This window comes from Kribbella sp. NPDC058693 (genome assembly GCF_042715335.1).
Lineage (GTDB): Bacteria > Actinomycetota > Actinomycetes > Propionibacteriales > Kribbellaceae > Kribbella > Kribbella jiaozuonensis.
The window spans coordinates 555,975-779,360 of the sequence record NZ_JBHXSQ010000003.1; the positions used below are offsets into that span (position 1 = coordinate 555,975).

218 protein-coding genes (2 of these 218 running past the window's edge) are annotated in these 223,386 nt (G+C 68.4%); 123 read left to right on the forward strand and 95 right to left on the reverse strand.

Features of this window, described 5'->3' with window-relative positions; genetic code table 11:
* On the forward strand, positions 1 to 863 hold the 3' portion of the coding sequence (locus ACFWUU_RS20610; RefSeq protein ID WP_380177307.1) for a hypothetical protein. It extends 466 nt beyond the left edge of the window; 863 of the gene's 1,329 nt are visible here — the last part of the coding sequence; the start codon falls outside the window, past its left edge; the stop codon is at positions 861 to 863.
* Here the strand turns inward: ACFWUU_RS20610 and ACFWUU_RS20615 are convergent.
* The 3 genes from ACFWUU_RS20615 to ACFWUU_RS20625 are packed head-to-tail and all read right to left on the reverse strand — an operon-like array spanning position 814 to position 4,240.
* A complete protein-coding gene (locus ACFWUU_RS20615; protein ID WP_380177308.1) occupies positions 814 to 1,518 on the reverse strand; it encodes an SGNH/GDSL hydrolase family protein in 705 nt (234 codons plus the stop codon). The genes ACFWUU_RS20610 and ACFWUU_RS20615 overlap by 50 nt on opposite strands.
* Positions 1,515 to 2,732 (reverse strand): MFS transporter, encoded by a 1,218-nt coding sequence (locus tag ACFWUU_RS20620; protein WP_380177309.1) that lies wholly within the window; start codon positions 2,730 to 2,732, stop codon positions 1,515 to 1,517. The genes ACFWUU_RS20615 and ACFWUU_RS20620 overlap by 4 nt, the downstream gene beginning before the upstream one ends.
* Positions 2,729 to 4,240 (reverse strand): class I adenylate-forming enzyme family protein, encoded by a 1,512-nt coding sequence (locus ACFWUU_RS20625; protein WP_380177310.1) that lies wholly within the window; start codon positions 4,238 to 4,240, stop codon positions 2,729 to 2,731. The genes ACFWUU_RS20620 and ACFWUU_RS20625 overlap by 4 nt, the downstream gene beginning before the upstream one ends.
* Positions 4,241 to 4,463: 223 nt before the next feature.
* Between ACFWUU_RS20625 and ACFWUU_RS20630 the strand changes: the two genes are divergently transcribed.
* The 6 genes from ACFWUU_RS20630 to ACFWUU_RS20655 are packed head-to-tail and all read left to right on the forward strand — an operon-like array spanning position 4,464 to position 11,399.
* Positions 4,464 to 5,744, forward strand: a complete 1,281-nt coding sequence (locus ACFWUU_RS20630; protein WP_380177311.1) for an SGNH/GDSL hydrolase family protein — start codon at positions 4,464 to 4,466, stop codon at positions 5,742 to 5,744.
* 1 nt (position 5,745) lies between these two features.
* A complete protein-coding gene (locus ACFWUU_RS20635; RefSeq protein ID WP_380177312.1) occupies positions 5,746 to 6,945 on the forward strand; it encodes a cytochrome P450 in 1,200 nt (399 codons plus the stop codon).
* A 4-nt stretch (positions 6,946 to 6,949) separates the two neighbouring features.
* Complete coding sequence (locus tag ACFWUU_RS20640) at positions 6,950 to 7,861, forward strand: alpha/beta hydrolase (RefSeq protein WP_380177313.1); 912 nt, start codon at positions 6,950 to 6,952, stop codon at positions 7,859 to 7,861.
* Positions 7,854 to 8,930: an alpha-hydroxy acid oxidase gene (locus ACFWUU_RS20645; RefSeq protein WP_380177314.1), complete on the forward strand. Its 1,077-nt coding sequence runs from the start codon at positions 7,854 to 7,856 to the stop codon at positions 8,928 to 8,930. The genes ACFWUU_RS20640 and ACFWUU_RS20645 overlap by 8 nt, the downstream gene beginning before the upstream one ends.
* Positions 8,912 to 10,189 (forward strand): PLP-dependent aminotransferase family protein, encoded by a 1,278-nt coding sequence (locus tag ACFWUU_RS20650; RefSeq protein ID WP_380177315.1) that lies wholly within the window; start codon positions 8,912 to 8,914, stop codon positions 10,187 to 10,189. The genes ACFWUU_RS20645 and ACFWUU_RS20650 overlap by 19 nt, the downstream gene beginning before the upstream one ends.
* A gap of 31 nt (positions 10,190 to 10,220) precedes the next feature.
* Complete coding sequence (locus ACFWUU_RS20655) at positions 10,221 to 11,399, forward strand: MFS transporter (RefSeq protein ID WP_380177316.1); 1,179 nt, start codon at positions 10,221 to 10,223, stop codon at positions 11,397 to 11,399.
* Here ACFWUU_RS20655 and coaA read toward each other — a convergent pair.
* Complete coding sequence (gene coaA, locus ACFWUU_RS20660) at positions 11,380 to 12,333, reverse strand: type I pantothenate kinase (protein ID WP_137258708.1); 954 nt, start codon at positions 12,331 to 12,333, stop codon at positions 11,380 to 11,382. The genes ACFWUU_RS20655 and coaA overlap by 20 nt on opposite strands.
* Before the next feature lie 121 nt (positions 12,334 to 12,454).
* Here coaA and ACFWUU_RS20665 point away from each other — a divergent pair, with 121 nt between their 5' ends.
* From ACFWUU_RS20665 to ACFWUU_RS20680, 4 genes are read left to right on the forward strand one after another with little or no spacing between them, the layout of a single operon-like run.
* On the forward strand, positions 12,455 to 14,290 hold the full coding sequence (locus ACFWUU_RS20665; protein WP_380177317.1) for an alpha-glucuronidase: 1,836 nt from the start codon (positions 12,455 to 12,457) through the stop codon (positions 14,288 to 14,290).
* A 32-nt stretch (positions 14,291 to 14,322) separates the two neighbouring features.
* The gene (locus tag ACFWUU_RS20670) at positions 14,323 to 15,327 is read left to right on the forward strand and encodes a LacI family DNA-binding transcriptional regulator (RefSeq protein WP_380177318.1); all 1,005 of its coding nucleotides are present in this window, start codon (positions 14,323 to 14,325) and stop codon (positions 15,325 to 15,327) included.
* A gap of 10 nt (positions 15,328 to 15,337) precedes the next feature.
* On the forward strand, positions 15,338 to 15,688 hold the full coding sequence (locus ACFWUU_RS20675) for a holo-ACP synthase (protein ID WP_130441349.1): 351 nt from the start codon (positions 15,338 to 15,340) through the stop codon (positions 15,686 to 15,688).
* Between the two features lie 2 nt (positions 15,689 to 15,690).
* A complete protein-coding gene (locus ACFWUU_RS20680) occupies positions 15,691 to 17,154 on the forward strand; it encodes an NAD(P)H-hydrate dehydratase (protein WP_380177319.1) in 1,464 nt (487 codons plus the stop codon).
* Here ACFWUU_RS20680 and ACFWUU_RS20685 read toward each other — a convergent pair.
* Together ACFWUU_RS20685 and ACFWUU_RS20690 are read right to left on the reverse strand one after the other, a co-directional pair.
* Positions 17,136 to 19,223: a hypothetical protein gene (locus tag ACFWUU_RS20685; protein WP_380177320.1), complete on the reverse strand. Its 2,088-nt coding sequence runs from the start codon at positions 19,221 to 19,223 to the stop codon at positions 17,136 to 17,138. The two genes, ACFWUU_RS20680 and ACFWUU_RS20685, sit on opposite strands and share 19 nt — an antisense overlap.
* Positions 19,220 to 19,741, reverse strand: coding sequence for a VOC family protein (locus ACFWUU_RS20690; protein ID WP_380177321.1), 522 nt, complete (start codon positions 19,739 to 19,741; stop codon positions 19,220 to 19,222). Before ACFWUU_RS20690 ends, ACFWUU_RS20685 begins: the two co-directional genes overlap by 4 nt.
* A gap of 168 nt (positions 19,742 to 19,909) precedes the next feature.
* On the opposite strand from ACFWUU_RS20690, the gene ACFWUU_RS20695 reads away from it, so the two are divergent.
* The 4 genes from ACFWUU_RS20695 to ACFWUU_RS20710 all read left to right on the forward strand — a co-directional run bounded on the left by ACFWUU_RS20695 (position 19,910) and on the right by ACFWUU_RS20710 (position 27,788).
* The gene (locus tag ACFWUU_RS20695; protein WP_380177322.1) at positions 19,910 to 20,785 is read left to right on the forward strand and encodes a helix-turn-helix transcriptional regulator; all 876 of its coding nucleotides are present in this window, start codon (positions 19,910 to 19,912) and stop codon (positions 20,783 to 20,785) included.
* Between the two features lie 95 nt (positions 20,786 to 20,880).
* Positions 20,881 to 22,635, forward strand: a complete 1,755-nt coding sequence (locus tag ACFWUU_RS20700) for an ABC transporter transmembrane domain-containing protein (RefSeq protein ID WP_380177323.1) — start codon at positions 20,881 to 20,883, stop codon at positions 22,633 to 22,635.
* On the forward strand, positions 22,632 to 24,386 hold the full coding sequence (locus tag ACFWUU_RS20705; protein WP_380177324.1) for an ABC transporter ATP-binding protein: 1,755 nt from the start codon (positions 22,632 to 22,634) through the stop codon (positions 24,384 to 24,386). Before ACFWUU_RS20700 ends, ACFWUU_RS20705 begins: the two co-directional genes overlap by 4 nt.
* Positions 24,387 to 24,860: 474 nt before the next feature.
* Positions 24,861 to 27,788: a sugar-binding protein gene (locus ACFWUU_RS20710; protein ID WP_380177325.1), complete on the forward strand. Its 2,928-nt coding sequence runs from the start codon at positions 24,861 to 24,863 to the stop codon at positions 27,786 to 27,788.
* Here the strand turns inward: ACFWUU_RS20710 and ACFWUU_RS20715 are convergent.
* Together ACFWUU_RS20715 and ACFWUU_RS20720 are read right to left on the reverse strand one after the other, a co-directional pair.
* Positions 27,737 to 28,222, reverse strand: coding sequence for a hypothetical protein (locus tag ACFWUU_RS20715; protein ID WP_380177326.1), 486 nt, complete (start codon positions 28,220 to 28,222; stop codon positions 27,737 to 27,739). The two genes, ACFWUU_RS20710 and ACFWUU_RS20715, sit on opposite strands and share 52 nt — an antisense overlap.
* A 5-nt stretch (positions 28,223 to 28,227) precedes the next feature.
* Positions 28,228 to 28,986, reverse strand: coding sequence for an META domain-containing protein (locus ACFWUU_RS20720; RefSeq protein ID WP_380177327.1), 759 nt, complete (start codon positions 28,984 to 28,986; stop codon positions 28,228 to 28,230).
* Between the two features lie 234 nt (positions 28,987 to 29,220).
* Between ACFWUU_RS20720 and ACFWUU_RS20725 the strand changes: the two genes are divergently transcribed.
* The 10 genes from ACFWUU_RS20725 to ACFWUU_RS20770 all read left to right on the forward strand — a co-directional run bounded on the left by ACFWUU_RS20725 (position 29,221) and on the right by ACFWUU_RS20770 (position 37,661).
* Positions 29,221 to 30,444 carry a hypothetical protein gene (locus ACFWUU_RS20725; RefSeq protein ID WP_380177328.1) on the forward strand — a complete coding sequence of 408 codons (1,224 nt, stop codon included), beginning with the start codon at positions 29,221 to 29,223 and terminating at the stop codon, positions 30,442 to 30,444.
* A gap of 66 nt (positions 30,445 to 30,510) precedes the next feature.
* Positions 30,511 to 31,152 carry an HAD family hydrolase gene (locus ACFWUU_RS20730; protein ID WP_380177329.1) on the forward strand — a complete coding sequence of 214 codons (642 nt, stop codon included), beginning with the start codon at positions 30,511 to 30,513 and terminating at the stop codon, positions 31,150 to 31,152.
* 15 nt (positions 31,153 to 31,167) lie between these two features.
* Complete coding sequence (gene alr / locus ACFWUU_RS20735; protein ID WP_380177330.1) at positions 31,168 to 32,313, forward strand: alanine racemase; 1,146 nt, start codon at positions 31,168 to 31,170, stop codon at positions 32,311 to 32,313.
* A gap of 7 nt (positions 32,314 to 32,320) precedes the next feature.
* Entirely contained in the window at positions 32,321 to 33,439 is a 1,119-nt protein-coding gene (locus ACFWUU_RS20740; protein ID WP_380177331.1) for an alpha/beta fold hydrolase, read from the forward strand.
* Positions 33,436 to 34,362, forward strand: a complete 927-nt coding sequence (gene tsaE, locus ACFWUU_RS20745) for a tRNA (adenosine(37)-N6)-threonylcarbamoyltransferase complex ATPase subunit type 1 TsaE (RefSeq protein WP_380177332.1) — start codon at positions 33,436 to 33,438, stop codon at positions 34,360 to 34,362. Before ACFWUU_RS20740 ends, tsaE begins: the two co-directional genes overlap by 4 nt.
* Position 34,363: 1 nt before the next feature.
* Positions 34,364 to 35,023 (forward strand): tRNA (adenosine(37)-N6)-threonylcarbamoyltransferase complex dimerization subunit type 1 TsaB, encoded by a 660-nt coding sequence (gene tsaB / locus ACFWUU_RS20750; RefSeq protein ID WP_380177333.1) that lies wholly within the window; start codon positions 34,364 to 34,366, stop codon positions 35,021 to 35,023.
* Positions 35,020 to 35,469, forward strand: a complete 450-nt coding sequence (locus tag ACFWUU_RS20755; RefSeq protein ID WP_380177334.1) for a GNAT family N-acetyltransferase — start codon at positions 35,020 to 35,022, stop codon at positions 35,467 to 35,469. Before tsaB ends, ACFWUU_RS20755 begins: the two co-directional genes overlap by 4 nt.
* Entirely contained in the window at positions 35,462 to 36,511 is a 1,050-nt protein-coding gene (gene tsaD, locus ACFWUU_RS20760) for a tRNA (adenosine(37)-N6)-threonylcarbamoyltransferase complex transferase subunit TsaD (protein WP_137258724.1), read from the forward strand. The genes ACFWUU_RS20755 and tsaD overlap by 8 nt, the downstream gene beginning before the upstream one ends.
* Entirely contained in the window at positions 36,508 to 36,954 is a 447-nt protein-coding gene (locus ACFWUU_RS20765; protein ID WP_380177335.1) for a GNAT family N-acetyltransferase, read from the forward strand. The genes tsaD and ACFWUU_RS20765 overlap by 4 nt, the downstream gene beginning before the upstream one ends.
* Positions 36,951 to 37,661 (forward strand): alpha/beta hydrolase, encoded by a 711-nt coding sequence (locus ACFWUU_RS20770; RefSeq protein ID WP_380177336.1) that lies wholly within the window; start codon positions 36,951 to 36,953, stop codon positions 37,659 to 37,661. The genes ACFWUU_RS20765 and ACFWUU_RS20770 overlap by 4 nt, the downstream gene beginning before the upstream one ends.
* Positions 37,662 to 37,831: 170 nt before the next feature.
* On the opposite strand, the gene ACFWUU_RS20775 is transcribed toward ACFWUU_RS20770, so the two are convergent.
* From ACFWUU_RS20775 to ACFWUU_RS20785, 3 genes are read right to left on the reverse strand one after another with little or no spacing between them, the layout of a single operon-like run.
* The gene (locus ACFWUU_RS20775; protein ID WP_380177337.1) at positions 37,832 to 38,626 is read right to left on the reverse strand and encodes a helix-turn-helix domain-containing protein; all 795 of its coding nucleotides are present in this window, start codon (positions 38,624 to 38,626) and stop codon (positions 37,832 to 37,834) included.
* A complete protein-coding gene (locus ACFWUU_RS20780) occupies positions 38,619 to 39,779 on the reverse strand; it encodes a methyltransferase domain-containing protein (RefSeq protein ID WP_380177338.1) in 1,161 nt (386 codons plus the stop codon). The genes ACFWUU_RS20775 and ACFWUU_RS20780 overlap by 8 nt, the downstream gene beginning before the upstream one ends.
* A 10-nt stretch (positions 39,780 to 39,789) precedes the next feature.
* Positions 39,790 to 40,371, reverse strand: coding sequence for a peptidoglycan-binding protein (locus ACFWUU_RS20785; protein ID WP_380177339.1), 582 nt, complete (start codon positions 40,369 to 40,371; stop codon positions 39,790 to 39,792).
* A gap of 213 nt (positions 40,372 to 40,584) precedes the next feature.
* On the opposite strand from ACFWUU_RS20785, the gene groES reads away from it, so the two are divergent.
* The 10 genes from groES (at position 40,585) to ACFWUU_RS20835 (ending at position 49,729) form a co-directional block, all read left to right on the forward strand.
* Complete coding sequence (gene groES, locus ACFWUU_RS20790) at positions 40,585 to 40,881, forward strand: co-chaperone GroES (protein WP_130384566.1); 297 nt, start codon at positions 40,585 to 40,587, stop codon at positions 40,879 to 40,881.
* Positions 40,882 to 41,011: 130 nt separating this feature from the next.
* Complete coding sequence (groL, locus tag ACFWUU_RS20795; protein ID WP_137258730.1) at positions 41,012 to 42,631, forward strand: chaperonin GroEL; 1,620 nt, start codon at positions 41,012 to 41,014, stop codon at positions 42,629 to 42,631.
* 63 nt (positions 42,632 to 42,694) lie between these two features.
* Positions 42,695 to 43,150 carry a GNAT family N-acetyltransferase gene (locus ACFWUU_RS20800; RefSeq protein ID WP_380177340.1) on the forward strand — a complete coding sequence of 152 codons (456 nt, stop codon included), beginning with the start codon at positions 42,695 to 42,697 and terminating at the stop codon, positions 43,148 to 43,150.
* Positions 43,151 to 43,195: 45 nt separating this feature from the next.
* Positions 43,196 to 43,681, forward strand: a complete 486-nt coding sequence (locus ACFWUU_RS20805; protein WP_380177341.1) for a TetR/AcrR family transcriptional regulator — start codon at positions 43,196 to 43,198, stop codon at positions 43,679 to 43,681.
* 99 nt (positions 43,682 to 43,780) lie between these two features.
* The gene (gene shbA, locus ACFWUU_RS20810; RefSeq protein WP_134107313.1) at positions 43,781 to 44,404 is read left to right on the forward strand and encodes an RNA polymerase sigma factor ShbA; all 624 of its coding nucleotides are present in this window, start codon (positions 43,781 to 43,783) and stop codon (positions 44,402 to 44,404) included.
* A complete protein-coding gene (locus tag ACFWUU_RS20815; RefSeq protein ID WP_380177342.1) occupies positions 44,397 to 45,785 on the forward strand; it encodes a hypothetical protein in 1,389 nt (462 codons plus the stop codon). The genes shbA and ACFWUU_RS20815 overlap by 8 nt, the downstream gene beginning before the upstream one ends.
* A gap of 129 nt (positions 45,786 to 45,914) precedes the next feature.
* Positions 45,915 to 47,426 carry an IMP dehydrogenase gene (guaB, locus tag ACFWUU_RS20820; RefSeq protein ID WP_137258733.1) on the forward strand — a complete coding sequence of 504 codons (1,512 nt, stop codon included), beginning with the start codon at positions 45,915 to 45,917 and terminating at the stop codon, positions 47,424 to 47,426.
* 27 nt (positions 47,427 to 47,453) lie between these two features.
* Positions 47,454 to 48,560, forward strand: coding sequence for a GuaB3 family IMP dehydrogenase-related protein (locus ACFWUU_RS20825; RefSeq protein WP_380177343.1), 1,107 nt, complete (start codon positions 47,454 to 47,456; stop codon positions 48,558 to 48,560).
* A complete protein-coding gene (locus ACFWUU_RS20830) occupies positions 48,557 to 49,276 on the forward strand; it encodes an alpha/beta fold hydrolase (RefSeq protein ID WP_380177344.1) in 720 nt (239 codons plus the stop codon). Before ACFWUU_RS20825 ends, ACFWUU_RS20830 begins: the two co-directional genes overlap by 4 nt.
* A 51-nt stretch (positions 49,277 to 49,327) precedes the next feature.
* Positions 49,328 to 49,729, forward strand: a complete 402-nt coding sequence (locus ACFWUU_RS20835; protein WP_380177345.1) for a hypothetical protein — start codon at positions 49,328 to 49,330, stop codon at positions 49,727 to 49,729.
* Here the strand turns inward: ACFWUU_RS20835 and ACFWUU_RS20840 are convergent.
* Together ACFWUU_RS20840 and ACFWUU_RS20845 are read right to left on the reverse strand one after the other, a co-directional pair.
* On the reverse strand, positions 49,726 to 50,292 hold the full coding sequence (locus tag ACFWUU_RS20840) for a TIGR03086 family metal-binding protein (RefSeq protein ID WP_380177346.1): 567 nt from the start codon (positions 50,290 to 50,292) through the stop codon (positions 49,726 to 49,728). The genes ACFWUU_RS20835 and ACFWUU_RS20840 overlap by 4 nt on opposite strands.
* Before the next feature lie 48 nt (positions 50,293 to 50,340).
* Positions 50,341 to 51,789 carry a hypothetical protein gene (locus ACFWUU_RS20845; RefSeq protein ID WP_380177347.1) on the reverse strand — a complete coding sequence of 483 codons (1,449 nt, stop codon included), beginning with the start codon at positions 51,787 to 51,789 and terminating at the stop codon, positions 50,341 to 50,343.
* Between the two features lie 92 nt (positions 51,790 to 51,881).
* Here ACFWUU_RS20845 and ACFWUU_RS20850 point away from each other — a divergent pair, with 92 nt between their 5' ends.
* From ACFWUU_RS20850 to ACFWUU_RS20870, 5 genes are all read left to right on the forward strand, one after another.
* The gene (locus tag ACFWUU_RS20850; RefSeq protein ID WP_380177348.1) at positions 51,882 to 53,474 is read left to right on the forward strand and encodes a succinic semialdehyde dehydrogenase; all 1,593 of its coding nucleotides are present in this window, start codon (positions 51,882 to 51,884) and stop codon (positions 53,472 to 53,474) included.
* Positions 53,471 to 55,171, forward strand: coding sequence for a GMC oxidoreductase (locus ACFWUU_RS20855; RefSeq protein WP_380177349.1), 1,701 nt, complete (start codon positions 53,471 to 53,473; stop codon positions 55,169 to 55,171). The genes ACFWUU_RS20850 and ACFWUU_RS20855 overlap by 4 nt, the downstream gene beginning before the upstream one ends.
* 523 nt (positions 55,172 to 55,694) lie before the next feature.
* Entirely contained in the window at positions 55,695 to 56,690 is a 996-nt protein-coding gene (bioB, locus tag ACFWUU_RS20860) for a biotin synthase BioB (RefSeq protein WP_380177350.1), read from the forward strand.
* The gene (locus ACFWUU_RS20865) at positions 56,687 to 56,875 is read left to right on the forward strand and encodes a hypothetical protein (RefSeq protein WP_380177351.1); all 189 of its coding nucleotides are present in this window, start codon (positions 56,687 to 56,689) and stop codon (positions 56,873 to 56,875) included. The genes bioB and ACFWUU_RS20865 overlap by 4 nt, the downstream gene beginning before the upstream one ends.
* 20 nt (positions 56,876 to 56,895) lie before the next feature.
* Entirely contained in the window at positions 56,896 to 58,047 is a 1,152-nt protein-coding gene (locus ACFWUU_RS20870) for a tRNA (adenosine(37)-N6)-dimethylallyltransferase (RefSeq protein ID WP_380177352.1), read from the forward strand.
* Positions 58,048 to 58,132: 85 nt separating this feature from the next.
* Here ACFWUU_RS20870 and ACFWUU_RS20875 read toward each other — a convergent pair whose 3' ends face one another.
* Positions 58,133 to 58,378, reverse strand: coding sequence for a hypothetical protein (locus ACFWUU_RS20875; RefSeq protein ID WP_137258744.1), 246 nt, complete (start codon positions 58,376 to 58,378; stop codon positions 58,133 to 58,135).
* Between the two features lie 219 nt (positions 58,379 to 58,597).
* Between ACFWUU_RS20875 and ACFWUU_RS20880 the strand changes: the two genes are divergently transcribed.
* From ACFWUU_RS20880 to ACFWUU_RS20925, 10 genes are all read left to right on the forward strand, one after another.
* The gene (locus ACFWUU_RS20880) at positions 58,598 to 59,014 is read left to right on the forward strand and encodes a hypothetical protein (RefSeq protein WP_380177353.1); all 417 of its coding nucleotides are present in this window, start codon (positions 58,598 to 58,600) and stop codon (positions 59,012 to 59,014) included.
* A 2-nt stretch (positions 59,015 to 59,016) separates the two neighbouring features.
* A complete protein-coding gene (locus ACFWUU_RS20885) occupies positions 59,017 to 59,958 on the forward strand; it encodes a zeta toxin family protein (protein WP_380177354.1) in 942 nt (313 codons plus the stop codon).
* Positions 59,959 to 60,048: 90 nt separating this feature from the next.
* The gene (gene bioA / locus ACFWUU_RS20890; protein ID WP_380177355.1) at positions 60,049 to 61,362 is read left to right on the forward strand and encodes an adenosylmethionine--8-amino-7-oxononanoate transaminase; all 1,314 of its coding nucleotides are present in this window, start codon (positions 60,049 to 60,051) and stop codon (positions 61,360 to 61,362) included.
* Complete coding sequence (locus ACFWUU_RS20895) at positions 61,362 to 62,483, forward strand: 8-amino-7-oxononanoate synthase (RefSeq protein ID WP_380177356.1); 1,122 nt, start codon at positions 61,362 to 61,364, stop codon at positions 62,481 to 62,483. The genes bioA and ACFWUU_RS20895 overlap by 1 nt, the downstream gene beginning before the upstream one ends.
* Positions 62,480 to 63,136, forward strand: a complete 657-nt coding sequence (bioD, locus tag ACFWUU_RS20900; protein WP_380177357.1) for a dethiobiotin synthase — start codon at positions 62,480 to 62,482, stop codon at positions 63,134 to 63,136. The genes ACFWUU_RS20895 and bioD overlap by 4 nt, the downstream gene beginning before the upstream one ends.
* On the forward strand, positions 63,133 to 64,203 hold the full coding sequence (locus ACFWUU_RS20905; RefSeq protein WP_380177358.1) for a hypothetical protein: 1,071 nt from the start codon (positions 63,133 to 63,135) through the stop codon (positions 64,201 to 64,203). The genes bioD and ACFWUU_RS20905 overlap by 4 nt, the downstream gene beginning before the upstream one ends.
* 19 nt (positions 64,204 to 64,222) lie before the next feature.
* Positions 64,223 to 64,420, forward strand: a complete 198-nt coding sequence (locus tag ACFWUU_RS20910) for a hypothetical protein (RefSeq protein WP_137258750.1) — start codon at positions 64,223 to 64,225, stop codon at positions 64,418 to 64,420.
* Between the two features lie 9 nt (positions 64,421 to 64,429).
* Entirely contained in the window at positions 64,430 to 65,980 is a 1,551-nt protein-coding gene (gene guaA, locus ACFWUU_RS20915) for a glutamine-hydrolyzing GMP synthase (protein WP_380177359.1), read from the forward strand.
* An 87-nt stretch (positions 65,981 to 66,067) separates the two neighbouring features.
* Positions 66,068 to 67,054 (forward strand): ArsR/SmtB family transcription factor, encoded by a 987-nt coding sequence (locus ACFWUU_RS20920; RefSeq protein WP_380177360.1) that lies wholly within the window; start codon positions 66,068 to 66,070, stop codon positions 67,052 to 67,054.
* A gap of 57 nt (positions 67,055 to 67,111) precedes the next feature.
* Positions 67,112 to 68,074, forward strand: a complete 963-nt coding sequence (locus tag ACFWUU_RS20925; protein WP_380177361.1) for an endonuclease/exonuclease/phosphatase family protein — start codon at positions 67,112 to 67,114, stop codon at positions 68,072 to 68,074.
* Here ACFWUU_RS20925 and ACFWUU_RS20930 read toward each other — a convergent pair.
* A complete protein-coding gene (locus tag ACFWUU_RS20930) occupies positions 68,069 to 68,860 on the reverse strand; it encodes a TetR/AcrR family transcriptional regulator (protein WP_380177362.1) in 792 nt (263 codons plus the stop codon). The genes ACFWUU_RS20925 and ACFWUU_RS20930 overlap by 6 nt on opposite strands.
* A gap of 70 nt (positions 68,861 to 68,930) precedes the next feature.
* Here ACFWUU_RS20930 and ACFWUU_RS20935 point away from each other — a divergent pair, with 70 nt between their 5' ends.
* Positions 68,931 to 69,764 carry an SDR family oxidoreductase gene (locus ACFWUU_RS20935; RefSeq protein WP_380177363.1) on the forward strand — a complete coding sequence of 278 codons (834 nt, stop codon included), beginning with the start codon at positions 68,931 to 68,933 and terminating at the stop codon, positions 69,762 to 69,764.
* A gap of 38 nt (positions 69,765 to 69,802) precedes the next feature.
* Entirely contained in the window at positions 69,803 to 70,912 is a 1,110-nt protein-coding gene (locus tag ACFWUU_RS20940; RefSeq protein ID WP_380177364.1) for an Rv2578c family radical SAM protein, read from the forward strand.
* Positions 70,913 to 70,925: 13 nt separating this feature from the next.
* Here ACFWUU_RS20940 and ACFWUU_RS20945 read toward each other — a convergent pair whose 3' ends face one another.
* Complete coding sequence (locus ACFWUU_RS20945) at positions 70,926 to 71,492, reverse strand: hypothetical protein (protein WP_380177365.1); 567 nt, start codon at positions 71,490 to 71,492, stop codon at positions 70,926 to 70,928.
* Between the two features lie 64 nt (positions 71,493 to 71,556).
* Here ACFWUU_RS20945 and ACFWUU_RS20950 point away from each other — a divergent pair, with 64 nt between their 5' ends.
* Complete coding sequence (locus ACFWUU_RS20950) at positions 71,557 to 72,423, forward strand: GNAT family N-acetyltransferase (protein ID WP_380177366.1); 867 nt, start codon at positions 71,557 to 71,559, stop codon at positions 72,421 to 72,423.
* Positions 72,424 to 73,268: 845 nt separating this feature from the next.
* On the opposite strand, the gene map is transcribed toward ACFWUU_RS20950, so the two are convergent.
* Positions 73,269 to 74,036 (reverse strand): type I methionyl aminopeptidase, encoded by a 768-nt coding sequence (map, locus tag ACFWUU_RS20955; RefSeq protein ID WP_380177367.1) that lies wholly within the window; start codon positions 74,034 to 74,036, stop codon positions 73,269 to 73,271.
* Positions 74,037 to 74,100: 64 nt separating this feature from the next.
* Between map and ACFWUU_RS20960 the strand changes: the two genes are divergently transcribed.
* From ACFWUU_RS20960 to ACFWUU_RS20970, 3 genes are all read left to right on the forward strand, one after another.
* Positions 74,101 to 74,385: a helix-turn-helix domain-containing protein gene (locus tag ACFWUU_RS20960; protein ID WP_380177368.1), complete on the forward strand. Its 285-nt coding sequence runs from the start codon at positions 74,101 to 74,103 to the stop codon at positions 74,383 to 74,385.
* 70 nt (positions 74,386 to 74,455) lie between these two features.
* Positions 74,456 to 75,613 (forward strand): CapA family protein, encoded by a 1,158-nt coding sequence (locus ACFWUU_RS20965; RefSeq protein WP_380177369.1) that lies wholly within the window; start codon positions 74,456 to 74,458, stop codon positions 75,611 to 75,613.
* Positions 75,614 to 75,746: 133 nt separating this feature from the next.
* Positions 75,747 to 76,217 (forward strand): rRNA adenine N(6)-methyltransferase family protein, encoded by a 471-nt coding sequence (locus ACFWUU_RS20970; RefSeq protein WP_380177370.1) that lies wholly within the window; start codon positions 75,747 to 75,749, stop codon positions 76,215 to 76,217.
* An 86-nt stretch (positions 76,218 to 76,303) separates the two neighbouring features.
* Here the strand turns inward: ACFWUU_RS20970 and ACFWUU_RS20975 are convergent, their stop codons facing one another.
* Both ACFWUU_RS20975 and ACFWUU_RS20980 read right to left on the reverse strand, forming a co-directional pair.
* The gene (locus ACFWUU_RS20975; RefSeq protein ID WP_380177371.1) at positions 76,304 to 78,040 is read right to left on the reverse strand and encodes an ABC transporter ATP-binding protein; all 1,737 of its coding nucleotides are present in this window, start codon (positions 78,038 to 78,040) and stop codon (positions 76,304 to 76,306) included.
* On the reverse strand, positions 78,037 to 79,758 hold the full coding sequence (locus tag ACFWUU_RS20980) for an ABC transporter ATP-binding protein (protein WP_380177372.1): 1,722 nt from the start codon (positions 79,756 to 79,758) through the stop codon (positions 78,037 to 78,039). The genes ACFWUU_RS20975 and ACFWUU_RS20980 overlap by 4 nt, the downstream gene beginning before the upstream one ends.
* 158 nt (positions 79,759 to 79,916) lie before the next feature.
* Between ACFWUU_RS20980 and ACFWUU_RS20985 the strand changes: the two genes are divergently transcribed.
* Positions 79,917 to 80,882 carry a glycerophosphodiester phosphodiesterase gene (locus ACFWUU_RS20985; RefSeq protein WP_380177373.1) on the forward strand — a complete coding sequence of 322 codons (966 nt, stop codon included), beginning with the start codon at positions 79,917 to 79,919 and terminating at the stop codon, positions 80,880 to 80,882.
* Positions 80,883 to 80,963: 81 nt separating this feature from the next.
* On the opposite strand, the gene ACFWUU_RS20990 is transcribed toward ACFWUU_RS20985, so the two are convergent.
* Positions 80,964 to 81,305: a PspC domain-containing protein gene (locus tag ACFWUU_RS20990; protein WP_137258765.1), complete on the reverse strand. Its 342-nt coding sequence runs from the start codon at positions 81,303 to 81,305 to the stop codon at positions 80,964 to 80,966.
* Between the two features lie 117 nt (positions 81,306 to 81,422).
* On the opposite strand from ACFWUU_RS20990, the gene ACFWUU_RS20995 reads away from it, so the two are divergent.
* Genes ACFWUU_RS20995 through ACFWUU_RS21010 form a run of 4 tightly spaced genes read left to right on the forward strand, consistent with a single transcriptional unit; the run spans position 81,423 to position 83,909 of the window.
* The gene (locus tag ACFWUU_RS20995) at positions 81,423 to 82,163 is read left to right on the forward strand and encodes a PASTA domain-containing protein (RefSeq protein ID WP_380177374.1); all 741 of its coding nucleotides are present in this window, start codon (positions 81,423 to 81,425) and stop codon (positions 82,161 to 82,163) included.
* A 48-nt stretch (positions 82,164 to 82,211) separates the two neighbouring features.
* A complete protein-coding gene (locus ACFWUU_RS21000; RefSeq protein WP_380177375.1) occupies positions 82,212 to 82,703 on the forward strand; it encodes a SigE family RNA polymerase sigma factor in 492 nt (163 codons plus the stop codon).
* The gene (locus tag ACFWUU_RS21005) at positions 82,700 to 83,542 is read left to right on the forward strand and encodes a PASTA domain-containing protein (protein ID WP_380177376.1); all 843 of its coding nucleotides are present in this window, start codon (positions 82,700 to 82,702) and stop codon (positions 83,540 to 83,542) included. Before ACFWUU_RS21000 ends, ACFWUU_RS21005 begins: the two co-directional genes overlap by 4 nt.
* A gap of 34 nt (positions 83,543 to 83,576) precedes the next feature.
* Positions 83,577 to 83,909 (forward strand): MmcQ/YjbR family DNA-binding protein, encoded by a 333-nt coding sequence (locus ACFWUU_RS21010; RefSeq protein WP_380177377.1) that lies wholly within the window; start codon positions 83,577 to 83,579, stop codon positions 83,907 to 83,909.
* On the opposite strand, the gene ACFWUU_RS21015 is transcribed toward ACFWUU_RS21010, so the two are convergent.
* Positions 83,872 to 84,453 carry a GNAT family N-acetyltransferase gene (locus tag ACFWUU_RS21015; RefSeq protein WP_380177378.1) on the reverse strand — a complete coding sequence of 194 codons (582 nt, stop codon included), beginning with the start codon at positions 84,451 to 84,453 and terminating at the stop codon, positions 83,872 to 83,874. The genes ACFWUU_RS21010 and ACFWUU_RS21015 overlap by 38 nt on opposite strands.
* A 93-nt stretch (positions 84,454 to 84,546) precedes the next feature.
* Here ACFWUU_RS21015 and ACFWUU_RS21020 point away from each other — a divergent pair, with 93 nt between their 5' ends.
* Together ACFWUU_RS21020 and groL (ACFWUU_RS21025) are read left to right on the forward strand one after the other, a co-directional pair.
* Complete coding sequence (locus ACFWUU_RS21020; protein ID WP_380177379.1) at positions 84,547 to 84,873, forward strand: cupin domain-containing protein; 327 nt, start codon at positions 84,547 to 84,549, stop codon at positions 84,871 to 84,873.
* Between the two features lie 225 nt (positions 84,874 to 85,098).
* Positions 85,099 to 86,724, forward strand: coding sequence for a chaperonin GroEL (gene groL, locus ACFWUU_RS21025; RefSeq protein WP_137258772.1), 1,626 nt, complete (start codon positions 85,099 to 85,101; stop codon positions 86,722 to 86,724).
* Positions 86,725 to 87,096: 372 nt separating this feature from the next.
* On the opposite strand, the gene ACFWUU_RS21030 is transcribed toward groL (ACFWUU_RS21025), so the two are convergent.
* Positions 87,097 to 88,065 carry a glycoside hydrolase family 6 protein gene (locus tag ACFWUU_RS21030; RefSeq protein WP_380177380.1) on the reverse strand — a complete coding sequence of 323 codons (969 nt, stop codon included), beginning with the start codon at positions 88,063 to 88,065 and terminating at the stop codon, positions 87,097 to 87,099.
* Between the two features lie 65 nt (positions 88,066 to 88,130).
* Positions 88,131 to 88,544 carry a ribonuclease domain-containing protein gene (locus ACFWUU_RS21035; protein ID WP_380177381.1) on the reverse strand — a complete coding sequence of 138 codons (414 nt, stop codon included), beginning with the start codon at positions 88,542 to 88,544 and terminating at the stop codon, positions 88,131 to 88,133.
* A 213-nt stretch (positions 88,545 to 88,757) separates the two neighbouring features.
* Between ACFWUU_RS21035 and ACFWUU_RS21040 the strand changes: the two genes are divergently transcribed.
* Together ACFWUU_RS21040 and ACFWUU_RS21045 are read left to right on the forward strand one after the other, a co-directional pair.
* Entirely contained in the window at positions 88,758 to 89,696 is a 939-nt protein-coding gene (locus ACFWUU_RS21040; protein ID WP_380177382.1) for a GNAT family N-acetyltransferase, read from the forward strand.
* Between the two features lie 86 nt (positions 89,697 to 89,782).
* Positions 89,783 to 90,244 (forward strand): hypothetical protein, encoded by a 462-nt coding sequence (locus tag ACFWUU_RS21045; protein ID WP_137258776.1) that lies wholly within the window; start codon positions 89,783 to 89,785, stop codon positions 90,242 to 90,244.
* Here the strand turns inward: ACFWUU_RS21045 and ACFWUU_RS21050 are convergent.
* From ACFWUU_RS21050 to ACFWUU_RS21105, 12 genes are all read right to left on the reverse strand, one after another.
* Positions 90,241 to 91,017, reverse strand: a complete 777-nt coding sequence (locus ACFWUU_RS21050) for an FHA domain-containing protein (RefSeq protein WP_380177383.1) — start codon at positions 91,015 to 91,017, stop codon at positions 90,241 to 90,243. The two genes, ACFWUU_RS21045 and ACFWUU_RS21050, sit on opposite strands and share 4 nt — an antisense overlap.
* The gene (locus tag ACFWUU_RS21055; RefSeq protein WP_137258778.1) at positions 91,014 to 92,291 is read right to left on the reverse strand and encodes a VWA domain-containing protein; all 1,278 of its coding nucleotides are present in this window, start codon (positions 92,289 to 92,291) and stop codon (positions 91,014 to 91,016) included. The genes ACFWUU_RS21050 and ACFWUU_RS21055 overlap by 4 nt, the downstream gene beginning before the upstream one ends.
* Positions 92,292 to 92,306: 15 nt before the next feature.
* Positions 92,307 to 93,371, reverse strand: coding sequence for a protein phosphatase 2C domain-containing protein (locus ACFWUU_RS21060; RefSeq protein WP_380177384.1), 1,065 nt, complete (start codon positions 93,369 to 93,371; stop codon positions 92,307 to 92,309).
* On the reverse strand, positions 93,356 to 95,722 hold the full coding sequence (locus tag ACFWUU_RS21065) for a tetratricopeptide repeat protein (RefSeq protein ID WP_380177385.1): 2,367 nt from the start codon (positions 95,720 to 95,722) through the stop codon (positions 93,356 to 93,358). Before ACFWUU_RS21065 ends, ACFWUU_RS21060 begins: the two co-directional genes overlap by 16 nt.
* On the reverse strand, positions 95,719 to 96,834 hold the full coding sequence (locus ACFWUU_RS21070; RefSeq protein WP_380177387.1) for a hypothetical protein: 1,116 nt from the start codon (positions 96,832 to 96,834) through the stop codon (positions 95,719 to 95,721). Before ACFWUU_RS21070 ends, ACFWUU_RS21065 begins: the two co-directional genes overlap by 4 nt.
* 4 nt (positions 96,835 to 96,838) lie before the next feature.
* The gene (locus ACFWUU_RS21075; protein ID WP_380177389.1) at positions 96,839 to 97,828 is read right to left on the reverse strand and encodes a transporter substrate-binding domain-containing protein; all 990 of its coding nucleotides are present in this window, start codon (positions 97,826 to 97,828) and stop codon (positions 96,839 to 96,841) included.
* Positions 97,825 to 99,150, reverse strand: a complete 1,326-nt coding sequence (locus ACFWUU_RS21080) for a hypothetical protein (RefSeq protein ID WP_380177391.1) — start codon at positions 99,148 to 99,150, stop codon at positions 97,825 to 97,827. Before ACFWUU_RS21080 ends, ACFWUU_RS21075 begins: the two co-directional genes overlap by 4 nt.
* Positions 99,147 to 100,496 (reverse strand): AAA family ATPase, encoded by a 1,350-nt coding sequence (locus ACFWUU_RS21085; protein WP_380177393.1) that lies wholly within the window; start codon positions 100,494 to 100,496, stop codon positions 99,147 to 99,149. Before ACFWUU_RS21085 ends, ACFWUU_RS21080 begins: the two co-directional genes overlap by 4 nt.
* Complete coding sequence (locus ACFWUU_RS21090) at positions 100,493 to 101,074, reverse strand: hypothetical protein (RefSeq protein ID WP_137258785.1); 582 nt, start codon at positions 101,072 to 101,074, stop codon at positions 100,493 to 100,495. The genes ACFWUU_RS21085 and ACFWUU_RS21090 overlap by 4 nt, the downstream gene beginning before the upstream one ends.
* Positions 101,075 to 101,105: 31 nt before the next feature.
* Positions 101,106 to 102,365, reverse strand: coding sequence for a toxic anion resistance protein (locus ACFWUU_RS21095; protein WP_380177395.1), 1,260 nt, complete (start codon positions 102,363 to 102,365; stop codon positions 101,106 to 101,108).
* A 121-nt stretch (positions 102,366 to 102,486) separates the two neighbouring features.
* Complete coding sequence (locus tag ACFWUU_RS21100) at positions 102,487 to 102,942, reverse strand: dihydrofolate reductase (RefSeq protein ID WP_380177397.1); 456 nt, start codon at positions 102,940 to 102,942, stop codon at positions 102,487 to 102,489.
* Positions 102,939 to 103,730 carry a thymidylate synthase gene (locus ACFWUU_RS21105; RefSeq protein ID WP_137258788.1) on the reverse strand — a complete coding sequence of 264 codons (792 nt, stop codon included), beginning with the start codon at positions 103,728 to 103,730 and terminating at the stop codon, positions 102,939 to 102,941. The genes ACFWUU_RS21100 and ACFWUU_RS21105 overlap by 4 nt, the downstream gene beginning before the upstream one ends.
* A 33-nt stretch (positions 103,731 to 103,763) precedes the next feature.
* On the opposite strand from ACFWUU_RS21105, the gene ACFWUU_RS21110 reads away from it, so the two are divergent.
* Complete coding sequence (locus tag ACFWUU_RS21110; RefSeq protein ID WP_380177399.1) at positions 103,764 to 104,441, forward strand: peptidyl-tRNA hydrolase; 678 nt, start codon at positions 103,764 to 103,766, stop codon at positions 104,439 to 104,441.
* On the opposite strand, the gene ACFWUU_RS21115 is transcribed toward ACFWUU_RS21110, so the two are convergent.
* Genes ACFWUU_RS21115 through ACFWUU_RS21130 form a run of 4 tightly spaced genes read right to left on the reverse strand, consistent with a single transcriptional unit; the run spans position 104,431 to position 106,420 of the window.
* Positions 104,431 to 105,018 (reverse strand): dihydrofolate reductase family protein, encoded by a 588-nt coding sequence (locus tag ACFWUU_RS21115; RefSeq protein ID WP_380177401.1) that lies wholly within the window; start codon positions 105,016 to 105,018, stop codon positions 104,431 to 104,433. The genes ACFWUU_RS21110 and ACFWUU_RS21115 overlap by 11 nt on opposite strands.
* 2 nt (positions 105,019 to 105,020) lie before the next feature.
* Positions 105,021 to 105,620: a dihydrofolate reductase family protein gene (locus tag ACFWUU_RS21120; protein ID WP_380177403.1), complete on the reverse strand. Its 600-nt coding sequence runs from the start codon at positions 105,618 to 105,620 to the stop codon at positions 105,021 to 105,023.
* Between the two features lie 3 nt (positions 105,621 to 105,623).
* Positions 105,624 to 106,094 (reverse strand): SRPBCC domain-containing protein, encoded by a 471-nt coding sequence (locus ACFWUU_RS21125; RefSeq protein ID WP_137258792.1) that lies wholly within the window; start codon positions 106,092 to 106,094, stop codon positions 105,624 to 105,626.
* On the reverse strand, positions 106,091 to 106,420 hold the full coding sequence (locus ACFWUU_RS21130) for an ArsR/SmtB family transcription factor (protein ID WP_380177405.1): 330 nt from the start codon (positions 106,418 to 106,420) through the stop codon (positions 106,091 to 106,093). Before ACFWUU_RS21130 ends, ACFWUU_RS21125 begins: the two co-directional genes overlap by 4 nt.
* Before the next feature lie 123 nt (positions 106,421 to 106,543).
* Here ACFWUU_RS21130 and ACFWUU_RS21135 point away from each other — a divergent pair, with 123 nt between their 5' ends.
* The 3 genes from ACFWUU_RS21135 to ACFWUU_RS21145 are packed head-to-tail and all read left to right on the forward strand — an operon-like array spanning position 106,544 to position 107,888.
* Positions 106,544 to 106,768, forward strand: coding sequence for a hypothetical protein (locus ACFWUU_RS21135; protein WP_130441176.1), 225 nt, complete (start codon positions 106,544 to 106,546; stop codon positions 106,766 to 106,768).
* The gene (locus ACFWUU_RS21140) at positions 106,768 to 107,250 is read left to right on the forward strand and encodes a Clp protease N-terminal domain-containing protein (protein WP_380177407.1); all 483 of its coding nucleotides are present in this window, start codon (positions 106,768 to 106,770) and stop codon (positions 107,248 to 107,250) included. The genes ACFWUU_RS21135 and ACFWUU_RS21140 overlap by 1 nt, the downstream gene beginning before the upstream one ends.
* Entirely contained in the window at positions 107,250 to 107,888 is a 639-nt protein-coding gene (locus ACFWUU_RS21145; RefSeq protein WP_380177409.1) for a DUF998 domain-containing protein, read from the forward strand. Before ACFWUU_RS21140 ends, ACFWUU_RS21145 begins: the two co-directional genes overlap by 1 nt.
* On the opposite strand, the gene ACFWUU_RS21150 is transcribed toward ACFWUU_RS21145, so the two are convergent.
* Genes ACFWUU_RS21150 through ACFWUU_RS21160 form a run of 3 tightly spaced genes read right to left on the reverse strand, consistent with a single transcriptional unit; the run spans position 107,885 to position 110,213 of the window.
* Positions 107,885 to 109,396 carry a multicopper oxidase family protein gene (locus ACFWUU_RS21150; RefSeq protein ID WP_380177411.1) on the reverse strand — a complete coding sequence of 504 codons (1,512 nt, stop codon included), beginning with the start codon at positions 109,394 to 109,396 and terminating at the stop codon, positions 107,885 to 107,887. The two genes, ACFWUU_RS21145 and ACFWUU_RS21150, sit on opposite strands and share 4 nt — an antisense overlap.
* Positions 109,393 to 109,824: a hypothetical protein gene (locus ACFWUU_RS21155; protein ID WP_380177413.1), complete on the reverse strand. Its 432-nt coding sequence runs from the start codon at positions 109,822 to 109,824 to the stop codon at positions 109,393 to 109,395. Before ACFWUU_RS21155 ends, ACFWUU_RS21150 begins: the two co-directional genes overlap by 4 nt.
* On the reverse strand, positions 109,821 to 110,213 hold the full coding sequence (locus tag ACFWUU_RS21160; protein WP_380177415.1) for a hypothetical protein: 393 nt from the start codon (positions 110,211 to 110,213) through the stop codon (positions 109,821 to 109,823). The genes ACFWUU_RS21155 and ACFWUU_RS21160 overlap by 4 nt, the downstream gene beginning before the upstream one ends.
* Positions 110,214 to 110,802: 589 nt before the next feature.
* Here ACFWUU_RS21160 and ACFWUU_RS21165 point away from each other — a divergent pair.
* The gene (locus ACFWUU_RS21165; RefSeq protein ID WP_130441164.1) at positions 110,803 to 111,147 is read left to right on the forward strand and encodes a hypothetical protein; all 345 of its coding nucleotides are present in this window, start codon (positions 110,803 to 110,805) and stop codon (positions 111,145 to 111,147) included.
* A gap of 315 nt (positions 111,148 to 111,462) precedes the next feature.
* Here the strand turns inward: ACFWUU_RS21165 and ACFWUU_RS21170 are convergent, their stop codons facing one another.
* Together ACFWUU_RS21170 and ACFWUU_RS21175 are read right to left on the reverse strand one after the other, a co-directional pair.
* The gene (locus tag ACFWUU_RS21170) at positions 111,463 to 111,675 is read right to left on the reverse strand and encodes a hypothetical protein (protein WP_137258798.1); all 213 of its coding nucleotides are present in this window, start codon (positions 111,673 to 111,675) and stop codon (positions 111,463 to 111,465) included.
* Positions 111,676 to 111,748: 73 nt separating this feature from the next.
* Positions 111,749 to 112,786: a LacI family DNA-binding transcriptional regulator gene (locus ACFWUU_RS21175; protein ID WP_137258799.1), complete on the reverse strand. Its 1,038-nt coding sequence runs from the start codon at positions 112,784 to 112,786 to the stop codon at positions 111,749 to 111,751.
* A gap of 100 nt (positions 112,787 to 112,886) precedes the next feature.
* Here ACFWUU_RS21175 and ACFWUU_RS21180 point away from each other — a divergent pair, with 100 nt between their 5' ends.
* Together ACFWUU_RS21180 and ACFWUU_RS21185 are read left to right on the forward strand one after the other, a co-directional pair.
* Positions 112,887 to 113,591: a copper homeostasis protein CutC gene (locus ACFWUU_RS21180; protein ID WP_380177417.1), complete on the forward strand. Its 705-nt coding sequence runs from the start codon at positions 112,887 to 112,889 to the stop codon at positions 113,589 to 113,591.
* Entirely contained in the window at positions 113,588 to 113,854 is a 267-nt protein-coding gene (locus ACFWUU_RS21185; protein ID WP_380177419.1) for a DUF4031 domain-containing protein, read from the forward strand. The genes ACFWUU_RS21180 and ACFWUU_RS21185 overlap by 4 nt, the downstream gene beginning before the upstream one ends.
* Before the next feature lie 19 nt (positions 113,855 to 113,873).
* Here ACFWUU_RS21185 and tuf read toward each other — a convergent pair whose 3' ends face one another.
* Both tuf and ACFWUU_RS21195 read right to left on the reverse strand, forming a co-directional pair.
* On the reverse strand, positions 113,874 to 115,061 hold the full coding sequence (gene tuf / locus ACFWUU_RS21190) for an elongation factor Tu (RefSeq protein ID WP_134107448.1): 1,188 nt from the start codon (positions 115,059 to 115,061) through the stop codon (positions 113,874 to 113,876).
* Between the two features lie 280 nt (positions 115,062 to 115,341).
* Positions 115,342 to 117,723: a hypothetical protein gene (locus tag ACFWUU_RS21195; protein WP_380177421.1), complete on the reverse strand. Its 2,382-nt coding sequence runs from the start codon at positions 117,721 to 117,723 to the stop codon at positions 115,342 to 115,344.
* A 143-nt stretch (positions 117,724 to 117,866) separates the two neighbouring features.
* Between ACFWUU_RS21195 and ACFWUU_RS21200 the strand changes: the two genes are divergently transcribed.
* Entirely contained in the window at positions 117,867 to 118,784 is a 918-nt protein-coding gene (locus ACFWUU_RS21200) for a Gfo/Idh/MocA family protein (RefSeq protein ID WP_380177423.1), read from the forward strand.
* On the opposite strand, the gene ACFWUU_RS21205 is transcribed toward ACFWUU_RS21200, so the two are convergent.
* Together ACFWUU_RS21205 and ACFWUU_RS21210 are read right to left on the reverse strand one after the other, a co-directional pair.
* Positions 118,768 to 121,014, reverse strand: a complete 2,247-nt coding sequence (locus tag ACFWUU_RS21205; protein ID WP_380177425.1) for a PQQ-binding-like beta-propeller repeat protein — start codon at positions 121,012 to 121,014, stop codon at positions 118,768 to 118,770. The two genes, ACFWUU_RS21200 and ACFWUU_RS21205, sit on opposite strands and share 17 nt — an antisense overlap.
* Positions 121,015 to 121,111: 97 nt before the next feature.
* Positions 121,112 to 121,423 carry a helix-turn-helix transcriptional regulator gene (locus ACFWUU_RS21210; protein WP_130441146.1) on the reverse strand — a complete coding sequence of 104 codons (312 nt, stop codon included), beginning with the start codon at positions 121,421 to 121,423 and terminating at the stop codon, positions 121,112 to 121,114.
* Positions 121,424 to 121,512: 89 nt separating this feature from the next.
* On the opposite strand from ACFWUU_RS21210, the gene ACFWUU_RS21215 reads away from it, so the two are divergent.
* From ACFWUU_RS21215 to ACFWUU_RS21225, 3 genes are read left to right on the forward strand one after another with little or no spacing between them, the layout of a single operon-like run.
* Positions 121,513 to 122,703 (forward strand): MFS transporter, encoded by a 1,191-nt coding sequence (locus ACFWUU_RS21215; RefSeq protein WP_380177427.1) that lies wholly within the window; start codon positions 121,513 to 121,515, stop codon positions 122,701 to 122,703.
* A gap of 31 nt (positions 122,704 to 122,734) precedes the next feature.
* Positions 122,735 to 123,733, forward strand: coding sequence for a hypothetical protein (locus ACFWUU_RS21220; RefSeq protein WP_380177429.1), 999 nt, complete (start codon positions 122,735 to 122,737; stop codon positions 123,731 to 123,733).
* Between the two features lie 2 nt (positions 123,734 to 123,735).
* Positions 123,736 to 125,121, forward strand: coding sequence for a hypothetical protein (locus ACFWUU_RS21225; protein WP_380177430.1), 1,386 nt, complete (start codon positions 123,736 to 123,738; stop codon positions 125,119 to 125,121).
* Here the strand turns inward: ACFWUU_RS21225 and ACFWUU_RS21230 are convergent.
* The 5 genes from ACFWUU_RS21230 to ACFWUU_RS21250 form a co-directional block, all read right to left on the reverse strand.
* A complete protein-coding gene (locus ACFWUU_RS21230) occupies positions 125,107 to 127,116 on the reverse strand; it encodes a HelD family protein (protein ID WP_380177432.1) in 2,010 nt (669 codons plus the stop codon). The two genes, ACFWUU_RS21225 and ACFWUU_RS21230, sit on opposite strands and share 15 nt — an antisense overlap.
* A 38-nt stretch (positions 127,117 to 127,154) precedes the next feature.
* Entirely contained in the window at positions 127,155 to 127,943 is a 789-nt protein-coding gene (locus ACFWUU_RS21235; protein ID WP_380177434.1) for a phosphatase PAP2 family protein, read from the reverse strand.
* Between the two features lie 100 nt (positions 127,944 to 128,043).
* Positions 128,044 to 128,931, reverse strand: a complete 888-nt coding sequence (locus ACFWUU_RS21240) for a carbohydrate ABC transporter permease (protein WP_137258809.1) — start codon at positions 128,929 to 128,931, stop codon at positions 128,044 to 128,046.
* Positions 128,928 to 129,872, reverse strand: coding sequence for an ABC transporter permease subunit (locus tag ACFWUU_RS21245; RefSeq protein WP_137258810.1), 945 nt, complete (start codon positions 129,870 to 129,872; stop codon positions 128,928 to 128,930). The genes ACFWUU_RS21240 and ACFWUU_RS21245 overlap by 4 nt, the downstream gene beginning before the upstream one ends.
* On the reverse strand, positions 129,872 to 131,494 hold the full coding sequence (locus ACFWUU_RS21250; protein ID WP_380177436.1) for an ABC transporter substrate-binding protein: 1,623 nt from the start codon (positions 131,492 to 131,494) through the stop codon (positions 129,872 to 129,874). The genes ACFWUU_RS21245 and ACFWUU_RS21250 overlap by 1 nt, the downstream gene beginning before the upstream one ends.
* A gap of 47 nt (positions 131,495 to 131,541) precedes the next feature.
* On the opposite strand from ACFWUU_RS21250, the gene ACFWUU_RS21255 reads away from it, so the two are divergent.
* From ACFWUU_RS21255 to ACFWUU_RS21265, 3 genes are read left to right on the forward strand one after another with little or no spacing between them, the layout of a single operon-like run.
* Positions 131,542 to 132,606, forward strand: a complete 1,065-nt coding sequence (locus ACFWUU_RS21255; RefSeq protein WP_380177438.1) for an exo-alpha-sialidase — start codon at positions 131,542 to 131,544, stop codon at positions 132,604 to 132,606.
* A 14-nt stretch (positions 132,607 to 132,620) separates the two neighbouring features.
* On the forward strand, positions 132,621 to 133,556 hold the full coding sequence (locus tag ACFWUU_RS21260; RefSeq protein ID WP_380177440.1) for a dihydrodipicolinate synthase family protein: 936 nt from the start codon (positions 132,621 to 132,623) through the stop codon (positions 133,554 to 133,556).
* Between the two features lie 26 nt (positions 133,557 to 133,582).
* Positions 133,583 to 134,293 carry a FadR/GntR family transcriptional regulator gene (locus ACFWUU_RS21265; protein ID WP_380177442.1) on the forward strand — a complete coding sequence of 237 codons (711 nt, stop codon included), beginning with the start codon at positions 133,583 to 133,585 and terminating at the stop codon, positions 134,291 to 134,293.
* Here the strand turns inward: ACFWUU_RS21265 and ACFWUU_RS21270 are convergent.
* From ACFWUU_RS21270 to ACFWUU_RS21290, 5 genes are read right to left on the reverse strand one after another with little or no spacing between them, the layout of a single operon-like run.
* Positions 134,282 to 135,922 (reverse strand): DNA repair helicase XPB, encoded by a 1,641-nt coding sequence (locus ACFWUU_RS21270; RefSeq protein WP_380177444.1) that lies wholly within the window; start codon positions 135,920 to 135,922, stop codon positions 134,282 to 134,284. The genes ACFWUU_RS21265 and ACFWUU_RS21270 overlap by 12 nt on opposite strands.
* Before the next feature lie 51 nt (positions 135,923 to 135,973).
* Positions 135,974 to 136,471, reverse strand: a complete 498-nt coding sequence (locus ACFWUU_RS21275) for an AAA family ATPase (RefSeq protein ID WP_380177447.1) — start codon at positions 136,469 to 136,471, stop codon at positions 135,974 to 135,976.
* Positions 136,468 to 138,750 carry a helicase-associated domain-containing protein gene (locus tag ACFWUU_RS21280; RefSeq protein ID WP_380177449.1) on the reverse strand — a complete coding sequence of 761 codons (2,283 nt, stop codon included), beginning with the start codon at positions 138,748 to 138,750 and terminating at the stop codon, positions 136,468 to 136,470. Before ACFWUU_RS21280 ends, ACFWUU_RS21275 begins: the two co-directional genes overlap by 4 nt.
* Positions 138,751 to 138,752: 2 nt before the next feature.
* Positions 138,753 to 139,286 (reverse strand): kinase, encoded by a 534-nt coding sequence (locus ACFWUU_RS21285; protein ID WP_380177451.1) that lies wholly within the window; start codon positions 139,284 to 139,286, stop codon positions 138,753 to 138,755.
* The gene (locus ACFWUU_RS21290) at positions 139,283 to 140,065 is read right to left on the reverse strand and encodes a GNAT family N-acetyltransferase (RefSeq protein WP_380177453.1); all 783 of its coding nucleotides are present in this window, start codon (positions 140,063 to 140,065) and stop codon (positions 139,283 to 139,285) included. Before ACFWUU_RS21290 ends, ACFWUU_RS21285 begins: the two co-directional genes overlap by 4 nt.
* 104 nt (positions 140,066 to 140,169) lie before the next feature.
* On the opposite strand from ACFWUU_RS21290, the gene ACFWUU_RS21295 reads away from it, so the two are divergent.
* A complete protein-coding gene (locus ACFWUU_RS21295; protein WP_380177455.1) occupies positions 140,170 to 140,937 on the forward strand; it encodes an alpha/beta fold hydrolase in 768 nt (255 codons plus the stop codon).
* Here ACFWUU_RS21295 and ACFWUU_RS21300 read toward each other — a convergent pair.
* Together ACFWUU_RS21300 and ACFWUU_RS21305 are read right to left on the reverse strand one after the other, a co-directional pair.
* Positions 140,924 to 141,301 (reverse strand): DUF427 domain-containing protein, encoded by a 378-nt coding sequence (locus ACFWUU_RS21300; protein ID WP_137258819.1) that lies wholly within the window; start codon positions 141,299 to 141,301, stop codon positions 140,924 to 140,926. The genes ACFWUU_RS21295 and ACFWUU_RS21300 overlap by 14 nt on opposite strands.
* A 29-nt stretch (positions 141,302 to 141,330) precedes the next feature.
* Positions 141,331 to 142,386: a saccharopine dehydrogenase NADP-binding domain-containing protein gene (locus ACFWUU_RS21305; protein WP_380177457.1), complete on the reverse strand. Its 1,056-nt coding sequence runs from the start codon at positions 142,384 to 142,386 to the stop codon at positions 141,331 to 141,333.
* Positions 142,387 to 142,471: 85 nt separating this feature from the next.
* On the opposite strand from ACFWUU_RS21305, the gene ACFWUU_RS21310 reads away from it, so the two are divergent.
* The gene (locus ACFWUU_RS21310; RefSeq protein WP_380177460.1) at positions 142,472 to 143,044 is read left to right on the forward strand and encodes a TetR/AcrR family transcriptional regulator; all 573 of its coding nucleotides are present in this window, start codon (positions 142,472 to 142,474) and stop codon (positions 143,042 to 143,044) included.
* Here ACFWUU_RS21310 and ACFWUU_RS21315 read toward each other — a convergent pair.
* The 4 genes from ACFWUU_RS21315 to ACFWUU_RS21330 are packed head-to-tail and all read right to left on the reverse strand — an operon-like array spanning position 143,009 to position 147,197.
* Positions 143,009 to 143,785, reverse strand: a complete 777-nt coding sequence (locus ACFWUU_RS21315) for a metallophosphoesterase (protein ID WP_380177463.1) — start codon at positions 143,783 to 143,785, stop codon at positions 143,009 to 143,011. The two genes, ACFWUU_RS21310 and ACFWUU_RS21315, sit on opposite strands and share 36 nt — an antisense overlap.
* Positions 143,786 to 143,804: 19 nt before the next feature.
* Positions 143,805 to 145,040: an Nramp family divalent metal transporter gene (locus ACFWUU_RS21320; protein ID WP_137258823.1), complete on the reverse strand. Its 1,236-nt coding sequence runs from the start codon at positions 145,038 to 145,040 to the stop codon at positions 143,805 to 143,807.
* A 60-nt stretch (positions 145,041 to 145,100) separates the two neighbouring features.
* Positions 145,101 to 145,718, reverse strand: a complete 618-nt coding sequence (locus ACFWUU_RS21325; RefSeq protein WP_380177465.1) for an SIMPL domain-containing protein — start codon at positions 145,716 to 145,718, stop codon at positions 145,101 to 145,103.
* Positions 145,719 to 145,739: 21 nt separating this feature from the next.
* A complete protein-coding gene (locus tag ACFWUU_RS21330) occupies positions 145,740 to 147,197 on the reverse strand; it encodes a restriction endonuclease (RefSeq protein ID WP_380177467.1) in 1,458 nt (485 codons plus the stop codon).
* A gap of 225 nt (positions 147,198 to 147,422) precedes the next feature.
* Here ACFWUU_RS21330 and ACFWUU_RS21335 point away from each other — a divergent pair, with 225 nt between their 5' ends.
* A complete protein-coding gene (locus ACFWUU_RS21335; RefSeq protein ID WP_380177469.1) occupies positions 147,423 to 149,045 on the forward strand; it encodes an AMP-binding protein in 1,623 nt (540 codons plus the stop codon).
* Here the strand turns inward: ACFWUU_RS21335 and ACFWUU_RS21340 are convergent.
* Positions 148,981 to 150,135 carry an MFS transporter gene (locus ACFWUU_RS21340; RefSeq protein ID WP_380177471.1) on the reverse strand — a complete coding sequence of 385 codons (1,155 nt, stop codon included), beginning with the start codon at positions 150,133 to 150,135 and terminating at the stop codon, positions 148,981 to 148,983. The two genes, ACFWUU_RS21335 and ACFWUU_RS21340, sit on opposite strands and share 65 nt — an antisense overlap.
* A 50-nt stretch (positions 150,136 to 150,185) precedes the next feature.
* On the opposite strand from ACFWUU_RS21340, the gene ACFWUU_RS21345 reads away from it, so the two are divergent.
* From ACFWUU_RS21345 to ACFWUU_RS21385, 9 genes are all read left to right on the forward strand, one after another.
* Complete coding sequence (locus ACFWUU_RS21345; RefSeq protein ID WP_380177473.1) at positions 150,186 to 150,611, forward strand: winged helix-turn-helix transcriptional regulator; 426 nt, start codon at positions 150,186 to 150,188, stop codon at positions 150,609 to 150,611.
* A gap of 129 nt (positions 150,612 to 150,740) precedes the next feature.
* A complete protein-coding gene (locus tag ACFWUU_RS21350; RefSeq protein ID WP_380177475.1) occupies positions 150,741 to 151,997 on the forward strand; it encodes an MSMEG_0569 family flavin-dependent oxidoreductase in 1,257 nt (418 codons plus the stop codon).
* 1 nt (position 151,998) lies between these two features.
* Positions 151,999 to 152,817, forward strand: coding sequence for an amidohydrolase family protein (locus ACFWUU_RS21355; RefSeq protein WP_380177477.1), 819 nt, complete (start codon positions 151,999 to 152,001; stop codon positions 152,815 to 152,817).
* A 15-nt stretch (positions 152,818 to 152,832) separates the two neighbouring features.
* A complete protein-coding gene (locus tag ACFWUU_RS21360; RefSeq protein ID WP_130441080.1) occupies positions 152,833 to 153,354 on the forward strand; it encodes an MSMEG_0572/Sll0783 family nitrogen starvation response protein in 522 nt (173 codons plus the stop codon).
* Between the two features lie 11 nt (positions 153,355 to 153,365).
* Entirely contained in the window at positions 153,366 to 154,436 is a 1,071-nt protein-coding gene (locus ACFWUU_RS21365; protein ID WP_380177479.1) for an MSMEG_0568 family radical SAM protein, read from the forward strand.
* Positions 154,433 to 155,848, forward strand: a complete 1,416-nt coding sequence (locus tag ACFWUU_RS21370) for an MSMEG_0567/sll0787 family protein (protein ID WP_380177481.1) — start codon at positions 154,433 to 154,435, stop codon at positions 155,846 to 155,848. Before ACFWUU_RS21365 ends, ACFWUU_RS21370 begins: the two co-directional genes overlap by 4 nt.
* On the forward strand, positions 155,845 to 156,672 hold the full coding sequence (locus tag ACFWUU_RS21375) for a carbon-nitrogen hydrolase family protein (RefSeq protein WP_380177483.1): 828 nt from the start codon (positions 155,845 to 155,847) through the stop codon (positions 156,670 to 156,672). The genes ACFWUU_RS21370 and ACFWUU_RS21375 overlap by 4 nt, the downstream gene beginning before the upstream one ends.
* The gene (locus ACFWUU_RS21380) at positions 156,663 to 157,481 is read left to right on the forward strand and encodes a carbon-nitrogen hydrolase family protein (RefSeq protein WP_380177485.1); all 819 of its coding nucleotides are present in this window, start codon (positions 156,663 to 156,665) and stop codon (positions 157,479 to 157,481) included. Before ACFWUU_RS21375 ends, ACFWUU_RS21380 begins: the two co-directional genes overlap by 10 nt.
* On the forward strand, positions 157,481 to 158,698 hold the full coding sequence (locus ACFWUU_RS21385; protein WP_380177487.1) for an MSMEG_0565 family glycosyltransferase: 1,218 nt from the start codon (positions 157,481 to 157,483) through the stop codon (positions 158,696 to 158,698). Before ACFWUU_RS21380 ends, ACFWUU_RS21385 begins: the two co-directional genes overlap by 1 nt.
* On the opposite strand, the gene ACFWUU_RS21390 is transcribed toward ACFWUU_RS21385, so the two are convergent.
* Entirely contained in the window at positions 158,647 to 159,123 is a 477-nt protein-coding gene (locus ACFWUU_RS21390) for a GtrA family protein (RefSeq protein ID WP_380177489.1), read from the reverse strand. The genes ACFWUU_RS21385 and ACFWUU_RS21390 overlap by 52 nt on opposite strands.
* Before the next feature lie 43 nt (positions 159,124 to 159,166).
* Entirely contained in the window at positions 159,167 to 160,225 is a 1,059-nt protein-coding gene (locus ACFWUU_RS21395; RefSeq protein WP_380177491.1) for a LysR family transcriptional regulator, read from the reverse strand.
* Here ACFWUU_RS21395 and ACFWUU_RS21400 point away from each other — a divergent pair.
* Positions 160,218 to 161,297, forward strand: coding sequence for an MFS transporter (locus ACFWUU_RS21400; protein WP_380177493.1), 1,080 nt, complete (start codon positions 160,218 to 160,220; stop codon positions 161,295 to 161,297). The two genes, ACFWUU_RS21395 and ACFWUU_RS21400, sit on opposite strands and share 8 nt — an antisense overlap.
* Here the strand turns inward: ACFWUU_RS21400 and ACFWUU_RS21405 are convergent.
* The 3 genes from ACFWUU_RS21405 to ACFWUU_RS21415 are packed head-to-tail and all read right to left on the reverse strand — an operon-like array spanning position 161,271 to position 163,793.
* Positions 161,271 to 162,218, reverse strand: a complete 948-nt coding sequence (locus tag ACFWUU_RS21405; RefSeq protein ID WP_380177495.1) for a R2-like ligand-binding oxidase — start codon at positions 162,216 to 162,218, stop codon at positions 161,271 to 161,273. The two genes, ACFWUU_RS21400 and ACFWUU_RS21405, sit on opposite strands and share 27 nt — an antisense overlap.
* Positions 162,215 to 162,808, reverse strand: coding sequence for a TetR family transcriptional regulator (locus tag ACFWUU_RS21410; protein WP_380177497.1), 594 nt, complete (start codon positions 162,806 to 162,808; stop codon positions 162,215 to 162,217). Before ACFWUU_RS21410 ends, ACFWUU_RS21405 begins: the two co-directional genes overlap by 4 nt.
* Positions 162,809 to 162,863: 55 nt before the next feature.
* Positions 162,864 to 163,793, reverse strand: a complete 930-nt coding sequence (locus tag ACFWUU_RS21415; protein WP_380177499.1) for a TauD/TfdA dioxygenase family protein — start codon at positions 163,791 to 163,793, stop codon at positions 162,864 to 162,866.
* Positions 163,794 to 163,905: 112 nt separating this feature from the next.
* Between ACFWUU_RS21415 and larE the strand changes: the two genes are divergently transcribed.
* Both larE and ACFWUU_RS21425 read left to right on the forward strand, forming a co-directional pair.
* On the forward strand, positions 163,906 to 165,381 hold the full coding sequence (larE, locus tag ACFWUU_RS21420) for an ATP-dependent sacrificial sulfur transferase LarE (protein ID WP_380177501.1): 1,476 nt from the start codon (positions 163,906 to 163,908) through the stop codon (positions 165,379 to 165,381).
* 126 nt (positions 165,382 to 165,507) lie between these two features.
* Positions 165,508 to 165,891, forward strand: coding sequence for a cold-shock protein (locus tag ACFWUU_RS21425; protein WP_130441062.1), 384 nt, complete (start codon positions 165,508 to 165,510; stop codon positions 165,889 to 165,891).
* 3 nt (positions 165,892 to 165,894) lie between these two features.
* Here the strand turns inward: ACFWUU_RS21425 and ACFWUU_RS21430 are convergent, their stop codons facing one another.
* Positions 165,895 to 166,620 carry a TetR/AcrR family transcriptional regulator gene (locus ACFWUU_RS21430; RefSeq protein ID WP_380177503.1) on the reverse strand — a complete coding sequence of 242 codons (726 nt, stop codon included), beginning with the start codon at positions 166,618 to 166,620 and terminating at the stop codon, positions 165,895 to 165,897.
* A gap of 149 nt (positions 166,621 to 166,769) precedes the next feature.
* Here ACFWUU_RS21430 and ACFWUU_RS21435 point away from each other — a divergent pair, with 149 nt between their 5' ends.
* Positions 166,770 to 168,326, forward strand: coding sequence for an MFS transporter (locus tag ACFWUU_RS21435; RefSeq protein WP_380177505.1), 1,557 nt, complete (start codon positions 166,770 to 166,772; stop codon positions 168,324 to 168,326).
* 296 nt (positions 168,327 to 168,622) lie between these two features.
* Here the strand turns inward: ACFWUU_RS21435 and ACFWUU_RS21440 are convergent, their stop codons facing one another.
* On the reverse strand, positions 168,623 to 170,404 hold the full coding sequence (locus tag ACFWUU_RS21440; RefSeq protein WP_380177507.1) for an MFS transporter: 1,782 nt from the start codon (positions 170,402 to 170,404) through the stop codon (positions 168,623 to 168,625).
* A gap of 698 nt (positions 170,405 to 171,102) precedes the next feature.
* On the opposite strand from ACFWUU_RS21440, the gene ACFWUU_RS21445 reads away from it, so the two are divergent.
* A complete protein-coding gene (locus ACFWUU_RS21445; protein WP_380177509.1) occupies positions 171,103 to 171,924 on the forward strand; it encodes a DUF3027 domain-containing protein in 822 nt (273 codons plus the stop codon).
* Positions 171,925 to 172,195: 271 nt separating this feature from the next.
* On the opposite strand, the gene ACFWUU_RS21450 is transcribed toward ACFWUU_RS21445, so the two are convergent.
* Positions 172,196 to 173,098, reverse strand: coding sequence for a LysR family transcriptional regulator (locus tag ACFWUU_RS21450; RefSeq protein ID WP_137258842.1), 903 nt, complete (start codon positions 173,096 to 173,098; stop codon positions 172,196 to 172,198).
* Between the two features lie 110 nt (positions 173,099 to 173,208).
* On the opposite strand from ACFWUU_RS21450, the gene ACFWUU_RS21455 reads away from it, so the two are divergent.
* Positions 173,209 to 174,231 carry a DUF4331 family protein gene (locus ACFWUU_RS21455; RefSeq protein ID WP_380177511.1) on the forward strand — a complete coding sequence of 341 codons (1,023 nt, stop codon included), beginning with the start codon at positions 173,209 to 173,211 and terminating at the stop codon, positions 174,229 to 174,231.
* A gap of 30 nt (positions 174,232 to 174,261) precedes the next feature.
* On the opposite strand, the gene ACFWUU_RS21460 is transcribed toward ACFWUU_RS21455, so the two are convergent.
* Positions 174,262 to 174,801 carry a class IV adenylate cyclase gene (locus ACFWUU_RS21460; RefSeq protein ID WP_380177513.1) on the reverse strand — a complete coding sequence of 180 codons (540 nt, stop codon included), beginning with the start codon at positions 174,799 to 174,801 and terminating at the stop codon, positions 174,262 to 174,264.
* A 22-nt stretch (positions 174,802 to 174,823) separates the two neighbouring features.
* Positions 174,824 to 175,135, reverse strand: a complete 312-nt coding sequence (locus ACFWUU_RS21465) for a DUF2530 domain-containing protein (protein WP_380177515.1) — start codon at positions 175,133 to 175,135, stop codon at positions 174,824 to 174,826.
* 73 nt (positions 175,136 to 175,208) lie between these two features.
* Between ACFWUU_RS21465 and ACFWUU_RS21470 the strand changes: the two genes are divergently transcribed.
* On the forward strand, positions 175,209 to 176,681 hold the full coding sequence (locus ACFWUU_RS21470; RefSeq protein WP_137258846.1) for an NCS2 family permease: 1,473 nt from the start codon (positions 175,209 to 175,211) through the stop codon (positions 176,679 to 176,681).
* On the opposite strand, the gene ACFWUU_RS21475 is transcribed toward ACFWUU_RS21470, so the two are convergent.
* Complete coding sequence (locus tag ACFWUU_RS21475; RefSeq protein ID WP_380177517.1) at positions 176,642 to 177,739, reverse strand: hypothetical protein; 1,098 nt, start codon at positions 177,737 to 177,739, stop codon at positions 176,642 to 176,644. The two genes, ACFWUU_RS21470 and ACFWUU_RS21475, sit on opposite strands and share 40 nt — an antisense overlap.
* 83 nt (positions 177,740 to 177,822) lie before the next feature.
* On the opposite strand from ACFWUU_RS21475, the gene ACFWUU_RS21480 reads away from it, so the two are divergent.
* The gene (locus ACFWUU_RS21480) at positions 177,823 to 178,272 is read left to right on the forward strand and encodes a MarR family winged helix-turn-helix transcriptional regulator (protein ID WP_380177519.1); all 450 of its coding nucleotides are present in this window, start codon (positions 177,823 to 177,825) and stop codon (positions 178,270 to 178,272) included.
* On the forward strand, positions 178,269 to 179,630 hold the full coding sequence (locus ACFWUU_RS21485; RefSeq protein ID WP_137258849.1) for an MFS transporter: 1,362 nt from the start codon (positions 178,269 to 178,271) through the stop codon (positions 179,628 to 179,630). Before ACFWUU_RS21480 ends, ACFWUU_RS21485 begins: the two co-directional genes overlap by 4 nt.
* Here ACFWUU_RS21485 and ACFWUU_RS21490 read toward each other — a convergent pair.
* Positions 179,627 to 180,340, reverse strand: a complete 714-nt coding sequence (locus ACFWUU_RS21490; RefSeq protein ID WP_380177521.1) for a DUF4429 domain-containing protein — start codon at positions 180,338 to 180,340, stop codon at positions 179,627 to 179,629. The two genes, ACFWUU_RS21485 and ACFWUU_RS21490, sit on opposite strands and share 4 nt — an antisense overlap.
* 78 nt (positions 180,341 to 180,418) lie before the next feature.
* On the opposite strand from ACFWUU_RS21490, the gene ACFWUU_RS21495 reads away from it, so the two are divergent.
* Positions 180,419 to 181,822 carry a mycothione reductase gene (locus tag ACFWUU_RS21495; protein WP_380177523.1) on the forward strand — a complete coding sequence of 468 codons (1,404 nt, stop codon included), beginning with the start codon at positions 180,419 to 180,421 and terminating at the stop codon, positions 181,820 to 181,822.
* Here the strand turns inward: ACFWUU_RS21495 and ACFWUU_RS21500 are convergent.
* Positions 181,805 to 183,253 (reverse strand): LLM class flavin-dependent oxidoreductase, encoded by a 1,449-nt coding sequence (locus tag ACFWUU_RS21500; protein ID WP_380177525.1) that lies wholly within the window; start codon positions 183,251 to 183,253, stop codon positions 181,805 to 181,807. The two genes, ACFWUU_RS21495 and ACFWUU_RS21500, sit on opposite strands and share 18 nt — an antisense overlap.
* 34 nt (positions 183,254 to 183,287) lie before the next feature.
* On the opposite strand from ACFWUU_RS21500, the gene thpR reads away from it, so the two are divergent.
* From thpR to efeB, 4 genes are read left to right on the forward strand one after another with little or no spacing between them, the layout of a single operon-like run.
* Positions 183,288 to 183,851, forward strand: a complete 564-nt coding sequence (gene thpR, locus ACFWUU_RS21505; protein ID WP_380177527.1) for an RNA 2',3'-cyclic phosphodiesterase — start codon at positions 183,288 to 183,290, stop codon at positions 183,849 to 183,851.
* A 46-nt stretch (positions 183,852 to 183,897) separates the two neighbouring features.
* Entirely contained in the window at positions 183,898 to 184,749 is an 852-nt protein-coding gene (efeU, locus tag ACFWUU_RS21510) for an iron uptake transporter permease EfeU (RefSeq protein WP_137258854.1), read from the forward strand.
* A gap of 31 nt (positions 184,750 to 184,780) precedes the next feature.
* Positions 184,781 to 185,920, forward strand: a complete 1,140-nt coding sequence (gene efeO / locus ACFWUU_RS21515; RefSeq protein ID WP_380177529.1) for an iron uptake system protein EfeO — start codon at positions 184,781 to 184,783, stop codon at positions 185,918 to 185,920.
* Positions 185,917 to 187,194, forward strand: a complete 1,278-nt coding sequence (gene efeB / locus ACFWUU_RS21520; protein WP_380177531.1) for an iron uptake transporter deferrochelatase/peroxidase subunit — start codon at positions 185,917 to 185,919, stop codon at positions 187,192 to 187,194. The genes efeO and efeB overlap by 4 nt, the downstream gene beginning before the upstream one ends.
* Here the strand turns inward: efeB and ACFWUU_RS21525 are convergent, their stop codons facing one another.
* From ACFWUU_RS21525 to ACFWUU_RS21540, 4 genes are all read right to left on the reverse strand, one after another.
* Positions 187,195 to 188,034, reverse strand: coding sequence for a carbohydrate ABC transporter permease (locus ACFWUU_RS21525; protein WP_130441026.1), 840 nt, complete (start codon positions 188,032 to 188,034; stop codon positions 187,195 to 187,197). It abuts the gene before it with no gap.
* On the reverse strand, positions 188,027 to 189,007 hold the full coding sequence (locus tag ACFWUU_RS21530; RefSeq protein ID WP_350858893.1) for a sugar ABC transporter permease: 981 nt from the start codon (positions 189,005 to 189,007) through the stop codon (positions 188,027 to 188,029). Before ACFWUU_RS21530 ends, ACFWUU_RS21525 begins: the two co-directional genes overlap by 8 nt.
* 88 nt (positions 189,008 to 189,095) lie before the next feature.
* A complete protein-coding gene (locus ACFWUU_RS21535; RefSeq protein ID WP_202878016.1) occupies positions 189,096 to 190,415 on the reverse strand; it encodes an ABC transporter substrate-binding protein in 1,320 nt (439 codons plus the stop codon).
* A gap of 211 nt (positions 190,416 to 190,626) precedes the next feature.
* The gene (locus ACFWUU_RS21540; protein ID WP_380177534.1) at positions 190,627 to 191,712 is read right to left on the reverse strand and encodes a LacI family DNA-binding transcriptional regulator; all 1,086 of its coding nucleotides are present in this window, start codon (positions 191,710 to 191,712) and stop codon (positions 190,627 to 190,629) included.
* Positions 191,713 to 191,795: 83 nt separating this feature from the next.
* Here ACFWUU_RS21540 and ACFWUU_RS21545 point away from each other — a divergent pair, with 83 nt between their 5' ends.
* Complete coding sequence (locus tag ACFWUU_RS21545; RefSeq protein ID WP_380177536.1) at positions 191,796 to 193,424, forward strand: acyltransferase; 1,629 nt, start codon at positions 191,796 to 191,798, stop codon at positions 193,422 to 193,424.
* Between the two features lie 67 nt (positions 193,425 to 193,491).
* Positions 193,492 to 194,826, forward strand: coding sequence for an FAD-binding oxidoreductase (locus tag ACFWUU_RS21550; protein WP_380177538.1), 1,335 nt, complete (start codon positions 193,492 to 193,494; stop codon positions 194,824 to 194,826).
* A gap of 109 nt (positions 194,827 to 194,935) precedes the next feature.
* Here the strand turns inward: ACFWUU_RS21550 and ACFWUU_RS21555 are convergent, their stop codons facing one another.
* Genes ACFWUU_RS21555 through ACFWUU_RS21570 form a run of 4 tightly spaced genes read right to left on the reverse strand, consistent with a single transcriptional unit; the run spans position 194,936 to position 200,607 of the window.
* On the reverse strand, positions 194,936 to 197,440 hold the full coding sequence (locus ACFWUU_RS21555) for a hypothetical protein (protein ID WP_380177540.1): 2,505 nt from the start codon (positions 197,438 to 197,440) through the stop codon (positions 194,936 to 194,938).
* A gap of 12 nt (positions 197,441 to 197,452) precedes the next feature.
* Complete coding sequence (locus ACFWUU_RS21560; RefSeq protein WP_380177542.1) at positions 197,453 to 198,763, reverse strand: ABC transporter substrate-binding protein; 1,311 nt, start codon at positions 198,761 to 198,763, stop codon at positions 197,453 to 197,455.
* 18 nt (positions 198,764 to 198,781) lie between these two features.
* Positions 198,782 to 199,645, reverse strand: a complete 864-nt coding sequence (locus ACFWUU_RS21565) for a carbohydrate ABC transporter permease (RefSeq protein WP_380177544.1) — start codon at positions 199,643 to 199,645, stop codon at positions 198,782 to 198,784.
* The gene (locus ACFWUU_RS21570) at positions 199,645 to 200,607 is read right to left on the reverse strand and encodes a carbohydrate ABC transporter permease (protein WP_380177546.1); all 963 of its coding nucleotides are present in this window, start codon (positions 200,605 to 200,607) and stop codon (positions 199,645 to 199,647) included. Before ACFWUU_RS21570 ends, ACFWUU_RS21565 begins: the two co-directional genes overlap by 1 nt.
* Positions 200,608 to 200,868: 261 nt before the next feature.
* On the opposite strand from ACFWUU_RS21570, the gene ACFWUU_RS21575 reads away from it, so the two are divergent.
* Positions 200,869 to 201,972 (forward strand): hypothetical protein, encoded by a 1,104-nt coding sequence (locus ACFWUU_RS21575; RefSeq protein WP_380177548.1) that lies wholly within the window; start codon positions 200,869 to 200,871, stop codon positions 201,970 to 201,972.
* On the opposite strand, the gene ACFWUU_RS21580 is transcribed toward ACFWUU_RS21575, so the two are convergent.
* Entirely contained in the window at positions 201,902 to 203,185 is a 1,284-nt protein-coding gene (locus ACFWUU_RS21580) for an MFS transporter (protein WP_380177549.1), read from the reverse strand. The genes ACFWUU_RS21575 and ACFWUU_RS21580 overlap by 71 nt on opposite strands.
* 20 nt (positions 203,186 to 203,205) lie before the next feature.
* Positions 203,206 to 203,820, reverse strand: coding sequence for a helix-turn-helix domain-containing protein (locus ACFWUU_RS21585; protein WP_380177551.1), 615 nt, complete (start codon positions 203,818 to 203,820; stop codon positions 203,206 to 203,208).
* Positions 203,821 to 203,983: 163 nt separating this feature from the next.
* Here ACFWUU_RS21585 and ACFWUU_RS21590 point away from each other — a divergent pair, with 163 nt between their 5' ends.
* Positions 203,984 to 204,346 carry a hypothetical protein gene (locus ACFWUU_RS21590; RefSeq protein ID WP_380177553.1) on the forward strand — a complete coding sequence of 121 codons (363 nt, stop codon included), beginning with the start codon at positions 203,984 to 203,986 and terminating at the stop codon, positions 204,344 to 204,346.
* Positions 204,347 to 204,683: 337 nt separating this feature from the next.
* On the opposite strand, the gene ACFWUU_RS21595 is transcribed toward ACFWUU_RS21590, so the two are convergent.
* A complete protein-coding gene (locus ACFWUU_RS21595; RefSeq protein WP_380177555.1) occupies positions 204,684 to 205,064 on the reverse strand; it encodes a PIN domain-containing protein in 381 nt (126 codons plus the stop codon).
* Complete coding sequence (locus ACFWUU_RS21600) at positions 205,061 to 205,312, reverse strand: type II toxin-antitoxin system Phd/YefM family antitoxin (protein WP_137258871.1); 252 nt, start codon at positions 205,310 to 205,312, stop codon at positions 205,061 to 205,063. Before ACFWUU_RS21600 ends, ACFWUU_RS21595 begins: the two co-directional genes overlap by 4 nt.
* 158 nt (positions 205,313 to 205,470) lie before the next feature.
* Here ACFWUU_RS21600 and ACFWUU_RS21605 point away from each other — a divergent pair, with 158 nt between their 5' ends.
* From ACFWUU_RS21605 to ACFWUU_RS21615, 3 genes are read left to right on the forward strand one after another with little or no spacing between them, the layout of a single operon-like run.
* On the forward strand, positions 205,471 to 206,835 hold the full coding sequence (locus ACFWUU_RS21605) for a class I SAM-dependent methyltransferase (protein ID WP_380177557.1): 1,365 nt from the start codon (positions 205,471 to 205,473) through the stop codon (positions 206,833 to 206,835).
* Positions 206,832 to 207,926, forward strand: coding sequence for a hypothetical protein (locus ACFWUU_RS21610; RefSeq protein WP_380177559.1), 1,095 nt, complete (start codon positions 206,832 to 206,834; stop codon positions 207,924 to 207,926). Before ACFWUU_RS21605 ends, ACFWUU_RS21610 begins: the two co-directional genes overlap by 4 nt.
* A gap of 54 nt (positions 207,927 to 207,980) precedes the next feature.
* Positions 207,981 to 208,964: a GNAT family N-acetyltransferase gene (locus tag ACFWUU_RS21615; protein ID WP_380177561.1), complete on the forward strand. Its 984-nt coding sequence runs from the start codon at positions 207,981 to 207,983 to the stop codon at positions 208,962 to 208,964.
* A gap of 55 nt (positions 208,965 to 209,019) precedes the next feature.
* Here ACFWUU_RS21615 and serC read toward each other — a convergent pair whose 3' ends face one another.
* Both serC and ACFWUU_RS21625 read right to left on the reverse strand, forming a co-directional pair.
* Positions 209,020 to 210,144 (reverse strand): phosphoserine transaminase, encoded by a 1,125-nt coding sequence (gene serC / locus ACFWUU_RS21620; RefSeq protein WP_380177563.1) that lies wholly within the window; start codon positions 210,142 to 210,144, stop codon positions 209,020 to 209,022.
* A gap of 108 nt (positions 210,145 to 210,252) precedes the next feature.
* A complete protein-coding gene (locus ACFWUU_RS21625; RefSeq protein ID WP_380177564.1) occupies positions 210,253 to 211,104 on the reverse strand; it encodes a phytanoyl-CoA dioxygenase family protein in 852 nt (283 codons plus the stop codon).
* Between the two features lie 104 nt (positions 211,105 to 211,208).
* On the opposite strand from ACFWUU_RS21625, the gene ACFWUU_RS21630 reads away from it, so the two are divergent.
* Positions 211,209 to 211,958 (forward strand): helix-turn-helix domain-containing protein, encoded by a 750-nt coding sequence (locus ACFWUU_RS21630; RefSeq protein ID WP_380177566.1) that lies wholly within the window; start codon positions 211,209 to 211,211, stop codon positions 211,956 to 211,958.
* Here ACFWUU_RS21630 and ACFWUU_RS21635 read toward each other — a convergent pair.
* The gene (locus tag ACFWUU_RS21635) at positions 211,955 to 213,067 is read right to left on the reverse strand and encodes a citrate synthase 2 (RefSeq protein WP_371404909.1); all 1,113 of its coding nucleotides are present in this window, start codon (positions 213,065 to 213,067) and stop codon (positions 211,955 to 211,957) included. The genes ACFWUU_RS21630 and ACFWUU_RS21635 overlap by 4 nt on opposite strands.
* Before the next feature lie 162 nt (positions 213,068 to 213,229).
* Between ACFWUU_RS21635 and ACFWUU_RS21640 the strand changes: the two genes are divergently transcribed.
* The 3 genes from ACFWUU_RS21640 to pdxH are packed head-to-tail and all read left to right on the forward strand — an operon-like array spanning position 213,230 to position 215,366.
* Positions 213,230 to 213,751, forward strand: a complete 522-nt coding sequence (locus ACFWUU_RS21640; RefSeq protein WP_380177568.1) for a hypothetical protein — start codon at positions 213,230 to 213,232, stop codon at positions 213,749 to 213,751.
* Between the two features lie 31 nt (positions 213,752 to 213,782).
* Positions 213,783 to 214,715 carry a hypothetical protein gene (locus ACFWUU_RS21645; protein ID WP_380177570.1) on the forward strand — a complete coding sequence of 311 codons (933 nt, stop codon included), beginning with the start codon at positions 213,783 to 213,785 and terminating at the stop codon, positions 214,713 to 214,715.
* Between the two features lie 9 nt (positions 214,716 to 214,724).
* Positions 214,725 to 215,366: a pyridoxamine 5'-phosphate oxidase gene (gene pdxH, locus ACFWUU_RS21650; RefSeq protein ID WP_380177572.1), complete on the forward strand. Its 642-nt coding sequence runs from the start codon at positions 214,725 to 214,727 to the stop codon at positions 215,364 to 215,366.
* On the opposite strand, the gene ACFWUU_RS21655 is transcribed toward pdxH, so the two are convergent.
* Positions 215,315 to 217,489: an MMPL family transporter gene (locus ACFWUU_RS21655; protein ID WP_380177574.1), complete on the reverse strand. Its 2,175-nt coding sequence runs from the start codon at positions 217,487 to 217,489 to the stop codon at positions 215,315 to 215,317. The two genes, pdxH and ACFWUU_RS21655, sit on opposite strands and share 52 nt — an antisense overlap.
* Positions 217,490 to 217,598: 109 nt before the next feature.
* Between ACFWUU_RS21655 and ACFWUU_RS21660 the strand changes: the two genes are divergently transcribed.
* From ACFWUU_RS21660 to ACFWUU_RS21675, 4 genes are all read left to right on the forward strand, one after another.
* Complete coding sequence (locus tag ACFWUU_RS21660; RefSeq protein WP_233715156.1) at positions 217,599 to 218,315, forward strand: TetR/AcrR family transcriptional regulator; 717 nt, start codon at positions 217,599 to 217,601, stop codon at positions 218,313 to 218,315.
* A gap of 271 nt (positions 218,316 to 218,586) precedes the next feature.
* Positions 218,587 to 218,880 (forward strand): hypothetical protein, encoded by a 294-nt coding sequence (locus tag ACFWUU_RS21665; protein ID WP_233715157.1) that lies wholly within the window; start codon positions 218,587 to 218,589, stop codon positions 218,878 to 218,880.
* Positions 218,880 to 219,860 (forward strand): SPFH domain-containing protein, encoded by a 981-nt coding sequence (locus ACFWUU_RS21670; protein ID WP_380177576.1) that lies wholly within the window; start codon positions 218,880 to 218,882, stop codon positions 219,858 to 219,860. The genes ACFWUU_RS21665 and ACFWUU_RS21670 overlap by 1 nt, the downstream gene beginning before the upstream one ends.
* Positions 219,861 to 219,864: 4 nt before the next feature.
* Positions 219,865 to 220,470, forward strand: coding sequence for a CGNR zinc finger domain-containing protein (locus tag ACFWUU_RS21675; protein ID WP_380177578.1), 606 nt, complete (start codon positions 219,865 to 219,867; stop codon positions 220,468 to 220,470).
* Here the strand turns inward: ACFWUU_RS21675 and ACFWUU_RS21680 are convergent.
* On the reverse strand, positions 220,467 to 221,189 hold the full coding sequence (locus ACFWUU_RS21680) for a hypothetical protein (protein WP_380177580.1): 723 nt from the start codon (positions 221,187 to 221,189) through the stop codon (positions 220,467 to 220,469). The two genes, ACFWUU_RS21675 and ACFWUU_RS21680, sit on opposite strands and share 4 nt — an antisense overlap.
* A gap of 279 nt (positions 221,190 to 221,468) precedes the next feature.
* Here ACFWUU_RS21680 and ACFWUU_RS21685 point away from each other — a divergent pair, with 279 nt between their 5' ends.
* From ACFWUU_RS21685 to nagA, 3 genes are all read left to right on the forward strand, one after another.
* Positions 221,469 to 222,065 carry a TetR family transcriptional regulator gene (locus tag ACFWUU_RS21685; protein ID WP_233715158.1) on the forward strand — a complete coding sequence of 199 codons (597 nt, stop codon included), beginning with the start codon at positions 221,469 to 221,471 and terminating at the stop codon, positions 222,063 to 222,065.
* Between the two features lie 149 nt (positions 222,066 to 222,214).
* Complete coding sequence (locus tag ACFWUU_RS21690) at positions 222,215 to 223,171, forward strand: ROK family protein (protein ID WP_380177582.1); 957 nt, start codon at positions 222,215 to 222,217, stop codon at positions 223,169 to 223,171.
* A protein-coding gene (gene nagA, locus ACFWUU_RS21695; protein WP_380177583.1) for an N-acetylglucosamine-6-phosphate deacetylase crosses the window boundary here: on the forward strand, positions 223,168 to 223,386 show its 5' portion. The gene runs 912 nt beyond the window's last position; only the first 219 of its 1,131 coding nucleotides appear in the window; it begins with the start codon at positions 223,168 to 223,170; its stop codon lies off the right edge, out of view. Before ACFWUU_RS21690 ends, nagA begins: the two co-directional genes overlap by 4 nt.

The following is a 223,386-nucleotide window of genomic DNA, read 5'->3' on the forward strand; positions in this document are numbered from 1 at the left end:
GGCTGCAGGCGCCGGCGTCGGCCGTCGACGCGCGGTACGAGGCCGTGCGGTCGGCGTTGCAACTGACCGGTGAGGACCGGTTGGCGATGGTCTTCACCACGGGCGGGACCTATCCAGGTTCGCAGGACGGGCTCGCGATGATCAAGCTGCTCGAATCGTTCAGCGAGCGCGGCCGGGAGCTAGGCCTCGACATGCGGGTTTACCCGGTCGAGTGGCTCACGTTGGACGACGACGGCCGGCTCTGCGTCGACGACGGTCCGATCGACGCCGTACTGCGGATGTTCGTCCCGCAAGGCATGAAGCCGAGCGACGGCTTGGATGCGTTGGGGACTGCGGTCGCGAGCCGGTCGGTGCGGATGTTCACCGCGACCGCGAGCTGGTTGCTGGCGAGCAAGACGATCCTGGCCTGGCTGTGGAGCGACCTCTACGAGTTGGACCCGGCGGACGCGGAGGTCGTCCGCCAGCACGTGCCGCGGACAGAGATTCTGTCGGCGGTCCTGCGTGAGCGAGTCCTCGCCGAGCAGCGCGAGTGGGTGCTCAAGCCGAACGGATCGTACGGCGGCGTCGGCGTGGTCGTCGGGCCCGAGGTCGACGCGGCAACCTGGGCGAACGCGGTCGAGGAAGCGCTGAGCGAGGGCGGGTACATCGTCCAGCAGCACATCGAGGTCGATCGACTCACCATGCAGTTCGTGCACCTCGAGTCCGAGGAGATCCACGAGGCAGACGTGCCGTTCTGCGTTGCGCCGTACCTGTTCGCAGGCATTCCGGCCGGCGCCTATCTCCGCTTCACGGTTCCGGGCGCCGGCCCGGTGGTCAACGTTGGCCAGGGCGCGCTGACGAGCGGTCTGCTGCTGATGCCTTGAGTCGGCGCCCGATCGCTCGGAGCGTCTCGGCGGTCGCGACGGCATCGCTCCGCGCGTTGCCGTGGCGACCGTCGCTGCTGTAGAGACTCGGGTCGGTCGACAACGGGTGGTCGGTGAGCTGGACGTGGATCGTGCCGAGCTGATCGGCCATCGCGGCTGTCCGGTCGGAGAGAGTACGCATTCGTTGCCTGAGGCCCGGACGTAGCCAGTCGGCGACGGCCGGGCTGTACGAGATGTCGAACATGCCGAGCGTCATCACCTCCGCGCCGGCGCCCTGCAGCGTGGTGATCATCAGGGTCAGTTCGCGATCGACCCGGTCGGCGTCGTACGTCGCCGGGAACGCATCGTTGCCGCCGCCAACGACCAGTGCGAGGTCGGCGCCGAAGGCAAGGGCAGGCTCGAGCTGAGTGGCGAGGATCTCGCGGGTACGCAGTCCGCTGACGCCGAGGTTGAGGTAGGCGAGATCGGGGCGTACGGCGCGGAGCTCGGCGGCGATGCGATCCGCCCACTGGAGTTCGCTGTAGCCGTCGACCGGCTCGCACAGTCCCTGCACGACGCTGTCGCCCAGGACGACGAACCTCCGCCACGGATGGTCTGCGAGGAGCTCGAGGCTCTCGCCGGGGCGGAGGCAGTAGGGGTCAGTGGCTTCGTTCATGTTGCCTCCACTGTGCTTGGTGCGTCGAGAACCTTCCCAGGGCCACGACGGACCAAGGGGAACACACTGACGACCAGGCAGGCAATGCCGGACCAGATCAAGGCCGGGGTCAATCCGAGTGCGCTGACCAACTCACCCGCGAGCAGCGCACCCAGCGGAAGACCGGCGAAGGACGTCGCTGCCACCAAACCGATGACGCGGGCCTGCAGCTGCTTCGGGACGTGTTCATAGAGGGCGGCGCCGAAGACGGGGTTGATCGCGGCGATCCCGATGCCCGAGAGGAAGGTGACCACCATGACGAGGGCCAGGTTGTCGCTCAGGCCGAGTACGAGCAGCCGGGGACTGCCGCCGACGAAGGCTCCGATCGCGAAGGTCAGGTAGCGCGGCACCTTGGTGGCGAGTACGGCGAACGTGATGCTGCCGAGCAGTGCGCCGGCGGAGAATGCGCCGAGCGTGAGACCGAGACCGGCCGGCGAGCCGAGTTCGTCGCGGACCCAGACCGGGATGAAGACCGCCGTACTTGCGCTGGCGAAGATGTTGATCGTGAACGTGGTGATCAGCATCGTCGCGAGCAGTTCGTCCCGGCGTACGAACGAGAACCCTTCGGCCAGCGAGCGGAAGTACTTGTCGCGGCGGGTGTCCGCGACGACTTCGGGCGGGCGGACGAAAGCGGCGACCAGGACACCGCAGATCACGAAGGTCACCGCGTCGATCCACAGCACGCTTGCGGCGTCGGTCCAGAAGATCAGCAGACCGCCGAGCGGTGCGCCGAGCAGGGTCGCGCCGCGGGCGAGGGCTTCGTGCAGAGACGTGATCCGGATCAGTTCGACGTTGGCTGCCTCGGCCATTGGACGTACCAACAGATCCTTCGCGCGGTCGGCGGCACCGCGGAGTGCACCGGCGACGGCGACGAGGACCAGCAGGGCGGCAAAGCCGAGGCCGGTGGTGGCCGCGATCGCCGCCACCGCGACGGCGCTCGAGAGGTTCGCGAGGATCGACGTACGGCGAGGTCCGAGGGTGTCGATGATCGGGCCGGCCATGATGCTCGCGATGATGTAGGGCACGAGCTCGACCGCGGCGACGAGACCCATCCGGGCCGCGCTTCCGGTGGTGACGAGCACCAGCCACGGGATCGCGACCATGGTGATCCGGCTGCCGATCGCGGACAGTACGTCCGCGACGAACAGGATGACGAGACCGCGTCTGGGTGTCATGGCTGCGGGTGCAGTTCGGCGTAGAGCTTGCGGAGGGCAACCTTGTCGACCTTCGCGATCTTCGTCAGCGGCAGCTCGTCGACGAAGTCGATCGTCTCCGGTGACCACATCTCGTTCAGCGTGTCGGTCACCAGCGCCTGCAACTCCTCAGCCGAGACATGCGAACGTGTGACCACAAACGCATGCACTGCCTCGCCTACGACCGCGTCGGGGACGCCGATCACCGCCGCCGTGCTGACCGACGGGTGCGTGCTCAGCGCATCTTCGATCGGGCGGGAGAAGATCGCCCAGTTGCGGCGGGTGGTGACGATCATGTCGTGTACGCGATCGACCAGGAACAGATAGCCGCCCTCGTCGAGGTACCCGACGTCTCGCGTGCGGAGCCAACCGTCGACGAGGGTCTCCGCGGTGAGCTCCGGCTGGTTCAGATAACCGGCGAAGACCAGATTGCTCTGCACCCACACCTCGCCGGTCTGCCCCGGCGGCAGCATCTTCCCGTCGTCGTCGCGGATCTCGATCCGGACATCGCCGTACGGCGTCCCCGCCGACGCGAGGCGCATGTCCTCGGTCAGCCCGGGTTGCGCCGTCACCACGACGCATTCGCTGAGCCCGTAAACAATCCGCAGTACCGGACCGAAGCGCGCGATCCCCTGCCGCAACCGCGCCGGCGTCGCCGGGCCAGCGCCGACGTTGAACATGAACAGGCTGCTGCAGTCGACCTCTGCGCCATCCGGATAATCAAGCAATTCATAGAGCATCGGCGGTGTCACGTACGTCGACGTGATCCGCTCGGCCGGCACGATCCGGTAGAACTCCTCCGGCGACCAGGTGTCGGTGAGGAACAGCACGCCACCAGTGAACAGGTTGAAGAACGTGGTGATCTGCCCGCTCGCCAGCCACAGCGGTGACCCCGAGTAGTGCCGGAGCATCGGGAACCCCTGTGCGACAAAGGCCGCGGCCAGCTCGAGGATCTGTTCGTAGAACGCCTGCGTGTGGTGCACGAGCTTCGGATCGCCGGTCGTCCCGCTGGTCTGCAACACCGAATCCGGCGCGGGCGTCGCGCCGATCTCGTACGGCGTCGACGCGTTGAGCTCGGCGATCCGGTACGCCGGCATCGGCGCGAGCGAGTCCGCCAACTCCTGGCCGAGCTCGCTCGCATCGTCGTACACGAACAGGTCGGCGTCGGCCAGCGCCGCGAAGCGATCGATCTCGCGGCGGGAGGTGATCGGCGCGCTCCACAACACCCGGCAACCGTGCAAGTGCAGGGCTAGTTGGAGCGCCGGGGCGTCGAAGCAGTTCGCCGCCATCACCAGGACCTTGCCGCCCGGACGGACGCCGGCATCGCGAAAGGCGGCGGCAAAACGCAGTACGTCGGCGATCAATTCACCGTACGTCGCGGTGCGGTCACCGCGTGCCAACGCGGGGCGTTCAGAGAATTCCTGGAACAGCTGCAGGACCCGGCCCACGTAATTGGTACTGTTTCCGGGCAGGACGAATTCAGGCGGCATTTTCGTCTGGTTCCCCTCAGGCTCCGGCCACCCCCAGCCGTCCCTTCTGACTCTACTCGATCGGCGACCTGCGCGGTGTGAAGGAATACCCCTGCGATTCGGGGTCGGAACCGGTCCGCTAACCCCTGCGCGAAGACCGGAAGAAATGCATTCTGATTCATTGACCGGATTCCTTCTGGCGTATTACGTTCCGTCCGCATCCATTCCGCCTGGAGGTCAGTTCATGTCCATTTCCAGCAGTTGGCGCGCGGTTGCGGTCACCGCGGCCCTCACTCTCGCCGGATCGAGCCTGGCCGGCTCGAGTCTGAGCGGCCACAACGACGCCGAGTGGGTCGGTACGTGGGCGACCGCGGTCACCCACGGCGATGCCACCGGCTCGACCAACCTCGGGCTGACCGACCAGAGCGTCCGGTTGAACATCCGTCCGACCGTCGGCGGCAACCGGATCCGGGTCCGGCTGTCGAACATCTACGGTGAGAAGACCGTGACGGTCGCGGCCGCGACCGTTGCCAAGCCCAACAAGGCGACGCCGGAGCTGTCCGACATCGACCCGGCAACCCTGCGCACGTTGACGTTCAACGGATCGGGTAGCGCGTCGATGGTCAAGGGCAGCGAGCTGCTGAGCGACCCGGTCAACCTGCGGATCGGCACCCTCGACGACCTTGTCGTCAGCCTGTACTTCCAGGACAACACCGGCCCGACGACGTTCCACGGTTCGTCGATCCAGGACAACTTCGTCGGCACCGGCAACCGGGTCAGCGACCCGACCGGTGTGAACTACCCGACGACCCGTCGCTGCTGCTGGTTCTTCCTGTCCGGCGTCGACGTCCAGACCGACGACTCGGCCGGCTCGATCGTCGTACTCGGCGACTCGATCAGCGACGGCACCAACAGCACGCCGAACGCCAACAACCGTTGGCCGGACCAGCTCGCCGAGCGACTGGCCGCATCGGCCGGGCACAAGCCGTTCCCGAGTGTGCTGAACGCGGGTCTGGCCGGCAGCCGGCTCAACCACGAGGGAACCGAACCGTCCGACAACGGCGCGTTCCCCGGCTTCGGCGAGGTCGGCGTGAACTCGCTGGCCCGGTTGAACGAGGACGTGTTCGCGCAGACCGGCGTACGTACCGTCATCACCGAGCTCGGCATCAACGACATCTGGATGTCCGACGACTCGTCCGCCGAGATCATCGGCGCGTTGCGGCAGGTGAACGCGCAGGCCAAGGAGCGCGGCATCCGCAGCCTGGTCACGACGATCACGCCGTTCGAAGGGCTCTCCGGCACGGACAGCTGGACGCCGGCCAAGGAGGCGACCCGGCAGGCGGTGAACAGCTACCTGCGATCGAGCCACGAGTTCGACGGCGTACTCGACTTCGACAAGGTCGTGCGCGACCCGGCAGCGCCGTCGAAGCTGCGTTCGGACATCGACTCGGGTGACCACATCCACCCGAACGACGCCGGCTACCAGCTGATGGCGGCCTCGGTCCCGCTGAACCTGGTGCGTTGACATGGCTGCTCGGAGTGCGAACGAGATTCTCGCCGCCCTCGGCTCCGAGCAGGGCCGTCGCGATCCGATGCCGCTCTTCGCGGAGCTGCATCGGATCGGTCCGGTCTGCCGCCTCGAGCCGGGCACCTCGCCGTACGCCGTCGTCGTGAACGGGTACGACGCGGCGCAGGAAGCCTTGAAGGACACGCGATTCCACCGGCTGCTGACGGCCGACCCCGACCCTCGCGACTCGGTACTGCGCCGGCTCGGCGGGTCGATGATGTTCAAGAACGAGCCGGAGCATCTGCGGATGCGCAAGGTGTTCCAGGCCGTACTGACGCCGCGTCGGCTGACCGGATTCGAACCGGTCGTGGAGGCGTTGGCCACCGAGCTGCTCGACGACCTGGGGAAGGCCGGGCGGGACGGTCAGGTAGTCGACTTCGTCGACTTCGCGTACCGCTTGCCGATCACGGTCATCGGTACGTTCCTCGGCATCCCGCGGTCGGATCTGGGCTGGTTCCGGGACCGCACCAAGGCCATCGACGACTACCTCGACCTTGGTGGTAAGGCGCCGGAGCGATTGGCGGCGGCGAACCAGGCCGCGGACGAGCTGAACGACTATTACGCACGGATGCTCGCCGACCGTCGGGTCCAGCCGCGTGACGATCTGGTCAGTTCGCTGGTGGACTCGGAGCTTGCCGAGCAGGAGTTGATCGACAACCTGCTGGTGCTGGTCAACGCCAGCTTCGTGACGACGATGAACCTGCTCACGAACGGACTCGAGCTGCTGCTCGCCCAGCCGGCGCTGGTCGATGCCCTGCGCAACGAACCGGCCAGGGCAGCCGACTGCGTGGAAGAGATCCTGCGGCACCAGAGCTCGGTCCAGCTGATCAGCCGGAAGGCATCGGTCGATCTGGAACTGGGCGGCGAGACGATCGCCGAGGGCAGCCTGGTGCTGATCCTGCCGGGCGCCGCGAACCGGGATCCGGCCAAGCATCCGGACGCCGACACGTTCGACCCGGACCGGGTGGATCTGCAGCACCTGTCCTTCGGTGCGGGTCCGTTCTACTGCGTCGGCGCGGGGCTTGCCCGGATGGAAGGGCGGGCGGCGTTCGGTCAGTTGTTCCAGCGATTCCCGCAGGTCGAGCTGGCGGGGGAGCCGGTTCGCAGTCACAGCCTGCTGCTGCGTGGACATGCGTCCATGCCGATCCGATTGGGGTGAACCGATGCCGTTGGACCCGCAGGTCGAGGCGATGCGCGCCGAACGCGAGGCGAACGACGTACCGCAGCTGTACACCCAGACGCTGGCCGAGGCTCGGGAGGCGGACCTGGCCTCGATCCGGGCCGCGGGTGGTGAGGTCGAGCCGGTTCATCACGTCGAGGACATCACGACCGACGCCGGCCTGCCGCTACGGGTCTATCGCCCCGACCTGACGGGTCCGCTGCCGACGCTGGTGTACTTCTTCGGCGGCGGGTGGACGCTCGGCAGCATCGACACCGCCGACGGCATCAGCCGCAAGCTGGCGAACGCCGTACCGTGCCAGGTCATCACCGTCGGGTATCGGCTGGCGCCCGAACACCCGTTCCCCACCGCGGTTCACGACTGCTACGAAGCGGTCAAATGGATCGCCGCGCACGACTCGTCGCGCCTCGTCGTCGGGGGCGACAGTGCCGGTGCCAACCTTGCCGCGGCCGTCACCTTGCTTGCCCGCGACAACAACGGTCCTGCGATAGCGGGACAGTTGCTCGTGTACCCGAACACGCTCTACGGGTCCGACACGATCTCGATGCGCAACGGCACCGACCCGTACCTCTTCAACAACACGTCGGTGAACTGGTACTGGAAGCACTACCTCAAGGACCCCGCAGACGGCGCCAATCCACTCGCCTCACCTTTGCTCGCGGAGTCGCACGCGAACCTGCCGCCGGCGTTGGTGATCACCGCCGAGTACGACCCGCTCCGCGACGAGGGTGAGTACTACGCCGAGAAGCTCCACGCTGCCGGCGTACCAACCACGCTCAGCAGGTACGACGGTATGGTGCACGGCTTCTTCGCAATGTCCGGGATCCTCGACGGCGGCAAGAAGGCGATGAGTGAGGCGTCGACCTGGTTGGGCAGGATCTTCACGGATGGCTGAGTCACTCGCCGACTACGAACCACTCGCCCGTGACGTTCTGCCCGCGGCTGTGTACGACTTCGTTGCCGGCGGCAGCGGTTCTGAGCAGACGGTGGGCCTCAACCGCGCCGCCTTCTCCGCGATCACGCTTACCCCTCGCATCCTTACCGGCTTGGCAAAGCCGAACCCGTCCTGGACGGTGCTCGGCAGGCGGTGGGAGCTTCCGATCGCGGTTGCCCCGATGGCATACCAGAAGCTCCTGCACCCTGAGGGCGAGCTGCACCTGGCGGCAGCTGCCTCGCGCGCGGGCATTCCGTACACCATCAGCACGCTGAGCAGCGTCCCGCTCGAGAAGATCGCTGGTGTCGCGCCGTCCTGGTTCCAGCTCTATTGGCTGCGGGACCGCCGGGTCGTGACCAGCTTGGTCGAGCGGGCGGTGGACGCCGGTTGCGGCGCGTTGATGGTGACGGTCGATGTGCCGGTGATGGGGCGCCGATTGCGGGACATTCGCAACGAGTTCGCTCTGCCACCGGATGTTGCCCCGGAGAACCTTGTCGACAAAGTGACAGAAGCGCACGACGCGGTGCCGGGGCTGTCGGCGGTGGCCGCGCACACCGCGTCCGTCTTCGAGCCCGCCGTGTCGTGGCGGGACCTGGAATGGTTGCGGTCGCGGTGCCCGATTCCCCTTGTGATCAAGGGGATTCTGGATCCGCGAGATGCTCGTCGAGCGGTTGAGATGGGTGCCGACGGCGTTGTGGTGTCGAATCATGGAGGGCGCCAGTTGGATGGCGCAATCGCGTCGGTCGATGCCTTGGGCCCGGTTGTCGATGCTGTTGGCAAGGATTGCGGGGTGTTGCTGGACAGCGGCGTACGGAGCGGTCTCGACGTACTGAAGGCGCTCGCGTCGGGTGCTTCCGGCGTACTCGTCGGGCGACCGTTGCTGTGGGCACTTGCTGTGGACGCCGTGGATGAGGCGCTGGCGTTGCTCGGGCGGGAGGTGCGGGACGCGATGCTGCTGGCGGGGTGCGCGGACCTGGCCGCCGTACGGGAACTGAGCGTGGGGAGAGCGACATGGCCGATCTCGAGCTGAGTGACCTGCACGGCTCGCTCACCGACCGGGCGCTGAACTCGATGAACTTCCTCAACGAGGTCTCGCATCACTACCCGGAGGCGATCTCGCTCGCCGCCGGACGGCCGACCGAGGAGTTCTTCGCGCTCGAGGATCTGCACCGATACCTCGACCTGTTCGCGCAGTACCTGCGGGACCAGGGGTACGACGAGGCCGCGGTCCGGCGGACGATCTTCCAGTACGGGCGGACGAAGGGGATCATCCAGGACCTGGTCGCCCGCAATCTCGCGATCGACGAGGACATCCAGGTCGACCCGGAGGCAATTGTCGTCACGGTCGGCTGCCAGGAGGCGATGGTCCTCACGTTGCGCGCGCTCCGTGCCGGCCCTGAGGACGTGCTGCTCGCGATCTCCCCGACGTACGTCGGCATCACCGGCGCGGCCCGGCTCGTCGACCTGCCCGTGGTGCCGGTGGGGGAGGGGGACGATCTGGCTACTGTGCTGAAGTCGGTCCGTGCGGAGGGGCGGCGGCCGCGCGCGTGCTATGTGATGCCGGACTTCGCCAATCCGTCCGGGCTGAGCATGGACTTGTCGGCCCGCCGCCGGCTGCTCGAGCTGGCCGCTGGGGAGAACCTCCTGCTCCTAGAGGACAACCCGTACGGGCTGTTCCCGGCGGAGGGTCATGAGCGCATCCCTACGTTGAAGTCGCTCGACATGTCCCGACGAGTCATCTACCTCGGCTCGTTTGCGAAGACCGGTCTGCCGGGGGCGCGGGTTGGGTATGTCGTCGCGGATCAGACGGTTGGTGCGGGTGTGCTCGCCGACGAACTTTCCAAGCTGAAGAGCATGTTGACGGTGAACACCTCGCCGGTTGCGCAGGCGGTCGTCGGGGGCAAGTTGCTGGCCAACGACTGCAGCCTCGTCGCGGCCAACCGACGTGAGCGCGCGGTCTACGCGGCCAACCTCCAGGCGATCACCGACGGCCTGGCCACCCGTTTCCCGAACGGCGAAATCACCTGGACCGTCCCCGCCGGCGGCTTCTTCGTCGTCGTCACCGTCCCGTTCCCGGTCGACGACACCCTCCTGGAGAAGTCGGCCCACGAGTACGGCGTCCTGTGGACCCCGATGAGCCACTTCTACGACGGCGATGCACCGATCAACGCGCTCCGCCTGTCCTGCAGTGCCGTGACTCTGGACCAGATCGACGCCGCGCTGAACCGACTTGCCGCCTTCATCACCGACCAACTGGTCCTCTCAGAGGGCGCAGAACTGGATCTGTAGTGGAGACCGGTTTGTCCCTAGCGTAAGTGCCATGACCACCACCTGCGACCTCCCCACCCACCCGCTCCCCGCGCCTGTGGCTCGGCTGCTGACCGGTCAGTTCGTGCGGTTGTTGGTGATGGTGTTCGGGTCCGGCTTGAGCATGTATCTGCTGACCTCGGTCGTCCCGCTCTACCTGGCGGCCAACGGCTCCGGAGGCGTGGGTGCCGGGCTGTCGACCGCTGCGATGATGTTCTCCGCGGTGGCTGTCGAGCTGCTCGTGCCGCGGATGCTGGCTCGGTGGGGATATCGGGTCGTCCTCGGGCTCGGACTCGTTCTCCTCGGGGCGCCTTCGCTGGTGCTGCTCACCTCCGCAGCGCTGCCGGTCGTGCTCGCCGTCTGCATCGTCCGTGGTGCCGGCCTCGCGATTCTCGTCGTCGGTGCGGTCGCGCTGGTCGCCGACCTCACCCCGTCGGCCCGGCGCGGCGAGGCGCTCGGTGTGTACGGCGTGGCCGTCGGCGTACCTGCGGTGATCGGCCTCCCGCTCGGTGTCTACCTGATCAACGTCATCGGCTTCGGCGCGCTGTTCGTCCTCGCCGCAATCGCCTCACTAGCCGGCCTCCTCGCCCTGGTCGGTCTCCCCGCCAAGGTGAACGCCGAAGAAGAGCAACACGTAAAGGTCCTCGGCGGAGTACGACGGAGCGGCCTCCTCACCCCGACCCTGATCTTCGCCGCGGTGACCGTTGCCGCAGGCATCAGCGTCACCTTCCTGCCGCTAGCCGTTGCCGGCGACAAACAGTCACACATCGCCACAGCCCTTCTCCTACAGGCGATCGCCGCACCCATCGCCCGCTGGCTGGCCGGTCGCTACGCCGACCGAGTCGGTCCCGCGAAGCTGCTGGCACCCGCGCTGATCCTCGCGGCAGCCGGCGCCGGATCGCTCGTCTTCCTCCCGAGCGCCGTCGCGATCCTGATCGGCTCGACCTGCTTCGGCATCGGCTTCGGCGCCGCGCAGAACCTCACCCTGACCCTGATGTACAACCGCGTCGACCGCTCCCGCTACGGCCAGGTCAGCGCCCTCTGGAACCTCGCGTACGACGGCGGTTGGGGGGCCGGCGCGCTGATCTTCGGCGCAGTCGTGGGCGGCGTCGGCTTCTCGGTCGCGTTCGCGTTGACCGCCGCAGTCGTCGCGGTCGCCGTCGTACCAGCGCTTAGAGCTTCCGCAGCCTGACCCAGCGCACCGCGTGGTCGGGACCCTTGCGGAGGACCAGGGTCGCGCGGGAGCGGGTAGGGAGGATGTTCTCGCGTAGGTTCGGGCCGTTGATGCCGTCCCAGAGCGACTCGGCCTTCTTGATCGCTTCCTGGCGGCTCAGCTCGCCGTACCGGACGAAGTACGACTCAGGGTTGCGGAACGCCGTCTCCCACAGTTTGAGGAAGCGCGCCACGTACCAGGAGCGGACGTCGTCGGCGGCGGCATCGACGTACACCGAGAAGTCGAAGAAGTCGCTGACCGCGAGACCGCTCTTCCCGTCCGCGTGCCGCGGCGCCGGCTGCAGGACGTTCAGCCCTTCGAGCAGCAGGATGTCGGGTTGCTCGACGGTGGTCCGTACGCCAGGCATGCGGTCGTAGTGGAGGTGCGAGTAGACCGGCGCCTCGACCGCGTCCATCCCCGACTTCACCTCGACCACGAAGCGCAACAGCGCCTTGCGGTCGTACGACTCCGGGAATCCCTTGCGCTGCATCAGATTCCGGCGCTCGAGCTCGGCGTTCGGCCAGAGGAAGCCGTCGGTGGTGACCAGCGCGACGCGCGGGTGCTCGGGCCAGCGGGCCAGCAGTTCGCGCAGCAGACGCGCGGTCGTGGACTTGCCGACGGCAACCGATCCGCCGATGCCGATCACGAACGGGGTGCGGGTCGCGGCCGGTTTGCCGAGGAAGCTCTCGGTGTCGGCGTGCAGCGCGCGGGCGTGCCGGACGTACAGCGAGAGGATCCGCGACAGCGGCAGGTACACCTCGCGGACCTCGTCCATGTCGATCTCGTCGCCGAGACCGCGCAGCCGTTCGACCTCGTCCGCCGTCAGCGGGGAGACCGTGGTCTCGGCCAATTGCGCCCAGGTGGCCCGGTCGAGCTCGGTGTAGGGAGTCACCTCCCGCGACGGCTGCAGCATGTGGCCCATTCTTCCCACCGTCACGGAATGCACCCACATCGGGCCGACGTGGGCTTTGTCTCAACCGCGCCACGAGTTCGAAACTTTCGGTGACCGCCTGGTGTGGAATGATCACCGACCGATGACCGACGACTCCGCCTGGCTCGGTACGCAGCGGCTCCCCGAGGTGACTGTCCATGCCTCCGGGGCGCTGGCTCAGACGATCCGTGCCGAGCTCCGGCAGACGCGCCGCGTTCCCACCGACGTACAAGTTGCCGTCTGCATCATGACCCGCGTCCGCGAGACCCCTTTGTGGCGTGAGGTCGAGGCCGCCCTACCCGAGCACGGCCTGGGTGTCGAAGGGTTCGTGGTGGTACGACGCGGCAACGATCTCGTCGTCGCGGCCGAGGGCGGACACGGACTGCTCTACGGCTACTTCTACCTGCTCCGGTACTTCGAGTGGATGACCGGCGACTTCACCGTCGTCGAGCAGCCGGCCGTACCGATCCGGATGCTGGACCACTGGGACCAGCTGTCCGGCGCGGTCGAACGCGGGTACTCAGGTCGATCGATATTCTTCCGCGACGGCAGCGTCGTGCCCGACCTCACCAGGGTCCGTGCTTATGCGCGTTTGCTGGCGTCGATCGGGATCAACGCGGTCGCGGTCGCGAACGCCGACCTGCCCGAGGTGGCTCGCCTGGCGGGCATGTTCCGCGAGTACGGGATCGCGGTCAGCCTCTCGGTCGAGTTCACCGACGACCCGTTCGACGAGCGGGTGGCTCGCTGGTGGTCGGCCACGATCAGCCGGGTGTACGACGCCGTACCGGACTTCGGCGGGCTCGTGGTGCGGGCGGGCCGCGATCCGGAGGGCGCGAACCTGCTCGCGCGGGCGGTTGCGCCGTACGGCGGGACGGTGTTCTGGCGGTACGCCGGTGAGCAGAAGCACGATTGGCGTGACCGCAGCATGGATCGCGCGCGGGCTGCGTACGACCAGCTGATTCCGCTCGACGGGCGGTTCGAGGAGAACGTCGTACTGCAGGTCAAGCACGGACCGACGGACTTCCAGGTCCGCGAGCCGGTGTCGCCGCTGCTCGGCGAGCTGCAGGAGACCGTGTTCGCGCTCGAGCTGCAGGTGACGCAGGAGTACTCCGGCCAGCAGCAGGACCTCTGCTACCTCGCGCCATGGTGGCGGGAGATCCTGCAGTTCGACACCTCTGGCGGCGGCGGTACGACGGTTGCCGACCGCATCGGCGCGATCGTTGCCGTCTCCAACGTTGGCGACGACCCCAACTGGACCGGCCACAAACTTGCCCAGAGCAACCTCTACGCGTTCGGCCGACTGGCGTGGGAACCGCACGCGGATCCGGTCAGCCTGCTGCACGAGTGGGCCGCGGCAACGTTCGCGATGGACGACCGGACGAGGAGCGAGCTGGTCACGATCATGTCCGGCTCGTGGCGGACCTACGAGCGCTACACCGCGCCGCTGGGCGTCGGGTTTATGGTCACACCGGAAACGCATTACGGGCCGAGCGTCAACGGATACGAGTACTCCAGCCGCGGGACCTATCACTTCGCCGACCGCTACGGCGTCGGCGTGGACCGGACCGTGAAGACCGGGTCAGGATTCACCGGGCAGTACCCGGAGCCGCTCGCCGGCACGTACGAAGACGTCACCACCTGTCCCGACGAGCTGCTGCTGTTCTTCCATCACGTTGCCTATGACCACGTGTTGCACAACGGCAGCACGGTGCTGCAGCACATCTACGACACCCACTTCCAGGGGTACGCCGAGGTGGAGGCGATGGTCGCGCGCTGGCGGGTGGTCGCCGAGCGGTTCGAACCCGTCGTACGGGAGAACATCACGGCCCGGTTCGAGTCGCAGCTGGCGAACGCGCGGGAGTGGCGCGACCAGGTCAACACGTTCTTCTACCGGCTCAGCGGCGTACCGGATACCCACGGCCGCACGATCCACCGCTAAGCTGGCTCGAAAGTTTCGAGCCAGGGGGTGTGGTGAGCGAGCGACCGACCATTGCGAAAATTGCGGAAGAGGCCGGCGTGTCGGTGCCGACCGTCTCCAAGGTGCTCAACGGCCGCGCGGATGTGGCCGAGGCGACCCGGGCCCGGATCGAGAGCCTGATCCAGGAGTACGGCTACCGGCGCCGGAGCCCGGGGACGGCGGCCAGCCCGATGATCGACCTGGTGTTCAACCAGCTCGGCGGCGAGTGGGCGATGGAGCTGATCCGCGGTGTCGAGGAGGTCGCTCGCGCCGAGGGCGTCGAGCTCGTGCTGTCGGAGTGCGGTGGCGCGTTGCGGCCGCGCCAGCAGTGGATCGAATCGGTGCTGAACAGGCGACCGCTCGGCGTGATCATGGTGTTCTCGGACCTCGACGCGGACCAGCGCGCGCAGCTGGAGGCGCGAGGGATCCCGTTCGTGGTTGTCGATCCGGTCGGGGACGTGGGTGACGACGTACCGTCGATCGGCTCGGCGAACTGGAACGGCGGCCGGATGGCCACGGCCCATCTCCGCACGCTCGGCCACACCCGGATCGCGATGATCGGCGGACCGATCGAGACGCTCTGCTCGCGGCAGCGCGTGGACGGCTATACGGACGCTCTGCGGTCGACGGGTGTGGAGGTCGACCCGTCGCTGATCCGGTACGGCAACTTCGAGGTCGGCGGCGCGTACCGCGAGGCGCTGGCCCTGCTGCGGCTGCCCGATCGACCGACCGCGATCTTCGCCGGCAGCGACATGCAAGCGCTTGGCGTCTATCAGGCCGCGCGTGAACTCGGGCTGGACGTCCCACGCGATCTGTCCGTCGTCGGGTACGACGATCTCCCGGTAGCCCAGTTCGTCACGCCCGCTCTGACGACCGTCCATCAACCGCTCCACCAGATGGCCGAGCTCGCAGCCCGCGTGGTGCTCGACCTGTCCCGCGGCCGGACACCTACCGCGCTCCGCCTGGACCTGGCGGTGGACATGAGAGTCCGGGACTCCACCGCTGCACCGCAGGGTTAGGCTGGCCCGCATGATCGTCGGCGTGGGTATCGATGTGGTCGACGTGGATCGGTTCATGCGGACGTTGGAGCGGACCCCGAATTTGCGGGAGCGGGTGTTCACACCGCTCGAGGCGGTGAAGCCGCCGGCCTCGCTGGCGGCTCGGTTCGCGGCCAAGGAGGCGTTGGCCAAGGCGCTCGGCGCTCCCGCGGGCATGCACTGGCACGACGCCGAAGTACAGACCGACGAGACCGGCCGGCCGTGGCTGGAGATCAGCGGGACCGTGGCGGCGCAGGCGTCGCGGCTCGGCGTACAGAACCTGCACCTGTCGCTCAGCCACGACGCGGGCATCGCCTCGGCCGTGGTGATCCTGGAGGGCTGACCATGCGCAGCGCGCACACCGTCGAGCAGGTCCGCGCCGCCGAGGCCGACCTGATGGCCCGCCTCCCTTCAGGCACGTTGATGCAGCGGGCCGCCACCGGGCTAGCAGTTGCCATCAGCAACTTCCTCAGCGGCACGTACGGCGCCCGCGTCGTCCTCCTGATCGGCTCCGGCGACAACGGCGGCGACGCCCTGTACGCCGGCGCCCGCCTGGCCCGCCGCGGCGCGCAGGTCACCGCCGTACTGCTGTCCGACAAGGCGCACCAGGCCGGCGCCGAAGCCCTTCAAGCAGCAGGCGGCCGCCTCGCCGCCGCCACCTCGGGCCTTGCCGCGGACGCCGCCCCGGGTGCTGCCGCGGACGCCGGCCCGGGCGGGATTGCCGATCTGATCCGGGGCGCCGACGTTGTGGTCGATGGGATTGTCGGGATCGGCGGTCGTCCCGGGCTTCGTCCCGACGCTCTCGCGGCGGTTCGGCTGGCCGAGCAGTTCGACGTACCGATTGTTGCCGTCGACACCCCGTCCGGCGTCGACGTCGATACCGGCGAGACCCCCGAGCCGCACGTCAACGCCGCCCTCACCGTCACCTTCGGCACCCACAAGATCTGCCACTTCATCGACCCCGCCGCCACCGCCTGCGGCCCGGTCCACCTCGTCGAGATCGGCCTCGACCTCCCACCCGCCGAGGTCGAGTCCCTCCAAGCAGCCGACATCCGCCACCTGTACCCGGTCCCGCACGGCGAGTCCGACAAGTACTCCCGCGGCGTACTCGGCCTGATGGTCGGCTCAACGCAGTACCCAGGCGCCGCCGTCATCGCCGCCGCCGGCGCCCTCGGCGGCCCGGTCGGCATGGTCCGGTACGTCGGCCCCGACGCCGTCGCAGAAGCCGTCCGCACCGCCCATCCCGAGATCGTCGCCGGCAACGGCCGCGTACAGGCCTGGACGATCGGCTCCGGCCTGGGCGACGAGCTCGACATCCCCCGCATCCGCGAACTCCTCGACGCCGAGGAGCCCGTAGTCCTCGACGCCGACGGCCTGAAGGCACTCGACGACTCCGGTGACCACGTCGACGTACTGGCCACTCCCCACGCAGGCGAGCTCGCCCGCCTCCTGGACGTGGACCGCGCCACCGTCGAAGCCGAACGCCTCAAACACGCCCGCCTGGCCGCCGAACGCTACGACGTCACCGTCCTCCTCAAAGGCGCCACCACCGTCATCGCCGCCCCCGACGGCCAAGTCCGCGTCAACTCCAACGCCACCCCCTGGCTAGCGACCGCCGGAGCCGGCGACGTACTAGCCGGCCTCTGCGGCTCCCTACTAGCCAGCGGCCTATCCCCACTGGACGCCGCCAGCCTCGGCGCCTACCTACACGCCGCAGCCGCCAACCTTGCCTCCTCCTCCGGCCCCATCACCGCGATGTCCGTTGCCGCCGCCCTCCCCGAAGCCACGCGCTACCTGCTGCGCAGCTGACCTCGGGAACGGCGTTGTTCCAGGGTTGATCGGAGGACAGTCCGTACGAGCGCGTCCAACGGCTGTTCGCCTGCCCGGCTGTCGCGGACAGCGGTCAGCATCCCGTCGTACGTCGGCGTACCGGCTTCCTGCATCACCCGGTCGAGCGACTCGAGCGCACCGGCAAGTTCTGCCGAGGGTTCCGGAATCCCAAACCCGGACCGCCAGGCTGCGCCCGGCCGGAGATCAGCCATCAGCGCCGGGATCCGCTCGGGAGCATGCGCAAGGGTTTCCGCGACCGCCTCCGCCCACCCGGTCAGAATCGTGACGTCGTCGATGTCGAGCACCCGTGGCAGCGGAGCCACGGACTCGGTTGGGTTCGACCCGACCTCGGCTGCGCGGATCTGGTGGACGGCGGCCCCGGTGTAATGCGTGCCGGTGTCGACAGGCCGGCGGCCATCGACCGTACGCCGGGTCGCCCGCGACCCGCTGGCCGTCAGCAGCACCGCCTGCGCGCCCGGCTCGAGCGGGATCTCGCGGTACTCCTGGTCCGCCTCCTTCATCAACGCCACGATCGGAGAGGCCTCACGCCCCGGCGGCCGGCTCCGCTGCGCCATGCCGTACGACGTGAGCGTCAGAACACTCGACCCCGGATCGTCGGCGAAGACGCTCGCGTACCGCGCTGCCCATCGAGACGCCAACTGCGGTCCGTCGAGCAATACGGCGAGCACCACGGTCGGGCCTACGGACCGGATGACGTCGGCGATCTCGTCGGTCTCGGCCAGGTCCTGGCACACCAGCGAGACGATCGTGATCTCCTCGCCGACCGACACGAACTGCAGCGAGCGCGGCGGTACGTCCATCGTCTCCAACCACTGCACCTGCGGGTGCAGGGCGCCGGCGAGGTGGTACTGGGCGATCTGGTTCGCGTCGAGCGCCCACCGATGGTGCTTGTCCTGGCGGATGTGGAACCACTGCCGGTGAGGGCCGTCGGACGGTCCCGCGGCCTTGCGCAGCCTCGGCTCGACGCCGATATGCACCCCGTTGCGCGGGAGCTGTCCCGGACCTGGTGAGCGTTGCCGAACCCCGGCGGTGAGGTAGCTGACCCCGTGCCGGCTCAGGACGGTCTCGAGCCCCTCGATCTCGGTCTCGTCGATGGCGGCCTCCGGCAGTACGACGACATCGACGTCGTCGACCTCGTCCAACGCAGCGGTGAGGACACGATCCACCAGGTCCAGGTCGAGTCGCTCGGTGGGCGCGAACTCGAAGAATCCGAACGGGTCGCGCTCCTGCCACTGCACCGATCCCTCCACGGCGCGGAAGTCGGACGCGCGGATCCGCAACGGCCACGGCAGCAACAACAAGTTGACGTACTCCGCCCGCGGATCGGTCCCGAGATGGCGGACCGGCATCTTGTGCCAGCTCGCCTCGAGTCCGGCGCCCTGGACGCAGGCGTACCGGGAGAACGCGGTCCGGCCGCTCGGCGGCGTACGAACCTTGGGCAACACCCGTACGCGCCGCGGCGCTACCCGCGCCAGGGATCCCGTCCGGGCCAGCCACTCTCGCGCTCGGGCGCGATACCTGGCGCCCGGTCCCTCAGCGCGCTCGGTGGCGCGCCCGAGCCCGGCGCACGCCTCGTCGGCCATGGCATGCAACGACAGCAACGCCTGACAGACCCGCCAATCGCGGCCTGCCGCCAGATCGGCCAACGGCACGTCGGCGTGCTTCAGCACGATGGCCCATTCCTCGGCCAGCCCGGCCGGCACAGGGTCGCGAGGATCCTCGACCCATGCGCTCCACTCCCGGCCCGCGGTCACCACGGAATCGGACCAGTCATCGGCGCCGGCCGGCGGCCACTGCGCCCCCGCCGGCGGCGACAGCGCGAAGCGGAAGGCCTCCGTGCGATCGAGCAGCACATTCGTGAGCGCGAATACGTCGGGCGGCCAGTCGAGCAGCTGGTCGGTGCACCCGACACCGCTGATCGCTTCCCACGCCGACGCCAGCGTCAGCTCCTCGCCGCTGTGCCCGGCACCGAGCTGCGTTACGGGTACGTCGTCGCGTTCGTCGTCCAACCCGGAGTACCGCTTCATGATGTCTCCGTGGAATCGAGCCAGCCTGCCAACGGGCGGGCGAAGATCGCCCCGTGATCGTCCGGGCCGATGCGCTCGGAAAGCTCGAACATGTTGCCCCACGGGTCACGGAAGAACGCGAGACGGGCGCTGATGTCGGCCATTTCGAACGGCGGATTGACGACGTCGACGCCGCGCTCGCGCAGTACTGCGAGGGTGTCGTCGACCGAATCGACGGACAGGCAGACGTGGTTGAGCCCCGGCGAGGTCAGGCTGGAATCGACATCGGGGTAGATGGTCTGGGCGCGGGCGCCGGGTCCGGCCAGGATCTCGAGGTGGAAGTCGTTCTGTTCGGGCGGCATCACGTAGGCGAGCGTCAGGTCGCCGTACGGCCAGATCTGCAGGATCCGCCAGTCCATCGTGTCGACCCAGAACGAACGGGCCGCCTCGAAGTCGGGGTAGCGGATCGCGGCGTGATGGCCGCGCATCGAGGAGAACGGCGAGGAGGTGATGATCGCCGGGGCTGCGGGTAGTGGCATCCGAGAGGTCCTTGTGCAGTGCCGGTCGCACGGTGCGACCGGTCGATATCTCGATTGGAGCCGCCTCGGACCGCCGGCAGAAGGGGATACCTGGTACGCCGCCACCTGGTACTGAGCGAGCCACCTTCGCCCGCGCCGCCGGGGTCGATCCACGCCATAATGATGGACATGCACGGCAGTCGCGAGCTGCGCGACTTTCTCACCTCCAGGCGGGCGTCACTGACGCCGGAGGATGTCGGCCTGCCGTCCTCGCAGACGCACCGCCGGGTCAAGGGACTGCGACGCGAAGAGGTCGCGATCCTGGCCGGGGTCAGCGTCGACTACTACGTGAAACTCGAGCAGGGCCGGGTCGGCAACATCTCGGAACAGGTGCTCGCCTCGATCGAGGACGCGCTGCGGCTGGATGAGCTGGAGCGCCAGCACCTCCGGTCCCTGCTCAGCTCCGACAGCGTCCACCCCCGCCGCCGTCCCCCTCTCGTCAAGGCACGGCCCGCCGCGCTCGCGATGATCAACGCGCTCGATCCGGTGCCGGCGGTGATCCTCGGCCCGCACCTCGAAGTACTGGGTATCAACCACGCCGCCAAGGCGCTCCTCGACGATTTCGACGCGATGCCGATCCGGGAGCGCAACCTCGCGCGCTGGATGTTCCTCGACCCTCGACCGAAGCAGATCTATCTGGACTGGGCGAAGATCGCCGCCGAGACCGTCGCGATCCTGCGGGCCGCAGCGGTCGCCGGTGTTTGCAACGAACGGCTCACCGAGTTGGTCGGTGAGCTGAGTGTGGCCTCGCCGGAGTTCGTCAGGTTCTGGGCCGACTACAGGCTGTTCGAGCACACGCACGGCATCAAGCGGTTCTTCCACGAGGCCGTCGGCGAGATGCAGCTCAACTACCAGGCGCTTCCGCTGCCGGGCGACAACGGCCAGACCGTGATCGTCTACACCGCCGACAAGGGCTCACCGTCGGAGGAGAAGCTCGCGCTGCTGTCCAGTTGGAGCGCCACCCCGATGGAACCTGACTCCGCCAAGCGGGTCGACCACCAGTAGGTCAGCAGGTGTTCGGCGGCTTCTCCTCACTGCCTACTTTGTGAATGCGGTCACAAAGGTGAAAGTGGTGGGGGATTGCTGAAAGGATCTGGGGCATGGCCAGCGACGGTGGACCGCGGGGGAGGTCGGCTGTTCGGCGGTGGCTGGATCGGATGGCGGAGACGTGGAGTCCGCCGGGGGCCGGGGATCTCGCGAGTCCGATGCGGTTGCTGTACTGGCTTGCTCGGTCGCAGCCGCGGCGGATCGCGTGGGGTGCGGTGCTGGGGACCGTGTGGACAGTCGGTTTGACTGTGCCGCCGTGGGTGCTGTCCCGGGCTGTTGACGACGGACTCGTGGCCGATGACACCTCGGCTCTGGTCGGCTGGGCTCTGCTCCTGCTGGCCGTCAGTGTGATGAACGCGCTGCTGGGGATCGCTCGGCATCGGACCATGACCAAGGTCAGGATGGACGCGTCGTTCCGCGCGGTCCGTGCCACGGTCTGGCACACCTCCCGCTTAGGCGCCTCGTTGTCAGGGCGGGTGAGCGCCGGCGAGGTGGTGACGGTCGGAATGGCCGACGTGTACACGGTTGCCATGGCGCTGACCGTCACCGGCCCCGGCGTCGGCGCGGTCATCGCGTACGCCGTCGTCGCGGTCGTGCTGTTCACGATCAACCCCTTGCTCGCCGCCGTGGTTCTGGCCGGCGTACCGCTGCTCGCCATCGCCGTCGGACCGTTCCTGCAGCGCATCGAACGCACCGGCGGCGAATACCGCGTGCACCAAGGACGATTGACGATCCGGCTGGTCGACGTACTCGCCGGACTCCGCGTCCTCAACGGCCTCGGCGGCAAGCAGTTCGTCGCCGAGCGCTATCAAGACCAGTCACAGCGATTGGTACGACGTGGTTACCGCGTCGCCGGGCCGACCAGTTGGGTTGTCGCGTTGTCGACCGGCCTGCCCGCCCTGTTCCTCGCCGCGGTCGTCTGGCTGTCGGCGCGGATGGCTGCGACAGGCGATATCACGATCGGCGATGTCGTCGCCGTCTACGGGTACGTCGCGGTGCTCGTCGTACCCGTGTCGTTCTTCATCGAGGGCGGCGGGGATATTGCCCGCGCTCGGGTGGCGGGGCAACGAATCATCAACCTGCTCAACCTGCCAGTTGCTCGCCGCAACGATGGCGATCCTGCGGCGATCGGTACGGTCCCGTTGGTCGACACCGTCTCGGGGGTGATCATCAAGCCCGGCGCTCTGACGGCATTGGTCACCGCGCGTCCGGCTGAGGCGATCGGGGTGATCGAGCGGCTCGGGCAGGTGCACACCGATTCCCAAGCAGGTATGGAGATCGACGAGCCCGCCCGCGAGGAGCTCAGACGCCGTTTAGTTGTCGCTGACAACGATGCGGAAGTGTTTGCCGGAACCGTTCGTGATGTTGTTGCCGGACGCATCGAGCCTGACGACAAGAGGATTCGTACTGCACTTCGCGTCGCCGTTGCCGAGGACATCGTCGAGGCGCTCCCCGGTGGTCTGGACGCGACGATCGCCGCCGGTGGGACCGATCTGTCCGGTGGCCAACGGCAACGAATCCGGCTCGCCCGGGCGATCTATGCGACACCCGACGTACTGCTCGCCGTCGAACCGACGTCCGCGGTCGACGCGAACACCGAAGCGGCGATGATCGACCGGATCCGCGAAGTACGGCGCGACACGACAACGGTCATCACGACGACCTCGCCGCTCGTACTGGACCGAGCCGACGACGTGATCGTCCTGGTCGACGGCAAGGTGTCGTCAGTCGGTACGCACGTGCAACTGCTGCGCAGCGATCCCTACTATCGCGACCTCGTATCGCGGGCCCAGGGTGATGACCAATGAGCACGCAACTGCCGGTCGCGGGTCCCGCCGAAGTACGCGCTGCGTTGATCCGCGACTTGGGCGCGGACCGTCGTTCGGTGATCGGCGTCGTCCTGGTCAACGGGCTTGCGGCCGCGTCGGGCCTGGTCGGTCCATGGTTGCTCGGTCGCATCATCGACACGATCCGGGCGGGCTCGGGCGACGTGCTCAGCGCGGTGGATCGGCTCGCGTTCGGCGCGCTGCTGTTCACCGTCGTACAGACAGTGCTGGCGTGGTGGGCGCTCAAGATCGGCTATCGGTTCGGCGAGCGTACGGCGGCGCGGGTACGCGAACGCTTCTTGCAGCGGACCCTCGCACTACCCCCACGAGTCGCCGATCATCTTCCGGCCGGCGATCTGATCTCCCGCGGAAGCACGGATGCATCGCTCGTCGCGCTGACGCTGCGATCTGCTGTGCCTGAGGTCCTCGTCGCCAGCGTCCATGCTCTGTTCCTCATCGTCGCGGTGCTCGTCCTGGATCTGCGGCTCGGGCTTTGCGGGCTCGTGTGCTTGCTGGGCGTCGGCGCGGCGATTCGCTGGTACGTACGACGTGCGCGACCGGTCTACCTGGCCGTCGCCTCGACTGGTGCAGAGATTGCCGATGTTGTCGCGAGTACGGCGAAGGGCGCCCGTACGGTCGAGCTGCTCGGACTGGAACGCCGCCGTACGGAGGCCGCGGAAGCGTCCATCACCCAAGCCCGGTCCGCGCGTCTGGCCGCGCTGTGGCTGCGGACCGTTCTGTTTCCCTGGTCGGAGATCGCGCTGGCGCTGCCGGTGGTCGGGGTACTGCTGATCGGGGGCGCGCTCTACGCGCATGATCTGGTGAGCCTCGGCGTCGTGGTGACGGCAACGGTGTACCTGCGCCAACTCGTCGGTCCGCTCGACACGTTGATGCTCTGGATCGAACAGCTGCAAGGCGCCGGAGCGTCGTACGCCCGCGTCGAAGGCCTCGCGGACATCCCCGAAGCTGAGCTGACCCCGCGGGTTGAGAGCGTCGCCGGCGACCGCATCAGGGTGGACAACGCGCACTACAGCTACACGGGCGCCCGCGACGTGCTGCACGGGATCGATCTGGTCGTGCAACCCGGCGAACGCCTGGCCATCGTCGGCACCTCCGGGGCCGGGAAGTCGACCCTCGCACGTCTGCTCGCCGGTCTCGACCGGCCGCACATCGGGTCGGTGACGATCGGCGGTACGCCGGTTGCCGACCTGCCGCCGGACCAACTGCGCGAGCACGTCGTGCTGATCACGCAGGACCACCACGTCTTCCACGACACCGTCCGCGACAACCTCCTCATCGCAAAACCAACCGCGACCGACGACGAGCTGCACGCCGCACTGACCGCCGTCGGCGCCACCTGGTGGAACGACCTACCCCACGGCCTCGACACCGAGCTCGGCGAAGAAACCACCCTCGACGACGCCAGCGCCCAACAACTCTCCCTGGCAAGAGTCGTCCTGGCCGACCCCCACACCCTCATCCTCGACGAGGCGACCGCCCTCCTGGACCCCAAGACAGCCCGCCAAACCGAACGCTCCCTGGCCGCTGTACTACGGGGTCGCACGGTCATCGCAATAGCCCATCGCCTACAAACCGCCCACGACGCCGACCGAATCGCAGTCATGGAAGCCGGCCACCTAGTAGAACTAGGCACCCACCAAGCCCTGGTAACCACCAACGGCCCCTACGGCCAACTCTGGCAAACCTGGCACGCAGAACCCAACAGTCCGTAAACAGCCACACCCCAAGCCACTCCACGAGCAAGTTGCGTCACTAGGCGGTTGACAGGCGACAGCCCGCACCCGCGGGCGGCCCGCAGATTCCGGCGGTCGACGCGCGGCAGCGCGCGCGGGTACGGGCGGTACGTGTCGGGTCGAGCTGCTATCAGGCCACGGGCAGCAGGCGGCACCCGCCGCGGTCACCGCGCGGTAGCGCGCACGGGTGCGGGCGGTAGCCCGCCACTCCGGCGGTAGCCGGATGAACCCGGCGATAGCCGGAAGGGATGCACCGGCGATGAGCCGGGGGGTGGGTGGGAGCGGGCGTAGTGGGTGCGTCTGAGGAGCGGAGCGACGAGGGGAGCGCCTGCGGAGCACGCGGGGGCTGACCGCAGTACCGCATGGGCAGGCGCGCGATTCCTGTTGCGCGGGGCACCTCACCGGACGTAGGACTGTTCTTGCTGGTGCCTCCGCCGCCTTTGGAGTGTGCACGTGAAGCGTTTTGTGGGGTTTGTCGTGCTTGTCCTGCTGGCCGTTCTGCCTGTGCCGGCTGTTGCGCAACCGCATCAGTACGTCGCGGATGCGCGGACGAAGATCGATGTGATGGGGGAGTGGGCCCATCCCGACGACGACACGAGCATCATCGGGCCGTGTGGGGTGTGGCATCAGTTGTACGGCGTGAAGTGTGGCGTCATCCAGGTCACCCGCGGTGAGGGCGGCGGGAACGCGGCCGGTAACGAGCTCGGGCCTGATCTCGGCCTGCGCCGGGAGAACGAGGACCGCGTCGCGCATTACCGCTCCGGCACCGTCGACATCTTCAACCTCGACCGGATCGACTTCTTCTACAACCAGAGCGCACCGCTGACGCAGTACTTCTGGGACGAGCAGGAGACCCTCCGACGCGTCACCCGCGTGATCCGCGAGACGCAGCCCGAGATCTACATCGGCTTCACGCCGACGCTCGCCGCCGGCCACGGCAACCACCAGCAAGCCGGCAGATTGATCTGGGAAGGCGTGCTCGCCGCCGCCGACCCGAACATGTTCCCGGAGCAACTCACGGGCCCGCACGCGCTCAGCACCTGGCAGGTGAAGAAGGTCTTCTCCGGCGGCACCACCACAGGCACCGGCGGTACGACGACCGCCGCGAACTGCACCACCGGATTCGCCCCGACCGGCCTCGACACCGTCGCCGGCGTGTGGACCGGCTACAACTCGCCGTACACCTGGCCGGCCGGCAACTCACAGGCGCAGACCGCCGGTACGCCGAAGATCTGGCAGCAGGTGGCCGATGAGGGACGCGCGGCGTACCCGACCCAGAGCCGCGTGATGTACAAGGGCGTCTCCGTCCCGGCGTGCCCGCGCTTCGGTATGACCGAGTCGTTCGTACCGTTCCAGCCGAACACCAACGCCGCGGCCGGTCGGGACGACGCGATCCTGTTCGGCGCGAAGAAACCGGACCCGGGCGGACTCCCGCTCGGCACCCTCGAGTACATCACCTTCAGCCGCTTCTACAACGTCGCCGGTGAGCCCTTCCAGGCGACCGTCCACCTGAAGGCACCCCATGGAAAGCTTGCCAAGGGCAACGTCGCGCTGACGGTCCCGGCCGGCTGGTCGGTCAGCGCACCGCAGCAGGTCAAGGACAAGCCGTCCGCGGATCTGACCTTCACCGTGACCCCGGCCGCCAACGCGACCGTCGACCAGAACGCGAAGATCTCCGCGCTCTACACGACCAAGCACGCGACCGGCTACACCGACAACGTCGTACGCATCGTCGCCGCTGCCGAGGGACGTTTCCAGCGCTGGGGTAACTGGGCGGAGTACGACCAGTGGCTGCAGAACACCGCCCCGCAGGCCAACCGCCTCGGGCGCTCGCAGGCGATCCAGTCGATGGGCATCGGCCAGACGATCGACATCCCCGTCGTCGTCCACAACTGGTCCGCCACCCAGCAGACCGGCGCCGTCTCGCTCGACCTGCCACCGGACTTCACCATCGACGCGACGTCCAAGCCGTACGACGTGCAGCCCGGCGCCGACCAGACGGTCACCTTCAAGCTCACCAATACCGACACGACCCTGCCCGCCCAGCAGAACGTCAGCATCCCGATCCACACCGCGACCGGCACCGAGACACTGACTCTCACGCTCGTCCCGACCACCGTCATCCCGCAGGCAACGCCGGTGGTCGACGGCAAGGCCGAGCCGGGCGAGTACCCGGGCCAGCCCCTCGACCTCGGCCGCATCTGGCAGGGCGCGGCGACCTGCACTGGCGTTGACGACTGCGGCGTTTCCTCAACAGGAGAAGGCAGTACGGCGAAGGTCAGCTGGTCCGACGACGCGCTGTACTTCTTCATCCACGTCCGCGACGACTACCAGTCGTACGCCGTAACGCCGGCGGAATGCGTCGGCCACTGGCAGGCCGACTCCGTCGAGATCCTGCTCGACCCGCGCGGCAACGCGTCCGAGGCGCTGAAGGACACAGCGAACACGTTCAAGCTCGGCATCTTCCCGTTCACCCAGAGCGGCGCGCCGTGCTGGGAACGCGACGCGGACAACCACCAGGGCTACTCGAGCGGCGCCCTCGACACGGGCAACGCACCGGGCGTCCAGGTCGCGTCGACGGCGCAGTGGGTCGGCAGCAACGAGACGACCGTGCCGCACGCGTACGCCGGTGGCGGGTACGACCTCGAGGTGAAGATCCCGCTCGCCGACCTCCCGGCCGCCGTCGACCCGTCACGGCTCGGCCTGAACATCACGCCGTACGACAACGACGACACCTCAGCTCCTGGTACGACGACGTTGCGGCATATCGACATGAGTACGCGGCTGGCATGGTCGGCGCTCGGGTCCGTCCAGTCCGACCCGTACCGCTGGGGCCTCGCGACGCTCCCCGGCTACACCCCACCGGCTGATCGCCCGACCACCCCGACACCACCCAACGTCTCGAACCCGAACCTCAACGGTGCCCTCTCGCCGCAGACGATCGCCCAGTCGGCGCGCAACCGCGTACCGATCTCGGGCCGAGTCCCGACCGACGACCTCAAGATCCTGTCCAGCAAGGTCCGCCCGACCGGGGTCGATCTGGTGACCTCGTCCAAGGGGACGGGCACGGCCAGGGCGTTCTTGACGAGCGGTGACATCAACGCGATCCCGGTCTGGACGACGTCCTGCACCACCGACCCGCCACCGGACTACGGCTTCACCCCGTGTGCCATCACGGACGGCGCCACCCCACCGTGGTCCCCGAACATGAGCGGCCACCTGGTCAACCAGAAGACGCAGGCGATCACCCGTGGCGTCCAGCACTGGACGATCCCGCTGACCGCGGCCCAACGGACCCAACTGAAGGACCACGGCCACCTGCTGGTCTCCTACGAGACAACGCGAAACGAGGTCCAGGCCTTCGATATCCGGATCGCATAGTCCGCCGCCGCTCGGACCTGCTCGCTCGGGTGCTCCAGCGCCCGCGACAGCAGGTCCGACGTGGCGGGTTGCGGCGGCAGGCCACCGGTTGCCATGAGCAACGAAACCAGCGCGTAGGGGTCGTCCGTCAAGGAGTCCTCGAGCTGGGTACGCAGCTGTTGCTCGGTCCAGGTGCGGGTGTGGCGCTTGATGCTGTCGATGATCGCCGACGTCCGCTCGAACGAGCGGGTGCGGAGGAAGAGAGCCTTGGCGCCGACTTCGGCGCACTCGACCTCGATGATTCGTTCGGACCCGGCCGCATAGACGATGCCGAGGTCGTCGCGGCCGGCACAAGTGAAGGTGCTCCCGGTCGCGAGAGTTATGGCGAGTAGTAAGTCGTTGTCCAACCGGTCGTCCGGTGCGATCACCAGACCTGTCCAGTGTTCCTCACTCACTTGCCTCAGCGTACCGCCGTGAAGTCCAGGCCGCCGTTGGCGGAACGCAGTTGCAGTGTCGCGCCCGAGATGTGGTAGGTCATCTCGCCCTTCAATCCCTTCAGTACTTGGGATTCCAGCGTCGCGGGGTTGCCGGCACAGGCCCGGCGCGTGGTGGCGAGCTCGCCGAAGGTGAGCTTTCCGGTGGACCGCGCGACGACGCCCTGGAAGTCGTTGCAACCGGTCGAGCCGGTAACGCGTTCGCCGTTCAGCGTCAGCCAGACGTTCTCGGAGCCGGCGAAATGACCGACGCTGTCACCCGAGATCACGCTGCTCAGGATCCAGCGGGTGCCGTCGAGTGGGAGGTCGGGCTCCAGGATCTCCCGGTTCTCGAGCGAGATCGTCGTACTGCCCGCGGTGACATCGAGCTTGTTGCCGTCGAGCTTCCACGTCGGCTTCGCGCTGATGATCCCGGCCAGCCACGAGTCCTGGCCCTGCTGCGGGCCGGGGCACCCCATCGCGGTCGAGGCCAGCTCACCGTCGAGCGCGAGTTTGCCGTCCTTCGTCGACACCTTCGACTGCATCGAGTTGCAGCCGGCGTCGGCGACCAGCCGGCCGTCGTCGGTGAACTGCAGCCGGACGCGGGTCTTCGGCGCGAGCTGCTTCGGCTTCCCGTCCTCGGTGACCGAAGTCGACAGGAACGTCTTGCCCACAGGTGACGCACCGGGGTCGGTGTTCTGCCCGCAACCAGCCAGCAGAAGCACGGCTCCGGCGAGAGCGATCATCCGTTTGTTCACACCCCAAGGACGTCACCCGGCACGTTCGCGTTGCGTTAAATCGGGACCCAGGGTTGGCAGGCATGATCACGGTTCGATAACGTCACCGCCGTACGCGAGAGCGAATAGCACGACAAGGCCGGACGTACCGGCCCCTCTGGGGATCCAATCGAACAGTTGAGGGCCACACTGAAGTTCTGGGGCAACAGTGCGACCCGTCGAGCACACTAAGGAACTCTCCGCATGCCCCCCATCCGAACTGCCCGGAGCCGCGTGATCCTGCCTGCGGTCCTCCTCGCCGTGGCCGGCCTGGTCGCAGTACCGATCGCCGTCCACGCGTCCAAGGACTCGCCGGTATCGACCGCGAACGCCGCGGACAGCACGGTAACTGCCCTCCCGAGCGTCGGACGCGTCGAAACCTGCGTCATCGACGCGTACTCCGGCTGCACCGTCCTGCACGGATTCACCCAGAAGCCCGTCGCGATCACCGCGACCGCTTCCGGTCCCGCGATGGTGTCGATCGACCCGAGCCGCACCACCGACAAGAGCTACCGGCTGCGCGCCGTCCGGTACGACGGCAACAAGTACCGCGCCGGCACCAAGCTGACGTACACGGTCCACTACGACTTCGCCGAGGTACCGGCCCAGCCGACCACGCCGACGCCGACCAGCACCACGACGGCGACCCCGACGAAGCCGCCGACGACCACCACCCCCACGGCGACTCCGACGCACACCACGTCGACGCCGACCAAGCCCCCGACCACGTCGACCCCTCCGACGTCCCCGCCGACCACGACGACGCCCACGTCGACCGGCAGCCCGAGCGCGACCTGCACCAAGCCGTCGTTCGTCACCACCTCGACGAACAACCAGGGTGACGGCCGGACGTTCGGTGCGTACTACGTCCACAACAACATGTGGAACAACGACAACGGCACGTACACGTTGAGCGCCTGCAACTACAACAACTGGTTCCTCGACGTGACCCAGCCGCTGCCCGGTGACAAGGGTGTTCAGGCGTACCCGAACGTCCACAAGGACTACAACGACGTACCGCTGTCGAAGATCCAGTCGGCCAAGTTCGCGGCCACCACGCCGGCCAACTGCCCGGCCTGCATCTACAACGTCGCGTTCGACGTCTGGATCGGCGACGACCTGAACAACGAGTTGATGATCTGGACCGACAACTCCAAGCAGGTCCCGGCCGGTGACAAGGTCGGCACCGTGACGTTCGGCGGCTTCAAGTACGACGTCTGGCACGAGAACGGCTACACCGCGTACGTGTCCCAGGTGACGCAGAAGTCCGGCACGATGCCGCTGGCCAGCTTCTTCAACGACATGCAGACCCGTGGCTGGGCCCCGAAGGCCACGACCTGGCAGGTCGACTACGGAGTCGAGGTCGTCTCCACCGGCAACACCAAGCAGCGCTTCAACTTCACCGACTTCTCCATCCAGGAGAACTGACCCCCAGAAGCTCTCGCGCACCCCGGCGGCCACTGCACCATGCAGTGGCCGCTTAGGGTTTCTGTCGTGATCGGACTCGTGATTTTCGACAATGACGGTGTGCTGGTGGACTCGGAGCGGCTGGCCAACACGATCCTGGCCGAGTTGCTGACCGAGGCGGGGCTGCCGTACACCTTCGAGGAGACCGTGCGGGACTTCATGGGCGGCTCGATGGCCTCGATGCGGCAGAAGACCGAGGCGCAGCTGGGGCATCCGCTGCCGGCGGATCTCGAGGACCGGTACCACCAGCGGCTCTTCGCGGGATTCGCCCAGCTCCAGGCGATCGAGGGCGTTGAGGCTGTCCTCGATCACCTGGACGCCCGCGGCATCACCTACTGCCTGGCCTCCTCCGGCACCCACCAGCGGATCCGTACGGCGTTGACCGCGGTCGGGTTCCTGGACCGGTTCGAGGGGCGGATCTTCAGCGCCGAGGACGTTGCGCACGGCAAGCCGGCGCCCGACCTCTTCCTGCATGCAGCCGCTTCGATGGGGGTGAAGCCGGCCGACTGCCTGGTGATCGAGGACAGCCCGCTCGGCGTCGCCGCGGCGGTCGCGGCCGGCATGAAGGTGTTCGGGTACGCCGGCATGACGGACCCGGCGAAACTTTCCGATGCGGATACGGTTTTCCACAACATGACGGCCCTGGCCGACCTGATCGACGGCGCCTGAGACACTGGGATGACCATGTCTACTCATCAGTCACACCCGGTCCGCGCGGAGGCGGTCGTCGATCTGGCGGCGATCCGCCACAACGTGACCACGCTGCGTGCCCGTGCCGCGGGCGCGCAGGTGATGACCGTGGTCAAGGCCGACGGCTACGGGCACGGGATGTTGCAGGTCGCCCGCGCTGCCCGCGAGGCCGGTGCCGGCTGGATCGGCGCCGCAGTACTCGAGGAGGCACTCGCGCTGCGCGAGTCGGGTGACACCGGACCGATCTTCTGCTGGCTGACCACGCCGGGCGAGCCGCTGACCGACGCGATCGACGCCGGCATCGACCTGTCCGCGGGTGCGCCGTGGGAGATCGACGAGCTGGCGGCCGGCGTGACAGATCGGCCGGCCCGCGTGCATCTCAAGATCGACACCGGTATGTCGCGCGGTGGCGCCGTACCGGAGGAGTGGCCGGCGTTGATCCGGGCCGCGGTGCGCGAACAGGCGGCCGGGCGGATCGAGATCAAGGGGATCTGGTCACATCTGGCGTCGTCCGACGAGCCGAAGAGCCCGGTGAACGAGTCCCAGCTGGCGACCTTCACCGAAGCGGTCGAGGTGGCGGAGTCGTTCGGCATCGACGCCGAGTTCAAACACCTGGCGAACTCAGGTGCGACGCTCGCGCTGCCCGAGACGCATTTCAACCTGGTCCGCCCGGGCGTCGCGACGTACGGGCTGTCGCCGTTCGGGCATGCGCTGCCGTCGTCCGAGCTCGGGCTCAAGCCGGCGATGACGCTGAAGGCACGGCTCGCGATGGTGAAGCGGGTGCCGGCCGGTGCCGGTGTTTCGTACGGGCTGACCTGGACGGCGCCGCGTCCGTCGACGCTCGGCCTGATCCCGCTCGGGTACGGCGACGGCCTGCCGCGGCACGCGTCGAACGGCGCCCCGGTCCAGGCCGGCGGCCAACGTCGTACCGTCGTCGGGCGGATCTGCATGGACCAGTGCGTGGTCAACCTCGAGGACGACCAGGCCGCGGCCGGCGACGAGGTCGTGCTGTTCGGCCCGGGTATGTCGGGCGAGCCGACGGCGGACGACTGGGCCGACGCGGCCGGCACCATCAACTACGAGATCGTCACCCGCCTGGGCGCCAGGATCCCGCGCAGGTACATCGACAGCGAAAGGTAGACCGGCAATGTCCAAAGCAGGGCGGACTGCCGGTTTGATCGGGGCCGCGGTCGGAGTGCTGGCAGCGGGAGCCGCCGCCGGAGTCGCGGTCGAGCGCACAGTCATCGGCCGGAGGTCGGGCCAGCGCAAGCAGCTCGAGGCCGAGCCGTTCGGGTCGCAGCGCGGTACGCCGTACATCTTCACCGCTGACGACGGCGTCGAGCTGTACGTCGAAGTGGACGAACTGAAGCGGTCCCGGCGACCTGCCCCGCCGCCGAAGCGCCGACTCGGCCGGAAGCTACCGCTGCCGCCCGAGGATCTGACCGTGATCTTCGCGCACGGCTACGGGCTGAACATGGACGCCTGGCACTTCGAGCGTCGCGACCTGGCCGGCATCGGCACGATGGTGTTCTACGACCAGCGCTCGCACGGACGGTCCGGCCGGTCGCCGAAGGAACACGTCAGCATCGAACAGCTCGGCCAGGATCTGTACGGGATCATCGAGCGGTTCGCGCCGACGGGTCCGGTGATCCTGATCGGTCACTCGATGGGTGGCATGACGATCATGGCGCTGGCCGAGCAGCATCCGGAGCTGTTCGGCGACCGGGTGATCGGCGTCGGCCTGTGCTCGACCAGCGCGGGCGGGCTGGACGGCGTACCGATCGTTTTCCCGGGCAAGCTCGGCATGCTCGCGCGGTCGCTCGCGACGCCGACGGTCGCCGCGCTGGCGCGGATCCCGGACGTGGTCGAGCGCAGCCGGAAGGCCGGCTCGGACATCAGCTACCTGCTGACCCGGAAGTACTCGTTCGGTTCCGAGGTGCCGCCGGCGTTCACCGAGTTCGTCAACGAGATGATCGCGGCGACGCCGATCGAGGTGATCGCGGAGTTCTACCCGATCTTTGCGCTGCACGACAAGTTCGACTCTCTCGAGCCGCTGCAGAAGGTCGAGTGCGTGGTGATCGGCGGCGACAAGGACCAGCTGACGCCGTTCGCGCACGCCGAGGAGATCGTCCGCCGGGTGCCCGGCGCCGAGCTCGTCGAGGTGAAGAACTGCGGCCACCTGGGCCTGATCGAGCACCACCGTGAATTCACCGCAGCCCTCCTTGGGATGATCGAACGAGCCGAACAATCCCTAGGACCCTCATGACCGACTTGCACGTCGTCGATGCGACCGCGGAACACGTGGATGACATCGTCACCGTGATCCATCACGCCTTCTCTGCGCGGCGGGTGCTCGACCCGCCGTCGACCGCCCTGTCTGAGAACGCCAGCACCGTTGCCGCGGCCGTCGCCGAGCACGGTGGGTTGCTGGTGCTGATCGACGGCGCCCCGGCCGGGGCGATGCTGTTCGAGCAGACCGGTGACGTCCTCAACCTGCGCCGCGTCTCCGTCGACCCGCGCAGCCAGGCCCGCGGTGTCGCCTCGGCGATGGTCGGCTGCGCCGAGCAGGTCGCCGTACGACGAGGGCTCAGCAGGGTGAACCTGATCGCCCGGGTCGAGTTGCCGGACACCGTCGAGTTCTGGCGGCGGCGTGGGTATTCCGTGGTCGACCAGCAAGGGCAGAACTTGATTTATGCGAAGGCCCTGCCCGTCGAGCTGACCGTGCCGACCGGCGAGGACATGCAGGCGATCGGTGAGCAGTTGGCCGGTCAACTCCGCGCTGGCGACCTCCTGGTGCTGTCGGGCGACCTCGGTGCAGGCAAGACGACGTTCACCCAGGGGCTCGGCACCGGGTTGAAGGTGCGAGGTGCCGTGACGTCGCCGACCTTTGTCATCTCGCGCGTGCATCCCTCACTGGCCGGTGGGCCGGCGCTGGTGCATGTGGACGCGTACCGCCTGGGCGGGTTTGCCGAGCTGGACGACCTCGACCTCGACGCCAGTCTCGAAGACGCGGTGACGGTGGTCGAGTGGGGGCACGGCATCGCCGAAGCCCTGGCGCCGGAGCGTCTGGACGTCGTGATCACCCGGGGCGACGACGACACCGACGAGGCCCGGTCGCTGCGGATCACGCCGGTGGGTTCGCGGTGGGCCGCGTCCGGCGTACGGGTGTCTGTACTGGAGAAGAACTGACATGTTGCTTGCCTTTGACACCTCGAGCGCCGCGGTCACCGTCGCGCTGGCCACGCCGACGGGCGAGATCGTTGCCTCGTCGACGACCGTGGACGCGTTACGCCACGGCGAGTTGCTCGCGCCTGCGATCGCGGCCGCGCTGGAATCAGCGGGCGTCACGCCGCGCGACCTGACCGGCATCGCGGTCGGCGTCGGCCCAGGTCCCTTCACCGGCTTGCGGGTCGGGCTGGTGACCGCACGGACGATGGGCGAGGTGCTGGGCATCGAGGTGTCCGGCGTCTGCAGCCTGGATATCCTCGCCCGGCAGTCGTCGTTGTCGTTGCCTGTCGCGGTCGCGACGGACGCGCGGCGCAAGGAGATCTACTGGGCGCTGTACGACGGTCCCGCCGCGGACGGCAGCCGTCGTCGCCTGGAGGGACCCGCCGTCGACAAGCCGGCCGAGGTCGCCCACGTGCTGTCCGGTCTGCCCGTGATCGGTCGCGGAGCGGTCCTGTACGGCGATGTGCTGGGCGTGGCGGACGCCGACGTATCGGAGTACCCGTCGGCCGAAGTGCTGGCGACGGGTGTGGCGACTCGGACGCTCGAGGTCGTCGCGCCGGAGCCGCTGTACCTGCGCCGGCCGGACGTGACGATGTCCGCCGGGCCCAAGAGCGTGCTGTGAGACCTGCGATCAGAGCGGCTCGCGCGGACGATCAGTCGGCGCTGGTCGCGTTGGACGAGCTGTGCTTCGGGTCAGAGGCCTGGAGTACGGTCGGCTGGGCGGACGAGTTCGAGCGGCTGTCCGAGGACCGGGTGATCCTGGTCGCGGACGAAGGCGCGGTCGTCGGGTACGTCGTGCTGTTGTTGCCGCCCGTGGTCGAGGACGTGGTCGAGGTACTGCGGATCGCGGTGGCGCCCGACGAGCGACGGACCGGGATCGGCGGGCAACTGATGACGGCGGCCCTGGACCAGTGTGCGGGACGGACCGTGCTGCTTGAAGTTGCCTTGAGCAATGAATCGGCGCGGGGGCTGTATGCGGGCTTCGGTTTTGAAGAGATCAGCCGGCGGCGTGGGTACTACGGTGACGGCGAGGATGCGGTGATCATGCGGTGGAGGATCGATGAGTGAGCCCCTGATCCTGGGGATCGAGACGTCGTGCGACGAGACCGGCGTCGGGATCGTGCGCGGGCAGACCCTGCTCGCCGACGCGATCGCGTCGAGTGTCGAGGAGCACGCCAGGTTCGGTGGCGTCGTACCCGAGGTGGCCAGCCGGGCGCATCTCGAGGCGATGGTGCCGACGATCCGGCGCGCGTGCGAAACGGCCGGGATCAAGCCGACCGACGTCGACGCGGTCGCGGTCACGAGCGGGCCCGGCCTCGCCGGCGCGCTGCTGGTCGGGGTCGCTGCTGCCAAGGGTCTGGCGCTGTCGCTGGACAAGCCGCTGTACGGCGTGAACCACCTGGCGGCACACGTCGCCGTCGACACGCTGGAGCACGGTGATCTGCCGAAGGGCTGCGTCGCGATGCTGGTGTCCGGCGGGCACTCGTCGCTGCTGTCGGTCGAGGACATCACCGACGGCGTCGTACCGATGGGCAGCACGATCGACGACGCGGCGGGCGAGGCGTTCGACAAGGTCGCGCGGGTCCTCGGGCTGCCGTTCCCCGGTGGGCCGTACATCGACAAGGCGGCGCGGGACGGCGGGGACAGGCTGTACGTCACCTTCCCACGCGGGCTGACGTCGCAGCGGGATCTCGAGCGGCACCGGTTCGACTTCTCGTTCTCCGGGTTGAAGACCGCGGTCGCGCGGTGGGTCGAGGCGCGGCGGCGGGACGGCGAGGACGTGCCGGTGAACCACGTCGCTGCCGCCTTCCAAGAGGCAGTGTGCGACGTACTGACCCGCAAGGCGATCGACGCGTGCAAGGACCGCGGCTTCGAGCATCTGCTGATCGGCGGCGGCGTCGCGGCGAACTCGCGGCTCCGTTCGATGGCGGAAGAGCGCGCGTCGGCGGCGGGTATCGCCGTACGGGTGCCGCGGCCGGGGCTGTGCACCGACAACGGCGCGATGGTCGCCGCGCTGGGCTCGGAGCTCGTCCGGGCCGGCCGGGCGCCGTCGCCGCTGGATCTGCCTGCTGATTCGTCGATGCCGATCACGGAGGTACTGAACAAGTGAGATGGACCGGGGCGGACGGGTTCGAGGCCGATGACGATGTCGCGCGTATCGACGTCGACGTGGTGCACGGCTTCCTGACTACGTCGTACTGGGCGGCCGGGATCCCGCGCGAGGTGGTCGAGAAATCGATCGCGGGCTCGTTGAACCTCGGGGTGTACGACGCCTCCGGCGCTATGGTGGCGTTCGCGCGGATGGTGACCGACCGGGCCACGTTTGCGTGGCTGGCGGACGTCTTCGTGCTGGACTCGCATCGCGGGCACGGTCTCGGCCGGTTCGTTGTGTCGACTTTGCTGGAGCACCCGGAGCTGAAGGGTCTCCGGCAGATTCTGCTCGCGACCGCCGACGCGCACGAGCTCTACCGCTCGTACGGATTCACCGAGACCACGCCGGGCCGGATGATGGCCATCCGTCAGGATCCCACCGAGCTGTACACGCAGCCGTGAGGTCTCCGGGTGTCGATCTCGTCCGGCACCCGGTGGGGGCGACCGATCTGGTGCTGCTCGCGCACGGCGGCCAGGAGCACTCGCACGAGGACCCGACTCTGTGGCGACCCGCGCTGCTCCGGATGTGGCCGTTCGCCCTCGCTGCGAGGTCGGCCGCACCGAAGGCTGCCGTCGGGTTCCTGCGGTATCGCTTCCGCGGGTGGAACGACGGCGGTGACGCTGCCACCGATCTGCGGACCGTGCTGGACGAACTGCCGCCGGTGATCTCGCGGGTGTTCCTGATCGGGCACTCGATGGGCGGACGAGCGGTCGTCGCCGTCGCCGATCATCCTCGGGTGGCGGGCGTGCTCGCGCTCGCCCCGTGGCTGCCGTTCGACGAGCCGCTCGTCGCGGTTCGCGTGCCGATCACGTTCGCCCACGGCACCGACGACACGATCACGGATCCGGCCGGCACCACGGCGTACGCGGCGAGGCTGCGGGCGGCCGGGGCGGCGGTGACGACGTACTCGCTCGCGGGTGAAGGACACGCGATGCTGCGGCGTGCGAAGGATTGGGACCGGCTGGTGGCCGACTTCGTTCGGGAGACCCCGGCCGGTGGCAGCGAGATCTTGCCGGAGGCCGGCGAGCACGTGGTGTCGGCGATCGGCGGGATCGCGCTGGCGCGGCTCCGGTTGCCGGTGAAGGAACGGTTCCGTGCGGGTCAATAACGTGGCAGAGGCCCGGGGGTAACGCGCACCGCTTGCTCCCCAGGCGAACGGTCAGCGGCCAACCGGTTCCGCTGCCAGCGTCCCTTACCGAGATGAATCAGGGTTGAACGATTAGTGGCGGGCCTCCGGGGAGTTGCAGCAGCAGACGCAGCACCTCGCCTGCCGGCTTGTCACCCGGAGACCCGCTCGCGTGATCGATCATATGTTCGAATATGCGTCGAACGCAAGTACTGTCCAGGAGTTGTTCCGACGATTGCCGCGAACGCCGCGATGAAGCCGCTCGGGTTCGCCCAGCCGCAGGCGTGTGCGACGTACGTCGTGTCGTGGCCGTCCGCGAGCAGGACGAGCGCGTGGTAGATCCGCAGCTGGGTGCGCCATTCGTAGTACGTCATGCCGAGCTCGTCGTGGAACAGGCGGCTCAGCGTGCGTGCGCCGGCGCCGGCCTTGCGTCCCAGCTCGGCCAGAGAGGTGTTGTCTGCGGGGTTCTCGCGGAGGTGTTGGGCGATCGTGCGCAGGCGGTCGTCGCGTGGTTCCGGTAGTTGTAGTGGCTGCTCGGTCGCCTCGTGGAGCTCGTCGACGAGGACTCGCTGAAGGCGGGCGCGGGCGGCGTCGTCGAGCTGGCGACTGGTGAGGGCGAGCAGCACCTCGCGGGCGAGTCCGGACGCGAGGAAGACGGCCGGTCGGTCTGGGATGCGTCGCGCGAGTCCGACCGGCAGGAAGACGATGCGCATGTCGGTCTCGCCGTGTGCGCTGTGTTGATGGGTGAATCCGGCCGGAGTCCAGGCGACGCGGTTGGCGGGGACGATCGACGTACCGCGGTCGGTGCGCACGGAGAGGACGCCGCGGGCGGCGTACACCAGATGCCCTTCTTCGTGGGTCTGGACCGGGCTGGTGCCGCCGGAAGCCCACTCGTGCGCGCCGGCGGCTGGGAAGAGCTCTGAGCGGAGTGGGCGGCTGTCAGGCATTGCTCGTCACTCTGCGGCAGGAGTAGGCGACCGCGTCGCGTCCGATGCGTGTGATGATCAGCGTCGCTGACGCGGAGCCCTTCGGGGCGAGCTTCTTCCGCAGCTGCGCCGGATCGAGATCCACGCCGCGCTTCTTGATCTCCAGCGTCCCGATGTCCTGGCTGCGAACCCACGAACGCAGCGCTTTCTCCTTGTAGGGAAGCTCTTCCAGCACCTCGTACGCCGAGGCGAGCGGCGTCGCGACGTACTCCGCTGCGGTTACGTAGGCGATGCGCGGATCCAGCAGCCAGCCGTCCACCGCGGCGGCGACCGCAGTGACCAGACCGGCTCGTACGACGGCACCGTCGGGCTCGTAGATGTACTGACCGACCGGGCCGACCTCAGCGTCGGGTGCGTCCGAGACGGTGGCTTCGCTGGGCAGCAGAGTCGCGCGGCGCGGCGTACCTCCGTAGAGCTGGCCGGACCACAGCGCGGCCTCTTTCACCTCGCCGGAGTCGCTGATCCACTCCGCCTCCACGCCCGCGGGGATCGCATCGTGCGGGATGCCGGGCGCCACCTTCACGCAGGCAGTCCGCTGCAGCAGCTCGAGTACGAACGACCATGGCGGCGAGTAGGCGTTGTGGTCGAACACCCGCCGCCCGTCCGCACGCCGGGCCGGGTCCGCGAACACCACGTCGTACGGCGTGAGGTCGGTCGACTCGGCTTCACCTACTAGTACGTCACCGGCGAGACCGAGGGTGGCCAGGTTGGCACGGGCCGTGGCTGCGGTCTCGGGGTCGCGCTCGACACCGGTCACCCGCAGACCGGCGCGGGCGGCGCTGATGAGGTCACCACCGATCCCACAGCCCAGGTCGACCACGCTGGCACCCGGCATGGTGGCTGCCAGGCGTACGGCGCGGTGGGTGCCGACTCTGGTCCGTGTGGCCTGCTCCAGGCCGTCCGGGGTGAAGTACATGCGCTCGGCGTCCGCGCCGAACTTGGCGACCGCCCGGTGGCGCAGTGCGGCCTGCGTGACCGCGGTGGTCACAAGCGTCGCGTCGTACCGGCGCCTGAGCTTCTCGACCAGCTGCAACTCACCACCAGGCTTGTACTCCGCGCACGCTGCCGCGAGCACGTCGGCGCCCGGCCCGTCGAGCAACGCGGTGACTGTCACTCGGAGAACTCTAGAGCGGGCTGGAACAGCTCCTGCTCCAGCTTCTCGTTGCCATCGAGTAGAGCCGCCAGTTCATCGCCGAGCGGGTCTTGGGGCCGTAGATGCCGTCCACGACCAGGTGGTGCTTGCGTTGGACCTGCTTGATCACTGCGCGGGTATTACTGCCGTAGATGCCGTCGACGGCGAGCTTGGAGCCGTAGCAGAAGTTCAGGTTGCGTTGGAGGACCTGGATGGCGGTGTCCGGGTCGCCGTACCGGTTGGAGCCGCGGTACGGGTCGTCGCCGTACATCAGGTTGCAGGTGGTGCTGGTGCTGGCGTAGATCGACGGCATCGGGATGCCCCAGCTGCGGTTGACCGGGACGAGCCGGGCCGAGCGGCACTGCGGCAGCGCGGCGGCTGCCTTCAGCTCGGCGGCCGTGGCGTCGTGGGAGACGTTCTGGTCGGTCGAAGGCTTCGGCGCCGGGGCGGCCGCGGGGGCGGCAGCCGCCGGTGACTCGTGCTTCGATGCGTTCGCGGCAACGGCTCCGACCGCGACCGCGGCGACGGCGGCCAGGAGCGCGATCGTCCGGCCGGACAGCTTGGGCAGAGCCATGAACACATTCTGTACCTCGATGATCACCGGGTCATACGTCTCAGGCTGAGAATCCTTTGGCACTCGAGTTGACCGAGTGCTAATCGCGGCCTAGATTCGGTGTTGGCACTCTCGATGCGAGGGTGCCAGCGGTCCGGCCCTTGACCCCCGCGACGGCAGGGGAGCGCGACCACCATGAACGCAGCCAAGCAAATCGACCGTGGAGGTCAGCAAGTGTCGGTCACGATCAAGCCGCTCGAGGACCGCGTCCTCGTCGCGCCGCTCGAAGCCGAGCAGACCACGAAGTCCGGCCTGGTGATCCCGGACACCGCCAAGGAGAAGCCGCAGGAGGGCGAGATCCTCGCCGTCGGCCCGGGCCGGATCGACGACAACGGCAACCGCGTCCCGCTGGACGTCGCTGTCGGCGACAAGGTCATCTACTCCAAGTACGGCGGCACCGAGGTCAAGTACGACGGCCAGGACTACCTGATCCTGGGCGCCCGCGACATCCTCGCAGTCGTCAGCAAGTGACGATCGCTCGCTGTTCCTGACTGACACCGCCCTGGTGCCGTACTCCGGTGCCGGGGCGGAGTCGGTGTCGGAGCGGCGATGGTTCGAGCCTGCAACGATCTAGCGATTTCAGAGAGGGACTGGATTTTTCATGCCGAAGATCCTCGAGTTCGACGAGAACGCTCGGCGCGCGCTGGAGCGCGGCGTCGACAAGCTCGCGAACACGGTGAAGGTGACGCTGGGCCCGAAGGGCCGCTACGTCGTCCTGGACAAGAAGTGGGGCGCCCCGACCATCACCAACGACGGTGTCACCGTCGCCCGTGAGGTCGAGCTGGACGACCCGTTCGAGAACCTTGGTGCGCAGCTGACCAAGGAGGTCGCCACCAAGACCAACGACATCGCCGGTGACGGCACCACCACCGCGACGGTGCTGGCGCAGGCGCTGGTGCACGAGGGCCTGCGGGCGGTCGCCGCCGGCGTCAACCCGATGGGCCTCAAGCGCGGTATCGAGGCGGCCGTCGAGGCCGTGTCGGCCAAGCTGATCGAGACCGCGCGGCCGGTCGACGACAAGGGCGACATGGCCCACGTCGCCACCATCTCCGCCCGCGACGCCGAGATCGGCACGCTGATCGCGGACGCGTTCGACAAGGTCGGCAAGGACGGTGTGATCACCGTCGAGGAGTCGAACACCTTCGGGACCGAGCTCGAGTTCACCGAGGGTATGCAGTTCGACAAGGGCTACATCTCGCCGTACTTCATCACCGACGCCGAGGCCGGCGAAGCGGTGCTGGAGGACCCGTACATCCTGATCCACCAGGGCAAGATCTCCGCGATCGCGGACCTGCTGCCGCTGCTGGAGAAGGTCGTGCAGTCCGGCAAGACGCTGCTGATCATCGCCGAGGACGTCGAGGCCGAGGCCCTGTCCACCCTCGTGGTGAACAAGATCCGCGGCAACTTCACCTCGGTCGCCGTCAAGGCGCCGGGCTTCGGTGACCGCCGCAAGGCGATGCTGGAGGACCTGGCCGCGCTCACCGGCGCGCAGGTCGTGGCTCCGGAGGTCGGCCTCAAGCTCGACCAGGTCGGTCTGGAGGTGCTCGGTACGGCGCGCCGCATCGTGGTCACCAAGGACAACACGACCGTCGTCGAGGGTGCCGGCAAGGCCGACGACATCGAGGGCCGGGTCAACCAGATCAAGTCCGAGATCGAGCGCACCGACTCCGACTGGGACCGCGAGAAGCTGCAGGAGCGGCTGGCCAAGCTGGCCGGCGGCGTCTGCGTGATCAAGGTCGGCGCGGCCACCGAGGTCGAGCTGAAGGAGAAGAAGCACCGGATCGAGGACGCGGTGTCCGCGACCCGGGCCGCGATCGAGGAGGGCATCGTCGCCGGTGGCGGCTCCGCTCTCGTGCACGCGGCCGCGGTGCTGGACGAGGGCCTCGGCCTGGAGGGCGACGAGCTCGCCGGCGTCCGGATCGTCCGCAAGGCGATCGTCGAGCCGCTGCGCTGGATCGCCGAGAACGGCGGCTACGAGGGCTACGTCGTGACCGCCAAGGTCGCCGACCTGGAGCTCGGTAGCGGCTTCAACGCGGCCACCGGCGAGTACGGCGACCTGCTGGCCCAGGGCGTGCTGGACCCCGTCAAGGTGACCCGGTCCGCGCTCGCCAACGCCGGCTCGATCGCCGCGCTGCTGCTGACCACCGAGACGCTGGTGGTCGACAAGCCCGAGGAAGAGGAGCCCGCGGCGGCCGGTCACGGTCACGGCCACGGTCACTGATTCCTGGCAGCACACCGTATTACTCAGCACCGCCCGGCAGGTCTCCTGCCGGGCGGTGCTTTTATGTGGCCTGTGCTGATCCGAGAGCGTCATGACGAAGACCTGCCTGTGTGTGTCGACATCCTCAGAGCTGTCCACGAGCAAGCCAGCTACCCGATCAACTGGCCGACCGACCCGGCACGCTGGCTGACCCCGGAGGCCGCACTCGGCATCTGGGTAGCTGTGGACGCTGAACAGGTGGTCGGACACGTCATCCTCACCGCCGCCGGTCCGGCGGCGGAGGTCGAGCGGCTGTTCGTCGATCCGAAGGCAACGGGCCAGGGGATCGGCCGCCAGCTGCTGCAGCACTGTGTCACCACTGCGGCGGCCCTCGACCGCGACCTCTCCTTGGAGGTGGTCGACAACCGGGGCGCCGCCGTACACCTGTATCGGCGCGCAGGCTGGCTCGAGACCGGCCGTACGCCGATCGACTGGGGCGGTGAGCACGCCTCCGAACTCATCCGCTTCACCGCGCCGTGAGAGGCTCTAACCGTGGGTGGTCCACGGGAGCGGTATCGCGCTCAGATGCGTGACGAGGTGAAGCAGCACGCCTGGACCCAGATCGCCGAGGCCGGCATCTCCGCCCTGTCCCTGAACGCGATCGGTAAGCAGATGGGCGTCAGCGGACCCGCGCTCTACCGGTACTTCGAGGGCCGCGACGAGCTCATCAACGAGCTGATCCGCGACGCGTACAGCAACCTCGCCGACACGGTCAGATCGGCGTACGACGGAGGCGCGGACGTGGTCGCGCTGGCTCAGGTGATCCGCACCTGGGCGCTCGCGAACCCGCAGCGGTACCTGTTGATCTACGGGACGCCCGTACCCGACGACAGCATCATGAGCGTGCTGGTCGAGGCCACCGGCGGATCGGACCGCACAGTCTCGTTTTTCACCCGGCTGCACGGGATCCTGTCGCTCGAACTGGCCGGGTATTTCGCCGGAACGGACGTGGATCCGGGCGGGCTGGTCGAGAGCGAGATCAGTGAACTCGTGAGTAGTGACAGATCGTGATCAAGTGGCCGGTAGTGACCACGAATTGCCACTAGGCAAGAAGAGTTGAGCGCCGTACCATCTTTCAGGCTGACCGGTCTGAACACGAGGGGGCGAGGGGTGACCGAGGTCCGAGTACCTGACACCCACGACCGGGTCGAGCTTAGGGATCTTGCCGCGCTGGCCGGCGACGGGGACCGAACAGCTCTCAATGACCTGCTCACCAGAGTGCGCGCTGTGGCGCACCGATACGTACGGTCCCGTCTGTGGACCTATCCCGGCGGCGCCGACATGGTCGACGACGTCGCACAAGAGGTTTGTGTCGCAGTATTCGGCGCGCTGAGCCGGTACCGCGACGAGGGGAGGCCTTTCGAGGCTTTCGTCTACGGCATCGCGGCCCGCAAGGTCGCCGATGCCCAGCGTGCGTTCGCGGTTGCCGACGTCTCGACGCCGGACCTGCCGGACGGCGCGGACGAGTCGCCGACGCCGGAGGAGCGTGCGGTTCGGCAGTCGGAGGTCCAGCACATCATGGGGCTGCTGGACAAGTTGCCGGAGAAGTTGCGGGAGATCCTGCGACTCCGGGTGGTAGCGGGGATGTCAGCCGAGGAGACCGGCCGGGCACTGGGGATGACACCGGGGGCGGTGAGGGTCGCACAGCATCGAGCGTTGAACACGCTCAGGGGGTTTGTGGGGCATGAAGCACAGCTGGAACGAGGAAGAGCAGGGGAGGAGCATCATGGCTGACCGTTTTGACTTGGACGCGATCGAGGCCGATGACGCGCTGCTCGATCTGCTCGCCGCCGGTGGGGAGTCCGCCCGCTCGGCGGGCGAGCACGACGCGGCCGTTCAGCTGCTGGCCGAGCTACGGCTGGCGGTTGAGGTCGAGGACGAGCTCCCGGTGGAGACCATCGACGATCCGGAGAGCTTCCTGGCACGTTGTGCCGCGCTCAACCCGATCACCGACCCGTTCGCCCGCAAGATGGCGACGCGTGGTCTGGCGCTCGGGGTGGCGGCGGTGGCCGCATTGTCGGTCTCCGGGGTCGCCGCCGCGGTCAACGGTGATCCGCTGTCGCCGTACGAGAAGGTCATCGAGAAGATGGTCGACGCGGTCCGCCCGCAGACCAGCTTCCCGAAGGAAGACCTCGACGGTCTGCCGGTGATGGACAAGACCAAGATCGTCAAGGTCGGCAAGGACTACAAGAAGCAGCAGGTCCAGGCCGAGCGCGCTGCGCAGGAAGCCGGCAAGGGCGGCTCGCTGATCGTCGACCCGAACTCGATCGACATCAAGTCGACGCCGACGCCGGTGGTCGAGCCGACGGACAAGCCGATGGCGATCCTGGACAAGCCGACGATTCCGGTGCCGACGGGGATCAAGACGAACGACCCGGGCAACGTCAACACCGACAAGCCGACCGACACCAAGACCGACCCGCCGACCGACACGACCGGTGGCGGCGACACGGACGGTACGACGACGACGCCGACTCCGCCGCCGTCGACTCCGACCGACACGCCACCGCCGTCAACGCCGACGGAGCCGCCGCCGACCACGCCGACCGGCACGGACACGACCACGCCGCCGGCGAACGTCGACACGGGTACGGGCGACACGACGACCGGCGACCCGACCAGCACGCCCACCGGCGACACCGGCCAGACCGATGGCACCGACGGGACCGGGGCGAGCGACACCAGCGGTTCGGACACGAGCACGCCGGGTGACGAGCAGAAGCCGAGTGACCCGGTCACCCAGGTCCCGGACCAGAAGGACCCGGCGAGCATCATCGGGGACATCCTGAGCCCGGTCCTGCCGACGCCCACGGGTGAGCCGGTCACGATCGAGAGCGCGAAGCTGTTCTTCGGCGAGTCGCAGGCGGGCAAGCCGCCGACGGCGAAGAAGGCGACGGCCAAGAAGCCGGCATCGGCCAAGAAGGCCGGCACCGGGAAGCACTCGAGCGGGAAGGTCACCACGGGCTCGGTCCGCAAGGCCTACCCGAAGGGCAAGCACTCGACCGGTCAGTACCCCGAGGGCAAGCACGCGGCGATCGAGCGTACCCACGGGTCGACCGCCGACGCGGATGTCCTGGCGATCCTGAACATCGTCAACGCGCCGGTCAACAAGTAACCGACCACCCACTCCGCCCGCCGCGCAACCGCGGCGGGCGGAGTGCTGTGGACGGCCGATTCGGGGCTCGGTGGGCGCGCGGATACGATGGGGTTCCGTACTCGCCGTGTAAAGGTGCTTGTTTTACCCATGGACATCACACCCGCTGGAGTTCCCGACAAGTTCGCCGTCCTCGGCCTGACCTTCGACGATGTGCTGCTGCAGCCGAACGAGTCCGACGTCATCCCCTCCGAGGCGAGCACCCGGTCCCGGGTCAGCCGCAACGTCTGGGTGAACATCCCGCTGCTGTCCAGCGCGATGGATACCGTCACCGAGGCCCGGATGGCGATCGCGATGGCCCGTCAGGGCGGTCTCGGCGTCCTCCACCGCAACCTCTCGATCGAGGACCAGTCCCAGCAGGTCGACCTGGTCAAGCGCTCCGAGTCCGGCATGATCGCGCAGCCGATCACGATCGGCCCGGATGCCAGCATCGGCGAGGCCGACGCGCTCTGCGCGCAGTACCGGATCTCCGGTGTGCCGGTCGTCGACGACGCCGGTGTGCTGGTCGGCATCGTGACGAACCGCGACATGCGCTTCGAGAACGACCTGTCCCGCCCGGTCCGCGAGGTGATGACCAAGCAGCCGCTGATCACCGGCAAGCAGGGCATCTCCGCCGACGACGCGATGGCGCTGCTGAGCAAGCACAAGGTCGAGAAGCTGCCGCTGGTCGACGACGCCGGCAAGCTGACCGGCCTGATCACGCTGAAGGACTTCGTCAAGCGGGACAAGTTCCCGCTGTCCACCAAGGACGCCAGCGGCCGGCTGATGGTCGGCGCCGCGATCGGCTTCTTCGGTGAGGCCTACAAGCGCGCCATGTCGCTGGTCGAGGCCGGCGTCGACGTGCTGGTCGTCGACACCGCGCACGGTCACTCCCAGGCGCAGCTGGAGATCATCCGCAAGCTCAAGGCCGACCCGGCGACCCGCGGCGTGGACATCGTCGGCGGCAACGTCGGCACCCGCGCGGGCGCCCAGGCGCTGGTCGATGCCGGTGCGGACGGCGTCAAGGTCGGCGTCGGTCCGGGCTCGATCTGTACGACGCGGGTCGTGTCCGGCGTCGGCGTACCGCAGGTCACCGCGATCTACGAGGCCTCGCTGGCGTGCAAGCCGGCCGGCGTCCCGGTCATCGGCGACGGCGGCCTGCAGTACTCCGGTGATATCGCCAAGGCGCTCGTCGCCGGTGCGGACACGGTCATGTTGGGCTCGCTGCTGGCCGGTTGCGAGGAGTCGCCGGGCGACCTGGTGTTCATCAACGGCAAGCAGTTCAAGGCGTACCGCGGGATGGGTTCGCTCGGCGCGATGCAGTCCGGCGGGCTGCGCAAGTCGTACTCGAAGGACCGGTACTTCCAGCATGACGGCGGCTCCGACGAGAAGCTGATCGCCGAGGGCGTCGAGGGCCAGGTGCCGTACCGGGGCCCGCTGTCGGCGGTCGCGCACCAGCTGATCGGCGGCCTGCGGCAGTCGATGTGGTACACCGGCGCCCGCACGGTCCCGGAGCTTCAGGACAACGGCCGCTTCGTCCGCATCACCTCCGCCGGCCTCCAGGAGTCCCACCCGCACGACATCCAGATGACGGTCGAGGCCCCGAACTACTCCGGCCGCTGACACCGCCTGCAACCCGTTAGGAACCAGATGACCGAGATCGAGATCGGCCGCGCCAAGCGTGGGCGGCAGGCGTACGCGTTCGACGACATCGCGATCGTGCCGTCGCGCCGGACGCGGGACCCCGAGGAGGTCTCGGTCGCCTGGCAGATCGACGCGTACCGGTTCGAGCTGCCGATCCTGGCCGCGCCGATGGACTCGGTGATGTCGCCGGCCACCGCGATCGCGATCGGCAAGGCCGGCGGTCTCGGCGTACTGAACCTCGAAGGTCTCTGGACGCGGTACGAGGACCCGACCGGTCTGCTCGAGGAGATCACCAGCCTCGACCAGAAGCAGGCCACGCACCGGCTGCAGGAGATCTACTCGGCGCCGATCAAGCCCGAGCTGCTCTCCCAGCGGGTGCAGGAGATCCGCGCCTCCGGCGTGACCGTGGCCGGCGCGTTGTCGCCGCAGCGGACCAAGCAGTTCGCCAAGCACGTTGTCGACGCGGGTGTCGACCTGTTCGTCATCCGCGGTACGACGGTGTCCGCCGAGCACGTGTCCGGGCAGGCCGAGCCGCTGAACCTGAAGCAGTTCATCTACGACCTCGACGTACCGGTGATCGTCGGCGGGTGCGCGACGCACCAGGCGGCGTTGCACCTGATGCGGACCGGTGCGGCCGGCGTGCTCGTCGGCTTCGGCGGCGGCGCGGCGCACACGACGCGGAAGGTGCTCGGCGTCGCGGTGCCGATGGCGTCGGCGGTCGCTGACGTGGCGGCTGCGCGGCGCGACTACATGGACGAGTCCGGCGGTCGGTACGTGCACGTGATCGCGGACGGCTCGGTCGGGCGGTCCGGCGATGTGGCGAAGGCGGTGGCCTGCGGCGCGGACGCGGTGATGGTCGGTTCGCCGTTGGCCCGGGCGAGCGACGCGCCGGGCGGCGGGTACCACTGGGGCGCCGAGGCCTGGCATCAGGACCTGCCCCGCGGTGAGCGGGTCGAGGTCGGCGTCACCGGCACGATGGAGCAGATCCTGTTCGGCCCGTCGTGGGTCCCGGACGGCACGATGAACCTGGTCGGCGCCCTCAAGCGCGCGATGGCGACCACCGGCTACACGGAGCTCAAGGAGTTCCAGCGGGTCGAGGTCGTCGTAGGTTGAGGACCGGCATACTCCTCCTGCACGGCTCGAGTGGTGCGCCGGACGTTCAGCGTGCCCGTCTGCTCGAGGCGGAGGGGTACGACGTACTCGCGCCGCGGTGGACTGTCACGCACGAGGTGCCGCTGGAGTCGTTTCCGCTGGACGAACTCGCGGCCCGCAACGACCGGCTCGTAGTGATGGGCAGCTCGTGGGGTGCCGAGGCTGCGCTTCTGCTTGGCGCGCTCGACGATCGGGTGGACTCGGTTGTCGCGTTCGCCCCGAGCGCCTACGTCTGGGCCCGGGTCCTGGAGGACGGGAGCCAGCGGTCGGCGTGGACGTGGCAGGGCCAGCCGCTGCCGTTCGTACCGTTCGACTCTGAGTGGAAGGCGAAGGACGATCCGCCGAGCTACACCGGCTTGTACCGCCAGAGCGTGCTGCGGTTTGCCGATGCGGAGCAGGCTCGGATCCCGGTCGAGCGGATCGGCGAAGTACTGCTGATCGCCGGTGGGGACGACCGCGTGTGGCCGTCGGTGGAGTTCGCGGAGGAGATCGTCCGGCGGCGCGGTGAACGTCGTACCCGGATCGTGGTCGGGCCGGAAGCCGGGCATCGGCCGGTGCTGCCGGGGGAGGACCCGAAGTCCGCCGGTCAGCGGATGGCGCGAGGCGGCACCGAGGAGGCCGATCGCGAGCTCGGCGCGCGGGCCTGGGACGAGATCCGCAATCTGCTCGCAGGCTGAGCGAAATGCTACGAGTCCCCACAGCTTGAAGGGTTCTGGAAGGATTGCCGCATGGGACTTTTCAGCCGACGGAGCAGCCAGGACACGGACAATGTTGCCCTCGCTGCAGCGCGGGGCCAACTGTCTCCCGATGACGTGGACCAGGTCCGCTTCCTGATCACCACGAAGAAGGCAGTGCTCGCGGTCAAGCTGATCCGCGACCGCACCGGACTGGACCTGAAGCAGTCCAAGGAACTGGTCGACGACATCCGCCTCGGCCGCTACGTGCCGCCCACCACCGGTACGCCGCTGGTCCGCCGACCCGGCACGAACCTGGCCGAACGCACCCGCGCCCTCAAGGCTGCCGGTGAGCTCCACCAGGCCACCGCCCTGGTCGTCTCCGAGACCGGCATGACCGAGATGGAAGCCGGCCTCTTCGTCGGTGCCCTCCGCGCCGACGCCCAGGACATCTAACCCGCCGGGCTCCAGTGCGGGTCCCGGCCGAAGGCGGCGAGGAGCTGGTCGGCCGGGTCGGTGAAGCCTTCGAGGCGGGGGCCGATCATGCCGACCTTGCGGTACATGTCCTCGCGTTCTGCGAACCATGAAGCGACGTCGGCGACCAGGTCGGGCTTGAGGCGAGGCTGCGCGCCGATCGCGACCGCCAGGTCCCAGCCGTGGATCAGGTGGTCGGCCGCGAGTTGGCGCAGGTACTCGTCGGGGTCCTCGTCGCCGTACGACAGATGCACCTTGTCGACGGTCCTGGCCGCCGCGGCGGTCGCCTCGCGGGCCGCGGCCGCCGCAGTACCTGCCGGATCGTCCCCGAGCAGGTCACCGTCGAAGGCGTCGCCGACCTCCGCGATCGTCCTGCCCTCCATCAGCGGTACGGTCCAGCGCTCCTCGCCGACCACGTGGTTGACCAGCGTCCGGACGTCCCAGTCCGAGCACGGCGTCGGCTCCGCCCACTGGTTCTCTGCGACCTCTGCGGCCAGCTCCGCGAAGTCCGTGACAGTGCGGTTGTGCAGCTCTATGACATCCATCGCCCGCACCCCCTCCCAGCGTCAGCGTCCGCCCGGCCGGGCTGGACGTCAACCGCCGAGCTGGAGTTGCTGTGCGGCCTCGTGCGCGTGGTGCGACGCGGTCAGGTCGCCCGCGGCGGCAAGCAGGTCGCCGTGGTGCCGGTAGCAGGACCCGGCCAGGTCCTTCATCGTCTCGTTGTCGTCGGCGAACGGGATCAGCGCGGTCGCGACCTCCGCACACCAGCCGCCCAGGTCGAGCGCCATCTCGGTCCGGCCGGCCTGGTAGTACGCCTCGGACACGTCCAGCAGGAGCTGCGCCCAGATCGGCACGTACGTGCTGGTCTCGTACCGCATCCGGTGCGACTCCCGCTCCGACGAGATCGCGAACAGGTAGTGCGCCTCCAGCCCCAGCGTCAGCGCGGCGTCCGCGTCCTGCGTCAGCAGCGGACGCACCAGCTCCGCCAGCTCGGTGGCACGTACGGCGGCCGACTCCGGGTCCGTCCGGCCCGACACGGTCGCCAGCGTCATCCCGGGCGCGGGCTCGCTCAACGCCAGCAGCCGGTGGTATTGCTCGTACGGTCCCAGCTTGATCTCCGCGTTCTCCAGCGCCGCGACCAGCGTCAGCGGCAGCCCACGGTCCAGCTCCTCGACCACGCGGACCGCCGTCTCGCCATCGGTGTCGTACGCCGTCCGCAGGCACGCTTCGCCCTCGAGCCGGCCGATGATGCCGAGATGCTTCCCCTTCCGGACGAGTGCCGCGACGAGCGTGCGCATGTCGGTCGTCGAGTCCGAGTCGGCGAGCGTGTCGGCTGTGGTCAGCCCGATCTCGTCGGCCTCGAGCGCCAGGTCCAGTCGTCCCTCGGCAGCGTGTACGTCGGCCGACACGGCGGTCGCCGTACACAGGTAGCGCGCGTACGACAATGACTGCGGGCTCTCGTTGATCTGATCCGCGAGTTGCAGGAACAGCTGGGTCGCCGCGTCTGCGGATGCGACCGCCAGCGCGGGGTCGCCGTACCGGCGCAGGATCAGGGCGTTCATCGCGAGCACCCGGGCGAAGTCGGGCTGGTGCTTCAGCCCGTCAGCGCCGCCGACCAGCTGGCCGTACGCGATCACCGCGCCGTCCATCTCCAGTACTGCGGTGGCGCCGTGACCGCGGTGGGCCTGCGTCATCGCGCGCCGGGCGCGGATGTCGGCGAGGAAGCTGGTCGCATCCAGTACGCCGGCATCCTGCAGCTCGGTGTAGCCGAGTTGGGCCTCGTGCAGCGCGACCAGGGCCTCCTCGTGCCGGCCCGATGCGTTCAGCGAGCCGGCCAGCTCGTACTGGGTCGCGGCCATCAGATGCTTGGCCTCGTAGTGGTTCGGAGACCCTTCGGCCCGCTCCCTGGCCAGCTCGATGACCCGCTGCTGGTACGGCCCGGCCTCGTCGGCCCGGCCTTCTTCGATCAGCACCTGGGCTGTCTGCAGCGCTTCGCCGAGCTCGTCCTCAGGGGGCGTCCAGAGCCCCCCGCTGTCCACCATCTTGACGTTCCACCCCTTCGCAGGCTTCAGCCGCTCAGCTTAATGGGGATCTGATACTGACACTGTCGATTACCGGCAGGTAGCCTAGGCAGATGAGCGAGCAGACGTCGATTCCCGCGGATCCGGAGCTCGATCCGACCGCGTCGTACGCGACCGATCAGTCGGTCATCCGCCGGTTGTCGGGGCTGCTGCGGGCGACGGCAGGTACGAGGACGTCGTACGCGCCCGCCACCGGGCAGCCGATCGCGGATCTGCCGGTGTCGAGCGAGGACGACGTGGTCGCGGCGGTCCGGCTGGCCCGGAAGACGCAGCAGAGCTGGCGACGGGTGCCGCTCGCCGAGCGCGCCGCGATCCTGCTGCGGTACCACGACCTGGTCCTCGACCACCGGCACGAGCTGGTCGACCTGATCATCCGCGAGTCCGGCAAGGCGCGGAAGCAGGCCTTCGAGGAGCTCGCGCACGTCGCGCTGACGGCCCGGTACTACGGCCGCAAGGCACAGGAACTGCTCGAGCCGCAGCGCAAGCTCGGCATCTTCCCGGTGCTGACCCGCGCCGAGGAGCGGTTCGTGCCGAAGGGTGTCGTCGGCATCATCTCGCCGTGGAACTACCCGCTGACGATGGCGATCAGCGACGGGCTGCCGGCGATCCTGGCCGGCAACACGGTCGTGCACAAACCGGACAGTCAGACCCCGCTGACCGCGCTCCGCGGGATCGAACTGCTGTACGAGGCCGGCCTGCCGCGGGAGGCGTGGCTCGCGGTGAACGGTGACGGCCCGACCGTCGGCGGTGCCCTGATCCAGAACGCCGACTACATCTGCTTCACCGGCTCGACCAGGACAGGCCGGCTGGTCGCGAAGCAATGCGGCGAGCGGCTGATCGGCTGCAGCCTCGAGCTCGGCGGCAAGAACCCGATGCTCGTACTGCGTGACGCCGACATCCACCGTGCCGCCGAAGGCGCCGTCCGCGCGTGCTTCGCGAACGCGGGCCAGCTGTGTGTCTCGATGGAGCGGCTGTACGTCGCCGACCAGGTGTACGACGCCTTCGTCACGGCCTTCGTCGACCGGGTGAAGAAGCTCCGCCTCTCGGCCGGCAGCGGCTGGGACGTCGACATGGGCTCGCTGATCTCGAAGGCGCAGCTGGAGACCGTCACCCGGCACGTCGAGGACGCGCGTTCTCAGGGCGCCACTGTGCTCGCCGGCGGGAAGCCGCGACCGGATATCGGGCCGCTGTTCTACGAGCCGACTGTGCTGTCCGGCGTGACTCCCGCGATGGAGTGCTTCGACAACGAGACCTTCGGGCCGGTCGTCTCGATCTACCGGTTCTCCGACGAGTCCGAGGCGATCCAGCGCGCGAACGAAGGCGAGTACGGCCTGAACGCGAGCGTCTGGACCCGCGACGGCCGCCGTGGTCGTGCGGTCGCCGCGCAGCTGATGGCCGGCACGGTCAACGTCAACGAGGGGTACGGCGCGACGTTCGGCTCGATCGACACCCCGATGGGCGGCATGCGGTCGTCCGGCCTCGGCCGCCGCCAGGGCGTCGAAGGCATCCGCCGGTACGTCGAACCGCAGGCGATCGCCACCCAACGACTGATCCCGATCGCAGCCTCGCACGGCCTGTCCGACGAGAAGTTCGCCGAGCTGATGACCGGCGCGCTGCGCGTGCTGAAGAAGATCGGCCGCCCGTGAGTTTCGACTACGACGTCGTCATCGTCGGGTCCGGCTTCGGTGGGTCGGTGTCGGCGCTGCGGCTGACCGAGAAGGGCTACCGGGTCGCCGTACTCGAAGCCGGTGCGCGGTTCGAGGACACTACGTTCGCGAAGAACTCGTGGGACACCAAGCGGTTTCTGTTCGCGCCGAAGCTCGGCATGTACGGCATCCAGCGGATCAGCGCGCTGCGCGACGTGATCATCCTGTCCGGCGCCGGTGTCGGCGGCGGCAGCCTCGTCTACGCGAACACGCTGTACGAACCACTGCCCGCGTTCTACTCCGACCGCCAGTGGGCGCACATCACCGACTGGAAGTCCGAGCTCGCGCCGTACTACGACCAGGCGAAGCGGATGCTCGGCGTCACGACGTACCCGGGCTTCACGCCGGCGGACAAGGTGATGAAGCAGGTCGCGGACGATCTGGGCGTGGGGGACACGTTCCACCCGACACCGGTCGGCGTGTTCTTCGGTGAGGCGGGTGTCGAGGTCGACGACCCGTACTTCGGCGGTGCGGGCCCGCGTCGTACCGGCTGCATCGACTGCGGCGAGTGCATGACCGGCTGCCGGCACAACGCGAAGAACACGCTGACGAAGAACTATCTGTACCTGGCCGAGAAGTCCGGCGCGGAGGTCTACTCGCTGACCACCGTGACCTCGGTCGAGCCGCTGGCCGGCGGCGGGTACGCCGTGGACACCCGCCGTACCTCCAACAAGAAGCTCACCCGGCGCTTCACCGCGCAGCAAGTGATCTTCGCCGCGTCGGCTCTCGGTACGGCGAAGCTGCTGCACCGGCTCCGCGACGAGGGCAAGCTTCCTCAGCTGTCCGACCGGCTGGGTGTGCTGACCCGGACCAACTCGGAGTCCCTCCTCGGCGCGATCTCGAAGGACCGCGACGTCGACTACAGCCGCGGGGTCGCGATCACGTCGTCGTTCCACCCGGACGACATCACCCACATCGAGCCGGTCCGGTACGGCAAGGGCAGCAACGTGATGTCGCTGCTGCAGACCGTGCTGACCGACGGCGACGGGGACAAGCCGCGCTGGCGGACCTGGCTGCGGGAGCTCGGCGTACAGCGGAAGAACATCCGCAAGCTGTACGACCTGAAGCACTGGTCCGAGCGGACCGTGATCGCGCTGGTGATGCAGACCGCGGACAACTCGATCACGACGTACGGCAAGCGGGACCGGCTCGGCCGCTGGCGGCTGACGTCCAAGCAGGGCCACGGCGCCCCGAACCCGTCCTGGATCCCGGTTGCGAACCAGGTGGTCCGGCGGATGGCGAAGCTGATGAACGGTACGCCGGGCGGCACGATCGGCGAGCCGTTCAACGTGCCGATGACCGCGCACTTCATCGGCGGCTGCGCGATCGGCGACTCGGCCGAGACCGGCGTGGTCGACCCGTACCACCGGGTCTACGGGTACGACGGTCTGCACATCGTCGACGGCTCGACGATCTCCGCGAACCTCGGCGTGAACCCGTCGCTGACGATCACCGCCCAGGCCGAGCGCGCGCTGTCGTTCTGGCCGAACAAGGGCGGCGACGACCCGCGGCCGGCGATCGGTACGGCGTACCAGCGGGTGCAACCGGTGAAGCCGTCGAACCCGGTCGTTCCGGCCGACGCACCCGGTGCGCTCCGGCTCCCGATCTTCCCGAAACAGTCCGTGACGAAGCCGTAACAAAACCGCGAGGAATACCTCAAAGGCAAATGAAAAAACCTCAGCAGTAACTTTGCTGAGGTTTTGGAAAAGCTGCAGAAAAGGGAGCAGGTCCCTCGGGAACGTTTCCGCCCAAATCGTTTCCCGAGGGACCCACTCAAGCCGGGGTGAGGCGCCCGGCGCTTTGGGATCGGGTCACCAACCATGGCTGGCGACCCGAGCTCTTGGTTACTACCTTACATCCGATTCCCAGCGCTTCGAGGCCTTGTGACCACTCTGCGTGCTGATCGTAATGATCAGCTTTTGTTGCTCCTGGTAATCAGGTGGCGGTCTTCCTTGCGGTAACCGCCTTCGTACACATCAACGAGCCCATCTACGGGGGGTTACGAGGTTCCGCAGAAATATCCAGATTCTTTTTCCGGGGAGTGCGGAGAGTGGTCGTGAGGCACTTCGGTTCGAGGTGTTGCACGTGACGCCCGCCGCAGAACCGGCGTACCCGTCTGACCTACTCTGAGCCGACCGTTCTGATGAGGCAGGAGAAGGTATGAGCGACATCCTGGACGTGGCACGTGAGCAGGTTCTGGGGCAGGGCACGGGGCTGAGCCAGGAGCAGTTGGTCGAGGTTCTCAACGTTCCCGACGACCGGCTGCCCGAACTGCTCGCGCTCGCGCACGACGTCCGGGTGAAGTGGTGCGGCGAGGAGGTCGAGGTCGAGGGGATCATCTCGCTCAAGACCGGCGGCTGCCCCGAGGACTGCCACTTCTGCTCCCAGTCCGGTCAGTTCACCTCGCCGGTCCGGTCGGTCTGGCTGAACATCCCCGAGCTGGTCGAGGCCGCCAAGGAGACCGCGAAGACCGGCGCGACCGAGTTCTGCATCGTCGCCGCGGTGCGCGGACCGGACCAGCGGCTGATGAGCCAGGTGAAGGCCGGCATCGAGGCGATCAACGCCGAGGTCGACATCAACATCGCCTGCTCGCTCGGCATGCTCACCCAGGAGCAGGTCGACGAGCTGAAGTCGTGGGGCGTGCACCGGTACAACCACAACCTCGAGTCGGCCCGCTCGTACTTCGGCGACGTCGTCACCACGCACTCGTTCGAGGAGCGCTGGGAGACCTGCCTGATGATCCGCGACTCGGGCATGGAGCTGTGCTGCGGTGGCCTGGTCGGGATGGGCGAGACGCTCGAGCAGCGTGCCGAGCTGGCCGCCCAGCTGGCCGAGCTCGACCCGCACGAGGTGCCGCTGAACTTCCTCAACCCACGGCCCGGTACGCCGTTCGGTGACATGGAGGTGATGGACGGCAAGGACGCGCTGCGGACCATCGCCGCGTTCCGGCTGGCGATGCCGCGCACGGTCCTGCGGTACGCCGGTGGCCGCGAGCTGACGCTCGGCGACCTGGGCACGCGGGACGGCCTCCTCGGCGGGATCAACGCCGTGATCGTCGGCAACTACCTGACCACCCTGGGCCGCCCGGCGACCGCCGACCTCGATCTGCTCACCGAGCTGAAGATGCCGGTGAAAGAGCTGCAGAAGACGTTGTGACCGAGGTGTACTGCGGCCGCTGCGGCCTGGAACTGACCGCCGGTGGTCACGACGACTGCGGCCGGGCGCTCGCACTGGAGCCGCCGAGGTACTGCGCCGAGTGCCGGCGCCGGATGGTCGTCCAGGTCCACCCGATGGGCTGGTCGGCGCGCTGCTCGGTCCACGGTGAACTGACCTCGGGCTGAGCCCGGCTAGGCTGGTGGGCATGCCCGACGCCGTCCCTCGCCTGCTGGTCGCTCTGTACGGGCCGACCTCGGCCGGCAAGACCGCGGTGTCGGTCGACCTGTGTCTGCGGATCCAGGACGAGCTCGGGCTGCCGACGATGGTCGTCTCCGCCGACTCGCGGCAGGTCTACCGGTACATGGACATCGGCACCAGCAAGACCACGCCCGAAGAGATGCGCGGCATCCCGCACACGATGATCGACGTCACCGAGCCGGTGCGGAAGCTCGAGCTGGAGACGTTCGTCTCGCAGGCGCGCGGGCACATGGAGGAGACCTGGTCGTCCGGCGGTGTGCCGGTGATCGTCGGCGGTACGAGCGTCTACGTCCGCTCGCTGCTGGAGGGCTGGGAGGTGGATGCGGTCGCCGAGGCGCGGAACGCGATCCGCCGCGACTTCCCGCGCAGCATGGCCGAGGACGCGTACGCCGTACTCACCCGGCTCGACCCGAAGGGCGCCGGGAAGATTCACGAGAACAACTACGACGCGATCGTCAACGCACTGGCACGGGCCATGGGCAACGATCCGGAACGGGCCGTCGCGCCGGCTACCCGGCAGGTCGTCTTGTCGGTCGATCGGTCCGCGAGCGAGATCGATGAGCGGGTTGCGGCGACGTACGACCGTCAGGTCGAGCTCGGACTGCGCGACGAGGTGCTCGGGTTGGACGAGCGGTACGACGTGATGTCGCAGTACCGGCGGTTGGGGCAGAAGTCGCCCAACCAGGTCGTCCACACGCACGGGTACACCGAGTGGTTCGACGTGGCGCTCGATCGGGGTAAGGCGGTCGAGAACCTGAACGAGGCGGATCGCGACGAGGTCCGGAGCCGGGTCGTCGAGCGCATCCAGACCCACACCCGCCGGCAGCGCGCGGCCATCCCCAAACTGACCGGCGTCCGCCCGGCCCGCAATGCCAACGACGCCTTCAACGCGGTCAAGTCGGCGCTCGAGGCCCCGGCCGCACGGTCTACGGCAAGCAAGCCCGGCGGCTCCGGTAAGTCGGGTGCCGCGCGCCGCGGCTCCGGCGCCTCGGGCGACACCGCCGGCAAATCCGGCAGCGGTGGCAAGCATGGCGGTGGTCGGTCGGGTCGCGGCGGCCAGGCCGGACGGCCCTCCAACCGCGGCTCGCGTCGCCGCTGACAACAGCAAGCCGGGGCGGATCGCACCGCGATTGCCCCGGCCACCGCGACCGTCCTTGCCGGACGGCCCGCAGCATCAGCCGCTGTTAGCGGCCGTTGCCCTTCTTCTTCTCGGCTTTCTTGGCTGCGGCTGCAGCCCGGCCGTTGGCGGTGTTCGGGTTGAGCTTCACCCGGCCGGCCTTGTGCGCCTTCCGGCCACCCTGGTCCTTCTGGCGCCGGGTCTGGCCTTCCTGGTGCGTCTGCTCGGTGGACGGACGCGCTCCCGAGGTGTGCTCGGCCTCGTTCTTCTTCTTGCCGTTGCTGTTGTTGTTGTTTGACCTACCGAAAGCCATGACTGTCCCATCCGTGCGAGCCGCGCCCACCGCGGCTTTCCGATGCTTGAGGTTGCGTTCAAGCTGACGTGGTTTGCGAAGAAGCAGACGCTGCGATCGGGTAGCCGGTTCCCTTCCCGTCGCAGCGTTGGAAACATAACTGCGCCAGGGGTTCATCTGTCGTTCAGCGCGGTGTGCTCCGGTGCCCGCGTGACCCGGACGATCAGCTAAAGTCCACGTGTGGTTAACGTCGCCGCCGTCAACGTGCTCACCGAGCTCGGTACGGCGAGGTGGTCGGCACCGGATGCGATGGCGTTCGAGATCGCGCAAGAGGGTGTGCGGCAGGCGATCGGCTTCTATGCCAGGCCGATCACGGCCGAGGACGTCGCTGCCGATCCCGAGGTCGCGACGAGCCGGCGGACCGAACAGCAGGCCTGGGCGGCGCGCGGGCTGGAGCTCACCCCGCTGGACACGCGAGCGATCAAGCGGATCCGCAAAGAGGCTGACGACCTGCTCATCATCGACGACGAAGACGAAGACGATGATGACGACGTTGATGACGAAGCCGACGAAGCCGACGACGAGGGTGCGGACGACGACCTCGTCGACGAGGACGAGAGTGACGAAGACGAGGACGACGACGGGACACTGGAGTAGTCGTGACGAGTCTGTGGGGGACCGGGTCGGCGGCGGCTGACCGGGAGTTGCTGGATGCGGGGGAGAGTGCGCGGATCTTCCGCGACCTGATCGTGCCCGACCAGCTCGCCGGGAGCCGGCAGGAGCAGCCGGTGGTGGTGCTCGTCGGCGGTCAGCCGGGTGACGGCAAGGCCACGATCACGGCGCTGGTCGCCGCGATCCTGCGCCACCGCGGTCGTCCGATCGTCCTCAACCCGGCTGCCTACGAGCCGTACCACCCACGCTTCTACCAGCCGATCACCGACGTACCGCCGACTCCGAGCGCGGACGTCGAGGCCGATGGGCGGCGTTGGTACGCGATGGCCGAGGCGCACGTGCTCGAGCAGCGGTACGACGCGATCGTCGAGACCGAGCTCCTCGACCCGGACGCGTTCGCCGACTCGGCCCAGCGCTTCAACGCCGCCGGGTATCAGGTCGAGGTCGCGATCCTCGCAGTACCTGAGGCCCTCAGCCGACTCGGCGTCCTCGAGCGTCACCTGCGCGGCCTGGAGGCGTACGGGTTCGCCCGGCTCGCGCCGCAAAGCGTCCACGACGCCGGGTACGCCGGTGTACTGCGTGCCGCCGAGCTGATCGACGCGGGCGAGTGGGCCGATCGGATCGCCGTACTGCGTCCGGACGGGCAGCTGCTGTACGGCAACCAGCGCACCGCCGACGGGCAGTGGCAGCGGCCGGTGCGGACCGCCGAGGCGATCACGTACGAGCGGGACCGGCCGTGGACCGTGGTGGAGTCGCGGAACTTCCTGGAGACCGCCTCGCAGGTCGCCCGGATCGGGCTGGCGGCGCCGGTGCAGTGGATTCGCGACGAGTCGGTCGAAGGCGGAAAGACGGTGACCGCGATGGCGCGGTCGCGGTTGCATCCGGATGCGGTGACGTTGCATATCGCAACGGCCGGCACGCAGCAGTAGGAGACGTCGCCCACATCCTGGCCACCCGCGACGCCGCCGACGGCGCCCAGCGATTACCGTGGTGGGTCCTCAGGACGGAGGCGGGAGACGGTGTCACAGTCGGTCAATGGACTGCTACAGCAGGATTCGGCGCTGCTCTGGCATCCGTACTCGTCGCTCACCGAGCCGTCGCCGGTCAGGCTGGTCCGCGGCGCGTCCGGCGTGCGCCTGCAGTTGGATGACGGCGCAGGCGGGACGGTCGAGGCGATCGACGCGATGGCCTCGTGGTGGTGCATGATCCACGGCTACCGGAACCCGGTGCTCGACGCCGCGGTGAAGAGCCAGGTCGACGACTTCAGCCACGTGATGTTCGGCGGGCTCACCCACGAACCGGCGATCCGGCTGGCGGAGCGGCTGGTCGAGATCACGCCCGCGCCGCTGCGGCATGTGTTCTTCTGTGACTCGGGATCGGTCTCGGTCGAGGTCGCGATCAAGCTCGCCCTGCAGTACCAGGTTGCCCGCGGCAACAACGGCCGGACCCGGATGCTGACCGTCCGCGGCGGCTACCACGGCGACACCTTCGCCCCGATGAGCGTCTGCGACCCGGTCAACGGCATGCATTCGCTCTTCACCGGCGCGCTGAAGGAACAAGTCTTCGGCCCACAGCCACCCGCCGGTTTCGACCGCCCTGCCGACGATCCTGAGCTGCAGGCCTGGGCCGAGTCCGTCGCCGCGCTTGCCGAGCAGCATTCGGACGAGATCGCCGCGATCATCGTCGAACCGATCCTCCAAGGTGCCGGCGGCATGTACCCGTACAGCCCCGCCTGCCTGCGAGTACTCCGTGAGCTGGCAGACCGCCACGGCTTCCTCCTCATCCTCGACGAGATCGCCACCGGCTTCGGCCGCACCGGCACGCTCTTCGCCTCCGAACACGCCTCCGTCGAGCCCGACATCCTCTGCGTCGGCAAGGCCCTGACCGGCGGCTACCTCACCCTCGCAGCAATGTTGTGTACGACGGATGTCGCGCAGACCGTCTCGGACGGCCCGGGTGGTGCCTTGATGCACGGCCCGACTTTCATGGCGAACCCGCTCGCCTGCACAGTCGCGCTGGCCTCGATCGATCTACTGCTGTCCCAGGACTGGGCTGCGCGGGTGGGCGCGATTTCTGCTGGGCTGTCGTCCGGCCTGGCTGCGGCGCGCGAGTTGCCCGCGGTGAAGGACGTGCGGGTGCTCGGCGCGGTCGGCGTCGTACAACTCGGTGGGCCGGTGGATCTGCCGCGGATGACTGATGCGGCCTTGCGGCGTGGGGTGTGGGTGCGGCCGTTCCGCGACCTCGTCTACACGATGCCGCCGTACGTCTGCGCCGACGAGGAGATCGCGATCATCGCGGCGGGGATCACCGGCGCGATCGAGGAGGCCGGCTGATGCTCGAGGACTGGCTCGCCCCGAAGGCGGCCGCGTTGGAGGCGCGGGGTCTCACCCGGCGACTGCGTGCGCGCGGCGCGGACGACGATCTGATCGACCTTGCAGGCAACGACTATCTCGGTCTCGCCCGCGACACGCGCGTGGTGACGACTGCCGCCGACGCGGTGCGCACCTGGGGCACGGGTGCGACGGCGTCGCGGCTTGTGACTGGTACGACGACCTTGCACGAGGAGCTCGAGTCCGCGCTGGCCGCCTATGTGGGGCAGGAGTCCGCGCTCGCGTTCTCGTCCGGGTACCTGGCCAACCTGGGCGTGGTCACCGCTCTTGGCGGGCCGGGGACTCTGCTCGTGTCGGACGAGCACATCCATGCGTCGCTGGTGGACGCGTGCCGCCTGTCCCGGTCCCGCGTCGAGATCGTCCCGCACAACGACTTGGAAGCCGTCGAGAAGGTACTTGCCGAGCGCAACGAACCGCACGCGGTGGTGATGACCGAGTCGGTGTTCTCCGTCCTCAGTGACGAGGCGCCGCTGACCGAGTTGGCAGCCATTGCCGCTGCTCGTGGGGCTGTGTTGATGGTCGACGAGGCACACGGCCTGGGCGTCACCGGAGCAGGGCGTGGGTCGGTCCACGCCGCCGGGCTCGAAGGTCTGGATCATGTCGTGGTCACGATGACGCTCTCGAAGTCGCTGGCCTCCCAGGGCGGCGTCGTCCTCGGGCCGCGGGTTCTGCGCGAGCACCTGATCAACCGCTCGCGCCCGTTCATCTACGACACCGGCCTGAACCCGGCCGCCTGCGCAGCCGCGCTGGCAGCGCTCGGCGTACTCGAGGCCGAGCCGGATCGTCCCGCTGCGGTTCACGCGGCGGCGGCTCGGCTGGCGGCGGCGTGCGACGTACCGCCGTCGTCGGGAGCGGTCGTGTCGGTCCCGATGCCCGGCCCGCAGCAGGCGGTCGAGGCAGCGGAGGTGTGCCGGCGCAACGGCGTACTCGTCGGCAGCTTCCGGCCGCCGTCTGTGCCTGATGGAGTCTCCCGGCTCCGTCTGACCGCCCACGCAGGTCTGTCCAGCGACGATCTCGACCGTGCGTGTGCGGTGATCGTCGACGCGATCGGGCAGGTCCCATGATCATCCTCGTCACCGGCACCGACACCGAGGTCGGCAAGACCATCACCACCGCCGCCTTGGCTGTCCGGGCCGTCGGGACGGTCGCTGTCGTCAAGCCGGCGCAGACCGGGGTCGGGCCGGACGAGCCGGGGGACCTCGACGACGTACACCGGCTGACCGGTCTGACCAAGCTGCACGAGGGCGTCCGCCTGCGCGATCCGTTGGCGCCGACCACGGCCGCGCGACGGCAGGGCGTCACGTTGCCGCCGGTCGCCGCCCACGCCAAGGCGATCGACCAGCTGACCCTGACGAACGACACCGTGCTGGTGGAGGGCGCCGGCGGCATCCTGGTCGGGTTGGATGCTGAGGGCAACAACCTTGCGGACCTCGCCGGGCAACTGACGACACCGTTCGGTTTCGTGGTGGTGGCCCGGGCCGGCCTGGGGACGCTCAACCACGCCGGGCTGACCGTCGAGGCGCTGCGATCGCGAGGCCTGCCGATCGAAGGGCTCGTGATCGGCTCGTGGCCGGAGCAGCCGGACCTCGCCGAGGAGTGCAACCTGGCGGACCTGCCCGCGGTGACCGGAGTGCCGGTGATTGGCCGGATCCCCGCCGGCGCGGGGTCGCTCGACCAGGAAGCCTTCAAGGCCGCGGTCCCGAGCTGGTTCGAGTGAGCGGTTGTCCGGCTCGGTACGACGAGGCGCTGGGCTACTGGGTTGTCGACGATCCGGCGTTGGCGCGTGACATGTTGCTGGATCCGGAGACGTTCCGGCCGGACAACGCCGTACTCGCGCATACTCCGCTGTCGGTGAAGGCGTTGCGGGTGCTGTCGGGGGTCGGGTTCGCACTGCCGCCGACGCTGGCGAACAACGCGGGCGAGTCTCATCGGCCGATCCGGGCTGCTGTTGCCCGGTTCTTCAGTCCGGCGCGGGTGGCTGCTGTCGAGCCGCTTGCGCGTGAGCTGACGTCTGCGCGGGTCGAGGCGGCGTCGGTGCGTCTCGCGGCCGGGGAACAGGTGGACCTCGTGCAGGCGATCGCCGCGGAGCCGCCGGCGCTCGTGCTGCTGCACTTGCTCGGTGTCGCGGACGTCGACGTACCTGCGTTGAAGGCATGGAGCCTGGACTCGCTCGAGCTGTTCTGGGGCCGGCCGGACGAGGACCGGCAGCTGGAGCTGGCTCACAGTGCGGCCGAGTTCTACGCCTGGTTGCGCACGCGGACCACGGCTGCCCGGAGGACGCCCGGCGACGATCTGTTCGGCACGCTGGTCGGGCTTGGCCTGACCGACGAAGAGATCTGCGCCGTCGGCTACTTCCTGCTGATAGCCGGCCAGGAAACCACCACCCAACTGATCTCCACCGCCTTCCACCGGTCCGTTGGTGAGCTGATCGAACCGGCTGGAATTGTGGAGGTAGTGCTCCGGGAGGCTTCATCCGTGCCGACCTGGCGGCGGGTCGCTGCTCGGCCGACTGTGATTGGAGAGGCGGAGGTGCCGGCGGGGGCGCCGGTTCTGCTTGGGCTGAGCGGGCATGGTGGGCCGGCTGATCTGGCCTTCGGGATCGGCGTCCACCGGTGTCTCGGCGCCGGGCTGGCTCGGATGGAGGCGCGGGTGGCGGTGGAGTGTGCTCGGGAACTGCTGGCCGGTGTGCGGCTGGTGGAAGAGCCGCCGATGATCGACCTGCTCTCGTTCCGCGCGCCGAAGCGTCTCCCGGTTGTAACGGACGGTAACACCGGGGACAACTGACGCCGCTAGCGTCGCGCTCGTGAGTTCATCCTCCCGGTGCCGCGTGCGGCTGTGGTTCGGTCCGCACCAGATCTCCGACTACATCGGCGACCAGGCCGCCGCCACCCGCTACGAGGCAGCGATGCGACGCCGCTTCCCGGGCCTGGAGATCACCAGCGACCCGCTGCCGGTGACCGCCCGGCCTGCGGATTACAGCCCTGCTGACCTGCACCGATAGGCTTTGCGGGTGGCAGAGCATGAGTTGGTCCTGGTTGTCGACTTCGGAGCGCAGTACGCGCAGTTGATCGCGCGCCGCGTGCGCGAGGCGAAGGTGTACTCCGAGATCGTGCCGCACTCGATGCCGGTCGAGGAGATGCTGGCACGCGAGCCGAAGGCGATCATCCTGTCCGGCGGCCCGCAGTCGGTGTACGCCGAGGGTGCGCCGCGGGTCGAGACCGGGCTGTTCGAGGCCGGCGTACCGGCGTTCGGGATCTGCTACGGCTTCCAGGCGATGGCGCAGACGCTCGGCGGCGACGTACGCCGGACCGGCCTGCGCGAGTTCGGCCGTACTCCGGTCACCGTCAGCGAGCCGGGCACGCTCCTCGCGGACATCCCCGAGGACCTGAACGTGTGGATGTCGCACGGCGACGCCGTACACGCGCCGCCGGCCGGGTTCGCCGTACTGGCCGCGTCCGAGGGTGCGCCGGTGGCGGCGTTCGAGGATCTGGACCGCCGGCTCGCCGGCGTGCAGTGGCACCCGGAGGTCCTGCACTCGCAGGCCGGGCAGGCTGTGCTGGAGCACTTCCTCTACCAGATCGCCGGCTGTAAGGGCGACTGGACGACCACTAACGTCGTCGACGAGCAGGTCGAGCTGATCCGCCAGCAGGTCGGCGACAAGCAGGTGCTGTGCGCGCTGTCCGGCGGCGTCGACTCCGCGGTCGCGGCGGCCCTGGTCCACAAGGCGATCGGCGACCAGCTGACCTGTGTGTACGTCGACCACGGTCTGCAGCGGGCCGGTGAGTCCGAGCAGATCGAGAAGGACTTCGTCGCCGCGATCGGGATCCGGCTCGAGGCGATCGACGCCGAGGAGCAGTTCCTGACCGCGCTCGCCGGGGTGACCGATCCCGAGCAGAAGCGGAAGATCGTCGGCCGGGAGTTCATCCGGACGTTCGAGGCGACCGCGCGCAAGGTGGACGCCGAGCGGCACATCGAGTTCCTGGTCCAGGGCACGCTCTACCCGGACGTGGTCGAGTCTGGCGGCGGCACCGGCGCGGCGAACATCAAGTCGCACCACAACGTCGGCGGTCTGCCCGACGACCTGCAGTTCAGCCTGATCGAGCCGCTGCGGACGCTGTTCAAGGACGAGGTCCGCGAGCTCGGCCTGGCGCTCGGCCTGCCGGAGACCATGGTCTACCGGCACCCGTTCCCGGGCCCCGGCCTGAGCATCCGGATCATCGGCGAGGTCACCCGTGAGCGGCTCGACATCCTCCGCGCCGCCGACCTGATCGCCCGCACCGAGCTGACCGCGGCCGGCCTCGACCGCGACATCTGGCAGTTCCCGGTGGTCCTGCTGGCCGACGTGCGGTCGGTCGGCGTCCAGGGCGACGGCCGCACGTACGGGCATCCCGTCGTACTGCGTCCGGTCACCAGCGAGGACGCGATGACCGCCGACTGGGCCCGCCTGCCGTACGACGTGATCGAGCGCATCTCGACCCGCATCACCAACGAGGTCGACGAGATCAACCGGGTGACCCTCGACGTCACGAGCAAGCCCCCGGGCACGATCGAGTGGGAGTAGTTCGTCACAGCGGGTGAACCCTTCGGCTGTTACTGTCGAAGGGTCGCCTACTGACCACGGTGGGTGACTTCCTCGGGGGAGGGGGTCGTGGTGTTCCGCATTCATTTCGAATGCACGGACCTGGCCAGGACGACCATCGCGCAGCGGCCGGATCCGTTGTGGGAGGTCCTGCTGGGGCTTCATATTCTGCAAGGGGACGAGGAGCCGGAGCTCTTCGGCGCTTGGCGGGAGCGGGCGCGGTCCCGCTTGAGTGCGCTCGAGCAGGAGCTGCTCGCGTTGACGCCGCCGGTCGGGTACTCGCCGGATTTCCTCACGCCGCGGGCGGCGGGGGACGGACTCGATGCCGGGTTGACCGCGGTCGCGGCGACACCAGCTGTTCAGTTGCGGTCGGAGTTGCGGCGGTTGTCGGACAGCGTCCGGCTGCCGGCCTGGACCCGCCGGCTCGCGACCGGCGACACGAAGGTGATGACACGGCTCGTGCACGGCCTGCGTTCGTTCCACCGGACCAAGATCGCGCCGCAGATGCCGATGATCGCGACCACGATCCAGCCGGCCGTTGCGCGGCACAACGACACCGTGGCCAGCAACGGCTTCGAGTCGCTGATCCCGGAGCTGCATCAGTCACTGCGCTGGGAGGCGCCGGTGCTCTCGGTGGACACGCCGCACATCGACCGCGACCTGTATCTGGAAGGCCGGGGGCTGCGGTTGGTGCCGTCGTTCTTCTGCTGGAAGTACCCGATGATGCTGCTCGACCCGACGCTGCCACCCGTGCTCGTTTACCCGGTGCGCCACGACCCTGGTGCGCCAGCGGTCGTCGTACGGCGTCCGGACCGCGATCGCGCTGTTGCCGATCTGCTGGGGAAGACGAGAGCGCTTGTGCTGAAGGGCATCTCGATCGGTGCGTGTTCGACCAGCGAGTTGGCGGCGCGCGTCGGGATCTCGATGGCGTCGGCCAGCGAACACGCCCGGATCCTGCACGACACCGGCCTCGTTACGACGCACCGAATCGGCAGCTCCGTCCGGCACAGTCTCAATCCGGTCGGCGCCGATGTTTTGTCGGGTATCCGCACCTGAAAGTTCGTTTGGAGTTCGTGACGGCGGCGTACCTTTCCGTTAGGGGAGGTGGGGGACATGGCTCTCACGGTGGGCACGTTCAACCTGAACAACCTGTTCGACCGGTGGAACTTCGAGGGTGCGGTCGACGTGCTGGCGAACGGGACCGGCTCGGTGCCGGCGACGTACACGTTCGACGACGAGCACCGGCGGCGGTTGCAGCTCGACGGGAACGGCAAGCTGCTGACGGCGAAGAAGCCCGAGGACACCAACCGGGTGGCCGAGCGGCTGCTCGCTCCGGACGTCGACGTCTGGATCGTGCAGGAGGTCGAGAACGTCGACGTACTGCGGGAGTTCAATCGCGACCACCTGAACGGCGCCTACCGGCACGTGATGGTGATCGACGGCAACGACTCGACGCGGTTCATCGACATCGGGCTGCTGTCGCGCCGGCCGATCGGCGGGGTGACGAGCTATCAGCGGACGTTCCATCCCGACGTACCGGATCGGCCGATCTTCTCGCGCGATCTGGTCGAGGCGGAGATCCTGGACGACCGCGGCCGGCGGATCCTGACCGTGTTCGGCACGCACTTGAAGTCGAAGTACGTCGATTTCAAGGCGCCGGACCAGGCTGCGGCCGAGGCGGCGGCGCAGCTGTTGCGGACGCAGCAGGCCGAGACGATCGTGCGGATCATGGCGTCGCGGATGAGCACGCGGCAGCGGTATCTGTTGTGTGGCGACATGAACGACACCCCGGACTCGCCCGCGCTGGTCGCCTACGAGAAGGCCGGGCTGGTCAGCGCGTTGACGGCGCCGACCGAGGTCGGGACTGTGCAGACGACGGTGGAGTTGCCGGCGAGCCCGGCATGGACGTCGACGTTCAAGGAGTCAGGGCAGCCGCGGACGTTCGATCTGATCGACCAGATCTGGATGTCGCCGGCGCTGGCGCCGCGGTTGACCGGTTCGTTCATCGGTCGTCGTCGCAAGCTGGCGCGGGATGGGACGGATCATGATCCCGCCTGGATTTCCCTTGATCTATAGGGATTTCATGGCTTCGATGCCGTCGAGCAGGCGGTCGAGGCCGTAGCGGTACGAGTCGGCTGCGGTGGACTCGTAGCCGTTCGCGTGCCAGATCGCGGTCATCGTCGGATGCCTGTCGACGTCGAAGTACGTCTCCCACAGGTCGTTCCGCTCGTACCACCAGGCGTCGTTGGTCTGCCCCGTGGCGCGCTCGACGAGTCGACTCTCGGCCTCGAGGTGAGCCGCGGAGTCGACGTACGTCGTGATCGCGAGCGCGGCCGTGTTCGTCTCGGTCGCGCTGAGGCCGAGGCCCATCACCGCGGACAGCAGGTACTCGCGGCCGGCCAGCATGCCCGGGCCGACCGGCGGGCGGATCGTCGAGACCTGCGACATCCAGAGGTGCTGCTGGAACATCGCGCGGGTCTGCTGCGAGTAGATCTCCACCTGCTCGCGCCAGTCGTCGGGGCGTGATGCACCTGGGCCAGGGAGCTCGCGTTCGACGAGCACCTGGTCGACCATCAGGTCCAGCAACTCGTCCTTCGACGGCACGTATGTGTAGAGCGTCATCGTGCCGACGCCGAGCTCTTTGGCGAGCCCACCCATCGACGCCGCCGCGAGCCCTTGCTCGTCCGCCAGCCGGATGCCTGCCTGCACGACATCGTCCACGTTGAGCGACGGTCGCCGGCCCGCGCCGCGCTGCCTGACGGGCTCGTTCGGTCCTGGCTCGGCCGCTGGGCGGCGGTGGTTTCGCCACAGCAACGCCAGCGTCTTGTCTGGCTGACCCTGACCGCTCCGGCGCTCGCTCACGGCGATAACGATAGGCGGTGGTTTGAATTCTCGTATACCCTACGAGAATTGTCGGCGAGAGGGGAGTGGCATGAGGATCTTGGTGACAGGGGCGACCGGGAGCGTGGGGCGGTTGCTCGTGGACGAGTTGGTGTCGGCGGGTGCGGAAGTCAGGGCGCTGACCAACAACCCGGCCCGGGCGGCGTTGCCGGACGAGGTGGAGATCGCTCGCGGGTATCTCGGCACGCCCTCGACGCTTCCGGCTGCGTTGGCCGGCATCGACACGGTCTACCTCGCGCCGCTTCCGGCGTACGTCGACGACTTCGTCCGCTGCGCCCAGCACGCCGGCGTACGGCGGGTCGTCGTACTGTCCGGGGAGCCGGCCGAGTATGAGGCGCAGGGGGATCCGTCGGCGTGGCACTACTACCGGATCGAGCGCGCGATCGAGGCGGGCGGCTTCGACTGGACGTTCCTGCGGCCGGGACAGTTCATGAACAACACGCTCGGCTGGGCACCGTCGATCAAGGCCGAGAGCGTCGTACGAGCGCCGTACCCCGCGGCCGTGCAGACGCCGATCGACCTCGGGGATATCGCCGCGGTGGCGCGAGTGGTGCTGCTGTCGGAACGCTTCAATGGCCAGAAGATCATGATGAGCGGACCGGAGGCGCTTACGCCGCCGGAGGAAGTCGAACAGATTGCGGAGGCGATCGGCCGCGAGGTGCGCTTCATCGAGCAGACGCCGCAGGAATACCTCGACGAACTCGCGCCGGCGATCGGGTTGGAGACCGCGCAGTGGTTGCTCGACGGCTTCGGCATGATGGCGGAGTGGCCGATGAAGCCCGAGCCCGCGGTGCCCGAGCTCACCGGCCGGCCCGCGCTGACGTACCGCGAATGGGCACTCGCCAACGCCGACGCCTTCCGCTGACTTGCTTGGAAGCTCGAACATGTGTTCGACTATATGGCATGAGATGGGCCGGCCAGCAAATCGACGTCGAGACTCCGGGGACGCTGCCGGGGCTCGGGTTGATCGCGGGGCTGGTTCGGTCGGTGACGACGCCGGAGTTCCAGGGGATCACGTTCCATGAGGTGGTTGCGCGGTCCGCACTGAATTCGGTGCCTGGCACAGGGCTGCCATTCAACTGGACGGTCAATCCGTACCGCGGGTGCACGCACGCCTGCAGGTATTGCTTCGCCCGGCCGACCCACAAGTACCTGGAGCTCGACACCGGCCAGGACTTCGACCGCCAGATCGTCGTGAAGACCAACGTTTCCGACGTACTGCGACGTGAGCTGGCCCGCCCGTCCTGGAACCACGAGCAAGTTGCCCTGGGCACCAATACTGATCCCTACCAGCGTGCTGAGGGTCGCTACCGCCTGATGCCTGGGATCATCGAGGCCCTCGCCGCGTCCGGCACACCCCTGTCGGTGTTGACCAAGGGCACCTTGCTCCGGCGAGACCTGGGGCTGTTGTCTGCAGCGGCCGGCGAAGTGCGGGTCGGCATCGGCATCTCATTGGCGTTAGGCGACGAAGAGCTACGCCGCCGCCTCGAGCCCGGCGTACCGTCGGTTCGCGGGCGCCTGGACCTCATCCGCGCCATCCGCGAGGCAGGGCTCCCGTGCGGCGTCATGGTCGCGCCCGTCCTTCCGTGGCTCACCGACTCCGCCGAGCACCTGGACCACCTCTTCGCCCAACTCGCCGAAGCTGGAGCGACGGGCGTGACCACGCTCACCCTCCACCTACGTCCCGGCGTCAAAGACTGGTTCATGAGCTGGCTCGCCCACGACCACCCCGACCTGGTCTCCCGCTACGAATCCCTCTACGCCCACGGCTCCTACGCCAGCCCCAGCTACCGCAAGGCCTTTGAAGACAAAGCCCGCCCCCTTCTCGACAAACACGGCTTCGGCCGAGGCTCCTCCCACCGCGCCAAACCCATCAATGGCATGAATCCCACTGGCGTCGTCGACGGCGCAGAATCCGGCTGGGGCGACCCCGACCCCACCACCGCCCGCTTCCGCCCCCCACCCCGCCGCCAGCCACGGCCTGAAGTCGCGGATCAACAGCCTCTCTTCTGACGCCGGCTGCCGCTCATCGCTGAGGTGTTGGTGGAGCGATCGTCAGATTCGCACTCAGCGTCTGTGCGTAACGCCTGCCACGTTGCTGGTAGATGAACCTGACGCCATCGGACTTGAGCGGCCGCTGGCTGGTGGTGACCCGCAGACGCAAGTAGACGATCTTGTCATCCGGCAACGTCTGTCCCGGGAGGAGCGTGAAGCCCTCGACCGCCGTTGACGGCTTCGTCGACGGATCATCGTTGGCTGAGCCACCGCTGCTGTCCCACGACATCGGAATGCCGGCGATGAACGCCTCTTTGTCGAAGAGACTGGCTCCGACAAAGCTCAGACCGTCGGGCAAGGTTCCGGGCTCGACGTCCTTCAGCGTCAACTTCTCCGACGACTGATTGGTGATGGCCGGCGCGAAGTACCAGACGTCATCGTTGATCCGCGCGGTGGGAATGCCGATCTCGTACGAACCGTCCGCCTTCCCGAAAGCATCGCCCTTGTTGACGCGGTCCAGATCGTCAGACCCGCGAAGCGCAAGGCCGACCCCCACGCAGACCACCACCACGACGATGGCGACAGCTCTCCTTCTCACCGGTCGCCCCTCCTCGCCACCTGATACGTCCACCGTATGGGGGGAGAGGGTTAGCGTGTTGTCTGTGCGGGAAGTCGAAGTCTCCGGGGATGAAGCACTGACGCTGGCCACTTCGTTGTTGCAGCGCGTCCGACTGTCCGGGCGTGAGGCTGGTGTGTGGGAGGCGGCCGACGTGCAGTGGTGGTCGCGGAAGGCGCGGCGGTCGGACGATGTGGATCAACTGTTCTGGGTTGACGGCGATGGGCCGGTGGCTGGGGTTCTGTTGACGATTTGGGCCGACGATGTGTGGCAGTGTGACCCGATCATCGTTCCGGGGGCGACGAGCCCTTCTCTGAATGAGGTTTGGGCGGGCGCGGTGGCGCAGGTCCGGCGTCACGCGGCGGGTTCGCTCGAGGTTCCTGTGCGTGATGACGATCGCGAGCTGCGCGAACTGGTTGACGGAGCTGGGCTTGTTGCCGGTGAGCGATCAAGCATTGCCTGGATGGATGCCGCCGACCGGCCACGGGTCGACCCACCTCCCGAGGGCTTCGTTCTCGTCGATCGCACTCAACGACCCGGCACTCCGCACCCGATGCGCCACCGGAACGGCGACCAGGTTGGCGAGCGCCTTCGCCGATGTTCTTTGTACGACCCAGCGCTCGACCTCGCCATCGAGACACTCGATGGCCAAGCCGTCGCGTACTCGCTCTACTGGTTCGACCCGGTGACGCAGGTAGGTCTGGTCGAGCCAGTGAGAGTGGAGGACGAGTACCACCGCCGCGGCCTGGCTCGAGCCATGCTCACCACAGGCATCGACCGCCTAGCAGTCAGAGGCGCCCGCCGCCTCAAAATCGGCTTCGAATCCCCGCCAGCCGCCGCGCTCTACCAGTCCATCGGCTTCCACCCCGCCGCGCGTGTGACCTTCTACCGAGGACACGTCGATAGCGTCTGACAGATGGGCAAGTAGCCGACGAGGACCTCGCAGGCGGATAGACACGCCAGCACCAGCCCCGCCTGACCACGACAGCGCCCAGCCCTGTTTATCCGGGGCAGCACCCGGCCCTGTTTATCCGAGGCAGCACCCATCTCCACCGAGCCCCTGCGGCCCGACGCTCGCAATCACCCAGCTTGGTCGGCGAATCGCATGCCGCGCCGCGCCAGCTACTCCACCGATGCAGCCGATGCAGCCGCCGCTGACTTCGCCGCCGCCGACGTGGCCGCCACCGATGACCCAGCCGCAGCCGCAGCCGGCCGCAGCCAGCCGTCGCCAGCCGTCGCCAGCCGTCGCCGCAGCCGATGGTGCGGATGCTGCGGATGACGCCGATGCCGATCGCGCAGACGCGGTCGATCCGTGGCGCCGGCTCACGGCCTGGCGGCGGGGGCAAGTGCGCGGACCTCGCGTGCCCTCGCGGTCGTGCGGCTCGCGGGTACACGTGTCGGTCGACTGCGCGATAAGCGCGCACGTCCGGCGATAGCCGGAAGGGGATGTTCCGGCGATAGCCGGAGGGTGGGTGGGGCGACGGCGTAGCACGGCGACGAAGGAGCCGCGCGTAGTCCGGAGCGGGGGCTGACCACCTTCCCCGCTTGTCGCCGGCGGGGGAACTGCGCGGGTCTTGCATGCTCGGACGGATGCGCGGATCGCGGGTACACGTGTCGGTCGATCGCGCGATAAGCGCGCACGTCCGGCGGTAGCCGGAAGAGGATGCGCCGGCGATAGCCGGAGGGTGGGTGGGGTGACGGCGTAGCACGGCGACGAAGGAGCCGCGCGTAGTCCGGAGCGTGGGATGACCGCAGTACTTAGGGGAGGGTGAGGATTTGGGGGCCTTCGGGGGTTATGGCGACGGTGTGTTCGGCGTGGGCGCCTCGGGTGGTGTCGGCGGAGCGGAGGGTCCAGCCGTCTTGGTCGATGACGTACGTCGAGCCGGGGCCGGACCAGAACCAGGGTTCGATGGCGAAGACGTGGCCGGCGCGGAGTTTGAGGCCTCGGCCGGGGCGGCCGCCGTTGGCGATGTGGGGGTCTTCGTGCATGCGGCGGCCGACGCCGTGGCCGCCGAAGTCGAGGTTGGTGCCGACGTTGTCGCGCTTGCCGATGCGTCCGATCGCGGCGCTGATGTCGCCGATGCGGTTGCCTTCGACGGCGGCCGCGATGCCGGCGGCGAGTGCTTCCTCGGTGGTTGCGATCAGCTCGAGGTCCTCGGGTCGCGGCGTACCGACGCAGAAGCTGGTCGCCGCATCCGCGCACCAACCGTCGACCGACGCACCGCAGTCGACGTTGAGGAGGTCCCCATCCTCTAGGCGAAGGTCACTCGGCAACCCGTGCAGTACGGCGTCATTGACTGACGTGCAGATCACCCCGCTGAACGGCGACGTCGCAAACCCAGGCTGGTACCCCTCGAACAGCGACACCGCCCCGGCGGAACGCAGTACGTCGCGCGCGACCTCGTCGAGCTCGCGGAGCGAGACCCCGGCTGCGGCCTGCTTCTTCACCGCGGCCAGCGCAGTACCGACGACCCGCCCGGCCTCGCGCATCTGCTCGATCTCCGCTGGCGTCTTCAACTCGACCATCGTGTGCTTCCTCGTTCGCGACTCGACTTCACCGGATAACTATACCGGTACTATTATCACACTCATGGTCCGACCACCTCTGTCCACCTGGGACCGCGAACGCGGTCGTCAGCTCGGCCGTCTGCTCCGCGAGGCGCGCGGCGAGCGCAGCATGGTCGAGGTGGCTGCGGCGTGCGGCGTCTCGGTCGACACGCTGCGCAAGATCGAGACCGGCCGGATCCCGACGCCGGCCCTGTTCACGGTGGCTGCCGTCGCCGCCACGCTGGAGATCTCCCTCGACGACCTGGTCGACGCCTGCCAGGACAGCCGACCGGAAGGGAAAGCCAGTAGTACCAACCTGATCGCGTAGGACACGATCAGATCTCCGTCCCAACCAAACCCCTGGGTGCCGCGTCTTCATCGGCAACAAGGGGGTGGGGATGGCAGTACGACGACGTGCGGTGCTCGGGGGCATGCTGGCCGGCGCCGCGGCGCTGGCGACGACCGGTTGCATCGCGGACACCTACGCGGATACGACCAGCGATCACGGCACGAAGAACACCACGACCGCGAAGCCGAAACCGGGCAACCAGCCCGATCGGATCACGGTCGTCGCGACCGGCGATGTACTGCTTCACGAACGCCTGTGGACAACGGCGAAGCGTGACGGCAAGGGCGGGGACTGGGACTTCGCGCCGCTGATGAGCAGCGTGAAACCCCTTGTGCAGAAGGCGGATCTCGCTATCGCGCACCTGGAGACCCCGCTCGCACCTGCCGGTGGTCCGTACCACGGCTACCCGCTCTTCCAAGGTCCGCCGCAGATCGCGAGCGCGCTGAAGCAGACCGGGTACGACCTGTGCACGACGGCCAGCAACCACAGCTTCGACGGCGGGGCGGACGGTGTCGACCGGACGCTCAACACCTTGCAGAAGGTGGGCTTGAAGCACGCGGGTACGGCGCGGTCGCGGGCCGAGGCGGAGCAGACGACGATCGTTGACGTCGGTGGTGTGAAGATCGCTTCGTTGAGTTTCACGTTCGGGTTCAACGGGTTGCCGTACCCGAACGGTCAGACCTGGCGCGCGGGCAAGATCGACACGAAGACGATCGCTCGGAAGGCCCAGGAGGCTAAGGATCGTGGGGCCGATCTCGTGTTGGTCAGCTGTCATTGGGGTACGGAGTACTCGAGCAAGTTGAACGACCAGCAGCGCGAGGTCGCGCCGGAACTGCTTGCTGATAGCAACATTGATCTGGTGATCGGTCATCACGCGCATGTGGTACAGCCGATGGAGCAGATCAACGGGAAGTGGGTCGCGTACGGGCTGGGCAATCTGGTCGCTGCGCATCGCGAGCCCGAGAGCACGAAGGCCGAGGGGTTGCTGGTCCGCTTCACGTTCAAGCGTGACGGCGATCGGTGGTCGACCGAGCAGGCTGAGTTCGCGCCGCTGTTGATGACGGATGTGCTGCCGGTGCGGGTTCTCGACGTACGGCGGGAGCTTGCGAAGGGCACGTCGGTGGCGAAGAGGAGCCGGCTCGAGTTGGCGGAGCGGCGTACGACGGAGACTGTTCTGTCGCTCGGGGCGGCGCCGAAAATGCTTTGAGCTGTTGGGGTTCGACGGTCTAGGGTCCGTTGCATGATTACGTACTTCGTGATGGTCCGTCGTGCCCGGCTCCGGGCAGGCGAGGGGTGCCTGGGGATGGCATCCGCTCGATAGTCGTTGGGCCCAACGGGTTGTGGACGCGGCCGGGGTCAGACCCGGTGAGCTCGTCCTCGATGTCGGGGCCGGACTCGGTGCGCTGACTGCGCCGCTGGTCCGGGCCGGTGCCCGGGTGGTCGCCGTCGAACTCCATCCTGGTCGTGCCGATCGGTTACGTCGGCGGTTTGCTGATGCGCCGGTGACGGTGGTTCGTGCTGATGCCGGTGATTTGCGGTTGCCGTCGCGGCCGTTCCGGGTGGTGTCTAGTCCGCCGTACAACGTGTCTACGTTGTTGCTGAAGCGGTTGCTGGCGCCGGGGTCGCGGTTGGTGTCGGCTGATCTGGTCCTTCAACGGCAGGTGGCGAACCGGTGGGCGCGCGGCGAGGCGCCGGGGGCTAATCGGTGGTTCCGGTACTACGACCCGTCTATTGGGCTTCGGCTTCCCCGCAAGGCGTTTACCCCGCCTCCACATGTGGACTCGGCTGTACTCCTACTACGCAAACGCTAAAAGAAACCCCGCCCCCTCGCTCCGCTCGGGGGCGGGGGATGGGACGAAGCCGCACGCCGGGGTGGCGGTCTCACCGGGCGTGCGGGTTAGCCGTGCCAGGAGGTCCAGAGGGCGGCGTAGGAGCCTTGGCGGGCTACTAGGTCTTCGTGGCTGCCTAGTTCTGTGATTTGGCCGTCTTCTACTACTGCTACGCGGTCGGCGTCGTGGGCGGTGTAGAGGCGGTGGGCGATGGCTATCACTGTCCGGCCCTCTAGTACTGCGGCTAGGGAGCGTTCCATGTGGCGGGCGGCTCGGGGGTCGATCAGGGAGGTTGCTTCGTCCAGGACAAGGGTGTGGGGGTCGGCCAGGACCAGGCGGGCCAGGGCCAACTGCTGTGCTTGGGCAGGTGTTAGCGCGAGCTGGCCGGAGCCGACTCGGGTGTCCAGGCCGTCGGGTAGCGCCTGCGCCCACTCGCGGGCGTCTACTGCTTCCAGCGCCTCCAGCAGTTCGGAGTCGGACGCCGACGGTCGCGCCATCGACAGGTTGTCCCGCAGCGTGCCGACGAAGACGTGGTGTTCCTGGGTCACGAGCGCGACCTGCTTGCGGAGCTCGTCCAGTGGCAGCTCCGTCATGCCGACACCGCCGACCGTCACCGAACCGGTCCGTGGCGGGTGGATGCCCGCGACCAACCGCCCCAGCGTCGACTTGCCGGCACCCGACGGCCCGACCATCGCGATCCGCTCACCCGGCTGGATGGTCAGATCCACACCGTGCAGTACGTCGCGACCCTCGACGTACGAGAACCGCACATCCCGCGCCTCAACCAGTTCCGAAGAAGGCTCCTGCCCCGACGGCGTCCGGTCGTCCGGTACGTCGCTGATCCCCAGCAGCCGCGCGAACGCCGCACCGCCGGACTGCAGCTCGTCCAACCACGACAGCAACCGGTCAACCGGATCGATCAGCTGGTTCACGTACAACACGGCAGCCGTCACCGCGCCGAGCGAGACATGCCCGTTGAGATGCAGCCACCCACCGAACAGCAGCGTCCCCACGACCGGCACCAGATACCCCAGCTCAGCCACCGGGAAATACACAGTCCTCAGGAACAACGTGTACCGCTCGGCCAGATACGACCCGCGGATATCCACATCCCCGCGCCGCACGCGATCGTCGTACCGCCGCAACGCCTCGACAGTCCGAGCACCCTCGACCGTCTCCGCGAGTGAGCTCGTCATCTGGGCGTACGCCGCGTTCTCCCGCAGGTACCCGTCCTTCGCGCGACGCAGATACCACTTCGTGCTCAGCCACAGCAGCGGAACCATCGCGACCAGAGGAACCAGCACCCAGACCCCGACCAGCACGGTCGCGACGGCCGTGAAGATCACGGTGACGAACGCGATGATCGTCTCCGGTACGGCGAACCGCACCGTCCGCGACAACGTGTCGACGTCCCGCGACGTCCGCGACAGCAGATCGCCGGTGCCGGCCCGCTCGACCGTCCCGATCGGCAGCGCCAACGCGTTGTCGACGAACTCCTCACGCAGCTCGGCCAGCACCTGCTCGCCCAGCGCGAACGACCGGTAGCGCGCCCAGCGGGTCAGCAACGACTGCGCGACGATGAAGACCGCGATCACCGCGATGACCTCGTTGACCTTCGAGGCGGTCGTGCCGTTCTGCACATCCTCCACCAGGTCACCGATCAGCCGCGGCGCCGCCAGCCCGGACACCGCCGCCAGCACGTGCAGCAGCAGCGCGATCGACAGGTTGCGCGGGTGCCGCCGCGCCAGCCGGCGCGCATGCTGCCGAATCTCGACCGGCCCGGCAACGGGCAGGATCTGCCTCATCGGAGGGCCTCCTCTTCTTCGGTCTGGCGGGTGACGGTCCGGCGGTACTGCGGCTCGCTCTCGAGCAGCTCGCGGTGCTTGCCGGTGGCAACCACTCGGCCGGCGGCGACGAAGATCACCTCGTCGACGCGGTCGAGCAGAAGCGGACTCGCGGTCAGTACGACGGTGCTCCGGCCGGCTCGGTGGTCGCGCAACCGCTCCGCGATCCGCGCCTCGGTGTGAGCGTCCACGGCGGAGGTCGGCTCGACCAGCACCACCACGGACGGGTCCGCGAGCAGCGCCCGGACGAGCACCAGCCGCTGACGCTGTCCGCCGGAGAACGAGCGGCCCTTCTCCTCGACCTCGGAATCGAGCCCGTCCGGCAGCGCGACCAGCACGTCCTCGGCGGACGCCGTACGCATCGCTGCCATCAGTTCGTCATCGGTACGGCGGCCGTCCGGGTCGAGCTCGGTCCGCAGTACGCCGGTGAACATCTGCGAGCCGGTGTCGCTCACCAGGATCCGCTCCCGGACATCCGCTCGGGTAGCGCTGGCCAGCGTCACGCCGCCGTACCTGACCTCGCTCGATTCGTCGTACCGCCCCAGGCGGTCCGCGAGCTCGGCGTAGCTGTCCGGCTCCGCGGAGACGACCGCGGTGAGCAGTCCGTCGCGCGCCCGTACGCCGGAGACCGGATCGACCAGGTCGCCGTGGTCTGGCAGCTGTAGCGGCGCAGCAGGATCGGTGATGTCCGGCTCCAGCTTCAGCACGCGGATCACCCGGCCCGCCGCGACCAGCCCACGCATCAGCTGGTTGGCGAAGTCAGTCGCCGTCCGCAGCGGCAGCACCAGGAACGTCGCATACCCGTAGAACGCCACCAGCGACCCGGCGCTCAGATCGCCACGGAGCGCGAAGTGCGCACCCAGGCCGACCACGAGCACGACGAAGATCCCGGGCAGCAGCACCTGGGCCGCGTCCAGCATCGACTGGATGCCGGCGACCCGCACACCCGCCTTCCGCACCTCCTGCGACTCACTCCGGTACCGCCGGGAGAACGACTCCTCACCGCCGATACCGCGCAGCACCCGCAGCCCGGCCACGATGTCCGAACCCAGCGAGTTCAGCTCGCCGACCGCCTCACGCTGCGCGGACTGCCGCCGGTGCAGCGGCCGCAGCATCGGCCCGAGGCAGAAGAGCATGATCGGTACGCCGATGAGCACCACCAGGCCGAGCGCCGTCGAGGACGAGAGCAGGATCGCCGCGACCACGACGAACGCCACGATCGCGCCCGCGAACCGGGCCGAGACCTCCATCAGGTTCCCGATGTAGGAGAGGTCGCCGGCGCCGACGCTGACCACCTCGCCGGTCGCCAGGTGCTTCGGCAGCGTCGCCCCGAGGTTGGCCGACTTCCGCGTCACCACCTGGACCGTCCGGTACGCCGCCATCAGCCAGTTGGTCACCGCGAACCGGTGCCGCATGATGCCGGCCAGCGCCTGCACCACGCCGACCGCGAACAGCAGCGCGGTCCACTGCAGCAGCCGCTCGCCGTCCTTCGCCGCGATGCCCTCGTCGATCGCCCGCCCGAGGATCGCCGGGATGAACGCCTGCGCTCCCATCCAGACAATGCCGAAGGCCATCCCGCCCGCGAGTGTGCGGGCCTGACCGCCGGCTACCCACCACAGATAGCGGGCCGGCGAGCGATGATTCGGGACGCCGGGATCGGCGAGGGGCAGTTGTCTCATGGCCCCCTCAGGCTAGGTCTCCGCTCCGACAGTTTGCATGCGAATTAATCGCGTCTGTGGACAGCCTCGAACCGCACCATCGTGACGGTCGGTAGACCTTCACCTTGCGTTGGGCAACGGGTTCCCGCTGGGCAATGTCCGGCCCCTGTCCTGGATCCATGTTGGTGATCGCGCATCGGGGAGCGAGTGGCTACCGCCCGGAACACACGCCGGCGGCCTATCGGCTGGCCGCGGCACAGGGCGCCGACTACCTGGAACCGGACCTGGTCGCGACCCTCGACGGCGTGCTGGTCTGCCGGCACGAGAACGAGATCTCGAGTACGACGGACGTCGCCGAGCACCCGGTCTTCGCCGACCGGAAGATCACCAAGATCGTTGACGGGACAGCAGTCACCGGCTGGTTCGTCGAGGATTTCACGCTCGCCGAGCTGCGCACGCTCCGCGCCCGGGAACGGATGCCCGCGCTCCGGGCGAACAACACGGCGTACGACGGGTTGGAGGCGATCCCCACCTTCGACGAGGTGGTCGACCTGGCGCGGCGGGAGTCGGCGCGGCTCGGTCATCCGATCGGGGTGATCCCGGAGATCAAGCACCCGGCGTACTTCCGGCGGCTCGGACTGCCGCTGGAGGAGCTGCTGACGGAGCGGATCCTGGCGCTCGGACTGCGCGAGGACGAGATCATGGTGCAGTCGTTCGAGCCGACGAGCCTGCGACGGCTGTCGGTGATGACACGGGTGCCGCTGGTCCAGCTGATCGACTCGGAGAGTGCACCGAACGACTTCCTGCGGACCGGTGACGGTCGCACGTACGCCGACCTGATCGCGCCGGCCGGGCTGCGGGAGATCGCGACGTACGCGCAGGTGCTGGCGCCGCACAAGGACCTGGTCATTCCACGTACTGCGGACGGTTGTCTGGGGGAGCCGACCCGGCTGGTCGAGCAGGCCCACCGGCTCGGTCTGGCTGTGCAGGTCTGGACGTTCCGTGCGGAGCGTCGCTTCCTGCCCACTGCTACCGACTACTCGACAGAGTTGAAGCGATTCGCCGCCCTGGGGCTGCAGGGCGTCTTCGCCGACCACCCGGACCAGGCGCTGGCTGCACTCCGCAAGCCGGCTCTGAAGGTCTAGACAGTCGACGGCGGGGTGACCGCCGTTGCGGTCACCCCGCCCGAGTGACTGGTGCTGCGCCCGCTACAGGCGCAGTCGGTGTCACGCCGCCGGGGGCTTGTTGTTGGTGGTGGTGTCGTCGTAGATGCGGGAGGCGATGTCGTTCTCGGTCGAGTCCTGGTTCTGGTTGACCGACTGCTGAACGTTCTGCCACACGGCCTTGCCGTCGGACTCCGGGATCACGATCCACGCGACCGCGTAGCCGATCATCGCGGCGCCGCCGGTGATGAGGGTAAGGCCGACCCAGCCGAGGCGGACCAGGGTCACGTCGACGTTGAGGTACTCGGCGATGCCGCCGGAGACGCCGGAGAGCATCCGCTGGTTCGAGGAGCGACGGAGGACCTTGCCGGACAGGTTCTGGAACGGTGCGTTGGAGTTCGTCATGGCTCTACTGTCCCGTTTCCGTGCTGTTCACGGCATCCGGATCGGTACCGACCGACCCCTGATCCACCCCTGACGACTTTCGTGACAAGACACTTGCCCAGCGCTGAGACTTAGGGGGTGGAGCCTCGCCCCGATGCGACCCGAGGCCGTGGCGTGCTGGCATCAGCAGCCGCCGCGATCACGGTGCTGGCCGTCATCGGAGTCACCAATGCGCTGAGCTCCAACGGCGGCGGGACACTGATCACGATCCCTGACCCGCCCCCGGGACCGGTGGCGATGCGAATGGTCGGCTACGGGCACGCGGCGATCGCCGTACCGAAGGTGTGGGGTACGAATGCCTCTCGTTGCGGCATCCCGCACCGCGACACCGTGCTGATCGACGACCCTGCTGCAGCGTCGTACTGCGACCTGCCGCGCCCGCCGGACGTCGACAGCGTGGAGCTCGGCACTGACCCGCCCAGCGGCTTCCAGGTCGACGAGGTCTTCCTCGTGAACGGAGTGCGCGCCGAGCGCCGCAAGACCACGTGTGCGAGTGACGACGTGTGTTGGGGTGCGGTGGGTCTCCCGTCGCTGCACGTGTGGTTCCGGGCGTCCTCGTCCACCGATGCAGCGGTGGTGGACGAGATCCTCTCGCGGATCGAGATCCTGCCCGACCGGGTCGGTGTGCCGAGCTCCCGGACGACCGACGGCCGCGACAGTACGGCGTACGCGAAGAGTCTGCGGGAGCTGGGGCTCAGGACTGAGATCAGCACCAGGACGTCGACCGTCTACAAGCCCGGCCGCCTCGTCAGCGTCTCGCCGTCCCCGGGGACCCTCCTGAGCCCGGGTGAGACAGTCACGCTGACGGTGATCAAGTAGGGGGAACCAGCGCGGGCCGTCACCCTGTCTGTACGGGTGAGGAGGGGTATGGACGACTTCAGCGAGTATGTGACCGCACGCTGGCCCACGCTGGTCCGTGCGGCGGTTCTGCTCGGCTGCAATCCGCCTGAAGCCGAAGACCTCGTCCAGACCACGCTGGAGCGCTGCCTGGTCAAGTGGAACCGCGTCCGCGCCGCCGACGACCGGGACGCGTACGTGCACCGGGTGCTGATCAACTGCTTCCGCTCGTCCAGACGGCGCCGATGGCACGGGGAGAGGCCGTCAGCGGTGCTGCCTGAGTACGCCGACGTCGATCCGACTGCCGGCATCGACCAAACGGACGCAGTGATGCGAGCACTCGACGGACTGCCCGACGACCAGCGCACAGCCGTCGTACTGCGTTATTACGCCCACCTCAACGAACAGCAGATGGCCTCAGTCCTCGGCGTCGCCGCCGGCACGGTCAAGAGCCGCCTGTCCCGCGCGGTGAAGGCCCTGGCGCAGGACCCACACCTGTCAGAACTGCGAGACCCCCGATGAACCTCACAGACCTCCTGGAACGCACTGCCGAGCAAACCCCGGTCGGCCCACCCCCTCTGGACACCCTGTACGCCGGAGCAGCCCGCCGGCGCCACCGCCGTACTGCGGGACTGGTCGCTGCGGTTGCGGTCGCGGCTGTGATCGGCGCATCGACCCTGCTGACCTCGCGCGGACCAACCGCGCCCGTCACGTCACCAACCCCGGCGCCGGCCCCGCCCGCGCTGAGAATGGTCGGTTTCGGCCACGCTGCGATCGCTGTCCCGGCGGACTGGCCGACGAACAAGAGCCAATGCGGTACGCCGAAGCAGGACACCGTGCTGATCGACGACCCGAGCGCAGCGCTCTTCTGCGGGGCGTTCCGTCCGGCAGGGGTCGAGAGTGTGGAGCTGTACTACGGCCGGCCGCGGGTCGATTTCCGTGCTGATGAGAAGTTCCAGATCGGGGGAGTTCCCGCCGAGCGGCAGCGGACGACCTGCTCGGTCTCCAACTACCCGAAGGCCAACACCACGACCTGTGGCAGCACGGTCAGCATCCCGTCCCTCAAGGTGTGGTTCCGCGCCGACTCGTCCACGAGTGCTGCGGAGGTCGATCGCATGCTTGCCCGGATCGCGATCGTGCCGGACCGGACCGGCGTGCCGAGCTTCCAGTCCCTCCGGGTCGACCTCAACGGGCCGACGGGGTCGGCGTACGCCGCTGTGCTCCGGCAGGTCGGGCTGAAGTCCCAGATCTACACGCTCAGGTCGCCGAACTATCCCCCCGGGGAGGTGCTGAAGGTGTCACCGGCTCCCGGGACGATGCTGAAGCCGGGTACAACCGTGGCAGTGGTCGTCACCAGCTGACGGAACTGTCGGTGGGGGTGCCTAGCGTTGGGGTATGGATGCGCAGGCGGTGGTGAAGGTGATGGCGGGCTTGCCGGGCGCCGAGGAACACGAGGGGTGGGCGGGGCAGCCGGTGTTCAAGGTTCGGAACAAGAGCTTTGCGTACATGTCCGAGGACCAGACCCGGCTGCACCTGAAGGCGCTCCGCGAGGAGCAGGAGGCGCTCGTCGCCGAGGATCCTGAGGTCTACGCACCGTCCTGGGACGGTGGTCGTTTCGCCTGGGTGCTGATCCAGCTGGAGCTGGCGGACGAGGAGGAGCTCGGGGAGCTGATCACCGAGGCATGGCGGCTCACCGCGCCGAAGTACCTGATTGCACAGCTGACCTGACCAGGACCCACTGCGGACTGGTGCGGCTGACCTCGGTGAAGCCGGCGCTCAGGTAGACGGACAGCGGGCCGCGGTACAGGTCGGCGGACGAGATCCGGCCTGTTGCGGTGGTGTCGACCGCGCAGGCCTCGACGGTGGAGGCGCCGTACGAGCGGGCCAGGTCCACAGCGCCGTACACCAGCTCCGCGGCGACGCCCTGGCGGCGATGGCCGACCGGTACGACGAAGCAGGTGATCACCCAGGCGTCCGGGTGGTCCGTGCGCCAGTTGGGCGACGCGACGACGCGCGGGTACGCCGTACGTGGGGCGACCGCGCACCAGCCGATCGGCGTGCTCCCGTCGTACGCGAGGACTCCGGGCGGCTGCTCAGAGGTGCAGACCTGCTGTTTGAGACCCTCGCGGTTGTCAGCGGGGCTGCTGTCGGACCAGGCCTTGCCGCGGAGGCGGAAGTACTGGCAGAAACAGCGGGACGGGTCGCCGCGCTCACCCATCACCGCGGCCACGTCTGGCCAGGTGTCCGGGCCGGCGGGGCGCAGGTTCACCATGGACACACCGTAGCGTCCCTGTGACCGGATGCGTCCGGTCCGGGACCGGGAGGAGCCTGTTGCCGGACGGGGCCGGGCTGCCAGATTGTGATCATGCCGAACGAACCTCAAGCAGTCCTGCTCGATGACGCCGAAACCAGCCCGGTCGCGCCGGGTATCGTCCGCCGCGCTCTGCCGTCCAGCGGGCAGGTGCTGGTCCGCGCCTTCGACCTCGAGGCCGGGATCACCTGGCCGGAGGTCGACGTCCACGACCGGGACGAGTTGATCTACGTCGCGTCGGGCGAGCTGCTCGACCACGGCCGGTCCTACCCGGCGGGGACGTACCTTTACTACCAGGCCGGCAGCCGGCACCAGCCGCGGACCGAGACCGGCGTCCGGATCATCGTCTTCGGCCCGGCGGAGGCGCCGCCCGGGGCGTGAGCGGCAGGTGGTCTGGCTTGCACTCGTTTGGGTCGAGTGCTAATACTTGGTTAGCACTCCAAGGGCGAGAGTGATAAGTGCTCGTGCCCGGGGAGTGTGCAAGAAGACGGCCTCGATGAGGTGCCGGAGCGCGGCGGGACATGAGCGTCGCGGGTCGGTGCCGTCCGTCGCGGGCATCCGGGCCGGCTGGACCACAAAGACTCGACGCGGGAGGACTCGCGGAGAATGCCCAAGCTGATTGCTTTCGATGAAGAGGCGCGCCGCGGCCTCGAGCGGGGTATGAACACCCTCGCCGACGCCGTGAAGGTGACGCTCGGCCCGAAGGGCCGCAACGTCGTACTGGAGAAGAAGTGGGGCGCCCCCACGATCACCAACGACGGTGTCTCCATCGCCAAGGAGATCGAGCTCGAGGACCCGTACGAGAAGATCGGGGCCGAGCTCGTCAAGGAAGTTGCCAAGAAGACCGACGATGTCGCCGGTGACGGCACCACCACGGCCACCGTGCTGGCTCAGGCTCTCGTCCGCGAGGGTCTGCGCAACGTCGCGGCCGGCGCCAACCCGATGGGCCTGAAGAAGGGCATCGAGAAGGCGACCGAGGCCGTCAGCGAGCAGCTGCTGTCGCTCGCGAAGCCGGTCGAGACCCGCGAGCAGATCGCGGCGACCGCGTCCATCTCGGCCGCGGACACCCAGGTCGGCTCGATCATCGCCGAGGCGATGGACAAGGTCGGCAAGGAAGGCGTCATCACCGTCGAGGAGAGCAACACCTTCGGCCTCGAGCTCGAGCTCACCGAGGGTATGCGCTTCGACAAGGGCTACATCTCGCCGTACTTCGTGACCGACACCGACCGGATGGAAGCGGTTCTCGACGACCCGTACATCCTGATCGTCAACAGCAAGATCTCGAGCATCAAGGACCTGGTCCCGGTGCTGGAGAAGGTCATGCAGACCGGCAAGCCGCTGGCCATCATCGCCGAGGACATCGAGGGCGAGGCGCTGGCGACCCTGGTCGTCAACAAGATCAAGGGCACCTTCAAGGCCGTCGCCGTCAAGGCGCCGGGCTTCGGTGACCGCCGCAAGGCCATGCTGGTCGACATCGCCGTCCTCACCGGCGGCGAGGTGATCTCCGAGGAGGTCGGTCTCAAGCTGGACTCGGTCGACCTGGAGCTGCTCGGCCAGGCCCGCAAGATCGTCGTCACCAAGGACGAGACGACCATCGTCGAGGGCGAGGGCGACGCGGACCAGATCGGCGGCCGGGTCAACCAGATCCGCGCCGAGATCGAGAAGTCGGACTCCGACTACGACCGCGAGAAGCTGCAGGAGCGGCTGGCCAAGCTGGCCGGTGGCGTTGCGGTGATCAAGGTCGGCGCGGCCACCGAGGTCGAGCTGAAGGAGCGCAAGCACCGCATCGAGGACGCCGTTCGCAACGCGAAGGCTGCCGTCGAGGAGGGCATCGTCGCCGGTGGTGGCGTGGCTCTGCTGCAGGCGTCGGTGATCGCGTTCGAGAAGCTGGACCTCGAGGGTGACGAGGCCACCGGTGCCGCCATCGTGCGGTCCGCGGTCGAGGCGCCGTTGAAGCAGATCGCCGTGAACGCCGGCCTCGAGGGCGGCGTCGTGGTGGAGAAGGTTCGCAACCTCGAGCCGGGCTGGGGCCTCAACGCCGCAACCGGTGAGTACGTCGACCTGATCAAGACCGGCATCATCGACCCGGCCAAGGTGACGCGCTCCGCGCTGCAGAACGCAGCGTCGATCGCGGCCCTGTTCCTCACCACCGAGGCCGTCATCGCCGACAAGCCGGAGAAGGCAGCAGCCGCTCCGGGCGGCGCGCCCGACATGGGCGGCATGGACTTCTGACCTGAAGTCCGACAGCACACAGCACCAACAGGCGGTCCCGGGCAAAAGCCCGGGACCGCTTGCTGTTGTGGTGGGACGTGGGCGCTGGCGCTCCGTACGACGCCACCACAGCGTCCCGGCTGCCCGATCCACACGCCGGCCAGCTGCAAGGCGCCAGCCAGCTGCAAGGCGCCAGCCAGCTGCAAGGCGCCGGCCGGGCGGACCCCCTCGCCTTCCACCACCCCTGCCCCAGTCCACTCGCCGGGCGCAGGTGTGCGTGAGGCGCTCCGCGTCAACCACCTCGCCCAGTCGGCTCGCCGGTGGCGGCGCTCTCGGTACGGTCGCGCTCGCCGCGAAGCGGCCAATAGGACTGTCGCCGCGGAGCGGTGTCCTTTAGGTGCCGGTTATTAGGTGGTGGGCGAGGAGCGGGGAGAAGGTTCGGATGGGGAGGGTGGGGGTTTGGCCGCAGGGGCCGTCGGATTCGCCGGGGGTGCGGAGCCAGAGATGGAGGTCTACGGGGGAAGTGGCGACGGCGGGGGGAGTGCCTAGTTTGCGGGTGGGTGGGTTGCAGGAGCTGCCATCGGAGCCGTTGCCGTTGCGGCTGGTGTCGATAATGAAGTGCGATCCCCCGCCGAGCGCCTGGAGGATCGCCGTACCGCGAGCAACCGATTCAGCGGTGGTGAAGTAGTTCGCGGTGTTCAGCGCGAACCCGCGGACCTTCCCGACATCCGCCAACCGCAGCCGCCGCGCGATCTCCTTCGCATCACCGGACCCCACGTTCCCCGCGTCCAGATACACCCATGTGTTCGGATTCTTCACCGCAAGCAGCCCCACGGCGTACTTGAGCATCGCGATCCGCCCGTCCCACTCCGCCGGCGGGAAACAATCGAGTCGCGCCAGCGCATCCGGCTCGAGCACCACGACGGCCGGCCGTACTCCGATCCCGTCCGACAAGCCGCCGATCCAAGCCCGGTACGCCGCCTCGGACGCCGCCCCGCCGCCGATCCCGCACGGTCCACCGGGCAGGTTGTCCGCGACGAGCACCGGCAGCTTGCCGGCCCGGTCCGCGGCCATCGTGTACGCCGCGACGCCCGCCTTCACGTCCCCGCTCCACATGCCGAACCACCGCGCCGACGCCTGACCCGCGATCTTCGTCGCGAGCTCCGTGTCCTCGGGATGCCGCCGTACGTAGGCTGCCGCGGCCGAGCCGGGGTCGACGTAGAACCCGTTGGTCAGCTTGAGCGGATCGCCGGTCGCTTCGGCCAGCCCGGTGTCGGGCCGGCCGAAGACGACCAACGCGGCGGACAGCAACAGACCGGCAGCTACCAAAAGGACAGCGCGGCCCAGTCGCGGAGTCGGCATCGGTGATGCATCCTTCCATCCATGGAGTGATCACTCAACGTGCCGACGAGACTACTCTCAGCAGTTCAGCTGTTCTCGTCGACCTCGCAGAACGAGGCGTAGTGGTCGCCGGTGTAGTAGAGGTGCTCGGGGTCGGTCGTCGCGCCGCCGCCGATCAGCCGGCGGGCGCCGCGGTCGGACGAGCCGGGCGTCTTCACGGTGTACTCGTGGTAGTAGCTGCTCGACTCGTCGGGGAGGATGCCCTCCCGGTTCTGGAAGACGGTGCCGTCCTGGCGGTACGGGAACGGTCCGCCGGAGTGGATCAGGTCGAGGGTGTCGGCTGCCTGCGACGGCAGTGAGCTCAGCGCACAGGTGTCGATCGCGGCTGCCGAGGCGACGACGTACGTGCTGGAGGTCGGGGCGGTGGTTGGGGCGGCGTAGGCGGTGGTGCCGAAGGCGGCGGTGGTCGCCAGGACCACGGCGGCGATGAGGGTTCTCATGCCTGCACGCTTCCCCCGCAAACAAACGTTCGTACATCCCAGGTGTGAATAACAGGTGGACTATGACCCCGCCCGCCACTTAGAGTCTGGCCCGGCGAGACCAGACCCGGAGTGGAAGGAGCGACCGATGAGCACACCGACTTGTTTCCCGGCGCACCCGACCCGCTCCCACAGCTCGCACTGAGCGGATCCGCGCCTCCTGCTGGAGGATCTGTGACGATTCGCAACACCGTCGAGGCCGACCTCGACACCATCCTTGCTCTGATCGAGCAGCAGAAGTCCGTCAACACCGTCACCCACGACCGGTACGTCGAATACGTTGCCGACGGCTACTACCGCGACGACTGGACCTGGGTCGTCGAGGAGAACGGCGTGATCCGCGCCCTCGCGATCTGGTGGGGCGGTCCCGGTGAGGACCTGCCGTTCAGCATCGATGGCCTGTACTACGTGGGCGACGACGACCCGGTCCCGGCGTGGACCGAACTGATCAAGCACGCCCTCGCACAGCGGCCGGCCGATGGTGAGCAGCCGGAGTATCACTTCTTCCTGGCCAGCGACTGGCAGCAGCAGCCGGAGGTCGTCGCCGCGCTTGAGCCGCGGGCACAGGCGGCCGCAGCGGCCGGGCTGACCGCGATCACGGACCGGCTGCGATACGAGTGGAAGCCGGAGTACGGGCTGCCGCCGCGCTCCACCCGGCTGCGGTTCGAGCCCGCCGACGACGGAGCGTTCGTCGACGTGTTCATGCAGGTCAGCCAGGGCAGTCTGGATGCCGCGACGGCGCGGGAGATCGCCCGGGTCGGGGTCGAGACCGCGGCCCGCGAGGAACTCGACCTGTACAAGTCGATGCCGAACAGCGACCGGGCCTGGTGGCGGCTCGGATACAACGAAGACGGCAAGCTGATCGGCTTCGCGATCCCGTCCGCGAACGCGGGTGGACCGACGGTCGGATACCTCGGCGTTTTGCCCGAGCATCGCGGCAACCGGTACATCGACGAACTGCTGGCCGAGATCACCTACATGCACGCCGAGCTGGGAGCAGAGCACATCAGAGCCGACACGGACTTCGGCAATGTGCCGATGGCGAAGTCCTTTGAACGCATGGGATATCGGAACTTCGCGGTCCGCCGGGTGCTGTCCTTCCCGGAGAGCTGAACTCGCCTGCCCGAGGTGCAGACGAGCGACGACCTCGCGCCCTATGCTCCCTGACATGTCAGGGAGCTCCGGGGGGAGTCGCTGCGATGCGTGACATCGCCTTGATCCTGCATGTCGTGGCCGGGATTCTCGCCGTGCTGTTCGGCCCGCTGGCGATCGTGCTGACGTTGCGTCGCCGCGGGCTGAACTGGGCCGGCGAGGTCTACCACTGGACGATCGCCGGAGTCTGTCTGACCGCGCTGGTGATGGTCCCGTACGACTGGGGCCGGCTCTGGTACTTCTGGCCGATCACGATCGCGTCGTACCTGTTCGTCTACCTCGGCCAGCGCTCCGCCGAGGCTCCCGGCGGACTCTGGTACCGCGGCGTCCTGCGCGGGTACGGCGGGGGCTGGGTCGCGCTCTGGACCGCGATCGCGATCGTCAGCCTCCCGCACCACCCGTGGGCGTGGGCCATCCCGATCGTGGTCGGCTCGACCGTCATCGAGTGGTTGTGCTTCAACCCGTCGCCGACCTGGACCCGGGAGCCACAGGCCGGCGCGACGTCCTAGGCCTGGCCGGCCTGCTCTTCCGGGGTGGCCTTGCGTACGACGAGACGGGTCCAGGCGCCGACGTAGATGCGGTCGTCCGGGTTCAGCTCCTGGCGCTGGCCGGGGATGATCGGGTCCTCGGGGAGCGGGCCGGCGGCGGAGGCGACGTACGTGCCGTTGGAGGACTGGAGGTCCTCGACCCACCAGCGCGTGCCGTCCGTGGTGAGCTGCGCCTGGCGGCGGCTGACGCCGGTGTCGTCGCCGCAGTCGATCTCCGGGTGGATGTTCCGGCTGCGGGACGGGCGGCCGATCAGCAGGCTCTTCTCGGTCAACGGGATCACCGTCGGCAGGCCGGGTGACGGGCACGGGTCGTCGCTCTGCTGTACGGCGTACCAGTCGGGGTCGACCCACAGCTCGACGACCCACTCCGCGATTGCCGCGGGCGGTGCGGGCGGTGTCGGGCCGGACGACGAGAGGTCCAGCGACGACGCGGCTCGCGGCATGGTGCCGGTGGTGAAGTCGTAGCCGCAGTTCTCGCAGAACAACGCGTCGAGGGAGGCTGCCTCGGAGCAGTTGGGGCACAGCTGCCCCGCCGGAGCGGCGTCCGGGGAGGCGGGCGCTGAGACCCCAGAACCGAGCCCGGCACCAGCGGGCGCCGGAGCAGCCGGCCCACTCGCTGCAGCACCGGCCGGGTCCGAGCCCGTGGCAGGTGTGCCCGCCGGGATCGGGAGGCCGCAGACGTCGCAGTAGTCGGTCGAGGTGGACGGGTGCCCACTCGGACAGTTGACAGTCATTTCTTCACCCGGGTGGTCTTGGTGGAGGCCGTGTCGAGCGCCATCTCGTCGGCCTTCTCCACGGTCCGCTTCAGCCGCACCGTACCCGTTTCCTGGTCGTCGATGTCGACAACCTTGCGCAGCCGCGTGGTCGCTTCCTCGTTGCCGGTCGCGGCCGCGAGTTGCACCGCCCGCCCGAGCTTCGTGGTCGCGGTCGCCGTGTCACCGGCAGCCTTGGCGGCCAGGCCGTCCTGGATCGCCTGCGCCAGCTCGGTCTGTCCGGTGTAGTGCGCGACCTCCGGGCTGATCCGGGTCGTCAACGCCTCGTCGGCCGACCACAGCGCCTTGACCAGACCCTGCGCGACGGTCTGATCGCCGATCACCAGCTGCACACGGGCGGCGAGCTGCTCCTGCCCGATCGCCTTGGCGGCCAGCCGGATCGCCACGTGGTAGTCACGGGACTCGTCGCCCCATGAGCCGGTCGGGTACGACCCGGTGAGCGGGTTGATCGCCGTACGACGGGACGTCAGGTCCTCGACTGTCGGCGCGACCTGCCGTACGAACAGCACCTCGGCACCCTGCGGCGCCCACACCCGCAGGTCGGCCTGGGCCACACCGCGGCTCATCGCGTTCTGGATCAGCTTGGAGAACTCGGCGGCCAGCTGGTCCGGCGCCGGGATGATGTCGACGGTACCGAGCAGTGCCTGCGCGATCCGCCGTACTTCGTCCACCTGCCAGGCCACGCCGACGCCGCGGGTGTCGCACTGGAACTGGCCGGTGACCGACTCGATCGCCTGGGTCAGCGCCTCCGGCGTCTCGTGCTGGTTCTCGCCGTCGGTCAGCAGGATCGCGTGCTTCTGGGACAGCGACGGCACGGTCGCGAAGACCCGCGAGGCCAGCCGCAGCCAGGTGCCCATCGCAGTACCGCCGTCGGCGTAGAAGCGGGACACCGCGTCCTTGGCCGCCTGCCGCGTGTACGGGTCCATCCGGACCATCACCGGCTCCGAGGACGGCGGGAACGCCAATTGCGCCCGGTCGTTACCGGAGATCACCGCGAACCAGACCCCGTCGAGGATCTGGTCGAGCGCGGTCTGCGCGGCGTACGCCGCCGCCTGGACACCCTCGCGGCCCATCGAGCCGGAGGTGTCGACGATGATGATCTCGCCCGCGTCGCCGCTACCGGACTGGCCGGCCGCGCCGGCACCGGTGCAGTTCACCGTGACGATCGCGTGTACGTCGGTCCCGCCGTCGGGCAGGAACTCGTTCTGGTAGACGCTGGCGGTGAAGTCGGCCATCTCGGGTCCCTCTCCTTAGATACGTGCGAGCGCGACGGTGATGTTGTCCTGGCCGCCCTGGGCGTTGGCCCAGTCGACCAGTGCGGACGCGGTGGCCCTCGGCTCGCCACCACACCCCGCAGCTGTCTGACGGACGAGGTCGGCCAGCGGTGCCGCCTCGGAGCAGTAGTTCCACAGACCGTCCGAGCAGACCAGCAGCCAGCCCGGCCCGGTCACGTGCAGCGTCGTGATCCGCGGCGTGTGGTCCGGCGCATCCTTGCCGAGCCAGCGGGTGATCGCGTGCGCGTGCGGACCGGACTCGGCCTCCTCGCGCGAGATCCCAGTGGCGATCAGCTCGGCCGCCCACGAGTCGTCGACGGTCAGCGCGACCGCCTCGGCCTCGTCCGGGAACCAGTACGCCCGGCTGTCGCCGACGTTGCCGGCCACCAGCAGCCCGTCTTCCAGGACGGCCGCGACGAACGTGCAGGACGCCGGGTTCGGACTGTCCGGACTAGTGTTGTCGAGTACGGCGTCACTCGCAGCGTCCGCCGCCGCCTTGAGCCGCGCCGCGATCGCACTGCCCCGGGACGACTCGGTGCCAAGGCCCTGGGCGTGTCCGGCCTGCAGTACTTCGCACGCCGCCCTGGCCGCGGCCAGCGACGCCACGTCGGAGTCGAGCGAGGAGCTGACGCCGTCGCAGACCACGAGCAGCGCCCGGCTGCCCGGCTCGGCGTCGGCCGCGATCGCCATCGCGTCCTCGTTCCGGCTGTGCCGGATGCCGCGGTCGCACACTCCGGCCACCCACGGCGCGGGCTGCTCCTCGAAGTGGTCCCGTGGCTTCGCAGCCTTGGTGCCGCACGTCTCGCAGTACCCGTCGGGGCCGATGGTGCCGCCGCACGACTTGCACGGACCGACCTCCTCGACCGTCGCCGCGGTGATCTCGATCGTCGGCTCGGTGTCGGTGTCCAGCGCTGTCGAGCTCGGCGTGGTCGCCGGGGTGAGCTCGGCGCCGCAGGTCTCGCAGAAGCGATCGGACTCGGACACCGGCCCGCCACAGCTGGGGCAGACCGTCTCGGTCGTACTCGTCATCGCAACGTCCATCCTCGAACCTCGTTGGCCTGGTCGACCAGGGCGATCCGTTCCGGCCGGGACTCGGCCTGGTCGGCCAGCAACCGGTAGGTCGCCTCGAGCCCGTCCCGCAGGGCCGACTCGGTCGCCGCCCGCCCGTCGATCCGTAGAGCCTCCTGCGGACCGGACTGCTGGACCTCGGCCAGCGCGGTCCGGAACACGTCCGCGGCCAGGTTGGCCCGGTCGACCGGGTCGATGGTCAGCGCGGTGATGCTGTCCATCGCCTGGGCGAGCGCGGGAAGGCCACGCCCTGATCCTGCCAGCAGTCCGGCTCGCTGGCGACGGGCCCGCACATATGCGCCGCTGGTCCGGGGGACCAGGTCGAGCGCGCCGAGCGCGCCGTCGAGGTCGTTGCGCGACGTACGGATCGTGGCCAGGCCGAAGGCTGACGGTGCGATGTAGTTGGCGTCGGTCCGGGCACAGGTCAGGTAGAGGCCCTCGGCAACGTCGTACTCGCCGCTGTGCTCACAGGCGATCGCCAGCGCGAGTTTCGGCCCCAGCTCGCCCGGCACCTGGCCGTAGACGGCGTTGAACGCGGACTGCGCAGCAGCCGAGTCACCCCGAGCCAGAGCGACCAGTCCGGCCATCCAGACCGCCCGCCACTCCCACGGGTCGGCGTTGAGCAGGTCGGCCACCGCAGTGTCGACCATGTCGTAGCGCTCGGGTCCGACCTCCAGTGCGGCCTCCGCGACCTCCAGCAGAGTCTGCGCGGATTGCTCCGGCGCGTCGATCAGCAGCTCGAGCCGCTTGGCCGGGTCTGGCACGCTAACGGTCTTCAGCCAGCCGGCCATCTTGTCGCTCTCGTCCGGCGCCAGCGACGGCAGCTGCTGCCACGGCTCGACCGTGTCGCCCAGTCCGGTCGACTTGTCACCCGGAGTACCGAAGAGGAGTGACGAGGCCGAGTGCTGGGCTGCCTTGGTGCCCTGCTTGTCCGCCACGACCTCACGCAGTACGCCGAGGAGCTGCACGCGGAACTCGTCGGCGGACTGGAACCGGTCCGCCGGGTCCTTCGCGCAGGCCTTGGCCAGCAGGCGGTACACCGAGTCGTACTTCTGGAACAGCGGTACTTCGGCCACCGGCGGCAGCGAGTCGACGTACCGGCCCTGATACCCGCGGAACTCCATCGCCAGCACGCACAGCGTCCGGCCGAGCGTGAAGATGTCGGAGGCAACGGACGGGCCGACCTCCGCCACCTCGGGCGCCTGGAAGCCGACCGTGCCGTAGATCGCCGAGTCCAGGTCGTCGATCCGCCGTACGCCGCCGAGGTCGATCAGCTTGACCGCGTCGCCGACCTGGATGATGTTGTCCGGCTTGAAGTCGCAGTACACCAGGCCGAGATCGTGCAGGTACGAGAACGCGGGCAGGATCTCCAGCAGGTACGCGATGGCCTGGTCGATCGGGAGTGCGTCGTACTGGCCGTTGTTCGCGGTCATTCGTTGCTTGAGCAACGTTTTGAGCGAGGTGCCGCCGACGTACTCCATCACGATGTAGCCGGCGCCGTCGTGGGTGACGAAGTTGTAGATCTCGACGATGAGCGGGTGCTCGACGCGCGCCAGGAACTGCTGCTCGGCGATCGCGGCCGCGACGGCGTCCGGGTCCTCGGAGTTCAGCAGGCCCTTCAGAACGACCCAGCGGTTGGACACGTTGCGGTCCTGGGCCAGGTAGATCCAGCCGAAACCACCGTGCGCGAGGCAACCGCGGACCTCGTACTGCCCGCCGACCAGGTCGCCGGCCTTGAGCTTGGGCGAGAACGAGTACCGGCTGCGGCAATGCGGGCAGAACCCCTCGGTGCGGCCGGGCTGGCCGTCACGGGACCGGCCGACCGGGTTGCCGCAGTTCGGGCAGTTGCGGCGGTCCTCCGGGACCATCGGGTTGGCCAGGATCGCTTTGCTGGCGTCGATCGCGGGGATCGACGGCACGTGCGTCAGGCCGGCGCCGAGTCGGGCGCCGCGGAGGCGGGTGGACGACGTACCGAGTTTGCGGGTCAGCTTCGAGCCGGCCTGGGCGGCGCGGGCGGAGCCGAGCGGGGTGGAGGCCAGGCGGTTGGACGCGCGGGAGACGGTCGAGACCGAGCTGAGCGGGTCCGGGTCTGCTGCGGCTGCGCTGGGGGTTGACGAGGCGGGGGAGCCGCAGACGTCGCAGTACCCGTCGACGTAGGTGCCGGTGCAGCCGGGCCGGGTGCACGCGCCGGTCGCCGGGGCTGCCGCTTGGCCTGTGGCTGCTTGGCTTGCGGCCGCTTGGCTTGGCGCGGCTGGGGACCCGCAGACGTCGCAGTATCCGTCCACGATTGAGCCGGTGCAGCCCGGTTGAGTGCAGGTCGTCATTTCGTCCCTTCCAGGTAGGCCTGGTAGGCCGCTACCAGTGCACCGAGGCGCGCCAGGTCCACCGGCTCCGCCTCGATCACCGCTCGGCCGCGCCGGTACAGCTCGGCGAGATCCTCGTTGCCCTTGGCAACACTTGCCGCCTTCACCTGATAGGCGTCCAGCAACTGGGCCAGCTCGTCACGTTTCCCGATCGCAGTGCCGTACGCCGCCTGCGCCTGCCCGAGCGCCCGTCGTACGGCGTCCAACCGGGTCAGGTACTTCTCGAGCTCGGCCGGGGTGTTCGGCACCGGTCCGAGTGCGGTGACATCGGGTACGGCGAGGCGTGGCGCCGGGGTCACCGTGGCGACAGCCTTGTCGGCGAGCGCTCGGACCGCCGTACCTTGCGCCTCGAGCTCGCCGCGGAGCGTGCGCGCCCGGGCGACGTCGGCGGCCCGCTCCTTGCGGGTGGCGGCGCCGACGATCAGGTCACGCTCGGCGCGGGCCGCGTCGATCTCGAACGGGCCGATCAGACCGCCGATGTCCGCGCCACGTTTGTTGCGGTCGGCAAGGTCCGTCAGGCGGCGATCGAGGTCGTGGTGCTGGGCGAGGGCTTGGTCGCGGACGTTGGCCGGCTCGAGCTTGACCAGGTCGCTGATCCGCTCGACCTGCGCGCGCAGCTGCCGCAGGCGCGCGGCCAGGTCGGCGTCGCCGGGGTCGAGGGCGAGCTTGGCGCGGAGTGTCGCCGCCAGTGCGTCCGACAACTTGCATGCCTCGGGCAACGAAACGGCGAGCGATCCGCCGGCGCCGCCCGCGTCGAGCCCGCCCCAGATCAGTGCCGAGATCCGCTCGGTCTCCGTCTGCCCGACGCGGCCCGAGTCCCAGGTCACCAGGATCAGTTCGTACCGATCCGAGACGGCCTTCCAGACCGTCATGCTGAGCACGACATCCGCACTCAGCGCGTCCGCCTCCGGCGAGTGCAGGGCCGCCTGATCAAGCTCGTCCAGCTCCGCCTTCCGCCGATCCCGCCACTCCCCAAGCGCCCCAAGAAAGGAAAGCAGCTCCGAAGCCGGAACACTGCTCGCCATCCTCCCCGGCGGCGCCGGCGCCGAGACCGTCGGCGTACGAACCGTCATCGACTCACCGGCCGTATTCGGGCGTCGGCGGAGCCGTCAACGGCCCCAGGTCAGGACCGAGCCACGTGTTGTACGACTTCATCCATGCGCTGACGCCCGTCGGGCCGGGGGTCTTCATCTGCGCGAGCGCGGCGTTGACGAACCGGACGAAGTCCACGTTCTCCTTCTTGATGCCGAGGCCGTAGGGCTCGTCGCTGAACCGCTCCGGCAGGATCTTGGCGTACGGGTCCTGCGCGGCGTCGCCGGCCAGCACGGTGTCGTCACCGCTGATCCCTTGCGCCTTGCCCTGCTGGAACAGCACCAGGCAACCGGTGTCCGAGTCGGCCGTGATCGGCTTGACCGCCGGGTTCTTCTTCTTCAGGTTGTCGAGACTGGTCGACCCGGCCGGAGCGCAGATGGTCTGGTTGTCCAGGTCCTCCGTGCTCTTGGCCAGGGAATCGCGCTGGACCAGGGTCTTCTGACCGGAGCGGTAGTACTCGGCGGAGAACGCGATCTGCTGCCAGCGGGCGCAGTTGATCGTCATGTTCCGGGCGACGATGTCGACCTGACCGCTCTGCAGCACCGGGATGCGTTGCGGGCTGGAGATCACCCGTAGCTCGACTTTGTGCGGCTGACCCGGCGCAGGCGCGCCGAAGATCGCGTCGGCGACCATGTTGATCATGTCGATGTCGAAGCCCTCGATCTTCCCGGTCAGAGGATTCCGGGATCCGAGGTGCAGGCTGTCCGCCGAAACCCCCGCGATCAGCCGGCCGCGATCCTTGATCTTCGCCATGTAGCTGCCGGCGGGCATCACGCCACCAGGTGCAGGCGTGTTCACGTTCGGTGCGTATGACTCCAGCTCTCCGACTTTGCTGCACGGGGCGGTGGTCGACGGCGCCGTCGACGCCTGCGTCGGTGCCGGCTCGGCGGGGAGTTGGGTGGCGGCGTAGTTGCCGGAGCCGCAGGCGGTGAGGAGGAGGGCGGTTGCTACGGCGAGTGGGATCAGCTTTTTCATCGGTACTCCTCCAGGCGCTGGGACATGCCCCAGGCGACTAGTAGGGCGGCGAGGATGCCGATCGGGAGGCCTAGCCAGCCGAAGAAGCGGATGCTGCTTCGGGCGTCGGACAGTTTGTTGGAGACGTCGTCGCTGGTGGACTGGAGTTGGTCGGCCGACTGGGTGTCGAACGCCTTGAAGGTGTCGACCGAGTTGTTCTCGGACTTCGACGTACCGACGGCTATGTTCACGGCCTCGTCCCAGTTGCCACTGGTGTCCTGCTTGCGCACCTCGCCATGGACCTTCTTGTAATCGGACCAGAGGCCCTGCAGACCATCCGTCGTACCCGATGACTTGCCGAGTTGGTCGTCGACCGTGGCAGACGCGGTGTTGAACGCCTTGTCGAAGGCGTCGCCGGAGCCGCGGGCGATCAGGGTCAGGCTCTCGTTCGAGCGGGCGTCGTACGCCGCGATCCGGGCCGTCGACAACGCGAGCGTCTTCGCGTACGCGTCCGACCGGGTGTCGGATGCGGCACTCGAGGCCGACGAGAGCGAGACGCCGCCCAGGATCGTGACGATCAGGACGAGCGCGGCACCGACCACGATCGGGATGTTCAGATAGCGATGCGTACGCCGGGCCAGCCAGCGCAGCGTGATCACGAAGACCGCCAGCGTCAGCAGTCCGCCGACGAGGACCCAGATCGTCCCGCGTCCGACCCCGCTGAACTCGTCGTCCACCCGCTTCTCGTTCGCCTGGACCAGCGCGTTCACCAGCGGAAGCGAGTCGTCCTGGAGTACGGAGTTCGCGTCCCTGAGGTACTGCGATCCGATCGGCAGGCCCTGGCGGTTGTTCGCGCGGGCCTGCTCGATCAGGCCGTTGTAGGTGATGAGGGTGGTGTTCAGCTGGCCGAGGACGTTCTGGTCGGCGGGCTGGGCGGTCGAGGCCTCGGAGATCAGCCGGGCGGCCGCGGCCATCGAGTCGACGAAGTGCTGGCGCTGCACCGGCGGTTCGAGACCGCCGACCAGGAAGGCGTTCGTGGCGTCGGCGTTGGCGCTGACCAGGTTGGTGTGGATCCCCTGGATCCGGACCAGCTGGGCGGCGTTCGCTTCGGCGCGTTCGAGCGCGCCGTTCGACTGGGCGTGGCCCTGGGCGGCGGCGATGCCGAACAGGATGCTGACCACCGCGGCCAGGATCAGGAAGGCGCGCATGCGGCCCGGGGTGCCCTGGAACCATTGGGCGATCGCGTTACGGCGGCTCGGTGCCTGGGCGGCGGGTTGCGCCGTACCCGTGGGTGGGGCGGGCGGCGACCAAGTCGCGGGGGGCGCACTCTGGGTTTGGGTCACGCCTGATCTCCTTGGTCTTCGTCCTCGATCTGCTCGTCGGTGAGGTCTTCGGCGAGGATCTGACGCAGTTGGTCCGTTGTCGGTGCCGTCACGTCACGCAGGCGCCAGGCGTGCCGGCCGATCGCGGCCTCCAGCACGTTGCGGGCGAATCGCCCGTTGCCGAACGAGCTGTCGCGCGGAGTCGCGACCAGGATCTCCCGGAACTTGTCCAGTGACTCGGGTACGAGCTCGTAGTCGGACGCTTCGGCGAGCCCGGTGAGGATGTCGGTCAGCTCGTCGTCGGTGTAGTTCTCGAACTCGATCGTGGTCCGGAACCGGCTGGCCAGACCCGGGTTCGCGGCGATGAACGCCTCCATCGGCTGGGGGTACCCGGCGACGATCACGACCAGGTCGTCGCGCCGGTCCTCCATCTCCTTGACCAGCGTGTCGACGGCTTCCCGCCCGTACTGGTCGGCGCCGGTGTCGCCCGCGGTCAGGCTGTACGCCTCGTCGATGAACAGCACACCGCCGGCCGCGGATGCGACCACCTCGGCGGTCTTCGTCGCGGTCTGTCCTAGGTAGCCGGCGACGAGCTCCGAACGGTCGACCTCGATCAGCTGGCCCTTGGAGAGCAGGCCGAGTGCCTTGTAGATCCCGCTGACCAGCCGCGCGACGGTTGTCTTCCCAGTCCCCGGATTGCCTACGAACACCAGGTGGCGGGTGATGGTCGGGCTTTTGAGTCCCGCCTCGGTCCGCAACTTCTCAACCCGCAGTACGGCGACCTGGCGATGCACTTCCTGCTTCACACGAGCCAACCCCGTCAGCTCGTCGAGCTCAGCCAGCAGCTCCTCCACAGTCTTCGCCGGCTCAGCCGCTTCCACCGCCTCCGCCGAGGCCGCCGGGGCGGGTGCGGCTTGGGGTGCGTGGGATGCATCAGCTGGTGGGGTGATGGCACCCACCTGCAGTTGGCGGGCGCCGGCCGCCTGCAGTTGCGCGGCAGCTGCGACCGACGCGTTTCCGACGACCCGCATGGTCGGCTCGCCCAGCGTGCAGGCTGCGGAGGCGATCTCGGCCAGCGCTTCGGCGTACGCCGCCTTCTCCGGAGAGCTGTTGGCGATCAGCTCGGTGAGCACCGCCGTCGGTGCGCCTCGCCAGCGTCGTCCGCGGACCGCCGCGTCGAAGAAGTCCTGTGTCGTCCCACCAGGCACGGCCTTCGCCCAGTCTGCGGGCGCGCCCGGCGCCGACTCGGCCAGAGCAGCGGCGAGTGAGAGCGCCTCACCCCGCGCCGCATCTTCCGCGATGCCGGCCCGAGTCGCGACCGTGAGCAGGCCGGACAGCGCGTCCTGTAATCCCCCCGCGGTGCTCATGACCCTCCTCGTCCAGGTGGTGGTGCCAGTGGTCCGGACCCGAGGTCCGGTGGCGGCGTCGACTCGGTCGGGCCGAGGGCCAGGGCTCCGCCGGTGGAGCCGGTGCCGAACTTCTCCTGCAGGAACCTGCCGTGGGCGATCAGCGCCGCCGCGTCGGCCCGGTTCACCGCGTCGAACACCTTGTCCATCGTCGCGGCCAAGAGGTCCAACTGATCGATCAGGATCATCAGCGACGTCTTGCCCCGGTCGACCGGCCGGGTGTCCGCCCATTGCCGCGGCAGGCGCAGGTACCCGCCGATCGCCTCCGGCAGGTAGTCGGTCGCCGTCGCCATCACGGAGTACGCCTGTGCGCTGCCGCCGAGGTTGCCGAGCCGCGGGATCGTCTCCCGTACGACGCGGACCACCCGCCCGACCCGCGACGCGACCACGGCCGGTACGGCGCCGTTGGCAACCAACTGCTCGACGCGGACCAGGGACGCGAGCAGGTCGTCGGTGGTCGGCGGACGGGGGACCGCGGCAGGTTCGGGCGCTTCCTGCTTGCGGCCGGTCAGCCGCGCGAAGAAGTCACCGATTGCCATGCAGTTTCCCGTCCACCGGCCGACGCCGGAATCAGCGACCCAGGTTCAGGTCGAGGCTGCCGTGCACGACCTGCTGGTTCTGTTGGGCGACCCGGTCCAGGTAGCTGCGGGACTTGGTCACCTCGGTCTCCAGCGTGCCGATGGTGGCGGCCATGTTGTCGAGGGCCTCGACCTTGAACGTGTCGATCGCGTCCATGGTCGCGTAGATGTTCGCGAACGCGGCCTGCAGTTGCGGCAGCCCGATCGTCGCCGACGCGGCCTGCTGCTGGATCGCCACCGAGTTGTCACGCAGCATCTGCGAGGTGCGCTCGATCATGCCGCTGGTGGTCGTGTTCAGCGCGGTGATCTGGTCCAGCACGAGCTTCTGGTTGCCCAGGGCCTGCGCGACGATGACCGCCGTACGCAGCGCCGAGACCGTGGTGGTCGACGCGCGGTCGACGCCCTTGATCAGCTCGATGTTGTTCTTGATCACGATGTCGATGGCCAGGTAGTTCTGGATCGACACGGCCAGCTGGGTCAGGATGTCCTGGTGCTTCTGCCGGACGTAGAACAGCACGTCCTCGCGGAACGCCTTCGCCTTGTCCGGGTTCGTCGCGTCGAGTTCCGCGATCGCCGCGGAGAGGCGCGCGTCGAGGCGCTCGGCGACGTACACGTACTGGTTCAGCCGGGTCATCGCGTCCCAGAGGTTCTGCTTCTCCAGGTTCAGCGCGGCGTTGTCCTTGCCGAGCTCGTCCTGGCCGTTGCGCAGGCTGTGCAGGATGCCCTCGAGGTGGGTCTGCGCGCTCTGGTACTTGCGGAAGTAGTCCTCGATCTTGTCGCCGAACGGGATCATCCCGAGCAGCTTCTTCGGCCCGGTCGCTTCCTTCGGGTCCAGGTCCTCGACGGTACGACGCAGTTCGAGCAGCGTCTTGCCGACGGTCGAACCCTCCGACAGGCCGCCGCTCTGCAGCGCCTTGACCGGCTGCTGCAGCAACCGGTTCGAGCTCTCGGCCGCGGCGCGGATGTCGACGTCGCCCATGCTGCGGACGTCGCTCGCCTTCGCCGCGAACTCCGGCGACCGCGGCTCGGCCGCCATCAGCGAGGTCAGGAACGTGTCGACCTTCGCGTCGAGCCCCGGCAGGGCGGCGGCGTCGACCGCGGGCGCCATGCTCGGCGCGGCAGTCTCGGCAACAGGCTGTGACGGCGGCGGCGCGGTCAGTATCAGCCCCGGCGCGGTGGCCGTCGGCGGCTGGAGCGGTGCAGCAGCCGGCTGTGCCGCCGCCGCACCTGCGGTGTTATCTGCTTCGGTCATCGTCGTTCCCCTCCGGTGGCCTCCGCGAGGCGTCCCCGCGCCCGCGCCCTGTCACCTCCGTGACGCGCACACAATCTAGTCGGTTCCAGGTCCCCGTGGTGGGCCTGTTGCCTACTCGTTGTTAGCTGCGGCGGTAACTAACGAAGCAGTAGCCGTCGCGGGGGTCACGGGTGGTTTCTGTCCAGTCTGCCCGGCTGATCTCCGGGAACGTAACGTCGCCGTCGGGAGACTGGTCGACCTCGGTGAGTTCGAGGGCGTGCGCGTGGTGGAGCGCCTGGCGATAGATCTCGCCGCCGCCGGCGACGTACAGCGTGCCGTCGTACTGCAGGGCTTCGTCGAGGGAGTGGGCCACGGCGACGCCGTCGGCGGACCAGTCGGGTTGGCGGGTGACGACGACGGTACGGCGGCCCGGGAGCGGGCGGCCGATCGAGTCGTAGGTCTTGCGGCCCATGACGAGCGTGTGGCCGAGCGTGAGCTGCTTGAACCGTTGCAGGTCCTCACGGATCCGGAAGGGCAGGTCGTTGTCCCGCCCGATCACACCGTTGCGGCCGACCGCGGCGATGAGGATGACGCTCATACGGCGATGGGCGCCTTGATGCCGGGGTGCGGGTCGTAGCCGACCAGCTCGACGTCGGCGATCTCGTACCCGTCGATCGAGTCGCGCTTGTTGAGCTGCAGTGTGGGCAGCGGCCGCGGCTCGCGGGTGAGCTGCAGGCGGGCCTGGTCGAGGTGGTTCAGGTACAGGTGCGCGTCGCCGAGCGTGTGGACGAAGTCGCCGACCTCGAGCCCGGTCTGCTGCGCGACCATGTGCGTGAGCAGCGCGTACGACGCGATGTTGAACGGCACGCCGAGGAAGATGTCGGCGGACCGCTGGTACAGCTGGCAGGACAGCCGGCCGTCCGCGACGTAGAACTGGAACATGGTGTGACACGGCGGCAACGCCATGTCGTCCACGTCGGCCACGTTCCACGCGCTGACGATGTGGCGCCGCGAGTCCGGGTTGTTCTTGATCGACTCGATCAGCTTCGCGATCTGGTCGACGTGCCGCCCGTCCGGCGTCGGCCAGGAGCGCCACTGATAGCCGTAGACCGGGCCGAGTTCGCCGTCCGCGTCGGCCCACTCGTCCCAGATCGAGATGTTGTTCTCGTGCAGCCACTTGATGTTCGTGGAGCCGCTGAGGAACCAGATCAGTTCCCCGATCACCGAGCGCAGATGCAGCTTCTTCGTCGTCACCGCCGGGAAACCCTGGCTGAGGTCGTACCGCGACTGGTAGCCGAACACACTCAACGTGCCCGTCCCGGTCCGGTCGCCCTTCTCCGCCCCGTTGTCCAACACATGCCGAAGAAGATCCAGGTACTGCTGCATGGAGCCAACCTACAGCCCTGGCAGACTCGCGGCGTGGAACAAGTGCTGACTCTCGTGGTGCGAGTCGAGAAGAATGCGCGGCCCGCGCAGACCGATGCGCTGGAGACGGCGGCTCGTGCGGTGCTGGCGATCCTGGCCGACGAGCGGTCGTACGGCGAGGGCGAGTGGGCGTCGGCGATGGGCGCCTGGCAGGACGACCGGATCCGCAAGATCGTCAAGCGCTCCCGCGGCGCGGAGTGGCGGCGTGCGACGGGCGTGCCGGGGATCACCGTGCTGGGGAGTGGAGCGGGTGCGGAGGAGCCGGCGAATGTCGCCGAGGTGCGGGTCTTCCCGCCGACGGCGGTGGACGCCGTACCGCCGGAGCTCGCCAATCTGCAGGTGAGCGGCACCGACTTCGAGGACTCAGCCGCTCTACCGCCGCTCGTGCCCGGCGTACCCCTCCTCTGGGTCAACCCGGCCTTGGAGATGTCGAGCGGCAAGGCGATGGCGCAATGCGGTCACGCGGCCCAACTCGCCTGGTGGGATCTCTCGGACGAAGCTCGCAAGGAGTGGGAGGCGGCGGACTTCGCGCTGGCCGTCCGTACGGCGACCCCCGCGCAGTGGAAGCGCCTCCTACGAAGCGGCCTCCCCGTGGTCCAGGACGCCGGCTTCACCGAGGTCGAACCCGGCTCCCGCACCGTCATCGCCGACCACCCGCGACTCACCGGATGACGCGGTAGTGGAGGTGGGTGACTCGGTTGCCTTCTACTACGCGGGGGTTGTCGAGGAGGATCTCGGGGCCGAGGTAGTCGCCGAAGAACTTGATGCCGGTGCCGAGGAGGGCCGGCACGAGGTTGTAGGCGATCTCGTCGACGAGGCCGGCGGCAAGTGCCTGGCCGGTGAGGTTGCCGCCGGTGACGCTGATGTCGTGGTCGCCGGCGTACTCGCGGGCCTGCATGATCGCCTCCTCGATGCCGTTGACGAACGTGAACGGCGCGTCCGGGAACGGCCAGTCGGTCGGCGGTTCGTGGGTGACGACGAAGACGTGCTCGCCGACGGCGGGTACGCCGTTCCAGCCGTTGGTGATGTCGAACAGCCGGCGTCCGATCACACACGAGCGGACGTTCGGCCAGGACGCGTTGATGTAGTCGGCGCTCGCCCGGCTGAGGTGGAACGGCCGTCCCGGGTCGGACCCGTAGACCTCGACCGGCCCGTTGTTGTACCAGTCGAACAGCGGCCCGACCGCATCCTCGATGTCCGCGACGAACCCGTCCAGCGAGACCGCCGCGGTCGCAATAACGTTGCCCATGGCTACTTCACCACCCGATACGTCAGGTGTTGCGCCGACGGTGTCGAGACAGCGTCGCTCAGCTCCAGCGCGTAACCCGGCGCGGCGCCGGCCGGGAACAGCCGGGTCCCGTCGCCGAGTACGAGGGGCGCCAGGTGCAACCGCAGTACGTCGGCGAGCCCGGCCGCGAGCACCTGATGGCAGATCTGTCCACCGCCCATCACGACAACATCCTTGCTGCCGGCAACTTCCAGCCCTTGGGCGACTGCGTCCGACGGGGTGGACACGAACCGGAACCGGTCGCCCAGACGAGTCTTCTCCGGCGGCGTGTGGGTGACCACGAACACCGGCGGATTCACCTCGCCGGTCGGCTTCGCGCCGTACCCCATCTCCTCGCTCCATCCACCGGGGGCGTCGATGATGTCGAACAGGTTCCGGCCCTGGATCACCGCACCGGTCGTCTCGAAGGAGGCGTCCAGTACGGCGCGGTCCGCGTCGGTGCCGTGGAAGACCCAGTCGTGCAAGGCCATTCCGCCGTCACCGAGCCCGTTCTCGAGTCCCACGTTGGGCCCGGTGACGTATCCGTCCAGTGAGACCGAGATGTCCACAACGACCTGGCTCATCAGTCAGCTCTCCTTCGCGAGCAGTTCGGCGAGGCGGTCCATCGAGTCGTTGATGCCGCTCTCCATGCCGTACTCGATCGACTGGTCGCGGGCGTCGACCGACGGGAACACCGACTGCTGGTGCAGCCGTACGCCGCTGTCGGTCGGCTCGAGCGTCATCTTCTCGATGCAGACCTGGCCCGGCGCGCCTTCCCACTCGAAGGTCTGGATGATCAGCTTGTCCTGCTCGACGGAGTGGAAGACGCCGCGGAACGCGTACTCACCGGAGTCGTCGCGGTGGATGTAGCGGTACGTGCCGCCGGGGCGTACGTCGTACTCCTCGATGGTCGCGTCGAGATCGCGCGGGCCGAGCCAGTCGGCCACCAGGTCGCGGTCGGTCATGATCCTGAACAGCTGGGCCGGCGTGGCGGCGAACTCCCGGGTGACTTCGACGAACGGGGTGCCGGCCGGGGTGTTGATGACAGTGCCAGTCATGCTTCGTGCTCCTTCAGTAGGGCTTCCATCCGGCGGAAGCGGCGTTCGGTCTCGAGCCGGTAGTTGTCGATCCAGCTCGTCAGTGCTTCGAGGGCTGCCGGGACCAGGTGGCACGGGCGGCGCTGGCCGTCCCGCGTCCTGGTGATCAGCCCGGCGGCCTCGAGCACCTGGATGTGCCGCGACACCGCCTGCTTGGTGATCGGGAACGGTTCGGCCAGCTCGTTCACTGTGGCCGGTCCGCGCGACAGCCGCGCGATCATCGCCCGCCGGACCGGGTCGGCGAGTGCCGCGAACGACCGGTCGAGCTGATCATCATCAACTGTCATGTTTATCAACCATTCCTTTGATCAACCGATGTGTTGACTATAGGAACGCTGTGCGGGGCTGGTCAAGGGGGAGTCTTAGCAACCTTGGTTGACAGTTCCGTGTTGTCAACCTAAGTTGCTTACATGACCGAGTTGGTGGATCCCGAGGACCCTGCGGCCGGGCTGGCTGCGGTGGTGGCGTTGCGTCGGCTGGCCGACCGGCTGGAGGACAGCCAGGTGGAGCGCGCGATGCGGTCCGGCTGGAGCTGGGCCGAGGTGGCCGAGGTGCTGGGGGTCACCCGGCAGGCCGTGCACAAGAAACATGCCCGGCGGCTGCTCGCCGCCGGCGTTGCCCTGAGGAGGCGCTGATGTCGACCGATGTTCGCTCGATCCTGGTGCGGTCGGCCCGCGCCGAGGCCCGCCGCGACGGCTCCCGGACGATCGAGGCCGAGCACGTGCTGCTCGCGCTCGCCGGGCAACACGACACCGCGGCCGCGCAGTTGCTGGCCGAGGTGGGGTTGACCGAGGACGCGATCCGGACCGCCCTGAACCGCGAATGGGAGCAGAGCCTGGCCGTCGCCGGGATCGCGGTCCGGATGGGACTGTTGCCAGAAGCAACACCTGAACGAGGCCGCGACCCGCACATCGGCGAGTCGACCAAACTCCTGCTGCACCGTGCGATGGACGCCGCACCGAAACTGGGCGGCGGCCGCATCGGCCCGATGCGCATCCTGGTCGGCCTGCTCGCCACTGAACGTGGCCGCGTCGCCCGGGCCCTCGAAGCCGCCGGTGTAGACCTTATTGCTCTCCGCGGTCGGGCCACCGAAGCGCTAGCGGCGGGAACGCGCTGATGTCTGCGCCGGTGGTCGTCGAGCGTCAGAGCCTGACTGATCGGCTCCTGGCCTGCGGTCTGGTGGCCGGCCCACTCTTCGTGGTCGTGTTCCTGCTCGAGGGCGTGTTCAAGGGCGCTGGGTACGACGTACTTCGGCATCCGGTCAGCTCGCTGGCTCTCGGCGCCGGCGGCTGGGTCCAGGTCGTGAACTTCCTCGTCGCCGGGGTGTTGACGATGGCGTTTTCTGTTGGTGTCTGGCGGTCCGGGTATCGCGTGGGGGCCGTGCTGATCGGTGTGTGGGGCCTGGGGCTGCTCGGCGCGGGCCTGTTCACGACGGATCCGGTGAGTGGCTTCCCGCTCGGTACGCCGGCGACGTCGGACTACACCGCCTCCGGCGCACTGCACGACGGCTTCTCGCTGCCGGCCTTCCTGGCGCTGTTCGTTGCCCAGCTGGTGCTTTCCCGCGGCAACGGCCGGAGGTGGTTGGCGTATTCATTGCTCAGTGCAACGGCGTTTCTGGTCTGCTTCTTTCTTGCCAGTGCCGGCTTCAACCAGACGGCCGGGTTGGTTGCGGTCGGCGGGTTGTTCCAGCGGCTCGCGGTCGTCATCGGCTGGGGATTCACGGTCGCGCTCGCGGTGCGGTTGCGGCGTACCTAGATCGTTTCGAACGCGGCCATCATGGCCATGTCCTCGTGTTCGAGGTTGTGGCAGTGGATCAGGTACTTGCCTTTGTGGGCGGTGAACTTGACGAGTACCTCGACGACCTCGGCGGGGCGGATGTCGATGGTGTCCTTCCAGCCGTGGTCGAACTCTGCGAGCTTGGCCTTGCCGCCTCGGCTGAGCACCTGGAACGGCGCGAGGTGGACATGCACCGGGTGGTGTACGTCGGTGACGAACGTCCAGATCTCGTACTGATCTAGCTTCACCTGCGCCTGCATCACCGCGGGATCGAACGCCTTCCCGTTGATCGTCCACCCCGAGTGGCCGCCACCGCGCCGGAAGCGCCACTCGCGCCGTACGACACCGGTCGGCCGCGGCGTCACGGCGTACGACGAGAGCCTGGCCGGGACGTTGCTCTCGTCAACGGCCTTGCGGGCGACCTTGAAGCGCATGACGTTGGCGTTGTTGTCGAGCTTGTTGACGAGCGTGACCTCGTCGCCCGGCTGGTACTGCGAGAAGTCCACGATCACGTCGAACCGCTCGGCCGGCGCGATCACGATCGTCTGGTGTTCGACCGGCACGTCGAGCAGGCCGCCGTCACTGCCGATCTGGACGAACTTCGCCGGTCCGCTGCTGAAGGCAAGTTCGTACCTGCGGGCGTTGCTGGCGTTGAGAATGCGGAAGCGGTAGCGGACGGCGTCGACCTCATGCACCGGCCAGGGCGCGCCGTTGACCAGCGTGACGTCCGCGAGCACCCCTTCCATGTATGCGGATTCGACGCCGGGGTCGTCCTTCGCGGCCGGGTACAGGAACGAGCCGTCGGCGTTGAACGCGCGGTCCGCGATAACGAGCGGGATCTCGCGATCGCCGTTCGGCAGCGGGAGGTTGTCCTCCTCGTCGTCGCGGATGAGGTGCAGACCGAACAGCCCGCGATAGACCTGTGGTCCGGTGTAGTCCATCGTGTGGTCGTGGTACCAGAGCGTCGCCGCGCGCTGGGTATTCGGGTACGTGTACGTACGACGGCCCATCGTCATGTCGCCGCCGCCCATCATGTGATGGTCGCCGTGCTCGCCGCTCGTCGGCATGATGAAGTCCAGCGGCCAGCCGTCGCTCGGCGCCGGAGTGTGGCCGCCGTGGAGGTGTACGACGGTCGACACGTCGAGCTCGTTGACCTGCTCGACGACGGTCGTGCGACCGCTGCGTACGTCGAAGGTCGGCCCGGGGAACAGGCCGTCGTACCCCATCACTTCGGTCTTTAGGCCGGGGAGGATCTCGAGACTCGCCTTGCGCTGGACGACCCGGTAGTAGTCGGCCTTGGCGTCCGAACGGATCGGCTTCTTGACCGGCGGGATCGGGAGCGGGACCTGGAACGGCGCGGGGAGTTTCGCCTTGCTGCGCAGGAGTTCTCCGGCTTGTGCGGGCTTGGCTTCCTGGCCGCAGCTGGTGAGCGTGACGGCTGCGGCACCGGCGCTGGCCGCCAGGAACCCCCGGCGGGACATCTTCATCGCTTGGCCTCCCGGCGACTCAGGCGTGCAGTGGAACGGAACGACCAGACCGTCATCCAGACGACGGCGGTGACGATGGCGGTGCCGAGCGGGACGTGTACGGCGAAGTTCTGCGCGTACCCGAAGGTGAGCTGGACGAACTCCGCGATGACGAGTGCTGCGGAGGTGATGGTCGGCCAGAGTCGACCGTGGCCCGCGATCGTGTAGCACGCGGCGACGATCGTCTGGAGGAACGCGACTATCCAGACGGATCCGCCGATGGTCGCGTGGATGTCGGTCATCGCGTCGACGTTGCCGGCGAGGAAGTAGCCGGCGGCGATCGGCTGGGCGACTATCAGCGCGGCGTGCAAGACGAGAGTGATGCGCAGCAGCTGGAGGGCCGCGCGCGGACGGCGTACCTTCGTCGGCTGCTCGAGGGTGGCGGTCATGCGGCCACCTCTTGACGGTCGTCGTGCTGGCTGCGGACCCGCTGACGATTGATCCAGATCGCGAGGGCGACGGTTCCGGCGACTAGCGCGATGCCGAGCGGGATGTGGATCGCTAGCTGGCGGCTGCAGCCCATCGAGACTTGCACGACTTCGCCGACGAAGATGAGCAGGCTCATGATCGCGGCCGTTGGGCGTCCGCCGGTACGCCACCAGATTGTTGCTATCAGCAACTGCGCCAGGCCGAGGAAGACGATCGCCAGACCGGTGGGCTCGTGCATCCGCATTCCGCTCGGCGAGCCGTCGAGATAGATCCCCGCGAATACCGGCTGCAGACAGATCGCTACGGCATGCAGCCCAGCCGTCACCCGGAGCACCATCAAAGCCTTCATGTAGACAGACAATAGTAGCCTGGCTACATGTAGGGCAATCAGGTATTACCCGGAGGTGTTCCCCCGCGTGCTCCGCAGGCGCTTTCTTCGTCGCGATGCTCCTCAGCGCGCCCGCTCCGCACGCACCCCGCCCACCCCCGGCTCAGCGCCGTGCATCCCCATCCGGCTATCGCCGGGTCTTCCGGCTATCGCCGGACGTGGCCGGCTATCGCCGGACGTGGCCGGCTATCGCCGGACGTGGCCGGCTACCGCCGGCGAGTTGCGAGCTGCCGCTCGCGGTCGACTGCCGAGGTGATCCCGCCGACTCGCTCGGCCGGAGGTAGCTGCCACGCGCCGGCTACGCGAGCTCCTTCGTCGCGCGCTACGCAGGCGCTCTCAAGGTGGAGTCGTCGGCTTGATCGCGATCGGCTACGCGGGTCTGTAGCGCCGAGCTGTGGCGGTGGGCCTCATCGGGGACCTCGCGGACCGGTTGGCGCACGTCGGCCTGCCCGCTGCGCCCCGGATCGTGGTCAACCGCGACGCCGAGCTGCTGGGCTTCGGAGATCCTGTGATGGGGTTTTGTCGGTGTTGTCTGGCACCCTGAAGGGCGATGAACGAGCCAGGGGTGTTGCTGACTGCGCGGGCGATGGTGCTGCACGACCTCGCCGCGCGGGGCTTTGACGATGCGGTGATGGTGTCGCTGCTGGAGGACGCCGTTGCCGGTCGTCAGTGGTGGCTGGACCAGTGGCCTGACGGCGCCGAGCACATCGCCGGGCTGGTCGCGCAGGACGTGCAAGATCGCCTGGTCGACTCCGGAGTCCGCTGGCCACGCTGCACCGCGTGCGACGACCTCCACGACCACGAGCTCCGGATAGAACCAGAGCTCGGCCCGGACCCCCACTGGGTGTGCGAACGAGCCGGCATCGCAGTCGCCCCGCTCGGCCACTTGACCTAGGTAGTTCCGCCTGATCCGTCGAGAGCACCGGCGTAGCGTGCGACGAAGGAGCTCGCGTAGCCGGGGCGTGGCAGTCGCCTCCGGAGGAGCGAGTCGGCGGGACCACCTTCGTAGTCGACCGCGAGCGCCAGCGAGCCACGTCCGGCGGTAGCCGGAAAGGATGCACGGCGATGAGCCGGGGGTGGGTGGGTGCGTGTGGAGCGGGTGCGCTGAGGAGCGTAGCGACGAAGAAAGCGCCTGCGTAGCACGCGGGGGCAGACCCACCAGCAGACCAAACCCCACGGCCTTTGCAGGACGTGGGGTTTGGAGGGTAGATCAGCCGAGGGCGGTTGAGCAGGTCGGGTCGATCCGGTCCGCCAGCCGCAGTTCGTGCCGGGCTGCGGTTCGCAGTACGGCGCTCAGCCGGGTGCGGATCGCCAGGGGGCGGCGGGGTTCGTCGTACTCCTCCTGGGGAGCGTTCGGAAGAGCGGACTGGGCTAGGTTGCGGGCGTTTTCGACCGCGGTGTTGCCGGGGATGAAGTACGTCATGGTTCTGCTCCCTCCTGAGAGCGTGTTTGATCAGCCCGGGAACCGGTCGGTTCCAGGGAGGTGTGTGGAGTTGTCAGCGCTTCGGAGCCGGTCCGCTGCTGGAGCGGACGATCAGCTGCGTCGGCATCAGTACTTGGCGCTCGGTGGATGACGGGTCCAGTAGGATCCGTCCGACCCGGCGTCCTTTGTCCTTGATCGGCTGGCGGACCGTGGTCAGTCCGGCAGGTTCCGCGGCCGGGATGTCGTCGAACCCGGCCAGGGTCAGATCGCGACCCGGGGTGAGGCCCCGGACCTTCATCGCTTCCATCGCGCCGAGCGCCTGGACGTCGCTCAGTCCGACGATCGCGGTCGGCCGGTCCTGCGAGTCGAGCACGTACTCCGCGCCTCGCACTCCGGACGCGAACGCGTTGTGCCCGCCCGAGACGATGCGCAGCCGCGCGTCCGGCATCGTCTTCTGCAGGCCGCGGATCCGCAGCTCGCAGTCGGTGTACCCGACCTCGTCGAGCGTCAGCTCGACCGGGTGGCCGCCGGCGGCCTGGGCGTTGTCGACGAGTACGACGACGTCGCGGTGACCGAGCCGGGCCAGGTGCTCGCCCAGCTGCGCGGCCGCCTCCACCTCGTCGATCGCGACCCAGGACAGGTCCGGGTGGTCGCCCCGATCGGTCGAGACGGCAGGGATCCCGCGGTTGGCGAGGATGTCGAGCGCTGGATGCCCGCCCGGTACGCAGAAGATCGCCGCCGCGTCGATGGCTGCCTGCTGTACTGCGTTGCTCCCGCCGGCGATGTCGGTCGAACTGAGCGGCATCAGCAGCAGGCTGGTGGCGAACTCCTCCGCGACCTCGGCGAGCCCGGCCAGGAAGCCGACCGCGTACGGGTCCGAGAAGGCGTAGGCCAGTTTGTCCGTGAAGAGCACCCCGACCGCACCGGCCTTGCCGCTCCGTAGAGCGCGGGCCGAGGCGTCCGGTCCGGCGTACCCGAGCTCGTGGGCGGTGGCCAGGATCCGCTCGCGGAGCGCGGTGGAGAGCTGGTCGGGCTTGTTGTACGCGTTGGAGACGGTCGACGGCGACACGCCGACGGCCTTGGCCACCGTCTTCAGCGTCACTCCGGCCATCTCCCTCACCTCTTCTGTATCGTTCTTCTAAATCGATCTAGAAAAACGATACAGAAGGTCGTCGGAGAGTGCAACAGCAATATGGGAGATGATGGCCCGCATGGGTTCGTTGCTGGAGATCATCGCGTTGCATCCGGCGGACGCGGAGGCGGCGCAGGAGGGTGGGGCGGACCGGCTGGAGCTGTGCGCCTCGATGGAGGCAGACGGGCTGTGCCCGTCGGTGTCCACGGTCAGTGCGATCCGGCGGGTCACCGATCTGCCGTTGCGGGTCATGCTGCGGCTGGAGAACTCGTTCACCACCAACGGCGCCGAGCTGAACCGGCTGACCGCCATGGCGCAGTCCTACCTGTCTGCCGGAGCGGACGGCTTCGTGCTGGGCTTCCTGACCCCGGACAACCAGGTGGACGTCGAGTCGGTGCCTGCGCTGACCAGCACGTTCGCCGGTACGCCGTGGACGTTCCACCGCGCTATCGACGCAGTGCTCGAGCAGCAGCGGGCGTGGACTGCGCTCCGCACACTGCCCGGACTGGACTGCGTCCTGACGGCCGGCTCTTCGATCGGCGTCAGCCACGGGCTGGACGACCTGTGCAAGCTGGCCAAGGAGGACCCAGCTGTAGCCGGCGTGATGATGGCCGGAGGCGGTCTGCAGCCGGAGCATGTCCCGTGGCTGTTCCAGAGCGGCGTACGCCGGTTCCACGTCGGTACGTCGGTCCGCCAGGACGGCTCGTGGACGAAGGCGTACGTGAACTCCCGGTTCGTCCGCTCCTGGCGCAACCTGCTCGACGCCCAGGACGCCCGCGAATGATCCTCATCGACCCACCCGCCTGGCCGGCCTGGGACAGAGTCTGGTCCCACCTGGTCAGCGACGAGTCCTACGAGGAGCTCCACGCGTTCGCGAAGGCAGCAGGCATCCCGTCCCGCGGCTTCGACCGCGACCACTACGACGTACCCAGCGACAAGTACGACGACCTCGTCGCCGCCGGCGCCGTACCGGTCTCCAGCCGGGAGCTGGTCCGCCGGATCACCGCGGCGGGACTCCGGCACAGGAAACGGCCCCCGACCGAGTAGATCGGGGGCCGTTCGTTGTTCAGTCGAGCAGTTCGGTCACGGTGCCGGCGGCTACGGTGTGGCCGCCTTCGCGGACCGCGAATCCGAGGCCGACGTTCATCGCGATCGGCTTCTCCAGCTCCACGCCGAGGTCGATCGTGTCGCCGGGCATCACCAGGGTGATCTCACCGAGGTCGATGCCGCCCGACACGTCCGTCGTACGGAAGTAGAACTGTGGGCGGTAGTCCGCGGCGAACGGGGTGTGCCGACCACCCTCGGCCGTGGACAGTGCGTGCAGGGTCGCCCGGAACTTCCGGTGCGGCTGCACGCTGCCCGGCAACGCCACCACCTGGCCGCGACGGACCTCGTCGCGCTTTACGCCACGCAGCAGCACCGCCGCGTTGTCGCCCGCGTCCGCGGACTCCAGCGACTTGCCGAACGTCTCCATACCGATCGCCGTACTGGTGACGGTCGGACCGAGGCCGACGACCTCGACCGCGTCGCCGAGCTTCAGCGAACCGCGCTCGACCGCACCGGTGACCACTGTGCCGCGGCCGCTGATGGTGAGCACGTTCTCGATCGGCATCAGGAACGGCTCGCCCAGCTCACGGTCCGGCACCGGCACGTAGCTGTCGACTGCGTCCAGCAGCTCACCGATCGCGGCGGTCCACTTCGGGTCGCCTTCCAGCGCCTTCAGACCGGACACGCGTACGACCGGTACGTCGTCACCCGGGAAGCCGTACTCCGACAGGAGCTCACGGACCTCCAGCTCGACCAGGTCGAGCAGCTCGGGGTCGTCGACGGTGTCCGCCTTGTTCAGTGCGACCACCAGGTACGGCACGCCCACCCGGCGCGCGAGCAGCACGTGCTCCCGCGTCTGCGGCATGGCGCCGTCCTGTGCGGAGACGACCAGGATCGCGGCGTCCACCTGCGCGGCGCCGGTGATCATGTTCTTCACGTAGTCGGCGTGCCCGGGCATGTCGACATGCGCGTAGTGACGGGTCGCGGTCTCGTACTCGACGTGCGAGATGTTGATCGTGATCCCGCGCTGGATCTCCTCCGGCGCACGGTCGATCCCGTCGAAGGCGACGAAGCGGTTGACACTCGGGTCGCGCTCCGCGAGCACCTTGGTGATCGCGGCGGTCAGCGTGGTCTTGCCGTGGTCGACGTGACCCATCGTGCCGATGTTGAGGTGCGGCTTGGTCCGCACGAACTGGCTCTTGGCCATGAGTTTTCCCTTGTATGTCAGAGGATTCGATGAGAGCCAGGACCCTCCGGCAAGCCCTCCAGTGCTGTCACCGCGTGGAGGGGGCCGGTCTCAGGCCACCCTCCTCCGCGGGTCCTGCGCAGCAGGAGGAGGGTCAGCTTCGAGTGCCGGTGGCTGAATCGACTGACAACGCCCACGTGGGAGCGCCCGTCAGGCCCTTGCCTGACAGGTCGAACTCGGAAACCACGTAGGACATGCGGATCACGGTAGATAAGAACCGTGCCGACGGCAAAGTAATTCCCTAGTTGAGCGCGAAGAGCCGGGTGCCGTCGGAGAAGACTGGTCGGGCGGCGGCCACAGTGACCGCCGGTTTGTTGCAGGTGACCTCTTCGGACTTCGCGACCGGCTGGGCGTTGACGCTCGGCAGGATCGGTCGGGGCTGCACACCGGTGGTGCCGATCATGACGGGGGAGCAGCTCCCGTTCGGCTGCGGCATCAGCGTGACCACGCGCCCGTCCGGCAGCAGTCCGAACCCGTTCCGCGGGTACTCCGGTTGCTGCAGCTTCGGCGGCACCTGCAAGAGGTGGTGCCACTGCGGCGTGCCATCAGCAGGGCTCGACGACGACACGTCGTACGTCTGCGGCTGGCCGGGGTCGTTCCCGGTCCGGCACGTCACCAGTACCAGTGACGCATGCGTTGCCGCCAGCTGCGCGTCACACGACGACGAGCCGAGCCGCGGTCGCGGCGTACCCGGCACGGGCGTGGTCCAGATGATGCGGCCCTCGCCGACGTCGACGCTCCACTGGTACAGCGTCCCGCCGGCCGCGCCGGTCCAGATCAGCCCCGACACCTCACGGGTGTCCGGTACGGCGACCAGGTCCCCGACCCAGGTGGACGGGTCCAGCTCAGCACTCAGGTCGATCCGCGCACCCAGGTCGACCTCCCAGCGCTGAGCGCCGGTCTTGAGGTCCAGTCCGCGTACGACGGCGCTGTTCCCGGCACACGCGTCCACGACGACCGCCTGGTCGCCGATCAGCTCGCCCTGGGTCACGTTGCAGCGCACCTGCGCGCGCCAATGCGTCGGGCTGCTGACGCCGTGCGCGACGACGTAGTTGCCTTCAGCCACGAGCAGCTGGTTCTCGTCGACCGCCAGCGCCGTACCGTCGGTGTGAACCTCGGTCAGCACCTTCCCGCTCACCGCATCCAGTACGGCGTACGTCGGAAGGTCGATACCAGCGGGCTCGCGGTACGCCGAGTGCGGGAGATGTGCGGCGATCGTCCTCGTGTCCGCCGACACCAGCAGACCCTTCGCGCCACCCGACGCGGCGTCCTGTACGTCGGCACGCGAGTAACGCCAGCGGATCTGGCCAGTGGCCGCGTCGGACATCACCACGCCGTCGGACCGCAGTTCGGCGACTCCACCCGCCGTACCCGTGATCGCACCGGTCGCTGGGACCTCACGGCTCCACGCCAGCGTCCCGTCGAGTTGCACGGGCAGTTGGGTCGGCTCGATCGTGGTCGTCGTACTGACTGTGTTCGCGGTCTCCAGCCGGGCCTGCACGAACGGCTCACCGGCCGACACGACGACCCACGCCAGCAGCGCACCGCAGATCGCGGTCGCGCCGACGCCCAGCCAACGCGGAGGAGCCTGCGCGTACGGCGGTGCGAGGCGCAACCGTCTCGCCAGCGCCAACAGCGCGCCGGCCAGCACCAGGGCCACCGAAGCGAGCATCAGGTACGGCCAGCGCTCCGACATGGCTGCACCCGGCTGTGCGGCCGGCCAGCGCCACCAGCACAAGCCGATCGCGACTACACCGACAACCGCGAAGACGACCGCCGGAACGCTCACCAGCCGCTGCTGCGTACGCCGGAACCACGCACACGTCAGCGCGGCCGCCACCGCCGTACCGGCGATCGGAGCCCAGACCGGGAAGCCGCCGGCGTCGGTGGGGTCGGCCGGCCACTTGGCGGCCGCACCGAGACCGCGGCCGAGGAGGACCGAGGACGCGACGACCGAACCGAGGGCAGCACCGAAGTAGATGATCGGGATCAGCCCGCCGATCGGTCGGGCCGCCCTAGGGCCCAGGGATCCGACCTCCCGGGTCAGGTTGTCCCGGGCGGGTCGTTCCCACTCCTCATGACCTCTCGGTGTCGCGTACAGGCGCGTCTCGCTCAGGCCCTGCAGGAACGTCATCCGGCCGCGAGCGAAGTCCCGGTCCGCGATGTGCCCGTACTCCTGCCGGATGCCGGCGGCGTACTCGTCGTAGCGGTGCTGCGGCAGGCTCAGGATCCGCAGATCGGCGTCGCAGAGCACGGCTCCGTTGCGGTCGTCCGGCGCGCAGTCGTGCTTCGCGGTCAGCCGGACCAGGCGGCCGATCTCCTCGACCCGCGCGGCCTCGACGCCGTACGCCGCCAGCTCGAGCTCGGCCAGCTGGGCCGAGACCTCCTCGTTCTCACCGGGGTCGGCCTGCGGGTCGTAGATCGCGTCGTGGAACCAGGCCGCCAGCCGGACCGTGTCCGCGTTGTCGGCGTACTCGGCCAGATCGTCGATCGTCTCCAGCACCTCGGTCAGGTGGCGCTGGTCGTGGTAGTGGCGATGTTGCTCTGCGTAACGAGCCAGCAGGTCGTCGCCCAACGGCTGGGCGTGCGGCAGCAGGCGATTCCACTGGTCGCGCAGGTCCATGGCTATGGAGTCTGGCACCCCGCAGGAGCCTGTACCGACCGATCCGGGGTTCCCGGATAGGGTCGTGGCCAAAGCGATATCGGCTCGTCACCTGACCGGTTCGACAGGTGCGTCCGGCATCGAATTCCACCGGTGGAATTGCGGTGCAGATCACACTTTCGGCCTGGGAGGGCGAGATGCGGTTCGGTCTGGTGGGGACGGGCGGGTGGGCGGCGCGCACGCACGCTCCGGGGCTCACGGCGGCGGACGGAGTCGAGCTGGCCGGCGTCTGGGGCCGGCATCCGGAGAAAACGGCCGCCTTCGCGGGTGAGTTCGGGCTGGCGGCGTACGACGACTACGCGGAGTTACTCGAGTCGGTCGACGCGGTGGCGTTCGCCGTACCGCCGCGGGTTCAGGCGTCGATGGCGCTCGAAGCGGCCGCGGTCGGGAAGCATCTGCTGCTCGACAAGCCGGTGTCCGACTCGCTGGACGACGCCCGCGCGCTGGTCGACGAGGCCGAGGACGAGGGCATCGCGTCAGTGGTGTTCCTGACCCAGCGGTTCGAGCCGCCGATGCGGACGTTCTTCGCCGATCTCGCCGCCACCGGTGGCTGGAAGGGCGGCTGGAGCCGGATGCTCGCCTCGCTGGACGCGCCGGGCAACCCGTATGTGAACTCGGTCTGGCGGCGTGAGCAGTGGGGGTCGCTCTGGGACGTCGGCCCGCACGCGCTGTCCAACCTCACCTCGATGCTCGGTCCGATCGGCGAGCTGCGCGCCGTCGGCGGCGAAGCCGGTCTGATCCACATGGTCATGACCCACGAGTCGGGTGCGACCAGCACCGTCAGCATCACGCTGTCCGCCCCGCCTGCAGGTCGGAACTTCGAGACCGGCGTCTGGGGCGAGTCCGGTACGGCGCTGCTGCCGGAGCGCACGACCGCCGCCGCGGACGCGCTCAGCCTCGCTGCGGAGGAGCTGGTCGTGGCAGCTGAGTCAGGTGAGTCCCACCCGACCGACGTGGTCTACGGCACCCACATCGTCGAGCTGCTGGCCTCCGCACAGAAGCAGCTCAGCGCAGGGCGATGACCGTGTCCGTGCCGGACGTGAGGACCAGGTTGCCGATGGCACGCGGATCGCGGTTGCAGGAGATGCCGGTCGGCAGGCGGACCTGACGGAAGCCGGTCTGGCCGATGACGTTCGCGATGCAGCCGGTGGCGCCACGGCCCAGTGAGATGACGCGACCGTCCGCAGTCACCGTGACCTTCACGCGCGGGCTGACGGGTGCCTGGGTCTGCCAGGCGGTCAGACCGGTGTTGGCGTCGATCGCCGTGACGATCGTCTTGCGGTTCTCCAGACTGCTCGGGCCGGGGCAGTCGACGACGATCAGATACTTGCCAGCGGAGTTGAGGAGGGTGCGGCAGGACCAGGTCCTCGGTACCTCCCAGCGCCAGCGGACGTCCCCGGTCCGCGGCTCGATCGCCGTCAGTGCCGCTGGTACGTCGGAGTCCCCGCCTGGCTCGGCCACGACCACCAGGCCGGCGACTACTACCGGCCGTCGGTACGTGTCGGACGTCTTCGTCCACAGCTTCTTGCCGGATTGGACGTCCAGCGCGGCCATCTCGTCGGGGCGGTCGTCGCAGGTGTGACTGACGAACGTGACCACAGTCTCGGCGGTGGCAATCGCGCCCAGGTCGGTGCAGTCGCCTGAGTCGTACGTCCAGCGTTCGTGGCCGCTCGGGTCCACGCCGTGCAGCTTGCCGGAGCGTTCGCCGGTCAGGAGAGGCTGGGACTGTTGGATGAACCTGTCTCGCGTCCGGCCGGGCCACGCGGCCTTGCGCTGGCCGGTGTTGGCGTCGAGCAGGAGGTAGCCGACGTCGGCGAACTGGGCCAGGACGTAGTCGCCGTTGCCGGTCGCCGCGATGACTGGCTTCTCGTCGGAGTCGGATCGGCTGTAGCGCCAGCGCAGTTTGCCGGTAGCTGCGTCGAGCATCTCGACCACGCCGCTCGGGCGGGGGATCGCAACGCCGTACCGGGTGCCGATCGCTTCTTCTGCGCCAGTACCGACAACCGACTCACTGACCCACGCGACGCTGCCGTCGAGGACGGACGGAACAGCCTTGCCCGCTTCGTCTGGTGTCCCCTCGACTCGTTCGTTCGAGCCGAGCACGTAGCCGCGCGAGAGCGGCTGGATGATCAGCAACAGCGTGAGAGCGACCACCGCCGGTGCTGCGAGCCAGGCGAGTTGCTGGCCCAGATTGCGCGCGGGGAGGAAACGGGCCGTCCTGGTGCGGAGCAGCGAGGCGACGAGAGCCGCAGCGCTTGCGATCAGCAGCAGGAGCAGCGCGGAGATCATCAACGGGACGCGGAGGCCGACGCCGACGGCAACGTTCGTCCGGGGTGCTTGCGCCCAGGCGACGAGCAGTCCGGTCACTGCGATCGCCAGTACGGCGCCGGCGATGAGGCGGGCGCGCTGGCTGGCGCTACGGGCGCAGCGGAACAGGATCGGTGCGCTGAAGAATGACAGGACAGCCAATGCGATCGGTGGCCAGCCGGGTTCGTCCTGCGTCGGTGGGGTTTGCCAGGAGGCACCAGAGGCTGCGATCGCCACGACGGCGGCAGCAATCGCCGTGAAGGTGGCAGTCGCGGTCAGTGCGGCTTGTTGCCAACCACGCCATGGGGCGGGGAGTTCGCTGTCGAGTCCGGCCAGCTCTGACTCGAGGTTGACCCGGGCAACCGGGCCGAGCCGTTGGCGCGCCAGCTGCGTGCGGTACAGGTGGCCGTCGAGCAGTTCGCGCACTTCGTCGTACCGGCGCTCGAGTGCGGCCTTGCGGTCGGTGGCGTCGCGTCGTACCTCGGCGGTGTGGACGGCGTACCGGCTGGGATCGGAGGCGAGGATCGCGTTCACCGCGTCGAGCAGCACGTCGCCGTTCGCGTCGCGGCGGGGTGGGGCGTAGGCATCGGGTGGCGGTGCGGCGAGGTCACCGGTCAGACGGATCAGCCGGGCGACCTCGGCGATGCGGATCGGCGGTACGCCGTACTGCGGGAGGAGTTGCTCGGCCAACCGGGCCGAAGCCTCGGCGTCCTCGGCTGGGGTCCCGCCCGGCTCGTGCACCGCGCGGTGGAACCAGGCCGCGAGCCGGACGCTGGTCGGGTCGGTGGAGAGCTGGATGAACGAGTCCAGTGCGGTGAGCACGATGGCGAGGTACTGGTCCCGGTACGCGCGGCGGTTGCGGTCGACGTACCGCGCGATCAGCTCGTCCGCCAGCGAGGCAGACCCGGGCACCAGGTCAGCCCACCGCGCCCGAAGCTCCACCACTGCTTCAGTCTGCCAGCAGCACCTCTACAACCAGCCCTCGATCACCCCACCGCCACCTTGCGGTTGGCGTGCAGGTTCACCGGGTGTGTGCAGGTGGTTACTGCTTGGCGGACAGGATGCCTGTCAGCAGGCCCGGGTAGAGCGCCTCGAGGTCCTCGCGGCGCAGGATGCTGATCCGGCGGGTGCCGTCGGTGTGGGTGGAGAGCACGCCGGCCTCGCGGAGCGTCTTGAGGTGGTGGGCCCGGGTCGACGCGGTGACGGGGAGCTCGATCTCACCGCAGCAGACACCTGCCGGATTGTCGGCCAGTGCACGGACGATCGTGAGCCGGACAGGCTCGCCCAGCGCCTGCAGAACCGCTTCGACGCGGATCTCTTCCCGCTCCGGCTGCGGGAGAACCTTGGTGGCCATGTATCCATAGTACGACGTCGGTCGAAGTTCGATGGAGATCGTAGTACGATGACGATCGAACTAGTGAACCTCTTCCCGGAAGGCCTTCGATGTCCGCACGGATCTACCTGCTCGGCGCCGGTGCGTTCGCGGTCGGCACCAGCGCGTACGTCGTGTCCGGTGTGCTCCCCGACGTCAGCTCCGAGCTGCATGTCTCGCTGACCGCCGCGGGCCAGCTCGCCACCGCGTTCTCACTGTCTTATGCGATCGGTGCGCCGATCCTGTCCACGCTGACCGGCCGGTGGGAGCGCCGTACGCTCCTGATCGCTGCACTGGTCCTGGCCGCGCTCGGCAACCTGATCGCCGCGCTGGCCGTCAACTACCCGATCCTGATCGCCGGCCGGGTCGTAGCCGCCTTGGGTGCCGCGATGTACACGCCGGCGGCCACGCTGTTCGCGACCAGCCTGATGCGACCGGAAGAGCGAGGTAGAGCAGTCGCCATCGTCTTCGGCGGTCTGACGTTCGCTCTGGTGCTCGGCGTACCTGCCGGCACGTTGCTCGGCCCGAACCTTGGCTACAAGGGCGTCTTCGCACTCATCACTGCAGTCGCCGTACTGGTCGCGATCGCCGAGCGGGCCGCATTGCCAACGGTCGACGCGCCTCCAGCGGTCAGTCTGCGCGAGCGCTTCGCCGGCGTGACCGATCGGCGCGTGCAGATCATCCTGGCGATCACAGTCCTCGCAGTGCTCGCCGCCTTCAGTGTGTACATCTACATCGTCCCGCTGCTGAAGCACACCGCCGGGCTGACCGGCAACGCCACCAGCCTGCTGCTTCTGCTGTACGGCGTGGGCGCGGTCATCGGCAACTTCCTCGGCGGACGGGTTACGGACCGCTTCGGCAGTCTCCGTACTCTGGCCGTCCTCATGATCGGCATCACCGCCGTCCTGGCGACGCTCGACGTCACGCTGACGACCGAGGTGGGTGCCGGCGCCGCGCTCCTGGTGTGGGGCATGCTCACCTGGTCCTTCAACCCGCCCATCCAGAACCTGTTGCTGGAGCTCGGTGGCGGCCTGCTCATCTCGCTTAACGCGTCCGCGATCTACCTGGGCGCCGGACTGTCGGCCATCGTGGGCGGACTGGTGATCCAGTCGTTCGGTGTCGGCTACCTGCCGGTGCTGGCGAGCGCACTGTCGCTGGTCGTGCTCGGCCTGGTCTACGCGCTCTGGCGTGACTCCGCACTCCAGCGGGTCGAGGAGCTCGAGCGCGACGAGGACATCTTCATCACAGCCGCAGCTGACTGAGGAGGACCTGCTGTAGGGCAGGCTTCTGCCCATGCGTCTGCTTGCCGGTGTGCTGTTGCTCGCCTCCACTCTGACGGGCTCCAGCGATCCGGCGGCAGTGGTCGACGGCTGGAAATCCTCACCGGTGTACGTCGATCCGGCACAGCGGTCGCTGGTACCGGACAAGGACGCCGCCGAGCTGGCTGAACGGGTGAGCGGGCACGACCCGGCGATTCGCATCGCGGTCGTGCCCGCCGCCGTACTCCAAGCCGGTGATCAGAGTGCGGCGGCCCGCGCGTACGTCGACCAGCTGGTGGATCGGCAGCAGGCGGATGGTATCTACCTGGTGGTGTTCGGCGGCGCGATCAGCTGGGGGAGCGCGGTCGGTGTCGACACCCCGATCGCGGAGATCCTCACCGACGAGCTCGGCAAGCACAGCCGCTCGGATCCGGTCGGCACGCTCAACGGTGTGCTCGACCAACTCGACGTACCGAAGGCATCGAGTGGTCCGCCCGGGTGGCTGTGGCCGCTGGTGATCGCGATTGTTGTGCTGATCGCCGGCGGGCTGGCGCTGCGCTGGTGGAAGTCGCGTCCGCGCAAAGACGAAGGTCCTGCGCTCTACCGGCCGTCGTACGAGGTGTTGCCCGACGAGGTGGACACGCTGGACGAGCGGCGGGCGACGGCGCGTGAGGACGTGACCCGGTTCGGTGAGGAACTGGATGCCGCGGACGTGCGTCTGGATGGCATGGACACCGGGGCCGACGTGCAGGCGGCGATGGATGCGTACGCCGATGCGGGTCGAGTCGTCGACGGCGAGCCCGACGACGACAAGCTGCGCGAGGTCCGGGCCACGGTCGAGTACGGGCGCTGGCGACTGGCCTGCGCACAGGCGAAGGTCGCCGGTACACCTGCTCCGGCCCGCAGAGCCGCATGCTTCTTCGACCCCAGCCACGGCACGTCCGTGACCGACTGGATGTACACGCCACCCGGCGGCAAGCCACGGGAAGTCCCGGTCTGTAGCGGCTGCCGCGACCGCCTCTCGGGAGGATGACGATGAAACGTCTGCTCGGTGCGTTCGCCATCATCGCTCTGTCGGCCCTGCCTGCGTTGCCTGCGCACGCGGACACGGATCCCGACGCCTACATGAACGAGGTGGCCAGCCACCTCGGCGACACCGGCGTCTGGGTCGACCCGGACGTGAAGGAGTTGACGTTCAGCGAAGTCGCCACCCTCGACGCCGCCGCCAAGAACGCGTCCGCTCCGATTCGGATCGCCGTCATTCCAGCAGCCAAGTTCGACCTGGCCTGGGACGGTGAGGAGATCGCAGACCAGTTGTACGACCGCGTCGGCGTCGAGGGCGTGTACGGCGTACTGGTCGACGCCAACTCGCAGTCCGCCGGCCGCGGGTTCCATGCCGTTCAGCGGGCCGACCACGGACCGACGTACAAGGTGGGGGACGCGGTCGACCAGGCGGTCGACTGCTGTGCACCCGACTACGAGCCGATGCTCGAACGGTTCATCCAGCGTGCTCAGGTGGTGGACAAGCCGTTCTACGTCGACGCCGCGCCGTACGCCGGTGGTCTGGCCGGGGTGATCGGGCTCTGGTACGGACTGACCGCTTGGGGAGCTCGCAGGACCCGGCGGCAGGACGAGAAGACGCATCTCAACGTGACCAGGCCTCTGCTCGACGAGGAGATCATCGCGCTCTCGCAGCAGGTTTCCGCGTTGCCGACGGTGTCGGACCCGCAACAGTCCAAGTTGTCGAAGGACGTGCTCGACACGGTCGAGAAGGCGCGGCACCGGCTGGACGAGGCCAAGGGTGACAAGGACATCGAGGCGGTCACCACGCTGCTCGGCTCCGCCCGCTACGGGATGGTGTGCCTGGATGCGGTGCGTGCGGGCAAGCCGATCCCGGAGCCGACGGCGCCGTGCTTCTTCGACCCACGGCACGGGCCGAGTACGGCGGAGGTCGAGTGGAAGCCTGAGGACGGCGCAGCCCGGGCGGTCGACGTCTGCGCGGCCTGCAAGCGGCGCGACGAGGCCGGTGAGGAGCCCCAGATCCGGATGGTGAAGGGCTGGCAGCTCTCGACGCCGTACTGGGAGCACGCCGAGGACCTCGCTGCGTACGTCGACGGCTACTGGTCGCAGGGTGACGGCCGCGTGTGGTGGTTCCCGGACTCGGACTTCCGGCGTCGCGGCGAGCAGATGCGGTCGCGCTGGCGGGCCCGTCGGCCGGGAGCACGCTTCAGCCGGTTCAGCTCGGACGTAGGTAGCTCCGTCGGCGACTGGGCGGCCTCGTCGAGCAGCAGTTCGAGCGACGGCGACAGCTGGTCCAGCGGTCGGTCGCGGAGGTCGAGTTGGTCGTCCCGCACGCGCTCCAGCGGCGGCGGCTCGTCCCGGCGCTCGTCGCGCCGGTCCGGCGGCTCACGCGGCTTCTAGTACCTCGGGCAGGTCTTCGTTGTGTACGACGACCAGTGAGGTGACCGCACGGGTCAGGCAGACGTAGAGCCGTCGGAGACCGGTCCGCTCGTCGGCCTCACCTGCGACGATGCCGGCCGGCTCCACCAGCACCACATGGTCGAACTCGAGACCCTTGGCGAGAGACGCCGGTACGACGTCCAGGTGGGCGTCCACGTCGTCCTCATCGCCCAGCACCGAGAACGCCATGCCCTGCAGGGCTTTCCGCGTCGCTGCCACCAGCGCGTCCGGCACGATCAGTCCGATCGACCCGGGACGCTCAGACACCTCACGTACGGCGGTGACCGCGGCCGCGAGGCTGTCCGGTACGCGGGAGATCGTCAGCTCACCACGCGCCCGCCGTACTGCCGTCGGCGGCTTGAGGTGCGGCGCGATCGTCGGGAGGAGGCGGGCGGCGTACTCGATCACCTGGCCCGGGACGCGGAAGCCTGCGGTCAGCTCCTCGGTGTGAGCACCGGTCTTGCCCAGGTGCTTCAACGCCTCGTCCCAGGACGGCGTAGCCCACGGCGTGGTGCCCTGCGCGATGTCGCCGAGCACAGTCATCGAGCCGGTCGAGCAGCGTCGTCCGACAGCTCGCAGCTGCATCGCCGACAGGTCCTGCGCCTCGTCCAGTACGACGTGGCCGAGCGACGGCGTACGGTCGACCAGATCGGCGATCTCATCGATCAGAGTGGCATCGGCGACGGACCACTTGGCCGCACCGGCGGACCGCGGCACCTTGTCCCAGATCAGCATCGCCTGCTCGTCAGCGCTGAGGATGCCGTCGGCGTGCTCGGCCAGCAGCTCCGGGTCGGTGAAGAGCCGGAACAGCAGCTTGGCCGGGTCGACGGCCGGCCAGAGCGCCTCGGCGTACTGCTTGACCGGTCGGCTCCTTGCAACAGAGTCCTGTACGCGGTCGTCGGGGGAGTCGCCGGCGGCCTCCATCCGCAGCAGCACCGCGTGGGCCAGTCGTTGCGGCAGCATCGCCCGGCCGGCGCCGTACCGGATGCCGCGGTTGCGCAGCTCGGTGATCAGCTCTTCGGCCTGGTACGCCGCGACGCGCCAGCGGTGCGCTCCCCGCGGTACGACCAGGGACTCCTTGGGCAGGTTCACGTTCGACCAGACGGCCCGGTGCAGTACTTCGGCCATCCGCGCATCGCCCTTGAGTACGTCGACCAGCGCCGGCCCCGGTCCGGCGATCTTCACCCGCGCGACCAGCTCCTCGACGGTGGTCTGCTTCGCCTCGATCTCACCCAGTGCCGGGAGGACGTCGCCGATGTAGCGCAGGAAGCTCGCGTTCGGTCCGACCACGAGCACGCCGGCCCGGCTCAGCTGGTCCCGATATGCATAGAGCAGGTACGCCGCTCTGTGCAGCCCAACTGCTGTCTTCCCCGTGCCAGGCGCTCCCTGCACGCAGATGGTGTCGTCGACGCCGGCCCGGACGATCACGTCCTGCTCCGGCTGGATCGTCGCGACGATGTCACGCATCGGACCAGAGCGCGGTCGCTCGATCTCCGCATCCAGGATGTTGCTGTGCTGCTCGACCTGACCGCTGGCAGTCAGGTCCTCGTCCTCGAACGCCGTCATCTCGCCGTGCGTGAAGCCGAACCGCCGACGGACCCCCACGCCCATCGGCTCGGTCTTGCTGGCGCGGTAGAACGGCACCGAGATGTCTGCTCGCCAGTCCACCACCAGCGGCTCGCCCAGCTCGTCGTTCACGTGCCGGCGGCCGATGTGGAACGTCTCGTCGGTCGGCTCGATGTAGTCCAGCCGCCCGAAGAACAGCGGTACGTCCGGGTCGTCCTCGAGCTCCTTCATCCGCCGGAAGATCGCGGCCATCAGGTACTCCTGGTTGACCCGGTCCGCGCTGTGGACCTCCAGCGCGCCGGTCTTCTCCCGCATGACCGCCAGCGCGGCCCGGGAGATCTTGAGGTAGTCCTTCTCGGCCTGGAGGGTGTCAGACGTATCGGGGGGCATGCAGAAACCTCCGGCAGCAGTGGGGGAGCCCAGCTACGTTACTTGAGCACCTTCCGCGGTGGTACCGAATTACGCGAGCGCGGCCTGTCGGCGTGCAGCCCGGACCGGAGCAGGAGCGGCAGGCTGGCCGCGAGCAGGAGTAGCGCGACGATGCCGTCCAGCCAGTAGTGATTGCCGGTCACCACGACCACGCTGAACGTGATGATCGGGTGCAGCAGCCACAGCCAGCGCCAGCGCGACCTGGTGATCAGGATCATCGACAGCGCGATCAGGGCCGCCCAGCCGACGTGCAGGCTCGGCATCGCGGCGAACTGGTTGGCCGGCCCGCCGGTGTGGTCCGGGCCGTACACGGACTGACCGAACTGCAGCCCGGTGTCGATGAAGCCCGGCATCATCCGCGGCGGCGCCAGCGGGAACACGATGTGACCGACCAGTGCGAGTCCGGTCAGCGACACCATCGTCCAGCGGACATGTGAGTACGCCTTCGGTCGCCAGATGCTCAGCCAGAGCAGTACGGCGGCGGTCAGCGGTGCATGCACGCTCGCGTAGTACAGGTTGGCGCCTTGGACCAGGTGGGGGAACTGCAGCGCCCACTGCTGGAGCGTGGCCTCGTTCGGCAGGTGCAGCCAGTTCTGGAACGACAACACCTCGTGTGCGTGGTCGAACGCGGAGCCGGTATGCCGGGCCGCGATCTGCCGGCCCGCACTGTAGACGAGGAAGAGGGTGGCCAACAGGACTGCTTCCCGGACCACCCTCCAGAAGACCTGGACCCCTCGTTGCTGCTGTTCGCCACCCTGCCCCACCCGCTCCAGCGCTTCGATCCCCATACTTTTCGACGGTACCCGCCGTTCCCACAGGGTTTGCCCAGGCGCAACCCTGGCGTTGCCCTGGGCAACCCCCGAAAGGCACTTTGAGACGGAGCTGTGATCAGCCCTTGACGGCGCCGGTGAGGACGCCCTTGGCGAAGTGCCGCTGCAGGAACGGGTAGATGACGAGGATCGGCACGATCGAGACGACCAGGATCGCCATCTGGATCGACGCCTGCGGTGGGAGCAGCTCTGTGCCCAGCTCGGCGCTGCCCAGCTGCGTGTCGTTGATGACGTATGTCCGCAGTACCAGCTGCAACGGCCAGAGCTTGGAGTCGTTGAGGTACAGCAGTGCGGAGAAGAACGCGTTCCAGTACGCCACTGCGTAGAACAGACCGATCACCGACAGCACCGCCTTCGACAGCGGCAGCACGATGTAGGTGAACGTCTTCAGCTCACCCGCGCCGTCGATCCGGGCGCTCTCGGTGATCTCGTTCGGCAGGTTCATGAAGAACGCCCGCAGTACGACGACGTTGAACGCGCTGATCATCGTCGGCACGATCAGCGCCCAGATGCTGTCCAGCAGCCCGACGCCCTTCACGGTCAGGTACGTCGGGATGATGCCCGGCGAGAACAGCATGCTGAACAGCACGATCAGCAGGATCGGCCGCCCGGCCGTGAACGAGGGCCGTGCCAGCGCGTACGCGAGCAGACACGACACGGTCAGACTGAGCACCGTGCCGATCACGGTGACGAAGATGCTGACGAACAGCGCCTGCGTCACCACCCCGCCGGCGAACAGCGATTCGTACGCCGCGAAGTTCACCGACTTCGGGAACAGCACCAGGCCGCCGGACTCGTTGATCTGCTTGTTCGGCGCCACGCTGGTCGAGATCACGCCGACGAACGGGATGATCACCACCGCGCAGAAGACCAGCAGTACGAGACCCTTGAAGGCCCGCATCGGCCAGCCGGGCATCGGCACGCCCTGGACGATCTTGGTACTCATCGCTGGTACACCCCTTGCTCGCCGAAGATGTGAGCGACCTTGTTCGCGGTGAGAACGAGGATGACGCCGACGACGCCCTTCACCAGTCCGACCGCGGCCGCGACACCCCAGGCGCCGCCGAGTACGCCGTTGTTGTAGACGTACGTGTCGAGTACTTCGCTGACGTCCCGGCCGACGGCCTGTTGCTGCAGGATGATCTGCTCGAACCCGACGGTGAGCGAGTCACCGAGCCGCAGGATGAACAGCAGGATGATGATCCCGCGCAGTCCGGGCAGCGTGACGTGCCACAGCTGTTTCATCCGGCTCGCGCCGTCCACACTCGCCGCCTCGTACAGCTGCGAGTCGATCTGGGACAGCGCGGCCAGGAACAGGATGGTCGCCCACCCGGTGTCCTTCCAGATGATCTGCGACGTCAGCAGCACGTGGAACAGCTCGGAGTTCCCGATGATGTTGATCGTGGCCAGGTCGTGCGAGCGCAGGTAGTTGTTCAGCAACCCGCTGCCGCCGAGCATCTGCTGGAACAGCGCGACCACGATCACCCACGACATGAAGTGCGGCAGGTAGAGGATGCTCTGCGCGATCCGCTTGATCCGCTCGGAGAACAGCGAGTTCAGCAGCAGCGCGAGCAGGATCGGCGCCGGGAACACGAAGATCGACTGCAGGCAGGTGAGGATCAGCGTGTTCTTCAGCGCCCGCAGGAACGCCGGGTCGCCGTTGAAGATCACGCCGAAGTTCGCCCAGCCGGACCAGTCGCTGCTGGTGATGCCGAGGAACGGCTGGTAGTCCTTGAACGCGATCACGTTGCCCAGCAGCGGGACGTAGTGGAACACGATGATCAGCGCGCAGCCGGGCAGTGCGAACAGCAGCAGGACGCGGTCCCGCAGCAGCCGCCGGCCGAGGCTCAGCTGCTGCTGCGGGCGCTTCGAGGATCGTTGCAGCATTACTTCCCGCCTGCCGCGGTGAAGGCGTCCTGCAGCTCGCCGCGGATCTTCTCACCGCCCGAGGACAGGAAGGTCTTGACCGCGGGCGCCCAGTCGGACACCGGCTTCTTGCCCTGCACGATCTGGTTCTCCAGGTCGGTCAGTACGCCGGTCAGCTGACCCCACTGCTTCGACATCGTGTCGGAGTACAGCCCGTACGACGCGTCGTACACGAGCCGGTCCGCGACCTTCTGCTGGATCGCGTGCTGCTTCTGCGGTACGTCGGGCTTGCCGGCCCAGTAGAGCGCCAGCGTCGAGTCGGAGATGTACTGCAGGCCGATACCCGTCTCCACGACCCCGGTCTTGGTCGGGACCGGGTCGGTGCCCTGCATGGTGTAGTGCCGGCCCGCCACGCCGTACTTGCGGAAGAGGTACTCCTCCGTGCCGAACGGTGCGGCCATCCAGTTCGCCACCTTGAGCAGCGTCTCCGCGGAGTGCTTGGTGGACTTGTTGAACGCGGTGACGTTGTTCAGCGCCGCCCCCATCCACACCTTGCCGTCACCGCTGCTGAAGCCCGGTACGTCGAGCATGTTGACGCCGAACGCGTCACCCGCGGTGTTGTCGGAGTAGTACTGGTTCCAGGCCACGAAGCTGTCGTAGTCGAAGGCCGCGGTACCGCCGTTGAACCACTGCTTGCGGGCGGCCGCCTTGGCGCTGAACGTGTCCGGGTTGATGACGCCGGCCGCGACCATCTTGCGGCTCGCCTCGAGCGCGTCCTCGTTGCCGTCCGCCTCGAACACCGAGGTGAACTTGCCGCCCTCCTGCTTCCAGTTGTTCGGCAGGCCGAGCATCATCCGGATGTACGACGTGGGCACCCGCGTCCACGCCCAGCGGTTCTCCTTCGCCGCGGTCATCTCCTTGCAGATGTCGAAGAACTCCTCGAAGTTCTTCGGCGCCGGGTCCTTGATGCCCTTCGCGGCGAGCAGGTCGGTCCGGTACAGCGGCAGCGACGTCCGGGACATGCCGCGCGGCACCGGGACGCCGTAGATCGCGCCGTTGAAGACGCAGCCCTTCCAGAACTCGGTCGGGATGTTCGCCAGGAACGGGTACTTCTTGACCGCGTCGCCGGACAGGTGCTCGGTCAGGTCCATCGCCTTGGCCTTGAGCAGCCCGGGGATCTGCGGCGTACCCGGCGGGACGTTCAGGATGTCCGGCAGGTCGCCGCCGGCGATCCGGGTGGCGAACTTGTCGTTGTACTCGTCGTTCGACGCCATGCTGATCTGCAGCTCGGAGCCGAGCCGCTTGTTCAGCTCCTGCCAGAACTGGTTCTTGTCGACCGACGGCGGGATCGCGCCCGGGATGTTGGTCATGAACGTGATCGGCTTGCCGTCGCCGGGGACGTCGGTGATCGCCTTCACCGGGCTCGCCGGGTACTTCAGGAACCCGTCCAGCACCACGTCGGTGCCGGGCAGGTCCGGCTTGATCTCGCCGTACTTCGTGTACGTGGGCAGTTTCACCGCCGAGTTGGCGGCCGCGGTGTTCTTCTTGTCCGACGCGCACCCCGCCAGCAGCGGCGTACCCGTGACCGCGACAGCGGCGGCGGCCAGGCCACCGCCGAGGAAAGTTCTTCTGCTGACTGGCATTGGGCCTCACTTCCATCGGAGGGCCACACCATGACATAGTACGTCCTATGTCTTCAAGAGTCGGCGCGATGGAAATCGTCTTCGACCCCGCCGGGAGCGGGTACCACACGTTCCGGATCCCGTCCGTGGTGGCGCGGGGTTCGCTGGTGCTGGCGTTCTGCGAGGGGCGGCTGCACGGGTCCGGTGACGCGGGTGAGATCGAGATCGTTCTGCGGCGTTCGCTGGACGGCGGGCAGACCTGGCTGCCGCTGCAGGTGGTGTCGGCCAAGGCCGGCAAGACCTGTGGGAACCCGGTGCCGCTGTTCGACCCGGTGTCGGGTGACGTGGTGCTGGTCACGGTGGAGAACGGCGCGCACGCCGTCGAGATGTCGCTTGCCCGCGGCACCGATCCGGAGTCGGGGCGGCGTGTGTTCGTGCAGCGCTCGTCGGACGACGGTGCTTCGTGGACGCCGACCGTGGAGATCACCTCGCAGGTGAAGCCGGCGGACTGGGGCTGGTACGCGACCGGGCCGTGCCACGGGATCACGCTGCGCTCCGGCCGTCTCGTCGTACCGGCGAACCACTCGTTCGTGCCGTCGGAGCCGGTGGACGATCTGATCCGGCTGAACGGCGGGCACTGCATCTACAGCGACGACGGTGGCGTGAACTGGTCCGTGGGCTTCGTCGACCGCAATGACGGCGCGGAGATCAATGCCAACGAGACTACGGTGGCCGAGCTACCCGACGGACGGCTCTACTTCAACGCCCGCAACCACCAGGGCACCGGACCGGCCCGCGTGCACGCCTGGTCATCCGACAGCGGTCAGACCCTCGATGCGCCGTACGCCGGGATTCCTGAGATCACCGCGCCGGGTATCCAAGGGAGCGTGGTCTGCTTGCCGGACGGGCGGCTGCTGCTGTCGACACCGGTCAACCCGTCTTCGCGGCGGGAGCTGACTCTCTTCATTTCCGAGGACTCCGGTGTGTCGTGGGAGCCGGCTCTGGTCGTGCACGAGGGCATGGCCGGTTACTCCGATCTCGTACTGCTGTCAGACGGCTCGGTCGGCATTTTCTACGAGGCCGGTGAGACGTCCTCGTTCGCGACCTTGCGCTTTGCCACATTCGCCCTTTGAGGTTGGGAGACCCCTTGACCGCATCCGCCCGTTTGACTGGCGTCGTACCGCCGCTCGTCACTCCGCTCACCCCGTCGTACGACGTCGACACCGCATCGCTGGCGCGGCTGATCCAGTACCAGCTGGCCGGGGGTGTGAACGGGGTGTTCGTGCTCGGCACGTCCGGTGAGGGCACGTTCCTGACCGACGAGCAGCGGCAGGTTGTGCTGGAGACGACCGTGGCGGAGGTGGCGGGACAGGTGCCGGTGCTGGCCGGTGTCATCGACACATCGACCAACCGCGTCGCCGCGCACGTCTCCGCTGCTCTCAAGGCCGGTGTGGACGCACTGGTCGCCACGGCTCCGTTCTACGCCGCCACGCACCGGGCGGAGATCGAACGCCACTTCACTCGGTTGGCCGCCCAGGCCGGAGACACTCCGCTCTATGCCTACGACATCCCTTCCCGGGTTGGCACCAAGCTCCCGGCCTCTGTCGTGATCTCGTTGGGCGAGCAGGGCGTGATTGCCGGAGTGAAGGATTCGTCCGGCCAGGAGACGTCGTTGCGCGAGCTCGTGTTGTCCCGTCGCGAGAAGCAGCTGGACAACTTCGCGATCATGACCGGGTCCGAGGTGACGGTCGACTCCGCGCTGGCTTTCGGCGTCGACGGCGTCGTACCTGGTCTGGGGAACGTGGATCCGGCTGGCTATGTCCGGCTGTTCAACGCTGCCGCATCAGGTGATGCGGCGACGGCAAGGGCAGAGCAGGACCGGCTGTTCCGGCTGTTCGACATCATCAACGTCGCGGACCGGTCGCGGATGGGTGCGAGCTCGGCCGCGCTCGGTGCGTTCAAGGCCGGGCTGCATCTGCTCGGTGTGATCGACAGTCCGGTGACGGCGTACCCCTGTATTCCTTTGAACGACACGGAGATCGCCGCGGTCCGGCCACTACTGGACCGCGCCGGATTACACTGAGCGGTCCTAACCAAGGGAGGCCGGCAGTGACAACGGGTGGGCTCAGCCGGGCACGAGGTGCGGCGGGGAATCAGTCCTTCATCCGGGATGCGATGAAGTCGTACATCCTGGAGCGCGGGCTGAAGGCGGGTGACCCGCTGCCCAACGAGCAGGAGCTGATGGCGCAGCTCGGCGTCGGCCGGCACCCGCTGCGCGAGGCGATGAAGGCGTTGCAGGCCGTCGGGATCATCGAGATCCGGCACGGGTACGGGACGTACGTCGGCGAGGTGAACCTGCAGTCGCTGGAGGACGGGCTCGCGTTCCGCATGTCCCAGTCGATGGCGGGCGACCTCCGCGACGTACAGAACGTCCTGGAGGTCCGCCAGGCCATCGAGGTCGGGCTGGCGGACGACGTGGTCGCACACTTCAAGCAGTACGGGTACGACACGTTGGAGCCGATCGTCCAGCGGATGGAGGCCAAGGCCGGCGACGGGCAGTACTTCCCGGACGAGGACTGGGCCTTCCACCAGGCGCTCTACGAGCCCCTCGGCAACGCCCTCGTCATCGATCTATTGTCGGTCTTCTGGCGCACCTTCGCCCAGGTGGACGCCCGCCTCCCCGGCGCCCGCTACACCCCCGCAGACGCCGCCACCTGGCACCGAGACCTCCTCAACGCCTTGGAGTCGGCAAACCCCGACACCTACGCCCACTCCATGAAGAGCCACTTCAACGGCATCCATACACGGCTAGGCGAATAGGTTCTCCGCGTCGACGATCGTGTACGCATAGCCTTGCTCAGCTAGGAAACGTTGGCGGTGGGCGGCGAATTCGGCGTCGATGGTGTCTCGGGCGACGATGGAGTAGAAGCGGGCGGTGCGGCCGTCGCCCTTGGGGCGTAGGACTCGGCCGAGGCGCTGGGCCTCTTCCTGGCGGGAGCCGAAGGTGCCGGAGACCTGGATGGCGACCGACGCCTCGGGAAGGTCGATGGAGAAGTTCGCGACCTTGGACACCACGAGCCGGTTGATCTCACCGGTCCGGAAGGCCTGGAACAGCCGCTGTCGTTCCTTCACCGTTGTCTCGCCCTTGATCACCGGGCATTCGAGGCGTTCGCCCAGCTCGTCCAGCTGGTCGATGTACTGACCGATGACGAGCAGCGGCTCGCCCGCGTGATGCTCGGCGATCCGTCGTACCAGCCGGGACTTGGCCGGCGTCGACGCGGCCAGCCGGTAGCGGTCCTCGGGCTCGGCGGTCGCGTACACGAACCGCTCGGTCTGCTCGAGATCCACCCGCACCTCGATGCAGTCCGCCGGCGCGATCCAGCCCTGCGCCTCGATGTCCTTCCACGGCGCGTCGTACCGCTTCGGGCCGATCAGCGAGAACACGTCACCCTCGCGGCCGTCCTCGCGGACCAGCGTCGCGGTCAGACCGATCCGGCGCCGGGTCTGCAGGTCCGCGGTCATCCGGAAGATCGGCGCGGGCAGCAGGTGCACCTCGTCGTACACGATCAGACCCCAGTCGCGGGCGTCGAACAGCTCCAGGTGCGAGTACACGCCCTTCCGGCGCGTCGTCATCACCTGGTACGTCGCGATCGTGACCGGCCGGATCTCCTTGCGCGCACCGGAGTACTCGCCGATCTCCTCCTCGGTCAGGCTGGTGCGCTTGAGCAGCTCGTCCTTCCACTGCCGTGCGGACACGGTGTTGGTGACGAGGATCAGCGTGGTCGAGGACGCCTGTGCCATCGCGGCCGCGCCGACGATCGTCTTACCCGCCCCACAGGGCAGTACGACGACACCCGAGCCACCGTGCCAGAACGAGTCCACCGCCTGCTGCTGGTACGGACGCATCTCCCAGCCGTCCAGCGCCAGCTCGATCTTGTGCGCCTCGCCGTCGACGTACCCGGCCAGGTCCTCCGCGGGCCAGCCGAGCTTGAGCAGGGTCTGCTTGAGGTGACCGCGCTCCGACGGGTGCACCAGGACGGTGTCGTCGTCGATGCGCTCGCCCAGCATCGGCTTCACCTTGTTGCTGCGCAGCACCTCCTCCAGCACCGGCCGGTCGGTGGTCACCAGTACCAGTCCGTGCTGCGGGTGCTTCTCCAGCCGCAGCCGCCCGTACCGGTCCAGCGTCTCGGCGATGTCGACCAGCAGCGAGTGGGGGACCGGGTAGCGGCTGTAGCGCAGCAGTACGTCGATCACCTGCTCCGCGTCGTGCCCCGCGGCACGAGCGTTCCACAGCCCCAGCGGCGTCAGCCGATAGGTGTGCACATGCTCCGGCGCCCGCTCCAACTCGGAGAACGGCGCAATAGCCTTCCGACACTCGTTGGCCTCCGCATGTGCGGTCTCCAACAACAACGTCTTGTCCGACTGCACGATCAGTGGACCGTCTGTCACCCGTCACTCCTCAATCTCGCCCCGACCTTCCATTGTGCCTGAGCGGTCAATTCACAGAGCCGCAGTCACAACCTTGACCTGCTTCTGGGTGCTCCAGCTGGCCTCCACAACCAGCGCACTCCCGTCCACCGGCACCTGGAACCGCCGCTGCACCCGCTGCAGCACCTCGTCAGACAGGACGTGCCGATCCGGCCCCGCAACAGCCGCACTGCGCCGCTCGTCGAGCAGCTCTTGGTCAGCCAGCAGGTAGACAGTCAAATGACGCATCCCTTGCGCCACCGCAAAGTCCCGCCACCGCTGCCGATCCCGCTCACTCGGATTGACCCAGCTGAGCACGACCACGTCCGCCCCGCTCTCAGCGACCCGCACCCCCGCCTGCCGGATCGTCTCCGGCCACTCCGCCATCGGCACGCCGTCCTCGATCCGAAAGCCCCGCTCCCGGTTGATGTGGTCCAGCTCGACGACAGCCGCCCCGTCCTGCTCGAGAGCCCGCGCCAGCGTGGTCTTACCGCAGTACGGCAAACCGGTCAGGATCAGCAGGTCGGTCAATCGACGCCTCGGGCGGCGGAGATTCGGTGGAGGGCGTAGGTGCGGGGGTTGTCGGTGGTGTCGTCGTAGGCGGTCAGCCAGCCGTCGGCTACTCGGACCGGTTCTACGATGCGTTCGGATGAGGTGCCGTTGTGGTCGACGTAGGCGATCCAGGTGCGGCTGTGGGACTCTGCCGCGTTGGTCAGTACGGCGATGGTTTCGGCGGGGGCTGCTGGTTCGACGAGGCCCTGGTCGTCGGGGCGTTCGGCGGCGATGCGGTCGCCGGCGCGGACCTTCTCGATGACGGCCTTCACCTGGTCGTCGGTCAGGTCGAACGCGCTCTCGTTGAAGTCCCGGCTGGTACGGCGTCGTGGCGCCTCACCACGTCGCGGCGTACCGGTCACATGCAGCGCCCCGTCGAACGTCTCCGCCAGCGGCGCCAGTCCGGCGTCCCGCAGTCGGGCCAGCACCATGTCCGGCGGCGACGGTGACACAACCACGGTCGGCGCCAACCGGCGGAAGCGAACACCAGGCAGGTTCGAGTTGAGCAGCTGCGTCAGCACGGTCTCGTCGTCACACCGCAGGTACGTCGACGCCGTCCCGAGCCGCAGTACGCCGTGTCGTCGCGCGACGTCGTCGATGAGGTACGTGAGCGGCTGCGGCACCGGCGTACGCGAGTGCTCGACCAGCCACGTGTGCAGCTGATCCGCAGTACGTCCGAGGTCGAACGCGCGCCGCACCGAGCTCTCACTGAACCGGTAGACCCCAGCACCGCCGTCCGACTCGACGTCCGCCATCGCGGACAGCTCGTCCTGCACGACGCGCACCAGCGGACCAGGTGCGATCGCAGTCAGGTCAGCCTGCAGCAGCACCTCCGACACCGGCTCCGGCATCAACGGGCTGATCGCCTCGGCCAGCTCGTCAGCATTCGGCTCAGCTCCGAGCAGCGGCTGGGCATGACTCGCCAGCGCACCCAGACCGGTCAGCCCGAGCAGCGCCGCTTCAGACACGCTCCACTCGACCAGGTCGTCCCGGAACTGCCCACCACGCCGAGGCCGGTGCCACGCGACCCACGTCACCACAGTCTCGGGAGCAGGCGCAGTACCAGCACCAGCTCCGGCCAGCGCCTGCAACGCAAGCACGCGGATCTCCGGCGCCAGCAACCGCTCCAGGTCCGGCGCGAGCGCGTTGATCAGCCGCTCGCGTGCAGCCGCCGTACCAGCGCCGCTGTCCCGCCGACCGATCAGTCCGATCGCCCTGAGCCCGGAGAACCAGGCGATGACGAGCTGAGCCCACCGATGCGCCAGGTCCAGCTCGAGCCAGTCGTCGTAGGCACTGGTGGGCAGCCATAGCTCGCTGGTCCCAACCTCCACTGCTGCAACGAGTCCAGCGGCGTACGCCATCTCCAGGACCGCTGCGGTGTTCTGCTCCTCCGCACCGATCTTCCCGGCCACGTTGCGCAGCTCACGGACGCCGATGCCACCGGTCCGCAGTACGGGCGGCGGCTCGGTCCCCAGCTGCTCCAGCGCCCGGTCCACCAGTCGCACGAGGTCGAGCGCGGCACCCGCCGCGGCCCGGTCGGCGATGGAGGCTGACACCTTCTTGCCGTCCAACGGCGGCGGCGTCGGCCTGGTCGACGCCAGCACGCGTCCACCACGCAGGTGCAGGCCGATCTGCCTCGGGAGTACGACGGTGTTCGGATCCTTCGGTACGACGAGACCTCGCGCCAGCAACCGCTCCACCGGAGTACGGGCGGACGCGATCGTCACCGGACGCTCGGCCTTCTCCACCGAACCCGTCGGCGGACCCCAGGTCAGCTTGTCGAGCACTGCCTTCGCATCCGGACCGGCCTCCTCGATCAGCTTGTCCAGATCGCCGAAATGCCGCGTGGTGACCGGACCGAGGCCGGCAGGTGTCGGACCGAGCAGTTCATGTACGGCGCGGATCGGGCGCAGGTCGTCCTCGGTCCCCCACACCAGCGCGAGGTCCAGCAACTCGGTCACCCGCGGCCGGACCACCTCCACCGGCTGATCCACGCCCCGGGCGAGCGCCTCCAGGTCGACCGGCTCGGGCAGAGCGGACAGCGACTCCAGCAGATCCACCCCGAACTCGTCGAGCCGGTTGACGGCCCGCGCAGCCGACGCGTTGCTCGTCGCCCGCGCCGCCAGCTGCCCGGTGTCCGCAGGAATAGGCAGCGCCAGATCCGGCCGCCGCCGCAGCAGCTCACCGAGCCCGGCGTCATCCCACGTCCGCAACGCCTCAGCGAGGGTACGGGGGCGGGTCGGCTCGGAAGTGCTCATCCCTACAACGGTACGGCCCCGTCGGTCTCCACCCCAAGGTCGGTCAGGATCTGACCCACGGTTTGGTCCAGTGAACTCTCCGGACCGATCACCGTCTGCTTGATCCCGTCCAGCAGATCCCGCTCGCGGTACCACTCCCGCATCGCCTCAACACCGAACGCCCCGGCCAGCTCCCGGGTGGCATGCCGTACGGCGGTCTCCTCGAACGGGATGTCGAAGTAGTAGTGCAATGTCGTCCCACGATGGTCAGCCGTCAGCCGGCGAAGCATGTCGCCGTACCGGCCGGCGTTCATGATGCCGTCGAGCACCACGTCGTACCCGTGGTCGAGCGCGTAGCGGGCATTCAGGTCGATCAGTCCGATGTTCACGCTGCCCGGAAGGTCGTGCTCCCACAGCATGATGCGGCGGACGTGGTCCTGCTCGACCCAGGCCGTGCCGCGGCCGAGGCGTTCGCGTAGTGCCTTTGCTGTAGTGGATTTGCCGGAGCCCGAGTTTCCGCGCAGTACGACGAGGCGGGAGGTCGGGCTGCCGGTCACTCTGCTGCTCCGGCGCTTCCGATTCGGTGGAAGCCGACGCGTTCGTAGACGGCTGCTACGGCGTCCGACTCGGCTGACAGGAGTACGAGGTCTACGCCGTGCGAGAGGGCGTGCTCGACCAGCGTGGACGTCACGGCTGCACCCAGCCCTCGGCGACGCATCGATGGCAGCGTGCCGACGCCGACGATCTCGGTGGCGGAGTCGACCGGCTGATGGGTTCCGCTGGCCACCATGCCGTCGTCGGTGAACGCTCCAGCCGTGACTGAGATACCCCGGCGTGCCCGGTCGGACAGCGTAGCCACCATGTCGTCCGGCGTCTCGGCGGCGGCCGCGTCCCGCTCCGCCGGCCCAGCCGCGCCGACCGCAGTACCCGGGTCGCTGAACGCCAGGTTGGCCACCGCACGGGCTGCCCGGACCACGTCCTCGTCGGCAGACAGGATCTCCACCCGAGCATCAGCCACAACAGGTCGGAAGTCGTCGCGCTCGAGCACCAGCAACGGATGCTCGACCACAGTCAGGCCCGCAGCAGCTGCGGCCGGTCCCAGCGACGGACAGGTGTCCACGACCCACTCGAAGCTCAGTGGGATCTCCAGCTCGGCACACCGCGCCCGCACGAGCTCGACATCGTCCGGCTTGATCGTGACATCGGAGCCCGGCACGGGGCGCGCGTAGTACGGCCACACCGTCGTACTGCGGAACAGGGTGAACGGTCCGACCTGCTCGGCGACTGCACCGGACAGCGGGACGCTATGGAGGTAGGTGTCGACTCTGGTGATCATCGAAACGCAGTGAACCACTCAGTCCGGTCAACCGCCAACGGATATGTCGAAAGCTGCGGATCGGCTCCGACGTCACGTTCGTCAACGCCAAACTGGAGGACAGCATGCAGACAGTGACGTCAGCGGACGGTACGACGATCGCCTACGACCGGCTGGGCAGCGGGCACCCGCTCGTCCTGGTCGGGGGAGCGTTGTGCGACCGGGAATCGCTCCGGCCGCTGGCCGACGTACTTGCGAGCGACTTCGACGTGGTGACGTACGACCGGCGCGGTCGCGGTGACTCCGGCGACGTCACGCCGTACGCCGTCGAGCGCGAGGTGGACGACATCGCCGCCCTGGTGACAGCACTCGGCGGTACGGCGGCCATCTACGGGCACTCGTCCGGCGCGGGACTCGCGGCGATCGCAGCCGGCACCGGACTGCCGTTCACGCATGTCCTGCTGCACGAGCCGCCGTACGAGCCGGACGACGTGGACCCGTCGGACGACGGCGAGCAGGTGCTCGAGCGGATCCGCGAGGGGCAGAACCAGCAGGCTGTCGAGCTGTTCCTGATGATGACGGGACTGCCCAAGCAGGCCGCGCTCGAATACGCGCCCACTGTTGCCGACCGCGCGCCGACGCTGGCCTACGACTTCGCCGTGATGGAACACGGCCTCGCCGGCACCGGTACTCCGGTCGACCTGCTGCGCACGATCAAACCGGAGACACTCGTCCTCGCCGGGACGGCGACGGCGCCGTTCATGGTCGACGCTGCGCACCGGATCGTGACGATCCTGCCCGCGGCCGAACTCGTCGAGCTCGCGGGCCAGAGCCATGTCGTACCACCGGAGCTGCTCGCCCCGGTCCTCGCCGACTTCGTCAGTCGGCGATGATCTCGATCGACACCTTGTCGGGGTAGAACGCCACGTGCTCGCGGATGTCCGCGACCGCGTCGTACGGCTGCTCGTAGGTCCACACCGCGTTCACCCCGTCCGCCCCGGCGGGGAGGACGCTGTAGTACGCCGCATCGCCCTTGTACGGGCAGTACGACTCGTGATCGGTCCGCTCGAGCTGCGTGAGGTCGACGTCCTTCCGCGGGATGTACTGCACCGCCGGGTAGTTGGCCTCCTGCAGCGACAGCGCATCGTGCGTATCCGCGATCACCTGGTCGCCGACCTTCACGACCACGCGGTCCGGGTTCTTCCCGACGGTGATCGGGTGGTCCGGCCCAGGAATCTTCACAGTCTTCTCCGCCATACCTGCTGACAACCCCGGTCGCCGCGGACTCATTCCCAGGTAGAAGTAAGGAACGTCCCGCCCGCGGCTTCCGCGAGTTCGGCGCCGAGGGCACGGGCGGGCGTGTACGCACCGGCCTGGCCCTCGCCACGAGCCAGCCGTACGGCGGTCTCCGCGACCGCGCTCACGGTGAACTCCATCGCGTCCCCTGCCCGCAGCCACCCCTCCAGCGTGGTGCCGTCCGCCCACGTCACGACCGCATGCCCCCACGAATGCTCCCGCGGACGCGGCGTCGGCTTACCTTCGATCGCAGCCATCCGGCGTACGGCGAACCGTCGTACCGCCGGGATCTTGAGCAGCGCACCGACCGCCGGCAACACCACCCGCACGATCGGTGCCGTCGGCATCAAGCCCGACGTGGAAACAACCGACGGCGCACCACTCGACAGCTGGGCCGCCAGCAGCTCACCGGTCGGAGCACCCGCGGACTTCGCCGTCTGCCCGTCCGGCAGCGCGTGCTCGCGCGCATCAGCCGCCAACCGGGCCTTCGTCAGCCGGCCGTCCTCGAATACCAGCCCGCCCGTGGTCAGCCCGGACACGATCGACCGCGCCAGCGCCTCACCCAACGGACCGCCCTCGATCGCGACCGACGGCAACGCATCCACGCGCACCTGGCTCGGCGTCGGCCGGTCCGCGCAGAGATGAGCGACGACCGACTCGACCGCTAGTACGCCGAACCCCGCACCCGTCACGAACGTGCTCCCGGCCGCGACGGCCTCGTCGTGCAACGCCAGCAGCTGCGGCATCGCGACCAGATCGTTGGCCAGGTCAACGTAATGCCCACCCGGCAGGCAGGCCCGGGCGATCGGTACGGCGGTGTCGGCGTACCCGCCGATGGTGTTGACGACGACGGTCGGTCGTCGCCGCGCGATCTCGCCGGGCAGGTCGTCGGTCACGAGCACGTCGTCGAGGCCGAGATCCGCGGCGGTCTTGCGGAGGCGATCCGCGTTCCGCCCGACCAGCACCGGCGCACCGCCGCGGGCGGCGACGCGGGTCGCGATCTCGCGGCCGGTCCGCCCGGTCGCGCCAAGAATCCAGATCGTCATCAGCTCTCCAGTGATGTCTCAGGGTGTCATCATCGACCGTAGCACGATTGATGACACTGTGGGACGTCACGCTAAGCTCGGGTCCATGGCGCGATGGGATCCCGGTGCGGAGGAGCGGCTGCGCAAGGCCGCCCTCGAGCTGTACTCCGCGCACGGGTACGACGCCGTGACCGTCAACCAGATAGCCGAGCACGCCGGCCTGACCCGGCGCTCGTACTTCCGCTACTTCCCGGACAAGCGCGAGGTCCTGTTCGCGGGCTCTGAGCGGCTGGCCCCGGCCGTCATCGAGGCGATCCGGGCCGTCGATCCGGCCGTCGCCCCCTGGGCGGCCGTGCTCCAGGCGGCCGAGGTGATCGGCGCGCAGTTGGCCGAGATCGCCGAGAACTCCGACGTACGGCGTGCGGTCATCGCTGCCAGTCCGGAGCTGCAGGAGCGGGAGCGGACCAAGCTGGCCTCAGTCACCGACGCGCTGCGCAGCGGCCTCGAAGAGCGAGGTTTGTCGGCCGAGGATGCGGCGCTGGTCGCGCAGGTCGGGTCGGCGGTGTTCCAGAACGCCTTCAGCCGTTGGATCGACGGCGGTGGGCAGCGGACCTTTCGGTCCTGCCTGGACGCCGTGGTGGGCTCACTCCGCGGAGAGCTCTTCCAGCTCGACGACTAGGCACGGTCCGCCGTCGAACGCGCCGCCGTCGATGCCGAGCACGAGACCGTCGGCGTACAGCAGCGGCTCGGTCAGGTACTGCGGGTCGATGCCGAGCTGGTCGGCCACGATGCTGTGCCCGTGCACGATCCGGTGACCGCCGAGGTGCTCGAGCAGGATGCGGGCGATCTCCGGCCCGCCGTCACCGCGGAACGCGTACCGCGACGTCATCCGGCGCCAGATCTCCCACCACACCTCGATGTCGTCGGAGTGCAGCTCGGCGCTCGCCGCGGCGTTGATCGCGTCGATCGAGTCGCCCCACTCGACGTACTCCGCGGTGTCGGAGTGCATCAGCAGGTGGCCGGCGTCCAGCGCGATCATCGGCCGGTCGAGCAGCCAGGCCACGTCGTCGTCGGTGAGCAGCTCCTGGTCGCGGTCCTGGCCGCCGTTCAGGGCCCAGGAACGCTCGAAGCTGCGCAGGGTGAGGCCGTCGTGCGGGACGAACGTGTCGTCGAACTTCCGCATCCCGAGCGCGAGGATCTCGTGGTTGCCGAGCAGCATCTGGATCGCGCCGTCCGGCGCCTGCTCGATCAGGCCGCGGACATAGCGCAGTACGCCGATGCCGTCCGGGCCGCGGTCGAAGAAGTCGCCGAGGAACCACAGCCGGGCGTCCTCGCCGGCCCAGTTGCCGTCGGCATCGGTGAGGCCGGCGTCGTGCAGGGCGGCGGTCAGTTTCTCCAGGTGGCCGTGGATGTCGCTCACGGCGAACACCCGGGTCACGTCATCCCCGAATGGTCAGCACGATCAGTACGACGTTGAGGGCCGTGACGGCGGTCGCTACCAGGCATGCCGCGAGAGTAGTCGCCCAGCGGTTGACGAGGTTACCCATGACGCGCCGGGATGCGGTCAATCTCACCAACGGCCAGAGCGCGCAGGGGATGCCGAAGCTCAGGACGACCTGCGAAACGACCAGTGCGCGGCTCGGGTCGATGCCGATGGCGAGGACCAGCAGGGCCGGGATCAGCGTGATCAGGCGGCGGGCTGCGAGTGGGACGCGGCGCTGCCAGAAGCCGTCGAGGATGACGGAACCGGCGTACGTCCCAACCGAGGAGGAGGCGAATCCGCTGGCCAGCAGGGCGAGCGCGAACAGCAGGGCCGGGAGCTGGCCGAGGCGGTCGCCGATCGCGATGTGGGCTGCGTCGAGCGAGTCGGCGCCGGAGCCCTTCAGGGCAGCGGCGGCCAGGACGACCATTGCCAGGTTGACCGCGCCGGCCAGCGCCATGGCGATCGCGACGTCCAGGCGGGTGGCGCGCAGTACGCGTGATTTGCCTTCCTGGGAGCGGATGCTCTTCCAGTGGCGGTCGGTGACCAGGGCGCCGTGCAGCCAGATCGCGTGCGGCATCACGGTCGCGCCGAGCATGCCGGCCGCGAGCACGAGCGACTGCGTCCCGTCCAGGCGCGGCACGAGGCCGCCGACCACGCCGGACGCGGACGGGTCCGACTTTGCCGTCGAGACGACGAAGCCGATGAGTACGACGGCCAGCAGGCCGATGATCGCTGCCTCGAACGGGCGTTGCCCGCGCTTCGACTGGTAGATCAGCAATGCGAACGAGACCGCGCCGGTGATCGCTCCGCCGAGCAGGAGGGGAATCTTGAACAGCAGGTTGAGCGCGATCGCGCCGCCGACGACCTCGGCCAGGTCGGTCGCGATCGCCACCACCTCGGCCTGCGCCCACAGCCCGGTCGACGTCGACCGCCGGAAGTGGTCACGGCACAGCTGCGGCAGCGTCCGCCCGGTCGCGATGCTCGCCTTGGCCGCGAGGTACTGCACCAGGACGGCCATCAGGTTGGCGCCGACGACCACCCAGCAGAGCAGGTAACCGTAGGTAGCGCCGGCGGCGATGTTGGTCGCGAAGTTCCCCGGGTCGACATACGCAACGGCCGCAACAAAGGCCGGCCCGAGCAGCAAAAGCCCGGACCGGCTCAGTTGCCGCCGAAGCGGCGCCGGTGCGTACATGAGAGCAGTCTGTACGACACCACCGACAACGCAACCCCTGTTCTGCTTTTGAGACGCGAGTTACGCCCAGGAGAAGTTGACCTCGAGCGAGACGCTGACCGTGTGGTCGCCGGGAGTGATGTTGAGCGCTGAATCGTACGCGGCCTTCGAGGCCGACAGCCGCACGCGCGGGATCCCCTCCTGCTGGTAGGTCTCCGCGATCGCCGTGACCGAGCCGAGCGAGAACCCGGCCAGGGCGGCCAGCTGTCCGGCCCGCTCCTTGGCCTGCTGGAACGCGAGCTCACGGGCCTGGGCGAGCAGCTCGGTCTTGTCCTCGACATCGAACTGCAGCCCGTGCAGGCTCAGGCTGTTGCCGACGGCATCGACAGCCGCATTCAGCAACGCGCCGAACCCGGTCAGGTCCTTGGTCTCGACGGAGATCGTGTGCGACGCCCGGTACGCCGGGGCCGAATCGGGCTCCCGGTACTCCTGGAACACGTTCACCGCACTGGTCGCCAGCTGCGACTCCTCGAGCCCCTGGCCACGCAGTGCGTCCATCACCGCATCGGTGCGCTCTCCGACCCGCGCAACCGCGGACGCCACATCCGGTGCCGAGTGCTCGACACCCAACGACACCCGCAACACATCCGGCGTCCCGCTGACCTGTCCTGACCCGATAACACTCACCCCTGTGTCCATGTCGGTCAGTCTGGCAGGTGGTCAGCTCGCTCTGGGGATTATTCGGGCCGGGATGTTGTGGAGGTGGCAGAGGGACAGGAGGGCTGTGCCGTCTATCAGTTGGAGGGGTTTGCCGTTGGCGAACTGGTAGCTGGTGGGGCCGAAGCCGGAGGTGGTGATGAGGATGCCTTTGGTGGCGCCGGCGTCTACGACTGTGCCGAAGAGGTCGCGGACGGCGGACGGCGGGACGGTGCGGGTCCAGAGCTTGGCCTGTACGACGAACTTGCCGCCGGTGATCGGCCTGGGGTCGTACGCGACGCAGTCGATGCCGCCGTCGGTGCCTTGGCGGAACAGGCGGGTTTCCAGGCCCATGCGGGTGAGCAGGTTGTGCACCAGGTGCTCGAAGGACTCGGGGCTCAGGTCGAGCAGGTTCGGGCGGGCGTCGATCTCGCTGATCACGTCGACTGCCTCGATGGTGCGTGGATCGGCGAGGTCGAACTCCAGCACCGGCTCGACCGGCTGCAGCTCCTCCGGGTGCCGTGACACCTCCGCGGCGAAGTAGTGCCGTACGCAGGCCACCGGATCGAGCTGGTCGAGCACCAGCGCCTGGAACTGCTCCCGCGTTGCCCGCAAGGTGATCAGGCACGGCCGTACGGTCTGCCCGGTGGTGAGGTCCACCGATTCGAGCATCCCGTTGAACACGACGGTGTCGACCACGCCGTACCGGTCGCTGCCAAAGATCAGGTGCAAGGCCCGCAATGCCAACTGCGCCACCAGTTGCTGGTACAGCCGCCGCAGCTCCAGCGGATCTCGCGGTACGGCGAGCACCGCGTCAAGAGCACGGTCGTAGCGGTACGACGCCTCGGCCGGCACCACGCTGACGTCGGGGAGGTCCCACTCCACCGCGAGCAGCGTCGACTCGGGCACGTACCCGACCTTGCGCCGGCGTGGGAAGTCCAGCGGTTCCGCCACCCGGTCCAGTGCCTTGGTGAAGTACCGCGTCACCGCCGCCCGGCCGCGGTTCTCCACCGCGCGCTCGTACGCGTCGATCCGCGCGTGCTGCTCCGCGGTCGCCTCGTCGAGCCGGCGCTGGTGCTCGACCTGCTCCCGCAGCGCCTTGGCGACCCGCTCGCGGCGGGTCTCCTCGGAAGCCCGGTGCCGTTCGATCGCCTCCGCGAACCGGTCCTCGGCGTCGGCGAGCCGGCGCGCGTACCGGCGCTGGGCACCCCACCACCGAAAGGGCGGGTGGGGCACGAACGCATCCCAGACAGGTCCGGGATGCGCTTGGAGATCGGCCGGCGACACGGTCGGTGGGGCCCGCCGGGGAGCACGTTTGAGGGTCTGCAGATCGGTGCCGTTGACATCGACAGCCAGCGCGTCGGCCAGGATGTCGGCCAGGACCTGGACGCGCTCCTGTACCGCAGCGGTACGTTGGGCCGCCTCGGCGGTTCGTCCGGGCGGACGGTCGCTGCGGGCGTGACCTTCCATCGATCGGTCCATCGCCTCACACCTCTCACAACTAATGTAACGGTCCAACCACACAGCGCTACCGTTGTGACACAGAGTTGGTAAATACATTGCTTGCCGTCCACCCCCTGTTTCCTGCCGCACGTGCACTTTCCCGTGTCTCGCCTTCAAGGAGGGAAAGAAGAGGAGGAGAGGGGGAGCCCCTTTCCTGCCGCACGTGCACTTGCAGAGGCTTTGGAGCGAGGTGACGATTGAAGGATGAGCCTTCCGTCGTACGCGTCCGGGGTGTCCGAGGTTCCGTTGCTGGGTGAAACGATCGGGGCCAACCTGAGACGAACGATCAGCGAGTACGGCGATCGCGAGGCCCTGGTGGAGGTCCAGACCGGAAGGCGCTGGACGTACGACGAGTTCGGCGCGGAGGTCGAACTCGTCGCGCGCGGCCTGCTGGCGCGGGGGATCGCGAAGGGCGACCGGGTCGGCATCTGGGCGCCGAACCAGGCGGAGTGGACGATCACGCAGTACGCGACCGCGTTGATGGGCGCGATCCTGGTGAACATCAACCCGGCGTACCGGACCCACGAGCTGGCCTACGCGCTGAACCAGTCCGGCGTCCGGATGCTTGTCTCCGCGACCGAATTCAAGACCAGCAACTACCGCGAGATGGTCGAAGAGGTCCGGCCGAAATGCCCCGCGCTCGAGGAAACGGTCTACCTCGGCACCGGCGACTGGGACGCACTCCGCGACGACGCTTCACGGATCACCGTCGACGCACTACATGCCCGCGAGGCCGAGCTGTCCTTCGACGACCCGATCAACATCCAGTACACCAGCGGCACAACGGGATTCCCGAAGGGCGCGACCCTCAGCCACCACAACATCCTGAACAACGGCTTCTTCGTCACCGAGACGATCGCGTTCACCGCCGACGACCGGCTCTGCGTCCCGGTGCCGTTCTACCACTGCTTCGGCATGGTGATGGGCAATCTGGGCTGCACCACTCACGGCGCCTGCATGGTGATCCCCGGTCCCGCGTTCGATCCGGCCGCGACGCTGCAGGCCGTGCAGGACGAGCGCTGTACGGGGCTGTACGGCGTACCGACGATGTTCATCGCGGAGCTCGGTCTGCCGGACTTCGCGGAGTACGACCTGACCAGCTTGCGTACGGGCGTGATGGCCGGATCGCCCTGCCCTGTCGAGGTGATGAAGCGTTGCGTCGCGGACATGCACATGGCCGAGGTCGCGATCTGCTACGGCATGACCGAGACGTCGCCGGTGTCCACGCAGACCAGGCGCGACGACGATCTCGACCGCCGTACGTCGACCGTCGGTCGCGTGATGCCCCACGTCGAGGTGAAGCTCGTCGACCCGGCGACCGGTCTCGTCGTACCGCGGAACGAGCCCGGAGAGCTGTGCACCCGTGGGTACTCCGTGATGCTCGGCTACTGGGACGAGCCCGAGAAGACCGCGGAGGCGATCGACCAGGCGCGGTGGATGCACACCGGCGATCTCGCGACGATGCGCGAGGACGGGTACGTGAACATCGTCGGCCGGATCAAGGACATGGTCATCCGCGGCGGTGAGAACGTCTATCCCCGCGAGATCGAGGAGTTTCTGTACACGCATCCGTCGATCGCCGACGTCCAGGTGATCGGCGTACCGGACGAGCGGTACGGCGAGGAGCTCTGCGCCTGGATCAAGCTCAAGGCCGGCGCCGAACCGCTCGATGCCGACGCGATCAAGGCGTTCGCCACCGGCAAGCTCGCGCACTTCAAGATCCCGAAGTACGTGCTGCTGGTCGACGACTTCCCGATGACCGTCACGGGCAAGATTCGCAAGGTCGAGATGCGCGAGCGCTCCGTCGAGCTCCTCGGACTGACGTGACGAGACTGCCCACGCCGAAGGCGGCGCCGAGCAGACAGACAGCGTTCCAGCCGGCACGTTCGTAGAGCGCTGTCGACGCGATCGCGCCCAGTCCGCTGCCCAGCGAGTAGAACACCATGTAGCCGCCGATCAACCGGCTCCCGAGCTCGGGCCGATAGATGCTGCTCTGGTTGGTGACGTGGATGGCCTGTACGGCGAGATCGAGCAGGATCGCGCCGATCACCAGCCCGGCCAGGAGATGGGCCGTCGCCAACCAACTCGTTGCCAGCAGCACCGAAGCGAGGATCGTGACCAGTTGCCCATGGCCCCGATCAGCCAGTCGGCCGGCCGGACCGGCAGCCAGTGCGCCGGCCGCGCCGATCAGCCCGAAGGCGCCGATCTCCGTGTGCGACAACCCACGCGAGGTCAGCGGCAGCGCGATCGAGCTCCACAGTGTGCTGAACGAGCCGAAGATGAAGAACGCGCGGACGGCGCTCTCGCGGAACGATGGCTCGCGCCAGAGGCCGATCGTGGATCGGAGTAGCGCGCCATAGGTCAAGCCAGCCTTGGGCTGCGGGACCGTGCGGGGCATGCAATATCCGATGGCGAGGCAGGCGGCGCACGCGGTCAGGTAGACGGCTCGCCAGCCGGCGAGGTCGGTGAGGATGCCGGACGCGGTCCGGCTCAGCAGAATGCCGATGACGATGCCGGTGGTGATCGTGCCGACGGTCTTGCCGCGCTCGGTTGATGCGCTCAGCGAAGCGCCGTACGCGACGAGGGACTGGGTCACGACCGCCAGGGCACCGACCGCGGCCAGGCCGGCCAGCAGCATCGCGGCGTTCTGGGCGATGCCGGTCAGCAGGAGGGCAATTGCCAGCAGCAAGAACTGCAGGCGGATCAGCCGGCGGCGGTCGAGCAGATCGCCCAACGGGACGAGGAGGAACAGGCCGGCGGCGTACCCGAGCTGGGTGATGGTGACGAACAGGCCGACGTTGCCCGGCGCGATCGCGAGGTCGGCGCCGATCGTGACCAGGAGCGGCTGGGCCGCGTAGACGGTCGAGACCGCGACCCCCGCCGCGACCGCGAGGAACACGCGCTGGCCTGGTTGCATGTTGCTACCGTAGGAGAAGTTGGTAGCATGTTGCAACCAGGAGGTGAGTGATGGTCAAGCGAACCCGCTTCGACGAGGAGAGCTGTCCGGTCGCGCGGTCGGTGGACGCGGTCGGCGACTGGTGGTCGCTGCTGATCGTGCGGGATGCGTTCGACGGCAGCCGGCGGTTCGGCGAGTTCCAGCGCAGCCTCGGCGTGGCGAAGAACATCCTCAGCGCCCGTCTGCGCGCGCTGGTGGAGAACGGCATCCTCGAGCAGGTGCCGAGCGGGTACGAGCTGACCGCCAAGGGCGAGGCACTGTTCCCGGTGATCGTGGCCCTTCGACAGTGGGGCGAGGCCTTCGCCTTCGATCCAGGCGAGCCGCACTCGGAGCTCCTCGACCGCCGCGACCAGCAGCCGTTGAAGCCGCTGGAGGTCCATGCAGCCGACGGTCGCCTGCTCACCTCGGCCGACACCGAAGTGCACAAACTCGCCTGACGCGGTTACCCACCCGAAACACCAGGCGCCGATTTGGAAACCTGAGTTTGTTCCGGGGGCAACAGCGGGGCAATCGGGCGGTCCTTCACTGGAACACATCCAGGACGGACCGAGACCCCGGGAGCCGGCATGCAACTCACCGACGGTGCACACCACCCCGTCGTCGTGATCGGCGGCGGCCAGGCAGGCCTCGCGACCAGTTGGCAGCTGTCCCGGCACGGCGTGGATCACGTTGTCCTGGAGGCCGATCGTGTCGGCGCAGAGTGGCGGAACCGCCGCTGGGACTCGTTCTGCCTGGTCACTCCGAACTGGCAATGCCGCCTGCCGGGCTTCCCGTACGACGGTGCCGACCCGGACGGCTTCATGGTCCGCGACGAGATCGTCGACTACCTGGAGAACTACCGCCAGGCGTTCGATGTGCCGATCGTCGAGGGGGTTCGGGCGACGCGGCTCGACGCCGGGTTCCGCCTCGTCACCACTGCCGGGACGATCACGGCCGGCCAGGTAGTGGTCGCGACCGGTCCGTACCAGTCGCCGAAGATCCCGCGACTGGCCGAACGGCTTTCGGTCATGCAGCTGCATTCCTCGCAGTACAAGCGTTCTGAGCAATTGCCCGACGGTGACGTCGTCGTGGTCGGCACCGGGCAGTCCGGGTGTCAGATCGCCGAGGACCTGCATCTGGCCGGGCGGACGGTCCACCTCGCGACCGGGAGCGCCCCGCGGGTGGCGCGGTTCTACCGCGGTCTCGACGTGGTCACCTGGCTGGACCGGATGGGCTACTACCGCAAGGGGATCGAGGAGTTCGACGACGCGGACGCGGTCCGGCTGCGGGCGAACCACTACGTCACCGGTCGCGACGGCGGCCGGGACATCGACCTGCGGAAGTTCGCCCTGGAAGGGATGCGGCTCTACGGCCGTCTCATCGACGCGGACCGCGACACACTGCGCTTCGCCGACGACCTGAAGCAGAACCTCGACCACGCCGACGCCGTGTCCGAAGGCATCAAGGACTCGATCGACGCGTACATCGCCGCCGAGCGAATCGACGCTCCCGAGGAAGCGCGATACGAGCCCGTCTGGCACCCAGACACAGCACCGGAAACCCATTCTCTGCAAGGGATCGCAGCGGTCATCTGGAGCACCGGGTTCCGCCGCGACGACTCGTGGATCCGGGTCCCGGTCTTCGACGGCCAGGGCTACCCGACCCACCGGCGTGGAGTGACGAACGTCCCCGGCCTGTACTTCATCGGTCTGCCCTGGCAGCACACCTGGGGCTCGGGCCGCTTCGGCGGGGTTGCGGACGACGCGCAGTACGTCGCCGAGCGGATCGTCGAGCAGCGGGCCGGCGTGCACTGGATCGCGGGCCTGCATCGGACGGTGGCCTGACATGTACGTCTGCGACGCCCACCGCCATCTCGGCGTACTCCCGGCCTATCCCTTCTACGGCGGGCCTCCGGTCAACCCCGACATCACCGCGCGCGCGACGATCGACGAGTTGATCGCGGACCTCGACGCTGAGCGGACGGACCGGGCGCTGGTGATTCCCAACTACGGCGTACCGGATGTCGCTGTCTCATTCGGGTTCAACGAGCTCGTGGTCGAGGCGGCTGCCAGGGACGACCGGATCCGCGCCGGCCTCTGGGTCTCGCCCCGGCCGCAGGACGCGGAGCTGACCGCGAAGGCGCTCACGCTGGCGGGGGAGCCCGGCGTACGGGTGCTCAAGCTCAGCTTCCTGCTTGGCGGCCATCCGACCGACGACGCCGTACGTCCTCAGCTGGACGAGATCTTCGCGACCGCGCGTACGCACGGGCTCGTCGTTCACGTGCACACCTCACCCGGCGCCGCGTCCGACATCGACCACATCGGTCACCTGGTCGAGACGTACGCCGACGTCGTACCGCTGCATCTGGTCCATTTCGGTGGCGGGATGAGCGGTCACATCAAGCTGATCGGCTCCCGGTTCTTCGACTGGATCGAAGCCGGCAAGCAGGTCTACACCGATCTGTCCTGGGCGATCGGCTTCGCCCCGGGCTGGCTGGCCGCCGAGATCGAGCGCCGCGGCATCGGTCACGACCGGGTGCTGTTCGCCAGCGACCAGCCCTGGGGCGACCACGCCGGTGAACTCGCCCGGATGCGCGCCGGGATGGGCGACGGCGAACTCGCCGACCAGGTTTTCCACCGCACCTTCTCCCACCTGTACGACTGATCAAGGAGCAACGAGATGCCCGAAACCGCCGAACTGACCGACCTCGAGACCAAGAGCCTGGGCGAGATCCCGCACCCGTCGCTGCCGCAGGGCTCCAGCATCTACGGCGGCACCAAGGTGTTCCCGGACTACCAGGCCGAGGACGGCGAGACCTATTTCACCCTGGTGCACGGCATCGCGCACGAGTCCTCGGTGAGCTTCGTCGCGATCCTGCAGGCGACCCGGGCGCAGCGGAAGGGGTTCGAGTCCGCGATCTACTTCTACGGCCCGGGTTCGCTGAACTGCCTGGCCACGCGTGGGTTCCCGACCACCGGCAACTCGGCCTTCCCCGGTGAGCACAACATCAACGAGTCGCTGAAGACGTTCATCGCCGAGGGCGGCAAGGTGTACTGCTGCCGGTTCGGCCTGTCGCTGCACGGTGCCCGCGAGGAGGACCTGATCGAGGGCGTCATCCCGACCCACCCGCTGGACGTGCAGGACGCGCTGATCCACTACGCCCGCAAGGGCGCCATCATCAACTCGACCTACATGTTCTGAGGCGGTCGACCATGAGCGTTGGCACCGAGGAAGCCTTGGCCGTCCGGGCCGAGATGGCCGTGTACGGCGTGCAGGTGGACGCACCCGTCCGTCGCAGCAAGGGCGCCGGGCCGAGCGACGACGGGCACCTGGTCGTCGACGGTGCCAACGCCACCCTCCCGATCGTTGCCGATAGCCCCTATCAGGTCCGGGACGGCGGGGTGTTTCGTGACGGCGTGAGTCTGGGGTTGTCGGTGGAGCCGGTGCGACGGCCGCGGTTCTACGATCTGGCGACGGCGGACGGGGTTCCGTACCGGCAGATCGCGTTGCTGCATGGGAAGGATGTGCTGGCTACTACGGTCGTTCAGACTTGCATCCGGTACGACGAGTCCACGCGTTGCCGGTTCTGCTCGATCGAGGAGTCGCTGCGGGCCGGGGCGACGATCGCGGCGAAGACGCCGGCGCAGTTGGCCGAGGTCGCTGAGGCGGCGGTGCGGCTGGATGGTGTCACGCAGATGGTGATGACGACGGGTACGACGACCGGGCGGGATCGGGGTGCGCGGAATCTGGTGCGGTCGGTGAAGGCCGTGCTGGATGCCGTGCCGGGGTTGCCGATTCAGGTGCAGATCGAGCCGCCGGGTGATCTGTCTGTGTTGGCTGAGTTGCGTGAAGCGGGGGCGACGTCGATCGGGATCCATGTCGAGTCGCTGGATGACGACGTACGGCGGAAGTGGATGCCGGGGAAGTCGTCGGTCAGCATGGCGGAGTACGAGGCGGCGTGGGACGAGGCCGTCCGGGTGTTCGGGCGGAACCGGGTGTCGACGTACCTGCTGATCGGGATGGGGGAGGATCCGGATGAGTTGGTGGCCGGGGCTGGGCGGTTGATCGAGCGCGGGGTGTACCCGTTCGTCGTACCGCTGCGGCCGATGCTCGGGACGCTTGCCCGGGCCGATGGGGTGACGGCGCCGGATCCTGCTGTGGTCCGTGACGTCACGGCCCGCGTCGCTGCGCTGCTGGCTGCGGCCGACATGCGCGGTGCGGACCAGGGCGCCGGGTGTGCTGCCTGCGGTGCCTGCAGTTTGTTGTCGGCGGCCGGTTCATGAGTACGACGGTGGTCCAAACCGCCGGCGTGATGCGAGCCGCCGACGTCCGCGCACTGCTGGGTGATCCGCCACCCCCCTTCCTGATCGAGGAGGCGGACACCGCCGCCCGGCAGGCGTACTACGCGCTGAGGCGACACGCCTTCGTCGAGGAGCAGGGCCTCTTCGACCGAACGGACCTCGACGATCGCGACACCGACCCACGCACGATTGTCCTGGTCGCCCGCACAACCGACGGCACCGTAATCGGCGGCGTCCGCCTAGGCCCGCCCACGGATGGCCCCGACATCGGCTGGTGGCAGGGCGGCCGCCTGGTCGTCGCAGGCAGCCGAGCGCCAGGGGCCGCCTCCATCCCCACCAAGCTGGCTGGTGTGGGAGCTGCGCTCGTGCGGGCCGCGTGTGCTCGGGCTGAGGCTGAGGGTGCGCTGAGGTTTGACGCGACTGTGCAGCTCGGCACCCAGCGGTTCTTTCAGCGACTGGGTTGGGAGACTGTGCGCCCGGTGACGGTTGCGAGTACGCCGCATGTGTTGATGCGGTGGCCGATCGGGCGGATCGACAGGCTTGTGGCGGCGACCAAGAGTGTGCTCGGCCCTTTGCTGCAAGGGATTGGGCCGGATGGGTACGTCGGCGACGACGGTGCGCCGGTGCCGGGGAGTGAGCTTGTTGCGGCGTGTGATGCGATCTTGCCGGCGATGGTCGAGCGGGATCCGGAGTGGGCCGGGTGGTGTTCGGTCCTGGTGAACGTCAACGATCTCGCTGCGATGGGCGCCGTACCGGTTGGTCTGCTGGATGCGCTCGGCGCCCGCGACGCTGCCGCCGCCGAGCTCGTTCTGACTGGGCTGAAGCGAGCCTCCGCGGCCTTCGGCGTACCGATTCTCGGCGGGCACACTCAGCTGGGTGTCCCGCCGGCTCTGAGTGTGACCGCGTTCGGCCGGACCGCGCACCCGGTGCCCGGTGGCGGCGGACGTCCGGGCGAGCAGGTCCGGCTGACGGCCGACCTCGCTGGCGCCTGGCGACCCGGGTATGCCGGGCGGCAGTGGGATTCGACCAGTCATCGGGCGCCTCAAGAACTGCGCACGATGGTGACAGCGGTAGGCCGCGCGCGCCCGTCGGCGGCGAAGGACGTCTCGATGGCCGGAGTCGTCGGCACGCTCGGGATGCTCGCCGAGGCCTCCGGCTGCGCGGCGGTCCTCGACGTTGCCGCCGTACCGAAGCCGGAGGCGGCATCGATGGGGGACTGGCTGACCTGCTTCCCCGGCTTCGCGATGCTCACGACCGGTCCGATCGACGCAGGCCCGGCGACAAGCGCCGTGTGCGGCGAGCTGACCACCGGGCAAGGCGTCGTACTGCGCTGGCCGGACGGCGAGGTCACCGAGGCGCTGGCCGCCGGAGTGACCGGGATGGGAGCAGCATGACGCTCAGAATGGCGGCTGTGGCCGCGAACTTCGACCGCGACCTCGAAGCCGACTTCGTGCGGGTGGAGCAGTTGATCAACCAGGCCCGCGCGGCCGGCGTGAAACTGCTCGCGCTCCCCGAAGGCGCGCTCGGCGGGTACCTGCTCAGCCTCGACGGCACCGCGGAGCCGCCGCCCGCGTTCACCACCGACGGCCCCGAGATCGCCCGCCTGGCCAAGCTCGCAGGCGACCTGGTCGTCACCGCCGGGTACGCCGAGGCAGTCGACGGACTGATCTACAACAGCGCCGTCTGCGTCACCGGTGACGGCGTACTCGGACATCACCGCAAAGTGCATCAGCCGTTGCACGAGGACGCGCATTTCGCGGCCGGCGACCGGTTCGAGGCGTTCGATACACCGGTCGGGCGGCTTGGTCTGATGATCTGTTACGACAAGGCGTTTCCAGAGGCGGCGCGAACGCTCGCCCTCGACGGCGCGCAGATCATCGTCTGCGTGTCGGCCTGGCCGGGTGCGCGGACGAACCCGGACCCGGACCTCGCGAAGGATCGTTGGAAGCGGCGGTTCGACCTGTTCGACCGGGCCAGGGCGCTGGAGAACCAGGTGGTCTGGGTGTCGGCGAACCAGTCGGGCACGTTCGGCTCATTGCGGTTCGTGGCGAGCGCCAAGGTGGTCGACCCCGGCGGCGAGGTGCTGGCGGACACCGGGGTGACCGAGGGGATGGCGATCGCCGAGCTGGACGTCGAGCAGGCGCTTGAGCTGGCCCGCCGGTCGATGGGACATCTGCGCGATCGCCGGCCGGAGGCCTACGAGCTGGCATGGGTCTGAAGATCGGAGCGGTCGCCGCAGGGTTCACCCGGGACCTGGAGTTCGACCTGTCCCGGGTCGAGGCGCTGATCCGGCACGGGCGGCGCGAGGAGGTCCAGCTGCTCGTGCTGCCGGATGCGGTGCTCGGCGGGTACCTCAACGACCTGAGCAATCCGACGTACGACGATCTCCCGCCCGCGCTCACGCTCGACGATCCGCTGATCTCCAAGGTGATCGCGATGGCCGGCGAGATGGTGGTCTGCTTCGGCTTCTGCGAGGCGGACGGGCCGGACCGCTTCAACACCGCGCTGTGCGTCACCGGTGACGGCGTCCTCGGCCGGCATCGCAAGGTGCACCAGCCGCCGGGCGAACGCACGATCTATGCCGCAGGCAACGAGTTCGCCGGGTTCGACACCCCGGTCGGCCGGATCGGGATGATGATCGACTACGACAAGACCTTCCCGGAGGCGGCTCGCGCGCTCGCTGTCGACGGCGCCGACGTGATCGCGTGTCTGTGCGCGTGGCCGACCAGCATCACCAACCGGGCCGCGCGGATGAACGAGGACCGGCAGTCGCGGTTGTTCGACCTGTACGACCGGTCCCGGGCGGCCGAGAACCAGGTTGTGCTGGTCTCGTCGAACCTGACCGGCTCGATCGGCGGCCTGCGGTTCCTCGGTCAGTCCAAGGTGGTCGGGCCGGGTGGCGACATCGTCGCCCGTACTTGGTCGAAGGCCGGGATCGCGATCGCGGAGGTCGACGTACGCGCCGAGATCGAGACCGCCCGTCGGGTGCTGCACCATCTCGGCGAACGCCGTCCGGAGGTGTACTGATGCGGATCGCGCTACTCAGCTACTCGACCAAACCGCGCGGGGGTGTCGTGCACACGCTCTACCTGGCGGAGGCGCTGGCGGCGGCGGGCGCTGATGTGACCGTTTGGTCGCTTGCTCGCGGTGGCGACGAAGGCTTCTTCCGGACGGTCGATCCACGGGTGCGGTTGTCGCTGGTCCCGTTTCCCGATCGGCCCGGCGAAGGGGTGGGTGAACGCATCCTGCGGTCGATTGCTGTACTACGTGACGCGTTCGACGGATCGCAGTACGACGTCGTGCACGCACAGGACTGCATCAGCGCCAACGCGGCCGGCCGCTGCATCCGCACCGTGCATCACCTCGACCACTTCACCACACCGGAGCTGGCGGCGTGTCATGAACGCGCGATCGTCGACCCGTACGCCCACGTCTGCGTCTCCGCCGCAGTCGCCGACGAGCTCCTCACCGGTTGGGGGCTCAAGGCAACAGTAATCCCGAACGGCGTCGACGCCACCCGCTTCGCAACAGCCGCGTCGGACGCCCCGTCCGCAAAAGCTCGACGAGACGGTTGGCGTAGCCGGCTGGGCCGATATGTACTGACAGTCGGCGGCATCGAACCCCGCAAGGGCTCCCTCGAGCTACTCGAGGCGTATGCCCGCATGACAGCGGCGGGCGCCTCCGGCCGGCTGACGTCGGCGGAGCCAAGCTCCAGCTCCGCGGCCGCGGCCAGCGGACTGGCGGAGCGGGCGTCCGTCGCCGCGGGCGACGACGACCGGCGCCTGCAGTTGGTGATCGCCGGCGGCGAGACGCTTTTCGACTACCGCGACTACCGTGCCGCCTGGGAGGAGCGGGCTGCGGAGCTCGGTGTTGCGCCTGTCGTGCTGGGGCCTGTTGATGATGTCGACCTGCCGGCTCTCGTGGCCGGCGCCGAGGTGTTCGCGTTTCCCTCGGTCAAGGAGGGGTTCGGGCTCGCCCCGCTGGAAGCGCTGGCGGCGGGCGTCCCGCTCGTCGTCTCCGATCTGCCCGTCTTCCGCGGGATCTTCGGCGACGCTGCGACCTACGCGACCGGTCCGGCCGCGCTCGCACAAGCTCTCCGCGACGCGCTGACAGACCACAGCCGCGCCGACCTCGGTCGCAAGGTCGCCGCGACCTACACCTGGACAGCGGCCGCGGAGGCACACTTGGACCTCTACGAGCTGCTGCTCCGGAACACGAACCAGCGAAGCGCGCAGTACATGTAAACGCCCTCGCAGGCACCCGCGATCACGCGGCTGAGGTGATACTCGACCCCGAGCGCGCCCAACCCGGCGCCGACCCCGAGGATCCAGACCAGGTAGTTGACCACGATCACGCCCACGTACTTCGCGACCTGCGGCCCCACCTCGCCGTGCGAGCGGAAGTTCAGCGTGCGGTTGAGCACGTAGCTCAGCCCGAACGCAGCGGCGTACGCGAGAGTGATCGCCAGCCAGAGCGGCAGCCGCGCCCACGACCGCAACCCGGTCAACAGCGCCAGATCCACGCCGAACGTGAACCCGTTGATCACCACGAATCCGAGCAAGCTCGCCGGGAGCCGCGACAACCCCCACGGCAACCGGCGGACCACGGCAGCCATCGCATTCGCGAACGACGCACCCCGTCGCTCGGCAGGTGTCAACACCGTTGTCACAGGCCCCAGTCTGCCAACCGCCCCAAGCCCGGCGGCGCGAGGGCTATTTCCGGCGCAGTTGATCCGCGAAGGCCTTCAGCGCCGGAGTGTCCTCACCGCGCCGCCAGACCAGTCCAAGAGCAGACTCGGGTACGCCGGTGAGCGGGATGCTGACGATCCCGTCCCAGTGCTGGTTGCGCTCGGCGGTCGGCCGGCAGACGAGCATCCCGCCGCGACCCGCGGCGATCAGCGACAAGCCTTCCTGCAGCGTCCGGACATCCGGACCGCGGTGGATCAGCGCGCCGCCAGGCGTCTGAGTCGGCGCCTGCGCCTGCCGCCAGTAGCCAGGCGCCGGCCCCGCGATCGCGATCAGCGTCTCCTCGGCCAGTTCCTCCGCGTCGATCGACGACCGCGAGGCGAGCCGATGACCCGCGCTGACCGTCAGGGTCTGCTGCTGGCGCGAGAACACCGGGCCCAGCACGAGGTCGTCCTCGGCCACCGGCAGCATGACGACCGCGGCGTCGACGGTACCCCGCCGTACCGCGCCGAAGGGATCGTTGAGCGGCAGTTCACAGACGTCGATCAAACAGTCCGGGTGATGGGACTGGAACTCCGACACGGCGCCGAGGACGGTGTCGTTGGCCGCGCCCTGGAAGCCGATCCGGAGCTTGCCCTTCACATTCGCGGCGTACTCGCGGGCATCCCCGACGACCCGCTCCAGCGCCGCGTACGCAGGGCGCAGCGAGGTCAGGAACTCCTTGCCGAGCGGCGTCAGCGCGACCCGGCGGCTCGTCCGCTCGAACAGCGGGCCGCCGATCCGGCGCTCCAGCGACTGGAGCAGCTGGCTTACCCGGCTCTGCGAGAGGTACAGGCGTTCCGCCGTACGGCCGAAGTGGAGCTCGTCCGCGAGCACGAGGAAGCACTCCAGTTCGCGGATCTCGATGGCCATGGCTCCACACTGATCGATTAGCTCAGCTAATACAAGGATGACCAGATCGCCGTTGTTCCGGAGTACGTCGAGGCCGCTCACTGGAGGTATGACGACGATCTGCGCGGACGACGTGGCCACCCGAGCATGGGCGGCGTCCATTGTCATGTCGGCGACCGTGTTCACGGTGGTCACGGCCGAGATGCTCCCGGTCGGGCTGCTCACTCCGATGGGCGACTCGCTCCACATCACCGAAGGCGCCGCGGGCCTGGCACTGACCACGACGGGCGTCGTCTCAGCATTGGCCGCGCCCATCCTCCCGCTCGGCCTCGGTCGACTGGATCGCCGGGCAGTTCTGGGCGGACTGATGGTGTTGCTCGCGTTCGCGGCGTTCGTCGCCACGATCGCACCGGTCTACTGGGTCTTCATCGCGGCGCGGGTCCTGATGGGTATCTCGATCGGCGGTGTCTGGCTGCTGACGGTCGGGCTGGCGCGTCGCGTCGTGCCCGAGCATGCGGCCGGTCCGGCGACCTCGCTCATCTTCAGCGGCATCGGAATCGCTTCTGTGCTTGGGATTCCCGCCGGCGCTTTCGTCGGCGAGCTCGTCGGCTGGCGCTGGGCCTTCGCCGGCGTCGGAGTCCTGTCGCTGGCGCTCGCGGCCGCACTGATCAGCCAGCTCCCACCACTCGCGCCCGAGCAGGCTGTCCGGTTCGACGACGTCATCCAGGTCCTGCGCATCAAGCAGGTTCGCGTCGGCCTCGTCCTCGTCGGGTTGATCGTGACCGGCCACTTCGCGGCGTACACCTACATCCGTCCACTCCTCGAACCGCACACCGGCCCGGCCCTGATCGGCACCCTGCTCCTCGCGTACGGCGTGGCCGGTGTCCTCGGCAACTTCCTCGCCGGCGCCCTCCGTCCGACCCGTGCCCTAGCCGTCATCGCATCCGGCATCGCCGTCGCGACCCTCGCCATGCCCGTCCTCGGCACCACCGTCGCCGGATCCCTTGTCCTACTGATGATCTGGGGCCTCGCGTACGGCGGAACCAGCGTCAGCACGCAAGCCTGGGGCCACGCCGCAGCACCCCACGCACCCGAGTCATCCTCCGCGGTACTGGTAGGTGTCTACAACGGATCGATCGCGCTGGGCGCTTTCACCGGCGGTCAGGTCGCCGACCACCTCGGTACGACGACGGTCCTCTGGCTCCCCGCAGTACTGGCGACCGCGGCGCTGATCGTCCTGCTAGCGAACCGCCGCCAGCGCGGCTGAGTCCTCGTCGCCGAAGTCGTCCTCGAGCTTCTCGGGGGAGTAGTCGAGGTCGATCCCGGCCACGTCCGCGCCGACGGCCGACTCGATCGCGCCGAGCCGCCGGGTGGCGCGATCACCGGCGTACGTCATCAGCGCGGTCGGATTGATCTCCGGCGGGAGGGCGGCGGTGTTGTCCATCGCCCACTGGATCTGCACCAGCGCATGCGGGAGGAGCTCCTCCATCGTGTCGGTGACGACCTTCCAGTTCCCCTCGTCCGCGGCGACGTGCCGGCGGCAGGTGAACGTGCCCCACGCCATGTGGCGCCGTTCGTCGTCGCCGATCCGGCGGATCAGCTCCTGCATGCCGGGCAGTACGCCGCGCGCCGTACACAGCAGGTTCCACGCGTGGTAGCCGGTGAGGGCCAGAGTCCCTTCCACCACGTGGTTGTACGTGACCGACGCGCGGACCTGGTTCGCCGGCGACGGGTCGTCGGCGAGCGACTTCAACGCGACCGGGAGGGCCTCGTAGAAGATCGCGCGGTAGCCCGGGTTGTTCTCGACGTAGTGGTGCAGGTCGTCGGTGACGCCGACCGCGTCCAGCCAGAGCCGGAAGACCGCGGTGTGCTTGGCCTCCTCGAAGCAGAACTGCGTCAGGTACATCTCGTCGCCGAACCGGCCGTCGGCGGCCATCGCCTGCAAGAACGGCTGCAGGTCCTCGGTCACCGCCTCCTCACCCGCGATGAACTGCGAGCAGAGCATCAACGCGTTGTCCTTGTCGTCCGCGCTCAGCTCCTGCCAGTCCTTCGCATCCTGGCTGAAGTCGATGTCGCGCGGGTTCCAGAACTTGCGGTTGCCCTTGTCGAACAGGCGCAACGGCAGCGCGTCCCAGTTCAGGCCGCCGGCCTTCAGGGTGGTGAAGCCGTTGCGGTGCAACTCGTTCATACGTGCAACCTCCGAGACTCGGCCAAGAAGGGTGAGAGGACGCGAGCCAGCTGATCGGCCACCGCCGCCGGGGGAGGGCCCGGCGTGACGATGTGGCTGATGACGACGCGCAAGGCGACGTCCACGCAGCTGGTCGCGTCCTCTGCGGGGACCTCCGGCCAGTGCTCCCTGACGTGGGCACCGAGTCGGAGGTGGGCCAGCTCGAGCACCTGCTGCCCCCGTGTGGTCAGCAGCTGACTGGCCTGGTCGGATCCCGGTTGGCTCAGCGCCGCCTTGATCAACGGGTTCTCCGCGGCCAGCGTCAACGCCCGCTCGACGGCGGCCCGGAGACCGTCGATCGGGTCGGACTGCTCGGCGATCGCCGCGTTCACATCGAGCAGGAACCGCTCGGTCTCACGGGCCGCGACTGCTTCCAGCAGGCCCCATTTGTCGCCGAACTCGTTGTAGACGGTCTGCCGCGAGACCCCGGTCCGGCGAGCCACCTCGGCCATCCGGAGTCCGTCGTACCCGCCGGTGACGACCGCTTCCTGCGCCGCATCGAGCAGCTCGTCACGGAGCCGGCGTTTGGTCCGATCGACAAACGAGGTCATGACATCGAGGGTTTACAAAACTGCCCCTGATGTCAAGTGTTCGGACAGAGTGTCCTCAGCTGTCAAGTGACGAGTAGTGCGACGCGTCGCCTGTTCGCGGCGTACTGCGGACGCCGTCGACGCTGACCGGGACGTCGCCGGCGAGCGTGATCCGGTGCAGCCGGCGCGGCTGGTCGTCGTAGTCGGCGACGCCGAAGTGTTGCGTCGCGCGGTTGTCCCAGATCGCCAGGTCGCCCGGCTGCCACTGCCAGCGGACGGTGTTGTCGAGGTTGGTGACCCGGTTCTGCAGGAGCTGGAACAACGCGGTCGTCTCCGAGCTGGTCAGTCCGACGAACCGCCGGACGAAGTGGCCGAGCACGAGCGACCGCTCGCCGGTCTCGGGGTGGACGCGAACCACCGGATGCTCGGTCTCGAAGCGCTTGGACTCGAACTGCTTGTGATGCTCCTCGTACTTCACGTCGACCCCACCGATCCGGCCCTCGTCCGCGTGGCCGGCGTAGTCGTACACGTTGCTGTGCACGGCCCACAGCCGATCGACCAGTGCTTGCAGGGCCTGCGGCAATTTCGCGTACGCCGCAACCGTGTTCGCCCAACTGGTCGCCCCGCCGTACGCGGGCAGCCTGACGGCCCTGAGCAGGCTGATCGCGGGGATGCGGTCGACGAACGTGACGTCGGTGTGCCAGCTGTTCGCCTTGCTGTAGTCGGAATCGATCGGCAGCACGTTCGCGGCGCCGTCGAGGCTCTTCGAGGTCGGATGCGCGAGCGTCGGCGTACCGAGAAGCTGGGCGAAGGCCAGCTGGCCGGCGTCGTCGAGGTGGTGCTGCTCGCGGAAGAAGATCACCTTGTGGTCGAGCAGCGCCTGCCGGATCGCGGCCACCGTCTCGGGCGCCAGATCGCCGCCGAGCCGGACGTTGCCGATCACCGCGCCGAGCGCGCCGCCGGCCTTCGCGACGGTGATCTCCGGTGCCTGCAGTTGCGTGGTCATGAGTGCTCCCTCACGGTCGGTTATCATCCATAATCCGACTGGATTAGTAGACTTATCGGCCGTTTCGGGATGCGAGACCCCTCGGCCGGCCGGAGCACGTAGGGTTGGGGACGTGTCAACCGCCGAGATCCAGCCCGCCCCGACCGCCGCCGATGTGCCGGAGCTCGTGGTCGGATTCGACCTGGACATGACGCTGATCGACTCCCGGCCGGGGATCCAGGCTGTCTGGGATCTGCTGGCCGCCGAGACCGGTGTGCCGATCGACACCGACCTGGTGGTGAGCCGGCTCGGGCCGCCGCTGACCTGGGAGATGGCGAACTGGTTCCCGCCGGAGCAGGTCGAGCCGCTGATCGCGCGGTACCGGGAGCTGTACCCGTCGCACGCGATCACCGGCAGCCTGCCGCTGCCGGGCGTGGCCGAGTCGCTGGCCGCGATCCGGGCGTTGCGCGGGCGGACGATGGTCGTGTCCGCGAAGTACACCCCGTCGGTGCGGCTGCACCTCGAGCACCTCGGTTTCGACATCGACGAGCCTGTCGGTGACCTGCACGGAGCCGAGAAGGGTACGGCGCTGCGCGAGCACGAGGCCACGATCTACGTCGGCGACCATACCGCCGACATCGACGGGGCGCACGCGGCCGGAGCGCTGGCGGTATCGGTCGCGACCGGCCCCTTCACCGCGGACGAGCTGCGGGCGTACGGCGCCGACGTCGTACTGAATGACCTCACGGAGTTCCCGGCCTGGCTCGAGGAGTACGTGCTCGAGCAGCGGCTGGAAGCGTTGATGAAGCGGCTGTCGTCGTACGACAAGATGGTCGTCGCGTTCAGCGGTGGCGCCGACTCGGCGTTCCTGCTCGCGGCCGCGGCCCGCGCGATCGGGCCGGCCAACGTCGTCGCGGCGACCGCGATCTCGCCCTCGCTTCCGGCGGACGAGCTCGAGCCGGCGGCGCGGTTCGCGGACACCATCGGCGTACGGCATGTCACCCCGCACACGCACGAGATGGAGCGCGAGGGCTACCAGGCGAACTCGGGTGCCCGGTGCTACTTCTGCAAGGCCGAGCTGATCGAGACGCTGCAGCCGATCGCCGACGAGTTCGGCATCACCGCGATCGCCACCGGCACGAACGCCGACGACGCGATCGCCGGCTTCCGTCCGGGTATCCGCGCCGCCTTCGAGCGGGGCGCGCTGACGCCGCTGCGGGACGCGCGGCTGACCAAGGCACAGATCCGTACGGCGTCGCGCAGCTGGGGACTCGAGACCTCGGACAAGCCGGCCGCGGCGTGCCTGTCGAGCCGGATCGCGTACGGCATCCGCATCACGCCGAACCTGCTCGTGAGGGTCGACCGGGCCGAGCAGACGGTCCGCGCGCGGCTGGCGTCGTACGACGTGCAGAACGTGCGAGTGCGTGATCTCGGTGAGAGCGCCTCGATCGAGATCGACTCCGAGCTGCTGGATCGGGTCGACCACCAGGAACTGGTCGATGCGGTCATCGCCGAAGGGTTCGCGGCGGCGCAGGTGGACCCGCGCGGGTTCCGGTCCGGGTCGATGAACGAGCGGCTCGCGGATCCCGAAAAGTATCGAAGTTTGTGAGGTGCGGGAAGACTGCCGGATCAGGTAGTTTCCCGGAGGCGCGGTTGCGCCGGGTCACGTACGCTGGGTTTCCTGATCGGGCCTCACGGCTCGATCGCTTCCGACGATACTGATGAAGAGGTTCCCGTGCCCGTTGGCAAGGTGAAGTGGTACGACTCCGACAAGGGGTTCGGTTTCCTCAGCAAGGAGGAGGGCGGGGACGTCTACGTCCGCGCCGAGGCCTTGCCGGCCGGTGTCACCAACCTGAAGCCCGGGCAGAAGGTCGAGTTCGGTGTCGTCGAGGGACGTAAGGGCGAACAGGCCCTGCAGGTCCGGCTGATCGACCCGCCGCCGTCGGTGGCGAAGGCGATGCGCCCGAAGCCGGAGGAGATGCAGGTCGTCATCGAGGACCTGATCAAACTCCTCGACCGGATCGGCGAGAACTACCGCCGCGGCCGCCAGCCCGACAACAAGTCCGCCAAGCAGGTGGCGACGGTACTGCGCGGCGTCGCCGACAAGCTCGACTTCTGACCGTCAGCCGCTCCGGCTGATCAACGAGTCGATCCCGTCGAGGACTGTGGTCAAACCGAACCGGAACTCGGTCGGGTCGTTGTCGATGAAGTCCTGCGGGCCGTCCATCGTCGTCGCGATCGACGGGAATCGATCCGGGGTCGCAAGCATTCGCAGCCTGCGCGCGTAGCGTTCGCCGGCTGCGGCGGCCTCGGCCGGCGGCATGTTCAGCATGTTCACGCTGAGGCCGGTCGTGCCGCGGACGAAGATGTTGACCAGCAGCATCGCGGACATGCGGTCGTTCGAGGTCAACGGCGTACCTTCGAACGCCTTCAGGCCTGTTTCCATCCAGACCAGCTGGTTCGGTGAGAGCGGCGGCTCGAACACCGGGACCTGCAGGATCCACGGGTGCTTCTGCAGCGCTGCCTGAAACGCTTCCGCCCAGGTGGTGATGCGCTCGCGCCAGTCGGCGGTCTCGCTGACCTCGGGTGGTAGGCCGAACGCCTGGTCGAGCATGACGACGTACAGGTCGTCCTTGGCCTCGACGTACCGGTAGAGCGCCATCGTGGTGACGCCGAGTTCGGCCGCGACCTTGCTCATCGAGACCGCGGTCAGGCCGCCGGCGTCGGCGAGCCTGATCGCCGCTTCGCCGATGTCCTGCACCTGAAACGCAGGCTTCGGCCCCGGCCGGCTCCGCCCCTCGATCCCCCAGAGCTGCTGAAGCACCCGCGGCAGTTCGTCGTCTTCCATGGTCGCCATCCTCTCCCCCTCCGCCGAGCGGAGCGAGGCTTCTTTTTGCTCTTGATCGTATCTGTTTACAGCATAGACAGTCTTGTGTATGGTCTGTGTATGACGCACACAGTGTGCGGCGTAAACAGATAAATCTTCGGAGGGGCATCATGAGTAAGCCGGAACTCGCGGGACGCAAGGAATGGATCGCGCTCGGCGTGCTCGCGCTGCCGCTGCTGCTGGTCTCGATGGACGTCTCGGTGCTGTACTTCGCGGTCCCGTTCATCAGCGCGGATCTCGGCGTGTCGGCGACCGAGCAGCTGTGGATCTTCGACATCTACGGCTTCGTACTGGCCGGCCTGCTGATCACCATGGGCTCGCTCGGCGACCGGATCGGGCGACGCCGGCTGCTGATCTTCGGTGCGGTCGGCTTCGGGCTCGCCTCGGTCGCGGCGGCGTACGCGCAGAACCCGGAGCAGCTGATCGCGGCCCGCGCCCTCCTCGGCATCGGCGGGGCGACCTTGATGCCGTCGACCCTGGCGCTGATCCGGAACATGTTCCACGACCCGAAGCAGCGGTCGAAGGCGATCGCGTTCTGGAGCGCGGTGATGATGGGCGGGATCACCCTCGGGCCGGTGCTCGGCGGGTTCCTGCTGGAGCACTTCTGGTGGGGCTCGGTGTTCCTGATCAACACCCCGGCGATGATCCTGCTGCTGGTGCTCGCGCCGATCCTGCTGCCGGAGTTCAAGACCCCTGCCGGTGGACGGTTCGATCTGCTGGGTTCGGTGTTGTCGCTGGCCGCTGTGCTCCCGGTCATCTGGGGGATCAAGGAGATTGCTGCGAACGGTGCGGCGCTGCTGCCGGTCGTGGCGATCGCGGCCGGGCTGGTGTTCGGGGTGCTGTTCGTGCAGCGGCAGCGGACCGCGGCGTACCCGATGGTTGATCTGTCGATGTTCCGGAACCGGGCGTTCAGCGGGTCGTTGGCTGCCAACACCGTCGGGACTTTGGCGCTGGTGGGGAACGCGGTGTTCCTGACCCAGTACCTGCAGCTGGTGCACGGGCTTTCGCCGCTCAAGGCCGCGTTGTGGTCGCTGGCTCCGTCGGTGCTGGTCGGGGGCGCGGCTCCGTTGGCGACCGCGCTGGCTGGGAAGCTGGATCGGGCGTATGTGATCGGTGGAGCGTTCGTGCTCGCGGCCTCGGGGTACGCCGTACTCACCCAGGTGCACGTCGACTCGTCGCTGGCGGTGCCGCTGGCCGGTGCGGGTCTGCTGGCCGCGGGACTGGTGATGGTGATGACCCTGGTCACCGAGGCTGTCGTCGGTTCGGTCGCCCCGGAGCGAGCCGGCTCGGCGTCCGCGGTGATGGAAACCTGCTCGGAGTTCGGCGGGGCGCTGGGGATCGCGATCCTGGGCTCGATCGGCACCGCGGCGTACCGCTCCGACCTTCCGTCGTCCCTCCCAGCCGGTGTCGCCGCTCCCGTCCGCGAAGGTCTCCCGGCCGCCACTGCCGCCGCCGCACACCTCCCCGGTCAGCTCGCCGACACCGTCCTCACCACCGCGCAGCACGCCTTCACCCACAGCATGAACGTGGTCGCCCTCGTAGGCACCCTCCTCCTCCTGGCCACCGCCGTAACCGCCACCCTCACCCTCCGCGGCACCACCCACCCAACCCCCACCCAAACCCCCGACCCCGCCACCGAGGAGCCAGCCCTAACCCCAGCCCTCTAACCCACCCCACCCGGCGGCCGGCGTGAAACCCACCCGGCCGCCGCTCCGCGTCAACCACCGCCCGGCCACCGCCCCCTGAGGCGCCGCTCGGCGTCTGGCCACTCCGCCCGGGTGCGGCTGCGCCGCCCCTCGACTACTCAACCGCCGGCCCACCCCTCAACCGCCGCGCGGCGTCTCGCCTCCCCACCGGGCGCGGCCGCGCCGACGGCGGCCGACTAGCGGCCGCCGTTCCGCGCCTCAACCGCCGCCGGGCGCGGCTGCGTCGATCCCCCCGACCACTCAGCCGCGGGCTGGGGTTAGCGGGGTGGGTGGCGGGGGTTGGTTCCGCCGGGGCGGCGTTTGAAGAGGTTGCCGCGGGTGCGTTCTTCGGTTGGTTCTTCGGCCCAGGGGGACTGGTTCTGGGTGTCCTCGTCCTCGTCGGGCTGGCCGCTCCACCACCGGCCGGCAGGCGGGTTCGGAAGGCTCGCGGGGTCTGGGCGGCGGCGGGGATCTGGACGGCGGTCCGATGGGGGGACTGTTGGTGGCTGGTCGCCGCGCCACTCGATGGTTGGTTCTTCGCCGGAGTCCGAGCGACGCGCCCGGTTCGCGCGTTGCTCGGCGACGCTCGTGGTGAGGATCGTCCGCGTGGTGCTGTCCGGCCGCGGCCGGTCCTGCGACCTGTCATCGTGCCGATCCCCGGTCGGCCGTGGCCTCGACTGCGACCCGGTTCGCGGCCCACCGAGACCGCCCGGACGCAGCGGCCCGTCGGCCGGGCGAGCCGCCGGGCGCATCCGCAGTACGAGGAAGACCACAACCACCAGCACACCCGCCAGGAACCCGAACCCGAGCCGCGGGATCAACGGCAGCACGATCCCGCACCCGCCGCCGATCACCCAGGCCAGCTGCAGCACGGTCTCCGAGCGCGCGAACACCGACGTACGCACGGACTCCGGCACGTCCCGCTGGATCATCGCGTCCAGCGACAGCTTCCCCAGCGAACTGCACAATCCCGCCACCAGGCCGAGCGCGATCAGGATCGGCAGCCCGTACAGAACGGCCACCGCGATCGCGACGATCGCGTCCGCGAGCAGCACCGCCAGCACGACCGCTTCCGGTTTACGTGCCTTGAGCAACGATCCGAGGACGGTGCCGAGACTGTTCCCGATCCCGGCCGCCGCGATCACCGCACCGGCCGCGACCGCGCCCTTCACCCCGCTGATCGGCTGGTCGCGCAACAGGAACGCCAGATACATCGTCAGGAACCCGGAGACGAACCGCAGCCCGAGGTTGCACCGGATCCCGCGCGACACCGCGGCCGTGATCGCCCGCCGCCGCGCATCGCGTCCCGCCGTACCCGTGACCTCTTCATCCGCGGGCGAGTCGACCGCACTCGGCAGCCGGATCGCGAGGATCAGCCCGACGATGTACACCAACGCCGCCCACCGCAGCGACCATTCCGGCCCGATCGCGGCGAACGCGGCGGCGATCCCGGCGCCGATGGTCGCACCGGCGACACCGGCCAGCGAGATGCGCGAGTTGGCCGTGACGAGCGTGATCTGCTTCGGGAGCAGGCGCGGTACGGCGGAGGCGCGCGTGACGCCGTACGCCTTGGAAGCGACGAGGCAGCCGAGGGCGGCCGGGTACAGCCAGGCGGATCCGTGGCCGGAGATCGAGGACGCGAGACTCCAGACGAGGAACGCCCGTACGCCGAGTGTCGCGCCGATCGCCCAGCGCCGACCGTGCCTGAACCGGTCGAGCATCGGGCCGATCAGCGGCGCCATCAACGCGAACGGAGCCATCGTCAGCAGTAGGAACAACGCCACCCGGTCGCGCGCCTGGTCGCTCGGCACGGTGAAGAACACAGTCCCGGCGAGCGAAACCGCGAACGCCGTATCGCCGGCTGCGTTGACCGCGCCCAGCTCGATCAGCCGCGAAAGCCCCGACTCACCGGCGCCTTGAGCACCCGTCAGGCCGCGGATCCGACGGCCGGTCGCACGACCGACCTTCCCGCTGACCTCAGCCGCCTTCTTCGACGCCGAAGCGACGCCCTCAGCCCCGACCTTGGAAGCATGCCCGACCTTCTTGCTCGCAGACCCCACCCGCCCCCGAGCATCACTCAGCCGATCACCCGCCGACTTCCCAGCCTCGCCGCCAGTCTCGCCGCCGGGCGCACCCGAGCGTGCTCCGCCATTGGTCGGCCCCGGGCGTGGTCCGCCGGGCGCACCCGGGCGTGGTCCGCCGCTCGTCGTACGCGGGCGCTCTGCGCCGCTTCCCGCGTCCGAGCGCCCTGCGCCGCCGGAGCTGGGCCTACCGGCGCCAGCTCGACCCGTGCTGGACCCACCGGCGCCGGCTCCGCCCGGGGGTGCTGCGCCGCCGTTTGTGCTGGAGTGGTCGGCTCGGTCGCCGGTTCCTGCTGCGCTGCCCCCCATGCCACCACCCGCCTGCTCGTCCGGAGCCCTCCGGTTCGAAGCCCGCCCGGCGCCCCGTCCGTGCCCATTCTCCTCCCGGCCTCGGCCCGTGTCGCCGCGCGACCGGCCGGCGGCGTCGCCGTCACGCCTGCCGCGCCCGGCGTTCGGGTCGTCGGAGTCGGGGGGATGCATGGAACCATCCTGCCTCGCACCGGGGACAGAGCGCAGTCACCGCGCGTGCGAGCGGGCCGGATGCGGTTCGGCGGCGGTTCGGCGACGGCGGTTCGGCGTACAGGGACAGGCAGGTCCGGCGTACGGGGACAGGCAGGTTTGGCGTACTGCGACGGGCGGTTCGGTGTACTGGGAGCGGCGTGCGAGAATGGGCGATTGTGACTCCCGTCAGAACTCCGGAACCGGTCCGTGCCAAGCCCGACGCCGTCTGCGTCGCGGCGGTCGAACCGGCCCGCGAGGCTGCGATCGCCGAGGCCGGCGCCGCGCAGGTCGGTGAGCACCTCGGTCATCTGGTCGAGGGTGAGCGCCTCGTCACGCACTACTTCGCGTCCACGCATCCCGGGTATCGCGGCTGGCGCTGGGCGGTCACCGTCACGCGCGCCTCCCGCGCCAAGACCGTCACGATCAACGAGGTCGTGATGCTGCCGGGAGACGTCGCGATCGTCGCGCCGGAGTGGGTCCCGTGGTCGGACCGCGTCCAGCCCGGGGACCTTCGTCCCGGCGATCTGTTCCCGACCGCTCCCGAGGACCCGCGCCTCGAGCCGGGGTTCACCGACACCTCGGACGCTCCTGAGGACGTTCTCACGGTGGTCGAGGAGCTCGGTCTCGGTCGCGAGCGGGTGCTGTCGCCGTTCGGGCGGGAGGAGGCGGCCGAGCGTTGGTACGCCGGTGACTTCGGGCCGACGTCGCCGATCGCGCAGGCCGTTCCGTACAAGTGCCACTCCTGCGGCTACTGGATCCGCCTCGCCGACAGCCTCGGTCAGGCGTTCGGGGTGTGCGCCAACGAGATGGCTCCGGGCGAGGCCCGCGTCGTCGCGTACGACTACGGCTGCGGCGCCCACTCCGACGCCACCATCGACATCCCCGAACCCCCCACCCCCGACCACGCCTTCGACACCACCGGCTACGACAACCTCGAACTCACCGAGCCCGAGGTCGCCGTAACCCCCCGCGCCGCCGAAGAACTCGCCGAGGACTAACCCCACAAAGGACACGGCCTAGCGGCCGCGACAGTTCTTGTTGCCGCCTTCGGCGGGAGTTGGTCCCGCGTTCGAGCGCGGAGGCCGGCCGCCAAGCAGCTGCGATGGGGTCTGCTGGTCGGGTGCGCCGGCGTGTGAGCTGGATCGGGCACGGGCTAACGACCGCGGCTGGGGTGGGGCCTGGTGGACGCGTTTGCTGGCGGGTGAGGCCAGTCGGGCACGGCCAAGCGGCCGTGGCGCCTTCGGTGGGGTTGGGGGACTGCGGTTACGGTCAGCGGGGGCTGCGGGCTATTTGGAGTAGGGTTTCGGCGGCTGGTGGTAGGGGGCGGGTTTTTGGCCAGATGGCTCGGAGTTTGCGGTGGAGGTCGGCTCCGGCTAGGCGGATCTCGACTAGGTGGCCGAGGGCTAGGTCGTCTTCGACTGTGGCGGCGCTCAGGACGGCGGGGCCGATGCTTGCGGCGGCTGCGCTGCGGACGGCGGCGTTGACGTCGAGCACCATCAGGGGGTCTACCGGTTGGAGGCCGGCGCGGGTGAAGACCCGCTCCAGGGTCTCGCGGGTTCCTGAGCCGGGCTCGCGGACGATGAGTGGGGTGGCCGCGAGTTCGGCGAGTTGTACCGGCTGGCGGCGGCGCGCCCAGGGATGTGCGCGGGTGACTACGACGACGAGCCGGTCGGTGGCGACTGTCCGTGAGCTGAGTCCGTGCGGCACCGCGGGTCCCTCGACGAACCCGATGCTGATCTCGTGGCGTGACGCCAACGCGGCGACCTGCTCGGAGTTGGTCACCTTCAGGCTGAGCTGGACGCCGGGCGACTGCCGCTGGAGCTCGGCGACCCAGCCCGGGAGGAAGCTCTCGGCCAGCGTCATGCTGGTCGCCACTCGCAGGTCACGTCCCCGCTCGGCGCGAAGAGCTGCCGCACCGGCCAACAGATTCGCGGCCTCGGCCAGTACCTGTTCGGACCAGTGACACACCGCCTTGCCTTCGGTGGTCAGAGCCGAGCCGCGAGTGTCTCGCTCGGCAAGCTGTAGCCCGAGCCGGCGTTCCAGCATGCCGAGACGTTTGCTGGCGGCAGGCTGGCTGATCCGCATCCGCTCCGCGGCCTGGCCGAGGCTGCCGAGTTCGGCGACCAGTGTCAGCAGCCGCAGGCTGTCGAGGTCCAGCGAGGTTTCGCTCATAACCATTCATTATGAGGAGTTACCGCATTGGCGGGTACTCCCGTCCGCCGCGCCCCGTGATGCTCGATGGCAGGCCGACAACGGTCACCGAACGAAGGGAAGCACCGACCATGTCGCACCACCTCGACACACCACTCGCCAGGCAGAACGGGCAGCTCTACATCGACGATCTCTACGTCTTCTCCGGGGAGGACAGCACGGTGTTCGTCATGGACGTCAACTCGACGATCACCGGGGACGACGTCCAGCCGGGGTTCCACCACGAGGCTCGCTACGAGTTCAAGGTGCACGTCGACGACGCGGAGTACGAGTCGCTCACCTACCGGATCTCCTTCGGCGAACACGATGCGTCCGGCCGGCAGCCCCTCGCCGTACACGTGCTGACCGGCGACGACGCCCGGGAGGACAGCGTCGACGGAGAGCTCGTCCTCGAGGGCAGGACCGGTGAGCCGGCCGAGGGTGCAGGGCTGCGGGTGTGGGCCGGCCGGATCCACGACTCGTTCTACATCGACCTGTCGCTGCTCTCCCGGGTGAACGCCGCCGTACACGACGGTACGGCGGTTGCCCTGTCCGGATGGCGTCCCGAGGAGGCGCGCAACAGCTTCGCGGGTACCACGGTCGAGTCGATCGTGCTGGAGGTCTCGCACCAGCACCCGGTGCTCACGCCGGGTACGCGCACCGGGGTCTGGTGCACCACGAAGCTGGCGACCGACGCCGGCGGCTGGCGGCAGATCAACCGGGCCGGCAATCCGATGATGTGGCCGATCTTCTGGCCGGACGACACCCGCTTCACGTACCCGGCCAACACCCGCCACCCGTCGCAGGACTTCACTGCCGACGGCAAGAATCTGGCTGACAGGGTCGCCGCGGTGGTCGCGGCCGGAGGCGCCGCGGGCGACTCGCACGGCTACGGTGAGACGGTCGCCCGCGAACTGCTGCCCGACGTTCTCCCGTACGTCGTCGGCACGCCGGCAAGCTTCGGATTCGCGACCCGCAACGGGCGCGGTCTCGCCGACAACGCCCCGGAGCTCATGCTCTCGATGGTTGCCGGCACCGCCGTACCGTCCGGCCTGGACCCGTCGACGAACGAAAGCCTGCGCCGACCGGCCTTCCCGTACGTCGACCCCGCCTGACTCCCCGCGGCAACAGGAACTAGCTGGGTGTCAGGTTGTAGTGAACCTGAGGTCTGAGATGTCGGACAGGTTGATGCCGTAGCGGGCGTACACCTTGGTGGTGTTCTCGCCGGTGAGTTCGTGTTCGGAGTAGCCGAGGGTGGTGGCCACTTCTACGACGTGTTCGCGGGAGTGGCTCTCGATCTCGAGGTACGGCGGGATGTGGGGCCAGTGGTCCAGCTCGAGTTGGGCGCCGTACAGCTCGAAGCTGGTGCGGCGGTTCTCCTGGTAGGACTTGGGGGCGAAGCCGATCCGGCGTAGCAGGTCGGCCGTGGTCTCGAACGAGCTGACCGCGACCTCGGTCTCCGTCGTACCGTCGATCCCGTCGTGGGCGATCTCCTTCACGGTGAGCGTCACCTCGGTCCCGCTGTCCCGCAGCCGGATCCAGCGTGACTCGTCGCCCACGGCAACGTCGTACACCAACCGCCGCATCACCCGGTCCGCAACCCGACGCCCACCCAGCCCGAGGATCTTCTCCGCGACGACCGCCGGATCAACCTCCAGCACCTTCGCCTCAAACTCGACGGGCAACCCGACTCTCCTCCGGTACGACTCAGTCCTCTGTCGCCGGGCGGTGGCCGGCTTGGATGGCGGTCCAGCGGCGTTTGCAGTACCAGAGGCCGATGAGGCCCAGGCCGAAGCCGGCGACGGGGACCCAGAGCCACCAGTCGAGGCCGTTGTCCTTCAGGCGGTCGCGGAAGATCAGCAGCACGACGAAGGCGACCGCCCACAGGGCGATGCCGGTGATGACGCTGGGGATGCCGGACAGGTCCAGCGGTTTGACCTCGGCGTGCACCAGCTCCCCGCGGGCCAACTGGCTCGTCGGGTCGGTGCGCTTCTTCGGTCCGTCCTGCTCCTCGCTCACACCCTCACTCTAACCCGCAACGGATTGGTGTAAGTGCTCGCAACTGGCCGGTAGGACCTGGCACGATGCGGGCATGAGCTCGCCCCAGGCCTCGACGGCCCGCTCCGGTTCCGGTCCCCTCGACGCGTACTTCAAGATCAGTGAACGCGGATCCACGCTCGGCCGGGAGATCCGTGGTGGGCTGGTCACGTTCTTCACGATGGCCTACATCGTCGTGCTGAACCCGCTGATCATCGGCACCGTCAAGGACGGCGCCGGCCAGTTCGTCGGCGGCGGCACCGACCCGGCCGCGGCGATCGCGAAGATCGCGGTCGCGACTGCGCTGGTGGCCGGTGTGGTCACGATCCTGATGGGCGTGGTCGCGAACTTCCCGCTCGCGCTCGCCACCGGGCTCGGCCTGAACGCGTTCATCGCGTTCTCGGTCGCGACCAAGATGACCTGGGCCGACGCGATGGGCCTGGTCGTGCTCGAGGGCCTGATCATCCTGATCCTCGTGCTGACCGGCTTCCGCAAGGCGGTGTTCGAGGCGGTCCCGCTCCAGCTGAAGATCGCGATCAGCGTCGGCATCGGCCTGTTCATCGCGTTCATCGGTGTGGTCGACGCAGGCTTCGTACGTCGTCCCGCCGCGCCCACCGGCCCGCCGGTCGAACTAGGTGTCGGCGGCACCCTCCGCGGCTGGCCGGTGCTGGTGTTCGTGGTCGGCCTGATCCTGATCGTCACGCTGTACGCCCGGAAGGTGAAGGGCGCGATCCTGATCGGCATCCTGGCCTCGACCGTGCTGGCGATCATCATCGAGGCGATCGCGAACGTCGGCGCCCGCACCGCGGACAACCCCGGCGGCTGGGGCCTGAGCGTGCCGAAGCTGCCGGACCAGTGGTTCACGAAACCGAACCTGGACACGATCGGCGAGTTCAGCTTGTTCGGCTCGTTCGAGAAGATCGGCGCGGTGTCGGCGATCCTGCTGATCTTCACGCTGATGCTGGCCGACTTCTTCGACACGATGGGCACGATGACCGCGATCGGCGCCGAGGCCGGCCTGCTCGACAAGGACGGCATCCCGCCGAACTCGCAGCGCATCCTGATCGTCGACAGCGTCGCCGCTGCCGCCGGCGGCGCGGCGAGCGTGTCCAGCAACACGTCGTACATCGAATCGGCGTCGGGTGTCGGTGAAGGCGCGCGGACCGGTCTGGCGAGCGTGGTGACCGGGATCTGCTTCCTGATCTCGATGGTGGTCGCGCCGCTCGTCACGCTGGTCCCGTACGAGGCCGCGACACCGGCGCTGATCCTGGTCGGCTTCCTGATGATGACGCAGGTGAAGGGCATCGACTTCGACGACATCGAGGTCGCGTTCCCGGCGTTCCTGACCATCGTCCTGATGCCGTTCACGTACTCGATCTCGGCAGGTATCGGCGCCGGCTTCGTCTTCTACGTCATCCTGAAGTCCGTCCGCGGCAAGGCCCGCCAGGTCCACCCGCTGATGTGGGTCGTCGCCGCGCTCTTCGTCATCTACTTCGCGATCGGCCCGCTCACCGACTGGCTCACCTGAGCACGCTGATCGAGGTACTCCGCGCGGGTGACGAACAGCTCGCGGAGTTCGGTGGTGAGGCTTTCGAGGAAGTCGGCACGGTACGTCGCATCCGTGAGGAGCGCGATCGAGTAGTACAGGCCGGTGAAGGTTGCGATGCCGACGGCAACCTTCACCAGCGACGAGCTGATCACCACCGGGTGGTTCAGGATCAGCAACGTGTGGGACCACCCGCCGTGGTCGATGCCCCACTGCTGGTAGATGTGGTCGCTGATCGCGAGCATGCCGAAGGCAACGAAGAACAGGCCGACCCCACTGCTGACGACGAGGACCTGCATCCACTGCCGGATCACCAGGCTGAGGCTGAGGTTCATCCGCTGGACCCGGCGCAGCGGCGGCCCGGAGCTGACGTCGCGCTCGATCGCCTCCAGCTCGCGCGGCAGTCGCAGCATCAGGAACAGATTGCTGAGTACGGCGAAGCCGACCGCGAGGAACACGACGAAGGCGACCGGCATACCCGCGAACACCTGCCACGTGTCCGCGGTGATGAACAGCACCAGCGAGAAGATCAGTAGCAGCGGTAGCGCCCGGACCAGGCTGGCCACGGAGTTCGCCAGCTCACCCGCGAGCCGGCGCAGCCCCCACAGCGTCGTACCGACGAGGCCGTAGCCGACCACGGTGTACACCAGGCCGACGAGCAGCAGGTTGCCGGCGGCAACTCCGAAGAACTGGCGGATCTGACCGTCGGAGACCACCGGCAGGCTGGCCGGCAGCAGTACGAAGACCGCCAGCTCGGGCGTCCCGAACCGTTTCGGCAGCGACCAGAAGGGCCGGCCGCGGAGCCGGTTCAGTACGCCGAACCCGCCGATCAGGAACGCGAGACCGCCGAGCGCCGCGAGCAGGTTCACCCAGAGCGGCCAGTTGAGCGAGATCGCGCCGAGCATCTCGGCCAGGAACACCAGCACCAGCAGCGGGGTCGCCCGCGTGAAGATGTCGTGCGTCGGCGAGAAGTCCTCGATGAACAGCGGCAGCCCGGCCTGCCGGAACCGCTGCTCGTACCGCTCCAGCTCGGCGCTCATGAACCGGAACTCTAGCGGGGCCGGGAATACCAGCCGCCGGTCACCGGTTTTAGTTAGCAAAGGTAATGAGTTAAGGTAAAGACATGCCCGAAGTCGTAGCCCAGCAGGTGAAGAGTGACGTCGGGCTGGCCAGTGCCCTGCGGTCGTCGACGCTCAGGTTGTCCCGGCAGATCCGGCGTCAGCGTGAGCCCGGTCACGATCTCACCGCGAACCAGCTCAGCGTGCTCGGCGCGCTGTCCAAGCACGAGTCGATGACGATCGGCGAGCTGGCCTCCCACGAGCAGGTGAAGCCGCCGTCGATGACGCGGATCGTGACGAACATGGAGGAGGCGGGTCTGGTGATCCGCCGCCCGCACCCGACCGACAAGCGCCAGATCGTCGTCGAGCTGACCGGCCGCGCCGACGAGCTGATCCTGGCGAACCGCCGGCGCCGCGACGAGTGGCTGCAGACCAAGCTGAAGCAATTGACCCCCGAGGAGCGCGACATCCTGCGCAAGGCAGCACCTGTTCTCGAACGCCTGGCGGCCCAGTGAGCCCGACCTTCCGCGCGTTCAAAGTCCGTAACTTCCGTCTCTACGCCACCGGCGCGATCGTCTCGAACGTCGGCACCTGGATGCAGCGTGTCGCCCAGGACTGGCTGGTCCTGGAGCTGACCCACTCCGGTACGGCGCTCGGTATCGTCACCGGACTCCAGTTCCTGCCTGCCCTCTTGCTCGGCCCGTACGCCGGACTGGTCGCCGACCGCTTCCCGAAGCGGACCGTGCTGACCGTCACCCAGATCGCGATGGCCAGCGTCGCCCTGACGCTCGGTGGCCTCACGATCGGCGGCGTCGTACAGACCTGGCATGTGTACCTGCTCGCCCTGCTGTTCGGTGTCGGTACGGCGTTCGACGCCCCGACCCGGCAGTCCTTCGTCGTCGAGATGGTCGGCCGCGACGAGCTCTCCAACGCCGTCGGGCTGAACTCGGCGTCCTTCAACGCCGCCCGGCTGCTCGGCCCGGCGCTGGCCGGTCTGCTGATCAACTGGATCGGCACAGGTCCGGTGATCCTGGTCAACGGCTTCACGTACGCCGCGGTGATCCTCTCGCTGCGGCTGATGCGCGTGTCCGAGCTGCACACCCCGAAGCCCGCCGGCCGCGAGAAGGGCATGATCCGCGACGGTATGCGCTACCTGTGGCGCCGGCCGGACCTGATGATGGTCCTGGTCGCGGTCTTCTTCGCCGGCACCTTCGGCCTGAACTTCCAGCTCACCTCGGCGCTGATGGCAACGAGTGTGTTCCACAAGGGCGCGGGGGAGTACGGCATCCTCGGCTCGGTGCTCGCGATCGGCTCGCTGGCCGGTGCGTTGCTCGCGGCTCGCCGGGTCCGGATCCGGGCCCGCCTGGTGATCGGCGCCGCGCTGGCGTTCGGTATCGCCGAGATCGTCAGCGCCTTGATGCCGACGTACCTGACCTTCGCGTTGGTGCTGCCGATCGTCGGCCTGGCCTCCCTGACCATGCTGACCTCGGCGAACGCGACCATGCAGCTGAGCATCGAGCCGACCATGCGTGGCCGGGTGATGGCGCTGTACATGACGGTCCTGATGGGCGGTACGCCGATCGGCTCGCCGTTCATCGGCTGGATCGGGCAGGTGTTCGGCGCGCGGTACTCGCTGATCGTCGGCGGTGGACTGACCGTGCTCGGGACCGTCGCCTCGGTGCTGTACTTCTCCCGCCGACGCGGTCTCGCGATCCGGCCGCGGTTGCTGCCGCGCCCGCATCTCGAGGTGCTGCCGCAGACCGAGCTGCTCGGCGACAAGGCAGTCCTCGAGACCGTCCCGCTCGACGACGAGCCCGTGGCGCTCAAGGACGAGCCCGGCGCGAAGCAGGACGTCGGACCGAGAGTCGCTTAGGGCCGGATCCGGGTCAGCAGGCGGGCGGCGAAGAACAGCGCGTCGACGTCGGCGCCGGCCTCGATCAGCATCGCCGCCGGGTCGTGCTTCGGCTTCGGGCGCTCGTCCGGCGTACCGGCCGTGGCGATCCGGAGGAAGCCGCGGGCGCCGAATCGCCCAGGGGTCGGCGACCACTCGACGTCGATGATGTCGACCAGCGGCACCGACCACTGCGCGCCGAGCGCTTTCTTCCTCCGGCCCGCGGACCGTTTGTAGTCGAACGTGAGCCGCCCGTTCGCTACCGACAGCGTCGCGTCCCGGCCCGTGAGCCGGTCCGGCGCGACCGGCGGTGCGAGCAACCAGCGGGCGGAGGTCGTCGGCGGTACGTCGCGGCGGACAAGGGTACTGCGGATGTCGCGGGCGATCTGCTCCGCGAGCGCGGGGTCGACCTCCGGGAAGTCATACAGGTCCATCACGACCTGACCGCCGGTCACTGACTGGAGCGGGTCGGCGCCGTCGCGCAGGATGAGCTTGAGACCGGCCCCGCTGACCTCGACCGCCTTGAGCGCCTCGACCGGCAGGATCCGTTCGCCCAGGCGGGTCCGCAACGAGCTGGTCAGCGCATCGAGTCCGGCTTGCGTTCCGTCGTACCGGAGGCGAAGGATCCCGATGCCGTCCCAGACGACCGTGCCGTTCGTGCTTTTCAGCTCACCGCTTCCCACCCTCCCCATCTTCCCTCCTGAGCGGGTCCACCGCAGGTTCCTGCGTGTAACCGCAGGCCGACTTGCGTGTAAGCGGCACAATGAGGTGTGACCCATTACGACCTGGTAGTCATTGGGACAGGATCCGGCAACACGATCGTGAACAAGCGGTTCGCGGACCGGAAGGTCGCGATCGTCGAGCGTGGCACCTTCGGCGGCACCTGCCTGAACGTCGGTTGTATCCCGACCAAGATGTTCGTGCACGCCGCCGACGTGGCCGCGACCCCGTCGGAGAGCTCACGGTACGGCGTCGACGAGCAACTGCTCGACGTCCGCTGGCCCGACGTCCGGGACCGGATCTTCGGCCGGATCGACCCGATCGCGGCGGGCGGCTCGGAGTACCGGCACCACAGCCCGGACAACGCCAACGTCACCGTGTACGACGGGACCGGCCGGTTCACCGGGTTCAAGGAACTGACCGTCGACAACAAGGACGGGTCGACGAGCGTGTTCAGCGCCGACCAGTTCGTGCTCGCCACCGGTAGTCGGCCGATCGTGCCGCCGATCCCGGGGCTCGAGGAGACCGGGTTCCACACCTCGAACACGATCATGCGGCTCGACGAGCTGCCGCGCCGGCTGGCGATCATCGGCAGCGGGTTCGTCGCGGCCGAGTTCGCGCACGTGTTCGCGTCGTTCGGGGTGGAGGTGACGATCATCGCGCGCTCGAACGTGCTGCTCCGGCACGAGGACGGCGAGCTCGCCTCGGCGTACACGAAGATCGCCCAGGAGCTGTACGACGTACGCCTGAACCACGAGACCGTCCGGGTGACACGCCATGAGGACGGCTCGATCGCGCTCAAGATGCTGCACCCGGCCGGGATCGACACCCTGGTCGTCGACGAGCTCCTGGTCGCGGTCGGCCGGGAACCGAACTCCGACCTGCTGAACCTGGACGCCACCGGTGTCGAGGTCGACAGCGAGGCGCGGGTGGTCGTGGACAAGTACCAGCAGACCACCGTCGACGGCATCTACGCGCTGGGCGATGTGACCACCCCGCACCAGCTGAAGCACGTCGCGAACCACGAGGCCCGGGTGGTGAAGCACAACCTGCTCAACCCGGACGACCGGATCGAGTCCGACCACCGCTTCGTACCGCACGCGGTCTTCAGCGCGCCGCAGATCGCCTCCGTCGGCCTGACCGAGGAGCAGGCGAAGGAGCGCGGGATCCCTTATGTGAAAGCGGTTCAGCGGTACGCCGATATCGCGTACGGCTGGGCGATGGAGGACACGACCGGGTTCGCGAAGATCCTGGCCGACCCGAAGACCGGTCAGGTCATCGGCGCGCACATCATGGGACCGCAGGCGCCGACCGTGATCCAGCCGATCATCCAGGCGATGAGTTTCGGCCTGGACGCGTACTCGATGGCGCGTCAGCAGTACTGGATCCATCCGGCGATGCCCGAACTGATCGAGAACGCGTTGCTGCAGCTGGACCTACACCCGGAAGGCTGAGATCACGTCGGCGACCGTGTCGAGCGTCTCGAGGTCGGGCAGGCTGATCATCACCTCGGCCACACCCGCCTCGGACAGCTCGCGGAACCGACCGATCTGATCGTCCACCGTGCCGGCGTTCACCATCGCGGCGTACCGCGCCGGGTTCACGTTCCTCGGGCGCAGCTTCTGCACGAGCTCGTCCAGCTGCCGGGAGTCCTTACCCACAAGGGTTGTCGACAGGTGGGTCACCTCGACGGGGCGATCGCCGAGGTGACCGACAGCCTTCCGGACCGCGGCGGCGTCCCCGAAGACGTTCACGGCATCGGCGTACCGCGCCGCCAGCCTGAGCGTCCGCGGTCCGCTCCCGCCGACCAGCACCGGCAGGTGTTCCTGCAACGGCCGCGGGTAGCACGTGGTGTCCGGTACGTCGAGAACCTTGCCGTGGAACGGTTTGTTGCCTGGTCCCCATAAAACCGGCAGCAACTGCAACGCGTCCTCGAGCAAGGCATACCGCTCACTCACCGGCGGGAACGACCAGCCGTAGGCCTTGTGCTCGGCCTCGAACCACGCGAGCCCGACGCCGCACACCGCCCGCCCACCACTCAACACGTCGAGCGTCGCCGCGATCTTCCCGAGGTGGGCGACGTTCCGATAGGTGATGCCCGAGACCAACGTGCCGAGGCGTACGCGCGTGGTGCAGGCCGCCAGATACCCCAGCGTCGTCCAGCTCTCCAGGAAGTCGTCCCACGCCCGCCCGACCTGCGGGATCTGCCGGAAATGATCCATCACATAGATCGAGTCGAACCCCACCGCCTCAGCCTTCGAAGCCACCTCCCGCACCCAAGCCGCCAGCCCCGCCCGACCACCTGGATGCGTGTAACTGCTCAGCTGCAACCCGAACCTCAGCCCGCTCGGCTTCTCCACCTGCCGCACAGCCGCCTCGCCCGCGTCCACAAACGCCTCAGGGACCACCCGAACGGCCGTCGGTTGCAGAACCTGGTCGTACCCTTCGTCCGGCAACTCCTTCTTCGCCGCCGCCCACGACCGTAACTGCGAGGTCAGCACATCAGCCGGGATCCGCTTGGCCGACCGCTCCCGATTCCGCCGCCGGCACTCTTCGGCCGGAGTATCGAAACCCACCGCCACACAGGCCATCCCGGCCTCACGCGCCAGCCGCAGCCACTCCAACCGCCGGTCCTTGTCGAGGCCGAGAGTGTCGATCACAGTCGTCAACCGCCGCCCGATTCGTTGCCGCACCACCACATCCAGCAACGCGAACGCATCCGCACTGGCCGCAATATCGTCCTCCCCGGCACCGACCAACGCCCGCAACCGGTCACTCGACACGATCAACTCCGGCGCGAACAGCTCCGCCGCCCAGGTCGACTTCCCCGACGCCCCTGGCCCCACCAGGATCACCACACACGGCGACGGCAGTTTGAGTTCCACACAAAGCAGTTTCCACCACCGATAGCATTTCGGGATGCGATTGTTCGTGGCCGTGGTGCCACCCATCGAAGTTGTGGAGGATCTGAGCGAGTTCGTCGAGCCGCGGCGGGAGCATCCGGATGACGACATCCGGTGGGCCTCGGAGCAGCACTGGCACATCACGCTGGCGTTCCTCGGCGACGTACCGGACTGGAAGACCGAGGAGCTCGAGGAGCGGCTGGAGGCGGCCGCGCAACGGCAGAAGCCGTTCGAGTTGCAGTTGACCGGCGCGGGCGCGTTCCCCGGCGTACCGGACGCGCGGGTGCTGTACGCCGGAGTGCGCGACGACACCGAATCGCTGAAGCACCTGTCGGTGACCACGCGGTCGGCGGCGAGTCGGGCCGGCGTCACCGTCGAGGGCCGGAAGTTCACCCCGCATGTGACCCTGGCCCGGTTGCGGCGACCGATCGATGTGACCAGGTGGGTCAGGGTTTTCGACACCTACGACGGTCCGGTCTGGACCGCGGGTAGCCTGCAGTTGATTCAATCCCGGCTCGGTGAGGGTCCGGGGCAAAGTGCGGCGTACGACACAGTAGGCGAATGGGACTTCTTAGGTTAACCTCAGCAAGGTTAGCCGTACCTAATGCTCTGGAAGTGTCGCCGCCATGCTCGCGAACTATCTGATCGGACTCCGTGAGGGACTCGAGGCTTCGCTGGTTGTCAGCATCCTCGCCACGTTCCTGGTCAAGTCGGGGCATCGCGATCGCCTGAAACTGGTCTGGATCGGTGTTGCGACGGCGCTCGGTGTCGCGGCCGTCGCCTGGGGCCTGCTCCAGTTCGTCACCTCGCTGACCGCGAAGTCGTTCACCACCCAGGAGACCGTCGGCGGGGTGATGTCGATCCTCGCGGTCGGCTTCGTCACCTGGATGATCTTCTGGATGCGCAAGGCGTCCCGCAGTATCGCCAAGGAACTGCGCGAGCGGATGGGGCAGGCGCTCGAGGTCGGGTCCCGCGCCGTCGTCATCCTCGCGTTCCTGGCGGTGTTCCGGGAGAGCATCGAGACCGCGTTCATCGTGTACGCGTCCGCCGCCACCGCGACCACCGCCGTACCGCTGATCGGGGTGCTGCTCGGCCTCGGTACGTCGGTGCTGCTGGGGGTCGCGATCTACAAGGGCGCGGTGAAGATCAACCTGGCCGTGTTCTTCAAGTGGACCGGCGCGGTGCTGATCCTGGTCGCGGCCGGCATCTTCGCGTACGGGTTCCACGACCTGCAGGAGGCGGGCATCCTGCCCGGCCTGGACCATCTCGCGTTCGACATCTCGCATGTGATCCCGCCGGACAGCTGGTACGGCGTACTGCTCAAGGGCATCTTCAACTTCAACCCGACCCCCACCGTGCTAGAGGCAACCGCGTGGGTCGTCTATCTGGTCCCGGTGATGGTGCTCTACTTCCGTCCGGTGAAGAGCTCCACGCCGCCCGCCGTACCGGCGGCCAAGACCGCCGGCGAAGCGGCCTGATCCACCCCTCACATCCCCGCTCAGGAGAACCATGTCCAGCTCATTGCCCCGTCGGGCCGCCGTCCTCGGCGTCGTCATCGGTATCGGCGCGCTGACCGCGTGCGCGAAGGACACGCCCGCGGCCAAGGACGACGGCACCGGCCCCGTCTCGGTGAAGGCGTCCGACTCGGGCTGTGACCTCAGCCGCCGCGACGTGAAGTCCGGCACCAGCACGTTCTCGGTGTCGAACGGCGGTAGCAAGGTCACGGAGTTCTACGTGTACGCCGATGGCGACCGGGTGATGGGCGAGGTCGAGAACATCGGCCCGGGCCTGAAGCGGGATCTGATCGTCGAGCTGCCGACCGGCAAGTACCAGGCGGTCTGCAAGCCGGGCATGGTCGGCGACGGCATCCGCGGCGACCTGACTGTCACGGGTGACGCGCCGGCGCAGGTCGACACCGACACCGAGCTCAAGCAGGCGACCGAGAGCTACCAGCGGTACGTGAACTCGCAGGCGGTCGCGCTGGAGCAGAAGACCACCGAGTTCGTGGCCGCGGTGAAGGCCGGCGACGTCGCGAAGGCGAAGGCGCTGTTCCCGGTGTCGCGGACGTACTGGGAGCGGATCGAGCCGGTCGCGGAGTCGTTCGGCGATCTCGACCCGAAGATCGACGCCCGGGTGAACGACGTCGAGCCGGGGACCGAGTGGACCGGGTACCACCGGATCGAGCAGGCGCTGTGGGTCTCCAACAGCACCAAGGGCATGGACAAGTACGCCGACCAGTTGCTGACCGACGTGAAGACGGTCGTGGCGAAGGCCAAGGTCGTGAAGCTGACCCCGCTGCAGCTGGCCAATGGCGCGAAGGAACTGCTCGACGAGGTCGCGACCGGCAAGGTCACCGGCGAAGAGGACCGCTACTCGCACACCGACCTGTGGGACTTCCAGGCGAACGTCGAGGGCTCGCAGGCGGCCGTCCAGGCACTCCGCCCGGCGCTGCAGGCGCGGGACGCGGCGCTGGTGACGCAGCTCGACACGAACTTCAAGGCGGTCTTCGCGTCCCTCGACAAGTACCGCGACGGCGACGGCTTCAAGCCGTACACCGCATCCGAGGCGGAGAAGAAGGCCCTCGGCGCCGTAGTCGACGGCCTGGCCGAACCGGTCAGCAAGGTAGCAGGAGCAATCGCCCAGAAATGACCGACGAACCCACACCCCCAACCGAGAACCCGCGACGGGGTTTCTCGCGGCGCGGACTCTTCGGCGCGGCGGGTGCTGCCGTGGCAACCGGCGTCGCCGGTTATGCGGTGCGCTCCGCGGTCTCCACCCAGCCGTCGCAGGCTGCTGACACCAACGGGCCGGTTGAGTTCCACGGGCCGCACCAGGCGGGCATCACCACGCCGGTGCAGGATCGGCTGCACTTCGCCGCGTTTGATGTGACGACGACCAGCCGCGACGAGCTGATCGGCCTGCTGAAGGAATGGACCGCCGCGGCCGCCCTCCTGACAGCCGGCCGCGACATCGGCCAGTACGGCGCCGTGAACGGCCCGGACGAAGCCCCGCCCGAGGACACCGGCGAAGCAGTCGGCCTGCCACCCGCACGGCTGACGATCACCGTCGGCTTCGGCCCGACCCTGTTCGACAAGCGCTTCGGTCTCGCCGCGAAACGCCCGAAGGCCCTCGTCGACCTGCCGCACTTCATCGGAGACGACCTCGACCCCAACCGCTCGTACGGCGACATCGCCGTACAGGCCTGCTCCGACGACCCCCAGGTCGCCGTACACGCCATCCGCAACCTGGCTCGCATCGGTTTCGGGCGAGTCGCCGTACGGTATTCCCAGCTCGGCTTCGGCCGTACGTCGTCCACGTCCCGCGCCCAGTCGACGCCGCGGAACCTGTTCGGCTTCAAGGACGGCACCAACAACCTCAAGCTCGAGGACGCCGACAAACTCGAGCAGCAACTGTGGGTCCAACCCGAGGACGGCCCCGACTGGATGGTCGGCGGCTCCTACCTGGTCTCGCGCAGGATTCGGATGAACATCGAGATCTGGGACCGCACCTCACTCGGCGAACAAGAAGGCATCATCGGCCGCGGCAAAGGCACCGGCGCACCACTCGGCAAGGCCGACGAGTTCGACACCCTCGACTTCAACGCCAAACAGGCCGACGGCCAGCCGAAGATCCCGGCCGACTCCCACGTCCGCCTCGCCCACCCCACGTTCAACAAGGGCGCCGAACTACTCCGCCGCGGCTACAACTTCGTCGACGGTTCCGACGGCCTCGGCCGCCTGGACGCCGGCCTGTTCTTCCTCGCCTACCAACGCGACCCCCGCAAACAATTCATCCCGATCCAGAACCAACTGGCCAAGAACGACACGATGAACGAGTACATCCACCACGTAGGCTCCGGCATCTTCGCCTGCCCGCCGGGGGTAACCCCCGGCGGGTACTGGGGCGAAAAACTCTTCGTCTGACTACTTCACCGCGCCGGCGGTCACGCCGGCGACGAAGTGGCGTTGGGCGAGAAGGAAGCCGATGACCACTGGGACGCTGACGACCAGGGCGGCGGCCATGATCTGGTTCCAGTAGATGTTGGTCTGGGTGGAGTACTGGCGTAGGCCGACCGAGAGTGTGCGGTTGGCTTCGGTGGTCATCACCGAGGCGAACAGGACCTCGCCCCACGCGGTCATGAACGAGTAGATCGCGACCGCGATCACGCCAGGCCGGGCGGCCGGCAGTACGACGCGCCACAGCGCGCCCATCGGTCCGCAGCCGTCCACCAGCGCGGCCTCGTCGAGCTCGCGCGGGATGCTGTCGAAGTACCCGGCGAGCATCCAGATCGAGAACGGCAGGCTGAACGTCAGGTACGTGATGATCAAGCCGAGCCGCGTCCCGACCAGCTGCAGCCCGAACGAGTTGTTGATGTTCACGAAGATCAGGAACAACGGCAGCAGGAACAGCACACCCGGGAACATCTGCGTCGACAACACGGTCGTCGTGAACGCCGTCCGCCCGCGGAACCGGAACCGCGACACCGCGAACGCCGCCAGGATCGCGATCGCCACCGAGAACACCGTCGCCGACACGGACACGATCGTGCTGTTCACGAAGTACCGGGCCAGCGGCACCGTCTTCCACATGTCCACGAACGGCGCCAGCGTCAGGTTCGACGGCCACCAGCTGAACGCGCCCTGCACGTCCTTCAGCGGCTTCAGAGACGACGTGATCATCACGTACAGCGGGACGAGGACGAACAGGCCGAGCACGGTCAGCACGACACCGCGGTAGATCTTGAAACCCTGGGTCTCACGCACGACGCGACCTCCTTCCGGTGACGAGCAGATACGCGCCGGTGACGATCATCAGGAAGATCAGCAGCAGCACGGACATCGCCGCACCGGTGCCGAAGTTCCAGGTCAGGAACGACGCGTTGTAGATGTGGAACGTGATCAGGTCACCGGCCGGCGGCTGCGCCGTACCGAACAGCACGTACGGCGTGTTGAAGTCGCTGAACGTCCACAGGAAAAGGACGAGTACGAGCACGAGGTTGACCGGTCGCAGCGACGGCAGCGTGATGTTGCGCCACTGCCGGAGGTTGCCCGCGCCGTCCACCGACGCGGCCTCGTACAGGTCGCCCGGGATGCTCTGCAGGCCGGCCATCAGCGTGAGGAACGCGAACGTCCACAGCTTCCAGGTCGCGACCGTGATCAGCGAGACCAGCGCGTTGCTGCCGATCAGCCAGAACGTCCGGCCGTCGCTCAGGTGCAGCTGGTTCAGCACGTGGTTAACGGCGCCGGTGTCGCGCTGGAGCATGAAGTTCCAGGTCAGGATCCCGGCGTACGCCGGAAGCGCGTACGGCACCAGGAAGAACGTCCGGATGATGCCGCGGCCGCGGAACGGCGGCTGCAGCGCAACCGCGGCGGCCATCCCGAGCACCCAGGACAGGGCGACCGTGATCAGCGAGAACGCGACGGTGACGCCGAACGACTTCAGCAGGCCCTCACCGACCGCGTTGTTGAAGTCCAGTGCGACCTTGTAGTTGTTGAGCCCGGCGCTGGGCGCGGCGGACCAGTTCGCGATGAAGAACTTGGTCAGCTTGATGAAACTCATCCAGATGCCGACCACCATCGGGATGATGTGGATCAGCAGTTCGGCCAGGACGGCCGGTGCCAGCAACAGATACGGCAGCCACCGGTTCAGTCCGGGACGGTGTTCGGGGCCGCGCTTGGTCTTCTTCTTCGCAGGCTTCGCGGCGGCCGGCGTCGCTTCCTGTGTGGCGACGGACATCGACTGGTCGCCTCCTGTCTGTCGGATCGGTGGTGGGGGCTGACGCGGGCAGTGGCCCGGACGGGTCGTCCGGGCCACTGAGCGCGGGTCAGCTACCTGCGGCCACCTGATCCTGGGCGGTCTTCAGCGCCGCCTTCACATCGTCGGCCGTGACCGTTCCGCCGGTCGCGATCTTGGCGAACATCGAGTTCATCGCCTTGCCGACGGTGCTCTCGAACTGGTCCTCGGCCGGCACCAGCGGCAGCGGCTTGGACTTGGTGTTGTAGACGTCCTGGAACGTCGCCGCCTCGGCCGCGTCGGTGGTGAACACCGGCTTCGCGTCCTTCAGCACCGGCAGCGAGGAGAACGGCTTGCCCAGCGTGGTCTGCGTGGTCGCGTCCGTCATGTACTTGACGAACTTCAGCGCCGCGTCCTTGTGCTTGGTGTTCTTGAACACCGACAGGTTGATACCGGCCACGTGGCTGGCGACCTGCTCGGCGCCGGACGGAGCCGGGAACGGTACGACGCCGTACTCGCCGGCCTTCATGCCGTTGGCAACGATCGAGGAGTCGGCGTTGTTCTGGTTGATGACCATCGCGACCTTCTTGGTGGCGAAGTCGTTGACCGACTTGGTGCCGTTGTCGTACTGCGCGTTCGACGGGTTCGCGACCTTGTCCTTCTGCATCAGGTCGAGGTACCGCAGCACGCCCTGCACGTTGCCGTCACCGGTGAAGGTCGGCTTGCCGTCGGCGTCGAACCAGTCGGCCTTGTTCTGCGCGGCGTTGATGAACGCGAAGTGCACGTTCTCGGTGTAGCTGCCGGCCGCGAGCGCCATCCCCCACTGCTTCTTGGCGGGGACGGTCAGCTTCTGCGCGTCGGTGACCATCTCTTCCCAGGTCTTCGGCGGCTGCAGGCCGGCCGCGGCGAACATCGCCTTGTTGTAGTACAGGCCGTAGGCCAGACCGTAGAGCGGGACCGAGGTCGGGTCGGTGCCTTCCTTGCCGCCGGTCGCCAGAGCCGTCGGCACGAACTTGTCCTTCCCGCCGATGGCGCCCATCGCGTCGCCGTCGAACGGCAGGAACGCGTCGGTCGCCTGCAGCGAGGCCGCCCAGGTGTTGCCGATGTTGACCACGTCCGGCGCCTGGCCGGAGGTGATCGCGGTCTGGATCCGCGTCTGCAGATCGTTCCAGCCGATCACCTCGAGGTTGACCTTGATGCCGGTGTCCTGGGTGAACTTCTGCAGGACCGGGGTCAGCACCTCCTTGTCGTTGTCCAGGCTGGTGCCCTGGTTGCTGGCCCAGTAGGTCAGCGTCTGGTCACCACCAGAACCGCCGCCGGAGGAATCGTTCTTGTCGCCACCACCGCACGCGGCGAGGCTGATTCCCATGGCGGTCGCCGCCACCGCGGCTACAAACGAACGCAGTCTCACGTCGGACTCCCTCGTCCCGTCGAGCCTCCACAGAGCTGCGAAGGCGGATCGGCCCCATACTGACCTAACCGGTTAAGTTTCGAAACCCTAACCGGTTCAGTTCCGGGGTCTTCGTTACGACCTCGTGACTGATCCAACCTCTCGTGTGCCCATGGCAAACGCAATCCAACACCCTCCGAATCCGAATGAATTCACAGAGTCTTGAAAGTGCTCAGAAAGGTGCCGGTCCGCTCGAATCGCGGGGGCGAAGCTCGCCCGCAGGTGCTTCCTCGTGAATTTCGTTGTCGCCGGTCACGATTCGCAGGAGCAGATCGGCGGCCGCGCGCCCGCGTTCCATCGTTTTCTGGTCGACCGCGGTGATGCCGGGGCGGGCGAGTTCGCACAGCGGCGAGTCGTCCCAGGCGAGGATCGAGACCTCGGCCGGCACCGCCGTACCGAGGTCCATCGCAACCCGCAGCGCCGCGACCGCCATCAGGTCGTTCCCGAGCACGATCGCGCTCGGCGGGTTCGCATCGTTCAGCAACTGACGGGTGAGCTCGGCGCCGTCGTCGTACCGGTAGCTGCCTTCGATATGCCGTACGGCGACCCCGCGCGCGGCGGCCTGTTCCTGCAGGATCTTCACCCGCAACCGCTCGTGGACGAACGTGAACGGCCCGCTGATATGCGCGACGTTCCGGTGCCCGAGCTCGACCAGGTGATCGAGCAGCAGCCCGACCGTCTCCTCCGGTGAGCTGATCAACCGCCCGACCGAGTCGTCCGGCGCGTTCGAGCTCACCACCACGCACGGAACCCCGAGCTCCTTCAGCAGCGGGATTCTCGGGTCGTCGTCGTGCTCGTCGAACAGGATGAACCCGTCGACCCGCCCCTGCCGCGACCATCGCCGCAGTACGTCGAGATCCTCGCCGTGCTCGCCCGTCAGCCGGAGCAGCAGCGACGAATCGACCTCGTTCAGGTACTGCTCGATGCCGACCAGCGTCCGCATGTAGAACGCTTCGGTCGAGATCAGCGCCGGGTCGCGAGCGATCACGATCCCGATCGTCCGCGTCCGGCTGGCGGACAGCGCAACCGCGGCGGAGTTCGGGTGGAAGCCCAGCTCTTCGGCCAGATCGAGCACCCGCCGCCGGGTCTCCTCGCTGACTCCGGCCCGCCCGTTCAGCGCGTACGAGACCGACGCCTTCGAGATGTGCAGCCGCCGGGCGAGATCGCTGATCGTGACCCGATGACTGCGGCGCGTGCCGCCCTGTGGGCCGTCGTCGCCGACCTCACCGCCGTCGGTCACAGATCCGCTCGTCGTCATCGCCTGGCTCCCCGCACAGACGGGAGGTTAGCAGCGGCATTTCGGGGCTGGCGGGGCCGCGGTGTTTTGGATAGCGTTTTCCCATGTTGCCGAATGAGCCGTTGCGACTCGATTTCCTGCCGTGGGAGTACAAGCGAACGGCCTCCGACGCCGACCGCGAACGCCAGGCCGAACGGCAGGCGCGACTCGGCGGGTCGGTCCGGCTCGCCGCCGACGTGTACGTCGCGGAGTCGGCCGCGGTGTACTGCGACGAGCTGACGATGGGGGAGCGCTCGTACGTCGCCGCGCACGCCTACGTCACCGGCAACATCACGCTCGGATCCGACTCCACGATCAACCCGTTCTCCGCCGTCCGCGGCAAGGTGACGATCGGCGACGGCGTACGGATCGGCGCCCACACGTCGCTGCTCGCCTTCAACCACGGCACGGCTCCCGGTCAGCCGATCTTCAAGCAACCTCACACCGCCCTCGGCATCACGATCGGCGACGACGTCTGGATCGGCTCCAACGTGACGATCCTCGACGGCGTCACCGTCGGCCCGCACACCATCATCGGCGCCGGCGCGGTCGTCACCAAGAACATCCCGGCCAACTCGGTCGCCGCCGGCAACCCCGCCCGCGTCCTCCGCTCGCGAACAGGATCCTCCATGTCAGGTGACCTCCGCACCCAACTGACCGCCTTCGCCGCCAAAGCGCGTGCGCAGGTCGACGACGTGCTCGCTCGCTCTTGGGACGGTGAGCGTTTCGTCGACCGTCCCGACCTCGGCCACGAGCCGGCGGTTCGCCCATGGTGCGACGCGATCGAGATCGCCGACCTGCTGGTACGCCGAACTCCGGCCGGCCACACCCGTGACGACCTGGTCCGCCGTCTCCGTCATCGGCAGGATCCGAAGACCGGACTGGTCGCACCAGGAGACCTGTCGGATGCCGGGCTGGACCTGCCGGACGACAGCAAACTCTCTGTCCTGGAAGGGCCGGCCGGCTATCACGTGCTGTGTGTCGGGTACGCCCTCCAGGTCCTCGACAGCAGCTTCGAGCACCCGATCGACACCGCCTTCGGTTTTGCCGATCTGGACAATTTGCCCTGGGCAAGGAAATCTTGGTCGGCCGGAGCTGGTATCGATCACCTCGGCACCGCGATCGCCCGGAATCTCCACGACCACAACGAATCCGGCCCGCTCGAAGCCCTGATGGGCTGGCTCGTAACGAGGGTCGACCCAACGACCGGCGCTTGGGGTCACCAACATCCCGACGACGGCTGGCTGCAGGTCGTGAACGGTTTCTACCGCCTCACCCGCGGCACGTATGCGCAGTTCGGCCTCCCGCTGCCGTACCCCGAACAAGCCGTCGCCACCGTCCTTGCCCACAGCAACGACCGTCGGATGTTCACCGGCGACAACTACAACTCCTGCAACGTGCTCGACGTCATCCACCCGCTGTGGCTGGCCCGCAAGCAGACGACGTACGGCGAGCAGGAGGGTCGCCGCTGGGCCGAGGAACAACTGCGCGCGATCCTCCCGCGCTGGGTCGACGGCGCAGGCTTCGCGTTCGCTCCCGACGGCACCGACGACCGCGCAATCCCCGGCCTGCAAGGCACCGAGATGTGGCTGGCCATCATCTGGCTGCTCTCGGACTACCTGGGCCTGTCCGACGCCCTCGGCTACCGCCCCCGCGGCGTCCACCGCCCGGAACCCCTGATCAATCTGCACTAATCGGTCTGGACCGCTGTTGGGCCATCATGGATCCGAGGGATACCGCCGGGGGAGAGGTGGCCGGATCATGCATGAACTGCGTCAGGTATTGAAGGGTCGACTGGTGACGCCGGACGACCCGGACTGGGAGCAGGTGCGGCGGGGGTGGAACCTGTCTGTCGATCAGCAGCCTGCGGCCGTCGTGGAGGCGAGCGGGCCGAACGATGTCGAGTTCACGATCGCGTACGCCGGTGCGCGCGGGCTGAAGGTTGCTGCGCAAGCGGGTGGGCACGGTGCGACTCGTGCGCTCGACGGGACGATTGTGGTGCGGACCTCCGCGCTGGATGACGTGTGGGTGGATCCGCACGCACGCATCGCTCGGCTGGGCGCCGGAGTGCGCTGGGGGACTGTGCAGGCAGCGCTGGACGGCACCGGGCTCACTGGACTGCCTGGCACGAGCAGCAACATCTCGGTGGCCGGCTTCTGTACGAGTGGTGGGTTCTCGTGGTTCTCGCGGCCCTACGGGAGTGGTGCGGGCAGTCTGCGGGCTGCGGAGATCGTCGACGGTTCCGGGATCTGCCGATGGATCGACGACTCGGTTGACCCGGACCTGATGTGGGCGCTGCGTGGTGGCGGCGGGAACTTCGGTGTGGTGACGTCGGTCGAGGTGGAGTTGCATCCGGCTCCGGAGATCACCGGTGGGCGGCTGATGTTCCCGATCGAGCAGTCCGAGGCGGTGCTGACGGCGTACGCGAAGGCGACGCAGGAGGCGCCGGAGCAGGTGACGTTGTGGGCGTACCTGATCCACTACCCGCACTCACCGGCGCTGCCGGACGCAGTACGCGGGAAGTCGTTCTGCATGGTCGACGCGATCACGCCGTACGAGCCAGCCGCGCTTGAAGGAGTGCTGTCCACTCTCCGTGCGGCTGGGACACCTGTTGCTGACTCGTTCACTCCGTTGTCGCCGAGTGGGGTTGCGGAGATGAATGCGGTGCCGGCGCCGCCGCAGGCGCTGTCACTGATCACCAGCACGTTCGACGAGCTCACACCGGAGCTGATCGGCACACTGCTCGAGTACGCCGGTCAGCCGTCGCTGATCTTCCAGGTGCAGATCCGCCACCTGCGGGCGAGTGGTGAGGTTGGTCACCCCGGCGTGGCAGCGGCTGACCCCCGAGCCCAGTACATGGTGCTGGCTGTGTCGATCGTGCCGGTGCCGGAGTTGCAGGAGTCAGCGGAGACCGCACTGCGAGCGTTGAAGGAGACGCTGGCGCCGTGGCACACCGATGAGCTGCCGCCGACCGGTCTGTCCGCGTGGGAGTCGCTGCAGGACTCCATCAGCGAGCCCGACCTGGCCAGACTCCGCGAGATCAAGCAGCGGGTCGACCCGCTCGGTGTGCTGGTCGGCAACTACCCACTGGTGTGAACGACCCGGACGGGGGTCCACTAGCCTGAGCAAGTGGACCCCCGGACCCGTCGACTCATCACCTCTGTCGTGCTGGTAGCGCTCGTCGCGATCGTCGTGATCGCAGCGATCATCCGTTGACGGTCGCGGAGCCCAGGACGACGTACGGCTGGTTGGACAGGTCGGCGGCCAGGCCGGGGTAGAGCGCCTGCCCACCGGACCGGTGCTGCACGCTGAAGAAGTACATCAGCGGGTACGTCGACGCCGTGTACTCACCGTCGATCGTGCCGGACAAGGTCTGCCCGGACAGCTCCATCGGGACCTGCTGCCAGGGCTTCGACTGGTCCACGTGCCGGTAGTGCAGTGTTGCGCCGATCACGTCCGGATCCACGACGTCCAGCGACAGCGTGACCGGTCTGCCCCGATCGAAGCTCTCCGGCACCGTGTGTTCCACGCCGGGCGCAGCTGGCCGGACTGGTGCCGCGAGCAACGCGGCAGCAGGCTCTGTGCCCGCTGCCTCCCGTAGCTCCTCGTTGAGGGCAGCCAGGTCGACGTCCATGTCCGGGACTCGATCGGCCCAGTGGCCGTGTTCGGAGGTCTCGATCCCGAAGCGCAGATCCCGTTGGTAGACACCCTCGACGAGGACCGGGATCTCGGCGTACGCGTCCCGTGCGGCCCGGTAGTGCCGCAGGGCGGACTGCAGCGAAGCGACGTCCTCGGTGGTGCGGAAGATCGAGTAGTCGACCGCCGCCCGGAACTTGCCGCCGAAGAACCGGCCCAGTCTGACCAGGATCTCCAGATCGATCAGTACCCGGCGAACCTGTGCGTCCGACTGCTCTGCGGTCTGGCGGACACGCGTTAGGGCCTGCTGTCCGTCGTCGACCAGCCGCTCGATCCACCCGGCCACCTCGAGCGGCGTGTACTTCGCTGACACCGAGCGGCTCGCCACCGCCGCGACGTACTCGTCGATGGCGTAGAACGTCGTCGGGTCGAACGGGCTGACGCCACCCCAGTTCGCCGGCGGATCGGTGTCGCCGGCGTAGTGCGGCGATTCGACGCGCGACGAGATCGGGAGGTTGAGGTACGCCTCGGGCCAGTAGCCGTTGTTCGATCCGCCGACGCCGTGGACCACGGTCACCAGCGGGAGGATCCGGCTGAGTGGGCTCAGGGCGTCCTCGACGTGCGCCGCGGCCTCGCCGTACGTCGACCTCAGGTGGCGGCGCCACGTCTCGGGCTCGGCATCGGGGTTGTAGAGGAGCCGGCCCCACAACAGATAGCCGTAGCGGTACTTGGTCCACTCCCGGTTGTCAGACAACCTGAGGTCCTCGCGGACGTACGGGTCGCGCTTGCCCACCTCGCCGCTGCCCTTGCGTCCCTTGAAGAACAGGGGTTCGCACAGGTCGACGCCGCGGGATCCGCCGAACGTCGACAGTCGCCCGTACCCGGCCGCGATCGCGGGATCGCCCCAGGCCAGCAGCTTCTGGGTTCCCGGCCAGACCCGGAACATCAGGTCGACGGTCCGATCCTCGCGCAGGAAGTCGCCGTACCCGTAGCGGGTGAACCGGCGGGAGAACTCGGTGATGCCCTTCATCTCGTGGCCGGCCGGGATCGGCTTGGCCGTCTCCTTCGCCCGGATCGAGGCCTGGTGGTACGGCAAACCCACATGCTCGGCCCAGTACTTCGCCGACAGCACCGGCGACAGGTTCGGTAGGTCGACGGCATCGAGCAGGGCCTGGTCGACGCCCTTGGCATGCATGTCGATCTCCAGCGGCCGGCCGACCGAGTTCGCGCCTTCGAACACCGCCCGCCAGAAGATCTCGTGCTGATGGTCGGCGATACCGCCCTCGTAGTGCACCCGGAACGTCAGCCCGTCGATGTCAGGGCACTCCGTGAGCAGCTTGGCGATACCGGCCTTGCAGTACTCCGCATGCGTGTCCGGACCGATCCCGGTGATCGGGTACCGGTGCACCGAGTCCCGGCCGTAGTCGTATGCGTGGTTCCACAGACCGAGTTGGAACTTCAGCCCGCGGCGCTTGCTCTCGGCCGCAATGAACCGCAGGGTGTCGAGGTTGCGCTTCTGCTCGTCCGCCCCGACGCCCTCGGCCTGTACTTCGTACCCGTCCACGTCGAAGAGGAACGGGTACACGAAGCACAGGTAGTTGTCGGTCGCGCCGTGCCGATCGGCGCCGTAGTTGTACTGCATGCCGAGCGCCAGGTGGAACCGGTTGAACCGGGCCGCGGCCAGCCAGGTCAGGTATTCGGTCCAGAACTGCTGGTCGTGGAACCAGGGCGTGTCCTCGTCCACGCTGGAGAACGACCGCACCACACCCCGGACAGGTACGGCGGGCTGCTCGGCGTACGGCGTCGTACCGGCGAGGTCCTCGCCCGCGGCGACTCGGTCCGCGAGCTCGAGTACGCCGCAGCGCAGTCCTGTCTCGTCGTTGCTGACGACAACGATCTCGTCGCCGTCACGGACTACGGCGTACGACTCGGGAACGTCGGCGAGGTCCGCGGCGGGGACCTCGTCGGGAGTGGCCAGCCGGACCGGTACGTCGGCTATGCCTTTCTCCGCCAGGGCTCGGACGAGCTGCTCCATCGCCCAGGTCGCGGTGCGGCCGGTGGTGACGGGGTTCATAGGGGTCTCCAATCACTTGCCGTCGAGGGTCTTGCCGGCGTCGGCCATGAACTTCGGCACGCCTTGCTTGATCGAGATCTTGTTGAACGCGATGTCCTGGCTGACCTTCAGCAACAGGTCGCCGACCGCGGTCGAGGCAGCCGGGGAGGCCTGCGGCGGGGCGGACGAGTTCTTCAGTGCCAGGTCGGTGTAGGCCAGCACCTGCTTCTCGCTCGCGGACAGGTCGCTGCCCTTCAACAGCACGTCCCGCCCGGCGGCCGAGGCGGGCGGGCCGCTGATCAGCCGCAAGGTCTTGGCAGCGTCCGCGCCGTTCGCGAACCAGTTGATGAAGGCGGCGGCGTCGTCCTGGCGCTGGCTCTTGGCGTTCAGCGACAGGAAGCTGCTGGGTGCCGGGAAGGTCCCGCACTTGCCGCTCTTCGTGTGCCGTGGTGGCAGGGTGATGTCGATGGTGTGGTCGGTCAGGTCCTGGAATCCGCCCTTGAGGTTGGGCGTCTGGATGTGCGCGAGCGCCGCCTGTTTCTTGACCAGCGGGCTGTTCGGCCAGTCGCCGTACACGGCCTGCGCCGCGATGTCGGCGGGGATCGTGCCGCCGGTGGCCCGCAGCGCGGCCCAGTACTCGAACCACTCGGTCAGCGACGCATCGGTGAACGCGAGTGAGCCGTCCTTGTACAGGTCCTCGCCCTTGCCACGCAGGAAGATCTGCAACGACGCCGTGTCCCCACTGGGGTCCTCCGCGCCGTAGACCTTCTTGCCGGACTTCTGCCGGATCTGGTTGGCCAGGGTCGCGTAGTCGGCCCACGTCCACGTCTTCTGCGGATGCTCCAGCCCAAGCTGGTCGAGCACGGTCACGTCGTACCCGATGCTGTAGGTGCTCATCGCGACCGGGATGCCGAACTGCTCGCCCTTCAACTGGCCCTGGATCAGCAGGTTGTGGTCGATCGGCTTCGTGTCGATGGTGTCCGGGATGTACTTCTGCAGTGACTGCAGCGCTCCGGCCGCGCCGTACTGGCCGATCCGTGGGGCGTCGATGTTGATCACGTCCGGAGCGTTGCCGCCGGCCATCTGGGTGGCGAGCTTGTCCCAGTACTCCGCGGTCGCGGTGCCCTCGAAGACCATCTTCACGTTCTGATGGCTGGCCGTGTACTGGTCGGCGAGCTTGCTGCGCAGGCCGAGCTTGGTCGGGTCCCCGTAGCTCGAGAACCGGACCGAGTTCTTGGCCTCCTTCGCCGCGGGGTCGAGGTTGCAGGCCGAGAGCAGAGGTGCGAGTACGCCGGCCGCGAGTCCGGCCTGCAGGAAGCGCCGCCGGTTGAGCTGTGTGGTCATGACTGGGGTCCTTTCGGCTTAGCCCTTCAGGCCGGTCGTGGCGATGCCCTCGACGATCCGGCGCTGGGCGAGAAGGAAGACGATGAAGGTCGGCACCAGCGACAGCACCGACATGGCCAGCAGTTGTCCGTACGACGAGTCGCCGGTCGCGTCGACGAACCGCCGCAGCGCGACCGGCACGGTCTCGCTGCTCGGGTAGGACAGGTAGATCAGCTGGGAGAAGAAGTCGTTGTACGTCCAGATGAAGGTGAAGATCATCGTGGTGATCAGCACCGGTCCGGTCAGCGGCAGGATGATCCGGCTGAAGATGCGGACCTTGCCGCAGCCGTCGATCATTGCCGCCTCGTCCAGCGTCCGCGGGATCGTGCGGATGAACTGGACCATCAAGAAGATGAAGAACGCATCGGTGGCGAGGAACTTCGGCACCACCAGCGGCAGATAGGTGTTCACCCAGCCGAGGTGGAAGAACAGCACGTACTGCGGGATCAGCAGCGCGTGCGCCGGCAGCATGATCGAGCCGAGCATGATCGCGAAGAACACCTTCTTGCCGCGGAACTCCAGCCGGGCGAACGCGTACGCCGTGAGCGTGCAGGCGACCACGTTGCCGGCCACCGCGAGCACCGCGATCAGCATCGAGTTGATGTAGAACCGGGTGAAGGTGGGATCGGTCGCGGTCCAGCCGGCGATGTAGTTGCGCGGGTCGAACGAACTCGGGAACGGGTTGAGCTGCGAGAAGATGTCGGACTCGTCCTTGAAGGACCCGCCGACCATCCACAGCAGCGGATAGACCATCACCAGGGTGCCGGCGATCAACGCGAGATGGGTCAGCCACCTGCGGGTACGTCGCCGGGCTGCGGGGGCGTGCTGGAGTGTCGTCGTCATCAGCGGTCCTCGTAGTAGACCCAGCGGCGGGCGAGCCCGAAGTTGATCAGCGTGAAGATCGCGATGATCAGCAGCAGCACCCACGCCATCGCGGAGGCGTAGCCCATGTTCAGGTTCGTGAATCCCTGCTGGTACAGGTAAAGCGTGTAGAACAGCGTGGAGTCGGACGGGCCGCCGCTGCCGCCGCTCACGACGTACGCCGGGGTGAAGGCCTGGAAGGCCTGGATGATCTGCAGCACCACGTTGAAGAAGATGATCGGTGTCAGCAGCGGCACGGTGACCGACCAGAACCGTCGCCAGGCGTTCGCGCCGTCGACCGACGCGGCGTCGTACAGCTCCTGCGGTATCTGCTTGAGGCCGGCCAGGAAGATCACCATCGGCGAGCCGAACTGCCAGATGTTCAGCAGCACCAGCGTGTAGAGAGCCGTGTCGGGATTGGAGATCCAGCTCCGCCCGCCGACGCCGAAGAACGCGAGGAAGGCGTTGAGTACGCCGTCGTTGTCGAACAGCTGACCCCAGATCACGGCGATCGCGACGCTGCCGCCGAGCAGCGACGGGATGTAGTAGATCGAGCGGTACAAGGCCATTCCGCGCATCGGCCGGTTCAGCATCACGGCGACCGCGAGCGCGAATCCCAGCTGCAGCGGGACGGTGAGGGCGACGTAGATGAACGTGACCTTCAACGACTGCAGGTAGCGCGGGTCGTCGGTGAACATCTTCACGTAGTTGCCGAAGCCGTTCCAGGCGGGCGCCTGGAGCAGATTGAACTTCGTGAACGACAGATACAGGGATCCGAGCAGGGGTGCGGCGGTCAGCAGCAGCAGTCCCGCGAACCAGGGGAGCAGGAAGAGATAGGCGACCCGGTCCGTGCGTCGGGTGGGTCTGGAACGGATTGCCGGGGGAGGGATCTCAGCTGTCGGTTCGCGGCCTGCCGGAGCAGAGATCTCGGTGCTCGTGCTCATCGTGGCCTCCTCTCAGGAGTCCTTCTTCACCGATGTAGAAACTGGCCGGAAAATCGGCCGAAGCCTTCGGGGGCGGTCTGTGAAGGTCTTCGGCCGGTCTGTGGGCAGCACCAACGGGTACCACTTAGTGGAAGTGGTATTCCGCTACGCGAGAGATTAGGTCGCCGATGGATGAAGCGCAATACCTCAGTGGATTCGTATTCACACGTCTCAAACGCTCTGCGGCTGTGCTGGATCCGAGGCAGCGGTAACGTCCCGCCAATGACGAACAGCACCGCCTCGCGGTCGTCGTACCTGATGCGGGCCGGATTGGTCCGCAACGTGCGGTCCGGGGAGCACCTGACCACGTTCGTGGTGTCGGGGGTGGCGACCGTCCTGGTGACCCGGCTGATCCTCAGCCTCAGCGGCTACCCGCAGATCGGCGGCAAGGGTCTGCACATCGCGCACGTACTGCCCGGCGGTCTGCTGATGCTGATCGCGATCTCGCTACTGCTCGGGTACGTCGGACCCGTCGTCCGGCCGGCCGCCGCGACGGTCGGCGGGATCGGGTTCGGGCTGTTCATCGACGAGGTGGGCAAGTTCGTCACCTCGGACAACAACTACTTCTACAAGCCGACCGCGGCGATCGTGTACGTCGTCTTCGTGCTGATCGTGCTCGGGTTCCGGTTCCTCAGCACGCGGCGGCCGATCGACCCGCGGGAGGAGCTGGCCAACGTCATCGACCACGCCGTCGAGGGTGTGGCCGGTGGCCTTTCCCGGCGCCGCCGTGCGGAGGCGGCGGCGCTGCTGCGCGCCGTACCCCAGGCCGTGCAAGGACGGCGCGAGACCAGGGAGCTGCTGGCCGCCTGCCCTGCTGACGAGGTCGAGCTGGCCGCTCCGATCGACGCGGGCTGGCAGGCGCTGCAGCGCGGGCTTGAGCGGCTGGCGACCCACCCGAAGGCTCCGCGGGTGGCTGTCGCCGTACTGGCTCTGCAGGTTGTCGGTGCGCTGTTGATCGCGATCGTGGTCGGCGACGGGCTCAACCACCTTCCTGTGTTGGGCGTGACGGTAGGAAGCTTGCTGTCAGCAACGTTCACGGTGCGGGGCGCGCTGGCGCTGCGGAAGGGCAACCGGGTCCGGGCGGTGCGGCTGTTCGAGCTGGCCGTCCTGGTGTCGTTGCTGATGACACAGGTCTTCCAGTTCGCTGCCACCCAGTTCGCGGCCGCCGGCGGGATGCTGCTGGACCTGGTGATGCTCGGTCTGCTGCGGGCGGAGCGGGACCGGATGCAGCGCGAGCTGGCGAGCGCTACGAAGACTAAGACGCTGCGACTGCCACCCGATCCGGATCAGCCACCGTTCCCTGAGGACCCGTCGGATCCTGTGTAGCCTTCCAGTTCTCGTGCCGGCCGATCAGCACCGGGGACATGGTCGCGATCAGGTAGATCGCGCCGCCCGCCAGCACTGCAGGTGCGAAGCCGACGGCTGCGATGGCCACGCCGGCGACTACACCGCCGAGCGGTACGCCGGTCCAGCAGGCCGCATTCGACAGCGAGTTCACGCGGCCGAGCAGGTGGCGGGGGATCCGTTCGGCCCGGATCGCGCCGAGCACGGGGTTGATGAAGCCGGCTCCGATACCGCCCACGGCGTACACCGCCATCAGCACCCAGATCGGTGCGCCTGCCGCCAGGGCGATGAAGCGGGGTGCTCCGGCGATGAGGAAGGCGACGGTGAAGACCAGCTTGCGAGGGATCCGGTCGCCGATTGCCGAAGCCAGTAAGGCGAATGCGGTAGCGGTCACTCCGAACGCAGTGAGGATCAGACTGGTGTGTCCCGGGCCGTAGCCGTGTGTCTTGATCCAGACCGGCAGTAGGACGGTGCTGGTCGCGGCGTCGAGCAGATTGGTCACGGCGATCATCGTGACGAGGGGGAGCAGCAGCTTGTCGGAGCGGAGGAAGTGCCAGCCCACGAGGAGCCGTTGTCCATAGCCCTGCTCGGGTTCGTTGGTGATCTCCGGCTTGGCGAGCTTGGGGATCCAGCGGGCAATGAGTAGGGCGCAGACGCCGAACGATGCGGCGTCGATCCAGAGTGCGTTGACCGCTCCGACCAGGGTGATGAGTCCGCCGGCCAGTGCGTACGCGAAGAAGCCGGCCAGGCGTTCCGTCGTACTCTCCAGGCCTGTCACTCGCTCCAGGGGTACGCGGGCTGCTCGGGCGATGTCCGGGATCAGGGTCTCTTTCGCGGAGTCGCCCGGGCCGCGGAAGGCGCCGGCGATGGCGACCAGTACGAGGAGCGTGGGGAAGTGTAGTAGGCCGAGCGTGTGGAGGAGCGGGACGAGGCCGACTATCGCAGTACTTGCTGTGTCTGCGACCACGCTGATCCGGCGTGCGCCGACCTTGTCGATCAGCGGGCCGCCGACGGCTTTCACGATGACCAGCGGCGTCATCTCGGCCATGGCGACCAGACCGGTCTTGACCGGCGAGCCGGTGGTGATCAGTACGAACCAGGGGATTGCGATGGCGCTCACCCGGGTGCCGCAGATCGACACCACGTTCGCTACCAGGAACGCGATCAGCGGCGCGCGGTTTCCTTTGTCGCTCATTTGCCTCACCGCCCTCTGCCCTACTGCCGCGTCTCGCGCGGGAAGGCCTGGATCTGGACCGTGACCTGCTCGGCGCCCTCCGGCAGGGGAGCGGTCAGGTCGGGTGTCTTGTACTTCTCCAGCACCGCCATGACCTCGTGCATCATCGCGTCGAGCTGGTCGGCCCGCAGGTGGAAGAAGTAGTCGGAGAGCACGCTGGCGTCACGCCAGTCCTCGGGCATCGTCTGCATCGCGTCGATGTAGCCGAACATGTTCTCGGCGTACGTCTGGCCGACGCCGTGCAGGAAGCCCAGCGCCAGCTCGGGCTCCTGCTCGAGCAGCTCGGCCTTGTTGAACTCGGTGCCTTGGTGGGCGGACTTCCACCAGCGGTCGCGGGCGTTGCCGCGGGTGTCGTCCTCGACCACCAGACCGGCGTCGGCCAGTTGGCGGAGGTGGTAGCTGGTCGCGCCGGTGTTCACGCCGAGCCGACCGGCCAGGGTGGTGGCGGTCTGGGGGCCGTACACCCGGAGCAGGCCGACGATCCGGTTCCGCATCGGGTGGGCGAGGGCGCGCACCAGGTGGCGGTCCAGCCGGACTGTGCGGCCCGGCTCGGGGGTGGCTGGGGTGGCGCTCGCGGGGGTGGTCTCGTCGCTCATGGTGTTGAGCATAGGACTGCAAAGACTCTTTGCAAAGAGATTTTGCAAAGAAGTCCTGCGGTTGGTTGTCCACAGGTTGCGGATCGGTGCGCTGGGGTGGGCCGGATCGCGGCATCTTCTCTGTCGACCACGCATCCACCGTGAATGGAGAGAACCAGCAATGATGCGCGTGACGCTTGAGGACGCCGACTACTGCGACGTCCCCGCCGACCTGATGACGTTCGACGACGGAGCGGTGGTGTTCTGGCGCGAGGGCGAGGAAGTCGGCCGCCACCGGCAGGTCCGGATCCGCTCCCTCGAACTGCTCAACGTCCGCTCGATGACCCGCAAGATCGAGCGCGCCCGCAAGAACCACCCGAAGGCCTTCAGCCAGTGGTCCCCCGAAGACGAACAGACCCTGATCGAGATGTTCCACAACGGCGCCACCAAGGACGAACTCGTCACCAGCCTCGGCCGCCAGGAAGGCGGCATAGCCACCCGCCTCCGCTCCCTAGGCCTCCTCACCGACGACCAAAAACTCGAATAACCCAACCCCCCAGACGCCCGCAAAAGGCCGCCGCCTCCTACCGACCGTCCCTCGTCACGATCAGGTGTTGGGGGCAACCGAGGCGGCGACTGTTCTCTTGGCCGCCTTCGGCGGCGCGTGGACTGTGGTGATGTGTGCTGTCCGCTCGTGCCGGACTGCAGGCAGGGGGACTGCGCAAAGGCCGCCGCCTCAGGTGTTGCGGGCTGCGTTGTCCAGGGCGGAGCTCTGCGCGCGTGAATCGAGCGAAGGTCGTCGCGGCGGACTCTTACCGAGCAGTCTCCGGCTCGCTCGCCTAACAGGCGGGCGCTTACCGGAGCAGTCTCCGGCTCGCGGCCGGTCAGACGGCGAGGATCTCGACGAATTCCTGGACTGCGCGGAAGTCCTTCGGGTTTCGGGTGTAGAGGGCGGCCTCGTGGGTGGCTGCTGTGGCCGCAATTAGCAGGTCGAAGGCGCGGGCGCGGGGCTGCGCTCCCGCTGCCGCGACCGCCGCTGCGAAGGAGCCGTATGTGCGGGCAACGGCGTCAGTCACGGGTAGTGCCTCAAAAGCACGTTCAATACCGGCGAGGCGGCGCAGTCGGGCGGCGCGGATCTCCGGCGACTTCGCGACCAGCACGCCGAAGTGCAACTCGGCGAGACTGACGGTGCTGATCGCGAACTCCGCATCGACAGGCTCCTCCAGGCCCTTGATCAGGACACTGGTGTCGAGCAATGCCCTCATTCCGTCGGCTCCCAGGGGTCGACGAGGTCTTGGTCGATCAGGTCGCGATCGGTCTCCCAGTCATCGTCGGCGCGCCGACTCAGGACGTCTGCGATCTCGTCGTAATGCCGCCAATGGTCGCGTTCGGGCGGGCCGAGCACAGCCGCGGGGCGGCCGGAGACGGTGATCACCAGGTGCTCGCCGGCTTCGGCTCGGCGGACGAGATCGCTTGCGTGCTGCCGCAGCTCACGAAGTCCCAAGGCGTCCATGGATCCATGGTAGCACATGTGCTACATGACCGACCGTCGTGAACAAGCCACAACTGCGTCGGGGGTGCGGAGGAAATGTACACGGAGTTGGGCGGCGGCGACGGTGGGTTTGGGAGACCCTTTTGAGATCGGGCGTGGGGGTCGGAGACAATGGCGCGATGCAACCAGTGGTGCGGTCGGGCGAGCCGGCGCGGGCGGCGGAGGCCGGGGCGCTGGGCGTGGTTCGTGCTGCCTTGCTGGATCAGAGCGGTTTGGTGCGGGCGGTCGCGTCCGGGCGGCGGCGTGGGGGCGAGGCGCCGGCGTACCAGCGGGTCGAGGTGCGGTACGTCGATCTGAAGGGGCAGCGGCACCTGCAGATCACGGAGTTCGACGAGCGCCAGGCCCACACGCGGAACATCGCGGGAGCCGGGCCGGACGTCGCGGGATCCAAGCCGGCCGTCGGGGGAGCCGTGCCGGACGTCGCGGATGGCGGGTCGGGCGTCGCGGGGGCGGAGTCGGGCGTCGCGGATGGCGAGCCGGACGTCGCCAGGGCGGAGCTCGAGAAGGTGGTCGACGAGCTCCTCGGGTTGCCGTACGGGTCGTGGCATGTGGAGACGACGAGCGAGACGCTGCGGTTGCGGTACACCAAGAAGGGCAAGGAGCTGCTGCACCGGCAGGACGACAGCCGGGAGCAGGAGACCGGGCACGACCGGGTGAAGCAGCGGGTGCTCGATCCGGCCGCGCCGTTCCTGATCGAGCTCGGTATCAGCGACCACCTGGGCCGGGTCAAGCCGTCGCGGCAGGCGAAGTACAAGCAGATCGAGGAGTTCTGCAAGCTGCTCGCGCCGGCCCTCGACGAGGCGATCGCGGCCGGGCGGATCGCGAAGGACCGACCGCTGCAGGTGGTCGACCTCGGCTGCGGGAACGCGTACCTCACGCTGGCGGCGTACCACCTGCTGTCCGCGGCCGGGCACGACGTACGGATGACCGGCATCGACCACAACCCGGCGGCCCGGAAACGGAACGCCCGGGTGGTCGAGGCGCTCGGCTGGCAGGACCACCTGCGGTTCGTCGACGCGACCATCCAGGCGGCGGAGCTCGACGTACGACCGGACGTCGTACTGGCGCTGCACGCCTGCGACACCGCGACCGACGACGCGCTCGCGCGGGCGGTCGGCTGGGAGGCTCCGCTGGTGCTCGCGGCCCCATGTTGTCATCACGACATCCAAAAGCAGCTCAAGAGCGTCACACCACCGGCGCCTTATGCGCTGATGACGCGATATGGCATCGTTCGTGAGCGGTTTGCCGACGTCCTGACGGATTCGTTGCGGGCGGCGGTGCTCCGACAGGTCGGTTACCGGGTGGAGGTCGTGCAGTTCGTGGACAGTCAGCACACGCCGCGCAATCTGCTGCTCCGCGCTGCGCGGACCGGCGCGAAGCCGACCGCCGAGCTCCAGGCCGAGTACGACGCCCTGGTCGCCGAATGGCAGGTCAACCCGCGCCTCGCCCAGCTTCTGTTGCCTGCCGCCGAGGTGGGCTTGTGACGCGACTTCGGACTGCGTTCGCGCTGGTCGGCGCGACGCTCGTCACTCTGGCGGGTGTGGCACTTCCCACAACAGCCTCGGCGACGGTGGAGGCGGACCCGACCCCGGCGGCTCCGAAGAAGCTGTTCACGATCCGCGACGACCGGATCAAGGAGTCCTCCGGTCTGGCGAAGAGCGTGAAGCACCCCGGCACGTACTACACCGTGAACGACTCCGGCGACACCGGCCGGGTGTTCGCGATCGACGCGACCACCGGCAAGGTGGAGGCGGTACTGCGGTTCGGCGCGAAGGTGACCGATGTCGAGGCGCTCGGCGTGGACCGGGACGGCACGATCTACATCGCGGACATCGGCGACAACAAGGCCGACCGGGAGCAGATCGAGATCTACACGATCCCGGAGCCGGAGACGCTGGAGGACGCCGACGTCAAGTACCACCAGTTCGACTTCAAGTACCCGGACGGCGCGCACGACGCCGAGACGCTGCTGATCGAGCCGGGCACCAGCCAGCTGTACATCGTGACGAAGGAGCTGAAGGGCACCGGCGCCATCTACGCCGCCCCGCCGGCCCCGACCCGCCAGGGCACCAACGACCTCTCGAAGCTGGCGCCGGCCCCTTCCGGCATCATCACCGACGGCACGTTCATGCCGGACGGGCAACGCGTGGTCCTCCGGACGTACACCGACGTGGCAACGGTTGCCTGGGGCGACACTCCCACCGCGATCGCCCGCGGCGCCGCAGTCCTCGGCCAAGGCGAGACCGTCGCGGTCGGCCCGACCGACAACACCGTCCTCGTCGGCAGTGAAGGCGCCAACTCAGCCATCTATCAGCTGACGGCGCCCGCCAAGGCGGTCGCATCCACGCCGCCGTCCGCCAGCGCCACGCCCAAACCGGCCACGGCGACCGACTCCAACAACGCCGACTCCGGCAAGAACCACAACCTCCGCTGGATCATCATCGGCGCCAGCCTGTTCGCGCTGATCATCACGATCGTCACGTTCCCGCCGGGCCGCCGCGAACGCCGCGACCGCCAGGCCGAGAACGACCGCCTGACCGGCCAGGGCCCGCCGACCGGCCACCGCCGGGTCTGATCGACAGCTCAATCCGGAAGCTGTACGTCCGGAACCGGGCCTAGCATCGGGTCCATGGAGCACGAGTTCAGCGGCGAGGTTATCGAGTGGCGCGGTCCCGCGCCGTACTACTTCGTTCCCGTCCCGGACGAGGATGCTGCCGCGCTGAAGGCGGCCGCGTCGGCCGCCGGCCACCACAGCTGGGGGATGCTCCCGATCCGCGCTCGCCTCGGGAGCACGGAGTGGAAGACCTCGCTGTGGTCGAAGGACGGCGGGTACGTCGTGCCGCTGAAGGACGGAGTGCGTAAGCCCCACGGACTGGATGCAGGCGACACCGTGGACCTTCAGCTCACGTTCGAGGCCCCGGCTCGCAAGCAGCCGCAGCGGAAGGCGGCTCCGGCCAAGCGCGTTCCTGTTCCGCGTACCGCGGGTTCACGGGAGCCGGTGACCGATGAGCAGCTCACGATCGTCCCGGCGAACGAGGCGTCGTGGGAGGACCTGCAGGCGGTCTTCGGCGCCGGCGATCCCGGCCGGTGCTGGTGTCAGCGCTTCCGGATGCTGCCCAAGGAGTCCTGGGACTCCGAAGGTCCCGAAGAGCTCGCCGCCCGTCTCCGAGATCAGACGGCCTGCGGCCAGTTGGGCGGGGGGCGCACCGACGCTGGCGGAAGCCCGCAAGCTCCGGAGACAAGCGGCTTGGTCGCCTACCTCGACGGAGAGCCCGTCGGGTGGTGCGCTGTCGCGCCGCGGGCGGACCACCCGAGGCTGGTGCGCGACTTCCGCGTCCCCTGGCTCGGCCGCAACGAGGACAGGACCGACCCCACGGTCTGGGCCGTCACCTGCTTCGTCACCCGCGCCGGCTTCCGGCGCCGAGGCATCGGCCGCGCTCTCGCCCGCGCCACGGTCCCGTTCGCGCGCAAAGCCGGAGCCCACGCCATCGAGGGCTACCCCGACCTCGTCGACGGCGGCTCCGTCGGCACCCTCGCCATGTTCACCGATGCGGGCTTCGCCGAGGTCAATCGCCCCGGCAACCGACGAGCGGTCCTCCGCATCAACTTCTGATCCAACGAAACAGCCGCCGCACCCCGAGCAAGGGGCGCGGCGGCTGCAGGCGGTGCTACTTGAGGTTCTCGACCACGTAGTCGATGGCCTGGGTCAGCTTCTCGACGTCGTCCGGGTCGACCGCGGGGAACATCGCGACGCGGAGCTGGTTGCGGCCCAGCTTGCGGTACGGCTCGGTGTCGACGATGCCGTTGGCGCGGAGGACCTTCGCGACCGCGGCCGCGTCGATCGCCTCGTCGAGGTCGATGGTGCCGACGACGAGCGAGCGGGCGTCGGGGTCGGTGACGTACGGCGTCGCGTACTCCGACTTCTCGGCCCAGGTGTACAGCCGGTTGCTCGAGTCCGTCGTACGGGCGACGCTCCACTTGAGACCGCCCTGGTTGTTGATCCAGTCGGTCTGCTCGGCCATCAGGAACAGCGTGGCCAGCGACGGCGTGTTGTACGTCTGGTTCTTGCTCGAGTTGTCGACCGCGGTCGCGAGGTCCAGGAACGCCGGGATCCAGCGGCCGGTCGCGGCGATCTCCTCGACCCGGGCGAGTGCCGCCGGGCTCATCAGCGCGATCCACAGGCCGCCGTCGGACGCGAAGCCCTTCTGCGGCGCGAAGTAGTACACGTCGGCCTCGTTCACGTCGACCGGCAGACCGGCCGCACCCGACGTCGCGTCGATCGCGACCAGTGCGCCCTCGTCGGCCCCTTCGACGCGCTTGACCGGCGCCATCACGCCGGTGGAGGTCTCGTTGTGCGGCCACGCGTACAGGTCGACGCCGGCCTCGGCCACCGCGACCGGGCGGGTGCCGGGGTCGGACTTCACGATCGTCGGGTCGCCGAGGTGCGGGGCCAGCTGCGCGGCCTTCGCGAACTTCGACGAGAACTCACCGAAGCTCAGGTGCTGGCTCTTCTCCCGGATCAGCCCGAACGTCGCGATGTCCCAGAACGCGGTCGAGCCGCCGTTGCCGAGCACGACCTGATAGCCCTCGGGCAGGTTGAACAGATCGGCCACGCCCTGCTGGACGCGGGCCACCAGGTTCTTCACCGGGGCCTGGCGGTGGGAGGTGCCGAGCAGCTTCGCGCCCTCGGTCGCCAGGGCCGCGATCGCTTCCGGGCGGACCTTTGACGGGCCCGAACCGAAGCGGCCGTCAGCAGGCTTGAGCTCAGCAGGAATCTGAATGTCGCTGGTCACCAGCGTGTTCCCTTCGTCGTCTGCATCTCAGAAAGCCGACGACGCTGTCAGCGCACACCATCCTCGCACACCGGTCCCACCCCACCGCCCCGGGGCTCACCGCGCGGACTACTCGTGCTTGCGGGTGATGGTCTGCGTGCCAGTCAGGACCGCAACCGGGCCGTCCGGTGTCTCGGTCCACTCGCCGCAGGCGCCGCCGCCCTCGGCCACCTCGAGCGTGAGCTCAGTCCCGTCCATCCGGAGCGCCGGGTGGTAGTACTGCGCCACCCGCTCCGCCTCGCCCTCGATGTAGTGGCCGATCAGCGCCCGCCGGAACCGGTCCGTGGTGACGTTCGGGTTGCTCCCGTGCACCAGCGCCCCGTGGAAGAACAGCACGTCGCCCGGTTCCATTACCACCGGTACGGCGGACCCGGTCGAGGGCAGCGGCACCGTCACGTCGGTGAAGCTGACCGTGGTGTCGGCCTTCTCCGTGCAGAGGATCGGCCAGCGGTGCGAGCCGGGGACGACCTCGAGGCACCCGTTCGCCTCGTCGACCCGGTCCAGCGCCATCCACGCCGCGACGCACGTCCCCGGATCGGCCTTCAGATAGAAGTTGTCCTGGTGCAGCGCCTGCCCGCGGGAGCCCGGCGGCTTGAAGTACACCATCGTCTGTACGGCGTACGGCGACCTGCCGAGCAGTGTCGTCATCACCTCGTCGATACGCGGGTCGATCATCCACTGCAGTGACGTCTCGTCCCACCGGTGCATCTGCGCCATCCGCGGGTACCGCTTCAACGGGTCCCGGTCGGTGGAGTTGTGCCCCGCGAAGTCGTTCGCCCGCGGACCGCGCTGCCGGACCTCCATGTAGTGGTCCCGCAACCGGTCGACCTCGTCGGTGCTGAACAGTCCGCGCACCAGCGTGTAACCGGTCCGCTCGAACTCTTCCCGAAGTACGGCGTCGATGTTGGATGAAACGCTCATGCGCGACTCCCGCGACTGTGCTCTAGGCTGCCTGTCAGAACCAATTCTCCTGCCAGGTACCAGTACCGAACCACGGAGGATTCGCGCGAGGAGTTGAACTTTTGTTGCATCGACTGGAGCTCGAGCGGATGTCCGCACCGACCTTCTGGCGGTGTGAGCCGAGCTGGTCCTGGACCTCACCGGTCCTCAAGGACCACCTGCTCTGGTGCGTGATGGACGGTCGCGGCGAGCTGGAGCTCAACGGCGTGGGTCAGGAGCTGCACCCGGGAGTCTGCGCGGTCTTCCAGCCCGGCGACGCCCCACGCGCCACCCATGACCCGCACCGCCGGCTGCTGGTCTTCGGCATGCACTTCCAGACCACCGGTGCAGCACCCGATCCACGCTGGGGCGAGGTGATGGACCGCGAGCTGCTCGGCGTCCTCGCGCGGACGAGCGACGCGTCGTACCGCCGCCAGGACGCACTCGGCCGACGCCAGGCGGAACTGTGCCTGGAGCAACTGATCGCGCTGATCTGGGACGCCGTGCACAACCCCGGACGACGCGTCACCGACGCCGCCGTCGACGAGACCGCCCGGCAGCTCCGTCAGGACCCCGGCCGGGACTGGAGCGTGGCCGAGATGGCCGCCAAGGCCTCCCTGAGCCGGGCGCAGTTCACCAGAAGGTTCGTCGCGCAGTTCGGCATGTCACCCGCGCAGTACCTGATCCAGGCCCGGATCGACCGCGCGCACCAGCTGCTCACCGAGAGCGGCATGACTGTCACCGAGACAGCCGCCGCCCTCGGCTACACCGACGTTCCGTACTTCAGCCGCCAGTACAAGCAACGCACCGGCCGCACGCCCAGCCAGGACCGTTAGGCCCAGTCCGGGTTCCAGCCCTCGATCGCGTCGGCGGGCCGGGACGCGGGACCGGAGTAGATCGCCGACGGCCGGATCAGCCGTCCGGTCCGCTTCTGCTCCAGCACGTGCGCACTCCAACCCGCAGTACGCGCGCAGGTGAACATCGAGGTGAACATCGGCGGCGGTACCTCCGCGAAGTCCAGGACGATCGCCGCCCAGAACTCCACGTTCGTCTCCAGCACCCGGTCCGGCCGCCGCTCGCGCAGCTCGGCCAGCGCGGCCTGCTCCAGCGCCTCGGCCACCTCGTACCGCGGTGCGTCCAGCTCACGCGCCGTACGACGAAGGACCCGGGCGCGGGGGTCCTCGGCGCGGTACACCCGGTGCCCGAAGCCCATAAGTCGCTCGCCCGCGTCCAGCAGGCCCTTCACGTACGAGCGGGCGTCACCCGACCGCTCCACGCCCTCGATCATCGTCAGCACCCGCGCCGGCGCACCGCCGTGCAGCGGACCGGACATCGCGCCCACCGCACCGGACAGCGCCGCGGCAACGTCCGCACCGGTCGAGGCGATCACCCGCGCGGTGAACGTCGACGCGTTCATGCCGTGCTCGGCCGCGGACGTCCAGTACGCGTCGACCGCCTTCACGTGCTTGGGATCCGGCTCGCCGCGCCAGCGGATCATGAACCGCTCGGTGATCGTCGTCGCCTTGTCCACCTCGCGTTGCGGGACCATCGGGTGGCCGACGCCACGGGCTGCCTGGGCGACGTACGACAACGCCATCACCGCCGCCCGGGACAGGTCCTCACGCGCCTGTACGTCGTCGATGTCGTAGAGCGGCCGCAGACCCCAGGCGGGTGCGAGCATCGCCAGCGCGGACTGTACGTCGACCCGCACGTCGCCGGTGTGCACCGGCAGCGGGAACGGCTCCGCCGGCGGCAGGCCCGGGGTGAACGCACCGTCGACCAGCAGGCCCCAGACGTTCTCGAACGGCACCCGGCCGACCAGGTCCTCGATGTCCACGCCGCGGTAGCGGAGCGCCGAACCTTCTTTGTCCGGCTCGGCGATCTGCGTGTCGAACGCGACCACGCCTTCCAGCCCGTGCTGCACCTCGGTCCTCGGATCAGACATGCGACTCCCTCGTCCTCGTCTCGGCGCGCAGGCCCACCAGGCAGGCGCGCACCCTGGGCGCTCAGGCAGCATAGTTCTCCGTACTGATGACACGACAGCTTTGTGACCCGTTCGAGGACTTCGCGCCGCGGGTGGACCGCCGAGAGGTCTACGCTCGACGGCATGGCCAAGCCCCTCCCCGCCCTCGGGCTCGTGATCGGCATCATCGCTTCCTACGCCGCCATGGTCGTCGCGTCGTACGCGACCACCCGGCTGCTGCTGCGGGTCCAGACCTTCCGTAGCGACGTCGGCCAGGTGCTGCCCTGGCTCGCCCTGATGGCCGCCATAGCGGTGGTGCTCGGCCTGCTGATGATCGCGCCGGTGGTCGGATCCGGCGTGACGGTCGGCGCCGGTCTGCTGCTGACCGTGTCCGGAGTGGCCGTGCTGCTGCTGCCCGTGGCGCAGGCGATCGACCTGGTGAAGTTGTTCCAGTTCCCGGGTTCGCGGTACGGCGGGTCGTACCTGCTGTTCGACGGATCGGTCATCCTGTTCGGCATTCCGCTGCTGCTGGTCGGCATCCGGCGCTGGGCGCAGGACGCCAAGCTGGCCAAGCTGATGGCGGGTCCGGGTCAACTCCAGGACGCGCCCAACTACCCGCAGCAGTGGGGCGGCTACCCGGGCCAGCAGCAACAACCGCCGCGATAACTTTCCCCGCAGAGTCGGCATCAGGCTCTGCATGGAAACGCTGGTCGCCTACACCTTCGCGCACGACAGCGCCGCACGTGCCGCGGCCGGTCGCGACCGCGTCGAGGCGTACTACGGCGCCCGGCCCGAGGTGAATCCGTCGGACGAGCGGCCGAACGTCGACCCGCTGTTCGAGCTGCGGTTGCCGGACGGGTGCGTTTGGACCAACCGGCCGGTCGCGGCGTTGTTGTTCGCGGGCGTGCCGGCGGTCGCGTCGTCGCGCGGATGGACCTTCGCCGCGGGCTGCGGATGGTTCATGGCCGACAGCACGCCGTACGACGGTGTGCTCGCAGTATCCGGGACGGCACGCATTGTTGCCGACGGCCACCGTCAGCAGCTGGAGCCGGCCAACCTGATCGAGCAGGCGCTCAGCTGGCACAGGTACGCAGAGGGACTCGCCTCGTCCAACTGGCTCTTCGGCACACCACCCGATGGATTCATGGCCACCGAACCGATCGGCGAGGTTGCCCACGGCTACTTCTACCCACGCGACGTGGAGCAGCTCGACGCACTCCCGTTGCCCGACAAGCTGCGTGCCTTCAGCAACCACCTGCAAACCCGGCTGATCCCTGCCGCCGGTCCGACGCAGGCGGCCCGCGCCGCGGTGGCCGCGCGGATCGACCACGTGCTGCAGGAAGCCGTCGACAACGGCATCGAGGACGCGACCATGCTCGACTACTTCAACGCCGTCGAGCCCCTGCGCCGCGGGGCCGCGCCGTTCGACACCGTGCGCAGGAATCTCGCCTCGGCCGCCGATCGCGACCTGATCGAACCGCTGCTGGCCGACGTCGAAGGCTTCGGCGATCTCAGCACCCTCTGGGCCGCCTCGGTGGCAGGCGCGAGCTCGGCCAGCGGCGAGGCGACGCTCCGTCAGGCCCTGTGGCGAGCCACCTTCGATCAGCACCTCGCCGAGGTCAACAAGTAGGCTCGACGCGTGGATCTTGCGGAGATGCGGCGTACGTACGGACTGGGGGAGCTGCTCGAGGATCAGATGGCCTCTGACCCGATCAAGCAGTTCGAGATCTGGCTGCAGCAGGCCCGGGACGCCGGCCTGGCGGAGCCCAACGCGATGGTGCTGGCTACGGCCGACAGCGACGGGCGGCCATCAGCACGGACCGTCCTGCTCAAGCGCGTCGACGAGCGCGGGCTCGTGTTCTACACCAATCAGCAGTCCCGCAAGGCCGATGACCTGGCCGACAACCCGCACTGCGCGCTGGTGTTCCCGTGGCACGCGATGGAGCGCCAGGTCCGCATCGAGGGCACGGTGACCAAGCTCCCGACCGACGAGGTCGACGAGTACTTCGCCGGCCGGCCGCGCGAGTCACAGCTCGGCGCGTGGGCATCCCAGCAGAGCCAGCCGGTCGCATCCCGTGAGGAGCTCGACCTGCAGTACGCGTCGTACGAACGCCAATGGCCGGAGGGTACCGAGATCTCCACCCCGTACTTCTGGGGCGGTTATCTGGTCGCCCCGGAAGCGTTCGAGTTCTGGCAGGGTCGCGTCGGCCGGCTGCACGACCGCCTGGCCTACCGCCGGGCCAGCTCCGGTTCCTGGGAGCTCGTCCGGCTCCAGCCCTGATCGGTCTCCCGGAAGCCGTTCCGCTCCCACCACCGCACGAGCGGCCGCGGTGCCCACCAGTTCGCGCGTCCCAGCAGCCGCATCGTCGCCGGCACCAGCAGCGCCCGGACGATCGTCGCGTCCAGTGCGATCGCGATCACCAGCCCGACGCCGATCATCTTTACGAACACGATGCCCGACGTCGAGAACGCCGCCACCACGATGATCAGCAGTAGCGCCGCACTGGTGATGATCCCGCCGGTCCGCTGCAGCCCGTGCGCTACCGCCTCGGTGTTGTCGCCGGTCCGGTCGTACTCCTCCCGGATCCGGCTGAGCAGGAACACCTCGTAGTCCATCGACAGCCCGAACAGTACGGCGAACAGCAGCACCGGGTTGGTCGCATCGAGGAACCCGGCCGGCGTGAACCCGAGGAACCCGGACAGATGCCCGTCCTGGAAGATCCACACCATCGCCCCGAAGGCCGCCGACAACGACAACACGTTCATCAGCAACGCCTTCGCCGGCAGCACGAACGAGCCGAAGGCAATGAACAGCAGCACGAACGTCACCACGACAATGAACCCGGCCATGTACGGCGCGCGCTCCTTCAGCACGTGCAGCAGATCGATCACCGCCGCCGTCTCACCACCGACCTGGACCTGCGTACCAGCCGGCGCAGGCACCGCCCGCACCCCATGGACGACGTCCCGCGCCACCAGCTCCTGCCCGGTGAAATGGGTGTGCACGACCACGGACGCGACACCGTTGGCATAACCACCGATCCGCACGTTCTCCACGTCCCGCACCTGCTGCAACCGCGAGATGTACGGCGCCAACGCCGCCGCCGGATCGCTCGGAGCAGAGTCGAATCGCACCGCCGAGTAGATGTCCGACCCGCCGGCGCCCGGGAAGTCCTGCTGCAGCGTCTCGGTCACCGTCCGCGAAGTAGCGCCCGGCGGCAACGACCGGTGGTCTACCCCGCCCAGCTGTGCGGACAGGAACGGAATCCCCAGAATCAGCAGCACCGGAACGAGCACCAGCACATACCGCAGCGGTCGCCGCATCACACTGTGCGCAAGGCGATACCAAGCACCGTGCTCATCAGAAGCCTTGCGTGGCTTGAAGATCCGCAGACTGTTCACCCGATGCCCCAGTACGCCGAGCAGTGCTGGCAGGGCGGTCAGCGCTGCGATCATCGCGATCGCCACAGCGGCGGCACCGCCGTACGCCATCGACTTCAGGAACATCACCGGGAACAGCACCAGGCTGCTGATCGCCACGCCGACCGTCACGCCGGAGAACGCGACCGTCCGCCCGGCCGTGGCCATCGTCGCGGTCAGCGCCGTCTCGACATCGTTGCCGCGAGCAAGTTCTTCGCGGAACCTGGTGACGATGAACAGCGCGTAGTCGATCGCCAGCCCGAGCCCGATCATCGTGACGATGTTGATCGAGAAGATCGACACGTCGGTCACCGCCGACAGCCCGCGCAGCAGCACGAACGAGCCGAGGATCGCGAGCGCGCCGACGAACAGCGGCAGCGAAGCCGCGACCAGACCACCGAAGACGACCACCAGCAGCACCAGCACGATCGGCGTCGAGATCGACTCGGCCTTCACGATGTCGTGCTCGGTCTGCGTGTTCACCTCGTCGAACACGGCGACCTCACCGCCGACCTTCGTCTCCAGCCCGGGCGGCGCGGCACGCACCTCAGCCGCGATCCGGTGGAACGTGTCCAGCCGAGCCTCCTGCGTCGCGCCGGCCAGCGTGAGCACGGCGTACGTGCTGTGCTGGTCCTTCGACACGAACACCGGCGACTTGGTGCTCCAGTACGTCGAAACGCCGGTCACGTCGGCGGTCGGCAACCCGGCGAGATGGCTCTCGACGGACTGCTTGAACGCCGGGTCGGCGACGGTCTCGGACGGGCTGCGATACAGCACGACGACGTCGGTGCCGGTGCGGCCGACGTTCTGCTCGATCGTTGCGACGGCGTTCGCGGCCTCGGTGTCCGGCGCGTCGAAGCCGCCGTTCGCGAGCGACCCGAACACGCCGGTGCCCCAGGCCAGCCCGAGCACGACGAAGACTCCGGTCAGGGCGAGCACCAGCCGGCGGCGCCGATACATGAAGTGGCCGAGCGTCTCGAACACGAACTCTCCCCCAGGGCGTTAGATTGGAGCAGCGGGCGTTGAGTGAACAGCGTTAACTGTTAACACTGTAAACGCCTGGCCTGAGTTGATGTCAAGGAGGTTTCGCGGGTTGGGAGAGTCCGGACGCGACCGGCGCCGTGCGGCGACGGTCGTCGAGATCAAGGCGGCGGCCCGCCGGCTGCTGGTGAGCGGCGGCCCGGCGGCGATCGGACTGCGGGCGGTCGCGCGCGAGCTCGGGCTGACCCCGCCGGCGCTGTACCGGTACTTCCCGAGCCACGAGGCGCTGATCGGCGCGCTGGTCGCGGACCTGTACGACGAGCTGACCACCGGGCTGATGACCTTGGAGGCGTCCGAGGAGGCCGTCGACCTCGGTGTGAAGCTCTACCTGCTCGCGAACGGCTTCCGGGACTGGGGGCTGGCGCATCCGGCGGAGTTCGCGCTGCTGTTCGGAACGGCGGTGCCGAGTCCGGAGGCCGACGACCACGAGGAGACGCCGGGGCACCAGGCCGCGATGCGGTTCGGGGACCTGTTCAAGCAGCTGGTCGCGTCGATCTGGTACCAGAAGCCATTCCCGTACCCGTCCGACGACCTGCTCGGTCCGACGCTGATCGAGCAGCTGACGCAGGAGTCGGAGCATTTCAGCGGCATGCCGCCGGGTGCGATCTACCTCGGCCTGACCTACTGGACGCGGCTCTACGGCCTGATCTGCATGGAGGTCTTCGGCCAGCTGCACTGGGTGCTGCCGGATGCCGGCGCGTACTTCGAGGCGCAGCTGCGCGAGATCGGCGAGGCGCTCGGGCTGGACTGCCCGCCGCCGGAGGCATAAGAAAGCCTGCGGGCGCTTCCAGAGACACGACCGGGTGGCCGAACTCAGGGTCAGGCGGACTACCTGACTGCCCGCAGGCCCGGTGGCTGGCGTTGGTTTCGGCCGACCACTTGCCCACTTGATTGTGGTTGGCGGTTAGCCCGCCGCCACCTCACGAGTCCGATAGCAATTCATGCGTTGGACCACCTCCCTTCGCGTGTACTGAGAACCTACTGCCGGCCGGTTCGTCGTTCAACCGTTTTTCGCCCAGGGATGAACGACAATCGTCGGCATGATCAGACTCGGGCTGCCGGTGATCGTGCTGTTGATCGGAACCGCCTGGTTCGGGTGGGCGTCGTACCGCCGGGCCGTCCAGGCAGAGCAGGCGCTGGCCGAGGTCAACGCCGAACACCGGGCGCTGATGAACGAGGTCAGGTCGCTCGAGCGGGCGGTCGCGGCTGCCGAGCAGGGCCTGCGTACGCTCAGCTCGCATCCGTCGGTACCGCGCGACGTCGCGGTCACCGCCGACCTGACCCTCGCCGACGTACGGCGTCTGGTGGAACGCAACAAGGAGCTCGACGACTGATGGCAAAACTGGGGAACGCAGCCGCCGCGATCAAGCCCAAGGGGAATGTGAAGGTGAAGGTGATCGGCGGGCTGATCGTCGCCGTGATCGCGCTGATCATCCTGTTCAACCTCTTCAACTTCGCGAACACCGACGCGAACCGGATCGGCCTGCACTACGGCGGCGGCGTGATCGAGGACAAGAAGTTCAAGTCGATCGTCCCGCCGGGCTCGACGAACAAGCTGATCGGCCCCGGCGACACGCTCTACACGTACCCGATCGACCAGCGTTCGTACATCATCGGCGGTGACGGCGCCGACACCGACGCGGCCGACGAGGTCACCGTGGTCAGCAAGGACAACGTCCGGCTCGGCGTCCGGGTACAGGTGTATTTCACGCTGAACCGGGACAAGGACGTGATCAAGTCGTTCCACGAGCGCATCGGCCTGAAGACCGAGGCCTACGAGGAGAGCGGCTGGAACGACATGCTGCAGAGCTACTTCCGGCCGCAGATCGACCGCGCGCTGTCCGCGGTGGCGACCAACTACAACTGGGCCGAGCTGTACAACAACGAGGCGAAGAAGTCCGCGTTCCAGAGCGCGGCGGCCAAGGAGTTCACCCGGCTGCTGCCGGCCGCGGTCGGCGGTGACTACTTCTGCGGTCCGGGCTACAACGGCAGCAACGACTGCGGCGAGCTGTCGTTCACGATCCAGAAGCCGATGCCGCTGGACAAGGGCATCATCGACGGCCTGGAGGCCAAGCAGCGCGCCGAGCTGGCGAAGGCGACCCAGGAGCAGAAGAACCAGCAGGTCAACGTCGAGCTGCAGTCGGTCAAGCAGCAGGTCGCGATGCTCGGCGCGAACGGCTACCTGCTGAAGACCGCGATCGAATCGGGCAAGATCCAGTTCATGGTCATCCCGCAGAACGGCAACGTCAGCATCCCGGTGCCGACCACCACGCCGTCCACTCCCAGCGACCAGCCCACCCAACCGGCCCGGTAACCAGATGAATGCGCTGCCGTCCCACCTCGAGCTGGTGCAGGGTGTCGTCCTGCCCAAGCCGGTCGGCGCGCATCCGGTCCTCGACTTCGTCAACACCCGGTCCGAGTGGACCTCCCGCGGCCCCGCCCGGACCGAGTGGCTGACGTCGTACGAGGCCTTCCTGATCTGGAACTCGTACGTCGGCCTGTTGTCGCCGGCCAGCGTGTTCCGGTTGATCGAGCAGGCCGGCAGCAGCCCGACCGAGGTGGCACGGCGGCTGCAGGCCACGCTGGACTTCCGGGTCGACCTGTACGACGTCCTGACCGACCAGGCGACCGATACGACCTTCGAGGCTGCCGCGCGCCTGATCGAGAAGGCGTACGGCGGTCGCCGGCTCGTGCACGCCGACGATGGACTGACCTGGGAGCTGCGGGAGGATCTCGCGCTCCCGCTGCACAACCTCGCGCTACTCGCCGGCGAGCTGCTCACCGGTCCGTCCCGCGAGCATGTCCGCACCTGCCCGTCCTGCGGCTGGTTGTTCCTCGACCCGCGCGGACGCCGCCGCTGGTGCTCGATGGCCACCTGCGGCAATCGCGCCAAGGTCCGCGCCCACGCGGCCCGTGCGCGCTAGTTGAAGGCTGCCGGGTCGACCGTGATCCAGGTGTGCTTCGCGCGGGCGAGCACGCGGCCGTCGGCGTCGTACAAGGTGCTGGCGGTGAACGTCTTGCGGCCGTCCTCGCCGAGGTAGCGGCCGAGCGCGACGCATTCCTCGCCGGCCTGCGGTCGCGCATCGATGCACGCGGTCAGCTGGCCGAGCACTGACGGACGTCCTTCGAGGTCGATCGTCCAGCCGCCGGGGCAGTCGAGCGCGGCCCACAGGAACAGTTCGTCGACCAGTCCGTCGGTCGCGAGATCCGCGGCCGGCGTCCAGGTGCACGCCGTACGCCCGTCGCCGACCGGACCGGGCTTCAGCCGCAGACCGCCCTGGTTCTCCGGCCCGCAGACGAAGCAGTTCGGGAACGGATGGTCCTGCAACCCGCGGTACGCCGCCTCCGCCGCCCGGGCCTCCTCCGGCGGGACCGGCTCGATCGTCGCGTCGGCGAGGAAATCGCTGTCGACCGGTACTGCATCCGCGACCAATTCGTCACCGTCAGTCAATTGAGCGCCGGCGTCGCCGGCCGACAGGCCGAGGTCCTTCTGCAGTGGTGGCGGCATTCGCAACTTCACCTGCGGCACAAATGCGCCATTGAGTTCCGCCGCCAACCTCGTCCCGACCAGGCCGGCAACGTATCCGCCGTTCCCCGATCGCTCCGGCCCCCGGAATCGTTGGTCGACCCACACAGAAGTCATGGCCCTGGACTCTAACCCAATAACAGGTTTCACCCGACCGTGCACGGGCTGTGGTGGAGGTGTGAGTGCCGAGAACCGTGGGAAGGAAAGGGTTTCAGAGAAATCTGAGGATTTCTCGGAACAACTGAGCTGAGCCCTCCAGTTCAAACGACCGTTTGAACTATGCTGACTGCAGGCTACTGCGCGTGAGCAGGTGGGGTGCCTGCGCGAGCGGTAGTCGGGGGGAAGGAGAACTCTGTGGAAACACCGGTCGAAACGACCCGGGAGAGATTGCTCAATGTGGCTGAGCAACGATTCGGAGAAGGGGGTTACGAGGGAACATCGCTGCGGGCGATCACGGTCGCAGCAGCCGCGAACATAGCGGCCGTCAACTATCACTTCGGTTCGAAGGAAGCGTTGCTGCGGGCTGCCGTGGCGCGTGCGATGGCGCCGGTCAACACCGAGCGGCGGCGTCGGCTGGACCAGTTGGAGGCCAGCGGGCCACCGACACCGGAGGAGCTGATCCGGGCGTTCATCGAGCCCGGGCTGGAACTGGTACTGCGCCGCGGCGAGCGTGGTGCCGTGGTCGCGCGGTTCATCGGCCGGATCGCGTTCGATCCGAGCCGGCGGATCCGGGAGCTGTACGCGGCCGAATCTGATCCGATCGAGAGTCGCTACCTGGCCGCCCTGCAGCGGGCGTTGCCGCAGGCGTCACCGGATGCGGTCGCCTTCGGGTACATGAACATGCTCGGTCTGCTCGCCCTGCACCAATCACAGGCACTGTCCCCGACGCCGGGTGCCGCCGGCTCCGGAGCCACTGCCGAGGATCCCGGCAAACTCGCCGAGAACCTGGTCGCGTTCCTGGTTGCGGCGTTCGACCGCGGCCTGCGGGCCTGACCACATCGCCGATGCCCCGGAAACCGTGGATCCCTGCCTACGGCTCCCGGGTGTCACCTCCTCACCCTGCGCACTGGTCCGGGTGAGTTTTGTCCGTGTTTTGCTCGCGGATGTTCGGACCGCCTGGTAACGCTGCATAATGGCGCTCCGTGGACCCCTGTGAAGTCGTGGTTGCCGTCGACCTCGGTGGAACCCGGATGAAGTGCGGCCTGGTCGCCGCCGACGGTGCCGTGCTGCACCGCGAGACCAGGCCGACGCCCCGGGCTGCGTCCGACGAGCGCGGTGGCGGTCGCGTCGTACTCGAAGCGCTGCTGGAGACCGTCGTTGAGCTCAGCCAGAAGGCGACCGCCGACGGGCACCGGGTGCGCGCGATCGGCGTCGTGGTGCCCGGTGTCATCGATGCCGAGCACGGCACGGTCGGCGCCGAGAACCTGGAGTGGGTCGCCACGCCGGTGCTGGCCGAGCTCAAGGCCGCGATCAGCGACGACGTGCCGATCGTGCTCGCCCACGACGTCCGCGCCGGCGGGTACGCCGAGCTCCGCCAGGGCGCCCTGGCCGGTACGACGAACTCGATGTTCCTGCCGCTCGGCACCGGGATCGCCGCCGCGATGATCGTCGACGGGTCCCTGGTCAGCGGCGACGGGTACGCCGGCGAGCTCGGCCACTCGAAGTTCATCTACGGCGACGCCGCCGAGCTGTGCGCCTGCGGTCAGTGGGGCTGCCTCGAGACCGTCGCATCTGCGGCCGCGTTGGCCCGGCGGTACACCGCCCGCACCGGACGGGCCGTGGACGGCGCCCGCGAGGTGATGGAGCTGCTGGCGGCCGGAGACCCGGACGCCGAGCAGGTCTGGCAGGACGCTCTGGCCGCCCTCGTCGACGCGCTGGTGCTGTACACGACCCTGGTTGCGCCGACGAAGATCGCGATCGGCGGGGGTCTGGTGGGAGCGGGCGAGACGCTGCTGCAGCCGCTGCGGGAGGGCGTGCATGCGCGGCTGACGTTCCAGCGCGAGCCGGAGATCGTGGCGGCTGTGCTGGGCGAGGAGGCGGGCATGCTCGGTGCCGCGCAGATGGCCTGGGACCGCGCTGACGAGGAGGGCAGGGCATGACGACGTACCGCGTGGGCCGGGTGGTCACGCCGGACGACGTTCTGGAGAACGCCTGGATCCAGGTGGTCGACGAGGACATCCAGGCGTTCGGTCGCCGGTCCGAGGGGATGCCCGCGGACGGCAAGCGGCCCGAGGACCTCGGCGACGTGACCGTCGTACCTGGGTTCGTCGACATCCACACGCATGGCGGCGGCGGGTCGACGTACTCGACGACC

Coding starts and splice junctions, on each gene's coding strand:
- ACFWUU_RS20615 (WP_380177308.1), bottom strand. CDS start 1,518: ATGAACGAAGCCACTGACCCCTACTGCCTCCGCCCCGGCGAGAGCCTC.
- ACFWUU_RS20620 (WP_380177309.1), bottom strand. CDS start 2,732: ATGACACCCAGACGCGGTCTCGTCATCCTGTTCGTCGCGGACGTACTG.
- ACFWUU_RS20625 (WP_380177310.1), bottom strand. CDS start 4,240: ATGCCGCCTGAATTCGTCCTGCCCGGAAACAGTACCAATTACGTGGGC.
- ACFWUU_RS20630 (WP_380177311.1), top strand. CDS start 4,464: ATGTCCATTTCCAGCAGTTGGCGCGCGGTTGCGGTCACCGCGGCCCTC.
- ACFWUU_RS20635 (WP_380177312.1), top strand. CDS start 5,746: ATGGCTGCTCGGAGTGCGAACGAGATTCTCGCCGCCCTCGGCTCCGAG.
- ACFWUU_RS20640 (WP_380177313.1), top strand. CDS start 6,950: ATGCCGTTGGACCCGCAGGTCGAGGCGATGCGCGCCGAACGCGAGGCG.
- ACFWUU_RS20645 (WP_380177314.1), top strand. CDS start 7,854: ATGGCTGAGTCACTCGCCGACTACGAACCACTCGCCCGTGACGTTCTG.
- ACFWUU_RS20650 (WP_380177315.1), top strand. CDS start 8,912: ATGGCCGATCTCGAGCTGAGTGACCTGCACGGCTCGCTCACCGACCGG.
- ACFWUU_RS20655 (WP_380177316.1), top strand. CDS start 10,221: ATGACCACCACCTGCGACCTCCCCACCCACCCGCTCCCCGCGCCTGTG.
- coaA (WP_137258708.1), bottom strand. CDS start 12,333: ATGCTGCAGCCGTCGCGGGAGGTGACTCCCTACACCGAGCTCGACCGG.
- ACFWUU_RS20665 (WP_380177317.1), top strand. CDS start 12,455: ATGACCGACGACTCCGCCTGGCTCGGTACGCAGCGGCTCCCCGAGGTG.
- ACFWUU_RS20675 (WP_130441349.1), top strand. CDS start 15,338: ATGATCGTCGGCGTGGGTATCGATGTGGTCGACGTGGATCGGTTCATG.
- ACFWUU_RS20680 (WP_380177319.1), top strand. CDS start 15,691: ATGCGCAGCGCGCACACCGTCGAGCAGGTCCGCGCCGCCGAGGCCGAC.
- ACFWUU_RS20685 (WP_380177320.1), bottom strand. CDS start 19,223: ATGAAGCGGTACTCCGGGTTGGACGACGAACGCGACGACGTACCCGTA.
- ACFWUU_RS20690 (WP_380177321.1), bottom strand. CDS start 19,741: ATGCCACTACCCGCAGCCCCGGCGATCATCACCTCCTCGCCGTTCTCC.
- ACFWUU_RS20695 (WP_380177322.1), top strand. CDS start 19,910: ATGCACGGCAGTCGCGAGCTGCGCGACTTTCTCACCTCCAGGCGGGCG.
- ACFWUU_RS20700 (WP_380177323.1), top strand. CDS start 20,881: ATGGCCAGCGACGGTGGACCGCGGGGGAGGTCGGCTGTTCGGCGGTGG.
- ACFWUU_RS20705 (WP_380177324.1), top strand. CDS start 22,632: ATGAGCACGCAACTGCCGGTCGCGGGTCCCGCCGAAGTACGCGCTGCG.
- ACFWUU_RS20720 (WP_380177327.1), bottom strand. CDS start 28,986: ATGATCGCTCTCGCCGGAGCCGTGCTTCTGCTGGCTGGTTGCGGGCAG.
- ACFWUU_RS20725 (WP_380177328.1), top strand. CDS start 29,221: ATGCCCCCCATCCGAACTGCCCGGAGCCGCGTGATCCTGCCTGCGGTC.
- alr (WP_380177330.1), top strand. CDS start 31,168: ATGTCTACTCATCAGTCACACCCGGTCCGCGCGGAGGCGGTCGTCGAT.
- ACFWUU_RS20740 (WP_380177331.1), top strand. CDS start 32,321: ATGTCCAAAGCAGGGCGGACTGCCGGTTTGATCGGGGCCGCGGTCGGA.
- tsaE (WP_380177332.1), top strand. CDS start 33,436: ATGACCGACTTGCACGTCGTCGATGCGACCGCGGAACACGTGGATGAC.
- tsaB (WP_380177333.1), top strand. CDS start 34,364: ATGTTGCTTGCCTTTGACACCTCGAGCGCCGCGGTCACCGTCGCGCTG.
- tsaD (WP_137258724.1), top strand. CDS start 35,462: ATGAGTGAGCCCCTGATCCTGGGGATCGAGACGTCGTGCGACGAGACC.
- ACFWUU_RS20775 (WP_380177337.1), bottom strand. CDS start 38,626: ATGCCTGACAGCCGCCCACTCCGCTCAGAGCTCTTCCCAGCCGCCGGC.
- ACFWUU_RS20785 (WP_380177339.1), bottom strand. CDS start 40,371: ATGGCTCTGCCCAAGCTGTCCGGCCGGACGATCGCGCTCCTGGCCGCC.
- groL (WP_137258730.1), top strand. CDS start 41,012: ATGCCGAAGATCCTCGAGTTCGACGAGAACGCTCGGCGCGCGCTGGAG.
- ACFWUU_RS20800 (WP_380177340.1), top strand. CDS start 42,695: ATGTGGCCTGTGCTGATCCGAGAGCGTCATGACGAAGACCTGCCTGTG.
- ACFWUU_RS20805 (WP_380177341.1), top strand. CDS start 43,196: ATGCGTGACGAGGTGAAGCAGCACGCCTGGACCCAGATCGCCGAGGCC.
- ACFWUU_RS20815 (WP_380177342.1), top strand. CDS start 44,397: ATGGCTGACCGTTTTGACTTGGACGCGATCGAGGCCGATGACGCGCTG.
- guaB (WP_137258733.1), top strand. CDS start 45,915: ATGGACATCACACCCGCTGGAGTTCCCGACAAGTTCGCCGTCCTCGGC.
- ACFWUU_RS20825 (WP_380177343.1), top strand. CDS start 47,454: ATGACCGAGATCGAGATCGGCCGCGCCAAGCGTGGGCGGCAGGCGTAC.
- ACFWUU_RS20835 (WP_380177345.1), top strand. CDS start 49,328: ATGGGACTTTTCAGCCGACGGAGCAGCCAGGACACGGACAATGTTGCC.
- ACFWUU_RS20840 (WP_380177346.1), bottom strand. CDS start 50,292: ATGGATGTCATAGAGCTGCACAACCGCACTGTCACGGACTTCGCGGAG.
- ACFWUU_RS20845 (WP_380177347.1), bottom strand. CDS start 51,789: ATGGTGGACAGCGGGGGGCTCTGGACGCCCCCTGAGGACGAGCTCGGC.
- ACFWUU_RS20850 (WP_380177348.1), top strand. CDS start 51,882: ATGAGCGAGCAGACGTCGATTCCCGCGGATCCGGAGCTCGATCCGACC.
- bioB (WP_380177350.1), top strand. CDS start 55,695: ATGAGCGACATCCTGGACGTGGCACGTGAGCAGGTTCTGGGGCAGGGC.
- ACFWUU_RS20870 (WP_380177352.1), top strand. CDS start 56,896: ATGCCCGACGCCGTCCCTCGCCTGCTGGTCGCTCTGTACGGGCCGACC.
- ACFWUU_RS20875 (WP_137258744.1), bottom strand. CDS start 58,378: ATGGCTTTCGGTAGGTCAAACAACAACAACAGCAACGGCAAGAAGAAG.
- ACFWUU_RS20895 (WP_380177356.1), top strand. CDS start 61,362: ATGCTCGAGGACTGGCTCGCCCCGAAGGCGGCCGCGTTGGAGGCGCGG.
- bioD (WP_380177357.1), top strand. CDS start 62,480: ATGATCATCCTCGTCACCGGCACCGACACCGAGGTCGGCAAGACCATC.
- ACFWUU_RS20925 (WP_380177361.1), top strand. CDS start 67,112: ATGGCTCTCACGGTGGGCACGTTCAACCTGAACAACCTGTTCGACCGG.
- ACFWUU_RS20935 (WP_380177363.1), top strand. CDS start 68,931: ATGAGGATCTTGGTGACAGGGGCGACCGGGAGCGTGGGGCGGTTGCTC.
- ACFWUU_RS20940 (WP_380177364.1), top strand. CDS start 69,803: ATGAGATGGGCCGGCCAGCAAATCGACGTCGAGACTCCGGGGACGCTG.
- map (WP_380177367.1), bottom strand. CDS start 74,036: ATGGTCGAGTTGAAGACGCCAGCGGAGATCGAGCAGATGCGCGAGGCC.
- ACFWUU_RS20960 (WP_380177368.1), top strand. CDS start 74,101: ATGGTCCGACCACCTCTGTCCACCTGGGACCGCGAACGCGGTCGTCAG.
- ACFWUU_RS20965 (WP_380177369.1), top strand. CDS start 74,456: ATGGCAGTACGACGACGTGCGGTGCTCGGGGGCATGCTGGCCGGCGCC.
- ACFWUU_RS20975 (WP_380177371.1), bottom strand. CDS start 78,040: ATGAGGCAGATCCTGCCCGTTGCCGGGCCGGTCGAGATTCGGCAGCAT.
- ACFWUU_RS20980 (WP_380177372.1), bottom strand. CDS start 79,758: ATGAGACAACTGCCCCTCGCCGATCCCGGCGTCCCGAATCATCGCTCG.
- ACFWUU_RS20985 (WP_380177373.1), top strand. CDS start 79,917: ATGTTGGTGATCGCGCATCGGGGAGCGAGTGGCTACCGCCCGGAACAC.
- ACFWUU_RS20990 (WP_137258765.1), bottom strand. CDS start 81,305: ATGACGAACTCCAACGCACCGTTCCAGAACCTGTCCGGCAAGGTCCTC.
- ACFWUU_RS21000 (WP_380177375.1), top strand. CDS start 82,212: ATGGACGACTTCAGCGAGTATGTGACCGCACGCTGGCCCACGCTGGTC.
- ACFWUU_RS21005 (WP_380177376.1), top strand. CDS start 82,700: ATGAACCTCACAGACCTCCTGGAACGCACTGCCGAGCAAACCCCGGTC.
- ACFWUU_RS21010 (WP_380177377.1), top strand. CDS start 83,577: ATGGATGCGCAGGCGGTGGTGAAGGTGATGGCGGGCTTGCCGGGCGCC.
- ACFWUU_RS21015 (WP_380177378.1), bottom strand. CDS start 84,453: ATGGTGAACCTGCGCCCCGCCGGCCCGGACACCTGGCCAGACGTGGCC.
- ACFWUU_RS21020 (WP_380177379.1), top strand. CDS start 84,547: ATGCCGAACGAACCTCAAGCAGTCCTGCTCGATGACGCCGAAACCAGC.
- groL (WP_137258772.1), top strand. CDS start 85,099: ATGCCCAAGCTGATTGCTTTCGATGAAGAGGCGCGCCGCGGCCTCGAG.
- ACFWUU_RS21030 (WP_380177380.1), bottom strand. CDS start 88,065: ATGCCGACTCCGCGACTGGGCCGCGCTGTCCTTTTGGTAGCTGCCGGT.
- ACFWUU_RS21035 (WP_380177381.1), bottom strand. CDS start 88,544: ATGAGAACCCTCATCGCCGCCGTGGTCCTGGCGACCACCGCCGCCTTC.
- ACFWUU_RS21045 (WP_137258776.1), top strand. CDS start 89,783: ATGCGTGACATCGCCTTGATCCTGCATGTCGTGGCCGGGATTCTCGCC.
- ACFWUU_RS21050 (WP_380177383.1), bottom strand. CDS start 91,017: ATGACTGTCAACTGTCCGAGTGGGCACCCGTCCACCTCGACCGACTAC.
- ACFWUU_RS21055 (WP_137258778.1), bottom strand. CDS start 92,291: ATGGCCGACTTCACCGCCAGCGTCTACCAGAACGAGTTCCTGCCCGAC.
- ACFWUU_RS21060 (WP_380177384.1), bottom strand. CDS start 93,371: ATGGACGTTGCGATGACGAGTACGACCGAGACGGTCTGCCCCAGCTGT.
- ACFWUU_RS21065 (WP_380177385.1), bottom strand. CDS start 95,722: ATGACGACCTGCACTCAACCGGGCTGCACCGGCTCAATCGTGGACGGA.
- ACFWUU_RS21070 (WP_380177387.1), bottom strand. CDS start 96,834: ATGACGGTTCGTACGCCGACGGTCTCGGCGCCGGCGCCGCCGGGGAGG.
- ACFWUU_RS21075 (WP_380177389.1), bottom strand. CDS start 97,828: ATGAAAAAGCTGATCCCACTCGCCGTAGCAACCGCCCTCCTCCTCACC.
- ACFWUU_RS21085 (WP_380177393.1), bottom strand. CDS start 100,496: ATGAGCACCGCGGGGGGATTACAGGACGCGCTGTCCGGCCTGCTCACG.
- ACFWUU_RS21090 (WP_137258785.1), bottom strand. CDS start 101,074: ATGGCAATCGGTGACTTCTTCGCGCGGCTGACCGGCCGCAAGCAGGAA.
- ACFWUU_RS21095 (WP_380177395.1), bottom strand. CDS start 102,365: ATGACCGAAGCAGATAACACCGCAGGTGCGGCGGCGGCACAGCCGGCT.
- ACFWUU_RS21100 (WP_380177397.1), bottom strand. CDS start 102,942: ATGAGCGTCATCCTCATCGCCGCGGTCGGCCGCAACGGTGTGATCGGG.
- ACFWUU_RS21105 (WP_137258788.1), bottom strand. CDS start 103,730: ATGCAGCAGTACCTGGATCTTCTTCGGCATGTGTTGGACAACGGGGCG.
- ACFWUU_RS21115 (WP_380177401.1), bottom strand. CDS start 105,018: ATGGGCAACGTTATTGCGACCGCGGCGGTCTCGCTGGACGGGTTCGTC.
- ACFWUU_RS21120 (WP_380177403.1), bottom strand. CDS start 105,620: ATGAGCCAGGTCGTTGTGGACATCTCGGTCTCACTGGACGGATACGTC.
- ACFWUU_RS21125 (WP_137258792.1), bottom strand. CDS start 106,094: ATGACTGGCACTGTCATCAACACCCCGGCCGGCACCCCGTTCGTCGAA.
- ACFWUU_RS21130 (WP_380177405.1), bottom strand. CDS start 106,420: ATGACAGTTGATGATGATCAGCTCGACCGGTCGTTCGCGGCACTCGCC.
- ACFWUU_RS21135 (WP_130441176.1), top strand. CDS start 106,544: ATGACCGAGTTGGTGGATCCCGAGGACCCTGCGGCCGGGCTGGCTGCG.
- ACFWUU_RS21140 (WP_380177407.1), top strand. CDS start 106,768: ATGTCGACCGATGTTCGCTCGATCCTGGTGCGGTCGGCCCGCGCCGAG.
- ACFWUU_RS21145 (WP_380177409.1), top strand. CDS start 107,250: ATGTCTGCGCCGGTGGTCGTCGAGCGTCAGAGCCTGACTGATCGGCTC.
- ACFWUU_RS21150 (WP_380177411.1), bottom strand. CDS start 109,396: ATGAAGATGTCCCGCCGGGGGTTCCTGGCGGCCAGCGCCGGTGCCGCA.
- ACFWUU_RS21155 (WP_380177413.1), bottom strand. CDS start 109,824: ATGACCGCCACCCTCGAGCAGCCGACGAAGGTACGCCGTCCGCGCGCG.
- ACFWUU_RS21160 (WP_380177415.1), bottom strand. CDS start 110,213: ATGAAGGCTTTGATGGTGCTCCGGGTGACGGCTGGGCTGCATGCCGTA.
- ACFWUU_RS21165 (WP_130441164.1), top strand. CDS start 110,803: ATGAACGAGCCAGGGGTGTTGCTGACTGCGCGGGCGATGGTGCTGCAC.
- ACFWUU_RS21170 (WP_137258798.1), bottom strand. CDS start 111,675: ATGACGTACTTCATCCCCGGCAACACCGCGGTCGAAAACGCCCGCAAC.
- ACFWUU_RS21175 (WP_137258799.1), bottom strand. CDS start 112,786: ATGGCCGGAGTGACGCTGAAGACGGTGGCCAAGGCCGTCGGCGTGTCG.
- ACFWUU_RS21180 (WP_380177417.1), top strand. CDS start 112,887: ATGGGTTCGTTGCTGGAGATCATCGCGTTGCATCCGGCGGACGCGGAG.
- ACFWUU_RS21185 (WP_380177419.1), top strand. CDS start 113,588: ATGATCCTCATCGACCCACCCGCCTGGCCGGCCTGGGACAGAGTCTGG.
- tuf (WP_134107448.1), bottom strand. CDS start 115,061: ATGGCCAAGAGCCAGTTCGTGCGGACCAAGCCGCACCTCAACATCGGC.
- ACFWUU_RS21195 (WP_380177421.1), bottom strand. CDS start 117,723: ATGGACCTGCGCGACCAGTGGAATCGCCTGCTGCCGCACGCCCAGCCG.
- ACFWUU_RS21210 (WP_130441146.1), bottom strand. CDS start 121,423: ATGGCCACCAAGGTTCTCCCGCAGCCGGAGCGGGAAGAGATCCGCGTC.
- ACFWUU_RS21215 (WP_380177427.1), top strand. CDS start 121,513: ATGTCCGCACGGATCTACCTGCTCGGCGCCGGTGCGTTCGCGGTCGGC.
- ACFWUU_RS21220 (WP_380177429.1), top strand. CDS start 122,735: ATGCGTCTGCTTGCCGGTGTGCTGTTGCTCGCCTCCACTCTGACGGGC.
- ACFWUU_RS21225 (WP_380177430.1), top strand. CDS start 123,736: ATGAAACGTCTGCTCGGTGCGTTCGCCATCATCGCTCTGTCGGCCCTG.
- ACFWUU_RS21230 (WP_380177432.1), bottom strand. CDS start 127,116: ATGCCCCCCGATACGTCTGACACCCTCCAGGCCGAGAAGGACTACCTC.
- ACFWUU_RS21235 (WP_380177434.1), bottom strand. CDS start 127,943: ATGGGGATCGAAGCGCTGGAGCGGGTGGGGCAGGGTGGCGAACAGCAG.
- ACFWUU_RS21240 (WP_137258809.1), bottom strand. CDS start 128,931: ATGAGTACCAAGATCGTCCAGGGCGTGCCGATGCCCGGCTGGCCGATG.
- ACFWUU_RS21245 (WP_137258810.1), bottom strand. CDS start 129,872: ATGCTGCAACGATCCTCGAAGCGCCCGCAGCAGCAGCTGAGCCTCGGC.
- ACFWUU_RS21250 (WP_380177436.1), bottom strand. CDS start 131,494: ATGCCAGTCAGCAGAAGAACTTTCCTCGGCGGTGGCCTGGCCGCCGCC.
- ACFWUU_RS21255 (WP_380177438.1), top strand. CDS start 131,542: ATGTCTTCAAGAGTCGGCGCGATGGAAATCGTCTTCGACCCCGCCGGG.
- ACFWUU_RS21280 (WP_380177449.1), bottom strand. CDS start 138,750: ATGAGCACTTCCGAGCCGACCCGCCCCCGTACCCTCGCTGAGGCGTTG.
- ACFWUU_RS21290 (WP_380177453.1), bottom strand. CDS start 140,065: ATGATCACCAGAGTCGACACCTACCTCCATAGCGTCCCGCTGTCCGGT.
- ACFWUU_RS21295 (WP_380177455.1), top strand. CDS start 140,170: ATGCAGACAGTGACGTCAGCGGACGGTACGACGATCGCCTACGACCGG.
- ACFWUU_RS21300 (WP_137258819.1), bottom strand. CDS start 141,301: ATGGCGGAGAAGACTGTGAAGATTCCTGGGCCGGACCACCCGATCACC.
- ACFWUU_RS21305 (WP_380177457.1), bottom strand. CDS start 142,386: ATGACGATCTGGATTCTTGGCGCGACCGGGCGGACCGGCCGCGAGATC.
- ACFWUU_RS21310 (WP_380177460.1), top strand. CDS start 142,472: ATGGCGCGATGGGATCCCGGTGCGGAGGAGCGGCTGCGCAAGGCCGCC.
- ACFWUU_RS21320 (WP_137258823.1), bottom strand. CDS start 145,040: ATGTACGCACCGGCGCCGCTTCGGCGGCAACTGAGCCGGTCCGGGCTT.
- ACFWUU_RS21325 (WP_380177465.1), bottom strand. CDS start 145,718: ATGGACACAGGGGTGAGTGTTATCGGGTCAGGACAGGTCAGCGGGACG.
- ACFWUU_RS21330 (WP_380177467.1), bottom strand. CDS start 147,197: ATGGACCGATCGATGGAAGGTCACGCCCGCAGCGACCGTCCGCCCGGA.
- ACFWUU_RS21335 (WP_380177469.1), top strand. CDS start 147,423: ATGAGCCTTCCGTCGTACGCGTCCGGGGTGTCCGAGGTTCCGTTGCTG.
- ACFWUU_RS21340 (WP_380177471.1), bottom strand. CDS start 150,135: ATGCAACCAGGCCAGCGCGTGTTCCTCGCGGTCGCGGCGGGGGTCGCG.
- ACFWUU_RS21345 (WP_380177473.1), top strand. CDS start 150,186: ATGGTCAAGCGAACCCGCTTCGACGAGGAGAGCTGTCCGGTCGCGCGG.
- ACFWUU_RS21350 (WP_380177475.1), top strand. CDS start 150,741: ATGCAACTCACCGACGGTGCACACCACCCCGTCGTCGTGATCGGCGGC.
- ACFWUU_RS21355 (WP_380177477.1), top strand. CDS start 151,999: ATGTACGTCTGCGACGCCCACCGCCATCTCGGCGTACTCCCGGCCTAT.
- ACFWUU_RS21360 (WP_130441080.1), top strand. CDS start 152,833: ATGCCCGAAACCGCCGAACTGACCGACCTCGAGACCAAGAGCCTGGGC.
- ACFWUU_RS21365 (WP_380177479.1), top strand. CDS start 153,366: ATGAGCGTTGGCACCGAGGAAGCCTTGGCCGTCCGGGCCGAGATGGCC.
- ACFWUU_RS21370 (WP_380177481.1), top strand. CDS start 154,433: ATGAGTACGACGGTGGTCCAAACCGCCGGCGTGATGCGAGCCGCCGAC.
- ACFWUU_RS21375 (WP_380177483.1), top strand. CDS start 155,845: ATGACGCTCAGAATGGCGGCTGTGGCCGCGAACTTCGACCGCGACCTC.
- ACFWUU_RS21380 (WP_380177485.1), top strand. CDS start 156,663: ATGGGTCTGAAGATCGGAGCGGTCGCCGCAGGGTTCACCCGGGACCTG.
- ACFWUU_RS21385 (WP_380177487.1), top strand. CDS start 157,481: ATGCGGATCGCGCTACTCAGCTACTCGACCAAACCGCGCGGGGGTGTC.
- ACFWUU_RS21405 (WP_380177495.1), bottom strand. CDS start 162,218: ATGAACGAGTTGCACCGCAACGGCTTCACCACCCTGAAGGCCGGCGGC.
- ACFWUU_RS21410 (WP_380177497.1), bottom strand. CDS start 162,808: ATGACCTCGTTTGTCGATCGGACCAAACGCCGGCTCCGTGACGAGCTG.
- ACFWUU_RS21415 (WP_380177499.1), bottom strand. CDS start 163,793: ATGACCACGCAACTGCAGGCACCGGAGATCACCGTCGCGAAGGCCGGC.
- ACFWUU_RS21430 (WP_380177503.1), bottom strand. CDS start 166,620: ATGGAAGACGACGAACTGCCGCGGGTGCTTCAGCAGCTCTGGGGGATC.
- ACFWUU_RS21435 (WP_380177505.1), top strand. CDS start 166,770: ATGAGTAAGCCGGAACTCGCGGGACGCAAGGAATGGATCGCGCTCGGC.
- ACFWUU_RS21450 (WP_137258842.1), bottom strand. CDS start 173,098: ATGAGCGAAACCTCGCTGGACCTCGACAGCCTGCGGCTGCTGACACTG.
- ACFWUU_RS21455 (WP_380177511.1), top strand. CDS start 173,209: ATGTCGCACCACCTCGACACACCACTCGCCAGGCAGAACGGGCAGCTC.
- ACFWUU_RS21470 (WP_137258846.1), top strand. CDS start 175,209: ATGAGCTCGCCCCAGGCCTCGACGGCCCGCTCCGGTTCCGGTCCCCTC.
- ACFWUU_RS21475 (WP_380177517.1), bottom strand. CDS start 177,739: ATGAGCGCCGAGCTGGAGCGGTACGAGCAGCGGTTCCGGCAGGCCGGG.
- ACFWUU_RS21480 (WP_380177519.1), top strand. CDS start 177,823: ATGCCCGAAGTCGTAGCCCAGCAGGTGAAGAGTGACGTCGGGCTGGCC.
- ACFWUU_RS21490 (WP_380177521.1), bottom strand. CDS start 180,340: ATGGGGAGGGTGGGAAGCGGTGAGCTGAAAAGCACGAACGGCACGGTC.
- thpR (WP_380177527.1), top strand. CDS start 183,288: ATGCGATTGTTCGTGGCCGTGGTGCCACCCATCGAAGTTGTGGAGGAT.
- efeU (WP_137258854.1), top strand. CDS start 183,898: ATGCTCGCGAACTATCTGATCGGACTCCGTGAGGGACTCGAGGCTTCG.
- efeO (WP_380177529.1), top strand. CDS start 184,781: ATGTCCAGCTCATTGCCCCGTCGGGCCGCCGTCCTCGGCGTCGTCATC.
- efeB (WP_380177531.1), top strand. CDS start 185,917: ATGACCGACGAACCCACACCCCCAACCGAGAACCCGCGACGGGGTTTC.
- ACFWUU_RS21530 (WP_350858893.1), bottom strand. CDS start 189,007: ATGTCCGTCGCCACACAGGAAGCGACGCCGGCCGCCGCGAAGCCTGCG.
- ACFWUU_RS21540 (WP_380177534.1), bottom strand. CDS start 191,712: ATGACGACGAGCGGATCTGTGACCGACGGCGGTGAGGTCGGCGACGAC.
- ACFWUU_RS21545 (WP_380177536.1), top strand. CDS start 191,796: ATGTTGCCGAATGAGCCGTTGCGACTCGATTTCCTGCCGTGGGAGTAC.
- ACFWUU_RS21550 (WP_380177538.1), top strand. CDS start 193,492: ATGCATGAACTGCGTCAGGTATTGAAGGGTCGACTGGTGACGCCGGAC.
- ACFWUU_RS21555 (WP_380177540.1), bottom strand. CDS start 197,440: ATGAACCCCGTCACCACCGGCCGCACCGCGACCTGGGCGATGGAGCAG.
- ACFWUU_RS21560 (WP_380177542.1), bottom strand. CDS start 198,763: ATGACCACACAGCTCAACCGGCGGCGCTTCCTGCAGGCCGGACTCGCG.
- ACFWUU_RS21565 (WP_380177544.1), bottom strand. CDS start 199,645: ATGACGACGACACTCCAGCACGCCCCCGCAGCCCGGCGACGTACCCGC.
- ACFWUU_RS21570 (WP_380177546.1), bottom strand. CDS start 200,607: ATGAGCACGAGCACCGAGATCTCTGCTCCGGCAGGCCGCGAACCGACA.
- ACFWUU_RS21575 (WP_380177548.1), top strand. CDS start 200,869: ATGACGAACAGCACCGCCTCGCGGTCGTCGTACCTGATGCGGGCCGGA.
- ACFWUU_RS21580 (WP_380177549.1), bottom strand. CDS start 203,185: ATGAGCGACAAAGGAAACCGCGCGCCGCTGATCGCGTTCCTGGTAGCG.
- ACFWUU_RS21585 (WP_380177551.1), bottom strand. CDS start 203,820: ATGAGCGACGAGACCACCCCCGCGAGCGCCACCCCAGCCACCCCCGAG.
- ACFWUU_RS21590 (WP_380177553.1), top strand. CDS start 203,984: ATGCGCGTGACGCTTGAGGACGCCGACTACTGCGACGTCCCCGCCGAC.
- ACFWUU_RS21595 (WP_380177555.1), bottom strand. CDS start 205,064: ATGAGGGCATTGCTCGACACCAGTGTCCTGATCAAGGGCCTGGAGGAG.
- ACFWUU_RS21600 (WP_137258871.1), bottom strand. CDS start 205,312: ATGGACGCCTTGGGACTTCGTGAGCTGCGGCAGCACGCAAGCGATCTC.
- ACFWUU_RS21605 (WP_380177557.1), top strand. CDS start 205,471: ATGCAACCAGTGGTGCGGTCGGGCGAGCCGGCGCGGGCGGCGGAGGCC.
- ACFWUU_RS21615 (WP_380177561.1), top strand. CDS start 207,981: ATGGAGCACGAGTTCAGCGGCGAGGTTATCGAGTGGCGCGGTCCCGCG.
- ACFWUU_RS21625 (WP_380177564.1), bottom strand. CDS start 211,104: ATGAGCGTTTCATCCAACATCGACGCCGTACTTCGGGAAGAGTTCGAG.
- ACFWUU_RS21635 (WP_371404909.1), bottom strand. CDS start 213,067: ATGTCTGATCCGAGGACCGAGGTGCAGCACGGGCTGGAAGGCGTGGTC.
- ACFWUU_RS21640 (WP_380177568.1), top strand. CDS start 213,230: ATGGCCAAGCCCCTCCCCGCCCTCGGGCTCGTGATCGGCATCATCGCT.
- ACFWUU_RS21645 (WP_380177570.1), top strand. CDS start 213,783: ATGGAAACGCTGGTCGCCTACACCTTCGCGCACGACAGCGCCGCACGT.
- ACFWUU_RS21665 (WP_233715157.1), top strand. CDS start 218,587: ATGATCAGACTCGGGCTGCCGGTGATCGTGCTGTTGATCGGAACCGCC.
- ACFWUU_RS21670 (WP_380177576.1), top strand. CDS start 218,880: ATGGCAAAACTGGGGAACGCAGCCGCCGCGATCAAGCCCAAGGGGAAT.
- ACFWUU_RS21675 (WP_380177578.1), top strand. CDS start 219,865: ATGAATGCGCTGCCGTCCCACCTCGAGCTGGTGCAGGGTGTCGTCCTG.
- ACFWUU_RS21680 (WP_380177580.1), bottom strand. CDS start 221,189: ATGACTTCTGTGTGGGTCGACCAACGATTCCGGGGGCCGGAGCGATCG.